This is a genomic window from endosymbiont GvMRE of Glomus versiforme (genome assembly GCF_003546845.1).
The window spans coordinates 125,651-356,336 of record NZ_NWVA01000001.1; the positions used below are offsets into that span (position 1 = coordinate 125,651).

The 230,686-nt window shown below is 31.8% G+C and carries 256 protein-coding genes, 14 tRNA genes and 2 pseudogenes (1 of these 272 only partly in view); 134 read left to right on the top strand and 138 right to left on the bottom strand.

Annotated features, from left to right (window positions below):
• Window positions 1-88 precede the first annotated feature (88 nt).
• Window positions 89-532 carry a hypothetical protein gene (locus GvMRE_RS00650; protein ID WP_147409380.1) on the top strand — a complete coding sequence of 148 codons (444 nt, stop codon included), beginning with the start codon at window positions 89-91 and terminating at the stop codon, window positions 530-532.
• Window positions 525-1,628 carry a hypothetical protein gene (locus tag GvMRE_RS00655; protein WP_147409381.1) on the top strand — a complete coding sequence of 368 codons (1,104 nt, stop codon included), beginning with the start codon at window positions 525-527 and terminating at the stop codon, window positions 1,626-1,628. Before GvMRE_RS00650 ends, GvMRE_RS00655 begins: the two co-directional genes overlap by 8 nt.
• Window positions 1,629-1,720: 92 nt before the next feature.
• Here GvMRE_RS00655 and GvMRE_RS00660 read toward each other — a convergent pair whose 3' ends face one another.
• The 14 genes from GvMRE_RS00660 to GvMRE_RS00725 all read right to left on the bottom strand — a co-directional run bounded on the left by GvMRE_RS00660 (window position 1,721) and on the right by GvMRE_RS00725 (window position 15,184).
• Window positions 1,721-2,776, bottom strand: coding sequence for a serine/threonine kinase (locus tag GvMRE_RS00660; protein ID WP_147409382.1), 1,056 nt, complete (start codon window positions 2,774-2,776; stop codon window positions 1,721-1,723).
• The gene (locus GvMRE_RS00665) at window positions 2,776-3,357 is read right to left on the bottom strand and encodes a hypothetical protein (RefSeq protein ID WP_147409383.1); all 582 of its coding nucleotides are present in this window, start codon (window positions 3,355-3,357) and stop codon (window positions 2,776-2,778) included. The genes GvMRE_RS00660 and GvMRE_RS00665 overlap by 1 nt, the downstream gene beginning before the upstream one ends.
• A gap of 16 nt (window positions 3,358-3,373) precedes the next feature.
• On the bottom strand, window positions 3,374-6,580 hold the full coding sequence (locus tag GvMRE_RS00670; protein WP_147409384.1) for a hypothetical protein: 3,207 nt from the start codon (window positions 6,578-6,580) through the stop codon (window positions 3,374-3,376).
• Entirely contained in the window at window positions 6,573-8,660 is a 2,088-nt protein-coding gene (locus tag GvMRE_RS00675; RefSeq protein ID WP_147409204.1) for an AAA family ATPase, read from the bottom strand. The genes GvMRE_RS00670 and GvMRE_RS00675 overlap by 8 nt, the downstream gene beginning before the upstream one ends.
• Window positions 8,660-9,532 carry a hypothetical protein gene (locus GvMRE_RS00680; RefSeq protein ID WP_147409203.1) on the bottom strand — a complete coding sequence of 291 codons (873 nt, stop codon included), beginning with the start codon at window positions 9,530-9,532 and terminating at the stop codon, window positions 8,660-8,662. Before GvMRE_RS00680 ends, GvMRE_RS00675 begins: the two co-directional genes overlap by 1 nt.
• Window positions 9,525-9,719 carry a hypothetical protein gene (locus GvMRE_RS00685; RefSeq protein WP_147409201.1) on the bottom strand — a complete coding sequence of 65 codons (195 nt, stop codon included), beginning with the start codon at window positions 9,717-9,719 and terminating at the stop codon, window positions 9,525-9,527. The genes GvMRE_RS00680 and GvMRE_RS00685 overlap by 8 nt, the downstream gene beginning before the upstream one ends.
• Window positions 9,719-10,735, bottom strand: a complete 1,017-nt coding sequence (locus tag GvMRE_RS00690; protein WP_147409385.1) for a hypothetical protein — start codon at window positions 10,733-10,735, stop codon at window positions 9,719-9,721. The genes GvMRE_RS00685 and GvMRE_RS00690 overlap by 1 nt, the downstream gene beginning before the upstream one ends.
• Window positions 10,728-11,279 carry a hypothetical protein gene (locus GvMRE_RS00695; protein WP_147409386.1) on the bottom strand — a complete coding sequence of 184 codons (552 nt, stop codon included), beginning with the start codon at window positions 11,277-11,279 and terminating at the stop codon, window positions 10,728-10,730. Before GvMRE_RS00695 ends, GvMRE_RS00690 begins: the two co-directional genes overlap by 8 nt.
• Before the next feature lies 1 nt (window position 11,280).
• Window positions 11,281-11,547: a hypothetical protein gene (locus tag GvMRE_RS00700; protein WP_147409387.1), complete on the bottom strand. Its 267-nt coding sequence runs from the start codon at window positions 11,545-11,547 to the stop codon at window positions 11,281-11,283.
• On the bottom strand, window positions 11,540-12,415 hold the full coding sequence (locus GvMRE_RS00705; protein ID WP_147409366.1) for a coiled-coil domain-containing protein: 876 nt from the start codon (window positions 12,413-12,415) through the stop codon (window positions 11,540-11,542). Before GvMRE_RS00705 ends, GvMRE_RS00700 begins: the two co-directional genes overlap by 8 nt.
• A gap of 66 nt (window positions 12,416-12,481) precedes the next feature.
• Entirely contained in the window at window positions 12,482-12,745 is a 264-nt protein-coding gene (locus GvMRE_RS00710; protein ID WP_147409193.1) for a hypothetical protein, read from the bottom strand.
• 11 nt (window positions 12,746-12,756) lie between these two features.
• Entirely contained in the window at window positions 12,757-13,671 is a 915-nt protein-coding gene (locus GvMRE_RS00715) for a phage major capsid protein (protein WP_147409191.1), read from the bottom strand.
• Window positions 13,671-13,988 (bottom strand): hypothetical protein, encoded by a 318-nt coding sequence (locus tag GvMRE_RS00720; RefSeq protein WP_147409388.1) that lies wholly within the window; start codon window positions 13,986-13,988, stop codon window positions 13,671-13,673. Before GvMRE_RS00720 ends, GvMRE_RS00715 begins: the two co-directional genes overlap by 1 nt.
• 371 nt (window positions 13,989-14,359) lie before the next feature.
• Entirely contained in the window at window positions 14,360-15,184 is an 825-nt protein-coding gene (locus GvMRE_RS00725; protein ID WP_147409389.1) for an alanine--tRNA ligase-related protein, read from the bottom strand.
• Here GvMRE_RS00725 and GvMRE_RS00730 point away from each other — a divergent pair, their 5' ends adjacent.
• From GvMRE_RS00730 to GvMRE_RS00745, 3 genes are all read left to right on the top strand, one after another.
• Window positions 15,185-15,379: a hypothetical protein gene (locus tag GvMRE_RS00730; protein WP_147409390.1), complete on the top strand. Its 195-nt coding sequence runs from the start codon at window positions 15,185-15,187 to the stop codon at window positions 15,377-15,379.
• Between the two features lie 11 nt (window positions 15,380-15,390).
• Window positions 15,391-17,265, top strand: a complete 1,875-nt coding sequence (locus GvMRE_RS00735; protein ID WP_147409391.1) for an AAA family ATPase — start codon at window positions 15,391-15,393, stop codon at window positions 17,263-17,265.
• Window positions 17,266-17,465: 200 nt separating this feature from the next.
• On the top strand, window positions 17,466-18,359 hold the full coding sequence (locus GvMRE_RS00745; RefSeq protein ID WP_216361595.1) for a deoxyribonuclease IV: 894 nt from the start codon (window positions 17,466-17,468) through the stop codon (window positions 18,357-18,359).
• A 74-nt stretch (window positions 18,360-18,433) separates the two neighbouring features.
• Here GvMRE_RS00745 and rpmC read toward each other — a convergent pair whose 3' ends face one another.
• Genes rpmC through GvMRE_RS00785 form a run of 8 tightly spaced genes read right to left on the bottom strand, consistent with a single transcriptional unit; the run spans window position 18,434 to window position 22,892 of the window.
• Window positions 18,434-18,667 carry a 50S ribosomal protein L29 gene (rpmC, locus tag GvMRE_RS00750; RefSeq protein ID WP_147409392.1) on the bottom strand — a complete coding sequence of 78 codons (234 nt, stop codon included), beginning with the start codon at window positions 18,665-18,667 and terminating at the stop codon, window positions 18,434-18,436.
• Window positions 18,654-19,100, bottom strand: coding sequence for a 50S ribosomal protein L16 (gene rplP, locus GvMRE_RS00755; protein WP_147409907.1), 447 nt, complete (start codon window positions 19,098-19,100; stop codon window positions 18,654-18,656). The genes rpmC and rplP overlap by 14 nt, the downstream gene beginning before the upstream one ends.
• Entirely contained in the window at window positions 19,078-19,731 is a 654-nt protein-coding gene (rpsC, locus tag GvMRE_RS00760) for a 30S ribosomal protein S3 (RefSeq protein WP_172575192.1), read from the bottom strand. The genes rplP and rpsC overlap by 23 nt, the downstream gene beginning before the upstream one ends.
• Window positions 19,731-20,099 (bottom strand): 50S ribosomal protein L22, encoded by a 369-nt coding sequence (gene rplV, locus GvMRE_RS00765; RefSeq protein ID WP_147409394.1) that lies wholly within the window; start codon window positions 20,097-20,099, stop codon window positions 19,731-19,733. The genes rpsC and rplV overlap by 1 nt, the downstream gene beginning before the upstream one ends.
• A gap of 9 nt (window positions 20,100-20,108) precedes the next feature.
• A complete protein-coding gene (locus GvMRE_RS00770; protein WP_147409395.1) occupies window positions 20,109-20,378 on the bottom strand; it encodes a S19 family ribosomal protein in 270 nt (89 codons plus the stop codon).
• Window positions 20,379-20,389: 11 nt separating this feature from the next.
• Entirely contained in the window at window positions 20,390-21,253 is an 864-nt protein-coding gene (gene rplB / locus GvMRE_RS00775) for a 50S ribosomal protein L2 (protein ID WP_172575240.1), read from the bottom strand.
• 26 nt (window positions 21,254-21,279) lie between these two features.
• Window positions 21,280-22,530, bottom strand: a complete 1,251-nt coding sequence (locus GvMRE_RS00780) for a hypothetical protein (protein WP_147409397.1) — start codon at window positions 22,528-22,530, stop codon at window positions 21,280-21,282.
• A gap of 38 nt (window positions 22,531-22,568) precedes the next feature.
• Window positions 22,569-22,892, bottom strand: a complete 324-nt coding sequence (locus GvMRE_RS00785; RefSeq protein WP_147409398.1) for a hypothetical protein — start codon at window positions 22,890-22,892, stop codon at window positions 22,569-22,571.
• A 179-nt stretch (window positions 22,893-23,071) separates the two neighbouring features.
• Between GvMRE_RS00785 and GvMRE_RS00790 the strand changes: the two genes are divergently transcribed.
• The 5 genes from GvMRE_RS00790 to GvMRE_RS00810 all read left to right on the top strand — a co-directional run bounded on the left by GvMRE_RS00790 (window position 23,072) and on the right by GvMRE_RS00810 (window position 25,981).
• Complete coding sequence (locus GvMRE_RS00790) at window positions 23,072-23,287, top strand: hypothetical protein (protein ID WP_147409399.1); 216 nt, start codon at window positions 23,072-23,074, stop codon at window positions 23,285-23,287.
• A 44-nt stretch (window positions 23,288-23,331) separates the two neighbouring features.
• Window positions 23,332-24,039, top strand: coding sequence for a nitroreductase family protein (locus GvMRE_RS00795; protein WP_147409400.1), 708 nt, complete (start codon window positions 23,332-23,334; stop codon window positions 24,037-24,039).
• Window positions 24,040-24,334: 295 nt separating this feature from the next.
• Window positions 24,335-24,760 (top strand): ribosomal protein uS13, encoded by a 426-nt coding sequence (locus GvMRE_RS00800; RefSeq protein ID WP_147409401.1) that lies wholly within the window; start codon window positions 24,335-24,337, stop codon window positions 24,758-24,760.
• Between the two features lies 1 nt (window position 24,761).
• Entirely contained in the window at window positions 24,762-25,175 is a 414-nt protein-coding gene (locus GvMRE_RS00805) for a small ribosomal subunit protein uS11 (protein ID WP_147409402.1), read from the top strand.
• A 5-nt stretch (window positions 25,176-25,180) separates the two neighbouring features.
• Window positions 25,181-25,981, top strand: a complete 801-nt coding sequence (locus GvMRE_RS00810; RefSeq protein ID WP_147409403.1) for an RNA polymerase alpha/RpoL/Rpb11 family protein — start codon at window positions 25,181-25,183, stop codon at window positions 25,979-25,981.
• Window positions 25,982-26,144: 163 nt separating this feature from the next.
• On the opposite strand, the gene GvMRE_RS00815 is transcribed toward GvMRE_RS00810, so the two are convergent.
• From GvMRE_RS00815 to GvMRE_RS00855, 9 genes are all read right to left on the bottom strand, one after another.
• Window positions 26,145-26,522, bottom strand: a complete 378-nt coding sequence (locus GvMRE_RS00815) for an RNA-guided endonuclease InsQ/TnpB family protein (RefSeq protein WP_147409404.1) — start codon at window positions 26,520-26,522, stop codon at window positions 26,145-26,147.
• Between the two features lie 548 nt (window positions 26,523-27,070).
• Window positions 27,071-27,146, bottom strand: a tRNA-Thr gene (locus GvMRE_RS00820).
• A gap of 383 nt (window positions 27,147-27,529) precedes the next feature.
• Window positions 27,530-27,952 (bottom strand): aldo/keto reductase, encoded by a 423-nt coding sequence (locus GvMRE_RS14275; RefSeq protein ID WP_147409405.1) that lies wholly within the window; start codon window positions 27,950-27,952, stop codon window positions 27,530-27,532.
• Window positions 27,894-28,502: an aldo/keto reductase gene (locus GvMRE_RS14280; protein WP_147409406.1), complete on the bottom strand. Its 609-nt coding sequence runs from the start codon at window positions 28,500-28,502 to the stop codon at window positions 27,894-27,896. The genes GvMRE_RS14275 and GvMRE_RS14280 overlap by 59 nt, the downstream gene beginning before the upstream one ends.
• 19 nt (window positions 28,503-28,521) lie before the next feature.
• A complete protein-coding gene (rpsP, locus tag GvMRE_RS00835; protein ID WP_147409407.1) occupies window positions 28,522-28,755 on the bottom strand; it encodes a 30S ribosomal protein S16 in 234 nt (77 codons plus the stop codon).
• A complete protein-coding gene (gene rpmG, locus GvMRE_RS00840; protein ID WP_147409408.1) occupies window positions 28,755-28,949 on the bottom strand; it encodes a 50S ribosomal protein L33 in 195 nt (64 codons plus the stop codon). Before rpmG ends, rpsP begins: the two co-directional genes overlap by 1 nt.
• 337 nt (window positions 28,950-29,286) lie before the next feature.
• A complete protein-coding gene (locus GvMRE_RS00845) occupies window positions 29,287-32,955 on the bottom strand; it encodes a PolC-type DNA polymerase III (protein ID WP_147409409.1) in 3,669 nt (1,222 codons plus the stop codon).
• 74 nt (window positions 32,956-33,029) lie between these two features.
• Complete coding sequence (locus GvMRE_RS00850) at window positions 33,030-33,809, bottom strand: uracil-DNA glycosylase (protein WP_147409410.1); 780 nt, start codon at window positions 33,807-33,809, stop codon at window positions 33,030-33,032.
• Between the two features lie 128 nt (window positions 33,810-33,937).
• Window positions 33,938-34,162, bottom strand: coding sequence for a hypothetical protein (locus GvMRE_RS00855; protein WP_172575193.1), 225 nt, complete (start codon window positions 34,160-34,162; stop codon window positions 33,938-33,940).
• Between the two features lie 134 nt (window positions 34,163-34,296).
• On the opposite strand from GvMRE_RS00855, the gene rplM reads away from it, so the two are divergent.
• The 6 genes from rplM (at window position 34,297) to GvMRE_RS00885 (ending at window position 39,208) form a co-directional block, all read left to right on the top strand.
• Window positions 34,297-34,803: a 50S ribosomal protein L13 gene (gene rplM, locus GvMRE_RS00860; protein WP_147409412.1), complete on the top strand. Its 507-nt coding sequence runs from the start codon at window positions 34,297-34,299 to the stop codon at window positions 34,801-34,803.
• Window positions 34,796-35,221: a 30S ribosomal protein S9 gene (gene rpsI, locus GvMRE_RS00865; protein WP_147409413.1), complete on the top strand. Its 426-nt coding sequence runs from the start codon at window positions 34,796-34,798 to the stop codon at window positions 35,219-35,221. Before rplM ends, rpsI begins: the two co-directional genes overlap by 8 nt.
• Window positions 35,222-35,281: 60 nt before the next feature.
• Window positions 35,282-36,571 carry a DEAD/DEAH box helicase gene (locus GvMRE_RS00870; RefSeq protein WP_147409414.1) on the top strand — a complete coding sequence of 430 codons (1,290 nt, stop codon included), beginning with the start codon at window positions 35,282-35,284 and terminating at the stop codon, window positions 36,569-36,571.
• A gap of 242 nt (window positions 36,572-36,813) precedes the next feature.
• Window positions 36,814-37,302, top strand: coding sequence for a dihydrofolate reductase (locus tag GvMRE_RS00875; protein ID WP_147409415.1), 489 nt, complete (start codon window positions 36,814-36,816; stop codon window positions 37,300-37,302).
• 88 nt (window positions 37,303-37,390) lie between these two features.
• The gene (gene rsmH / locus GvMRE_RS00880; RefSeq protein ID WP_147409416.1) at window positions 37,391-38,296 is read left to right on the top strand and encodes a 16S rRNA (cytosine(1402)-N(4))-methyltransferase RsmH; all 906 of its coding nucleotides are present in this window, start codon (window positions 37,391-37,393) and stop codon (window positions 38,294-38,296) included.
• A gap of 288 nt (window positions 38,297-38,584) precedes the next feature.
• On the top strand, window positions 38,585-39,208 hold the full coding sequence (locus GvMRE_RS00885; protein ID WP_147409417.1) for a hypothetical protein: 624 nt from the start codon (window positions 38,585-38,587) through the stop codon (window positions 39,206-39,208).
• Here the strand turns inward: GvMRE_RS00885 and rpsB are convergent.
• Both rpsB and GvMRE_RS00895 read right to left on the bottom strand, forming a co-directional pair.
• Window positions 39,205-40,035 (bottom strand): 30S ribosomal protein S2, encoded by an 831-nt coding sequence (rpsB, locus tag GvMRE_RS00890; protein ID WP_147409418.1) that lies wholly within the window; start codon window positions 40,033-40,035, stop codon window positions 39,205-39,207. The genes GvMRE_RS00885 and rpsB overlap by 4 nt on opposite strands.
• A gap of 249 nt (window positions 40,036-40,284) precedes the next feature.
• Entirely contained in the window at window positions 40,285-40,974 is a 690-nt protein-coding gene (locus GvMRE_RS00895) for an RluA family pseudouridine synthase (RefSeq protein ID WP_147409419.1), read from the bottom strand.
• A gap of 48 nt (window positions 40,975-41,022) precedes the next feature.
• Here GvMRE_RS00895 and GvMRE_RS00900 point away from each other — a divergent pair, with 48 nt between their 5' ends.
• Window positions 41,023-41,400 (top strand): 30S ribosomal protein S10, encoded by a 378-nt coding sequence (locus GvMRE_RS00900; protein WP_147409420.1) that lies wholly within the window; start codon window positions 41,023-41,025, stop codon window positions 41,398-41,400.
• Here the strand turns inward: GvMRE_RS00900 and GvMRE_RS00905 are convergent.
• Entirely contained in the window at window positions 41,397-41,585 is a 189-nt protein-coding gene (locus GvMRE_RS00905) for a large ribosomal subunit protein bL28 (RefSeq protein WP_147409421.1), read from the bottom strand. The genes GvMRE_RS00900 and GvMRE_RS00905 overlap by 4 nt on opposite strands.
• A 20-nt stretch (window positions 41,586-41,605) precedes the next feature.
• Between GvMRE_RS00905 and GvMRE_RS00910 the strand changes: the two genes are divergently transcribed.
• Both GvMRE_RS00910 and GvMRE_RS00915 read left to right on the top strand, forming a co-directional pair.
• Window positions 41,606-42,847: a S16 family serine protease gene (locus GvMRE_RS00910; RefSeq protein ID WP_147409422.1), complete on the top strand. Its 1,242-nt coding sequence runs from the start codon at window positions 41,606-41,608 to the stop codon at window positions 42,845-42,847.
• Window positions 42,847-44,502, top strand: a complete 1,656-nt coding sequence (locus GvMRE_RS00915; protein ID WP_147409423.1) for an Rnase Y domain-containing protein — start codon at window positions 42,847-42,849, stop codon at window positions 44,500-44,502. The genes GvMRE_RS00910 and GvMRE_RS00915 overlap by 1 nt, the downstream gene beginning before the upstream one ends.
• Before the next feature lie 6 nt (window positions 44,503-44,508).
• Here the strand turns inward: GvMRE_RS00915 and GvMRE_RS00920 are convergent.
• A tRNA-Arg gene (locus tag GvMRE_RS00920) sits at window positions 44,509-44,584 on the bottom strand.
• 158 nt (window positions 44,585-44,742) lie between these two features.
• On the opposite strand from GvMRE_RS00920, the gene GvMRE_RS00925 reads away from it, so the two are divergent.
• From GvMRE_RS00925 to GvMRE_RS00935, 3 genes are all read left to right on the top strand, one after another.
• Window positions 44,743-44,829 (top strand) — tRNA-Ser (locus GvMRE_RS00925).
• 138 nt (window positions 44,830-44,967) lie between these two features.
• Window positions 44,968-46,056 (top strand): PCRF domain-containing protein, encoded by a 1,089-nt coding sequence (locus GvMRE_RS00930; RefSeq protein ID WP_147409424.1) that lies wholly within the window; start codon window positions 44,968-44,970, stop codon window positions 46,054-46,056.
• A gap of 195 nt (window positions 46,057-46,251) precedes the next feature.
• Entirely contained in the window at window positions 46,252-46,509 is a 258-nt protein-coding gene (locus GvMRE_RS00935; protein ID WP_147409425.1) for a YneF family protein, read from the top strand.
• 3 nt (window positions 46,510-46,512) lie between these two features.
• Here GvMRE_RS00935 and GvMRE_RS00940 read toward each other — a convergent pair whose 3' ends face one another.
• Window positions 46,513-47,388, bottom strand: coding sequence for a 5'-3' exonuclease (locus GvMRE_RS00940; RefSeq protein WP_147409426.1), 876 nt, complete (start codon window positions 47,386-47,388; stop codon window positions 46,513-46,515).
• 113 nt (window positions 47,389-47,501) lie between these two features.
• Between GvMRE_RS00940 and GvMRE_RS00945 the strand changes: the two genes are divergently transcribed.
• The 9 genes from GvMRE_RS00945 to GvMRE_RS00980 all read left to right on the top strand — a co-directional run bounded on the left by GvMRE_RS00945 (window position 47,502) and on the right by GvMRE_RS00980 (window position 56,161).
• Window positions 47,502-49,784: a S16 family serine protease gene (locus GvMRE_RS00945; RefSeq protein WP_147409427.1), complete on the top strand. Its 2,283-nt coding sequence runs from the start codon at window positions 47,502-47,504 to the stop codon at window positions 49,782-49,784.
• 42 nt (window positions 49,785-49,826) lie between these two features.
• Window positions 49,827-50,753 carry a hypothetical protein gene (locus GvMRE_RS00950; protein WP_147409428.1) on the top strand — a complete coding sequence of 309 codons (927 nt, stop codon included), beginning with the start codon at window positions 49,827-49,829 and terminating at the stop codon, window positions 50,751-50,753.
• Between the two features lie 34 nt (window positions 50,754-50,787).
• Window positions 50,788-51,105 carry an AAA family ATPase gene (locus tag GvMRE_RS00955; RefSeq protein WP_147409429.1) on the top strand — a complete coding sequence of 106 codons (318 nt, stop codon included), beginning with the start codon at window positions 50,788-50,790 and terminating at the stop codon, window positions 51,103-51,105.
• A gap of 51 nt (window positions 51,106-51,156) precedes the next feature.
• Window positions 51,157-51,666, top strand: a complete 510-nt coding sequence (locus tag GvMRE_RS00960) for a hypothetical protein (protein ID WP_147409430.1) — start codon at window positions 51,157-51,159, stop codon at window positions 51,664-51,666.
• 38 nt (window positions 51,667-51,704) lie between these two features.
• A complete protein-coding gene (locus GvMRE_RS00965; RefSeq protein ID WP_147409431.1) occupies window positions 51,705-52,862 on the top strand; it encodes a leucine-rich repeat domain-containing protein in 1,158 nt (385 codons plus the stop codon).
• A gap of 1 nt (window position 52,863) precedes the next feature.
• Window positions 52,864-53,319: a GatB/YqeY domain-containing protein gene (locus tag GvMRE_RS00970; RefSeq protein WP_147409432.1), complete on the top strand. Its 456-nt coding sequence runs from the start codon at window positions 52,864-52,866 to the stop codon at window positions 53,317-53,319.
• A 1,257-nt stretch (window positions 53,320-54,576) separates the two neighbouring features.
• Window positions 54,577-55,161: a GTP-binding protein gene (locus GvMRE_RS00975; RefSeq protein WP_147409433.1), complete on the top strand. Its 585-nt coding sequence runs from the start codon at window positions 54,577-54,579 to the stop codon at window positions 55,159-55,161.
• 20 nt (window positions 55,162-55,181) lie between these two features.
• Window positions 55,182-55,352, top strand: coding sequence for a hypothetical protein (locus GvMRE_RS13330; RefSeq protein ID WP_172575194.1), 171 nt, complete (start codon window positions 55,182-55,184; stop codon window positions 55,350-55,352).
• A 137-nt stretch (window positions 55,353-55,489) separates the two neighbouring features.
• Window positions 55,490-56,161: a hypothetical protein gene (locus GvMRE_RS00980; protein WP_147409434.1), complete on the top strand. Its 672-nt coding sequence runs from the start codon at window positions 55,490-55,492 to the stop codon at window positions 56,159-56,161.
• A gap of 37 nt (window positions 56,162-56,198) precedes the next feature.
• On the opposite strand, the gene GvMRE_RS00985 is transcribed toward GvMRE_RS00980, so the two are convergent.
• Window positions 56,199-56,606 carry a hypothetical protein gene (locus tag GvMRE_RS00985; RefSeq protein WP_147409435.1) on the bottom strand — a complete coding sequence of 136 codons (408 nt, stop codon included), beginning with the start codon at window positions 56,604-56,606 and terminating at the stop codon, window positions 56,199-56,201.
• A gap of 184 nt (window positions 56,607-56,790) precedes the next feature.
• On the opposite strand from GvMRE_RS00985, the gene GvMRE_RS00990 reads away from it, so the two are divergent.
• From GvMRE_RS00990 to GvMRE_RS01015, 6 genes and pseudogenes are all read left to right on the top strand, one after another.
• Window positions 56,791-57,516 (top strand): hypothetical protein, encoded by a 726-nt coding sequence (locus GvMRE_RS00990; RefSeq protein WP_147409436.1) that lies wholly within the window; start codon window positions 56,791-56,793, stop codon window positions 57,514-57,516.
• A gap of 25 nt (window positions 57,517-57,541) precedes the next feature.
• Entirely contained in the window at window positions 57,542-58,687 is a 1,146-nt protein-coding gene (locus GvMRE_RS00995; protein ID WP_172575195.1) for a class I tRNA ligase family protein, read from the top strand.
• A 44-nt stretch (window positions 58,688-58,731) separates the two neighbouring features.
• Window positions 58,732-60,306, top strand: coding sequence for a leucine--tRNA ligase (gene leuS / locus GvMRE_RS01000; RefSeq protein ID WP_147409438.1), 1,575 nt, complete (start codon window positions 58,732-58,734; stop codon window positions 60,304-60,306).
• A 75-nt stretch (window positions 60,307-60,381) separates the two neighbouring features.
• Entirely contained in the window at window positions 60,382-61,950 is a 1,569-nt protein-coding gene (locus GvMRE_RS01005; RefSeq protein ID WP_147409439.1) for a hypothetical protein, read from the top strand.
• Between the two features lie 12 nt (window positions 61,951-61,962).
• Window positions 61,963-63,753: a hypothetical protein gene (locus GvMRE_RS01010; RefSeq protein WP_147409440.1), complete on the top strand. Its 1,791-nt coding sequence runs from the start codon at window positions 61,963-61,965 to the stop codon at window positions 63,751-63,753.
• 254 nt (window positions 63,754-64,007) lie between these two features.
• Window positions 64,008-64,715: pseudogene (locus tag GvMRE_RS01015) on the top strand (class I tRNA ligase family protein); the annotation flags it as partial.
• A gap of 63 nt (window positions 64,716-64,778) precedes the next feature.
• On the opposite strand, the gene GvMRE_RS01020 reads toward GvMRE_RS01015, so the two are convergent.
• Together GvMRE_RS01020 and GvMRE_RS01025 are read right to left on the bottom strand one after the other, a co-directional pair.
• Entirely contained in the window at window positions 64,779-65,189 is a 411-nt protein-coding gene (locus tag GvMRE_RS01020; protein ID WP_147409442.1) for an HVO_A0114 family putative DNA-binding protein, read from the bottom strand.
• Window positions 65,190-65,207: 18 nt separating this feature from the next.
• Window positions 65,208-65,447, bottom strand: a complete 240-nt coding sequence (locus tag GvMRE_RS01025; protein WP_147409443.1) for a hypothetical protein — start codon at window positions 65,445-65,447, stop codon at window positions 65,208-65,210.
• A 165-nt stretch (window positions 65,448-65,612) separates the two neighbouring features.
• On the opposite strand from GvMRE_RS01025, the gene GvMRE_RS01030 reads away from it, so the two are divergent.
• The 8 genes from GvMRE_RS01030 to GvMRE_RS01060 all read left to right on the top strand — a co-directional run bounded on the left by GvMRE_RS01030 (window position 65,613) and on the right by GvMRE_RS01060 (window position 69,481).
• Entirely contained in the window at window positions 65,613-66,356 is a 744-nt protein-coding gene (locus GvMRE_RS01030) for an ABC transporter ATP-binding protein (RefSeq protein ID WP_147409444.1), read from the top strand.
• A gap of 159 nt (window positions 66,357-66,515) precedes the next feature.
• Window positions 66,516-67,223: a hypothetical protein gene (locus GvMRE_RS01035; protein ID WP_147409445.1), complete on the top strand. Its 708-nt coding sequence runs from the start codon at window positions 66,516-66,518 to the stop codon at window positions 67,221-67,223.
• An 11-nt stretch (window positions 67,224-67,234) separates the two neighbouring features.
• Entirely contained in the window at window positions 67,235-67,933 is a 699-nt protein-coding gene (locus tag GvMRE_RS01040) for a hypothetical protein (RefSeq protein ID WP_147409446.1), read from the top strand.
• Window positions 67,934-67,949: 16 nt separating this feature from the next.
• Window positions 67,950-68,024, top strand: a tRNA-Gly gene (locus GvMRE_RS01045).
• Window positions 68,025-68,026: 2 nt separating this feature from the next.
• Window positions 68,027-68,101, top strand: a tRNA-His gene (locus GvMRE_RS01050).
• Between the two features lie 150 nt (window positions 68,102-68,251).
• Window positions 68,252-68,377 carry a hypothetical protein gene (locus GvMRE_RS14285; RefSeq protein ID WP_281267935.1) on the top strand — a complete coding sequence of 42 codons (126 nt, stop codon included), beginning with the start codon at window positions 68,252-68,254 and terminating at the stop codon, window positions 68,375-68,377.
• Between the two features lie 24 nt (window positions 68,378-68,401).
• Window positions 68,402-68,476, top strand: a tRNA-Ala gene (locus GvMRE_RS01055).
• 33 nt (window positions 68,477-68,509) lie between these two features.
• Window positions 68,510-69,481 carry a macro domain-containing protein gene (locus tag GvMRE_RS01060; protein WP_147409447.1) on the top strand — a complete coding sequence of 324 codons (972 nt, stop codon included), beginning with the start codon at window positions 68,510-68,512 and terminating at the stop codon, window positions 69,479-69,481.
• Here GvMRE_RS01060 and rplE read toward each other — a convergent pair.
• From rplE to GvMRE_RS01090, 6 genes are all read right to left on the bottom strand, one after another.
• The gene (rplE, locus tag GvMRE_RS01065; protein ID WP_147409448.1) at window positions 69,478-70,047 is read right to left on the bottom strand and encodes a 50S ribosomal protein L5; all 570 of its coding nucleotides are present in this window, start codon (window positions 70,045-70,047) and stop codon (window positions 69,478-69,480) included. The two genes, GvMRE_RS01060 and rplE, sit on opposite strands and share 4 nt — an antisense overlap.
• Before the next feature lie 3 nt (window positions 70,048-70,050).
• Window positions 70,051-70,473, bottom strand: a complete 423-nt coding sequence (locus tag GvMRE_RS01070; RefSeq protein ID WP_147409449.1) for a hypothetical protein — start codon at window positions 70,471-70,473, stop codon at window positions 70,051-70,053.
• 45 nt (window positions 70,474-70,518) lie between these two features.
• Window positions 70,519-71,583 (bottom strand): DEAD/DEAH box helicase family protein, encoded by a 1,065-nt coding sequence (locus GvMRE_RS01075; RefSeq protein ID WP_147409450.1) that lies wholly within the window; start codon window positions 71,581-71,583, stop codon window positions 70,519-70,521.
• Between the two features lie 8 nt (window positions 71,584-71,591).
• Window positions 71,592-71,987, bottom strand: a complete 396-nt coding sequence (locus GvMRE_RS01080; RefSeq protein ID WP_147409451.1) for a type II toxin-antitoxin system PemK/MazF family toxin — start codon at window positions 71,985-71,987, stop codon at window positions 71,592-71,594.
• Window positions 71,980-72,327 (bottom strand): hypothetical protein, encoded by a 348-nt coding sequence (locus GvMRE_RS01085; RefSeq protein WP_147409452.1) that lies wholly within the window; start codon window positions 72,325-72,327, stop codon window positions 71,980-71,982. The genes GvMRE_RS01080 and GvMRE_RS01085 overlap by 8 nt, the downstream gene beginning before the upstream one ends.
• Before the next feature lie 122 nt (window positions 72,328-72,449).
• Entirely contained in the window at window positions 72,450-72,848 is a 399-nt protein-coding gene (locus GvMRE_RS01090; protein ID WP_147409453.1) for a hypothetical protein, read from the bottom strand.
• Between the two features lie 80 nt (window positions 72,849-72,928).
• Here GvMRE_RS01090 and GvMRE_RS01095 point away from each other — a divergent pair, with 80 nt between their 5' ends.
• The 4 genes from GvMRE_RS01095 to GvMRE_RS01115 all read left to right on the top strand — a co-directional run bounded on the left by GvMRE_RS01095 (window position 72,929) and on the right by GvMRE_RS01115 (window position 78,509).
• Window positions 72,929-75,037: a class I SAM-dependent DNA methyltransferase gene (locus tag GvMRE_RS01095; protein WP_147409454.1), complete on the top strand. Its 2,109-nt coding sequence runs from the start codon at window positions 72,929-72,931 to the stop codon at window positions 75,035-75,037.
• Window positions 75,038-75,203: 166 nt separating this feature from the next.
• Window positions 75,204-75,812 (top strand): restriction endonuclease subunit S, encoded by a 609-nt coding sequence (locus GvMRE_RS01105; protein ID WP_147409455.1) that lies wholly within the window; start codon window positions 75,204-75,206, stop codon window positions 75,810-75,812.
• Between the two features lie 46 nt (window positions 75,813-75,858).
• Complete coding sequence (locus tag GvMRE_RS01110) at window positions 75,859-77,211, top strand: transposase (protein WP_147409456.1); 1,353 nt, start codon at window positions 75,859-75,861, stop codon at window positions 77,209-77,211.
• Window positions 77,212-77,288: 77 nt separating this feature from the next.
• Window positions 77,289-78,509: a protein kinase domain-containing protein gene (locus GvMRE_RS01115; protein WP_147409457.1), complete on the top strand. Its 1,221-nt coding sequence runs from the start codon at window positions 77,289-77,291 to the stop codon at window positions 78,507-78,509.
• Window positions 78,510-78,516: 7 nt separating this feature from the next.
• Here GvMRE_RS01115 and GvMRE_RS01120 read toward each other — a convergent pair whose 3' ends face one another.
• From GvMRE_RS01120 to GvMRE_RS01160, 9 genes are all read right to left on the bottom strand, one after another.
• Entirely contained in the window at window positions 78,517-79,245 is a 729-nt protein-coding gene (locus tag GvMRE_RS01120) for a DNA methyltransferase (protein ID WP_342766877.1), read from the bottom strand.
• Window positions 79,139-80,449, bottom strand: a complete 1,311-nt coding sequence (locus tag GvMRE_RS01125; protein WP_147409459.1) for a site-specific DNA-methyltransferase — start codon at window positions 80,447-80,449, stop codon at window positions 79,139-79,141. The genes GvMRE_RS01120 and GvMRE_RS01125 overlap by 107 nt, the downstream gene beginning before the upstream one ends.
• A gap of 6 nt (window positions 80,450-80,455) precedes the next feature.
• Entirely contained in the window at window positions 80,456-80,662 is a 207-nt protein-coding gene (locus GvMRE_RS01130; protein ID WP_147409460.1) for a hypothetical protein, read from the bottom strand.
• A 199-nt stretch (window positions 80,663-80,861) separates the two neighbouring features.
• Entirely contained in the window at window positions 80,862-81,029 is a 168-nt protein-coding gene (locus GvMRE_RS13335) for a hypothetical protein (protein ID WP_172575198.1), read from the bottom strand.
• A 5-nt stretch (window positions 81,030-81,034) separates the two neighbouring features.
• Entirely contained in the window at window positions 81,035-82,249 is a 1,215-nt protein-coding gene (gene serS / locus GvMRE_RS01140; protein WP_147409462.1) for a serine--tRNA ligase, read from the bottom strand.
• Window positions 82,227-82,550, bottom strand: a complete 324-nt coding sequence (locus GvMRE_RS01145) for a hypothetical protein (protein WP_147409463.1) — start codon at window positions 82,548-82,550, stop codon at window positions 82,227-82,229. Before GvMRE_RS01145 ends, serS begins: the two co-directional genes overlap by 23 nt.
• Window positions 82,523-83,842, bottom strand: a complete 1,320-nt coding sequence (locus GvMRE_RS01150) for an MFS transporter (RefSeq protein WP_147409464.1) — start codon at window positions 83,840-83,842, stop codon at window positions 82,523-82,525. The genes GvMRE_RS01145 and GvMRE_RS01150 overlap by 28 nt, the downstream gene beginning before the upstream one ends.
• The gene (gene rnpA / locus GvMRE_RS01155) at window positions 83,835-84,239 is read right to left on the bottom strand and encodes a ribonuclease P protein component (RefSeq protein WP_147409465.1); all 405 of its coding nucleotides are present in this window, start codon (window positions 84,237-84,239) and stop codon (window positions 83,835-83,837) included. Before rnpA ends, GvMRE_RS01150 begins: the two co-directional genes overlap by 8 nt.
• A 92-nt stretch (window positions 84,240-84,331) precedes the next feature.
• Window positions 84,332-86,881, bottom strand: coding sequence for a hypothetical protein (locus GvMRE_RS01160; RefSeq protein ID WP_147409466.1), 2,550 nt, complete (start codon window positions 86,879-86,881; stop codon window positions 84,332-84,334).
• A 264-nt stretch (window positions 86,882-87,145) separates the two neighbouring features.
• Here GvMRE_RS01160 and GvMRE_RS01165 point away from each other — a divergent pair, with 264 nt between their 5' ends.
• The 4 genes from GvMRE_RS01165 to GvMRE_RS01180 are packed head-to-tail and all read left to right on the top strand — an operon-like array spanning window position 87,146 to window position 88,554.
• The gene (locus tag GvMRE_RS01165; RefSeq protein ID WP_147409467.1) at window positions 87,146-87,550 is read left to right on the top strand and encodes a PPC domain-containing DNA-binding protein; all 405 of its coding nucleotides are present in this window, start codon (window positions 87,146-87,148) and stop codon (window positions 87,548-87,550) included.
• A gap of 1 nt (window position 87,551) precedes the next feature.
• Window positions 87,552-87,740, top strand: coding sequence for a hypothetical protein (locus GvMRE_RS01170; protein WP_147409468.1), 189 nt, complete (start codon window positions 87,552-87,554; stop codon window positions 87,738-87,740).
• Between the two features lie 30 nt (window positions 87,741-87,770).
• Complete coding sequence (locus tag GvMRE_RS01175; RefSeq protein WP_147409469.1) at window positions 87,771-88,085, top strand: hypothetical protein; 315 nt, start codon at window positions 87,771-87,773, stop codon at window positions 88,083-88,085.
• A gap of 25 nt (window positions 88,086-88,110) precedes the next feature.
• Complete coding sequence (locus tag GvMRE_RS01180) at window positions 88,111-88,554, top strand: Hsp20/alpha crystallin family protein (protein WP_147409470.1); 444 nt, start codon at window positions 88,111-88,113, stop codon at window positions 88,552-88,554.
• A gap of 27 nt (window positions 88,555-88,581) precedes the next feature.
• Here the strand turns inward: GvMRE_RS01180 and GvMRE_RS14460 are convergent, their stop codons facing one another.
• From GvMRE_RS14460 to GvMRE_RS01195, 4 genes are all read right to left on the bottom strand, one after another.
• A complete protein-coding gene (locus GvMRE_RS14460) occupies window positions 88,582-88,734 on the bottom strand; it encodes a rhodanese-like domain-containing protein (protein WP_216361607.1) in 153 nt (50 codons plus the stop codon).
• Window positions 88,694-88,876, bottom strand: coding sequence for a hypothetical protein (locus GvMRE_RS14080; RefSeq protein WP_216361597.1), 183 nt, complete (start codon window positions 88,874-88,876; stop codon window positions 88,694-88,696). The genes GvMRE_RS14460 and GvMRE_RS14080 overlap by 41 nt, the downstream gene beginning before the upstream one ends.
• Window positions 88,877-89,199: 323 nt before the next feature.
• The gene (locus GvMRE_RS01190; protein WP_147409471.1) at window positions 89,200-89,787 is read right to left on the bottom strand and encodes a hypothetical protein; all 588 of its coding nucleotides are present in this window, start codon (window positions 89,785-89,787) and stop codon (window positions 89,200-89,202) included.
• 3 nt (window positions 89,788-89,790) lie between these two features.
• A complete protein-coding gene (locus GvMRE_RS01195; protein ID WP_147409472.1) occupies window positions 89,791-90,204 on the bottom strand; it encodes a type II toxin-antitoxin system antitoxin SocA domain-containing protein in 414 nt (137 codons plus the stop codon).
• Between GvMRE_RS01195 and GvMRE_RS14290 the strand changes: the two genes are divergently transcribed.
• From GvMRE_RS14290 to GvMRE_RS01235, 8 genes are all read left to right on the top strand, one after another.
• Window positions 90,183-90,410, top strand: coding sequence for a DUF4160 domain-containing protein (locus GvMRE_RS14290; RefSeq protein WP_281267947.1), 228 nt, complete (start codon window positions 90,183-90,185; stop codon window positions 90,408-90,410). The genes GvMRE_RS01195 and GvMRE_RS14290 overlap by 22 nt on opposite strands.
• Window positions 90,373-90,672, top strand: a complete 300-nt coding sequence (locus GvMRE_RS01205) for a DUF2442 domain-containing protein (protein WP_147409474.1) — start codon at window positions 90,373-90,375, stop codon at window positions 90,670-90,672. Before GvMRE_RS14290 ends, GvMRE_RS01205 begins: the two co-directional genes overlap by 38 nt.
• A gap of 50 nt (window positions 90,673-90,722) precedes the next feature.
• Window positions 90,723-91,055: a hypothetical protein gene (locus GvMRE_RS01210; protein ID WP_147409475.1), complete on the top strand. Its 333-nt coding sequence runs from the start codon at window positions 90,723-90,725 to the stop codon at window positions 91,053-91,055.
• A gap of 272 nt (window positions 91,056-91,327) precedes the next feature.
• Window positions 91,328-94,453, top strand: a complete 3,126-nt coding sequence (locus GvMRE_RS01215; RefSeq protein WP_147409476.1) for a hypothetical protein — start codon at window positions 91,328-91,330, stop codon at window positions 94,451-94,453.
• A gap of 27 nt (window positions 94,454-94,480) precedes the next feature.
• Window positions 94,481-94,870, top strand: coding sequence for a hypothetical protein (locus tag GvMRE_RS01220; RefSeq protein WP_147409477.1), 390 nt, complete (start codon window positions 94,481-94,483; stop codon window positions 94,868-94,870).
• A 48-nt stretch (window positions 94,871-94,918) separates the two neighbouring features.
• Entirely contained in the window at window positions 94,919-95,341 is a 423-nt protein-coding gene (locus GvMRE_RS01225) for a ribosomal protein L7/L12 (RefSeq protein WP_147409478.1), read from the top strand.
• Window positions 95,342-95,351: 10 nt separating this feature from the next.
• On the top strand, window positions 95,352-102,878 hold the full coding sequence (rpoC, locus tag GvMRE_RS01230) for a DNA-directed RNA polymerase subunit beta' (RefSeq protein WP_147409479.1): 7,527 nt from the start codon (window positions 95,352-95,354) through the stop codon (window positions 102,876-102,878).
• A 73-nt stretch (window positions 102,879-102,951) separates the two neighbouring features.
• Window positions 102,952-104,181 carry a serine hydroxymethyltransferase gene (locus tag GvMRE_RS01235; RefSeq protein ID WP_147409480.1) on the top strand — a complete coding sequence of 410 codons (1,230 nt, stop codon included), beginning with the start codon at window positions 102,952-102,954 and terminating at the stop codon, window positions 104,179-104,181.
• Between the two features lie 126 nt (window positions 104,182-104,307).
• Here the strand turns inward: GvMRE_RS01235 and GvMRE_RS01240 are convergent, their stop codons facing one another.
• The 5 genes from GvMRE_RS01240 to GvMRE_RS01255 form a co-directional block, all read right to left on the bottom strand.
• On the bottom strand, window positions 104,308-105,291 hold the full coding sequence (locus GvMRE_RS01240; protein WP_147409481.1) for a hypothetical protein: 984 nt from the start codon (window positions 105,289-105,291) through the stop codon (window positions 104,308-104,310).
• Between the two features lie 452 nt (window positions 105,292-105,743).
• Window positions 105,744-105,866, bottom strand: a complete 123-nt coding sequence (locus tag GvMRE_RS14295; protein WP_281267936.1) for a hypothetical protein — start codon at window positions 105,864-105,866, stop codon at window positions 105,744-105,746.
• Between the two features lie 314 nt (window positions 105,867-106,180).
• Window positions 106,181-106,519, bottom strand: a complete 339-nt coding sequence (locus GvMRE_RS01245) for a hypothetical protein (protein WP_147409482.1) — start codon at window positions 106,517-106,519, stop codon at window positions 106,181-106,183.
• Between the two features lie 21 nt (window positions 106,520-106,540).
• Window positions 106,541-107,335, bottom strand: coding sequence for a hypothetical protein (locus GvMRE_RS01250; RefSeq protein ID WP_147409483.1), 795 nt, complete (start codon window positions 107,333-107,335; stop codon window positions 106,541-106,543).
• 15 nt (window positions 107,336-107,350) lie between these two features.
• Window positions 107,351-108,376: a hypothetical protein gene (locus GvMRE_RS01255; RefSeq protein WP_147409484.1), complete on the bottom strand. Its 1,026-nt coding sequence runs from the start codon at window positions 108,374-108,376 to the stop codon at window positions 107,351-107,353.
• Between the two features lie 47 nt (window positions 108,377-108,423).
• Here GvMRE_RS01255 and GvMRE_RS01260 point away from each other — a divergent pair.
• The 3 genes from GvMRE_RS01260 to GvMRE_RS01270 all read left to right on the top strand — a co-directional run bounded on the left by GvMRE_RS01260 (window position 108,424) and on the right by GvMRE_RS01270 (window position 110,842).
• A tRNA-Met gene (locus GvMRE_RS01260) sits at window positions 108,424-108,498 on the top strand.
• 110 nt (window positions 108,499-108,608) lie between these two features.
• The gene (locus tag GvMRE_RS01265; RefSeq protein ID WP_147409485.1) at window positions 108,609-109,760 is read left to right on the top strand and encodes a hypothetical protein; all 1,152 of its coding nucleotides are present in this window, start codon (window positions 108,609-108,611) and stop codon (window positions 109,758-109,760) included.
• Window positions 109,761-109,777: 17 nt separating this feature from the next.
• The gene (locus GvMRE_RS01270; protein ID WP_147409486.1) at window positions 109,778-110,842 is read left to right on the top strand and encodes a DUF2130 domain-containing protein; all 1,065 of its coding nucleotides are present in this window, start codon (window positions 109,778-109,780) and stop codon (window positions 110,840-110,842) included.
• Window positions 110,843-110,904: 62 nt separating this feature from the next.
• On the opposite strand, the gene cysS is transcribed toward GvMRE_RS01270, so the two are convergent.
• Window positions 110,905-112,263, bottom strand: coding sequence for a cysteine--tRNA ligase (cysS, locus tag GvMRE_RS01275; protein ID WP_147409487.1), 1,359 nt, complete (start codon window positions 112,261-112,263; stop codon window positions 110,905-110,907).
• Window positions 112,264-112,741: 478 nt separating this feature from the next.
• Window positions 112,742-113,041, bottom strand: coding sequence for a hypothetical protein (locus GvMRE_RS14090; RefSeq protein ID WP_147409488.1), 300 nt, complete (start codon window positions 113,039-113,041; stop codon window positions 112,742-112,744).
• A 174-nt stretch (window positions 113,042-113,215) separates the two neighbouring features.
• Here GvMRE_RS14090 and rpsO point away from each other — a divergent pair, with 174 nt between their 5' ends.
• Window positions 113,216-113,518: a 30S ribosomal protein S15 gene (rpsO, locus tag GvMRE_RS01285; RefSeq protein ID WP_147409489.1), complete on the top strand. Its 303-nt coding sequence runs from the start codon at window positions 113,216-113,218 to the stop codon at window positions 113,516-113,518.
• A gap of 12 nt (window positions 113,519-113,530) precedes the next feature.
• Window positions 113,531-114,700 carry a molecular chaperone DnaJ gene (dnaJ, locus tag GvMRE_RS01290; protein ID WP_147409490.1) on the top strand — a complete coding sequence of 390 codons (1,170 nt, stop codon included), beginning with the start codon at window positions 113,531-113,533 and terminating at the stop codon, window positions 114,698-114,700.
• A 20-nt stretch (window positions 114,701-114,720) separates the two neighbouring features.
• Here the strand turns inward: dnaJ and GvMRE_RS01295 are convergent, their stop codons facing one another.
• The 7 genes from GvMRE_RS01295 to pepF all read right to left on the bottom strand — a co-directional run bounded on the left by GvMRE_RS01295 (window position 114,721) and on the right by pepF (window position 124,509).
• A complete protein-coding gene (locus GvMRE_RS01295; RefSeq protein ID WP_147409491.1) occupies window positions 114,721-115,290 on the bottom strand; it encodes a hypothetical protein in 570 nt (189 codons plus the stop codon).
• A 1-nt stretch (window position 115,291) separates the two neighbouring features.
• Window positions 115,292-117,940 (bottom strand): UvrD-helicase domain-containing protein, encoded by a 2,649-nt coding sequence (locus tag GvMRE_RS01300; protein ID WP_147409492.1) that lies wholly within the window; start codon window positions 117,938-117,940, stop codon window positions 115,292-115,294.
• Window positions 117,941-118,026: 86 nt separating this feature from the next.
• Window positions 118,027-119,877 carry an ATP-binding cassette domain-containing protein gene (locus tag GvMRE_RS01305; protein WP_147409493.1) on the bottom strand — a complete coding sequence of 617 codons (1,851 nt, stop codon included), beginning with the start codon at window positions 119,875-119,877 and terminating at the stop codon, window positions 118,027-118,029.
• A 54-nt stretch (window positions 119,878-119,931) separates the two neighbouring features.
• Window positions 119,932-120,360, bottom strand: a complete 429-nt coding sequence (locus GvMRE_RS01310) for an ERF family protein (protein ID WP_147409494.1) — start codon at window positions 120,358-120,360, stop codon at window positions 119,932-119,934.
• A 34-nt stretch (window positions 120,361-120,394) separates the two neighbouring features.
• A complete protein-coding gene (locus GvMRE_RS01315; protein WP_147409495.1) occupies window positions 120,395-121,690 on the bottom strand; it encodes an elongation factor Tu in 1,296 nt (431 codons plus the stop codon).
• A 164-nt stretch (window positions 121,691-121,854) separates the two neighbouring features.
• Entirely contained in the window at window positions 121,855-122,595 is a 741-nt protein-coding gene (locus tag GvMRE_RS01320; RefSeq protein WP_172575201.1) for a hypothetical protein, read from the bottom strand.
• Window positions 122,596-122,703: 108 nt separating this feature from the next.
• Window positions 122,704-124,509 (bottom strand): oligoendopeptidase F, encoded by a 1,806-nt coding sequence (gene pepF, locus GvMRE_RS01325; RefSeq protein WP_147409497.1) that lies wholly within the window; start codon window positions 124,507-124,509, stop codon window positions 122,704-122,706.
• A gap of 21 nt (window positions 124,510-124,530) precedes the next feature.
• Between pepF and GvMRE_RS01330 the strand changes: the two genes are divergently transcribed.
• The 3 genes from GvMRE_RS01330 (at window position 124,531) to GvMRE_RS01340 (ending at window position 125,757) form a co-directional block, all read left to right on the top strand.
• Window positions 124,531-124,606, top strand: a tRNA-Arg gene (locus tag GvMRE_RS01330).
• Window positions 124,607-124,630: 24 nt separating this feature from the next.
• A tRNA-Val gene (locus tag GvMRE_RS01335) sits at window positions 124,631-124,708 on the top strand.
• Window positions 124,709-124,851: 143 nt separating this feature from the next.
• On the top strand, window positions 124,852-125,757 hold the full coding sequence (locus GvMRE_RS01340; RefSeq protein WP_147409498.1) for a hypothetical protein: 906 nt from the start codon (window positions 124,852-124,854) through the stop codon (window positions 125,755-125,757).
• Between the two features lie 115 nt (window positions 125,758-125,872).
• On the opposite strand, the gene GvMRE_RS01345 is transcribed toward GvMRE_RS01340, so the two are convergent.
• A tRNA-Ile gene (locus GvMRE_RS01345) sits at window positions 125,873-125,947 on the bottom strand.
• Between the two features lie 2 nt (window positions 125,948-125,949).
• Window positions 125,950-126,672 (bottom strand): YebC/PmpR family DNA-binding transcriptional regulator, encoded by a 723-nt coding sequence (locus GvMRE_RS01350; RefSeq protein WP_147409499.1) that lies wholly within the window; start codon window positions 126,670-126,672, stop codon window positions 125,950-125,952.
• 163 nt (window positions 126,673-126,835) lie between these two features.
• On the opposite strand from GvMRE_RS01350, the gene GvMRE_RS01355 reads away from it, so the two are divergent.
• Window positions 126,836-127,087 (top strand): hypothetical protein, encoded by a 252-nt coding sequence (locus GvMRE_RS01355; RefSeq protein WP_147409500.1) that lies wholly within the window; start codon window positions 126,836-126,838, stop codon window positions 127,085-127,087.
• Between the two features lie 197 nt (window positions 127,088-127,284).
• Here GvMRE_RS01355 and GvMRE_RS01360 read toward each other — a convergent pair whose 3' ends face one another.
• From GvMRE_RS01360 to GvMRE_RS14095, 3 genes are all read right to left on the bottom strand, one after another.
• On the bottom strand, window positions 127,285-127,614 hold the full coding sequence (locus GvMRE_RS01360) for a hypothetical protein (RefSeq protein WP_147409501.1): 330 nt from the start codon (window positions 127,612-127,614) through the stop codon (window positions 127,285-127,287).
• Between the two features lie 83 nt (window positions 127,615-127,697).
• Window positions 127,698-127,976 (bottom strand): type II toxin-antitoxin system RelE family toxin, encoded by a 279-nt coding sequence (locus GvMRE_RS01365; RefSeq protein ID WP_147409502.1) that lies wholly within the window; start codon window positions 127,974-127,976, stop codon window positions 127,698-127,700.
• Window positions 127,969-128,283, bottom strand: coding sequence for a hypothetical protein (locus GvMRE_RS14095; protein ID WP_216361598.1), 315 nt, complete (start codon window positions 128,281-128,283; stop codon window positions 127,969-127,971). Before GvMRE_RS14095 ends, GvMRE_RS01365 begins: the two co-directional genes overlap by 8 nt.
• An 88-nt stretch (window positions 128,284-128,371) precedes the next feature.
• Here GvMRE_RS14095 and GvMRE_RS01375 point away from each other — a divergent pair, with 88 nt between their 5' ends.
• Complete coding sequence (locus GvMRE_RS01375) at window positions 128,372-128,578, top strand: hypothetical protein (RefSeq protein WP_147409503.1); 207 nt, start codon at window positions 128,372-128,374, stop codon at window positions 128,576-128,578.
• Window positions 128,579-128,583: 5 nt separating this feature from the next.
• Here GvMRE_RS01375 and GvMRE_RS01380 read toward each other — a convergent pair whose 3' ends face one another.
• Together GvMRE_RS01380 and GvMRE_RS01385 are read right to left on the bottom strand one after the other, a co-directional pair.
• Window positions 128,584-129,042 carry a hypothetical protein gene (locus GvMRE_RS01380; protein WP_147409504.1) on the bottom strand — a complete coding sequence of 153 codons (459 nt, stop codon included), beginning with the start codon at window positions 129,040-129,042 and terminating at the stop codon, window positions 128,584-128,586.
• Window positions 129,043-129,116: 74 nt separating this feature from the next.
• A complete protein-coding gene (locus tag GvMRE_RS01385) occupies window positions 129,117-130,145 on the bottom strand; it encodes an alpha/beta hydrolase (RefSeq protein WP_147409505.1) in 1,029 nt (342 codons plus the stop codon).
• A 73-nt stretch (window positions 130,146-130,218) separates the two neighbouring features.
• On the opposite strand from GvMRE_RS01385, the gene dnaG reads away from it, so the two are divergent.
• Window positions 130,219-131,823, top strand: a complete 1,605-nt coding sequence (dnaG, locus tag GvMRE_RS01390; protein ID WP_147409506.1) for a DNA primase — start codon at window positions 130,219-130,221, stop codon at window positions 131,821-131,823.
• Between the two features lie 642 nt (window positions 131,824-132,465).
• Here the strand turns inward: dnaG and GvMRE_RS01395 are convergent.
• Genes GvMRE_RS01395 through GvMRE_RS01410 form a run of 4 tightly spaced genes read right to left on the bottom strand, consistent with a single transcriptional unit; the run spans window position 132,466 to window position 136,373 of the window.
• Window positions 132,466-132,735 (bottom strand): hypothetical protein, encoded by a 270-nt coding sequence (locus tag GvMRE_RS01395; RefSeq protein ID WP_147409507.1) that lies wholly within the window; start codon window positions 132,733-132,735, stop codon window positions 132,466-132,468.
• On the bottom strand, window positions 132,725-132,943 hold the full coding sequence (locus GvMRE_RS01400; RefSeq protein WP_147409508.1) for a hypothetical protein: 219 nt from the start codon (window positions 132,941-132,943) through the stop codon (window positions 132,725-132,727). Before GvMRE_RS01400 ends, GvMRE_RS01395 begins: the two co-directional genes overlap by 11 nt.
• 11 nt (window positions 132,944-132,954) lie before the next feature.
• On the bottom strand, window positions 132,955-133,521 hold the full coding sequence (locus tag GvMRE_RS01405) for a restriction endonuclease subunit S (protein WP_216361610.1): 567 nt from the start codon (window positions 133,519-133,521) through the stop codon (window positions 132,955-132,957).
• On the bottom strand, window positions 133,503-136,373 hold the full coding sequence (locus GvMRE_RS01410; protein ID WP_147409510.1) for an N-6 DNA methylase: 2,871 nt from the start codon (window positions 136,371-136,373) through the stop codon (window positions 133,503-133,505). The genes GvMRE_RS01405 and GvMRE_RS01410 overlap by 19 nt, the downstream gene beginning before the upstream one ends.
• Window positions 136,374-136,462: 89 nt before the next feature.
• Between GvMRE_RS01410 and GvMRE_RS01415 the strand changes: the two genes are divergently transcribed.
• Genes GvMRE_RS01415 through GvMRE_RS01430 form a run of 4 tightly spaced genes read left to right on the top strand, consistent with a single transcriptional unit; the run spans window position 136,463 to window position 139,156 of the window.
• Window positions 136,463-136,858: a hypothetical protein gene (locus GvMRE_RS01415; protein ID WP_147409511.1), complete on the top strand. Its 396-nt coding sequence runs from the start codon at window positions 136,463-136,465 to the stop codon at window positions 136,856-136,858.
• A 45-nt stretch (window positions 136,859-136,903) separates the two neighbouring features.
• Window positions 136,904-137,479: a hypothetical protein gene (locus GvMRE_RS01420; protein WP_147409512.1), complete on the top strand. Its 576-nt coding sequence runs from the start codon at window positions 136,904-136,906 to the stop codon at window positions 137,477-137,479.
• A 13-nt stretch (window positions 137,480-137,492) separates the two neighbouring features.
• Entirely contained in the window at window positions 137,493-138,167 is a 675-nt protein-coding gene (locus tag GvMRE_RS01425; protein WP_147409513.1) for a transposase, read from the top strand.
• 2 nt (window positions 138,168-138,169) lie between these two features.
• Window positions 138,170-139,156 (top strand): hypothetical protein, encoded by a 987-nt coding sequence (locus GvMRE_RS01430; RefSeq protein WP_147409514.1) that lies wholly within the window; start codon window positions 138,170-138,172, stop codon window positions 139,154-139,156.
• Window positions 139,157-139,372: 216 nt separating this feature from the next.
• On the opposite strand, the gene GvMRE_RS01435 is transcribed toward GvMRE_RS01430, so the two are convergent.
• The 5 genes from GvMRE_RS01435 to GvMRE_RS01455 all read right to left on the bottom strand — a co-directional run bounded on the left by GvMRE_RS01435 (window position 139,373) and on the right by GvMRE_RS01455 (window position 143,751).
• Window positions 139,373-139,561 carry a hypothetical protein gene (locus GvMRE_RS01435; RefSeq protein WP_147409515.1) on the bottom strand — a complete coding sequence of 63 codons (189 nt, stop codon included), beginning with the start codon at window positions 139,559-139,561 and terminating at the stop codon, window positions 139,373-139,375.
• A 354-nt stretch (window positions 139,562-139,915) separates the two neighbouring features.
• Window positions 139,916-140,167 (bottom strand): hypothetical protein, encoded by a 252-nt coding sequence (locus tag GvMRE_RS01440; RefSeq protein WP_147409516.1) that lies wholly within the window; start codon window positions 140,165-140,167, stop codon window positions 139,916-139,918.
• Window positions 140,168-140,189: 22 nt separating this feature from the next.
• The gene (locus tag GvMRE_RS01445; protein ID WP_147409517.1) at window positions 140,190-140,756 is read right to left on the bottom strand and encodes a dUTP diphosphatase; all 567 of its coding nucleotides are present in this window, start codon (window positions 140,754-140,756) and stop codon (window positions 140,190-140,192) included.
• Window positions 140,757-140,793: 37 nt separating this feature from the next.
• A complete protein-coding gene (locus tag GvMRE_RS01450) occupies window positions 140,794-141,240 on the bottom strand; it encodes an HIT family protein (RefSeq protein WP_147409518.1) in 447 nt (148 codons plus the stop codon).
• A gap of 147 nt (window positions 141,241-141,387) precedes the next feature.
• Window positions 141,388-143,751: an adenosylcobalamin-dependent ribonucleoside-diphosphate reductase gene (locus GvMRE_RS01455; protein ID WP_147409519.1), complete on the bottom strand. Its 2,364-nt coding sequence runs from the start codon at window positions 143,749-143,751 to the stop codon at window positions 141,388-141,390.
• Between the two features lie 43 nt (window positions 143,752-143,794).
• Between GvMRE_RS01455 and GvMRE_RS01460 the strand changes: the two genes are divergently transcribed.
• From GvMRE_RS01460 to GvMRE_RS01495, 8 genes and pseudogenes are all read left to right on the top strand, one after another.
• Window positions 143,795-144,139 carry a hypothetical protein gene (locus GvMRE_RS01460; protein WP_147409520.1) on the top strand — a complete coding sequence of 115 codons (345 nt, stop codon included), beginning with the start codon at window positions 143,795-143,797 and terminating at the stop codon, window positions 144,137-144,139.
• An 86-nt stretch (window positions 144,140-144,225) separates the two neighbouring features.
• The gene (locus GvMRE_RS01465) at window positions 144,226-144,513 is read left to right on the top strand and encodes a hypothetical protein (protein ID WP_147409521.1); all 288 of its coding nucleotides are present in this window, start codon (window positions 144,226-144,228) and stop codon (window positions 144,511-144,513) included.
• Complete coding sequence (locus tag GvMRE_RS01470) at window positions 144,506-145,153, top strand: hypothetical protein (RefSeq protein ID WP_147409522.1); 648 nt, start codon at window positions 144,506-144,508, stop codon at window positions 145,151-145,153. The genes GvMRE_RS01465 and GvMRE_RS01470 overlap by 8 nt, the downstream gene beginning before the upstream one ends.
• A 133-nt stretch (window positions 145,154-145,286) precedes the next feature.
• The gene (locus tag GvMRE_RS01475; RefSeq protein WP_147409523.1) at window positions 145,287-145,811 is read left to right on the top strand and encodes a hypothetical protein; all 525 of its coding nucleotides are present in this window, start codon (window positions 145,287-145,289) and stop codon (window positions 145,809-145,811) included.
• 77 nt (window positions 145,812-145,888) lie between these two features.
• A pseudogene (locus GvMRE_RS01480) lies at window positions 145,889-146,778 on the top strand (IS1595 family transposase).
• A 2-nt stretch (window positions 146,779-146,780) separates the two neighbouring features.
• Window positions 146,781-147,341 carry a P63C domain-containing protein gene (locus GvMRE_RS01485; protein WP_147409524.1) on the top strand — a complete coding sequence of 187 codons (561 nt, stop codon included), beginning with the start codon at window positions 146,781-146,783 and terminating at the stop codon, window positions 147,339-147,341.
• Window positions 147,342-147,368: 27 nt separating this feature from the next.
• Window positions 147,369-147,701, top strand: a complete 333-nt coding sequence (locus tag GvMRE_RS01490) for a hypothetical protein (protein WP_147409525.1) — start codon at window positions 147,369-147,371, stop codon at window positions 147,699-147,701.
• Window positions 147,702-147,763: 62 nt separating this feature from the next.
• Complete coding sequence (locus GvMRE_RS01495; RefSeq protein WP_147409526.1) at window positions 147,764-149,287, top strand: ABC transporter ATP-binding protein/permease; 1,524 nt, start codon at window positions 147,764-147,766, stop codon at window positions 149,285-149,287.
• On the opposite strand, the gene GvMRE_RS01500 is transcribed toward GvMRE_RS01495, so the two are convergent.
• Complete coding sequence (locus GvMRE_RS01500) at window positions 149,288-149,833, bottom strand: hypothetical protein (RefSeq protein ID WP_147409527.1); 546 nt, start codon at window positions 149,831-149,833, stop codon at window positions 149,288-149,290.
• 9 nt (window positions 149,834-149,842) lie between these two features.
• Entirely contained in the window at window positions 149,843-150,460 is a 618-nt protein-coding gene (locus GvMRE_RS01505) for a cob(I)yrinic acid a,c-diamide adenosyltransferase (RefSeq protein WP_147409528.1), read from the bottom strand.
• A 49-nt stretch (window positions 150,461-150,509) separates the two neighbouring features.
• Here GvMRE_RS01505 and GvMRE_RS01510 point away from each other — a divergent pair, with 49 nt between their 5' ends.
• Entirely contained in the window at window positions 150,510-151,433 is a 924-nt protein-coding gene (locus tag GvMRE_RS01510) for an IS1595 family transposase (protein WP_147409529.1), read from the top strand.
• Here GvMRE_RS01510 and GvMRE_RS01515 read toward each other — a convergent pair.
• The 3 genes from GvMRE_RS01515 to GvMRE_RS01525 are packed head-to-tail and all read right to left on the bottom strand — an operon-like array spanning window position 151,423 to window position 152,408.
• On the bottom strand, window positions 151,423-151,692 hold the full coding sequence (locus GvMRE_RS01515; RefSeq protein ID WP_147409530.1) for a hypothetical protein: 270 nt from the start codon (window positions 151,690-151,692) through the stop codon (window positions 151,423-151,425). The two genes, GvMRE_RS01510 and GvMRE_RS01515, sit on opposite strands and share 11 nt — an antisense overlap.
• A complete protein-coding gene (locus GvMRE_RS01520; protein WP_147409531.1) occupies window positions 151,676-151,987 on the bottom strand; it encodes a hypothetical protein in 312 nt (103 codons plus the stop codon). Before GvMRE_RS01520 ends, GvMRE_RS01515 begins: the two co-directional genes overlap by 17 nt.
• A complete protein-coding gene (locus GvMRE_RS01525; RefSeq protein ID WP_147409532.1) occupies window positions 151,887-152,408 on the bottom strand; it encodes a hypothetical protein in 522 nt (173 codons plus the stop codon). The genes GvMRE_RS01520 and GvMRE_RS01525 overlap by 101 nt, the downstream gene beginning before the upstream one ends.
• Window positions 152,409-152,478: 70 nt before the next feature.
• On the opposite strand from GvMRE_RS01525, the gene GvMRE_RS14300 reads away from it, so the two are divergent.
• From GvMRE_RS14300 to GvMRE_RS01535, 3 genes are all read left to right on the top strand, one after another.
• Window positions 152,479-152,601, top strand: a complete 123-nt coding sequence (locus GvMRE_RS14300) for a hypothetical protein (RefSeq protein ID WP_281267937.1) — start codon at window positions 152,479-152,481, stop codon at window positions 152,599-152,601.
• Between the two features lie 1,010 nt (window positions 152,602-153,611).
• Window positions 153,612-154,568, top strand: coding sequence for a DHH family phosphoesterase (locus GvMRE_RS01530; RefSeq protein WP_147409533.1), 957 nt, complete (start codon window positions 153,612-153,614; stop codon window positions 154,566-154,568).
• Window positions 154,569-154,669: 101 nt separating this feature from the next.
• Entirely contained in the window at window positions 154,670-155,230 is a 561-nt protein-coding gene (locus GvMRE_RS01535) for a PTS sugar transporter subunit IIA (protein WP_147409534.1), read from the top strand.
• Here GvMRE_RS01535 and ybeY read toward each other — a convergent pair.
• Genes ybeY through GvMRE_RS13340 form a run of 3 tightly spaced genes read right to left on the bottom strand, consistent with a single transcriptional unit; the run spans window position 155,227 to window position 156,626 of the window.
• Window positions 155,227-155,652 carry an rRNA maturation RNase YbeY gene (ybeY, locus tag GvMRE_RS01540; RefSeq protein ID WP_172575202.1) on the bottom strand — a complete coding sequence of 142 codons (426 nt, stop codon included), beginning with the start codon at window positions 155,650-155,652 and terminating at the stop codon, window positions 155,227-155,229. The genes GvMRE_RS01535 and ybeY overlap by 4 nt on opposite strands.
• Before the next feature lie 41 nt (window positions 155,653-155,693).
• On the bottom strand, window positions 155,694-156,464 hold the full coding sequence (locus GvMRE_RS01545; protein ID WP_147409536.1) for a hypothetical protein: 771 nt from the start codon (window positions 156,462-156,464) through the stop codon (window positions 155,694-155,696).
• A 9-nt stretch (window positions 156,465-156,473) separates the two neighbouring features.
• Entirely contained in the window at window positions 156,474-156,626 is a 153-nt protein-coding gene (locus GvMRE_RS13340; RefSeq protein ID WP_172575203.1) for a hypothetical protein, read from the bottom strand.
• Window positions 156,627-156,726: 100 nt separating this feature from the next.
• Between GvMRE_RS13340 and GvMRE_RS01550 the strand changes: the two genes are divergently transcribed.
• A tRNA-Lys gene (locus GvMRE_RS01550) sits at window positions 156,727-156,801 on the top strand.
• Here the strand turns inward: GvMRE_RS01550 and GvMRE_RS01555 are convergent.
• Together GvMRE_RS01555 and GvMRE_RS01560 are read right to left on the bottom strand one after the other, a co-directional pair.
• A complete protein-coding gene (locus GvMRE_RS01555) occupies window positions 156,802-157,302 on the bottom strand; it encodes a hypothetical protein (RefSeq protein ID WP_147409537.1) in 501 nt (166 codons plus the stop codon).
• 25 nt (window positions 157,303-157,327) lie between these two features.
• The gene (locus tag GvMRE_RS01560; RefSeq protein ID WP_147409538.1) at window positions 157,328-158,626 is read right to left on the bottom strand and encodes an amidase family protein; all 1,299 of its coding nucleotides are present in this window, start codon (window positions 158,624-158,626) and stop codon (window positions 157,328-157,330) included.
• A 262-nt stretch (window positions 158,627-158,888) separates the two neighbouring features.
• On the opposite strand from GvMRE_RS01560, the gene GvMRE_RS01565 reads away from it, so the two are divergent.
• The gene (locus GvMRE_RS01565) at window positions 158,889-159,314 is read left to right on the top strand and encodes a hypothetical protein (RefSeq protein WP_147409539.1); all 426 of its coding nucleotides are present in this window, start codon (window positions 158,889-158,891) and stop codon (window positions 159,312-159,314) included.
• 45 nt (window positions 159,315-159,359) lie between these two features.
• On the opposite strand, the gene GvMRE_RS01570 is transcribed toward GvMRE_RS01565, so the two are convergent.
• From GvMRE_RS01570 to GvMRE_RS01580, 3 genes are read right to left on the bottom strand one after another with little or no spacing between them, the layout of a single operon-like run.
• The gene (locus GvMRE_RS01570; RefSeq protein ID WP_147409540.1) at window positions 159,360-160,016 is read right to left on the bottom strand and encodes an AAA family ATPase; all 657 of its coding nucleotides are present in this window, start codon (window positions 160,014-160,016) and stop codon (window positions 159,360-159,362) included.
• Entirely contained in the window at window positions 159,983-160,393 is a 411-nt protein-coding gene (locus tag GvMRE_RS01575) for a type II toxin-antitoxin system PemK/MazF family toxin (RefSeq protein ID WP_147409541.1), read from the bottom strand. The genes GvMRE_RS01570 and GvMRE_RS01575 overlap by 34 nt, the downstream gene beginning before the upstream one ends.
• On the bottom strand, window positions 160,383-160,667 hold the full coding sequence (locus GvMRE_RS01580) for a hypothetical protein (protein WP_147409542.1): 285 nt from the start codon (window positions 160,665-160,667) through the stop codon (window positions 160,383-160,385). The genes GvMRE_RS01575 and GvMRE_RS01580 overlap by 11 nt, the downstream gene beginning before the upstream one ends.
• 74 nt (window positions 160,668-160,741) lie before the next feature.
• On the opposite strand from GvMRE_RS01580, the gene GvMRE_RS01585 reads away from it, so the two are divergent.
• Window positions 160,742-160,978, top strand: coding sequence for a hypothetical protein (locus tag GvMRE_RS01585; protein WP_147409543.1), 237 nt, complete (start codon window positions 160,742-160,744; stop codon window positions 160,976-160,978).
• Window positions 160,979-161,060: 82 nt separating this feature from the next.
• Here GvMRE_RS01585 and GvMRE_RS01590 read toward each other — a convergent pair whose 3' ends face one another.
• Window positions 161,061-162,236, bottom strand: a complete 1,176-nt coding sequence (locus tag GvMRE_RS01590) for a restriction endonuclease subunit S (protein WP_147409544.1) — start codon at window positions 162,234-162,236, stop codon at window positions 161,061-161,063.
• Between the two features lie 46 nt (window positions 162,237-162,282).
• Here GvMRE_RS01590 and GvMRE_RS01595 point away from each other — a divergent pair, with 46 nt between their 5' ends.
• Window positions 162,283-163,800 (top strand): N-6 DNA methylase, encoded by a 1,518-nt coding sequence (locus GvMRE_RS01595; RefSeq protein ID WP_147409545.1) that lies wholly within the window; start codon window positions 162,283-162,285, stop codon window positions 163,798-163,800.
• A gap of 48 nt (window positions 163,801-163,848) precedes the next feature.
• Here the strand turns inward: GvMRE_RS01595 and GvMRE_RS01600 are convergent, their stop codons facing one another.
• From GvMRE_RS01600 to GvMRE_RS01615, 4 genes are read right to left on the bottom strand one after another with little or no spacing between them, the layout of a single operon-like run.
• The gene (locus tag GvMRE_RS01600; RefSeq protein ID WP_147409546.1) at window positions 163,849-165,243 is read right to left on the bottom strand and encodes a type I restriction enzyme subunit R domain-containing protein; all 1,395 of its coding nucleotides are present in this window, start codon (window positions 165,241-165,243) and stop codon (window positions 163,849-163,851) included.
• 23 nt (window positions 165,244-165,266) lie between these two features.
• Window positions 165,267-166,352, bottom strand: a complete 1,086-nt coding sequence (locus GvMRE_RS01605) for a DEAD/DEAH box helicase family protein (protein ID WP_172575204.1) — start codon at window positions 166,350-166,352, stop codon at window positions 165,267-165,269.
• The gene (locus tag GvMRE_RS01610; protein ID WP_147409548.1) at window positions 166,249-166,767 is read right to left on the bottom strand and encodes a type I restriction endonuclease; all 519 of its coding nucleotides are present in this window, start codon (window positions 166,765-166,767) and stop codon (window positions 166,249-166,251) included. Before GvMRE_RS01610 ends, GvMRE_RS01605 begins: the two co-directional genes overlap by 104 nt.
• Window positions 166,768-166,771: 4 nt before the next feature.
• Window positions 166,772-167,602, bottom strand: a complete 831-nt coding sequence (locus tag GvMRE_RS01615) for an OB-fold nucleic acid binding domain-containing protein (RefSeq protein ID WP_147409549.1) — start codon at window positions 167,600-167,602, stop codon at window positions 166,772-166,774.
• 185 nt (window positions 167,603-167,787) lie between these two features.
• On the opposite strand from GvMRE_RS01615, the gene GvMRE_RS01620 reads away from it, so the two are divergent.
• Window positions 167,788-168,552 (top strand): hypothetical protein, encoded by a 765-nt coding sequence (locus GvMRE_RS01620; protein ID WP_147409550.1) that lies wholly within the window; start codon window positions 167,788-167,790, stop codon window positions 168,550-168,552.
• Between the two features lie 46 nt (window positions 168,553-168,598).
• On the opposite strand, the gene GvMRE_RS01625 is transcribed toward GvMRE_RS01620, so the two are convergent.
• Complete coding sequence (locus GvMRE_RS01625; RefSeq protein WP_147409551.1) at window positions 168,599-169,852, bottom strand: hypothetical protein; 1,254 nt, start codon at window positions 169,850-169,852, stop codon at window positions 168,599-168,601.
• 108 nt (window positions 169,853-169,960) lie between these two features.
• On the opposite strand from GvMRE_RS01625, the gene tilS reads away from it, so the two are divergent.
• From tilS to GvMRE_RS01740, 23 genes are all read left to right on the top strand, one after another.
• Window positions 169,961-170,884, top strand: coding sequence for a tRNA lysidine(34) synthetase TilS (gene tilS / locus GvMRE_RS01630; protein WP_147409552.1), 924 nt, complete (start codon window positions 169,961-169,963; stop codon window positions 170,882-170,884).
• Between the two features lie 49 nt (window positions 170,885-170,933).
• The gene (locus GvMRE_RS01635; protein ID WP_147409553.1) at window positions 170,934-172,913 is read left to right on the top strand and encodes an AAA family ATPase; all 1,980 of its coding nucleotides are present in this window, start codon (window positions 170,934-170,936) and stop codon (window positions 172,911-172,913) included.
• Between the two features lie 20 nt (window positions 172,914-172,933).
• The gene (locus GvMRE_RS01640; protein ID WP_147409554.1) at window positions 172,934-174,550 is read left to right on the top strand and encodes a YitT family protein; all 1,617 of its coding nucleotides are present in this window, start codon (window positions 172,934-172,936) and stop codon (window positions 174,548-174,550) included.
• Window positions 174,551-174,558: 8 nt separating this feature from the next.
• Complete coding sequence (rnc, locus tag GvMRE_RS01645; RefSeq protein ID WP_147409555.1) at window positions 174,559-175,209, top strand: ribonuclease III; 651 nt, start codon at window positions 174,559-174,561, stop codon at window positions 175,207-175,209.
• Between the two features lie 337 nt (window positions 175,210-175,546).
• Entirely contained in the window at window positions 175,547-176,383 is an 837-nt protein-coding gene (tsf, locus tag GvMRE_RS01650; RefSeq protein WP_147409556.1) for a translation elongation factor Ts, read from the top strand.
• Window positions 176,384-176,561: 178 nt separating this feature from the next.
• A complete protein-coding gene (gene lysS, locus GvMRE_RS01655) occupies window positions 176,562-178,028 on the top strand; it encodes a lysine--tRNA ligase (RefSeq protein ID WP_147409557.1) in 1,467 nt (488 codons plus the stop codon).
• 9 nt (window positions 178,029-178,037) lie between these two features.
• Window positions 178,038-179,075, top strand: coding sequence for a hypothetical protein (locus GvMRE_RS01660; RefSeq protein ID WP_147409558.1), 1,038 nt, complete (start codon window positions 178,038-178,040; stop codon window positions 179,073-179,075).
• Between the two features lie 17 nt (window positions 179,076-179,092).
• On the top strand, window positions 179,093-179,392 hold the full coding sequence (locus tag GvMRE_RS01665; RefSeq protein WP_147409559.1) for a rhodanese-like domain-containing protein: 300 nt from the start codon (window positions 179,093-179,095) through the stop codon (window positions 179,390-179,392).
• A gap of 25 nt (window positions 179,393-179,417) precedes the next feature.
• Complete coding sequence (locus GvMRE_RS01670) at window positions 179,418-181,109, top strand: coiled-coil domain-containing protein (protein ID WP_147409560.1); 1,692 nt, start codon at window positions 179,418-179,420, stop codon at window positions 181,107-181,109.
• A gap of 72 nt (window positions 181,110-181,181) precedes the next feature.
• Window positions 181,182-181,541 (top strand): helix-turn-helix domain-containing protein, encoded by a 360-nt coding sequence (locus GvMRE_RS01675; RefSeq protein ID WP_147409561.1) that lies wholly within the window; start codon window positions 181,182-181,184, stop codon window positions 181,539-181,541.
• A complete protein-coding gene (locus GvMRE_RS01680) occupies window positions 181,525-181,893 on the top strand; it encodes a hypothetical protein (protein WP_147409562.1) in 369 nt (122 codons plus the stop codon). Before GvMRE_RS01675 ends, GvMRE_RS01680 begins: the two co-directional genes overlap by 17 nt.
• 54 nt (window positions 181,894-181,947) lie before the next feature.
• Window positions 181,948-182,244 (top strand): hypothetical protein, encoded by a 297-nt coding sequence (locus GvMRE_RS01685; RefSeq protein WP_147409563.1) that lies wholly within the window; start codon window positions 181,948-181,950, stop codon window positions 182,242-182,244.
• On the top strand, window positions 182,222-182,593 hold the full coding sequence (locus tag GvMRE_RS01690) for a type II toxin-antitoxin system PemK/MazF family toxin (RefSeq protein WP_147409564.1): 372 nt from the start codon (window positions 182,222-182,224) through the stop codon (window positions 182,591-182,593). The genes GvMRE_RS01685 and GvMRE_RS01690 overlap by 23 nt, the downstream gene beginning before the upstream one ends.
• Window positions 182,593-182,859 carry a hypothetical protein gene (locus tag GvMRE_RS01695; RefSeq protein WP_147409565.1) on the top strand — a complete coding sequence of 89 codons (267 nt, stop codon included), beginning with the start codon at window positions 182,593-182,595 and terminating at the stop codon, window positions 182,857-182,859. Before GvMRE_RS01690 ends, GvMRE_RS01695 begins: the two co-directional genes overlap by 1 nt.
• Before the next feature lie 59 nt (window positions 182,860-182,918).
• On the top strand, window positions 182,919-183,953 hold the full coding sequence (gene thyA, locus GvMRE_RS01700) for a thymidylate synthase (RefSeq protein WP_147409566.1): 1,035 nt from the start codon (window positions 182,919-182,921) through the stop codon (window positions 183,951-183,953).
• A 147-nt stretch (window positions 183,954-184,100) separates the two neighbouring features.
• On the top strand, window positions 184,101-184,487 hold the full coding sequence (locus GvMRE_RS01705) for an MGMT family protein (protein WP_147409567.1): 387 nt from the start codon (window positions 184,101-184,103) through the stop codon (window positions 184,485-184,487).
• The gene (prmC, locus tag GvMRE_RS01710; protein WP_147409568.1) at window positions 184,480-185,364 is read left to right on the top strand and encodes a peptide chain release factor N(5)-glutamine methyltransferase; all 885 of its coding nucleotides are present in this window, start codon (window positions 184,480-184,482) and stop codon (window positions 185,362-185,364) included. Before GvMRE_RS01705 ends, prmC begins: the two co-directional genes overlap by 8 nt.
• Window positions 185,355-185,430: transfer RNA gene (locus GvMRE_RS01715), tRNA-Phe, on the top strand. Before prmC ends, GvMRE_RS01715 begins: the two co-directional genes overlap by 10 nt.
• A 46-nt stretch (window positions 185,431-185,476) precedes the next feature.
• Window positions 185,477-185,983 (top strand): hypothetical protein, encoded by a 507-nt coding sequence (locus GvMRE_RS01720; protein ID WP_147409569.1) that lies wholly within the window; start codon window positions 185,477-185,479, stop codon window positions 185,981-185,983.
• A 32-nt stretch (window positions 185,984-186,015) separates the two neighbouring features.
• A tRNA-Gly gene (locus GvMRE_RS01725) sits at window positions 186,016-186,089 on the top strand.
• A gap of 121 nt (window positions 186,090-186,210) precedes the next feature.
• Window positions 186,211-186,549 (top strand): GGIII-like transmembrane region-containing protein, encoded by a 339-nt coding sequence (locus GvMRE_RS01730; protein ID WP_147409570.1) that lies wholly within the window; start codon window positions 186,211-186,213, stop codon window positions 186,547-186,549.
• A gap of 86 nt (window positions 186,550-186,635) precedes the next feature.
• Window positions 186,636-186,980: a thioredoxin family protein gene (locus GvMRE_RS01735; RefSeq protein ID WP_147409571.1), complete on the top strand. Its 345-nt coding sequence runs from the start codon at window positions 186,636-186,638 to the stop codon at window positions 186,978-186,980.
• Between the two features lie 2 nt (window positions 186,981-186,982).
• Window positions 186,983-187,059, top strand: a tRNA-Glu gene (locus GvMRE_RS01740).
• Between the two features lie 151 nt (window positions 187,060-187,210).
• On the opposite strand, the gene GvMRE_RS01745 is transcribed toward GvMRE_RS01740, so the two are convergent.
• The 18 genes from GvMRE_RS01745 to GvMRE_RS01830 form a co-directional block, all read right to left on the bottom strand.
• Complete coding sequence (locus tag GvMRE_RS01745; protein WP_216361600.1) at window positions 187,211-187,951, bottom strand: J domain-containing protein; 741 nt, start codon at window positions 187,949-187,951, stop codon at window positions 187,211-187,213.
• Window positions 187,952-188,002: 51 nt separating this feature from the next.
• On the bottom strand, window positions 188,003-188,479 hold the full coding sequence (locus GvMRE_RS01750; RefSeq protein ID WP_147409573.1) for a hypothetical protein: 477 nt from the start codon (window positions 188,477-188,479) through the stop codon (window positions 188,003-188,005).
• 38 nt (window positions 188,480-188,517) lie between these two features.
• Window positions 188,518-189,315 (bottom strand): hypothetical protein, encoded by a 798-nt coding sequence (locus tag GvMRE_RS01755; protein ID WP_147409574.1) that lies wholly within the window; start codon window positions 189,313-189,315, stop codon window positions 188,518-188,520.
• Window positions 189,255-190,025, bottom strand: coding sequence for a hypothetical protein (locus tag GvMRE_RS01760; protein ID WP_147409575.1), 771 nt, complete (start codon window positions 190,023-190,025; stop codon window positions 189,255-189,257). The genes GvMRE_RS01755 and GvMRE_RS01760 overlap by 61 nt, the downstream gene beginning before the upstream one ends.
• On the bottom strand, window positions 190,000-190,257 hold the full coding sequence (locus tag GvMRE_RS01765) for a hypothetical protein (RefSeq protein WP_147409576.1): 258 nt from the start codon (window positions 190,255-190,257) through the stop codon (window positions 190,000-190,002). The genes GvMRE_RS01760 and GvMRE_RS01765 overlap by 26 nt, the downstream gene beginning before the upstream one ends.
• Window positions 190,258-190,356: 99 nt before the next feature.
• Window positions 190,357-190,680 carry a hypothetical protein gene (locus GvMRE_RS01770; protein WP_147409577.1) on the bottom strand — a complete coding sequence of 108 codons (324 nt, stop codon included), beginning with the start codon at window positions 190,678-190,680 and terminating at the stop codon, window positions 190,357-190,359.
• A 177-nt stretch (window positions 190,681-190,857) separates the two neighbouring features.
• Window positions 190,858-191,064 (bottom strand): hypothetical protein, encoded by a 207-nt coding sequence (locus tag GvMRE_RS01775; RefSeq protein WP_147409578.1) that lies wholly within the window; start codon window positions 191,062-191,064, stop codon window positions 190,858-190,860.
• A gap of 15 nt (window positions 191,065-191,079) precedes the next feature.
• Window positions 191,080-192,009: a hypothetical protein gene (locus GvMRE_RS14630; RefSeq protein ID WP_484454268.1), complete on the bottom strand. Its 930-nt coding sequence runs from the start codon at window positions 192,007-192,009 to the stop codon at window positions 191,080-191,082.
• Window positions 191,967-192,761 (bottom strand): hypothetical protein, encoded by a 795-nt coding sequence (locus GvMRE_RS01785; RefSeq protein ID WP_147409580.1) that lies wholly within the window; start codon window positions 192,759-192,761, stop codon window positions 191,967-191,969. The genes GvMRE_RS14630 and GvMRE_RS01785 overlap by 43 nt, the downstream gene beginning before the upstream one ends.
• Window positions 192,762-192,863: 102 nt before the next feature.
• Entirely contained in the window at window positions 192,864-194,282 is a 1,419-nt protein-coding gene (locus GvMRE_RS01790) for an ATP-binding cassette domain-containing protein (RefSeq protein WP_216361601.1), read from the bottom strand.
• Window positions 194,283-194,630: 348 nt separating this feature from the next.
• Window positions 194,631-195,164 carry a tyrosine-type recombinase/integrase gene (locus GvMRE_RS01795; protein ID WP_147409582.1) on the bottom strand — a complete coding sequence of 178 codons (534 nt, stop codon included), beginning with the start codon at window positions 195,162-195,164 and terminating at the stop codon, window positions 194,631-194,633.
• A 5-nt stretch (window positions 195,165-195,169) separates the two neighbouring features.
• Window positions 195,170-195,406: a hypothetical protein gene (locus tag GvMRE_RS01800; protein WP_147409583.1), complete on the bottom strand. Its 237-nt coding sequence runs from the start codon at window positions 195,404-195,406 to the stop codon at window positions 195,170-195,172.
• On the bottom strand, window positions 195,399-195,629 hold the full coding sequence (locus tag GvMRE_RS01805) for a type II toxin-antitoxin system PemK/MazF family toxin (protein WP_425451138.1): 231 nt from the start codon (window positions 195,627-195,629) through the stop codon (window positions 195,399-195,401). Before GvMRE_RS01805 ends, GvMRE_RS01800 begins: the two co-directional genes overlap by 8 nt.
• Window positions 195,630-195,642: 13 nt before the next feature.
• Complete coding sequence (locus GvMRE_RS01810) at window positions 195,643-195,798, bottom strand: type II toxin-antitoxin system PemK/MazF family toxin (protein WP_147409585.1); 156 nt, start codon at window positions 195,796-195,798, stop codon at window positions 195,643-195,645.
• Window positions 195,788-195,997, bottom strand: coding sequence for a hypothetical protein (locus GvMRE_RS01815; RefSeq protein WP_147409586.1), 210 nt, complete (start codon window positions 195,995-195,997; stop codon window positions 195,788-195,790). The genes GvMRE_RS01810 and GvMRE_RS01815 overlap by 11 nt, the downstream gene beginning before the upstream one ends.
• Window positions 195,998-196,189: 192 nt before the next feature.
• Window positions 196,190-197,509: a bifunctional folylpolyglutamate synthase/dihydrofolate synthase gene (locus tag GvMRE_RS01820; RefSeq protein ID WP_245939629.1), complete on the bottom strand. Its 1,320-nt coding sequence runs from the start codon at window positions 197,507-197,509 to the stop codon at window positions 196,190-196,192.
• An 80-nt stretch (window positions 197,510-197,589) separates the two neighbouring features.
• The gene (locus GvMRE_RS01825; protein ID WP_147409588.1) at window positions 197,590-198,213 is read right to left on the bottom strand and encodes a DNA-3-methyladenine glycosylase; all 624 of its coding nucleotides are present in this window, start codon (window positions 198,211-198,213) and stop codon (window positions 197,590-197,592) included.
• A 6-nt stretch (window positions 198,214-198,219) separates the two neighbouring features.
• Window positions 198,220-199,830 carry an Eco57I restriction-modification methylase domain-containing protein gene (locus tag GvMRE_RS01830; RefSeq protein ID WP_147409589.1) on the bottom strand — a complete coding sequence of 537 codons (1,611 nt, stop codon included), beginning with the start codon at window positions 199,828-199,830 and terminating at the stop codon, window positions 198,220-198,222.
• 120 nt (window positions 199,831-199,950) lie between these two features.
• Between GvMRE_RS01830 and GvMRE_RS01835 the strand changes: the two genes are divergently transcribed.
• Genes GvMRE_RS01835 through GvMRE_RS01840 form a run of 3 tightly spaced genes read left to right on the top strand, consistent with a single transcriptional unit; the run spans window position 199,951 to window position 202,719 of the window.
• Window positions 199,951-200,781: a hypothetical protein gene (locus GvMRE_RS01835; protein ID WP_147409590.1), complete on the top strand. Its 831-nt coding sequence runs from the start codon at window positions 199,951-199,953 to the stop codon at window positions 200,779-200,781.
• Window positions 200,774-201,070 carry a hypothetical protein gene (locus GvMRE_RS13345; RefSeq protein ID WP_172575205.1) on the top strand — a complete coding sequence of 99 codons (297 nt, stop codon included), beginning with the start codon at window positions 200,774-200,776 and terminating at the stop codon, window positions 201,068-201,070. The genes GvMRE_RS01835 and GvMRE_RS13345 overlap by 8 nt, the downstream gene beginning before the upstream one ends.
• Entirely contained in the window at window positions 201,046-202,719 is a 1,674-nt protein-coding gene (locus tag GvMRE_RS01840) for a GTPase (RefSeq protein WP_172575206.1), read from the top strand. Before GvMRE_RS13345 ends, GvMRE_RS01840 begins: the two co-directional genes overlap by 25 nt.
• A gap of 75 nt (window positions 202,720-202,794) precedes the next feature.
• Here the strand turns inward: GvMRE_RS01840 and GvMRE_RS01845 are convergent, their stop codons facing one another.
• Together GvMRE_RS01845 and GvMRE_RS01850 are read right to left on the bottom strand one after the other, a co-directional pair.
• Window positions 202,795-204,354, bottom strand: coding sequence for an aminoacyl--tRNA ligase-related protein (locus GvMRE_RS01845; RefSeq protein ID WP_147409592.1), 1,560 nt, complete (start codon window positions 204,352-204,354; stop codon window positions 202,795-202,797).
• Between the two features lie 62 nt (window positions 204,355-204,416).
• Entirely contained in the window at window positions 204,417-206,021 is a 1,605-nt protein-coding gene (locus GvMRE_RS01850; RefSeq protein ID WP_147409593.1) for a hypothetical protein, read from the bottom strand.
• Between the two features lie 291 nt (window positions 206,022-206,312).
• Between GvMRE_RS01850 and rpsD the strand changes: the two genes are divergently transcribed.
• From rpsD to GvMRE_RS01865, 3 genes are all read left to right on the top strand, one after another.
• Entirely contained in the window at window positions 206,313-206,939 is a 627-nt protein-coding gene (gene rpsD / locus GvMRE_RS01855) for a 30S ribosomal protein S4 (protein WP_172575207.1), read from the top strand.
• Window positions 206,940-207,004: 65 nt separating this feature from the next.
• On the top strand, window positions 207,005-207,544 hold the full coding sequence (locus tag GvMRE_RS01860; protein WP_147409595.1) for a dUTP diphosphatase: 540 nt from the start codon (window positions 207,005-207,007) through the stop codon (window positions 207,542-207,544).
• 204 nt (window positions 207,545-207,748) lie between these two features.
• Window positions 207,749-208,150: a hypothetical protein gene (locus GvMRE_RS01865; protein ID WP_147409596.1), complete on the top strand. Its 402-nt coding sequence runs from the start codon at window positions 207,749-207,751 to the stop codon at window positions 208,148-208,150.
• 107 nt (window positions 208,151-208,257) lie between these two features.
• Here GvMRE_RS01865 and GvMRE_RS01870 read toward each other — a convergent pair whose 3' ends face one another.
• Entirely contained in the window at window positions 208,258-209,346 is a 1,089-nt protein-coding gene (locus GvMRE_RS01870) for a GTPase (RefSeq protein ID WP_147409597.1), read from the bottom strand.
• Window positions 209,347-209,424: 78 nt separating this feature from the next.
• Here GvMRE_RS01870 and GvMRE_RS01875 point away from each other — a divergent pair, with 78 nt between their 5' ends.
• The 8 genes from GvMRE_RS01875 to GvMRE_RS01910 all read left to right on the top strand — a co-directional run bounded on the left by GvMRE_RS01875 (window position 209,425) and on the right by GvMRE_RS01910 (window position 219,045).
• On the top strand, window positions 209,425-210,255 hold the full coding sequence (locus GvMRE_RS01875) for a hypothetical protein (protein WP_147409590.1): 831 nt from the start codon (window positions 209,425-209,427) through the stop codon (window positions 210,253-210,255).
• A complete protein-coding gene (locus GvMRE_RS01880; RefSeq protein ID WP_147409598.1) occupies window positions 210,248-210,499 on the top strand; it encodes a hypothetical protein in 252 nt (83 codons plus the stop codon). The genes GvMRE_RS01875 and GvMRE_RS01880 overlap by 8 nt, the downstream gene beginning before the upstream one ends.
• Complete coding sequence (locus GvMRE_RS01885) at window positions 210,492-212,201, top strand: coiled-coil domain-containing protein (protein ID WP_147409599.1); 1,710 nt, start codon at window positions 210,492-210,494, stop codon at window positions 212,199-212,201. Before GvMRE_RS01880 ends, GvMRE_RS01885 begins: the two co-directional genes overlap by 8 nt.
• Entirely contained in the window at window positions 212,201-212,452 is a 252-nt protein-coding gene (locus GvMRE_RS01890) for a hypothetical protein (RefSeq protein WP_147409600.1), read from the top strand. Before GvMRE_RS01885 ends, GvMRE_RS01890 begins: the two co-directional genes overlap by 1 nt.
• A 12-nt stretch (window positions 212,453-212,464) precedes the next feature.
• Window positions 212,465-212,752 carry a type II toxin-antitoxin system RelE/ParE family toxin gene (locus GvMRE_RS01895; RefSeq protein WP_147409601.1) on the top strand — a complete coding sequence of 96 codons (288 nt, stop codon included), beginning with the start codon at window positions 212,465-212,467 and terminating at the stop codon, window positions 212,750-212,752.
• Between the two features lie 12 nt (window positions 212,753-212,764).
• A complete protein-coding gene (locus GvMRE_RS01900; protein ID WP_147409602.1) occupies window positions 212,765-213,106 on the top strand; it encodes a HigA family addiction module antitoxin in 342 nt (113 codons plus the stop codon).
• Window positions 213,107-213,240: 134 nt separating this feature from the next.
• Window positions 213,241-215,145: a hypothetical protein gene (locus GvMRE_RS01905; RefSeq protein ID WP_147409603.1), complete on the top strand. Its 1,905-nt coding sequence runs from the start codon at window positions 213,241-213,243 to the stop codon at window positions 215,143-215,145.
• 84 nt (window positions 215,146-215,229) lie between these two features.
• On the top strand, window positions 215,230-219,045 hold the full coding sequence (locus tag GvMRE_RS01910; RefSeq protein ID WP_147409604.1) for a hypothetical protein: 3,816 nt from the start codon (window positions 215,230-215,232) through the stop codon (window positions 219,043-219,045).
• A 38-nt stretch (window positions 219,046-219,083) separates the two neighbouring features.
• On the opposite strand, the gene GvMRE_RS01915 is transcribed toward GvMRE_RS01910, so the two are convergent.
• The 9 genes from GvMRE_RS01915 to GvMRE_RS01955 form a co-directional block, all read right to left on the bottom strand.
• The gene (locus tag GvMRE_RS01915; RefSeq protein WP_147409605.1) at window positions 219,084-219,500 is read right to left on the bottom strand and encodes a hypothetical protein; all 417 of its coding nucleotides are present in this window, start codon (window positions 219,498-219,500) and stop codon (window positions 219,084-219,086) included.
• A 1-nt stretch (window position 219,501) separates the two neighbouring features.
• Window positions 219,502-219,795: a hypothetical protein gene (locus GvMRE_RS01920; RefSeq protein ID WP_147409606.1), complete on the bottom strand. Its 294-nt coding sequence runs from the start codon at window positions 219,793-219,795 to the stop codon at window positions 219,502-219,504.
• Window positions 219,795-222,068 carry a protein kinase gene (locus tag GvMRE_RS01925; protein WP_147409607.1) on the bottom strand — a complete coding sequence of 758 codons (2,274 nt, stop codon included), beginning with the start codon at window positions 222,066-222,068 and terminating at the stop codon, window positions 219,795-219,797. Before GvMRE_RS01925 ends, GvMRE_RS01920 begins: the two co-directional genes overlap by 1 nt.
• A 142-nt stretch (window positions 222,069-222,210) precedes the next feature.
• Window positions 222,211-222,810: a hypothetical protein gene (locus tag GvMRE_RS01930; RefSeq protein WP_147409608.1), complete on the bottom strand. Its 600-nt coding sequence runs from the start codon at window positions 222,808-222,810 to the stop codon at window positions 222,211-222,213.
• Window positions 222,811-223,216: 406 nt separating this feature from the next.
• Window positions 223,217-224,230 (bottom strand): IS630 family transposase, encoded by a 1,014-nt coding sequence (locus GvMRE_RS01935; RefSeq protein ID WP_147409609.1) that lies wholly within the window; start codon window positions 224,228-224,230, stop codon window positions 223,217-223,219.
• A complete protein-coding gene (locus GvMRE_RS01940) occupies window positions 224,193-225,263 on the bottom strand; it encodes a hypothetical protein (protein WP_147409610.1) in 1,071 nt (356 codons plus the stop codon). Before GvMRE_RS01940 ends, GvMRE_RS01935 begins: the two co-directional genes overlap by 38 nt.
• Window positions 225,264-225,393: 130 nt before the next feature.
• Complete coding sequence (locus GvMRE_RS01945; protein WP_147409611.1) at window positions 225,394-225,708, bottom strand: hypothetical protein; 315 nt, start codon at window positions 225,706-225,708, stop codon at window positions 225,394-225,396.
• Window positions 225,709-225,727: 19 nt separating this feature from the next.
• Entirely contained in the window at window positions 225,728-225,907 is a 180-nt protein-coding gene (locus tag GvMRE_RS01950; protein ID WP_147409612.1) for a hypothetical protein, read from the bottom strand.
• A 411-nt stretch (window positions 225,908-226,318) separates the two neighbouring features.
• The gene (locus GvMRE_RS01955; RefSeq protein WP_147409613.1) at window positions 226,319-226,498 is read right to left on the bottom strand and encodes a hypothetical protein; all 180 of its coding nucleotides are present in this window, start codon (window positions 226,496-226,498) and stop codon (window positions 226,319-226,321) included.
• Window positions 226,499-226,594: 96 nt separating this feature from the next.
• Here GvMRE_RS01955 and GvMRE_RS01960 point away from each other — a divergent pair, with 96 nt between their 5' ends.
• The 4 genes from GvMRE_RS01960 to GvMRE_RS01975 all read left to right on the top strand — a co-directional run bounded on the left by GvMRE_RS01960 (window position 226,595) and on the right by GvMRE_RS01975 (window position 229,428).
• Window positions 226,595-226,852: a hypothetical protein gene (locus tag GvMRE_RS01960; protein ID WP_147409614.1), complete on the top strand. Its 258-nt coding sequence runs from the start codon at window positions 226,595-226,597 to the stop codon at window positions 226,850-226,852.
• 149 nt (window positions 226,853-227,001) lie between these two features.
• Window positions 227,002-227,481: a Panacea domain-containing protein gene (locus GvMRE_RS01965; protein WP_147409615.1), complete on the top strand. Its 480-nt coding sequence runs from the start codon at window positions 227,002-227,004 to the stop codon at window positions 227,479-227,481.
• A gap of 1 nt (window position 227,482) precedes the next feature.
• Window positions 227,483-227,953 carry a hypothetical protein gene (locus GvMRE_RS01970; protein WP_147409616.1) on the top strand — a complete coding sequence of 157 codons (471 nt, stop codon included), beginning with the start codon at window positions 227,483-227,485 and terminating at the stop codon, window positions 227,951-227,953.
• A 182-nt stretch (window positions 227,954-228,135) separates the two neighbouring features.
• Complete coding sequence (locus GvMRE_RS01975; protein WP_147409617.1) at window positions 228,136-229,428, top strand: GTP-binding protein; 1,293 nt, start codon at window positions 228,136-228,138, stop codon at window positions 229,426-229,428.
• Between the two features lie 52 nt (window positions 229,429-229,480).
• Here the strand turns inward: GvMRE_RS01975 and GvMRE_RS01980 are convergent, their stop codons facing one another.
• Window positions 229,481-230,686: the 3' portion of a hypothetical protein gene (locus GvMRE_RS01980; RefSeq protein ID WP_147409618.1), read on the bottom strand. 504 nt of this gene lie beyond the right edge of the window; the window shows 1,206 of its 1,710 coding nt (coding positions 505-1,710); its start codon lies beyond the right edge, outside the window; its stop codon occupies window positions 229,481-229,483.

The following is a 230,686-nucleotide window of genomic DNA, read 5'->3' on the forward strand; positions in this document are numbered from 1 at the left end:
AATCCTGACTTCAGCGTCAGCAAATCCTTCCCCCGCTGGCCTTGTTGGCCCTTATGTATACGGGAAAAATATTTAGGAGGTAAAGAAAATGAATAGAATATTAAGTATTGACCCCTCAGGGACAGGAACCACAGGAATTTATTTTAAGAATGGCAAACAAGAGAAGTTTAATCACTATCAAGGAAAAGAGTGGCAAAAACACTATGATTTTATTGTTTCTTTAGTCAAAACCTATCAGCCCACTGTTTTGCTTTACGAACACACGAATTTTATTAACACCAAAGGCAAGGACATGACCAGTTTATTAAAGTTGCTGGGAACCCTAGAAGTATTGCCGGTGGAGAAGGTGAAGAGTGTGCCAGTTAATCAGGTGAAAGCCTTAAAAACCAAACTACTTAGTGGAACCAAAACCATAGCAGGCTTAGAGTTTAAGAAAGGCCGAGGTAAAGGGTGAAGTTGAAAGAACCAGAGAATTAGTATCCATGAACTAGATGCTTGGTTAGTTTACTGATTAGGGAGGGAATATGAGTAAGTTAATTAACTGGAAAGGAATTTACAAACTCTCTCCACTCTTTCACATCTACTTTACAAGCCGTAAAAGAGGAAAGTCTGACACTAAGGGCTGGTTCTTTTTAGAGGAAATAATCAAACCTAACAACACTTCCCGTTTTGCTTGAATTCGTCGTCGTTGACATGACAGTCTCCTTTCCACCAAACCTTTTTTTGAAGACTTAGTAGCCAAGTTTTGTGAAGAGTATCCTAATCTCAACCGTAATCACTTCGAAATCAAAGAACGAGGACTATTCTACCAAGGAACTAAAAGAATAGATTTTTACGACCTCTTTTCTTACCAAAGAGCCCGAGGAGCCATTGCCCGAACTGTTTACCAAGAAATCGTCTTTGAAGAAGCTATTCCGATTGACCAAGAATTCCTCTATGTCGGGGGTCGAACTGAACAGTGAATGTTTAAGGACTTAATTGATAGTTTGAAGGGCAGGAAGGGCAAGGATGGCAAAGCCTTGCCACTTCAAACTAAAATCACTTTTCTGGCTAATCCTTATTTATTTAGTGCTTGGTTTTTAGATGTTTTTAAGAATATTCATAAGTTACGGAAGTTGGCAGAAGAGAAAAAGAGCAAGAATGATAACTCCGGAGTATTAGAGATTGCCAAAGACGAGCAAGGAGTAGAATGATTGTTATATCTCAACTTAATTGAAGGTGAATATGATGCTCACTCCCGAGCCTTAGAAGAGAAAATCAACCCTAGCACAGTTAATTGAGATGATTTTATGATTGATGAAGACCAAATGAAAAAGTATCGGATAGTTTACTCCATCCAAGACTTCTTTTTTTGTGAATTAGGAGAAAGGAAAGTCCACAAGAAATATGCTTTGCTGCATTTCACCAAAAACACTAAGCAGACTGATAGCACTCTCATTAACTTTTGCTTTGATTGAGAAGAAGTTGCCAAGAGTAAGTTAAAGAATTGTAGGTTAAGGAAAAAAGAAGAGATTGTTAAGAAATGAGTGAAACTGCTTAAAGAAGGAATGTTGAGATTTAGAGATTATCGGGGGAGAGATTGGTTTTTGGGGTTAATTAAGGGAGTTCAGGGGAAGGTGAATAAGTAAAAAACCAAGGGGAATTAAAGAAAGAGATTAGGTTGGTGAGTAATTTATTAGAAGAGGGAAAAAACAAGCAAAAATGTAAAGGGATTGTTAAGTTATTTTTTAGAGGGTCCAGGGGTGCCAAAAGGTTCTTTTTGGAGGATTTGGGCTTGCTGAGAAATTTCGGCTTGTTTTTTGGAAAAATCCAGTTCTAATAATCCGGAGTCTTGGTAAGATTTAGAGTTTTCCTCTGGAGAGGATGATTTACTATCTTCTTTACTGACCTGAAATCCAAATAAACTTTTAATACTGGTATAAAAGGTTTGTGATTTTACTTCATCATTTCCAATTATTTCATGTATCTTTGCCAAGCTTATTCTTTCACTAGGATTATCTTTTCAACATCTTTGAATGATATCATAAATATTTCGGGGAGTATCACTAGGTATGGTTTCTTTTTTGTTGTTGGTAATATTAAAACCTATTAAATAGTCTTCAACATCCTTAAAAGGTTTTGTACATTTAGCAGCAATTTCTCACATAATCATACCTAGAGCATAAACATCTGATTGTTTTGAATATATTTTTTCCCTTAGATTTTCGGGAGCCATTCATCTAAGAGTTCCTTTTACAGCAGAATAATTCGAATACAAAGAATTAATATCTTTAAACTTAGACAATCCAAAATCTGATATTTTTACTTGATAATTACCAGCTAGTAAAATATTCATACTCTTTAAATCTCGATGAATAACATTCTCTTGGTGAATATAAGCTAATCCTTGTGTTATTTGTTTGATGAGATTATTATTAAAATTTCAATCATGGTCTTTGTTCTGATTATCATTAATAAATTTAGTTAGAGTGCCATTTTCAGCATAATCCATAATAATGAGAAGTTCTTGATTATCAGAGTAAACATCATAATATTTAATAACATATTCATTATTTCTTAGACTTTTAAGAATGTCTATTTCTCTTTTGATGTCCTTGAGATCAGATTCAGAAGTATTTTGAGGTGATAAACATAGTTTTTTAACGGCTACATCTAGTGACTTTCATTCTCCATAGTAGACTTTACCAAAGCCACCTTTACCTATAAAGCGTTTTAGGGTAGGTTTTTCTTCTCCTCGTATTCATCTAATAATTCTCTCAGCAAAATCTCCAGACATTATTTATTCTCCTTTCTAGTAAAGTATCACACTAATCCTGTTATGATTGCTACTAACCCAATTCCTCCTAAAATCCACGGGAGATAATTTGGTTTGCTCTCTCTCTCTTTCTTTCTTTCTGTATTTGTGGAGTTTGTGAGTGATTTATTAGATTGAGTTTTGGATTTTGTTTGATTTGAACTTTCGGAAACAGAATGACCCAGGTTTTCCTTCGTTCCTATTTCACAATTACAACTTTTATTTTTTAAGAATTTTGTTTCATCTCCATACTGATTAGATTTGTGGATATAATATAAATTATCTTTGTCACATTCAGAACATTTTTCATAACTATAACCTTGGCTATAGTCTCCTACTGATGAATATTGAGTATTATTCCCATCATTGTTTTTATTAGGACAAAAACTACATTCAACTTCTTTTTCTAAGTCAAGGTTTTCTAGTGCTTTTCTCCTTTTAATTTCTCATTTTTCTAATTTGGCAAGCTTCTCTTTTGCTATCTTTTGGCATCTTTCGCAAGCACTACTTTTGCTACATTTTATTTCTTTACTCATGATAATTATAGTTTTAATTACTGACATATCAGAAATAATTTTTTTAATCAGCATCGTCATCATCTCCTCCTGGATCAACATCACCAGGGTCAATATCATTCGGGTCTGGGTCTTGTCCTGGGTCAGGTTCATTCGGGTCTACTTCTGGTGGGTCAGGTTCGATTGGTGGTGGGTCAACATCTCCTCCAACATCATCATCAGGAACATCTATATCAGCAGGAGGGTCTGGCTCAATTGGTGGTATTTCTGGTTCTCCTCCTGTGGGGTCGAAAGGGTCAACTTCTGGGAAATCATTATCAGGGACAATGTCTCCTTCTCCTGGTTCAGGGACATTTATTTCGGGGTCAGATAGAGGGATTTCTGTCTCTCCACCAGAACCTGCTGGTGGGGTTCAGTCTAAATCATTAAAGTCATCATGACCAGGTATTTCTTGAATAATAAGTTTGGTGTTCTTTCCTCCTTTGGTAATTCACCTAATTGTGTCACCTGTGGGGATGAAACCATAAGCTTCTGTGAAGGGTTTGTTGTCTTTACCTCGGATATATTGCCCAGTGAATTCTCAGACATCACCAGTAGAACCAGGACACCAACCAGCTGAATTAGTAGTAGAAGCATGGGTAGTTGTCAGTCATTCAAAATAAGGGTCTCATGGTATTCCTTTGATTATGTTATCTAAATTGTCTCCATGAAAATCTAAGTCATTGGCAAAACCATAACCAGGAATATCTCGGTTAATTTGCTCAGGAGCAGTTTCACCTTTTTTGCCTGATGCTCCACAGCCAATACAGGAATAAACATCTATAAATTCTTTGACGGGTTTGTCGAAGTGTAAATCAAATCCTCCTCGGCTATGTCCGTCAGTTAAATCATTATCGGTAAATGAAGTAGGGAACTTGACACACCAATGGTCTTTGGTTCCGTCCTCATAGGTAATGAAAAAGTGGGCTCTTTGGTGGTAGTTGGAGCCTTTGGTTCGGTTGATTTCATTGGTTCAGGGTTCATCTCCTTCGGTGATGGCTTGGGCTGTGTATCCATGACTAGAACCAGCACTAGAATATTGTGTTTGGTTTATTGTTTGTTGAACTCCCAAATCAGGATTAACAAAATGCTTTTTCTTGTCTTCATAAAAAGTCACACCTACGGCAAAGCATCCTGCCATTCTTCCGTCAGGGTCATAATCTAAATATAATTCTCTGCTTTGGTAAAATCCTGGTTTGAGAATATTCCCTAGTCTTTCAAAAGTTATATCTAGCGGATGAGTGATTGGATTAGCATTGTTATTATGAATTAAGTTGTTGAGTAAATTGTCGCTATGATATATTCGGCAAGTAAAAGGTTTTTGTTCGGTTCTCAATCAAAAATCAAACAAATTATAAGGAAACTTAACTGTATTAGCATAAAAAACAGAAGGTTCAATTGGATTATCACCAGTATGTTGTAGAGTAGACATAAACATTCTTGCTGTTTGTTGTTCTTGTATCCTTTGGCTCCTTTCTCGTTCCATAAAACTGCCACCTTTATCTTTACCAACTAAATTGCCTGCTATTTCACTTTGAGCTTTTTCAACTCCACTTAAATTAACTCCAAAGAAACTTGCTGCTGCTTGGGTTGCTCCTTTTATGGTTTGGCTTACTCCGTCAATCATTACTTTTATTAGGGACATATTAACTATTCCTTGTCTAACTTCTATTTTTCATTTAAAAATAACATGCTCACTACGAAGTGAAACAAAAGTGCCAGAGGGACTAGTTTTTATTTTTCAATCAAATTCTATTTCCTTGTTGTTATTAATCCTCAAATAAGGCAAATTTGCCGTAAACAAAGAATTATTAAGAAAATAGAATTGAAAAGTAGAGTGAGTTGGCAAATGAGGATGCCTATAAATTACTTCTGGAATTGGAACAGTTAATTTCTTTTGTCTAACATATAAGAGTTCATTTTGACTATAATCACTAGGAGCAATAAAAGTCTGATATTCTTTATCGACGATATTAAACATTTCATGAATACTATTTATTTTTTGAACTTCATAGATGCCAGGAATTTGAATATCTTTGGTTCAATCCATATCATTCAGAGCAAGTCCAGCACCTCCGCCTATAAGTTGCTTAATTTTGAACAAAGCAAAATTAATGTTTTCAGGTCAAGGAATATCGGCAATTTTTTTATTCCCCAAATCCCCACAAAAACTATAATGTAAATAAGGCAACTGATTATTTTCAGGTAAGTTTCTGCCATGATAAATAGGATGATTCCCACTAACTAAACTACCCATAGCATTTACAATTCATGGCAAATCTTTCCAAACTCAATCTTCTCTCAAATAAACACTAACATAAAGGTTTCTCGGGTTCAAATAATTAAATCCGTCCACAACATAAACTTTCACACTTTTCTGATGAAACCAAACACAAAATAAGTAAGGATTATTAAGACTAAAACCTTTTCTATTCTGACAAACTATCTCCAAGCCTTCATGAGTGTCTTTTTTAATAAATCCTAACTGTAAGAAAGGTAAGCCATCACTAATACTCTCGGAGCCCAAGTCAAATAATCTGTCTCGGGCTTGTTCCATGTTTTTTAAAGATTGTTTTCATTCACTGGTTCCTAACTTTCCTGCTTCTCAATCTTTGAGGAAATTCTTTAAGGCTAATCAGATGCCTCGGGCAATATCAGTGCCTTTTTGTTCGATTAGATTGAGCCACTTTCGATAAAACACCCAAGAGATATTAAGGTTAGTTCTCCCCTCTTTTAGTTTTTCAATATCACTTTCAATTAATTCTTGTAGTTTAGTTTCTTCAAAGAATTCTACATTATTAAATCCTTCTCAAACTTTCTTGGCTTCGGATTTGCCGAGATATTCTCTTTCAAAAATAAGTAAATCTAGGAAAAGACTGCTACTTTCTCCAATGATTTTGTTGTTGAGTAGTCTTTTACATCGGAATAAAAGAGTTTTGTCTCCTTCGTTGCTTTCTAACACGGGATAAATATTCTCCTTAAAATAACCAGCAAAAGAGTTGATTAAGTTTTCTAACTTTCCATTCAACTCTTGGCAATACTGGGTGAATTTAGTTTTGATTTCTTGGTAAGGTTTGGGTAAGGGTAGTAGTCGGTATTCTTTATTCCACATATTAGGATACTGGTCTTTCATTCGTGAGAAATCAACAAATAAGAATAAACTGTCCCATAATTCCTTTCGGGTATTAATATCTATCTCTTGAATTTGATTGGATTGCTCGATACTAACCATGATATTCTCCTCCCATATTCTCGGCTCAACCCGGAGCCAAGTTTAAGTTTTTTACAAAACACATACAATTAACTTTGTGATTATTCCTAATATCTTTGGCATAAGGACAATTCTCATCCTTTCCTTCCCTTTGTAAAAAGTCTCAATCATAGTTTATGGGGTCCTCGGTTAGAGGGCTTTCAGGCTCCAAGAAATCACTAATCAGAGTAGGGATTAGTTTCAGTAAAATATTATTCTTGGCTCCTCGGATAGAGAAAGTTCAAGTGAGAGTTTTCTTTAAGAGTTCTTCTTGGTTGAAAAGGTGATAAATCTCTTGTCAATTCTTGCCGTAAATTCTTTGGAAAGCATTGTTGAGTTTCTTTAATTCAGACTGTAAAACCACTCTCACCACCTCTAATCTTTCCAAATAACCAAGAGGCAAGACTTCCACTCTGATAGCAAATCTATCAGCTACAAAAGAAGGAACATCTTCCGGACGGTTCACGGTGCTAATGAAAATACACTCATTAGTCGGAGTAGGGAAATCTAAAAAAGTGTCTCGGTAGTTTTTGTTTCCAGTAATATCCGTGGGAATACCTGCTGCTTCTTTACATTCTCGGGCTGCTTTTTCAATCTCGTCAAAAACAATCACACAAGCTCGGTCTTCATAACGGCTGATGGCTTTCAATACTTCTCCGGGTTCGGCTCCAGGGTTTTCAATGTTAGTTCCCGTAATTAAAGAAGCATTTAATTTGCCGTTCATTCCGATTATATGTAATCCTCTGCCTAATGCTCGGGCTATGGCTTGGCTGATATAAGTTTTTCCTAGTCCTGGTTCTCCTAAAAGCATAATCATTAACTGGGCTGGAGGTGGGGTGTTATTTCTTTTGGCAAAGTGATAACTACGAAGGTATTTTTCCACTATTTGGATGATATTTTGATAGCCGATTACTTTCTGGTAGCCTTCCTCTTCTCCTCTAATTCTGGTGCGGAAGACTTCGACAGTGGGGAGTTCTATGTATTCGGGTTCATAGGCTTTGAGACAACCTTCGAGGTTTTTTAGCCTTAAAGCAATTCTGGGCTTACGGTTGGAGGTGTCAGGGAGTTTTTTTCACTCTTTTTCGGTTTTGGTGTGGAGGATTTTTAATCTTTCTAGGTAGGGAATAGTTTCATCTCACTCATTTCCTTCGGGAGGTTTAGTGGTTCCGGTTTCTTCGGTCATTTCTTCTTCATATTGAGCTTCTGTGATGTATTTTCTCCTGCCTGTGACTGGGTCGATTACGGGAACTACGGAGACCCCGAACATTTTAATAAAAAGCCGGTTAAATCTTGGGTAATACTTGCTAAAATCCAGGATAGTTAAGGCAAAATTGTTTAATAGTCGGCTCAGGCTGTTTAGTTCGTAAACATCTTGCTTTACTGTGGAGACATTCTCATCTTTTTTGCTTCGGTGGTGTTCTTTATTGACATGGTTGATTTTATCAGTAGTGTTTTTTCGGTTAGAGTTTCGATTACCTTGTCCTTGCTCTTGGGTTTGAGTGGATAGTTGTTGTTGTCGGCTAAATCCTCCGTAAGTTCCTGAGGATAAATCTACGTTACTAAAAGTAGGAGTGTTCTTTTGATTACTCTGTTTTTGATCACTTCAATTTTGGTTTTCATTTCCTTGGGTGGTAGTTCTTCCCCCTTGGGTTTGGGTTTTATCGTAGTTTTGGGAAGTTCGAGTGTCCGTGGTTAGTTTCAAAGGTTTTAGTCATTGCTTAATGTTCCTAAAAACATCTTGCCATAATCATTCTGTCCTTCTGATTTCAGCAATCACAAAAGTAAGTTCAGCTGTGAATTGGGCCATAAAGTCATCCTCGTAGGGTTCGAAAGTTCGATATTGGTATTTCAGAAAATAATGCTTGGCAATAAAAACAGCATTCATGCCATAACCACTCATGAGGGTTTTTCGGGTTTCTTCAGCTGTGAGAGTGGCAGGCACTAAATCATAGACTACGGATTCTAGTCTTGGTTTCATTTCGGTTTTGGCTCAGAATTCTGGAAAGCCATTGGGGAATAATCTTGCTAGGGATTGTTTAGGGACTGTTCTTGGTTCAGTCATTATTCACTCCTCCTTTTTAGGTCAAATTCTTTTTCCAGGATTTCACTAGCTGAGGAATATGGGTATTTTTGCCAAAGTTCGTCAGTGATTAAGTCGGCTTCATTAAATTCTTTGACATTGGGACGACAAGTAGAGCAGATTAAGTATTCTTGGAGGGTTTGGTCTAGTTTCATTTTAGTAGGGACTTGGTGGTGGTTTTTTTGGCAGGTGTGGCAGGTGAATTGGATGGGTTGTTCTTGGATTTGTTTTTCGGCTGCTTTTCTGGCTTTTACAGAGCAGGAACGACAGAAAGAATGATTGGCAAATTGTCGGCTTAATTCTTGGTGAGATTTGGTTTGATTACAGTCGGAGCAGGTGAAGATGGTTTGTTCTGGTTTTTGGACGGGTTTTACTGGCTTTTCTTGGCTGGCTGTGGTTTTACTTAACTTCTCCTCTAATTCTCTTATTCTTTGATTTGCTTCCACCAAAGCTTTTTCGGCTTCTTGGCTGAGGGTTTGGGACTTTGGTTTTGATTCTAGTTCTTTTATTCTTTCTTCAGCATTGAATAACTCAGCAGAGGTTTTGGAGAGATTTAAAAGGTGATTTTGAGCTGTTTTACTCCAATAACTAACCTGTTGCTGTAAATCTTTCACATTATTGGCTGGTTTGCTAGGTTGAGTTGGTTTTAAGAGGGGGCTGTCGGGAGGGGTTGGATATTGGACAATAGGGGAGGGTGAATTGTTAGTTTTTACTGGTTTCAAAGGTGGTGTTGGTGGGGGAGTTAGTAATTGGTTGTTGGTTTGGCTGTTCTTTTTCTGTTTTTTAAGGTCAGAGGGTTTAATTCCTGGTTTCACATTCTTTAATAATTCTTCTTGTAATTTGGTTTTATTCATGTTTGCCTCCTTTCATTTTCTCAATCTCTAATTTTAATTCTTTAATTTCCCGTTGCTCCCTGCCGTTTTTCTTTTCTAGTTTGGTTACTCTGGCTTCGGCTTTGAGGGTTCGATTAGTAAGCATAGCCACCACAAAAACGAGAGCTATCACCAAAGCTAGGGCAATGTGGCAACAACCGATATTCATTATTTACCTCCTCCTTTTTCTTTTTCCAACTGGGCTAGTTTTTGTTCTAGTTCTTGGGCTGGGTCAGGTTCTTTTTGGTTCTCTTGGATTTCCTTAACTTGCTCTATTTCAGCTTCTTGTCTTTCCTGTCAGGCTCCGTAAGTTAGCTTGTGTTCTCCGGAACAGAATTGTTTGTCTTTGGCTTCTTTAATACTCTTCATTCTTTCTCTTCACTTATCCCTCTCCAAAGCTACGAATTGGGCTTCATTGAGTTCTATTTCAGGATTGTTTTGTCGGTCTTCTTTTTTGGAGGTGAGATGACGGATACCGAATACTCTCCTTAATTCTGAAAAGTCTTTTAAATAATCCTCGTGGAGTTGTTTTCTTTCTTCAGTGCCTTTGGTAGGGGAGTAGATTTCCATTTTCTTGATTTCATTGGTGGTGGAAGGGTCAGCAATATAGAAAAGATAATCCTTTTCAGCAGCATCTATTTCTTGGGCTTGAGTTTCTTTGGAAGGGTCATTTTCCACATGGAGAAAGACTTTCTTTTTAGACTTATCTCGGTCTCACTTAATTTTCTCTTTAATATCCCAAAGGTCTTCAAGGTAGATTTCTTCGGCTCCTTCAAGGTTGGGTCGGTGGGTGGGATTATTGAAAAAGCAGACTACTTCGGAGGGGTCAATGAAGGATAATTGGCTTTTTTCTTCGGGGGTTAAGTTTTTGGTTAATTCTTCCTGTTCGGCTTTGGTTCTCACTAAGGCTTCTTTGCCGTCACGGTATTTGATGGTTAAGTTGATGGGTTCTTCTAAGCCGTTTAGTTCATAAGATTGGATGCTGACAGTTAAGAATTTATCCTTAGTTACTTTTACTAAGGCTCCGTAGCCTTTTTTACTGTTTTTTCTTTCTAGATTTCCCCAGTTGAGAACTAAGGGACAGTTAGGATTGGAGCATTCTAAGTGAGAAATTCCGATATGGCAATTATGGAGAAACTCCAACATATTGGCTTTTCAAAGGTCTTTTTGGGTGGGTTTATTCATATAGTGCCTCCTTAATTAATTTGATTTCTTTTTGGAGTAGGGATTTTTCCTTGGTGAGATGATTTTGGTGTTTAGTTTTAGCTTGGGTGAGTTGCTTAATTAGGTCTTGCTTATCGGCTTCCAGGGCTAGAATTCTTTGGGCTTGGTTTTCTTTGGTTTGGCTCAGGTTTTTTTTATCTTTGGTAAGGTCTTGGTTTTCTTGGGTGAGTTCAGTTTTTTCTTTATTTCACTTTTCTTGGAGTTCTTTTAAAAGTTGTTTTGCTTCTTTTTGGTTGGTGAGTTTTTTGTTGGCAATTTGGATGAGGGCTTGTTTTTCTCTTTCTAGGGCTTCTTTACGGGAGTTGGCTAGGAGAGTGAGGGCTTTGGTTTGCTTCTGTAAATCAACAACTTTCTTTTGCTCGGTAGTGAATTGGATTTCTAGTTGGTCAAAATCTGTTTTCAAACAATAACTACATATTCATTCAATTTCTTCATAAGGTACACCAAATTTTTTAGGCACATGCTCGACACGAGAACGACAACATGTTTTACAATCTAAAATCATATTAGGGTCACCTCCTTGCTGCTCTCTCTCTCTCTCTCTCTCTCTGGTCTACTTCAGATACTCATTTTAAGAGTGTTTCATAGCGTGATGGTAATATATAAAAACCACCATTATTAGCAGCATATTCCTCGGTAGCTTTTCCTTGGCAAGCTACTTCTCAAAGAGACGGTTTTTTAAAATTGCTTATGTAGACATGCATGGCTGATGTTCCTCATTTTTTATTATCAGTTAATCACTTTTCAAATTCTTCTAGGCTGTATTTAGTCATTTTCTACCTCCTGTAATCTTGCTTCTCGGGCTGTGAGTAATTCTTCCAACACAGTTTTTTGTTTGGTTAATTTAGTGTCTTGGGTGTTTATTTTCTCTAACTGTTCCCGGATAGTTTTGGTTTGGGTGGTGATGGTAGTGTTTAGTTGGGTGTTTTGGCCTTGGAGAGTAAGTTTTTCCTGATTAAGAGTGTTGATTTGGGTTTGTTTTTGGGAGAGTAATTTTTCCTTTTCTTGATTTTTAGTTTTTCATCCTTGTAATCTTTCTTCTTGGAATTGGTTTTCTCGGTCTTTTTGTTGAATGATTTTATTGAGTTCTTTTTCTCGGGTTTGGTTTTGGGTGAGTTGTTTATTTAGGTTGGTTAGTTCTTGGGCTTTGGTTTGGATTTCCTTGTTGGAATTCTCTAATTGGGTGGTGAGGTCTTTATTCTCATTTTTTCAGCTCAGATTTTCTTGTTTTCGGGTTTGCTGTTCTTTCTCTAACTGCTGCTGTAATTCTCCTTTATCTTTTCAGTGTTGGTTGTTGGCTTGCTGTTCTTTGGTGAATAATTCTTGATAGTGGTTTAATTGGGTAGTGAGTTCTTTTTCTTGGTTGGTTCATTCTTGTTTTTCATTAGTTCACTTTTCGGTGAGCTCTTTTAGGAGTTCTTGGGCTTGCTTTTGGTTGGTGATTTTCTTTTGGGCTAGGGTGATTAGAGCTTTCTTTTCTTGTTCTAACTGTTCTTTTCTTTGGGTGGCTAGGAGAGTGAGGGCTTTGATTTGCTTTGCTTGGTTTTTATTTTCTTTAGATAGTTTTTCACAATAGCAACATCTACGGAGTTTTGGAGAGTGGTGAGGTCATTTTCAAGAATGTTCCTTTCTTGGGTTCATTGATTAGTTTTTTTGGCAATGTCATTGCTTCACATTTGTCGTAATAATCGGGCTTGGTAATTCATCTTATTCTCCTTCTCCTTTCAATTCTATTCCTTTAATTTGGTTGAGGTTTTCTAGGTCAAAAAGTTTTAAAAAGTCGTTTAGTTCTTTGTCTTTATCAATTTGTTTATCTACTCAGCCACCCATTTTGGTGAGAAAGTCCTCGGTGTTTTTAAAAGGTTGACCTCCGAACTTTCATTTTTTAAGAATTTTATTTAAGTCGGTTTGGGTTTGTTGGTTTTTGGTTTGTTCCCGACTTTTGCTGATTTCTCCTCTCAATATTAACATACATATACCTCCTATGCTCTGGCTAGGGCTCAACTGTTGGTGAAAGGTATCATGCCTCCAATCACGGTCATATGATAGCCAAATTTACTGTTGCCTGAACCAAAGACTTGTTCGTGAGTAATTCCATCTTCATTAATTATCCGGTAAACTACACTTTTTTCGTCATGGAGCGTAGCCAAGGCATTATTGGTGAGTTTCTTTACAATTACTTCTTTGAAAAGTTTGTAGGGGTTAAGGTTAGAGTCACGAGCCACATCAGCTAGAAAGTAGATTTCTAAGTCATCAAGGAAATCCGGGTCAATAGTTAAAACTAAATTCTTTCGGCTTTCACTATTAGTAACTACTTTGTTTCAGTCGTGGCTATTTGGTTTTTGATATCCTCTATTATACTTGTCCGAAGGTTCCACCATCCCGTTGGCTGCTGCTTTGATTTTCCTTAAAATGGCTATGGCTTTATCTAGGCTGTCAATTTTGGCTTCCTCGGCAGTGACGGTTTCCCAAGCAGCATTATTGTAATTGTCTTTGGTGCAGATTACTTTAGTTAAAACTCGATTCAAGTCTAACTTGGGCTTAGTAGTCATGCTGTCCGTTAATTGGTCGACCAGAGCTGCCATTTCAGTCGGAGATTGTAAGGCTCGTTTCATGACCTTTTTGTTATAAATGGTGTAGTAAAAGTGGTCGTGAATGATTTTTAATCGACAAGAGAAGACTTCTGGCAAGTTTTCAGCATCACTACTTTTAAGAGTTTTCTTTCATTTTACTCCTTCTAAGGGCTGGTCTCCAATAAATTCCTCTTCGGCTCCGTGGAATTCCGTAGTTCCTTTGTTAAATACGGAGTAGGTGTTATCAGCATAGATTAACTTCAAAGGTTTTTCTTGGACTACTCGTTCTTGAAGGTTTTCCAAGAGGGGATTGAAGTCCACCATTATTTAAGACCTCCTTGGATTTTGGCTGTTTGGAGCCTTTGGAAATGTTCTAAAAACTCATTTTTGTTTTTAGTTTCTTTTTGGTTGAGTTCAATTTTTCTTTGCCGTAAGTTTTCTCTTTTTAAGGCTTCTTTTTCTTCTTCTAGGGTTCTATTTTTCCTTTCCGTTTCGGCTAGGGATTGTTCTATTTTTATATAAGAACCTTGTCATTTTTTGGCTTCGGCTAAGGCATCTTGGATATCTTGTTTTAAACCTAGCACTAATTTTTCGTGTTCTTCACTATTGGCTAGTGGATTTTGTTGATTATTTTCGTTCATATTTCCTTTTTAGAGGAGTAGGGTTTTTTCTCGTGAGATACGGGAAAACACCGTCGAGAGAGGGACGAGAGAGGGAGGTGTGGGTGACGGGGGGATATATGTCTCAGGGGAGGTTTTTTGATAGGTCAGTAAATTTTTTGTGTAAGTTTTTTAGATTTTTTGACTGGATTTTTTATGGAGAGTTTTTGCTGATAGGTTAGTAAAATAATTATATAGATTTAGTGAACAAAAATCATTGGGGTGCTACAATGATTTAGAAAAAAAACTTCTGTTAATTTTTACTAGTGCCAGAATTTTTTTTGGTTAAGAAGAAGATTTTCCCTATTAACTAATGAATATGGTAACATTTATTTCCATTTTAAAATAATAATTTATATACTATTTATACTTTTACTGTGTCTCTCTTCTATTAATTGAATAACTGGTTCTCATAAGTCAATTTCAAAAGTATTTTTCTTACCTTGAACTACCATGGCCATCCTTTCTAGTCCGCCGCCGACATCTACACATTTTTCTTTTAAGGGCAAATTATTATCTCCTTGATGGTAAAATTCCGGAAAGACAATATTACAGATTTCCAAAAACCTTTTATTATCCAAATCAGCAGCGTTTTTTGGTGTATCCTGGTTAGTTTGAAAATCATAATAAATTTCGGTGTTATAGCCCCAAGGGCTGTTATCTCCTCCCATGTCTCAAACATTAGTTTTCTTTGAACCGTAAAGAATGTGTTCACGGAGAATGCCTTTTTGTTCTTTTCAAAATTTATAAGTATTAGCATCTTGGTGGTAAACAGTAATAAATAATCTTTCTGGCGCTAACCCTAACCATTCTGGTGAAGTGAAGAATTCCCAAAAATAAGGAATAGTTTCTTGCTTAAATTTTCCTCCAATGGAAAAAACTCCTAACATTTCAAAAAGTGTTTGGTGGTAAGAATACTGGTTAATATTAGTTAAGTCATCAGTGCGGATTACTCTTTGACAATTAACTAAATTGCGGGAAGGAGCCAAAGAAGGGTTGCTAAAATACTTTTTTAAAGTAGCCACCCCGGAATTAATTCACAAAAGCGAAGGGTCATTTTGAGGAACCAAAGAAACTGGTTCAAGCAAGTGATAACCTTTTTGCTGAAAAAAACTTAGTCATTTTTTTCTAACTTCATCAGTGGAGATAACGCTTTTGCGGGAGATTTTTTTGGTCATATGATATTTTTTAATCAAAAAGTTAAAGAGAATTGCAAACTTTTTAATGGCTTAAAAGATTCGTTTTTAGCAAGAAAAAGGATTTTCCGGTTCAGAAAAAAGCAACCAAAATTAGCAAAGATAAAAAATCATGATCATTTTGCCCTTAAAGGGAAATTAATAAAAAAACCAGAGAGAGAGAGAGAGAGAGAGTAAAATATACTTATATGAACCTAAATGAACAAATCAATAAAATTAAGTTAGCCTTGTTTGGTAATGTCTGAATTGTAAGATTAGTAAAATTATTGCGTTATTTAAGCATTATATTAGTCGGCTGACTGATTAGTAAATCACAATATTTATTTCCTGGAACCTCTACTCCTTGAAGCACTTTTAAGTTGTCGGTTTTAAGATGAGAAGAAAGAAAATTTGAAGAGTTGATGAGCGGTTTTTTTGTCTTTGTTTTTTTTGCTTTTTTAGTATTTGTTTACTTTTTGCTTTCTGGTATGTTAGTTGAATGACTGGTTAGAATTAATCTTTCTCCTCATCAGCAAGTCCAAATTATCGAAAAAAAAACTTATGTCTTGAACGAAAAAACTAATTATTCAGTAAAAAAGATTGATAATTTAGAAAGTAGCGTGTTTTGGGGCGGTTCTCCGCATTATGTTTCTTTAAAAGGAACTTTATTATTAAGTGATGGAAAAAATAAAAAAACTATTAACTTTGTTTGTCGTTCCCATTCTAGTATTATTAATCCTTATTTTTCTCCAAACAATTTGGAAACTTATTTTCCCCAAACTAATATTAAATTCAAACAAAAATCATTTATTACTTGGAAATTAATTGTCTTTATTATTCTTTTCTTAGGAGCAGGGACTTATATACTTAGAAATTACTGAGACATTAAACAAAATCCCGAACAGATGGCAGGTCGAGTAGTAAAAAGCAAACAAGATATTCAAGAAGAACTGGCCAAGCAGCAAAAAGAAAAGACCAATGAAGAACTAAAAATCGCTCGCCGTAAAGAAGCCAAAATTACGGCTCCGGAAGAAATCAAACACGGTTTTGAATACATTGGCGGGCTAGAAAATGCAGTAAGAGAAAGCCGAGCCAATGCCGAAGCAATTAGAGAAAGAAACGCTAATCCTAACAGTTTAGTTGAACCCCAACACATGCTTTTTTATGGTCCACCTGGCACCGGAAAAACTTTTCTGGCTCAATCTATTGCCAAAGCCTCAGATTCCTTTTTCCTCAATCTAAACGGTTCGGATTTTGAGGTTAGTTTAGCCGAAGCCTTTGGTAATACTAGTGGACCAAAAACCAGTGACAGAATGACCAAAATATTTGATATTGCTCTTCAAGAAGCTGGTAATAAAACAATAGTAGCCTTAATTGATGAAATTGACCACATGCAAAGTTTTGAAGGCAGTAGTAAAGAAATAGCGACTTTCTTAGGTATATTGAGTGGAACGACTAGTGAAAAATATAAAAGAATTAAAGTAATTGCTACTACTAACCGTATCTGAAATCTTGATCCTGCTTTATTGCGTTCGGAAAGAATAAGCACAAAGATGTTGATTAATTATCCAACTCCCGACGAACTTAAAAAAATAACTCGGAAAGTTTTAGAGAGATTTTATGAGGAAAATGCGACAAAAGAAGGAGGGGCGAAAGCCTTTGGCAATTTAGGACAAGGGGTTTTTGTCAATAAATTTATTGAACCATTCTATAAAATATTGCTTCGGGAAGACTTTACTTTGACCTATGAACAAATACTTGAAGGTAGAGGTATCGGATTGCCATCCAGCGGAACTATTAAGCCAGAAGACAGAAGAACCCTTTTTACGGGTGCTGATATAAGTCAAATTTTACTTCGCTCACTAGGCATTATGAAAAGAAGAGGCAGCCAAACTTTAACTACTGACCATATTCTCCAAGCTACCAAAGACATATTTAAATTCAATCAATCTGATATTCGTTGGAGAAATATAGTCCAAGGATTTATTTATTTTGAAATTGAAAAAGAGTTAACCGAAGAAGACAGAAGAAAATACCGAGAAAGCATGATGGGTGGTGGTGGACCAGGCGGACCAAAGCAGTAATTAAAAAAATTCTCGCGTAAAATTTATATTAAAAAGTTGGCTTACTACGGAAAATAAAGAAAAAAATTTTGGAGCAGGTGTAGTTAAATGGCAGAATACCGGGCTTCAGTCCTGGGGATGCGGGTTCGACTCCTGTCACCTGTGCCATGTTAAAATTAAAAGATAAAAAACAAGCAGCTTAATAAAGAAGAAATTTCATTTTGAAAGGAAACATAAATATTGTAAAATATAATTTAATAATTGGTCGTCATTGTCGTTTGGAAGCCCCTGATTATCTTTTAGGAGCCGTTAAAGAAGCAATAAGTTATGAGGCTAATGCTTTAATGATTTATTTGGGTGCTCCGCAAAATAGTTTTCGTCAGCCCCTAAATGTTTTAAAAGTTTCTGAATTCAAGCAAATTTTAGAAAAAAATAATATTGATATTAATAATGTTATTGTTCATGGTTCTTATTTAATTAACTTAGCGAATACAATAAAAAAAGAAACCTTTGATTTTTCCGTAAAATTTTTACAAAAAGAAATCCAAAGAATGGAAGAAATTGGTTTAAAAACTTTGGTTTTGCATCCCGGAGGTTGTTTAACAGCCACCAAAGAAGCAGGTTTGAACCAAATAGTTCGAGGGCTAAACTTAGTTTTAACTAAAAATTCAAAAGTTAAAATTGCCTTAGAAACTATGTCTGGTAAGAAGAATGAGTTAGGAACTACTTTCGAACAACTTAAATTCATTATTGATAAGGTTGATTATAAGGAAAAAATTGGTGTTTGTTGAGATACTTGTCATTTATATGATGCTGGTTACGATATTAAAAATAACTTGGAAAAAGTAATTAAAAAATTTAACAAAATAATTGGTTTGGAAAAGTTATGAGTTATTCATGTTAACGATTCTGCTAAACCGAATGAATTAAAGAAAAAGAGAAAAGACAGTCATGAAAATATTGGTTATGGAGAAATTGAACTGCCAGCCTTAAAAAAAATAGTTCACCATCCCCAGTTCGACGGAAAAGTTAAAGTGCTAGAAACACCACGCAAGCGAGTTAAAGAAAATGAAAAGTTTTTAAAAGAGGAAATAAAAATTCTGAAAGAAGATTAATAAAAACAAAAAAAGTCCTTTTATTTAATGCTGCTAGTGAATTGTGAATAGAACAGGAAACTTTCAAGTTTTTTCTACTCTTCAATCTGAATTTCTTTTTCGGGCTCGGCTTGCACCACTATCTTTTGTTGATTTTGTTTGGTTAAAATCCGAGCAATTTCCTTTCTGATTTTTTTAATTTGATGAGTTTTTAGCAACCGACCAGCTTTCTGCTCTAATTTAAGAACAAATAAGGCTTGCTGCAATTCAGTTAAATTCGGTGCTTTTAATTTTTTTTTATCGTTTAATTTTGATTTACTTACTTTCATTTTTGTCAACAATTTTGTAATGATATTTAATATTTTTGTCCTCTTTTTTATTTTTAGGTAATTTGTAAGTAACAGCTTTTAAAGCTTGGTGGGCTACTTCTTTGCTTACTTCTTTCAATTCAAACATAATAGTTCCGTTTTTTGCTACTGCTACTCAATTATCAATAGAGCCTTTTCCGGAACCCATTCTGACTTCCAAAGGCTTTTTAGTGCGGGAGAGATGGGGAAAAATACTAATCCGCATTTTTCCTCCTTTACGAAGAAAACGAACCATTACTTTCCGTGCTGCTTCAATTTGGTTATTCTTGATTCACGCTCCTACTTGGATTTTGAGACCATATTCTCCTCAGGTGAGTTCTTTATTTCCTTTGGCTTTTCCCTCGTAAGAGATTTTGTGAGGAAAGCGAAATTTAGTTTTTTTTGGTGTTAATATCGACATATTTTAATTTTTTCTCCTTTCCTTTATAAATTTTAACAATAATTCCGATTTGACCATATTTAGTATTGGCTTCTGCTTGTCCTTCTTTGATTGAACTATCTAAGGTGTTGGAAGGCATTCTGTCTTTGCTGATTGACTTGCGCTCGGCAATTCTTCCTTTTTCTAAACAGCCTTTGACCCGAATTTTAATGCCTCTTATTTCTCTTTTATTAGTAATTTTTTTGAGGAGATCATGACGAAGTGAATTTCAAGCAATTCGACTTTCCAGTTTGCGAGCTAAATCGTTAGCAATGGCTTGTGCTGAAGAGTTTTCTTCTATTAAGTGTAGTTTAGTAGTAATTTTTTTTTCGTTAACAATATTGACAATTTTAGTTAAAACTTGGTCTGAATTGTCATCATTTTCACCAGTAATTAGGCCAATATTAGGAGAATAAACAAAAACAAATAATTCGGCTTCGGTGCGTTCAATTTTAATTTGGGTAATTTCTGGAAAATGAGAAAAAAGATACTTACGAATTAATCAGTCTTGCTGCAATAAATAGGCTTCTTTTCCCTTAACTGGAAAATAATTGCTTTGTCAAGGTTGATTAAGTCCTAAACGCAAGACATAAGAATTTCGTCGCACTATTTATTTTCCTCCTTTGGACTTAAACACAAAAATAAGTGAGAAGTGGCTTGTCGGAGAGTATTAGCACTTCCCTTGGCACGAATTATTAATTTTTTGCGGATGCTTCCTTGGTCAACTCTGATTTGGCTAATGTAAAAGTTTTTTTTTTCTTTTTCCGGCTTTTTGTCTACCTGCTTAACTGCACCTTGGAGAATTTTATGGAGTATTCGGGCTCCTTTCTGGGGCAAAAAACGCAAAGTATTTAAAGAATAATCAATTTCTTTTCTTCTGACTAAATTGACTACCGGCCGCATTTTTTGAGGAGAAATTGTCAAGGAACGACAACGAATAATTAAATTTGCAGGAGAAGACGAATTTTTCTTCATACTTTATTTTTAGTGAGTTCCTGCCTTTCCGTGTTTGCCAACTTTTCGAGTAGGAGAAAATTCACCCAGGCGATGTCCAATATGCTCGGAAGTAATTTCAAGTTTAATAAATTCTTTGCCATTATAGATACGAAACTTGTGGCCAACCATTTTATCACTAATCACGCTTCCTCTTTTGCGAGTTTCCAAGATAACTACTTTCCCGGCTTGATTAGCTTCTTCGCATTTTTTTTCTAATTTTGGATCAACATTTAGCAGTTTTCAAGAAGAACGTGTCATATATTATTATTTTACTTCTTTGCCTGGTGTCGAGAACGCACAATAAATTTATTGGATAGTTTATTTTTTCGACGGGTTTTTTTGCCCAAAGTCTTTTTGCCTCAGGGACTAAGGGGAGATTTTCGACCAATGGAAGCTTTTCCTTCACCACCACCATGGGGATGGTCAACCGGATTCATAGCCGAACCTCGCACAGTAGGACGAATACCTCGTCAACGGTTTCTGCCAGCTTTTCCTTTTTTCACCAAGTTATTTTCCGTATTACTCATTTTTCCAATAGTTGCCCGACACTCACCAAGAACTTTTCTAACTTCTCCGGAAGGCAATTTAACTTGGATATATCTTTTGTCTTCATCAGAACCACGAACAACCGCGTAGTTTCCGGCACTTCTCGCTAACTGACCACCTTTTTTGGGTTTTAATTCAATGTTATGAATAAAAGTGCCAGCAGGAATATATTTTAAAAGCAAATTATTTCCGGTCTGAATAGGAATATTTTCACTATTACCGCTTAAAATTTTATCACCAATTTTTAATCCTTCGGGAGCAAGAATAAGAGCGTTACTGCCATCACGATAACTAATAAAGCAAAGAAAAGCAGTATGATAAGGACTATATTTAAATCCTTTGATTGTTCCTTCAATTTTATCTTTTGAGTAACGTTTGAAATCAACATTTGGATACTTTCTTTTGTGTCCGCCTCCGCGATGGCGAATAGTAATTGTTCCTTGGTTGTTTCTTCCGGCGTGTGAAGGTAGTTTTTTAAATAAATTACGAGGGTATTTTTTGACTTCTGAATGAAGTTTTTGTCGATAATCAATTAAAACAGTATTTCTTTGGGCGTTATTAGTTGGCTTTAGAGTTTTCATTAGTATAATATAATTTTTATGTTAAGTTTTTTTTATTTTTTGTTATCGTCCTTAGATTTCAATTTACCGAGTAAATAACCAATCACTACGGCACAGGCAATTAAAAGTCCGCTGCCAATAAGTAATATAGTTTTGTGGTTTTCATTTTTGGTAGGAACAGGATTTGTAATTGTTTCTTGCTTGTTAGTTTCTTGATTTTTTTCAACTGATTTCGTAGTTTGCTGACTGAGTTGAGCCTGTTTTTGGGCTTCTAGATTTTGTACTTGGTGTTTTAGTTCTTGAACTTTTTGAGGGTTTACTCCGGTTTTTTCTAATTGGGCGATTTTTTGCTTTAAGGTTTCAATCTCTTGAATAATTTGTTCTAATTTTTTATTTTCATTATTGTCACTATTTACTTCGTTGCTATTGTTGCTGATATTGATATTAATGGTGTTTTGAGGAGAATTATTTTTGTTTTCTTCATTTTCATTCTTATTTTTTTGTTTTTTAAGAAGGGTGCAGGAATGTTTATATTTTTTATCATTACATTTTTCACATCTTCAATTTCCATCACCTTCAATTCTTTCTTTACATATATTACATTCTACATATTTGGTCATTATTAATTCACCTTTGACACCACAGTCGGAACAATTTCCACCATATTTTCTCCCTAGAATGGTAGTAAGTGAATAGTCTCCGTTTGATTCTTGGGCTGATTCTTCTTGTTCTCATGTTTTTTGTCCGTCTCGTTCGGAAAGTGCTTTGTTTAGTTCTTCAACAAATTCTTTTCGGTCTCTTTCTTTTTTATCATCATAAGGAATAAAGTCGGTTCGGTGGTTAATTTTTTCTTTTAGTTCTCTTCTTTCATTATCAAGCATTAAAATTTGTTCTTTGAGTGCTTTTGCTTTTAGTTGCTTATGATAATCATATTTTTTACATTCACATTCTTTTTCAAAAGTAAATATTTCATCCTCTAATTTAAATATTAAATCACCAATTTCAACAACTCTTTTTTCCATTCATTCGTAATCTCGGGAACCATTAGGCGAACCAAAATCAGTTAAAGTATAGTTATTACATTCAGAACATTTATGCTCTCAACTGTTTGGGTTATGTTGCTTTACATGGTCGCAGTTAGAACCTACTTGACTAATATGATAATCAATTTCAGACTGGGTAAGTTTAATTCCTCATTCAATATCTTGGGCGATTTTTTTATTTATACAATCAGGTTTATCGCAAAATTTTCTTCTTTCAATGGCTAATTCCTCTTCTAATTTTGTCCTTCTTTTGACCAGCATTTCAATATTGTAATTATGCTGTTGGAAAGTTAAATGTCCTAATTTTCTATGCCATTCGTCGAAAGTTGGTATCTCTCTCTCTCTCTGTTAAATTCTCTGTTAAATTTACCAAAATGAGGACTGGCGGTGCTAGATATTTTAACTCCATCATTGCTAAAAATTGAATAGCCACTAACTCCTTTCTCTTCAATTACCACCTGAAATTCTTGGATTGTGTTTGCTTCTCTTCAATGATTATCCTTTAAATATTCATTCCATAATTTTCATTTTAATTCGTCTGAATGAATGGTATAAGTTTTTTCATTACCATTCTCCGAAACTGAATAATCACTGGTTGAAAATGATTGAATTTTATTTTCCAATTCTGTTGCTTCGCTGGTTCCTTATTTATGATTGCTTTTTTTATTTCTATCATGATTTTTTTTCCTTTATATTATTATTTTTAACTTTTTAGTTTAAAATTATAAAAAATTTTTTACCTAAACTAGCCATGAATTACCAGAGCATTTTTTTCTTGGAGACAAAAAATTAATTATAAAGTATGAAAAAAAAAACTTATCAAAAACATATTCGCAAGCATTTAAGATGAAAAAACTTTGATTTTGACTTGTATTTTTTTCAATGTTGCTATTTAGTTTGCTTGATTTTTCTTAGTGCTTTAATTTTTAGCCTCATTTTTGCTAAATTAGAAAAAAAATTTGATTTGCGTGATAGCCCTTCTTCTGTTTTTGAAGAGATTAGCAAACCTAAGGATTAAATCAAGAAAAAATAATCAGCGTTTTCTTAAATAAAAACTTCTTAATGAATAAAAACAATGAATTTGAAAAAAACTGGCTAAACGCACAAGAACTACCTGACAGTTTTCAAATTCTCACTAATATTATTTCCCAAAGAAAAGCCATTCGCGAATATAATTCCCAAAAAATTCCTTCTGAATTAGTAGAAAAAGTGATTAAAATTGCTTGCCGGGCTCCTTCTTGGTATGGCTTGGAGCCCTGGTTTATTTTAGTAATTAGTAATCAAAAAATCAAGCAGGAATTATATCCGCTTTTTCAGCAACAAAAACAAGTGCTTGCTTGCTCTCATCTTTTTTTGATTTTAAGTTATCGCGGGGAAGCATTTAATTGAGAAACTGATTTATTTAAGCAAAAAGTATTTTGGAAATATAACCGATTAAATGAGGAAAATTATGTTGAATTTTACCAAAAGTCTTTGTCTTTATTTAATCCTAATAACCCAAAAAAAATTAGTATTTGAGCAAAACAACAATGTTTTATTTTGCTTCAAAATTTCCTCTTGCTTTGAACTAGTTTAAATATTGCTACTTCTCCCATGGGAGGATTTCAGGAAAAAGAAGTGATTAATTATTTAGAAAAAAATCATTTAATTCCTTTTGAGCATTATAATTTAGCAATGAGTTTTGCGATCGGCTTTCCTTTAAAAGAAGATTTATGAAAAAAAGAAGTCCAAGAAAGAGATTGAAAAAAAGTGTTTAGAATCCTTGACTAATAAACTTTTGTGGTGGTGGTGGTGGTTGCCAAGTTTAATGTGATTTTGTCTTGATTTTTTAATAAAACTAGACTAAAAAGTGATATTACTGAAACATTTTTAAAGCATTTTTTTGAATGTTAAAATTCATTATTATTGTACATGAATACACTAATTAAAAAAGATTATTCAAGTCTGATATATTAAACTTATTCACCTTAATTTCCAAAAATGAGGATGAGGATTAACAAACAAAGACTTGCCTGATTTAAATGCCAAAGTGATAAGACAAAGAAAAAACAATAAAAATATATATATGGCTCAGATAGTTCGAATTGGTAATGTTAGTGTTCCGGCACAGAAAAACGTCTATGTGGCTTTAAGCACTATTTATGGGATTGGAAAAAAATTTAAAAAGAAATCCCGGGCTCGGCAAGTTCTGGAAAAATTAAAAATTGATCCCTTAGCAAAAACCAAAGACTTAACCGATGAACAAATTAATTTAATTAATCACGAAGTTCAGCAATTTGAAATAGAAGGAGATTTAAAACAAATTAAAAAGCAGAATATTGAAGAAAAAATTCGAATTAATTGCTTACAGGGCCGGCTTCATTCAATGGGCAAAAAAGTGCGGGGTCAGCCTACTCGGCATAACAATCGCACACGACCAAGTGGGATTATTAGTTTTACTAAACAACGAGTAGCAGTCACTGGTAAGAAAAAAGCACCAAAACAAGGATAGTATGTCAAAAGATAATTTAGAAAAAAATAAAAAAATAAAAAAGGTAAAGAAAATTTCGAGTGGTCGAGGTAAGTTGCATATTCATTCCAGTTTCAATAATCTCATTATCACTATTACCCAAGAAAATGGTGATAAACTACCAGATGCTCAAATTAGTTCTCGCACTGCCACTGGATACCGTGGTGCTAAAGCATCTACTTTTGTTGCTGCTGAAAAAGCTGCTAAGGTGACCTTAGAAAAACTGACTGAATTTGGCATTTCATTAGTCGAAATTATTGTTTGAGGAATTGGTAGCGGACAAGATGCTGCCCTCAAAAAATTTCGTAATGCACCGGGTCTTCAAGTAAAAAGATGAGTCAACAAAACTCCCTTGGCTTTTAATGGCTGTCGACCCCGAAAAACCCCCCGCAAATAACAAATATGAATCAAGAATTATTTCCCCTTCCAGTTATGGAAATCAAAAAAACAACAAAAAACCCGTTAACTACTGAATTCGTTTTTAAACATTTAGAAATTAACTTAGCAGCTACCTGAGGAAATACTTTCCGACGGTTAGGAAACCAAGTTCCAGGATGAGCAATTTTTGCAGTGAAAATTAGTGATAAGGAAAAAACTATTGCTAGTGAATTTGGTGGAGAAGCTATACTAAAAGGAGTAAAAGAAATTCCAAGTTATTTAATTCTCAACCTTATGCAATTAGTTTTTCAATCTCCGAAGAAAGATTTTTCTCGGTTAGGAGAAATTTGCACTTTGCAAATTAACATTGATAATTCCCAAAGCAAAGAAAGTTATACGGTTACGGGAAAAGACATAAAGGGTGATTTAAAAGTAATTAATCCAGAAATTTATTTAGCAACAGTAGAAGAGCATTCAGAATTAAAAATTATTTTACATTGCCGCTATTATCGAGGATTTCTCAAAAAAAAGGAGCAAGAATATTTGCTCTCGGAACTTTCAGATAAAGAAAAGGTAATTTTTCTTTCTAGTAATTATTGTCCGGTCAAAACAGTGGGCTGAAAAACAGGCTGACGAGCTGAACCACCAGTTATTGTCGATTTAAATAATCAAGAGGAAAAACTAATCCTTACAATTACTACTAATGGAAGCATTAGTGCTCAGGATAGTTTACTAATGATGATAAATTTTTTAGAGAAATCTATGCTTAACATTCGGCAATTAATTACTTCTAAACCAGAAAAGGAACAAAATCGAGAAGAGTAAAGGCAAACAAGCAGATTTCTTAATTTTAATTTGCTTGTTGATAATATGAACTACCCCCACCTAATCCATTCGGATTTGAACTGGGAGTTTCCTAGTTTAACTAAATTGATTAGTCATGTGACTAGCAGGCTATACCAACTCGGTTGGCAAAGTTCCTAACCTGTTATTCTGGGCTAAATATAAGATATTTTTGGCAAGCATTTACATCTCTATCTAATACTGAACCACAAGAACAGTTATAGATTTCAACATTTCTTTCTATTTTAGGGTTGGCTAATTTGCCACAACTACTACATCTTTGAGTAGTATTTTTAGGATTAACCACAATAATTTCCTTACCAGTTTCCTCCACTTTGTAAGAAAGAAATTGGGTTAATTGGTATCAATTGGCTTGAATAATACTTTTTGCCAATGAACGATTAACCTTTCTTTTTTGATTTTCTTTTCTCTCGGTCATCTCTTTACTTTTCAAGTCCTCCAAGCCAATTAAATCAAACTTGTTCACTAGTTTTCGTGAAAGTTTGTGGTTTCTATCTTTCATCCGATTACTTATTTTTTCATACTTTTTAGCCAGTTCATCCCCCACTTAACAAGTTTGAAGGTGGGGGCGTTCTTGGATAGTTTTTGTAAAAAATAAAAGTTTAACCCAACCTAGCCAAGAAGTCCCCTTGTTCTATAACTGGGGAATGAATTGGTAAAATTATAATATAGATGTGTAGAGGCATCTCGGAGTTCGGAGCGGACTTCGTGAAACAGGAACACGACCTAGAAATAGGTGAGGTCTGTTGATTCTTTTTAGAAGCTCCCACTTCTCCAAGTGGCGAGTAGTTCACTTGATAATCCCAAAGAAATGAAATATTGAATTAGACATATATCTTTATGGGGTTTAATAGAAAATAAAAACAAACCTGATTATTTTACCGGAGAAACTGAAAATAAAGCCCATCAAACTAAGATGACTATAATGAATTTAATCAACTCTAACATGCAGAATTTCGACAAGAGTAGTTAAAATTATTTGTAAAATTTTGTTCTGTTATAGAAATTTAAAACAGAGTAGTTATTTATCAGAGTTAATTTTTATTCTTTTGGTGCTGGCTGAGGGACTCGAACCCCCGATCTCCCGCTTACAAGGCGGGCGCTGTACCAACTTAGCTAAACCAGCTTTATAATAATATTTTTAGTTAATTATCTTGTTTCAATTTTTGCACAAGAAATATAAACAAAGCAAGCCATAAATAATGCTGATAATCAAAAAGAGAATACCCAATTCGCTGGTCCTTTGCTTTTCTGTTTTCAAAACTGTAAAATAATTACAAAAGGTAAGAATTAAAGGTAAAAAGGCTAAAAAGCCAAAAGCTATTTTCTCTAAAAATCTTACTAAATTCATATATTATTTTTAACAAAATCAGCAATATAATAAACTACAGCAACAACCATATTTTTCTGCTTTGCCTACATAATCACTTAGTTTTTATGACAAATAATTGAATTTTCATTATGTTTTTTTTACGCCTTAAAATACTGAAAGACTAAAAAACCTAATCCTTAATCCTCATTTCGCGGGTCTCAATCATATTTTTTCTCTTTAATGGTGTCAATTAAACTTAAATCCTCCTGACTTAACTCAAAACCTTCAATTTGAGCGTTTTCCTTAACTCTTTGGGGATTACTAGACTTGGGAATAGCAATGGCTCCTTGCTGATAAACTCATCGCAAGCAAATTTGAGCGGGGGTAGCATTATGTTTTTTGGCTAATTGTTTGATTACTTTATTATTCCGACAATTACCCGCCATTAGGGGCATATAAGCCATAACTTTAATATTCTTTTCTTGACAATAAGGAAGTAAACGCTTTTGCCGAAAAGCGGGATGAAGTTCTATTTGGTTAACCGTAGGCTTAATTTCACAATTAGCCAATAATTCGTCTAAATGTTTCGGTTCAAAGTTGCTGACCCCAATCGCTTTTAATTTGCCTTCCCGATAAGCCTGCCTTTCAAGCCTCTAATCTTTTTTGGGGTACGGGTCAGTGAATTAAGCATAAATCCAAATAATCAGTTTGAAAGTTTGCTAGCATTTGGTCGATAGTTTTTTTAGCGGTGTTATATTCGCATTGGTGAGTATTCAGTTTAGAAACTAAAAATACTTCTTGGCGAGGAACACCACTATCTTTGACCGCTTGCCCTATCATTTTTTCGTTATTATGCATTTGAGCACTATCAATTAAGCGATATTCTCGTTGTAAAGCATATTGAACGGCTTGCTTGTCTCGCTGATAATTAGTCAGATTTCAACTTCCTAAACCAAATAGCGGGATTATTATTCCATTGCTTAAAGCAATTGTTTTTTGGAGAATATTCATATTATTATTTTTTGGATTATTAGAATTGTCGGTTGGTTCTTGTGGTTTTGGTAGTGAGGAGGTTGGTTTTTTCTGACAATAATTTACCAAAATGATAACTACTAATATTCCTACTGCCAGCAAAGAAACCAGCAAAATTATTTTTTTGGTTCTTTTCATGATTTCTCATAATCTTAAATTATAAATGTTTCTTAATTAAATTTGCTACTGTTTGGGTAGGTTGTGCACCATTACTTAATCATTTTTGAATGCTTTCTTTGTCTAACTTTATTTCTTTGGTTCTCGAGTTATAATGACCTAATTCTTCTAAATAATTTCCTGTATCTCGTGGTTTACGACTGTCTACGGCAATAATTCGATAAGAATGCTGGTGTTTTTTTCCTCTTTGAGTCAAGCGAATTTTAACAACCATTATTTAACTGCTCCCTCCTTATGAGATTGAGTTTTTTGACAAAATTTACAATATTTTCGTAAATTTAACTTCAAGTTTTGTGTTTGTATTCCTTTGGTCTTAGTTGTGCGATAATTTCGGTGGCTAGTCTTTTTTTTAGTTAAGCACTCTTGACAAATTAGGGAAATATCGCTCTTAGATTTTTTTTTCGCCATTTAATTATATTTTTACACGGCTTTTTTTTCTTAGTTCGATTTTTATCTATGTGCAAATAGACATGAAAAAAATCAGTAATGACAAAACCTAACCAAAAACTAAATACAAAAAAAGCAGAGTTGGTGGCTCCTGGTTAGGCCAGAAAATCGCAACTCAAAAAATTCCTCTTTAATTCTTAGCAAATTTCCACAAAAGAGTCCACACACAGGTCAAACGACTAAGTTTCTTTCCTCTGTGGCTGTTTCTATCTTAAAGGATTTAGCAAAAATAGGAAAGTTGACTTTTAGGATGGTTTTTTAACAAAAAAGAATATTACTTAAAGACTTATTTAAACGACTATTTCTTGTTTTCTAACTCATCTAACATTTCGTTTAACTTTTGGAGCAAATTAATCAAACTACTTTCCTCTAATCTTGACAATTCTTGACCAATTTTATTAGTCAAATTTTTTTGCTTATTAGTCAAATTTTTTATTATGCCGACAATGCTCTCATCAGACAAGCCTAATTTTTCTCGAATTGCTTTTTTGATTTCAGTTTTTAGACTAGTCCATTTGCCCTTACGAATGTATTCACTAGCCAAAAAAGCAATTTTGTTATCTACTCCTCAAGAAACCAAAAAAGTTCAAATGTCTTCTCGGCAAGAAATTAATTCTTCTAATTTCATGCCTTCTTTGTAATGACTTTGTTGGTTTTGAGTTCAAACATCAGTCCCGTGAGAAAAGCCTGAGATTTGCACTAATTGGGAAAATTTGGTTGGCTTTAAAGATTTGAGGAAGTTTCTTTTCACAAAATCAGTGCCAAATTCCGGAATTCCCAAAGTATCCGCTTGGGTGAAAACTTCCATAATTTTCTCGTCATGAAAGGAAACAGTGGTCGGATTTACTTTTGTTAATTCGTATAACTTTTGTAGAACAGTGGGCTCATCGTGTCCCAAAATGTCTAACTTCAAGAAAATTTTGGCTAAAAAACTGTATTCAAAGTGAGTAGTTTTTCATTCCGCCTGCCTGTTATCTGCTGGATAATTTAAGGGAGTATAATTGTGAATATCAATATTTTGAGGAATAATTAATAATCCGCCAGGATGTTGACCAGTGGTGCGCTTAATTCCTTTTAATTGTTCTAGCAATTTTTCGTCATCACCATTAGCATAAAGATTAAATTTAGGATTAAGTTCTTTTTTTAATTTTTTGTATTCTCGTAAAAATATTTCTGCGGTTTGCTGGGATAGTTTATTAATTGTGCCAATGCGATAAACATATTTTTCTCCTAAAAGTTCCCGAACATAATCATGAGCAACTTTTTGGTATTCGCCAGAAAAATTTAAGTCAATATCCGGAGTTTTTTCTCCTTTTCAACCAAAAAAAGTTTCAAAAGGTAAATTGTGTCCTTCTAAAGTTAATTGATCTTTACATTGCTGGCAATTAGGAAATTCGTTAATATCATAGCAAGAAAAGACTTTTTGGTCAGTTTGATAAGGCTCGAAATATTTACAATTTTGGCAAAAGTAGTAAGGAGATAAAGGATTAAGGTCAGTAATGTCAAGGAGGTAAGCAATAAAAGAAGAGCCTACCGAACCCCGAGAACCGACGATAAAGCCATCTTGGTGGGTTTTTTGGACTATTTGATAAGCTAATCAGTAAATTGAAAGGTAATTTTCCCGAATAATTTTCCATTCTCTTTCAATTCTTTGTTTTACTGGTTGAGGCAAATTATCACCAAATAGTTCTTGGGCTTTTTTTTGGTATACTTGAACTAACTTTTTTTCGTTCTCCGAAAAATCAGGATACTGAATTTGCTCGTCAAAAATAACAATATCCTCGGTTTGGTTAACAATTCTTTGGGGGTTGGTGAAAATTATTTCCTCCATCAAGTCAGCATCTTGTAAAAATTTTCAATCTTCAATTATTTCTTTTCGAGAACGTAAATGCTGATCTGGTAGGTTGTCAAAACGATCTTCTTTGCCATCTAAAGTAGCTTCATTATATAAAGAATGCCTGGCTCCATTCATTCCTTCATTAGCGACAATAATTTGCTTGATAATTTTTTGTTCGGGTTGAAGATAGTGAACGTTGTGATTAACAATCGCTGGGACATTTAAAAGTTTAGCAGTTTCAATTATCTTGGTGGTAATTTTTTTTAATTCAGTTTCTCCCATTCGCCCGTTTAATCAAAGGTGCCGAAAACTACTAGGGCTGTTTATTTCAATGTAGTCATAAAATTTTATCGCTTTTTGTCGGTCTGATGAGTTGTTAAAAGCACTGAAAAGGGAAAATATTTCCCCTTCCCGGCTGCCAACTGCTCCAATTAACAAATTTTGCCGATTTTTTTCTAAGTCTGAACGAAAAACGCAAGGCACTTTAAAAAGGTTGTCAGTATGAGAAAGAGTAATTAATTGATATAAATTATTTAATCCCGCTTGATTTTTTGCTAAAACTTTGACTTTGTAACCTCGATTAGGAAAGTACTGGTGATTAATCAAGTTTTCAACTTCTTTTCACTGTTTAATTTCTTGCTCTTGAAGAGATTTTAGTAATTTAATAAATAAATCAGTTAATAGTTTACTGTCGTCCAAAGCCCGGTGGGTTTGTTGAATTTTGCCTTTTCCGGTGGAACGGCTCAATTTTTCCAGACTATATGATCTTCTCTCTGGCAAAATTATTCAGGCTAATGGCAAAGTATCAATTACCGGATGCGGTAAGTCTTCTCGAAAAACTTCTTTCCAAACCTTATTAACAAAAGTAAAATCGAAGTTGCGAGCATTATGAGCCACTAAAACACAATTTTTTCAATCTTGGCGAATTTCAGGTAAAATCTGTTTAATTTTCTTTTCTTTTTTTAATTTTTTTGGGTCAATGTCAGTGTATCAAGATTTCAGCACCTCAGTCGTAATTTCTTTTTCTGGACAAACTAAATAGGCTTTTTCTTTAAGGATTTCACCTTTTTTTCAAATAACATAACCAATTTCAATTATTTCATTATATTCTGAGAAAAATCCAGTTGTTTCCAAGTCAAAAATACAATAAGTTAAATCTTCAATATTTTGGTTCAAAAATTCGCGAGATTTTGAACTATGGTTAAAAACATAAGGAGGTAATTTATCTTCCAACATTTCCATTTCACAACCATAAACTAGTTTAAGATTAGAACTATGAAACTGCCAAAATTCGGGAAAAGCCTGCACATTATAATGGTCGGTGATTCCCAAAGTACTGTATCCTTTTTCTTGGGCTACTTTAATATATTCAATTGGACTACTTATGCCATCCAGAGTACTAAATCTAGTGTGAATGCCTAATTCAATTAATTTTTTTTCCTCTCACTGGTTAATGATTTCTTGGTTCAGAGAATTTTTTTTGGCTTTGAGTTGCTTTTTGTTTGCACTTAATTGGTTGGTAATAGGAATTTTTTGGTTAACTGGAATATCTTTTTTTTTTGGTTCATTTATTACTTTTTCTGTTTTTTCCTGGCTTTTTTTAGTGTCGTTTGTTTTTTCTCTTTTATCAGACTGGGAAAGAGTTTTTTTAATTTGAGGAGAAGTGATGCCTAATTTTTCCCAGCCTAGATTGCTGAGAGCCTTTTTTAGAATTAAAATATCAGAACGCACATCTTCTTCTTTTTTGTCAATATTTAGCAGTTGTAAAGTGCCTCGCCGCAGAGTAATTTTTTCGTTTAATTGTCATTGGTTAATAATCAATCCTAATTGTTTATCTTTTCATAAAAAAGGGTTAAAATAAAGAAAATTCAGATAACTTTTTAATTTTGTTTCGTCTATTTCAGAAAAAGCAGTAAACTTAACCTGATAATTTAGATAGTTAAATAAATAAAATAACTTATTATAAAGTGAATAAAATGTTTTTTCTAATTCTTTTATTTCCAAGTAAGAAGGAGAAACAACTTCCAAAGAGAAAGTAGCAGGAAAAGTTATAAATTCAATTTTTTTGTTCTTGAATTCGAAACATTCTTGATTAATTTCAGTGAGAAAATGAGGAAAAGAAATAGACATGTTTATGATAAATTTTTAGTTTATATGAAGAATTTAAAGTCTTTATAGAGAAGTAAAAGACAAAATAATTAATTTTACTTAATTGCTGGCTTTTCTATAGATAGCCAATTAACAGGATTCTTTCCAGTTTCAATTAGTAAGTTATTAACTCTGGAAAAAGGTTTAGAGCCAAAAAATTTATGTTTAACACCAAGATTAACACTAAAAGGTGAAGGGTGAGTAGAAATAATACTGAATTTGTCAGCAATTTGGCATTCATTTTTAATTAACTCGGCTTTTTTGCCCCAAAATATTCAAACTAGTTCAGGATTATAGTTGTTTAAATACTTAATCAAGGAGTAAGTAAACTCTTCTCAAAGTTCCATATGGGATAATGGTTCACTTTTTTGAACAGTTAAAGCAGTATTTAACAAAAACACCCCTTCTTTTACTCAAGGGAGCAGATTACTGCTGGTGGGTGGAGGACAATCAAACTCACGACCTAACTCCAAAAAAATATTTTGCAAAGTAGCAGGAATATAGCCAGGTTTTTGAGTGCTAAAAGCAATTCCGTCAGCAACTCAACGTTTTTCAGCTGATCCATCACGATGTTTGATAAGTTCTGATTGATGGTAAGGATCTTGTCCCAAAATTACTACTTTAATTTGTGGCAAAGATATTTCCTGAAACAAACGAAAAACATCCTTTTGCGATGGGCAACACCGACGGTTTTGGTATTCATTGTCTATTTGAGTTAGCAGGTCAGGAAAGTACTTTTGCTTAATTTGTTCTTGAAAGAATTCAATTCAACTTTTTTCGATTAAATGAAGATTAAATTTTTGATATAAAGGTTCATCAAGTATCGTCTGGACCATGAGTATAATATAGTTTTAGCATGATTCGCAAAATTGACAGGAGTATAAAAAAGTATTTGTTCACAAAAGCATGATAGAAAATAATGTTCTCGCTGATAGTGTTTTTTATGGTTTGACTGCCTTGGGTCTTAACAACCATAAAAAAAAGGGATTTTTGGCTGAACTAAAGCAAAGATTTTACATTTACAGTTTTGGTTAGGGAATTTGATTCAACCGGATCCATCTCCTCATTCAGGACACTGATTTTGAACGGCTGCCATTATGGCACAGTTACGGCAATAATCATAGTTATTTTTTTGGTAAGCGATGAAATGGTCAGCGCAGCCCGAACAGGATTTTTTTATTCTTTTCATGCTGAGCCTCCTTTGGTTAGCCGTTGAGGATCTTGGTCGGCACACTCCGTTGTTTTTTCATACTTGCTTTATATAATGACAAAAAGGAAACAGTTGCAAAAAAAGTTTTGATTATTTAAAAATTAAGTATAAATATGAGTTCACAAGAAAGAACAGAAATCATCAGTCAAAAAACTACTATTCCCCAAGCTTCCCAAGAAGAGAAATGACACTTTATTGATGTAAATGAAGTAGAAAATAAAGCTCCAGGGAGAATTGCCGTTGAAATATCCCTATATTTACAAGGAAAAAAAGAAGTAAACTGCTTTCCTAATTTTGACCACGAAATTTATGTTGTTTTAGTAAACGCTAGCAAAGTGGAATTTACTGGAAAAAAACTGAATGACAAACTCTATTATAGGCACTCCGGTTATCCAGGAGGATTGAAAGAAACAAGTGCTAAAATAATGCTAGAAAAAAATCCCATTAAGTTAATGGAAAGCATCGTTAAAGGAATGTTGCCGCCAAATAAATTGCGAAAAAGGCGAATGAATAGACTATTTATTTTTCCTGATAAAGAACATAATTTACAAGCCCGAGAAAAAAATTTTATTAAAATTAACATATCATCAAGACGAAAAAAACTTTTAAATAATGAATAACGCTAATCATAATTACTACATTGGTACTGGAAGAAGAAAATCCTCTAGTGCTACGGTTTATTTGAAACCCAATGGTGCAGGAAAAATAGAAATCAGAAAAAGAGGTAAAAAAGAGAAAAAAGACCTAGACGAATATTTTACTAATTCGCTACTTAATAAAAAAGAGATTTTAAAACCACTAGAACTTTTGAATAAACAAAATGATTATGACTTAAAAATTAGAATAAAAGGAGGAGGAACCACCGGGCAATTAGAAGCCATTAGATTAGGAATAGCCAAAGCACTTTTAGAAATTTCTTCGGAATACCGAACCACCTTAAAAGGATTTGGCTTATTAACCCGTGACCCTCGCCGAGTAGAAAGAAAAAAAATTGGCTTGAAGAAAGCCCGCAAAGCTACTCAATACTCTAAGCGTTAATTAATAAACTTTGCCATTGCTAAAATCATTAGTTAAAATGCCTTAGGAACAAATAAATATATGGAATCAACAAATAATTTCCTCTCAGAGAGGACAAAAAGAAATTTACAAGCAATTGGTTATAATGAATTAACTGACATTCAAAAAAAAGTTATTCCTTTAATTTTAGAAGGAAAAGATATTATTGCTCAATCCCGAACTGGGACCGGAAAAACTGCGGCTTTTATTATTCCCAGTTTAGAAAAAATAGAGCCAATTGCTAAACCCCAAATTTTAGTTTTAGTGCCAACCCGAGAACTAGCTTTACAAGTTAGTGAAGAAACAGAAAAATTATCTCGGGGCAGCAAATTACGGATATTAGCAGTTTATGGCGGTGCTTCCATGAAAGATCAATTGCGTTCACTCCGTTCTGGTGTTGATGTAGTAATTGGCACTCCTGGGAGAATAACGGATCATCTGGAAAGAAAAACTCTAAAACTAAACAGTTTAATTTTTGTCGTCCTTGACGAGGCTGACGAAATGATTAACAAAGGTTTTTTATCCGCTATTGAAAAAATAATCAAAATGACTCCAAGCGAGCGACAAACTTTACTCTTTTCGGCCACTATTACTTCGCCAGTAGCCAAATTTGCCAAACTTTATTTAAAAAATCCCGTGCGAATTAGTGGAGAAACAGAAACTTTGCCAGAAAATGAAATTAAACACTATTATTTAGAAACCGCTCCCCGACAAAAAAATTTGTTTTTGGTTGATTTTCTTCGTCTTCATAGTTCTGAATTAATTCTTGTTTTTGTGAATACCAAAAAAAGAGTTGAACAAATCAATGAAAAATTAAGCAAAGAAAAGTTAAGAGTTGATTATATCCATAGCGATTTGTCCCAAACTCGCCGAACCAGAGTTTTTAATAAGTTTAGAACTAAACAAATAACTTTATTAATTGCTACTGATGTTGCTGCTCGAGGACTACATGTTAATGATATTGCTTACGTTATTAATTATGATTTTCCCCAAAGTTCAGAATTTTACATTCACCGAATTGGTCGTACTGGTCGAGCCGGAGCCGGTGGTCAAGCCATAACTTTTATTAGTTCTCCCAAAGAAAAAAAATTATTGTTTTCTCTAGCAAAACAAAGAGGATACAAAATTGAACCATTAAATCTGCCAAGCAAAGACCAAATTGACCAAATCCTAGAAGACAAATTGTTGGAAAGAATAATTAACAATTTAGAAAAAAATGAAACTTCTCAAGGTAATGATGAAAAAATCAAAAAATTAAGTGAAAAATACGGTGCTGAAAGGATAATTAATACTCTTTTTAACTTATTAACTAATGCAAAAAACTCTCTCTAACAAATAAACATGTTTGATTCATTGTTGATAAATTAAATTTCACGATTTCACTTTATTTTTAAAAAGAACTCTCCAATTTTTAATAAACATTTTTGGACAAATAAAAACTAATTTAACTAAAAATTCTTATTATGGGACAAAGAAGAGTAGTTTGTGGCACTTGTCATAAAAAAAAATGTGAATGTGGGGGCAAAAAAAAGAAATAATTAAAAAAAGCAAATCTTTTCGCAAAGATTTCAAAAATGATTAACTTAATCTGAGCCATGACTGAAGAATATATAATCGGTCAAGACAATTCTTTGCCTTGGAAAATCAAGGAAGAAATGCAACATTTTGCTAAGACTACTCGAGGGCATACAATATTAATGGGCCGAAAAACTTTTGAGAGTATTGGTAAACCTTTGCCTGGAAGATGTAATATTGTTCTCACTAAAAATCAAGAATGAACGAAAGAAATTAAATTAAAATATCCACAATTAACAGTAGAAAATAATCTTACTACAATTATTCAGTCATTTAACAATAGTCCAGAGCAGTTATTTATCATAGGTGGCAAAGAAATATTTTACCAAACTTATCCTTTTGCTGACCAACTACACATTTCGGTAATCAAAAAAAAATACCCGGGCAATGTTAAATTAGATTTCTTTCCCGAAATGATTAAAAATTTTCAATTAAAAGAACAAAAAAATTTCTCACAATTTATAGTTAAAATTTTCGCAAAAAAGTAAAATTCTGATTTTGTTGTTCCTCTTTTTGTAAACTTGACTAAAACTTTTTGTTTCTTTTATCAGGTTTAAAATTTTCTTATAATCATCTATGTTTTCTTATCTAAAAGTTGAAAAACACATCCCAGTGATGTCCGCAGAAGTTTTAAACTATTTGGATATGAAGAAAAATGGCATTTACCTTGATTGTACCTTGGGAAGCGGTGGACATTTGCAAATTATGTTAGAAAGATGTCCAGAAATAAAAATAATTGCTTTTGACCAAGACCAAGAAGCGATTAAGCGTTGTCAGCAGAATCCATTTTTTGCTAGCAAAAAAATTACTTTTATTAATGACAATTTTGTTAACTTTCCTCATTATCTAACAGAGTTAAATATTTCCCAAGCAGACGGCTTTTTGTTTGATTTAGGAGTTTCCAGCGAACAGTTAAATGATGCTTCACGGGGCTTTAGTTATCGACAAGAAGCTCCTTTAGATATGCGAATGTCAACCGAAAGTACTCATAGCACTTTAACCGCTCAAAAAATCATTAATAATTGCAGTTGTCAAAAATTAACCGAGATTTTTCGTGAATATGGTGAAGAAAAAAAAGCCAAAAAAATAGCTTGGCGCATTTGCCAAGTTCGTAAAAAGGAAAAAATTACTACCACTCAACAGTTAGTGAGCATAGTAGTTAGTTGTTTTTCTCAAAAAAGTAAGAAACATCCCGCTCGTCGGGTTTTCCAGGCTTTGCGAATTGCTGTTAATCAAGAACTGATTAATCTTTCCCGAGGGCTAGAAAACGCTCTCCAAAAACTTAAAAATGATGGGAGAATTGTTGTAATTAGTTATCATTCCTTAGAAGACAGAATTGTTAAGCAAATTTTCAAAAAATATAGTGAACTTGGTTATTATCAAATCCTCACTAAAAAGCCTTTGACTCCTGCTGGGGAAGAAATTGTTATTAATCATCGAGCTAGGAGTGCAAAAATGCGAGTGATCACTCGTCAAAAATAAAAAAAATAGGTTAAAATTCTATTATATAACATAATATATTATGAATGACAAACACACACACACAAAGTCAATAACATAAATGAACTTATTACCAAAGCAAAGGAATATGCGAACGACAAAAATAAAGGTTGATACTTAAAGAATTTTTACATAAATAACTTTGCGACCCAAGGAGTAATTTTAAAAAATAATGGAGGTGAAACAGTAGAAATTTGAACTGATAATTTTGAAAATAATGGAGAAACTGCTGAGGAAATATTTTCTAATAACATTAAAAAACTAGCAACTGTGGTTGACTTCTTTCCGAAAAATTTAGAATCTAACAGAGAAATAAAAGAGCAAAAAGGCAAAGAAGAGTGTTTGTTCGGTCCCTTTGAATTATCATTTCCCTCTAATTTTGAAGAATTAAAAGAAAAAGTGAAAAAATATTATCAAAAACACCAAAAAGAAATAAAACAAAATCCAGAATTTACTAATTGGATAGAAATAAGAGAAGGTCAAGAAATTACTGGGAGATATGCACACGATGACGAATTTCGTAACAAATTCTACATTTATTTAGGAGAAAAGAGAAAAAAATGAGATAAAGAATTCTCTTTGGGTATTGAAATAGCAATAAAAACGTGAGGAGAAATTATTCTCTATCGTGATTTAGAATTCATTTGCGGTTTAGAAAAAGAAAACCACGAAAACTTACAAAAAGAACTAGAAAAATATTGAAGTGATTTAACTAATGAAAGACAAGTCAAATCTGCTTCTGCTGAAAACTCAGAAAAAATTGATTTAAAGATAAAAACAACAGAAAAGCAAAATGATAATAAGTTGCTAATTGGCTTAATTTTTGGTTTCTCTCTAATTGTTTTAGTTAGTATAGTTGCTTATCTTTACTTTGGTAAGAAAAAAGCAAATTAAACTCTATTTTCTTTCTTAGGAGAAATCAATTTTTCTGCTCTTTCTATGGTTTCACTTTCCTCAGAGGACAATTTAATATCTCTTCGGATTTTACTTTCTCTAATAACCTCAGCGACAGCATTAATTAAATATTGAGCCCGCTCTGCTTTTTTGCCTTCTTCCTTATTTTTAGCCACGGCTATATTGCCAGGAATTATATAGTCAATTAAACTAGGGTCATCACTAGTATTACAAATTGCCATAATCGGAACACCTAACTTTTTGGCTTCTCTGATTGCTGTTTTCTCTTTTTTTAATCAAACAATAAACAATAAAACATTGACCCGCTTTTCACCTTGAAAATAATCAAACCATCCGTTTTTTGGCAAATCAAGCACTCCTTCGTAAACTTTTTTTAATTTATTAATTTTCTTTTCCAATTCAACCTGCTCTCTTTTGGACAAAGTAGCAAATCTTTCTGATTTTTGGAAAGCAAGTAAATTTTTTAAATACTCTATTGTCTTTTGAATAGTGTGAAAATTAGTTAAAAATCCTCCTGGTCAGCGATGCACCAGATACGGAGACTGACAATTAATCGCCGCTTGTTTCGTAATTTCTGCTAAATCAGGAGCAGTTCCTACAAATAGAATTGTTGTATTGTTTTCTTCAATAATTTTTTCAAGTTGGCTTTTAACATAGGAAAAACTTTCAATAATTTTTTGCTCGTCAAGAAGATGCAATTTTCCTCTTTTTCTGGCAATATAGGGTTCCATTTTTGGATTTCAGCGTTGAGTTAAGTTGCCAAATTGTATGCCAACTTTTAAAAGACTTTCTTTCTCAATATTCATATAGTATTTTTAGAGAGTTTTTTTTAATCTCATCTTGTCTATACAAGCAAAAAAGCATTTTGAGTATTAAAATATTCAGGAATTATGAGGAAATAAACAATCATTAGTAAAACAAATGAGTAAAGAAACAAGCGAAATTAGCGGAAAGAATTAGACCGAATTAGGAACTATCCAAAGACAGGAAGCAAAAGCGGAAAGGCAAGAAGTTTTTTTTTGTTTATTGGAGTAATATTAATTTGCACAAGAAAATTAGGAAGAATATTTGTTTCAAATTTGGCTTTTTAACTCTTTAAGTTTATTCTGAAAAAAATCTGGTAATGGGGTTTGAAAAAGAAATTTTTCTTTCTTTGGTCCAAAAAATTCTAAGCCGTAAGCATGTAAAAATTGACCAATTTCGGGATTAATGCAAACCGAACCATAAAGTGGGTCATTATAAATTGGATGGTTAATCTTTTGAAAGGCCAGCCGAATTTGGTGAGTTCGACCAGTCAGAGGAAAAATCCTTAAAAAAGTGTAGTTATTTAATCTCTCAATAACTTGAAAAGAGATTTGAACTAGTCTACCCTGCTGGGCATTTAAATCCATCCTAATTTTTCCCTTATTCGGAAATTTTGTCTGCACATAAAAAGTAATTTCCCCGCTTTCATTAACTAAAACTCCTTCAACTAATGCTAAATAAGTTTTTTGGATTTTTCTTTTTGCAAAAAGAGCAGTTAGATAATTAAAACTTTCTGAATTTTTGGCTACCAAAAGCAAGCCCGTGGTCTGACGGTCTAGCCGGTGAACTATTCCTCAACGAGAAACAGAAGCAAGTAACGGCTCATATTTGATTAAAATTTCTTCTAAACTTTCCGCATAGTCCTTAGTTTTCTGAACGACCAAATTATTTGGTTTATTAACTACTAATAGGTTTTGGTCTTGGTAAATAATGTTAATCATGTTTTTTTTGATTGTTCTGTAAAAATATAACTATAAAGATAGAAAAAAATGAGTATACCCTTTGTTAAAGAAACTAAAAGGAAAATTGCTGAGACCAAAAAAGAAGGTAATGAATTATATGTTCTAATTGAAGGATTTCAGGCTCGGCTGGTAGACGAAACAACGGCTTGAATTATCCGTAAACTTTTAGATGCTAAAATAAAATTTGATCCAAAAGCGAAAGTATTTTTACCAAATCAGCGAGAAAGACTAGCCGTTCCGAAGTCTCCACATAAGCATAAAGACTCTCAAGAACACTTTGGTAGAATAACGCATCGTCGCTTAATTAAAGTTACAGATACTTCTTTTGCTGATTTGAACAAGGCTGGTTTAGCAGGTGCTTATCCGCAAATTTCTCGGGGAGTTCAGATTAGAATAAAAGTTTAATACGAACGGAGAGAACGAAAATCTTTTACTCTTAATTTATAGGTTTTTTTACCAATTTTAAACTTTTGAATGTTCCCTTGAAATTTCCTTTTAGTAGCACACATTGAAAAAGAACGATTGTTTCCTACCAAAGGCTTATTTTCCCTCTTTAATATTTTTTTTAATTTTATTTCTATCTTTTCCATATATTTTTATTTTTACCATTATGAACCAAAAAAATCAATTAAATAACAACAAAAACACTAAAAAACGCTTTTTTATAATAATTATTAGCGGAATTATCGCAATGTTTTTACTAATAGCAATTGTTCTTTTCGCAAAAAAATCTAACCATAAAGCCCAAGAACCAACTACTTCTGAAAATAATAATCAGCCAGCAATCGAAAAAGAAACTAATCCTGAAACTAATCAACCAGCACAAGAAATATCTCCTGCTGATAAAGAACAATGTCCTTATTTAAACGAACAAAATCTAATAAACAAAAAGGGTCTTTGTGAAATGCCTCTTTGAAATGATAACCAAAAATCAAATGAGGATTTAATAAAATGAAGGCAAATTCCCCAAGAATACATAATTAAACTCTGAAAAAAAGGTTATCATTGAAATGATATTTTACAATTATGAGGCTGAAACTTACCACCAGAAATTATTCCTAACTTAAAAGCCGAAAAAAGTATTGGAGTTATTAATACTTTATCTTATCTTCTTGGTATTCCTTGTTCGGTCATTGAAAAACGAAAAACTATGTCCGAAGAAGAAAAAAATGCTTGAAAGAAAAAAATGGAAAATGAGGAACTAGGTGTCTCAAACAAAGCGATATTTATAGTACGAAAATCTTCCTCTCCAACTATTAATTTTGACAGAAAAATACATGGTGCTAGCCCTTACGGTAACACGCTAAAATACGTTGAAAAACTAGTCAAATTCGCTTTCCAACAGGAAAATATTAATTCCAACAATTACGAGATATCAGTATTGAGTTGTATCGGAGCCGAAAATTTTGGTAAAGAAGGCGACATACAATACGGAAATGTAATTGGAAAATCAATCGGAGTTGCTTATTATCTTGGTTTATTAAGCGCTATTCACCAAAAACCAATTAACCAAGCCGTAGCCGCCACCGGAGTTGTTAATTTAAAAGAAAGAAAAGGAAAAATTAACGAGCAAGAAGTTAACTTATCCGCCGGTGCCGTTTTACCAATTGCGGGGTTAAGAGGAAAAACTATTGCCGGCACTGAAAAAGGAGTTAGCCGTCTGGTGCTTTCCAAATATAATTCCTCGCCTAACCTTTTATCACAGGAAAGTAGAAAAAGTAAAGAATGAATAAAAGCCGAGGATTATCAATCAGTAGTTTTTTATCCTGAAATTAAACAAAAACTAACCGTTAATTTTGTTGAAAATACTACCGAACTACGAAAATTACTTTTAGGAGGAGAATTAAGTTAATGGATTTCGGTATTGACAAACTTATTATTATTTTCCTTGCCATTTTAACTTTAATTTTGCTTTTAATTTTTTGACTTTGACAAAAAAAATTGGCTAACCAGCAAGAAAAATTAAAAAAAACTCAAATTCAACAACAAAAAAAAGAAATTAATCTCATAACTAGAGAAGAAAAACTTCGCTTAGCCCAAACTTCTCTTGCTATACAAAAGAAAAGTCTCCAAAAAGAGGAAGAAAAAATAACTAATTTAAATGAAAGATTATTACAAAAAGGAAAAATAATCACCGAACAAATTGAAAAATACGACCAAAAAGAGCAAAGATTAGAAGAGAGAGAAAAAGAATTACACCAGAAAGAGCAAGTAAATAATAATCAATTAAATCAAATTAATAAATTACATCAGGAAGTCGAACAAAAACTTTGGGAAGTCTCCCAAATGGATAAAAAAGAAGCCAAAGAAACCCTTTTTTTTCGCTTAAAAGAAAAAATTAAGGAGGATTTAGATAAGCAAACCCAAAAAGAAATTAAACACAATCAAGAAAAAGTTAAAGAAGAAAGCACCAAAATTATTTGTTTGGCATTAGAAAAATATAGTTCTGAATTAGTATATAGCAAAACAGTTAACCATTTAAAAACTGATGATAGTCGAACCGTAGGAAGAATTATTGGTAAAGATGGTCGCAATATCAATTTTTTTCGCAAGTTGACCGGAGTAGACCTTTTATTAAATTCTGAAAATGAAGTTGCTCGACGCAAGCCAAAAGAAAGTAAAAAAAAAGAAGAATGAATAATTGAAATCTCTTGTTTTAATTCTTTACGACGAGAAATTGCTACTCGCACCTTACAAAGATTAATTAACGAACAAAAATTTAGCCCTCTCCAAATGGAAACAGTTTTTCAAGAAGTAAGTCAAGAAGTTGACGAGATTATTCGACAAAGTGGAGAAGAAGTATTACATGAATTACAAATTAGTTCGGTTCATCCTGAATTAGTTAAACATTTAGGTAAATTAAAATTTCGTACTAGTTACGGACAAAATGTTTTGGAGCATTGTCTAGAAGTTGCTAAAATGGCTGCTAATATTGCTGCTGAACTAGGACTAGACATTAATTTAGCCAAAAGAGCCGGCTTGTTTCATGATATCGGCAAATCTGTTGAGGATGACGGTCTTTCTCACGTCACCAGCGGAGTAATTATTGCTAAACAATACAAAGAACCAGAGATAGTTATTAATGCTATTGCTTCCCATCATCGTAACTTTCCAGCGGATAATCCTTACTCTTTCATTGTGATGGCAGCTGATACTCTTTCTGCGGCTCGTCCGGGTGCTCGGGGTCAGCAATTAGAGGCTTATATTTCCCGAATGGAAAGTTTGGAAAAATTGGCTAAAGAATTTTCTGAAGTAGAAAAAATTTATGCTTTTCAAGCCGGTAAAGAAATTTGAGTAATTGTTAATGCCAAAAAAGTTAGTGATTATCAACTTTTAGAAGTTTCCGAGGCTATTCAAAACAAAATTCGCGAACAAATTATTGTACCCGGAGAAATAATTATTTCTGTTTTACGAGAAACTAAATTTACCCAAAAAATGAATACTTTGCCACAAATCGGCAAACCTAAAAAGAAAAAGCAAATCAATGCAAAAAAAGAAATTTTATAATTAAAATGGCGCTCCTAGGAAGATTCGAACTCCCGACGACCCGTTTAGGAAACGAGCATTCTATCCACTGAATTATAGGAGCAATTAACGATTTTTCAAAATTGCTTATAAAACGGTGCAAGTAATCAAAAGCAAAAGCAAAAAAAAAATGGTCTATTTTACCGTTTTTTGGCAATTCTTTTCTCTCGGGAATTTACATATTTTTTTCCATACATGAATTTTTATGTAAAAATCTAATAAGGGGACTTGGCCGAGCGGCTTAAGGCGACAGTCTTGAAAACTGTTATACTTCGGTATGCAAGGGTTCAAATCCCTTAGTCCCCTCCATTTACGAAATTTTTAAATATTGTTGAAGTCTATGTCATTAAGGAAAAAATAGTTATTGCCTTTTCACCTAATTTTTAATTAGTCTATAAAAATAAAACCAATATTGCCTTCTCTTGAAAAGTAGCAAAAATTAATAATATGAGTAATGCTGAGTTAGAAAAAAAGATAATTAACTTTTTTCAGCAATTGGAGCCAAAGGGAATTACTTCTCCTTCAGATTTTTCCTTTTCTCCAAAAACCAAAAATAGCCAATTTACTCCTTTTTTAAAAATTAAAAATGATTATGAAAAAATCGACCAAGAAATCAGAGAGTATCAACTCTTAAAACAAGAGACAACTGATACCGAAAGCCAAAATTTTTTAGAACAAGAAATAAATTTATTAGAAACAAAAAAAACTGTTCTTATTGAAAAAGTTAAGCAAGAATTAATTAGTCAAGAAAAAAATACCCAAAAAGTTTTAATAGAAATTCGTCCCGGAACCGGAGGAGTAGAAGCAGGATTGTTTGCTAGAGATTTATACCGTATGTATGTTAAGTTTGCTAAAAAAAAAGGTTGGAGAGAGAAAAAAGATGAAGAAGAAGACGAAATCCATGCTGATAGTCTAGGCAATTTTACTTTTGCTTCTTTTTTTATCAAAAGTAAAGAAGTATATAAATATCTAAAAAATGAAGCCGGAATTCATCGGGTTCAAAGAGTTCCGGTTACTGAAAACAAAGGACGCTTACAGACTTCTACTGTTAGTGTTGTCATTTTACCCGAAATCCAAGATATTACCGTTAAAATCAATCCTCAAGACTTAAAAATTGAAACTTGCCGTTCCAGCGGGAGCGGAGGACAACATGTTAATACTACTGATTCTGCGGTGAAGATTACGCATAAACCAACAGGAATTATTGCTACTTCTCAAGCCGGTCGCAGTCAGCACGACAACAAGGAAAAGGCTATGTTTGTTTTAAAAAATCGTTTATTTGAGAAATATTGCCAAGAACAAGAAAGAGAAATTGGTAATCTGCGTTCTTCAGCTATTGGCACTTCAGAAAGAGCTGAAAGTATTCGCACTTATAATTATCCACAAAACCGCGTAACTGATGACCGTTTAAGAATGAGTTGAAATAAACTTAAATTCATTATAGAAGGAGATTTAGAAGAAATCTGCCAAAAGTTAATCGATTATGAAGTTGAAAAAAAGTTAGAAAATTATCAAAAATTAACTAGTAAAAAGTAAATACAGTGTTTAACTTCGCTTACCACTAAGAAAATAAGAGGAAAAATAAACTTCAAAAAAGCGAGATGCCATAATTTTGGATATTTATTACAAGAGTGGTTTTTCATATAATCCCTTAAAAATTTTAAAATTTTTTTTGTTAATCCAATTCTTTCTATAAGGAGCAAATATAACATAACAAATAAAATTATATATATGTTTGAGTTTAATTTACTTTCTTTCATTTTGGGTGTTTTAGCAGGAGCAATTGCCGGTTGCTTTCTTGCTTATTACTTGCTCAAAAAATACATGGAAAAAAAAATGCAAGAAGTTACTAAGTTAATGAAAAAAGAAGAAATTAGACAATTAGCAGGTGCTTTTGGTCATAATTTATCTGAACAGCAAATCAACTTGATGATGAGCAGCATGGAAAGAGCCATGGAACAAGCCAAGGCTAAGAATAAGAAAAAATAATTATTATTCGCCACTTAATAATTTCAGAACGCTCTTAAATTCAGACTTTTGGCAAAATTCAATTAAATTTTGATTACTTTTTCATTGATTTCAATTAAAATCACACTGTTCTCAACTAATTGGCAAAACTAAATCATCTTTTAAAGTAATTAACTGTTTATTTTGAAAAACTAATTCTTGATCTTTGGTTAATAATTCTTGAATTTTTGGAGGTAATTGTTGACTATTTTGATAAAGTTTCTCAATTGTGCCAAAATTTTGAATTAATTGCTGAGCCGTTTTCGGGCCGATTCCGCCAACTCCTTGAACATTATCAACTTGGTCTCCTATTAAGCAAAGATAATCAATATAATTATGAGGGGAGAAGTTATATTCTTGCCAAAAATCTTGTTCAGTAAAAGCCAAAATTTCTCCTTGCACATACTTGTAAATTTTTACCTGTGGAGAAAGTAATTGCATTAAATCTTTGTCTTGAGAAAAAATGACAAAGTTGTAATCAGAATGAAGTTGCTCGTTTTGGGCAAGAAAAGAAGCAATTAAATCGTCAGCTTCAAAATTGGCTAGTTGTATCAGAGGAACATCACTTTGTGCCAATAAATCTTGGAGAATTTTTATTTGTTGAAGCAATTTCGGTGGAGTAACTAAGCGATTTTTTTTGTAATCTGGGTAAATCTGGTGACGGAAATTAACTTTGGTGCTATCAAAAACAACTAACAATTTCTGATAATCATTTCCCCGAAGCAGACTAATTAACACTCGGAGGAAAATAAAAACTGCTTTTAATTCACTTTCTCAAAGTAAATGTTGAGAAGCGTGATAACAACGATGGAGTAAATTATTCCCATCAATGAGGAGAAAAATTTTTAATTCTTTTTCCATAAGTTTATATTTAACCTTTTTAGTTCTTTGAATTTAAATTAGAAAATAATATAATATAATATCCACTTTGGGGCAAAAATCAAATAAAAAAAGATAAAAATCTTAATATAAATATGTTCAAAAGTTTCCTTTTTCATCGTTGAACCAAAACCATTCTCCGAATAACTAATTTAATTTTTGGAGTAATTTTTTTGTTTTTGCTGAGTTATAAGTTTAGAGATTATAATAAAACTGCTAAATTAGATGTTTCTTTTTTGCCACTTATTTTTTTTCTAATTCTTGCTTATTTTTATTATTTATTTACGGAATGATTAATTAAAAAAATCACTACTTATCAATTAGACCAAAACCAACTTTTCCAAGTTCTCCAAGAAAAAAAACTGACAGTAGAAGGGCAAGAATACCAAGTAGAAAAAATTGCCCATCTCCAAGTTCGCTTTCATAGCCGAATGGTGAATTTTCAAGGAATTTTAATTATTCCCCAAGAGGACGATTATTTAAAACTTAATTTTTTGGCTAATTCTTCCTTGGACTATTATAAACAGCAACTATTTAATTATTTACAAGGAATTTCTTGGCAAATTCAAGGAAAAAAACAACTTTCATGAGTGCGGATTTGCTTTCATTTAGCCTTATTAACTTTCTTTTTCGGCTATTTATTTACTATTGCTCCTAAGATTATCCATGAAGCAGCCCGACGACACCAACAACAAGGGCAAAAGGAACCAGCGGGAGAACCAAGCGGCGAAGATGGAGGAGGAATGGATTGAGAAGGAGAAGACAAAGCTGCTCATTATCTTCAGCGTTTAAATAATGAACCTTTTCCTCCCCAAGCCAAAAAAAATATTAAAGCAAAAATTTCCGAATATAAAAAAGCCTATTTTCAAGAAAAAATAAGTTTAGAAGAACAATTGCGAGAAATATTTTCGCTTCCTTGATCACAAACTACAACGGAAAATCAAGATTTAGCAGTTGCCAAAAAAGAATTAGACCGAGAGCATTTTGGCTTAGAAGAAGTTAAACAACGAATTTTGAATTATTTGGCCGGCAAAAAAAGAGCCGGAGAAAAACAAGTTCAGATACTTTGTTTGGTTGGTCCAGCCGGCACGGGAAAAACTTCTCTTGCTAAGTCTATTGCCAAAGCGATGGGGAGAAAATACGTAAAAATCTCGGTGGGAGGAGTAAGTGATGAAGGGCAAATTCGTGGTCACCGACGAACTTATATCGGCTCTATGCCCGGAGAAATTATTAAAGGTATGAAAGAAGCCGGAGTCAAAAATCCGGTGTTTTTAATTGATGAAGTAGACAAAATTAACACGATTATGAGTTTTCATGGTAATCCAGCTTCAGCCCTTTTAGAAATTTTAGACCCCGAGCAAAATAAAAATTTTAAAGACAACTATCTGGAAATCCCTTATGACTTGTCCCAAGTATTTTTTATTTGCACTGCCAACTGAATTCAAAATATTCCGGGTCCTTTACTAGACCGCATGGATGTTATTGAACTACCTCCTTATACTACTCTGGATAAAGTTAAAGCAGCCAAAACTCACTTAATTCCCTCAATTTTAGAAAATTATAAGTTAACTAACGACCAGTTAACTTTCACTGATGAAGCCATTGAAGAAATTGTTAAATTTTACGTTTTTACTGGTGGTATGCGACAAACGATTAAACTTTTTAATTCAATTGTTTGTGCTTTTGTTTACAAGCAAGAAACAGAAAACTTAAAAAACGAGACGATTAATTTAAAAAAAGTTCGTCAATATCTCGGATCGTCAATAATCAGTGAAGATTCGGATGATTACCATCAATCAGGAATAGTTAAAGGATTAGCCGTGAGTGAAGCAGGAGGAAGTGTTTTAAGAATAGAAGCAAGTTGTTTTCCAGTCAAAGGAAAAGAAGGTAAATTAATTGAACCAACTGGCAATTTAGGCAAAATAATGGGTGAATCAGTCAAAAAAACTTATTATTATTTATTAAATAATTACCAAAAATTTGGTCTAACCGAAGAAATTATTAAAGGAAATGATATTTTTCTTGACTTTCCCAAAGGAGCAGTCCCAAAAGATGGTCCCAGTGCCGGAATTGCGATAACTACGGCCATTCTTTCATCTTTAACTGGAAAAGTTTTCCCTAGCAATTATGCTATGACCGGAGAAATTACCTCCAAAGGGAAAGTTTTAGAAATTGGCGGCTTAAAGGAAAAACTAACCGCTGCTTATGAAGATAAATTAATTGATACTGTGTTTATACCTCGTGGAAATAAAAGACATTTAGAAGAAATTCCTACTGAAATTAAAAGAAAATTAAAAATTATTCCTGTGGATAACTTTGCTGATGTGTGAAAAGAAATAAAAACTAATATTGGCAATGATAATATACTAAATGATTAAAAAAAAATTGTAAAATTTTCTTCGCACTAAATTAATAATATTATGAAGAATAATGAATTTAAACCAGACATAAAAAAAACTTATCAAGAGTGTTTTCAAGAATTAGCAACCAAGCAGGAAACAATAAACATTCAAGAAATCTCGGCACAACTTAAACAACAGATTCCCACTGATTTTATTCAGTTAGAAACTAGTGCCGGAAATTATTGTGGTTCTACTAACCCAAAGTGGAAAAATAAGCCTTTATGTGAAAGATACGGCTTTGATTATGAGGAAGAATGAATACAAATAGATATCCCCCATAATTTAATGGAAAAATTAGAATTAACAAAGGGCAAAGATATTCCTTATCCCATTTATATTAGCCCGAAAGTAGCCGAAAGAGAGCCTACTTTTGGAGGAATTACTATTGATAGTGAGGAAGAAATAGTTATAGGACGAAAAATTGTAGTGAAAGAAAGAGGAGTACAGACAGAATTAAATAACAAAAAAGTTGAGGAAGAAGCAAAAAAAATTGAAGAACTAACATTTGCCAATAATAATTTAAAAACTGAAAACCAAAAATTAAAACAAATATTAGAAGTTTATCGTAAGTCTGATGCTCTTTCTTTTGATAATTTGGAACCAAGTAAACTGATTGAAATCTTAAAACAGCATCCGGAGCCTCTTTATCATTTATTTTATACTAGACAAACAGAGGGAGAAGAAGAAATTGACCTTTCTACTGTTAGCAACAATTTTAGCAAGACCTCTTGTTTATACTTTGGAGTATTAGGAAAAGGAAAAATAAAACTTAATTTGAACCAAGAACAGCATAAAAATTTTGCTTCTATGAATAGAAAAGCACCAACCGATTTTATGGCAGCAATCATTAAAAAACTTTATGCTGACAAAAATATTGAATTAGTTGAAAAGTTAAATGAGAAAGAAAGAATTAAAAATATATATTATGATAACGAAAGGAAATAAAAGTAGTTAGTTAAAACTATATATATATATATATATGAATTTGATAATTTTTATAGGCGTCCCGGGATGTGGAAAGTCTAGTGCCGCTCGGGAAGTAGCGAAAAAGTGAAATCTAGGCATATCTTCGTGAAAAGAAATAGTGGTTAACGAAAATGGTTCCGGTTTTTTTGAACCAGAACAAGGAGATTGACCAGAATTTGCTACGGCTCAATCAGAACATTTAGACGATTTTTCCATGATGACGTGGTTTCGGGCTATTCACGTCCCTTTTCTTTACAAAGCAAAAAAAATAAGTGAGGAAGGAAAAACTGCTATTGTTGATAGTTATTTTGATAAGTTAACGTATTCTTAACTTGGCAAAGAACCATGACTAATGCAACCGGATAATAAATACTTTAACATAATGAAACAAATTTGCGAACTTGATAGAGAAGAAATACCGAACCCTGATTACTTGATTTTTGTAAAAGTAGACCAACAAATTCTTACAGAATTTTTAAAAAGGCGAGGGCGAGAGAGCGATTCGGCTCCAGAATACACAGCCAGTGCTATAGGCTTTCAAGAACGATTATTGGCCGAAACAGAAAAATTATGCCAAGAAAAGGGCATAAAATTAATTGTTTTTCAGCAAGAAATTTCTTCCCCGCAAATAGTTGCTGATAAAATTATTGCTGAATTAAAATCCCGCGGTCTAGATGGCAAGTCTTCTTCTCAATCTCGTTCCTTGCCGGTAAGCAAAGATTCTAAAATTTCTCCTCAGCAGTCAACTTCAACCCAAAATAATAACGAAAAGCAATGATACGAAAAAGCCTTTTACTGACCAGTGTGAACAGGTGTTATTCTTATTTCTTCTTTGGTAGCCTTTTATTGCTGAGGAAAGAAAAAAAATGATAGAAAAAAAAGTAAAGATTAATGTTAAACATTTAAAATAAGTTTAAAATTATAATTACTATGACTACATTACAAGAATGATTAAATAAGAAATACCCCACTTTGAAGGCTAAGAAAAGAGTGGAAAGTATTAATATTGGAGAAGTAAACCGAGAAAGAGAAAAGCAAGGCGTTACTGAATTACTAGAAGGAGGAGAGTTAGATTTAAGCAAATATATTAAAGTTGAATATATTTATCTTGATATGGATATGAACGAACCTTCATTAAAAACTCCGCTTACTAAACTAATTTTGGGAGAAAAGAAAAACTTAGAATCATTTTATTGTCGTAACAACCAGATTTCTTCTCTAGATCTTTCAGGTAGCCTAGCTTTGACAGAGTCTGTTGACTTTTCCGGTAATCCAATCACTAGCCTAAAACTTCCTCCAGGATGAAAAGAAATGGTCTGAGAAGAGATTAGAGATAGTATTGAACCTCAAATACTAGGTCTAGAAAGATTAATTGATACCTCGGATTTAGATGATTGGGCAGAAAATTATGATGAAAGCAAAGTAGGTGATGTTGAGCATCATAAATTCCTTGGCAAGAAAGCAGGAACGTTTACTTATCTTGACTGCACAGCTCTCAATAATCTCGGCAACAAAGTAATTGCTCGTAAATTAATCATTCTCTGGCGTTTATTAACTGATGAAAACGACCAGCTTTATGGAAAAGAAATTTATGAAAAGGAGATGAATGAACTAGCCGAAGGATTTCAAATGCGTGATAAAATGAATGAATTAGATAAGGATTTTTATGAAATGTCACTTGGAAGAAGAGAAGTCCGAGAGCAACAGCAAGAAGCCGTCAACAAAGTCCTTTCGGGAGACGCTGAGTTATTAAGTAGATTGCAGGGTCTATCTTGTTTAACCCCTGAATATAAACTAATAATCAGTCTCCAATCTCAAAATAAAATCCTAGAAGCCGAAAAAGCTTCTGCTTATAATGATTTTTCTACTGAATATGCCAAATCAATAGAGGATTTTTACCGAAACCAAGGAACAAATATAGTTGGTAATTACCAAGAACATATCGGTTATTTTCGAAAACTAAAAGAACAAATTAAAGCAAAAGACCAACAAATCCAAGAACTAGAAAGAAAAGTTTCTCAATTAGAAATTAACCAATTACAAACAGAAGCCAAAATAGTAGAAAATAGTCCTCTTAGGAAAGATTAAAATGATAAAAAAAGAAAATAATCTTTTGTTTTCTGCTCAGGAATATGAAAATTGAGCCACTTTTTTTTTAAATTATTTGAATCCTTATTTTTCCGACGAAAACTTTTCTCTTTTTCAAAAAAGATGAAAATCTTACTGAAAACTTTTTCAATTATGAAAAGAAAAAAAATTAGAAACTGATGAAATTAAAAATACCGTGGAACAATTAATTACTACTAAAAAATCGCTTGCTTATTTAATTAAAAAATACCAAAAAAAAGAAATAACTGATAATTCTCTCATTTTTTCTGAATTAGAAAAGTTATGAGACGCTGATTTGGTTAAAAAATACTCTTTGAAACCCCAAAAAATCCAAAATTTCCTGCTCGGACAAATAAAAAAGCAATTTCCCGATTTGGATATGAGAAAAATTAATGAAATAATTAGTGAATTTATTAATAAGCAACAAAAAAGTTAAATGTACAATGTTAACGCATTATGATGTATTAAGTCATCATGAATTAATTTTATTTTTTTACTTGGCGGTGGGTAAACTTCGGTAGATAATCGTTTTTTTGGCATTTTATTAGTATTTTTAGTAAGGCATGACAAAACAAACTTTTTTCTTGACAAAATGTAAAATTTGTATAACAATAATTTCTCTTTTTGGCAAATTTATTTTACTTTTCTATTCCCACGATGGGAATACAACAAAAACTTATAGATGAAACTTAAACTTTATTTAACCATAACTGTCACGACAAAAAAAACTTAAAAAAAATAAACCCCTAACGGGGAAAATATAAAAACAAAAAAGATAAAATAACGAAAGAAAAATGAAATGAAACAAAGAAAATACAAATTTAAAAAATCCTAACAAGAAAAAAAACACATGCTAGCAATAAACGGCTAACTAATAAGGACTAAAAAAAACTTGCTAGGAATAACGAATAAAAATAAGTAATAAAAAGAAGAAGAATAAATTTAAAAAAAAAAAATAATAGTTGAAACAAAAAAAAATTTTAATCTAGATTTTTGTGAATAAAGAAGCATTGCCCAAGAGGGAGTTTGAGATTTACGCAGTTTATTTTTGATTTTTTGAAGAGAAAGGAAAAAAAATAATTTGATAAGTAATCAGAGCAATCAAGTAAAGAAAAAAGCAAATAGAAAAGACAAGAGAATAATTCCTATAATTCCAAGTAAAATATTAGAAGAAATTTTCTCGATAATTACCGGTGTGTAATACATATAAAAAATTTGGGGCAGAGGAGAAAAAAATTTATTTGCTTACTTTTTTTATTCAATAAAACCTTATTTTTTTACCACAAAGGTGAAGAAAAGACCAAAGCCACCAATTCCTCTACCGCAACTTCTTTCTAAAAAGTTCCAAAACTTTCTTCAAAATTCCATGAAACTTACGCCAGCAAGCACGCATTTTTTCTTGAAAGTTCCATTTGCTAAAAATAACCTGCATCAAAATGCCAAGTATTTCATTTAACAATGGGAAAAATTTAAGAGATAAATAATCAGCCGAATAATTTATTATTATCGGTGAATGAGAAATTGAGAAACTAATTATTGAAATTCTTTTGGTAAACTAGGCAGTTTGAAAAAATATTTAAAATGCTGAAATTATTTGATTTTCAAGAATATAAAGGAGGACACAAAACGAGTTTTATGAAATCTAATTAAAAATCTGTAAATGAAAAAACTTAAAAACCTTAACAAATAAATTATGCTCGCTAAAACTGAAAAAATTAGAAACTTTTCCATTATTGCTCATATTGATCATGGCAAATCTACCCTTGCTGACCGCATTTTAGAATTAACTAACTTCAAAAATAGCAAACAAATACTTGAAAGAGTTTTAGATAGTTTAGCCTTGGAGAAGGAAAAAGGCATTACTATTAAACTAAATGCGGTTCAGTTATATTATCCTCCGGAAAGTTCAGAGCCTTATGTTTTAAATTTAATTGACACTCCGGGACATTTTGATTTTCATTATGAAGTTTCTCGCTCCTTGGCTACTTGCGAAGGAGTTATTTTGTTAGTAGACTCCATTAAAGGCATTCAAGCCCAAACTTTAACTTATTATGAAATTGCTCGGCAACAAGGATTAAAAATCATTCCGGTCATTAACAAAATTGATTTGCCGCACGCCCAGATAGAAAAAGTTCAAAATCAATTAATAGAACTTTTAAATTGCTCTCGGGAAAATATTTGCTTAATTTCGGCCAAAACTGGCAAAAATGTGGATTTATTGTTGGAAAAAATTATTACTGAAATTCCTTCTCCTTTGGAAAGAAAAGTTAAGTCGTAAACAGAAAAATTAATATTATCATGAATGAACATTTTTCTTTTACTCTTCTTCCTCCTTCTGCTCTGGGACTGCCCGATACTTGAACTGAGGACGAAAAAAAGTATCTGACTTTTTTTGTTTTTAACGAAGTAGATATTACAAATGAAAATTATGTGGATTATGGAAAAAAACGAAAAATCATTTTTTCTTAGCTGGCAACAAAGGGGCTATAATTCCTTATTTAATTATTCCTGACGATAATTCAGCAATAGTTAACCAAATTAAAAATAGAAAAGAAGACGATATTTTTATTACTTCTCTGGAAAATTTACAGTTTAAACCGAATTTTATGGATGAATATGAAGGAAAAGGACGTCAACCCGATTATGCCAATGGCTTTTTAGTAAAAGATACTAGCAAATTAGAAAAACAAACTAGCAGTGATTATTCTTTTCCGGAAATTACTTTTAAAGTGATTAATCAGCGTAAATTAGGATTTGTAATAGGACTTAATTATGAAGAAAGTTTTTCCAAATATGGCAGTTATAAACATGAATTAGAAATCGAACCTTTAAATTTAGGAATTGAAGGGATGCCACCCATTACCAAAATCATTTTTGGGTTTGCTGACCCAGTTCAAATTCCTCTTTACACGCCACTAACTAAATTTAAATTGTATAAAAGCAACATTTTAACAGAGTCGGTGGAAAAACAATTTACTATGCGAATTAAAAGTTTAAAATTGTCACAAAATAATAGTGCTTTATCTTTTTACTGCGACCATGATTTCGAATGAGATAGTTTTCAAGAAGTAAAAGAGCAGCCTAGCAAAAATAATCAATTGCCGACAGATAGCCAAACAGAAGAAAGTAATAAAAGTAATAATAATTCAGCAGAAATGAGTAAAGGGCTCTCAACTGGTACTAAAATTGGCATAGCAGCAGGGATTATTATTTTAACTTTTTTAGTAATAATTAGTATTTTTATGCTGGTGAAGAGTAAAAAAAGCAATAAAAAATAGAAGTTTATTTGCTTCACTTTTTAATGAAAGAAAAAAACTAATTAGATTTTACTTTTTTTCTTTTTCGCCAAACAATAAAAGCAATTATGCCGATAACTATAAGAGAAATTAAACTTCCAACTAAAATTTTCCCTTCAGTATTTCACTGATTATTTTTAAATATTATCTTTGTTTCACCTATAATCTCAACCGGCTTTTGCTGAGGCATAAATTTCCCTTGGCTAACTCCTGCTGCTCAAACTCTATCTCCGAATCAGCCTTTTTTTGGCTTAATACTTATAACGAATTTATGCTCTCTTTCACCTAAATTAAAAACTACTGTTTTGCTAGTTTCTTTTTCTCATTCTATATTAAATGTTTCTGTTTTTTCTAAATTGTAGATTTTTTCGTTTTGGTCTTTAACTTGGAGTTGGATAATTAACTCTCTCTCTGTTTTTTTTATCAATTTTTCCCATATAGTTGTTTTTATGAGAAATGTTAAAAATAATTATGAATTTAAAAAAGGATTAAAAAAATCAGCACAAAAATAATGCTAAAATTTAATTATGAAAGAAAACTCTAATTTAGCCAGACAAGAAAAAACATTTATTTATGGTAAAGTACTTAGCGATTAGTCCTTATAGTCAGGAATGTTTAGAGTAGGAGTATGTTTTTACGACCACGAACAAGAAAATTACCGCTTTTTTACGTGGGGAGAAACAAACACCGAAAATATTATAAGTTTAATTAGCGAGAAAATTAAAGAATATGAAGTAGAAAAAGTTATTTTTGCTCAGCCAAGGAGTAGCACTAAAATAGTTAAGAAAAGTTTTGCTTCTTTGGCTTTAACAACTGATTTTCAAGTGGTATCAAAAGAAATAGTCCAGGAAATTAACTCTTTACTTAATAAAGGAATATATTCAATTACTAATTTGGAGAGAAAAAGTGGCTTTTGGCATGTTAAAGAGCAAAGAATACTCACTTCGCCACAGTTAATTGCTTATCTTGCTTTGGTTCACTATTTAGAAAAGGAAAGCGGTCAGAAGTTAGTTCAAGAAAATGAAACTCCTCAACCATTTGAAAAAGAAAAAAATTATGATAAACAGCCACCTATCATATTTGCTGGCAAAATAGTTAAGTGTGAGGAACATATTGTAAAAAAAGGAGCAAACAAAGGAAGCCCCTTTTACTCTTTACTAATAGAGCATAATAATAGTGAAATTCCGTGCCCCGCAAGTATAGTTGTTTTTCATGGTTTATTAAGAGATAAAACAGTTTGACCGCAATTGACTAGTAAAGAGTGTTTAAATAGAGTTTATACTTTTCACTGTTGAGGTGATGGAAAAGGTTTCAGCCTTTCTTTTTGGGAAAAGTAGAAATGGAAAAAGTAAAAAAGCAAGAATGAATAATAAGAAAGAAAATAACATAAATTCGTTAGAAAAAAAAAATCCTTGACCTGCTACTCTTTATGTTGAAGGTCAAGACCAATTTCGTGGTTGGTTTAATTCCTCACTAATCACTTCGGTCATATTTACCGGCAAAGCACCTTATCAGCAAGTAGTAACTCATGGTTTTGTAGTAGACGAAAGAGGTAAAAAAATGTCAAAATCCTTAGGAAATATTATTGAACCTAGCGAAGTTATTGAAAAATTTGGAGTTGATGTTATTCGTTTATGAGTAGCCAGTGCGGATTTTACTAAAGAAGTAAAAATTAGTGTTCCTTTATTGCAAGAAATTCAAGGTAACTATCAAAAAATTCGTAATACTTGTCGCTTCCTTTTGGCTAATCTTGCCACCTTAACCAGTGAAAAACAGTTAGTTGAAGAATTAGAGCCAGTGGACGAATGAGTTTTAAATAAATTAAATAAACTAGTTGATTATAGTCAAGAAAATTACCAGAAATATAATTTTAACTTAATTTACCAAACTCTTTTACATTTTTGTGTCAATGATTTAAGTTCTTTTTACTTCGAAATTAGCAAAGACAGTTTATATTGCGATAATTTAGAAAGCCCAAGGAGAAAGCAAATTATTATAGTTCTTTATTATCTTTTAATTGGATTATTAAAAATTATTACTCCTTTGCTACCTTTTCTAGCAGAGGAAATATACGAAAATATTCCTTTTAAGTTTGGTTATGCCCAAGAAAAAAGCGTGATGTTTTTGCCTGATTCTCGGTTTCCATTACCCAGCGGAGAGCAAAATTTAAAATTAATTGAGGATTTTCTTTTATTGCGCCAAGAAGTTTTTTCAGCCTTAGAAAAGGCCAGGCAAACCAAAATAATTCACACTAATTCCCAAGCCCGGGTCTTTGTTGTTCCAAAAAAAGAGTCAAAAACTTCTCAATTTTCTTCACTTAATTTGGCTCGTTTGCTGTTGATTGCTCAGATAGAATTTACAGAAAAAACTTCCCAAACTGATTTTTACGAAGAACAAAATTATTGGATAAAAGTAGTAAAAACTTCAGCCGCTCGTTGTGTTCGTTGCTGAAATTATGAAGAATTAAAAGAAGAAATTTGCTCTCGTTGTTGAAAAGTGCTTAACTAAATTTTAAAATAAGAGTGCTGGGTTTTTTCTCTAAAAAATTAAATATGACTCATTATTCATGTCAAGAAATCGAGAAAAAATGACAAGAGTATTGAACCAAAAATAGCACTTTTTTTACTAATTTAACCGATAAGACCAAACCAAAAAAATATATTTTAGCCATGTTTCCTTATCCGTCGGGCAGTGGTTTGCATGTCGGGCATATTCGTAACTATACTATTACTGACACTTTGGCTCGTTTTTATCGCTTAAAAGGCTATAATGTTCTCATGCCAATTGGTTGGGATGCTTTTGGTTTACCAGCCGAGCAATACGCTATCCAAACTAATCATCATCCAGTTACCTTTACTAATACTAATATCCAAAATTTCAAAAAACAACTATTAAGAATGGGCTTTTCTTATGATTGAAGTAAGGAAATAAATACCAGCGAACCCGCTTATTACCATTGAACGCAATGGATTTTCTGCCAAATCTATCGCCAAGGATTAGCTGAATATAAAGAAATACCGGTTTATTGATGCGAAAAATTAGGCACGGTGCTGGCTAATGAGGAAATAAAGACCATTGACAACAAAAAAGTTTCGGAACGCGGAAATTTCCCAGTGGTAGAAAAGAATATCCCCCAATGAGTTTTAAAAATTACTCAATATGCTCCCCAATTATTAGCAAATTTAGCCGGATTAGACTGACCGAACAGCATTAAAACTTTACAAAAAAACTGGATTGGTCTTAATCAAGGCACTTTTGTTAACTTCCCCCTAACAGATAAAAATTTGACTATTACTGTTTTCACCAAAAGCCCACAAACTCTTTATGGAGTAACTGCTCTGGCTTTATCGGTTAATCATCCTCTTATCGCTCAAATTTCCTCTCCTGACAGGCAAATTAAAATAAACGATTTCTGTGCTACTTGAAAAGATAAAGAAAGCCAAGAAATATACGGAGAATTTACGGGAAACTACGTTCAACATCCTTTAACTAATGAAAAATTACCCATTTGAATAACTAACTTTGTTATAAGTGAATATGGAACAGGGGCGGTAATGATTAATGCTTTTTCTCCGGAAATATTTGAATATCAAGAAATTCCCGATTTTGTCAGCGAAAAAGAATTAAAACAGAATAAACAAATTGACTATACTTTTGCGACAAAATACAATTTACCAATAAAAAAAATTTTTCAAATAGACAAACAAGGGGAGAAAATAAGCGGTCGTTTTATTAATTCGCCTTTAATTAATAATTTAGATAGCAAAGAAAAAGCAATTGAGATTATAAATGAAAATTTGGAAAAAACGCAAAAAGGTCACAAAGGCAAATTTTATCATTTAAGAGACTGAATTTTTTCTCGTCAAAGATATTGAGGTGAACCGATTCCGGTTATTCACTGAGAAAATAACCAAAAAGAACTTTTATCCGAAAAAGAATTGCCTTTAATTCTCCCACCTTTAAATGACTTCACTCCTAACCCTCTTTATTATTCTCCTTTACAGAAAACAGAAAAATGAGTAAATGTTGAAAATAAAAACGGTCTAAAAGGAAAAAGAGATGTTAATGTCATGCCCCAGTGAGCGGGTTCTTGTTGATATTATATTGCTTTTCTTATTAAAAATTAATTCTAAAAAATTTCATAAAAAAATAAATGATATGAAAAATTAATATTATAAAATATATATATGAGGTAAATTATTATGAAGAATAAATTTAAAAAAAATGAAAATATAAAAAATCAACAAGTATTAAATAGTGAACAAGATATTGATGAAGGGGTAGCAGAAAGTTATTACTTAGAAAATGAAGCATGGGGTGATATCAGTGTCTCTAGGGGTTATGGTCCGGCTCGAATTTACTTAGATTGCTCTAGGTGTTCTGCACACTATGGGGCTCCTTCTCCTATTACACCATGTCCTGTTTGTGGACACTACACCTATCCTCCGTGTAAAGAATGCAAAAAAACTATAGCAGGGTCAGATGGTTATTGCAGTAAGCACAGCAGGAGCAATGCTAGTTCTTCTCGTTCTAGTAGCAGTAGTTATACCCCTTCGCCAACTTATTATTGTGCTAATGGATGTGGTAGCATCGTAAGTTATTCAGGAAATTATTGCTATCAGCATTCTAATCAATGTTCTTCTTGTTCAACAAGAATTCCGAGTGGACAAAGTTATTGTTCTAGTCACCAACCTTCTTGTCGTGGTTGTGGAATAAGCCTTTCTTCTTCAACATCTTATTGTTCAGCAACAGCTTGTCAAAAGGTGCAACAAAATCAGAACACAATTAATAGTTTACAAAGTCAATTGAATACAGAGAGGACAGCAAGACAGACTGCTGAGCAACAGCGTGATGCTCGTCCTAATATCACTAACGCTCAATGAACCCAAGTCCAGCAAGCCCAAGTAGATTTAACCGACCTCGAAACTATTGGCGAAAGATTAGTAAATGCTTTTAATGAGGCTGAAAGAACAAGAATTCAAGCAGAAACAGAAAGAGACAATTTACAAACCCAATTAGGAACTGCTAATCAAACTATTGAAAATGCACGAAATCATTTGGGCGTTGTTGATTTAACCAATTTGCCGGAAATGGAAATGCACGGCAACACACTCCAACAAGCGATAACAAAAGCCCAAGAACGCGACACCATAGAAGGTGAACGTGATGCTGCTATAACCGAACGAGACAACGCTCGCACAGAACGGGATACGGCTCGTCGGAACCTCACAACGGTTAACAACACTATCACCACTGCCCAAACTCATTTAGGAGTAACCAATTTAGGAGACGACTTAACTACGCATCTTAATGGTCAAACTTTGCCGGAAATCATTGAAGAAGTAAGAAGATTGAGAGAGCAAAATAACCAACCTCGTAATCAAGAGTTACAAAACCAAATTCAAGAACTTCAAGAGCAATTAGCCGACTTTGAAATTTTACCCCTTGGAGAAAGAATCAGAGTTCAAAGGAGATATTTGGAAAGATTAACAAATAATGCTAGAAATAGAATAAATAATAATTTACACAACAACAATTTAGAACGACTTTTAAGGGCACAAATAGCACTTGCTCGAGGAGATAATCAATTTGCTCAAGAGATGTTAGATGATCTTAGACAAGAAATATTAAACAGCACACAGTTAACCAAACAGGAAATCAATAGGCTACTTCAAGCCAGAATAAAACTAACCAGATTAGAAAATCAACAACAAGAACAACAAGAACAACAAGCAAATATCCAGGTGCCACCACCGGGAAGAAATAATTAGGAGGTGAAAAATATGGACGACAACAATAACAATATTGAGTATGGCATTAACTTTGATTATTTTTGCTCCAGATACGGTGCAAACGAATGAACTGGTCGAGTTCCTGCTGACTACTGGAATTATTCTTGTTTATTTGCCCCGAGGAGAGGTCGTCCCTTGACCGAGGACGAGAAACTTGAAATACATAGAAGAACGTATTGCAAAGAAAAAATATCTTATGCAATTAGTGAAGTAGAATGACAAATCATATGAAAAGTTAAAAAGGAATTAGGATTTAATAGCCGTCGGGATATAAATTCTGTCACGATAGCTGACTTAAAATTAGACGAATGAATAACTTTAACTCCTGAACTTGAAAAATTATTGTATGACGAAAAATGCATTAATGGTTTTTTTTGCTTTCGTTGCGAAAGAGTTCCTAACATAAGGGGGCATAGAGGAGACTATAGTTGTGCAATTTGAAATAATTTTTTTTCTTATACTTGAGAATTAATGGAAAGTTCGACGACGATACGTAGGTTAGCCGAATTCCGAGATAAATTGCTTGCTTTTATTGAAGAAGAAGCACAAGCCCGAGAAAGAAGAAAAATAGTTAAAGAAAAAATTAGAAGTTCACAAATAACCCTAGAAGAAGCCCTTAATGCCGATTGTGTTGCTTTTTTAGATTTATTTGAATCAGCACCTCGTGGCACTTGTAAATGCGAACATCCTGGAGTTAGTATTTTATGACATATCGATAATTGTTTAAAAGATGAAAATCAAGCTGAACATTTTAAAAATGAGATGCTAAGAATTATTGAAATAGCACTTGAAAATAGGGTCACCAATCCAAATCTCATTACTCACCAAATCGCAGCCATTGATGCGGTTAACGCTCATTGAAACACTAACCAAACGAGCGGAACAGTCAACGGTCAAAGCAAAGCCGACGTTCTGGGAGCCACTTGAGAAAACACCATTCGAGCTCTCACCATCCAAGCCGACATTGACAAAGAACGAGACCGCTTAATTGGCTTAATCGACACTGAAAAAAGGCTTGAAAAATCACATCAAGGAAATAAAACTTCTTCTTCAACTTCCTTTAACCAAAATAATAGTAGTAATGCTTACTCTACCAGTTCTAATGCAGGTTACTCTAATTCCAAAAGCAGTTATTTTTCTGATGACAGTTCTAGTTCTCTAAACACAACTAATAACAGCAGCAATAATGCTAATATTCACAATGAACAAACTAACAATCCCTCTAGTTCTTCATTTACTAGCACTGGTGGCAATGATATTCCAGGAGGCGGAGGAGGTGGTTATGCTCCTCCAGTAAACTCTAGTAGTGGTGGAGACAGTTCTATCAGCAGTAGTTCTTCTCCTCCTCTAAATTCGCCATCCAAAGAAAAAACGACCAAACCAGTTAAACCAAAAAGTCTAGATACAAAGGAAAGCAACAACTCTGAACCACTTTCTCTTCCTGAACAAAATCAAATCTTTAAAGAAAAAGCCATTCAAGAAATCAAAACTAAATTAAAAGATTTACCAGTTGATTTAAGACTTTTAGCTAATAATCAATATCAAAATTGAGAACAAGAAATTAACCAGTTAACCACTGTTGAACAAATTACTGCTTATCAAAATGCTCTTTTACAAACTATTGAAGAGAAGAAAAAGCAAATGAAGCAAAACAGTTTAAATTCTGCTGCTAAACAGTATAAAGATAAAAATAAGAATGTCATTATATCAATAGTGGTAATAGGAGGAATTTTAGTGGTGGTTTTGACTGGATTGTTAGTGTTATGGAAAAGAAAAAAATAATATAAATGAATAATTTTTCCAAGCCTCATTTTTCGCCAAAAAACGCAGAACAATTAGCAAACAATAGTGAATATTTGTCTCTTAACAGCAAAGAAGCCCAAAAAATTATAAAAAACTGGTTGCCGGTAGATATTTATATTGGCGGACAAGAACACGCTAATTTACACTTACTATATGCTCGTTTTTGACACAAGATTTTATACAAAATTGATATAGTTTCCCAGCCTGAACCCTTTCAAAAATTAATTTGTCAAGGAATGATTTTAGGTGAGGACGGCGAAAAAATGTCTAAATCGCGAGGGAACATTATCAACCCGGACCCACTAATTAAAGAATATGGTGCTGACGCTTTAAGATTAGCCATGATTTTCCTTGCTCCTCCAGAACAAACTACTAATTTCAAATTAGAAACTGTTAAAGCCATGAATAAATGGTTAAATCGCGTTTATCAACTTTTTACTTCTTATAAAGAAAAGTTTACTGAAAATTCTAGCCCTGAATGAGATAATTTTTACCAAGAAATATTAACTGAAACAACTAAATATTACCAAAAAATCAAACTTAATTTAATTATTCCCCAACTAATGATTTTTATTAATAAATGTTATCAAAGCAAAACCATACCTCGCCAGTATGCCCTTAATTTTCTCCAATTGTTAAATCCTCTGGCACCACATTTAACCGAAGAAATTTGAAGTTATTTTCAAAAAACTCCTCTTGTTTATCAACCTTGACCAGAAATTAGCCAAACCAATGAAAATGAACCTCAAAAACAAATTAATCTGATAGTCCAAATTAATGGCAAAACCAAAACTATCTTACCAGTTGATTTTAACCATGAAAAAGAAAGAATAATTAAAGAAATTGAAAAGAATGAAAAAATAAGCAAGCATTTTCAGGGCAAACAAATAAAAAAAGTGGTTTACCTCAAAAACAAACTAATTAATTTTGTGCTTATTTAATTTTAATTTGGAAATTAAACAACAAAACATCTCAATATTTTTTAAATCAGTTTTAAGAGGCAATTAGGCACCAAGGGAAGAAGTAATTAACCTTTCTTGTTCCTTAACTTTGTTTGCTCCAAAATCAAAAACAATTTTCTCGTATAAGGCGATTGGTTTGATTTCTTGACCCTGTTTTTTTAATTTGACAATTCCTAAATCAACTAGACTTTGGACATCTCTTTCTACTTCTTTTTGATCTCGGTGAAGTAATTGAGAAAGTTTTTGCAAGTTAGCGGGCTGTTTATCTTTTAAGCAAGCAAACAATTCCAAACGATTTTCATTAACTACTTGGTAAAAAACCCTAATATCATTAGTAACAATCAAGTTTCTGGGCTCTACTTGCTTCTCTTTGGTTCGGATAGCATGCTTTACATCTTTCCTTAGTTTTTCCAAACTTTCTTGAGGATCATAACGAAATATAAATTGTCTCATAATAGATATTTTTAGATTTTATTTTAATATTTCTTTAATTTCTTGGGCAAAAGGTCCAAATCTTTCTTTCACTTTTTGGAAAAAGAGATCTAAGGACTTATCCAAAGAATCTCAAGAAAAGATCACTCTTTCTTGCTGATCAATGTGATAATGTGAACCAAAAGGATAATGAGTATCAAATAAAACTCTCCGCTGACGATCACTTTCTAAATAAGCAATTCAACTAAACTTTGCCGGAAGTTTTGGCTTATCTGGCAAAAGATAAAATTTCATTCGGACAACTACTGCTTGTCCTGCTTAAAATTATAGAAAATTCTTTTTTTGTTAATTAATCACTGGACAGAGTCCTTTTTATTCATGTTTAGATTTTAAGCGAACTAACTAAGGAAAGAAGTAAAAATACATTAATAAAGAAAATTAAATATGAATTACGCTAGCGAAGTTAAAAATTTTACTAAAAGATTTGGTCATAAAACAGTAGTTAATAATGCTTCTTTCCGAGTAAAAAAAGGCAGCATCCACGGATTTATTGGACCTAATGGAGCCGGAAAAAGTACCACCTTAAATGCCATTATGTATTTAGTTATTGCTAGCAGTGGAGAATTATTTATTGAAGGAAAAAAAGTATTAAGTCCACAAGGATTAAAAGAAATCGGCGACCCAAGTTTTAATTCCAATGTGGGCTACGTTCCGGCCGAACCATCTTTTCCCCGAAACATGAGAGTAAAAGGTTTTATTGAATTTGTAGGAGTTTTACGAAATCTTCCTCTTTCTAAAACTACAAGAGAATTACATAATTCTTCTTTAAACAGATTAAGCAATCAAAAATGTGTCAGCCTTTCCACGGGACAAAAAAAACTACTTCAATTGTTTGCGATTAATTTATACCAACCAAAAATTTTAATTCTGGATGAGCCTTTTAATGGTTTAGACCCTACCAAAAGGACTTTACTGGCTAATAAAATTAAAGAAGCGAGAGACCAAGGAGGAACAATTTTAATGTCTACTCATATTTTATCTGATTTACAAGAATTAGCCGATGAAATTACTATGATTAGAAGTGGTGAAATTGTTCACACTGGTCCAAAACCAGATAATATTCAAAAACTTTATGAAGAGCATTTTATTCAGTCCCAAGGAAAGACGACTGATGACTTGTTTGCTTAAAAATATTATTAATTTATGAATCAAATATTAAAATTGTACAAATACTACTTGAAAAAATTATTTAAAAGTTGATACTTTTGAGTTTTCCTTATTTTTACTTGATTAGTTTTAATTATTCTTCCTGTTATTGTTTATAATATGATTAAGAGAAATCTTGCGATGCATAGTGGAATTAATACTTTTAAAGGTTGATTAGGTGATATGTTTAAAGAAAACTTTCTTGACTTCTTTTCTAATGGAAAAGTTGCTGACCCTCCCATTTTTAGCACTATTTGAAAAATGTTTTTGTCTTTTTGAGCCTTGGGTATTCCAGTAGCAGTATTGACGAATTCAGGAATTTCTGACTTGGTAAGAAAGCCCAAAGAGGACGGAGAAGACAAAACTGTTTTAACTGTCGCTTCTCCCATCAAAAGAAGCGATATGGTTTTTGCGAAAATCGGAGCCTTCTTTACTTTTTTCTTAATTAGTAATTTCTTAGGCTTTTTCTTGCCAATTTTTACTAGTTATTGTTGAGTAGGCGGCGACCAAGGCATTTTTTCAACCAAATTTATGTTTTCTTTCCTTATCCTTTTTGGTCTAGTTTTTCCGCTTTTATGATTTTTGCTTGTTCATTCAATTTTATTTTTTATGAACTTAAAGGCGGGTACTCTTGGCAATGTACTTTTTGCTATTTTATTATTTTTTATTCCTTATATTTGAAATATAACTATGGGTTTTTTAGGAAGTGGTGGCTTATATCGTTTTATGGCTAAAACCAGAGAACTAATTCTTTATAAACCGCTTTTTGTGGTTCCGCTTTGCTTTTTGGTAGGTCTTTTATTTTTCTATCTTTACTGAAATGAATTTACTAAAAGGGATTTTAATTAAAAATTTTTCTTATGTTTCGTTTTGAAAAACCTATATTTCTTAAACTTTATCGTTATTATATTAAAAAAATATTCTTTACTTGGTTGCTTTTACTGGCTCTTGCTCTTTTAATTGTTATTATAAATCCAAATATTTTGAAAGTTTTTGAAATAAAAGAGGCAAAAAACATTTGAAATAGAAGTTGATGGATTTCTTTGGCAAAAGCAGGCTTATTACTTATAATGAGTAGTAATCTTATTTATGCTCTGGTTAGTAAAGAACAAAAAAGAGAGGACGCTTCAGTTTTAACTTTTACTTCGCCCATTAACCGGCAAAATATTTTTCTGACTAAAATTGCTAGTTGCTTTACTTATTATTGAGTAAGCAATCTTTTATTTAGTTTACTAATTGTTTTTCTTTCAGCAGGAAGTTCTGGACTTTATTTTCTTCTTTTTGATAGTTTTTTCTTAACCTTAATTACTTTTTTGCTTTTTTCAACTCCACTTTTTTACCTTTATTTTCCTGCCCGAAGCCCAAAATTAAAATTCTTGGCTTTTTTTCTCTATTTTGCTTTTCCTTTGCTTGTTTTTATTGCTACTTTTATGGTCAATAGGGATTTACCTCCCAAAATTTTTGGTAGTCCATGAATTCCTGCTTTATATTCATTGTTTACAGGAGTTATTTTCTTATATCTTTATTGAGACAGTTTTAGCCAGCATGATTACACTTAAAAATTAATTATACTAACCCAGCATGGTTTAGTTGATAAAATTCCAGACTGCCAGTCTGGGGTCACGGGTTTGAGTCCCGTTGCTGGGTCCATGGCGGATGTAGCGAAGTGGTAACGCACTAGTTTGTGGTACTAGGATTCAGGAGTTCAATTCTCCTCATCCGCCCCATAAAAATTTATTAATGACTATGAATAATAAAGAATTACAATTAGAAATTTTAAAAAGAGATTTAAGGAAAAAAAGAGAAACCAGTTAAGAAATTGAGAAGATTTTTGATGAATTTTGTGAATTTTTATTCCAGTTATAGGCTGATTATTTATGATATTCCTAATTAAAAAACTAAACCGCACAGTTCGTTTGGAAAACGATTGTAACGATTTAAGAGACCGAATTCGGGAATTAGAAAATGAAATTATGAAAGAAAAGTTAGAAAATAAGTTATAGGCAAAGGAATTGTATTTGCTTAAAGGGTCCGTAGTTTCAATGGTAAAACGTCTGCTTTGCACGCAGAAGGCATCGGTTCGATCCCGATCGGATCCACCATATAACAATAAAAAGTTAATTTAAAAATCAGTTATGACATTAGATAACTTTTCCTCGTCAAAGGAAAGAAAAAAGAATAATGCTTGAAAAATTTTTCTGGTTCTAATAATTTTTTTGTTGTCCATCATTTCAATTTATTTTCTTTTTCGTCATTTTAAGGATAAATTACCAAGCAAAAATGGGACTAAAAAACCTTTAAACAACACGAAAAATCAAAAAAAGGATGATTATCAGCCAAGCAATAATAATCAAAAACAAAATAATTATCAACTGATTAAGCCAACTCAAAAAGAGGCTGAATATCAAGGAACAGAACTTCCCATTTCCTCAGCCGGAACAGAATATAAAAAAACGGTAATTGAAATTAATATGTTACTCCGCGGTTCTGCCATTCTAGCTGGTTCGGGTGATTTAGAAAAACAAGGCATTAGAGCAATTATTCATGCTTGTCCTGGTTCAATAGAGAAAAAAGACAAAAACTTTCGGGCTAATATTGAAGGAATAATTAGGTCAGTTCAAAATTCTATTCTTTTAGCCGAGAAAAATAATTATAAAAGCATTGCTTTTTGTCTAATTGGTAGTAATTTACTTGATATCATTATTTCTCCAAGTCAAGGAACCAAAAAAGAAAGACAAGTAAAATTGGCTGGAATTATTATTAAGGCGGCAGCAGAGCAAAGAAAAAATTTGGAAAAAATTGTTTTTATTGACTTTGGCAATCAGGCATTTTTGGATGCTTTTATGGCTAATTATTTATTTAAAAAGGATGAAAAATCAAAAGGGTTATTTACTTTTTCAAGCAGCGATAGAGGGATTACTGATTATTCGTTTCACAAATGCGAAGTAATTGTTAATTCTCTTAATATAGAAGGTGAATTTATTAGTTCTGGAAGTTTTTCCGGATTTATTGCTAACAAAACTGGTTCAAAAAAATACAAAATTCAAAAAGAAATTAAAGAAAACATAGCAGAATTTAATAAACGACTTAAAAGCAAATTTAATTAACGCTGCACCGTTTTAGATTTTTGAAAAGGAAACTGCAACAACTCTAAAAAATATTTGTTTTCCTCAGCACTCTTAGAAGTAAAAACAATGGTAATTTGGCAACCTTGATTTTTAAAAGTTAAATCATAATTAGTTTCGGGAAAAATATTCAGATCATTAATTCCCAAATTATAATTACCTTGGTGATCAAAACTTTTGCTTGGTAAGCCCCGGAAGTTTTTAATTTGGGGTAGACTAAAATTAATTAAGTTAAAAAGAAATTGCCAAGCTCTTTTTTTTCGCAAAGTTAATTTACAACCAATTACCATTCCTTCTCGCAACTTAAAAGAGACTATAGATTTTTTGGCTTGTGTGCGGACTGGTTTTTGCCCCTGACCAATTTGTTGGATTAATTTTTCAGTGCTTTCAAGGTATTGTTGATTAGTAATTGCTTGGCTTACTCCGCTATTGAGGACAATTTTTTCAATATCTGTAGACTGCATCAAAGAAGTGTGTTGAAACTTTTCTCCCAAGGTTTTTTTTATTTCTTTTCTTTTTTTCTCTCACCAATCATTAGTAATTAACATATTTTAATTTTTACTAAAAAGGAAGTCTGTTTTTTGTTGCCATTCTTGTTTTTGCTCTAAGGTAAAAGAGAGGAGGGGTTGAATTTGTTTACGGAGAGATTGGATGGTTAATTCTGGTGGGTCTTTGAGGATTTGATATACTTGACAGGTGAAACTGGGTCGAGAGTTGTTGCTTTTGGCTCAGTTGCCTTTTAGTTGGACTTGGCTTCCCTTCTTGATATCTGGTTTTGCTTGTTTTTTTCAAATGACAGGGGTTTCTTGTTCTTGATTAGGAAACTTGAAAAAGCCGTAATAGAAAGGTTCGGTTTTGGTTTCCCTGGTTTCTATACGGGAGGTTAGGGTTCCTGTGATTATTTGTTGGTCTAACTTGGAGCCACCAACACTGCTCTTTTCAGTTGTATTTTGGTTTACTTTTGTTTCTTTCATATCTATTTGGCTATAGATAAGTGAGCTAGTAGAAAAAAGTTCTGATTATAAAAATATTTTTAGAAATTCGTCCTTAGTATTGGCTTCAATTTCTTTAAGTTTATCACTAGTAAGAGCTGCTATGCCTCTTATAAATTCGTTTTGAAATTCTTCACTCTCCTTAATAGTTTTAGATTTAAATAAAATTACTGGTTTTATTACTTTTCCATTTTTTTCAAATATCTTGCGGCGATATTGGCTTAATAATACTGCTTGTAAAGCCCGGTCAAAGGGTTCCGCATCCGTTTGTAATACTTTTACTTCTTTGGAATAGCCATCAATACGAAAATGTGTTAAAGGATAATCAAAAATAAGTCTAGGAGCATATTTATTTCAAATATTAGGATTGTTTTTATCTATGGTGGCAGTAAATTCTAAAAGGACATTTTGCGAATTAGCCGCAAATATTTTGTTGACGGTATTTTCTCAGGAACTCATTTCTTCTCTTTCCTCTTTTGAGAGTTGTGAGCCAGATTTAGTTTCAACATTAATATGATGGGCTTCATCAGAAATAAGAACAATTTTCTGGTCTTGAAAATCTTCATAAGTTAAACTGTTTTCTCGGGGAGTATTTAATCGAGCATGAAGCCCTTGAATAGTTTCAAAACAGATATTAATATTGTCATTATCAGTAGTTTGAAAATTGTCTACTTCTTGAAGAGTAATTTTTTTATCATCCAAGAATAGAGATTTATTAAAAAGATATTTAATTGAAGTGTCATTTAAAAAATTGTCTCTGGTTTTATCAATAATATTAGTGCTGTTAACAAAAAAGAGAAAATTACGATAGCCTTTTTCGTATAAGCATAAAATTAGTCCAGCCATCATTAAGGTTTTTCCGCTACCAGTCGCCATAAGAAATAAAAGTTGGTGTTTGTCGGAACTATTTAAAAATTTTTCATTTTCTCAATAGTTAATGAAATAACGAAAAGCATTTTTTTGATAATCACGAAGTTTAAATTTGGTATTAAGATTTTTGGTTATTATTGGAGGAAGCGGAGTATTTTCTATTCTTTGAGTTCCAAAATATTCAATTAATTTTTGTTGTAAAGATTTATTATTTTCGTTCATAGTATTTTTTATTCTCAATCAAAAACTATTTTTAGGGCTTCTTGGGCTTGTTTTATTATTTCAAGACTAGCATAGCCAACATAATTTCGCAAGCGAAGTTTTATATCAATAGTTTGAACTCTATTCAGTAAAATTTTGCTGTCTTTTTCCAAACTATTTGATTTGTTTTTGGTGATTAAAACAGTGAATGGCCGTTCTTTTATCATTTCCTCGGGTTCGGAAGTTAAAGGAGCCACAATTATTTGGTTGTCATACTCATTTTGGGCATTGTTGCTGATTACTAATGCTGGGCGGATTTTGCCTATTTCTTTACCCTTTTTGGAAAAGTAAACTTTATAGATTTCTCCTTGGCGGGGGAAACTTTGCGGACATATTTTATAGGTGTTGGCTAATAGTTTACTCATTTTTTACTCCGTCTCCTACTGCTTCGTCTCAAACTGCTAACTCTTTATTAACTTTCTTATTTTTGGCAAAATCTTGATAGGCAGCTTTTAATTCTTGTTTTTTTTGCTTTTTTTTAGCGACGATTTTTCTATTGTCCTTGTTAGGGGAAAGGAGACTTTGTTCCTCACGATAAACTTCATAATTAATATTTTCTTTATTTAAATATTGTTCCAAACTTTCTAACTTGCTTAATTTGTAAATAAAAGGAGCCAACTTTTCCCCTCTTTCTTTTTTTAATATTTCCCTTACTACACTATAATCTTTGGGAGTAATGGTAGATTTAATGTAAATTAGTTTCATATCCTTTTCAATTCTTAAAAATATATAGAAGTTTTAATAAACTTTCATAATATATTACCTTGTGCAAAATTATTTTCCGCTTTTAACAAGAAAAAAATTAATTGATTCTAACATTTCTTAAATTATTCAGGTTTGTTAAGTTCAGTAGTGGCTAATTTTTTATATTCACGAAGATTTTGTTTGGCTAGTTCATTATAAACCTTGCCCAATAATAAAGTATCAATTCTTTTTTTCTCATTGGGTTCCATTTCTCCTACTTCTAAATCTTTTCAAAGATAAAACAAAGCCAGTTTTTTTTCATAAGGAGTCTTATGACTGCCATTTAAAATAGATTTAATTTTTTCACTTATTTGTTCTACTTCTTCATTACTCATTAGTTTATCCTCTTTCGCTTTTTGCAACATTTTATTTATTTTTACTTCTAATTTTTTGTTTTTTTCTCTTAATTTTTCAACTTCCTCTTTTAAGCTAGTAGGAATATTTCTGCCACATTCAGAACACTGTGTTGTTTTTTTTACCATAATGCTTTGTCTCTTCCTATATGTCTTTTTTTACATCAAATTTTAAATATTCAAAAATTAATTAAAGAAATTTAAAAATAATGCTAAAGTTAACTGAAGAAGATATTCGTTTAGAAATAGATAAGGAACTAAAGAAAAAAGGTTGAGAATTAACTGATAATAAGAAAAAAGAAGTTTTTACCGAGTCATATTCAACTAAAACTTTCGCTGATTATCTTTTAATTCCTTGCGGATGAATTGAGCCTCTCGTTGTTATTGAAGTAAAAAAAGCTGGTGAAGACCTTGATCGAGCCTTGGAACAAGCTAAAAGGGATGCTAAATTAAGAAATGCTTCAATTGCTTATGCGATTATTGGCAAACCTAGTAAAAAAATAATCAAAACTTGACATTTAGCCGAAAATAAGCCTTTAATATTTAATGGTCAGGAAGTAGATTTTATCTTGGACAAAGAAACTGCTTTAAAATTTCAAAAAACTAACGAGTATAACCCACAAGAAATTATTACCATAGAAAGTCGCAAGCAACTAATCCAAATTTTTAGTTTCGTTAATAAGCAACTTCGAAGTGCTGGGCTAACAGAAGGAGATGAAAGATTTAGCGAATTTTGTAGCATCTTATTTTTAAAAATTTTGAGTGAGCAAGAAGAAAAGGAAGCAAAATATAAGAGAAAACAATCAAAAGTAATTCCATTAAATTTACGCTGAAAAACTTGGCAAGACCAAAAAAATGCCGAAGACTTGTTGCGAGATGTCAATCGGGCTTTAAATTGTGGCAACCATGAAGAAAAAAAGTTTTGTTGTTTTCAAAAAAAGTATACCAAAGAAATTTTTCAGCCTTTAAAGATTCAAAATCCCACTGTTCTAAAAAGAATTGTTGATAAATTAACTCCTTTACACTTAACTGGGATGAAAATTGATGTAAAAGGAGAAGCCTTTGAATATTTTCTCAAAGAATACACTAAAAATCAAAAAAAAGACTTGGGGCAATATTTCACTCCTCGCCATATCGTTGATTTTTTGGTTAGGCTAGTAGACCCTACTATCAATGAAAAAATTTACGACCCTTTCTGTGACACTGGCGGAATACTTATCAAAGTTTTTAACTATATTGCTGAAAGCATCCCTACTAAAGATAGAGAAAAGTGGAAGAAACTAAAAAATAGCATTATCTATGGAAATGAATTTACTTCGATTGCTCGAGTTGCTAAAATGAATATGATTTTAGTTGGTGATGGTCATAATAATATTGTTAAGCGAGATAGTTTAGCTAATCCTGTTCCTGCCAAGGATAAATATGATGTGGTAATAACTAATATGCCATTTTCCCTCGATGGACCTTTTGATGAATACAAAGATTTATATTATCTTGGCAGAGCTAATGGCAATAGTTTATGTATAGAACACTGCTTGGATGCGGCAAGAGAAGATTACGGCAAACGACGAATTGCTTTAATAACTTTGGAAGGAGTTCTTCATGATAGAAATTATACCAAATTAAGGAGTTATATTTACGAAAACTGGTATGTAGAATACATTATTGCTTTGCCACCTTTTGCCTTTAAGCCTTATGCTAATTCTAACGCCGCTGTTCTTTATTTGACAACATTAGAGGATAGGGAACAGAGACATGTTTGATACTTTAAAGTTAAAAATGATGGTTTTACTGAAAATAAGAGAGAACCTAAAGAGGGCGAAAGTGATTTAGACATCTTTTTAAAATACAAGGATAGAAGCGAGGAAGAAAAGTTAAAAATGGGTTTTCAAAAGCTTGACATAGAAAAAATTAGAAATAATAACTATGCTAGTGTCCCGTCTTCCTATAAAGTATTTGAATTTGAGGAAAGCAAACATGAAATGGTTTCTTTAGGTGAATTAATAGAAAAGGTGAAAATTCCTAATGAGAAAAACCTACCCATATGAAGTTTAACTAAAGACAGAGGATTTATTCCTCATGAAGAAAAGTATAAAGAGCCAATACATTCAAAGGATACTTCTAACTACAAAATAGTTCCTCCAAAACATTTTGCCTATCGAGCTCCAGGAGTTAATGAAGGTTATATTGGTTATAATCATCGTGAAACAAATGTTTGTATACCTCATTACTATCCAGTGTTTAAGGTAAAAAACGAGAAAAGAATTATTCCTGAATATCTTTTTTGTGTTTGTCAATCAGCAAAATTTCGTGAGTAAGCAAATGCTTTTTTTCGTGGCACTGCTCGACCGGGCATAAGTTTTGCTGATTTTTGTAAAATAAAAATTCCTGTTCTTTCTTTAGAAAAACAGCAAAAAGTCATTTGCGAATTAAGCAAAATTAAAGAAAATATCCAAAATGCCCAAAAAACCATCAATGACCTAAATTCCTCTCTCTCTCTCTCTCTCTCTCTGCTTTGAGAAAGAAGTCGAGACTAAAAAGTTGGGAGACATTGCTACCTTTGAATATGGAAATTATGATGGCAAAGCCGAGGAAAAAGGAAAGCATAGGCTGGTTAGGATTACAGACATAGATGAGTATGGAAATATTTCAGAAAAGGATAAAAAATATGTTGATTTGTCAAAAGAATTTAAGGTAGATAAGTTTTTATCAAAAGGAGATATAGTAGTATCTCGACAAGCATTTCCCGCTAGAGCAGGTATCTTTGAAGGAGAAAAAGCAGTCTTGTCTTCTAATTTAGTAAAAATTAAGTTCGACGAAAAAATATTATCGCCTAAATATTTTTTATGATTTTCGCAAACCCAAGAATGAAAAAGGCAAGTCAAACAATTAACTAAAGGCACCGCTCAACCAGTTTTTAGTGCTAACTCTTTAAAAGAAATTAAGATGCCAATTCCTAGTTTAGGAAAACAAAGAGCAATTATTCAAGAAAGAGAAAAAGTCTTGTTAATAATTAACTATCAAAAGCAAAGCATTAAGTTACTGAAAGGAAAAGAGGAAAGAATTTTAAATAGTCTTTGAGAAAATAAATAACATTTTTTCTATTTTACTGTGTAAAATAACTTATATAAACTAATCTATGGAATATCTTGCCAAAATCATCCAAGAAACAAGAGTTGAAAACAAACAGTTTTGGCAGTATGATTTTCTTGACCTTCAAACTGGTGAAGAAGATTGCTTTTATCACCGAGAAAAAGTAAATTATTTCCCTAGTCTGCCTGGCAAATTAGAAATTTGAGAAGATAACCAAGAACAGAAGTTTTACCAATCATTTGACCAAGAAATTTTTAAAACCGCTGAGGAATATCAAAAAGCAGAAGAACTAGAAGCCTCGATTCAGTTACAAAAAGAATTGAAAGAAAATGTTGAGGAAATAAAAAGTAACCTTGACGAGGAGCAAATAAAACCTACTCCTCAACTAGTAACTAGACTACGAAAATTAGGTATTACTCAAAAGATATTAGCCACCGAAGTTTTTTATGTAAACGAACGAACCATTAGAAATTTAGAGAAAAGGGCAAAAATGCCTAATCGAAAATTAAAAAAAAGAGGTCGCAAACGAAAAATAGCTGGATATAATTTATCACTTTTGAAAAAATTTGTTGATAGTTCTAATGAAGAAAAAAGTGCTAAAACTCAACAAGAAATTGCCAAAGAATATCATGATAGAGGTCTAAAACTACATAGGTCAACTATTTCTCGAACTTTAACTAGAGAAGGACAAGTTTACAAAAAAGCAAGTAAACAATATTCTGAATTAGATATAGAAAAAGCCAAACAATTTATTAGAGACAAATATTGACTTTATTCTTATTCACATTGTTTTGCTTTGGACGAGTTTGGCTTTCATTTAAATGAGGCTTCTCAACGCGTTTGTTTTCGAAAAGGTTGCCGAGCTAAAATTATTCAGCCAGGAGAAAAAGGTTGTCATTACACTGTTATTCTTTGCGCCCAAAATCTAGCAGAGCAAGGAGAAATCAAGGTTACTTATAAGCCGATTAAGAATATTATCAAAAAGAAAAAAAAGAAGAAAGAAACTGAAAAAAAGGGAACAAAGGCTGTAGATTTACATGACTTTTTAGCAGGAGTTAATTTTCCTAATAACTGCTATATTCTTTTGGATAATGCCAAAATCCATCATGCTGTTAAATCCTGTATAAAAGAGGGTCGTCTTCCGATTAAGGAATTAGCCATTAAAAAAGGAATAATGCTTGAATATTTGCCTTCTCATGCTCCCATGATAAATCCAGCCGAGTTTTGTATCAATTTTATCAAAGGTTTTATTAGAAGGAAACGACCTCGAACTGATGAAGAAGTAAAAACAGTTGTCAGTGAAGCAATGACTGATTTACAAAAAAAAGACTTAACCGAATTTTTTCTTCATTGTCGTGATATTTTGAATGTAAAACTAAATTATAAAAGCGGAAAATAATTTCGCACAGGGTAATATATAAATAATTTTAGGAGAGAAAGGTATATGTCTTTGTTAGAAACAATAAAAACAATAATATGTTTAAGTTAATACCAGATACAACAAGCATAAGTTTAGAACAAAGACGTTTAATTTGTGGTTCGTGTCAAGAGTGTAATCGTCCTAATACAGGAAGATATTTTTCCCAAAAAAGAGGTTGATGTCAGCCTTGTAATTCCAAACACTTTCAAAAAAAGTTTAGTAAATGAACTAGCGGAAGCCAAGAAATTGATAAATTTCTTCAAAAAAGTCAACTTGAAGCAACCATTCCTCACCAAGCCTTAGAATTTATGCCCTATGAAAAGTTTACTAACATTAAAGAAATCGGAGAAGGCAGTTTTAGTGTTGCTCGCAAAGCGGACTTTGTTGATGGATATGGATATATTGAAAATTGAAATATTGAAAGAAATGACTGGGACAGATGTAAAAAAAATACTGGAATTATTTTAAAAGTTTTTAAAAAATCTCCTAGTGTAATTCCAAAAATTTTACGTGAAATTACTTTCCATATGTCTTTTTACCACACTCGCCGCATCGTAGAATGCTATGGCATATCACGGGAACCAAAAACTAACAATTACATAATAGTAATGGATTATAGAGGAGAAGATATGTGAACTTATTTAGAGAAAAATAAGCATTTAAATTTTAAAGAAAGATTATTCATATTTACTAGTATCATAAGCGGGCTGAATTCGATTAGCGACCGAGAAGAAATGATTCACAAAGACCTTCATCCAGGAAATATATTAATTGAAGAATACGAAGGGAAACCCTACGGATATATTACTGATTTTGGTTTAAGTCAATTGATTAAAGAAAAAGGCAACAAGAAAGTTTATGATGGTGCATGAAGATACATGGCTCCGGAAATCTTAAAATTTTCACTCAAAAAATTTCTTAACCAAGAAATACTGTATAGTCCGGCGTCAGATATTTACTCTTTGGGAATGATTGCTTACAAGTTATTTTCTGGTTTGGAACCTTACCAAGATGCAGTATCTTACAGCAAAAAACGTTTAAAAAAAATAATCGAAAAAAAGCATCGTCCTAATCTAGAAGATATGAAAACGCCGCAACTTTTTAAAGATTTAATTAAAAAATGTTGAGGGGATAATCCTGAATTCCGCCCCACATCAAGTGATTTAGTAAAAATCATATCGCAATGGTCGGGCGAGATTGGACGCTTTGGAGACCATTATATCAACAAAAACTCCGAGTTTTATCATCAATATAAAGAAATAGAAAAAGAGGAATAGATACCTACTAAATTTTACCATAAAATTCCCAATTTAACTTTTTAACCTTCTCGGATACTTCATAACTCTTATCCTCCATATCACAATAAGGAACATGCAAAAGATTTTTATCCAAAAGGGAAATCAAAAATTTTTGTTGGTTAGTAAATGATAATTCTTCAAATTCTTTTTTGGAATTGTCAATGTCTTTTGGCTCTATTTTATAACTCAAAAAGGCAATTTTTTTCATTTGTTCTCATATTTTTCAGAGTTCATTCGTGTTTTTTGCTTCTTGGATTTGGTTAATAAATTGTTGATTAAATTCAGCTAATTCACAATAAATAAAAGAACCTTTATTATCAAGTTCACAAACTTTTCTAATTCTTTCTTTGGTTACTGTTTCAATATAGTCCATTTGTTCGCAGATAATAAATTTTCTATTGCCTTGGTCTTGTTTATTAAGTTCTAATACCGCATGAGCCGTGGTGCCACTGCCACCAAAAAAATCTAAAACGATAGCATTTTTATCATTTCCCACTACCGCATAAAGACAATCATAGACATTTCAGAGCGATTTGGGAAAACTGAATGGATTATTTGGCACTAATTTTTTAAGCAAATTGGTTCCGTAATGGCTGGCGTCATATCTGCTATCAGTCCAAACTGTTCTTAAAGTTTGAAATTCTTTGCCGAGTTCAATTCGATAACTGGTTGCTCTCTCTCTCTCTCTCTCTCTCTCTCTCTCTCTCTTTACTATGAACCAACTTTGCCCGTAGAGAATTTTTTATTTTTTCTACACTTTGGCGAGCATAGCGTCATTTTCTTTCTACATTTTTTTTATCAATTGGATAAATATAGAAGCGACCATTTTTTTCGATAGTCTGTTTTTCTGGGTGATAATTATCACTTTCAACTTCTCCAAAATCAATTATTTTTTCGTTCTCAACAATAATAGGATAAAAACAATTTTTTGCGTTTTCTCGTAGATAGTTATTGCCCGTTGTATCCATTAAGTCTTGTCATTTAATAATATCTACTTTTTTCTTATTTATAACTTTTTTGCCTTTGGGGATAACAAAGATAGCGTATTCATGGGTATAAAAAAAATTAGTTCCCATTTGTCCTTCTGGGTTATGAACGATAGTTATAACATGAATTTCATAATTACGAAATAATTCTTTCAATAAAACAGTTAATTCGGCTTGTTCGTTCTTGTCAATTGCCGCAATTAAGCAACCATCAGGAGTTAGTAATTTTTTGGCTACTTCCAACCTATTTTTCATAAAAGTTAACCAAGTAGATTCATTAAAACCATTATTATAAACAAAAGTATTTGATTTACTATCCGGATTATAAGGAGGGTCAATATAAATTAACTTAATTTTGCCCTGATATTTTTCTTTTAGACTATAAAGTGAGAGGAGATTATTGCCTTTGATAATTAAATTGTCATTTGGCGAAATGCTATCCATAGATACTTTTTCTCCTTTGTCATATTTTTGAAAATTAGTGAAAACTTTGGGAGTAAGCAGACGGTCAATTTCGTTCGGTGCTAATGTTTCATTTCAAAAAATCTCGTGTCTTTTAGCATCCTCTTTGGCCTGTCCTCCTTCTAAAATACAATCTTTATAGGGTCAGGCTAAAACTACTTCTTGGCTATCAGTAAGATAATTACCATTAGCAATTAATCCTATTTTGTTTTTATATTTGGTAAAACTATCAGGGAGAAATTGTTTATTAGAAATAAAACTTTGAAACTTTATTTTATCAAAAACTAGTATTCCTTCTACTTCTTGGAAAAAAACTTGCTTAATTTCTGGGGAGGAGAGCAAGATTTTTAAAAGGTCTTTGTCTAAATTGAGTGCTAATTCAATAATTTTATTTTTGGCAAGATTGCCGTCTGCTATTAGTCTTTGGTCTTTTTTAAGGAGTTGGGTTAGTTTTTCTAGGGTTTTTGGCATTATTATTTATTTTGCTAATTTAAGTTCGTCATCGATTTTTTTAATTAGTTTATCTTTCTCTATTAAAATATCTTCCATTTTTTTTTTATTTTTGAGTTCATTCTCTCAATTTACTCCTAATAATTCAGTTATGGTTTTTTCGTTAACCTTTCCGTTCTTATTCTGATTACTTTCTCAGTAATTTTTCAGAATTTTCGGTACCTCAATTTTCATAAACTTCGTGAATTATTTCATCTTTATGAATTAGTTCCAAACATTCATTACACCTACCAACAATCTCTTTTTTTGCTGAATTATCCAAAGTGCACTTTTGGCAAATTATTGAACCTTCAATTTGTATTTCTTCACCCTGTGAAATTTTTTTGTGACATTTACTACATAGCATATGTTAATTTTTCCAAACAAATAAGTTCTACTTTTCTTTTTCTACCTCAGACAAGAAATTAAAACTATCACAATGCCTTAAAGTGTTAACTGGTGTCTTGCCAATTTTAACATTATTAAATTTTTTATTCTCTAAATCAAGGCCAGCAACCAAAGCAGAAATTTCTAAAAACTTATCTTTTCATCTTCTAATCATCGCAATTACTGCTCATTATATACAAACTTTCTTAAACATTCAGGCAATTGTAAACTGTTTTCACCACTATCATAATAATACTCCATAATAGTGGCAATCAACCTATCAATAGCCAATGCTGAACCATTTAAAGAATGAGGATAATACTTTTGTCCATTTGCTTTTTTTACTCTAATTTTGGCTCGTTCAGTTTGAAAATCTTCACAGTTACTACAAGAAGAAATTTCTAACCATTCTTTACTGACTGGTAATCAAACTTCAATGTCATATTGTTTAGCAGCACTAAATCCTAATTCTTTCACGCTAATTTCAATCACTCGGTGAGTAATTTTTAGCAAATGAAGCAGATTTCGAACATCACTTACTAATTTTTCTAATTCTTGATAAGAATCTTCTGGTTTAACTATTTTTACCAATTCTACTTTGTGGAATTGATGAAGACGAACCAACCCTTTATTTTTTTCTCCCGAAGCCATTCTCTCTGCCCGAAAGCAAGGACTATAAGCACATAAATTTAAAGGCAAATCTTCCTCCCTTAATATTTGGTCTTGGTAAAGATTAACTAAACTAACTTCGGCTGTGGGAAGCAAGTAAAAATTGCTATCTTCTATTTTATAAAGACTGTCTTGAAATTTGTGAAACTGCCCCGTATTGTAGAGATTATGAGCATTGACTAAATAAGGAGTATCGAATAACTGATAACCTTTTCGAGAATTTTCAGTTAATAGAAAATTAATGAGTGTGTGTAATAACTGGCTGCCTAATCCTTGATAAACTACAAATTTACTTCCGGAAAGTTTGATGCTTTTTTCTTCATTAATTATTTTTAATTTCTTTAATATTTTTTCGTGAGTTAAATTATTTTTAATGTCATGAAAATACTCTGTTTTTTTATCTGCTTTTTCTTTATCACTTGTCTTATCAACGGGAGTGGGGATATTAGGAATTTTTTCTGTTAATTCTTGTAATTCTTTTTTTATTTTTTCTAGTTCTTGTTCTTTGATGTCTATTTTCGCATTCAAGTTAATAACTAATTGGGCGGTTTCTCTTCCTTTTTTAGTTAGTTGGTTTTTTTCTTTATTTAGTTGATTAATGGCTTGAATTAACTGATTTTTTCTCTCTCATTTGTTTTTAATTATTAATAATTGCTCAATGGTAATGCCACGTAGTTGAAGGAGTGATATTGATTCTTCTCAATTAAGAAATAAGCGTTTTAACATTATTAAGATTTTTATTCTTTCTGTGAATAATCAGGAAGTTCTCGGCAGAAACTACTGCGTTGTGGCGAATAGTTTCTTGCTTAATGATATGAGTTGAATAATTGCTTTTAGCCAACTGACGAAGATTTTCCAAAGTTAAGTTTGTTTTGTAATATGGCAATTTGTCTTTTATTTTTAATTTGTGAAAGTTTGCTAATAATTCTTCCAATTCTAAAAAACTGGCTAATAAATGCTCCGCTTCTTCACTTTTTATTTCTAATTGCACTTTTTTGGCTAACGTTTGTAATTGTGATAGTTTCATGCTTTTTTTCTTTCTCATTTAATTTTTTCTCTTTTTACTGGTTTTCTTCGGCGATAAGCAATTTTCACTAAACTAATGAGGATGTTAATGACTTCGCTTAGTAAGGCAAATAAATAGTCACCGAATCTGCCAACTTGTGCGTAAAAGAGACAAGACATACCGAAGCCGAAGGCGATAAGAAGTCAACTTTTCCGTAAATAATTCCACATTGACACTTTTTGATAAGTAAGAGTAGCAATAAATTGTGAAAAGAAGAAGATAACTAAATAAAATAGCATTCAAAAAAAGTCTGCTTTCCTGCCGCTAAAAAATGGATTGCTTCGGTCAAAAGCAAAAGGATGAAGAGAAAAAGTAGTGATTAAAAGAAAACTCATGGCAATGTTAAAAAAAGTTTGCTTCATGGCTTCTAGTTGTCGTTTTGCTATTTCTCTTTCTTCTTCTAAGGAGGCTAAGTCAATTGGTTCAGTTTTTTCTCGAGGTTTAGCCAGGTCTAAATCGGCTAATCTTGGAGGATAACTAATTCAGTTTAAAAGCAAACGCATTACCAAAACTTTTAAAAGTAAATCCCAAAAAATTCCTAAGGATATTATGCCACAATTTTGAGAAATCCATTGTAAAGGTTGGATTAAAAAAAATCTTACTGGGTCAAGTAGTATTGATTTGTGTAAAGAGCGTTTTCTTCAATTCTTCTCGTTAGTAAACTCAATATTTAAGTCAGTAATGGCAAGTTTGGCTCTTTCTAATTCTTTTTTAATATTTGTGATAGTCTTTTCTTGAACATTTTTTAATTCTTCTTGGCGATATTCATCAGCCTTATCTTCATAGGCTCTAGCACTTCCATAATCATTATTTATTTTTTGCTCTTCTAATGAAAATGAGTTAGTACTCTTTGCGGGAAGTTTTTTATATTTTTCTTCTGCCTTTTCACGAATTTTCTTTTTTTCTTCGTGTTCATTTTGGGCTTGGTCTAGTTTGTCCTTGGCTTGTTCTAATTCTGGATTTTTATTTAAACTTTCACCTTTTTTTTCTAACTTAATTTTAACCTCGTCTAAAATGGCTTTTTCAATTTCATTGATTTCTGCTAAAGTTTGGGCTCCTTGTTCAATTGTCCCTTGGTCATTACCAATATTTTTTTCACCTCTAATATATTCTTGGTAATGAACCACTTGAGCCGATTTCTTAAAAAAAGAAAAAAAAGGAAAAGAATGGATGAGAAGAACAACAAAAAAAATAGCAACAATCTTAACAAATATGCGATAAAAAGAAGCAAGTTTTTTTTTTGGTCTAGGCATAAGTATTTATTTTGTTTTTAGTCAAATTAACTGAATTTGATTCTTTTTGAGAAATGGAAGCCAGTAATTCGACCAGTGATTTTTGTCGAGCAGTAAATTTTTCCGAAAGTCCCGAACGAATGATAATTACTAGATCATAATGATTAGATCGATAAACTTGACAATCATCCTTTTGCTCTTTTAAGAAGCAAGTAAGGATATTTTTAATTTGTCGTTTATAGTAATTTCTTTGCGTTGCTTTCTTCACTATTTTCCGGGGAATACTAATGCCAAAGCGACAGTTATTTAACTGGTTAGGAAGATAAAAAATCACAAATTCCGAGTTAACTGTTTTTTTTCCTTGGTTGAGAACTTTAGAAAATCCTCAGCCTTTACGCAAGCGATAAAGATTTCACATTTTTTCGTTAAATTTTTAAAAAAGTAAGAGTCAAACTGAGAAGAGTAACAAATAAATTACTCTCCATTTATTTGATTAGAGAAAGAGAAACTTTACTCTTCCTCTTCTCCTTCTTGCTTACCGCTTGGTTTTTTCATGAAGAAGTATCAAACTGCGACACCGATAACAACTATGGCTGCAAAAATGCTTACTCACAATCAAGGATTTTTTGGATTGAAAAATCCTATTAAACCTTTTCATTCTTTTTCTGAAATGCCTCTAATAACTCTGCTTTTGAAAGCAGTTGCTTTTTCAACATCAGTGAACTTACTCATAGCATCTTGCAAAGATTTAACTTTATCTAATCCAAGGTTTTCATATTCTTTTTCTTTAGCAATTTTTTTAGTAATAATGGCCAATACTTTGTTATCATCTGCTTTGTTAGTCTTTGCTTCTTCTCCAATTTCTTTAACAAATTTCTCACGAACAGTTTCAATTTTTTCTTCTGGTTCCTTTCCTGGTTCCTTTCCTGGTTCCTTTCCTGGTTCCTTTCCTGGTTCCTTTCCTGGTTCCTTTCCTGGTTCCTTTCCTGGTTCCTTTCCTGGTTCCTTTCCACTAGTTAATTCTTTTCTTTTATTTTCCAAGTCCTTGATTAAGTTTTGGATTGAAACATCATTTTCTCATACAGTCTTAGCCTGTCCACCGAATTCATTAGAGTAGTTTTTTGGAAAATCTTTTATCCTTTCAAGGGCTTTATCAACTTTTTCTATCGAATCAAGTTCACTAAGTTTAATTCCGTCTTGGATAATTTTTAATTCTTTTCTTGCTTCTTCTTTATTCTTTGCTGTTTGTCTTCTTTCAGCTTCATCTCGATATTTTTGATTATCAAGATCTTTTTCATCAAGATCTTTTTCATCAAGATCTTTTTTTTTCTTATTATCTAATCTATCTAAAATTACAATTGCCCGATCCACTGTATTACCCATACCGTTTACTGCTTGATAAGCAGCACTATTGGCATTCTTTTCCGTAGTAAGATAAGTATACAAGTCTAAACTAAAGGAACTTAAACTGTCTACTTCTCAACTTTTTCTCAATAACTCTTGAGCTTCCTTTATGTTGTCAATAGCGGTATCTGGGTCATCAACAAGAGGAAGATTGGCAACACCTAACAAGACATTATTATCAAAAATTCGATTAGCTGAAGTTGTCGTCAACTTTGATCCTCAAACTTTATCTTGATCATTATATGTTTTAGCAAGTTCAATCATTAATTTAACTTTATTATTTTTAGTATCAACAATGTTCTTTGAACCAGTTATTTGAGTTCCCATTGGATTTTTACTTGCTGGAATTATAACATCATTTCCAGAGACTTCAATATCATCATCATTCCAAAGATTCTTAAAAAATCAACCTAGAACATTTGCTGCTTGTCCGGCATTATATGTTCCGCCTTCACTTCAATCTTCGGCTGCAGCAGGAACAGCAGGATTACCATTAGCAGGATTAATTGCGGTATTGGCACTCCCTGCTCCATTTACTTTACTCCTTATTTCTTTAAGTTTATTAATTCAAGGGTCGGTTATTTTTCTACTTTGAGAATTAAGAGCATTATTATAAGCCGGAATAGCTGCCGCTCGGGCTCCTCCTACTCATCTAAAAGAAATATCTCATGTCTGAAATCTGTTTGCACTGGCAATACCATGAGAAGTATTTATATGTGCTGCACCTCCTCCAATGTGTGCTGGGTTTTTATCTGTGTCGATCCGTAAAGTAGTGTTTCCATTAAGAGTAATATCTTCTGGATCTCATCCAACATTGTACATATAAACTGATTTAACTAATCATCCTGTCATTGACTGGTTACCTGCACCTGGTTGAAGGTTCTCGTTTCCTCCTCCCGCAGCACCAGGAACTCCTGCTACCGCAGCTCCGCCAATCGCATTAATACCAGCAGCACCCGCTGCTCCTGTGGATGCTTTTCTAAATTGATTACCTTTATCTAGTCATTTTTTAGTCACTTCTGGGGTCGGTGTTTCTCGAAATTGATTATTAGCAGTAGCAAAGTCATTCAATATGCCTAAAAAAGCATTATGCCATTTGTCATATTGGTCATTATCATTAATATTTACTGAACTGTTTATATTTGCTACTCCACCTCCTGCGGCAATAGCAACTGCTGTTGCACCATTAAGAGCACCAAGATTAGGAATAGGTTGTTGAGTAGTTTGAACTCGTAAAACATTACCATTTAAATCTACATTTTGTGCTTGATATCCTTTAATAGTAAAATGAGCAAAAATATAACCAAGTTGGGCATCAGTATAACCATTGGGCGGTGTTCTTCAATCATCATGATTATGTCCTCAACCTGGAATATCTGGCATTGCAGTATTAGCAGCATCATGGTTAGCAGCATTACCTCGTAGGTTAGGTCCAGCACCAGCTGCATTTGTTGCTACATTTCATCAATCATCAATTATATCGCTTCTTGCTCCTCCTCCTCCTCAATTTGGATAAGGAGCGGCAGCGTAATTACCAGTACTATTATAAAAAGTGGAGTTTGGTAAATTAGTATTATTAACTAAACTTTTTAAATGCTCATCGTTATTATCATTTATTTGTTTTCTAAACTCGTTAGCAAATTCTTGTAAAGTCATATAATTGTTATTTTACTCCTCCTTTATTTTTTTTGTTAATATTTCTTTGGTTTGTTTCCATATCAATTTTTTTCATATCTCAATTCATATATATTTATTTTTATAGTGCTTTGGATTTTTTTTCGCTTTTTGATTTTTTAATATTAGTAGAGAGTTTGTTTCATTGTTTAATACAGTGAGTTAATTAACAAGATGGAAATCCTTAATATAGAAATAGTAATGAAGAAAATTAAATATTAAAATTAATGATATATTAAAAAAATTATGCAGATAAAAAAGTTAGGGAATTGTTATATTATTCGTATTGAGCCAGGCGACCCATTCATGGCTAGTTTAGAAAAGTTTGCTCGGGACACTCAAATTGGTTTTGGTTGAGTTTCCTCAATCGGGGGAGGACTTAAAGATGTAAAATATGCTTTTTCAGTTGGTTTTGATACCGGTTATGAACCTGTAAAGAAAAATGAAGGACCATTAGAGTTATTAAATGGTATTGGTTGTATCGGTTGAGACCATGATGATACTAGTAAACCAATGATACATTTACACGGAACTTTTGTTGACCGGGAAATGGAAAAAGCCTTTGGTGGGCATTTAATAGAAGCCAAAGTGGTTAGGATTAACTATTGAAATAAAAGTAGATATTTTAAGCCAAGAAAAAATTACTCGTAAGTTGGATGAAAGAGTTAATGTAAAATTATTAGACCTCCCGGCTTATTCAGCAAAAAATCTTGAAAGCTCTCAATCAAACAATTCAAAAAAAGATGACTCTTCTTGACAAATTATTTTACCAGTAGGATTTATTATTCTAGGGTTAACAGCAATGATTTCTCTCCTCTTTATGAGAGATAAAGAAAAATAAAAAAAAATAAAGTTACTAAAAATATATATTATGAAAATAGAAGGTAGAAATTTTGCAAAGATAAGAAAATATGAAGATAACACAAGCATATTGAGATTTAAGCATTTATCAAAAGAACAACGTAAAGATTGAGAGCATAAAATAAAAGAAAACGAAGCTCAGTTAAGATGTGCTGGCGGAGACTGTAAAAAGGTATTAATAATAGCAAATACTGAAAAAGGTTGAGATTTAAAAGACTGAATTCCTTATATCGGAAGAACTTATGTTTCAGCAGAAAAACTTTGTTATTCAGCGGAGGCTATGATAGAGTTTTATTGTCCTAGTTGTCAAAAAATTGAAACATAATAAAAAATTTGTAAAATATAATATTATGAACAGAGGAATTATGAAAAGAGATTCATTTAGGGATTTAGACAAATTAGAAAGAAGATTGTTAGGTAACTTTTTTTCTCCAATGTGGCAAGAAGGTAGTTGAGAAGCATTTCCTATGCCAAGCCATTTGACGGAGGATGAGAACAATTATTACTTACAAGTAGAGTTGCCAGGAGTAAACAGAGAGAATATTAAAGTTGATGCCGGAGAAAAGTATCTTCACATTCACGGAGACCGGAAAGAAGCAGTAGAACAAAAAGATGCTCATTGTCATTACTCTGAACTTACTCATGGTTCTTTTAGTCGAGAATATCATTTTAATACTCCTGTTGATAAAGACAAAGTGGAGGGTAGTTATCGCAGTGGTATTTTGAAACTTAAAATTCCTAAGGCTGCTCAAACCAAATTAAAACAAGTAAAAATAGCAGCCGTAGAGGAATAAAATGTTATTTTTCAAAGCGGCATTCTTTTACTTACTGTCTTTAGCCAAATAATTTTCTATCCCTCTTTCTAAAACAAAAGTTTGAAAATAACCTTTTTCTCGGAGGAAATTAGCAACTTTTCCAGAACGATTACCAAAATTACAGTAAACAATAATTAATTTTAATATATTTAGTGGGATTAGTCATTAAGTCTTCGTAATAAATATTAATATTGTTAGGCAATTTAGGGAGAGTTTGGTGTTCTAATGGGCTTCTGACATCAATAATTAAGGCTTTTTCTTTTATTTTTTGATATTTTTGTGGAGTAATAGTTGTTTTCATATATTTATTATTTGATTATCTATTTCACTTATCACTACATTATTTTTTGTTTTTGGAGCCAAGGGTGCTGAACCACATGTGAGTTCGTTAGTAGGGGTGTTTGTAGGTTTGCTGATTAGTGCTATTGTTTGGTGAATTGTTAAAAAATTCTTTGCCCCTAAACCTAGCAGGTATAAATTCAGAGATTATCGCAAAGCAGAGGAGAACGAAAGATATTTTTAAACTAAAAACTTTAACTTTCCCATCTTAACTCCTGAACCTTTAAGCTTGGAAAGACAGAAGTATCTTTGTAAGAAGTTTTGACCTTTGTTGGAGAGGTTATTCTAACATCTTAATTTTATTAAAACTCAAAGAATTATCAACAAGGCAAGGAAGAAAATCACAAACAAGAAAAAGTTTCGTAGTTTAGCACAATGCCTACATCTCCTAATAACTATTTTATGTATTCTACTCATCAAAGGAATTCCTTTAGTAGGCTTCAATTCACTAGCCTTTAACAGAATTATCTTTTTATCTGATTCTGGTGTTGACTTGTCCTCTCATATCTCTTTAAATTTTCGATAAATCTTGGCAAAAATTTTGGGTTTTAGACAACCATCAAGGTGTAGAGAACAAGCATAAAAATGTCGGTAGTTATTAGTTTTCAAGTCAGTCAAGGAAATTTTGACTTTTCGGTTAAATACGGGATAAGAAACCATATCCAAACACTCAACAATTTCTGGCTCTATTTTTATTAACTTTACTTGGCTAAGTTCTTCTCTCCGACTGGTAAACTTCATAAAGAATAAGTAATCACCTTTTTTTTCTATTGACAGATGTCTTCTTCCTTTTGCTGGCTTTCTGTTATCATCGGTATAATTACCTTTAAAATGAGCAATGGTGTTAAAATGATTTATTATCGCCCTAGCCATAATCTAAACCTCGTGTTCTTTTATTTCATCTAAAGTATCGTAGAAGAATTTTTTGTAGTAACTAATTAGTTCATCATTTAAAGGCATTAATCCTTCTTCTTGCTCAAGTCCTAATTTCCAAGCAGGGTCTTGATGAGAAAATTTTCGTAAAGCTTTATTATCATTTTCATAATTGTCACGAAAGTAATTATACACCGAACGAACAAAATCTTGAGTTTTTTTGTTAATACTAGTGCTAGTATTTAATTCAGAATCAGAAAGAGACCATAATTGTATAAAATTCATACGCACTTTATAAATAATTGCTCCATGCTCGAAAGCTTCCATTCTTTCTTTAAACAAGGGTTTTCCATACTCAATACAGTGAAATATTTGACACATGTGAAGTATTTTGTTTAAACGAAAATTTCCCTCCATTTTTTTCTAATGAAAACAATGAGCCTCCTCATATCCATGCTTATGGACAAAGAGGTAGCATGAAAATTTGATTATATTCATTAGAAATAGTTAAAATTAGAAAACTTCCTGCTAACGACCAAAAAAGAGCATTAGAAATAATTGAAAGAAACCAAGAAAAATTTTTATATGAATGATTTGAATTTAAGAAGAGAGAAGAAAACTAACACTAAAAGAACACCAATTTACTTACGGGAAAAAGAAGACTATCCACTCATTACTGATTTACAATGCCAAGAACACCAAATCACAGCTACTTTATCAGATGGAAGAACAATCAGCATTCCCACAGCTTGATTTAAAAGATTAAGAAAAGCCAATATTAAACAATTAAATAAATATGAAATTTTGCCTGATGGTTATGGTATTACTTGACCTGATTTAGATGAAGATATTAGTGTCAAAGCATTTGTGGAAGGAATGAATTAACTTTATTATAAAAATAGTTTTGATATGTCAGAATTAAAACTATAATTATCATGTCAAAAAAAAAATGAGAGTGTGATTGTCAAGAATATTTAGAAAATCAATTAAATAATCTTAAAAGTTGCCAAGTTAATGCTAAAAAGAAAATAGAAGAACTACTTACTTTTGAAGAATGTCCTTATAGAATACTTGATAAAAAAAATAGAGAAGGTTATAGCACTTTCAAAAGTCATTGATGTAATTCAACCCCTATTAACCCCATGGAAAATCTAAGTCATATTCCTAGTGCTTCGTTTATGGCTAATGCTGGAGTATATACTTTGTGTGATTGTGGAGAAAGTATTCGTCGTAATTGACAATGGATAGACAAATCAGGTGAATACTAAGCAACTGACGATGGTTGAGAAGACCATGTTAAAAATTGCCACCAATCAAATCAATCTACTTCATTATCTAAAAGTTTAAGTTCAACAATTAATCCTGAAAAACAAATACAAAGAGAGAGAGAGAGAGAGAGAACTAAATTAGTATGAAAAAATTTTTTGTGTGTGTAAAATATAATATATATGAAAAAAAGTTATCAAAAAATAACAAGTAGCGATTTGCTTATTGATAAAAAAAATAAAATTATGTTGAGAGGAGATATAAAATAATATATATGAACGGAAAAGATTTAAGCCCAGAGCAAAAGATAGAATATGATTCAAGAGAAAGAGAACTTGTTAGGTTAAACGAAAGAAGTAACGAAGTTGACGAAGCACTTAGCAAAACTAAAGCAGACAAGGTTGAAAAAGAAGCCAAACAATTAAAAGAAGAAATTAAAGATTTGGATGAAAAGATTAAGAATGCTAAGGAAATTAATGCTTCTCGTGAATCTAAAATGGATTTGATTCGATCAACAAAAGGATACAAATATGATATTTTCAGAATTAATTTTCCTGGTGTTGGAGAGTTAAGATTATCTGATTCACAAATTAGTGGATTACTATTACAGTTTAATGTTTATTTTTCTACTCTTGATAATCCTTTTAAAGATTCTCTTACTGATAATGATAAAAAAGAATTGCTTGCTGGCATACGTGGAGAAAATGTTGGTAACATTGCAAATAAAGATATAGCTGATAATGTAACTTCTGATAATGATAAAAAAGATTCAGATTGACAAATAAAAGAACCACAGTCAAAAATAAAAGAACCAGCATATCAAACTTTTGAATGATACAGACGCTGATGAAATTTCTTCAAACATTATCCTTCTGAAGAAATGAATGTTGCGGAAAAAGGGGATTTAGACAAATATCCTATTTTAGTTCAATTTACACAAAAAGCAACAAAAACAGGACCAAAACGAAAAAAATTTCCATTTTATGATATTGTAAAGTTTAATGAAGAAAAAGGTAAAATAGATAATAATCGATTGAAAGCACTTTTGATTGATAAGGATACTAGAACTGGTGATGTGAAAGTTCCACGCTTGCAAAGTGAAGACTATGAAGAAGGTTTAATATCCTATCTTCCGGGTATTGGAAAAGACCCTGAAATAGAATATAATGATAGTTGAAGTGTCAGTCTAGCAACTTTTATGATTGATGAAGTTTTTAGATACGATTTAATTAATAGAAACCCTATTCTTACACAAGGAAAAAATTACACTCTTGGACCTAAATTATGAGCAGAAGAGACTCCTTGACATAGTATTTCTACTACTACTTACACTTTACAAAGTGGAAAAGATGCTAATAACGGTAGTTATAAAGATCATGATATAAATGTAGATGGTCATCGTTTCAATAATATTCAAAAAGGTTTTAAAGGAGGGCTTGATATTCTTCATACCATTTTTAATATAAAACAAATACGTGATTATTTTCTTGCTAAGGAAAAACGAATTACATTAGCCTCTGGTGGCGTAGGTCCAAATGACAAAAATGGGGTACCTGTTGATCCTAAGGCACCTATTGTTTTTGATATTAAAAAAGGTGAAATACCTGAATTTATTGATGCTGAAGATTTAAAAAAACAAAGAAAAGAAAAAAGAGATGAACTTCTTAAACTTGATGTTGGTTATTATACAGCGGAAGAAAAAACTTTGTTAGCCGAGAAAAAAATAATTGCTGCAAGAATAAAAAAATTAACAGAAGCGAACAAAAAACTAACAGGTGATAGCGAAAAAAGATTACTAGGAGTAGTCAAGAGACTTTCCAAAAATGTTAATGATTTCTTATCGGCTTCACCAGTAAGTAAAAGATCTTGAACTTGATATGAAGAATATAAAGAGAATATTGTAAAACTTCGAAACGAAGTAGCGGACAGATTAAAAGAAGAAAATGGTTGAAAGGATGATGATGAAAAATACACCAAATTTGACTTAATGGATGTGAAGATTGATGCTTATTTTAAAAACTCAAATGACGAAGTGAAAAAAGAATTAGGTGATATCAGAAATGCTTGGAAAAAATACGATGAAATGGTTCAAAAAATTATTGGTCCTCGTTCGGCTTTATATACTGCCTTTACTAAGCATAAAATTACTAATGAAAAAGATTTAGATGAGTGATTAAAAAATATGGATAGTACCAAAGATAAAATTGCTAAAGGAGTCCTTGCTAATTTAGAAAAAGTAAATGAATATCTTACCCTAGAACCATATGAACTCACTGCTAGAGAAAAAATCAAAAACATTAAACTCGCTGGTATGAACTTAGAAAATACCCTCAGAGAAGTCTTAGGAAAAAGTTATAAATCAACAATTTTGGCGGCTTGACAAAAAGCTGGTTATGGAGAAGGCAATAAGTTTTATGAATTAATAACTTATAAAAATGATTTACGAGAAGATAGTCTTTTTAAAACTTGAATGAAAAGTAATAATGAAGGCGGACCTAACCTTGATAATGATAATCTTGCTGAATGAATTGCCGAGAAAAGCCTTGGTGATATAAAATATGATTTGTTGGGCTACATTTTAAGATATCGCTTGATTCAGTATATTAAAGCCAGTGTCGATGATAGAAAAGAATTCAAAAAAGAAACTGTGTTAGGCTGAATTAGTGAAGCAGAAAGTTGTGGTCAACAAATTGATAATTTTTCTGACATTACTGGTGGCGATAACAGAAAAGGTGATGTTGTCTTGAATAACTTCATCCGTAATCTTGCTAAAAATAAAGGCACAATCATGGGCTTAGATTCTAAAAATGATGCTGAATACCAAATTATTAAAAGATGAATTGATTATAAAGAGGAAACCATTAAAAGTTTAAAAGACGGAATGGACGAGGAATTTATGAAAGATAAAGACCCAAAACAAGTTTGGAATAAAGAACCTAAAGACTTACACAAGGAAGTTCGTAATTACCAAATTACTAAGGAAGGGATAACTAGTGAAAATTATAAAGACATTAAGGATAAAGAAAAACTAGAAAAAGTAATAAGTTACTTAGATGACTTGATTGACAACAATCTTGCTACTGAGGAACAAAAAACCTTTAAACAACAATTAAGTTCTCACATGGCTACTTTGCAAACCACAACTACTCCACCACAAGAGAAAAAACCAGAAGATGGTAAAGAAGAGAAAAAACCAGAAGATGGTAAAGAAGAGAAAAAACCAGATGAAACTACTAAAGAGCCCGACAAACCCAAAGGATTACCTGGTTGGGCTTGATCACTAATTATTATAGGTATTGTAGCAATAGTCGGTGGCTTAATTTGATACTTCACGAGTGGTAAAAAAGAAGATGAAGAAGAAGGAGGAGGGGTAACCGAACCTGAAACTGGGGAGAAGTAAGCAAAAAATGAAAAGAGGAAGAAGATTATGGATACAAAAATAAGAAAATTAGAATTAGAAAGAGAAATAGCAAGAGCAGAAAGAGAAAGAGACCGCAGTTTAAAGTGGTTCTTTGTTAACCTCCTTGCTTTTCTTTTAGCATTGGCTATTGCGTGAGTAATTTTATGGTTCGTGCCAAAAGCAATTGCTAATCTATCTAAGAAACATTTAGATGCTAATGGATATCTTAAAGAGTCATTAAAATACGAAGATAGAATACGTTTGGATTATATCAAATGAGGAATGTTTGTTTTTACTTTCGCTTGAGTTACAACCTGAATATTTTGGGCACTTTTTAGATTTCGTAAATGAACGAGTTATCAGCACAAAGTTGATGCTCTACGAGAAGAATTAAGGAAATTAGAAAAAGAGAAATAGGATTCTATTTTTGAAATTGTTAGAAAGAAAACAAAGAAGTAAAAACATATGGATATTAACCAACTAGATCAGCAGAAAAGAATTAACTTGTGTTTAGAAATTATTGATAGTTTTACCCCTCCCGGATTAGCAGAATTAAAAAAAGCTATTGAAGAAAAATTTGACATCAAAGGAGAAGCATTTGCTCCTGTTTCTAGTCAAAGAGATGAAGAGAAAAAAACTACTAGTTCGGCAAATGTTTCTCTGAAAGTAACAGAGATAAGCAGTCAAGGTTCACAACCAATTAAAATTTACGGAGCAATAAAAGATATTGTTAATAACGAGGGAAAAGGAAATCCAATAAATATTATTAATGCTAAGCAATTAGTCGATCAAAAAAAACCAATTCTAGAAAGTATCCCAAAAGTTAAAGCCGAAGAATACCAAACACAATTAGAAAAATTAGGAGCAAAAGTAGAAATAATTGAATAAAAAATCATTAATGTTGTATCGCTTAATTAATAGTTCTGAAAAAGTCCAAAGAAAGGAATATTATTATCACAATCGCTCAGATTTATTTCAGTCTTTACCCCAAAAAGATTTGACCCAAGAACAAAGAGAATCCTACGAATATTTTCTTTATCAGGCTTTACCAAAATTATTGCAATTTTACTTTCCTGCTCAGTTCAAAGATTACAATAACCAAGTAAGTTTAGAAATTTTAAATTACGAAAACGGAAAACTTTGTCGTTGGGAAGAACCAGAGTTCACCGAAATCGAGACCTATCGCAAAAAAGCCACTTGGAGCCAAAAACTTTTCCTTACCTGGCTAATTAAATGACACTGTAAAGAAGTTAAGTTCCAGATTGATGAAGAAAAACAATTAGTTGATAATTTACATGATTGAATAGAGAAGAGTTTCAAGATCAACAAATCTTTTACTCTAGAAAAAAAAGAAGAAAATTCATGAGAAGTAAATGATAAAGACTTAAAAATAACTCTTTGGATTTCTGGCGACGCTCCTAACCAGCTTATTGAGTTTTATTACGAACAAACCAAAGAAATTCCTTTTTGCAAAATGCCTAAAATGACCAAACAAGGCAATTTTATTATCAATGGTAACAATAAAGTAGTAGTTTTTCAATCCGTTCGGGCACCCAATGTTTACTTTTTCCAAGACAACAAAAACCAATTTCTCTACGGAGAAATAATTCCTTTTAAAGGTCCGTGAATTAGAATTTTTTTAGATAATTTAAGTTCCCGAAGCAAAGAGGAAACTAAATTAGGAATAAAACTAAAATTTTTGAATACAGAAGCCATTTTTGATTTGACCCAAATCCTTGCTGAGGCTCCTTTTCCCAAAGAAAATTTGTTCAATTTATTTGGTCAAGAAGAAATTATTGAAAACAGTCTCCAATTAGGAAAAAATGAAAAAAAAGCTGACAAGCCTATTCCTAATTTTTTGTTTAATGAAAAAAATTCTTATTTTTTGCTCGGTAAACTTGGTCGGCAAAAATTCAATCGGAAAATGAATATTCTTCTTCGTATCAGTGGACAAACTCTTGCAGAAGAATTGAAAGATAAGGACGGAAAATTAATCTTTTCCAAAGGAACCGCACTGGGAAAAGAAAAAATTTCTATCCTCCAAAATTTAATCAACGAAAATCGCTTGCCTTTACTTACTCTGGAAAATTATCAGTTTTATTCTTTTTGAATTACTTCACCAATTGCTCCCCAAAAGAAGATCAGTGTTTTAGGTCCAATAGAAAAAGACAATAGCAAAACCTGATTTGACTGAGGAGATTTATTAATTGTTATTTCTTATTTCCTTAATTTACAGCATGGTGTCGGAAGAGTAGAAAAAGAAGATGAAGAAAAAGATAGTTTAGAAAACCAAGTAATTCGTCGCGTGGGAGACTTGCTTTATAGTAGTTTTGATAATAAACTAGGGTCTTTTAAACAGGGAATTGAAAAAACATACATTGCTGTTATTTCTCAACTAAACAAAGTTGACCCAACCAAATTACCAAAAATTCAAGAATTTAATAAAAAAGTTTTGAAAACCTTTTTTCATTCTTCCACTTTGGTCCAACTTCAAAATGAAAATAATCCTTTGGCTGAAGTTTCCCATATTCGTAAAGTTAGTTCTCTGGGTTTGGGTGGCTTTAATTTAACTAATGTCAGCCCAAGCATCCGCAATGTTAATCCTTCTTATTATGGTCGCTATTGTTCTGTAGAAACCCCCGAAGGGCAAAAGGTAGGATTAATTCATAGTTTAGCTTTAAATGCCAAAATTGATAAATACGGACAAGTTCTAGCCCCTTATTATTTGGTTAAGCAGGGAAAAATTACTTCGGAAATTGTGTATTTAACTGCCGATGAAGAATTAGAAAACTATATTGCTCACTGTAATAACAAAATCAACGAAAACAACCTGCTTGAAGAAGACAAGGTTTGAGCCAGACACCAAAGAAAATTCACCTTTGTCCCCAAAGAAAAAATTAACTTTATTGATACTTCTTTTTACCATTTAAATTCAGTTAACAGTTCTAATATTCCTTTTTTTCAACATAATGACTCTGTGCGTATGTTAATGGCAACCAATATGCAAAAACAAGCGGTAATTTTGCTAAAAGGAGAAGCACCCTTGGTAGCCAGCGGAGTTGAAAATTATTTGTTAGATAATGCTTCCCTAACTATCAAAGCCAATTTTGCTGGTACAGTTCAGTATGTAGATAGTGAAAAGATTATCATTAACCATTCATCTTCAACAGGAAAAAAGCGACAAGAATACCCTATTAACCAATTTACGATTACCAACACTAATAATCTGCTTACTTCGGTTCCAATGGTAAAAAAAGGCGAACAAGTTCAAGCCGGACAAATCATCGCTTGCGGTAATTATCAAGAACAACAAGAGTTAGCTTTAGGTCAAAATTTACGGGTTGCCTTTATGTGCTGAAAAGGTTATAATTTTGAAGATTCAATTGTAGTAAATGAACGCCTAATTAAAGAGGATATTTTAACTTCTTTGTTTGCCAAAAAATATATCGTTATTCGCAAGAAAATCAAAGTTGATAAGAAACCCACAGAAGAAGAATTTTATCCTCGTCCGGAAATTAGCCACTTGGATCAGCAAGGAATAGTCAAAGTCGGTAGTGAAGTGCATGAAAACGATATTTTAGTCAGCAAAAGAACTCCTTATAAAAAACAACAATCCGAAGAGCTGCTTATCGCTAGTATCATGGGTGAAACAACTCACTCCTTTATGGATAGTTCTTTTCGTTTACCATGAGGAGAAATGGAAAGTATTGTTTATGAAGTAAACCATTGGTCAAAAGAAGAAATTTACCAGCGGGGAAGCAGTAGTTATGGTGCTGACGATTTGGAAGTCATTGAAATTTGTACAGTTCAAAAAAGAAGAATCGAAACTGGTGATAAGTTAACTACCCGCTTTGGAAATAAAGGAGTGGTGGGAAAAATTGTGCCAGAAGTTGATATGCCTTTTGATGAAAATGGTCAAGCAGTAGATATTATTTTTAATCCTTTAAGTGTTCCCTCTCGAATGAATATTGGTCAATTAGTAGAAGTTTTATTAGGACAAGTTGCTTATCAAACAAAAACTAAGTTATTAGTTCGACCTTTTAATACTCCTAGTTGGGAGCATATTGCTCAAGTTGTTAAAGAAAGTGGACTGAAAGATTACGGCTTAACCCAACTTTACGATGGCCAAACTGGCTTACCTTTTGACCAAAAAGTTTTAGTTGGTTGTATTTATGTTATTAAGCTTAATCATATGGTAGCCGATAAATTCCATGCTCGCAATACTGGCCCCTATGCTTTGGTCCATCAGCAACCAGTTAAAGGAAGAGCCCATGGTGGTGGACAACGAGTTGGGGAAATGGAGGCTTGAGCCTTAGAAGCCCACGGGGCTACTTATAACTTGCTGGAAATGATGAGTGCCAAATCTGATGACCTGCATTTACGACGTTTGATTCAATATTCTTTAGTCTTTGGTGAAAGAGAACTAGTCATCAAAAATAGTCAAAGTGAGTCATTTAATCTTTTACTTCAATACTTACGTGGTATTGGTTTTGACTTAACAGCCGAAGATTATCAAGGAAAAAGCATTGATTTCTATAAGCAATTCAGTAAAATCTCAAAAGTATATACGACAACCATCAAATCACTCAAACTTAGTTGGTTAACCGATAAAAAAATCAAAAAACTCTCTTTTGGAGAAATCAAAAGCGTCAAAACTCTTAACGCTAACACCTTTGAGCCAGAGATTGGTGGGCTTTTTTGTCCGCAAATATTTGGTCCGTCGCAAAGCTATCAATGTGCTTGCCGTAGCGACCAATCACGCCGAATCAAAAACCAAAAATGCGAAAACTGCGGAGTTTTAGTCGCCAGTTCTAATATTCGTCGGTGAAGAATGGGACATATTGCTTTAGCCAGCCCGGTTACAAATACTTTAATTCTCAAAAGCATTCTTCCTCACTTGGAGCAACTACTGGAAATTCCTAGCAAAGCCATCAAAGATTTAGTTTACTTTAACGTTTATGTTGTTCTAGATCGAGGAAATTCTACTGTTCTGCAAAATAAGCAAATTTTAACTCGCAAAATAGATCCAGAACTGATTAGTGAAGTTCTGACTGAGATTATCCAAAATGACGAAAACAAAAGCAATCAAACTGTGCTAAAAAAAGCCCAGGAACTCCAAGCAAAATTACTTGGTCAAAAGAAAAAAGAAATTCAAGCTGAGTTAAGCCAAGTAAAAAAATCTCAACGATTAGGGAAAAATGAAAAACAAAAGGCTAAATTAACTAAACAAGAAATTGACTTACAAGAAAAGTTGAGCCAAGCGAAGTTGGAAGTAGTTTTTTTGGAAGATTACTTAGACTTTTTACGAAAAAATTGGAAAGTAAGAATTGAAACCGGTTCTTTTGCTCTCTCTGAACTGCTGAAAACCATTGATTTGAAAGCAGAACTGAAAAAAATTGCTGAACTTTCTTCCAAAGTAAAACAAGAGCAAATCGCCAACAAGAAAAGATTTATTCAAGCTTTGCTCAAAAACGATTTACCTTTAACCGGACTAGTCTTAAATTATGTACCAGTGCTTCCTGCTGGATTGCGTCCGGCTACTAAATTGGATGATGGAAATATTGCAACAACTCAGCAAAATAACCTTTACTGAAAGCTTTTCCTTACTAATAAAAGGGTAGAAAAAATTTTAGAAGTTAACGAAAATCTCCAAACACCAGTGTTTTTCTTGGACATTGTTCATAATGAGAAAAAAAGATTGCAAAAAGTCTTCGACCAGTTGCAATCAGGAGAAGGGCTTCCCAAACAAAGTACAGCCAAAAGTCTGCTTCAAGTATTAAGTGGCAAGGAAGGAGTTTTGCGTAAATATTCATTAGGAAAAAGAGTAGATTATTCAGCTCGTTCTGTTATTTCTCCTAATCCTCACTTAACTCTGAATCAAGTAGGTATTCCGGTAGAAATGGCTTTAGTACTTTACCAACCTTTTTTGCTGGCTTCTCTCTTAAAAAAAGGCAAAAGTTTGGAGGAAGCCAAACAATTTTTATCGCAAAATAATTCGGAAATTTTCTCGCTTCTCAACCAAGTTATGCAAAATCGACCAGTGTTGCTTAATCGTGCTCCTACTTTGCACCGTCTAGGTATGCAAGGATTCCAGCCAGTTCTAACTTTAGGCAAAACTATTCAGTTACATCCTCTCGTAACTGTGGCTTTCAATGCGGACTTTGACGGAGACCAAATGGCAGTTCTTTTACCTTTAACCAAAAAATGCCAAGAAGAAATACAAGCACGAGCAATGGCAGACTCTCAGATTCTGGATCCGAAAAATGGTAATTTAATTGATGCTCCCACTCAGGACATCATTTTAGGCATTTATTACTTGACAAGAACCAAAATTAGCCTGAATGGCAAAGAAAATATTCCCCTTTACTACGAAACTAGCCAAATGGAAAAAGATTATGAGAACGGAAAACTCAATCTTGCTGCTCCTTTATTCATTCCTTTACCTTTAGCAGGAAAAAAAATAACTCATCAAAACGAACAAAAATTTCTCCTTACTACTTTCGGTAAATGGAAGTTTAATCAAATTATTCCTACCAGTTTTCCTTGTTACATTAATGATTTAGAATATTATAACAAACACCAAGTTTCTCCGGATCCAAAGGATATTTTTGCTTTGCCTTTTCTTAACGAGGAGCCAAAAGATTCTTCAGGGTGAAAAAAAAAGGAGATTATTACTTTTCTCAATAAGTTGACTAAAATAGTTAACCAAGGGGAAATGGTAAAATTCCTGGACCAGTTAAAGGATTTAGGTTTTGTTACAGTTACTCAATCTGGGATTAGCATTTCTCTTTTTGATTTACCGAAAATCTCCGAAAAAGAAGTTCTCCTCCAGAAAAACTTAACTAAACTTCAACAAATTGAGAACTATTACGACCAAGGATTTTATAGCGAAGAAGAATTTATGAAGCAAAAAAATAATCTTTGAGCAGAATGTAAGGAAAATTTAGAAAAAGTAATCTCCCAAAAACTAACCCAAAAAAACAAAAGTTCTTTATATTATCTCTGGAATTCAGGAGCTCGGGCTAATATTGAAAATTTGACCCAAGTCTTTGGAATGAGAGGTAGTATGACTGACTATAAAGGAAATACCATTGAAACACCTATTTTATCCTCTTTGAAAGAAGGTTTAAATCCTTTTGAGTTTTTTATTTCTGCCTATGGTGCGATGAAAGGAATGATGGACCAAGCGCTAAAAACCGCTGAAGCCGGATATTTGACTCGTCAATTAGTAGAAGCAGTTCAAAATCTGATTATTACTACTGAGGATTGTCAAACTCAAGAAGGTATCTTCTTTCAAGAACTCAAAGAAAATATTACTTTTAGCCAAGAAGAAAACATTCTCATCAATCTAGCCGAAAGAATTACTGGCCGATGCTTAGCCCAAGATATTATAATCAATGGCAAAGTGATACTAACTAATGGCACACTTTTGTCAGAAAAAGAAATCAACCTTCTCCAAGAAAATAATATTTCCAAAGTTAAAGTCCGTTCTCCGTTTACTTGTTCCTTAACTCGCGGAATTTGCCAAAAATGTTATGGTTGCGATTTAAGCAAAAATCAAGAAATAGTTGAATTGGGCACTGCGACGGGAATTATTGCTGCTCAGTCATTAGGAGAACCCGGAACGCAATTGACGATGCAAACCTTCCACACTGGAGGTGTATCAGGAGAAGAAGATATTATTCAAGGATTACCTAAAGTAAAAGAAATTTTAGGCAATGTTCTCTCGGACAAGAAAAAACAGGCAGTTTTAGCCCAAGAAACCGGAGAAATAATTGAAATTTTTGAAGACGAAGAAAACCAACAAATTACTATCAAACAAAAAACTGAAAGCCAAGAATTCACTTATAGTTTTAACTCAGAAAAAAAAGTAAAAGTGAAAGTAGGACAAGAGGTGAAAAAAGGAAAGAGTTTAACCGCTGGCAAAATCAATTTAGAAAAATTATTAGAAATAGTCGGTCGAGAGGCTTGCCAAAATTACATCAAAGAAGAAATTTGAAAAGTTTATTACGCTCAGGGAATTAAAGTAAATGAAAAACACATTGAATTATTTGCTCGCCAAATGTTAGGCAATGTCGAAGTAACTCAAGTTGGAAACAGCAGTTATTTAACTGGAGATATTATTAATTATCAAGAACTTTTTCAAACTAACCAAGATTTAAAAGCAAAAAACAAAGTGCCAGTCCAAGCCAAGAATCTAGTTTTTGGCTTGAAGCAAATAACAAAGTTTTCACCTTCTTTCTTAGCCAGCATTTCTTTCCAAGAAACTTTAAAAGCTTTAATCAATTATTCTATTTTCCAACCAGTTGATTATCTTCAAGGAATAAAAGAAAACTTAGTAGTCGGTCAGTTAGCACCAATTGGCTCAGGGTTGGAAGAACGTCAAAAATTGATCAATAAAAAAAAGGCTATTCGGAAAATTTAAGAAATATTAGTGGAATTTTTTAAAAAGTTATAACTTTCAGTTTCTACACTATTGCTAAAATTTTATATAATTCATGGAAAAAAAAACTAATTCAGCAGAAAAAATTCTCCTTAACTATTACCAAAAAGAAAGAAAAAGGCAAAAAAGCACTCTTAATTTAATTGCTTCGGAAAATTATCCCTCAAAAAAAGTATTATTTTATAGCGGCTCCTTGTTAATGAATAAATATGCCGAAGGTTATCCTAATGCTCGTTATTATCAAGGCTGTCAAAATATTGATAAAATTGAAGAACTAACTATTGATTTAGCCAAAAAATTATTTGGAGTTGAGTATGCTAATGTTCAACCTCATTCCGGTTCCCAAGCCAACCAAGCCGTTTATTTGGCTCTTTTAAAATCTGGTGATAAAATACTGAGTTTAAATTTGCTGGCCGGCGGGCATTTAACTCATGGAGCCAAAGTAAATTTTTCCGGAACTTTTTATCAAATTCATTATTATAATCTTAATCCTCTGACCCAAAAACTAGACTACGAAGAAATTAGCAAAATCGCCCAGGAAGTTAAACCAAAATTAATTGTTACTGGTTATAGTGCTTATAGTTTAAAAATTGATTTTGCTAAGTTTCGACAAATTGCTGATAGAGTTGGTGCTTATCTGCTGGCTGATATTGCTCACACGGCAGGATTAGTGGCTGCCAGTTTGTTTCCCAATCCTGTCAATTATGCTGATGTAATTACTTTCACCACTCACAAAACTTTAAGAGGACCCCGTGGAGCAGTAATTTTAGCCAAAAAAGAACTAGGACCAAAAATTGATAAAGCAGTTTTTCCCGGCAATCAAGGAGGACCAAATCCCGCAATTATCGCTGCTAAGGCTCAATGTTTTTTGGAAGCACTACAACCAGAATTTAAAGAATATCAAAAACAAGTCTTAAAAAATGCGAAAGCCATGGCTGATTATTTTCAAAATAAAAGAGTAAAAGTAATCAGCGGAAGCACCGAAACCCATTTATTACTAATTGACACTAAAAACAGTTATAATTTAACCGGCAAAGAAGCAGCAGAAAGGTTAGAGAAAATAGATATTATTTGTAATAAAAATATGCTTCCTTATGATAAAGAAAAACCTTGAATCACTAGTGGCATTCGCTTAGGTTCACCGGCTTTAACTACTCGTAGCTTAGGAAAAAAAGAATTTCAGTTAATAGCAGAAGTCATTGATTCAACTTTGAGAAATCACTATGATACTAATAAAAAGGAAGCAAAAGACAAAATAAGATATCTAATTAAGAAGTTTTTTTAACTTTTGTGATTATCATCAAATTTATGAACTGTTTTGCTCTTTCTGTGCCATACTTGATTTTATACTCATTTTTTTCGGAGGTGAGTAAAATATGATTAGGGAAAATCTTTTCAAAAATTTTGCGAATTATCCTTTGAATTTCCTGCCTTTATTTTTCCTCGTAGTTAACCAAATAACTAAACTAATAATTCCTGCTAAAACAATTCCTCCTACAATTAAACTCTGGTTAGTAGATGACAATTGACTTCATCAAGATCGATGAGAATTAGAATTTACAGCAACAGGATTGCTCTCGATTTGCTTTTCATTACTCTCGACACTTGACTGGTTATCTGGTTTAGGATTAGATAGTTCTTTTAATTCATCTGAAACTTTTGAATTAGGGTCAAGTTCCTTGTTGTCTTTTTTCTGTGTATGTACGTAATTTTTGTTGACAATTTGCTGATTTTTACCCTCATCTCATCAACTTTTAAACTCTTGATATTCAGTTGAATTAGCAATCATGTTTTCAATTTCCTTAGTTAATTGTGTATGCTCTGCCACTAACCTTGGATATTGTTTTTTATCGCCACTGCTTTCACATTGGCTTTTTACCGTTTCACCATTATCAATTCGAATAGTATTTTGATAAGCATGAGCTAGTTCGTGGGCAATAGTTTCAATTAATTTGTTAAAACCAACTGGTAAAGTGCTTCAACTTGTACCTTTTTCGTTCTCTTGATAGTTAGAAATAAATTTATCCATCCCTAATCTGTCTAATAAATACTTTTGGTTAAGTTTAATAGACATTTTTCCTTCATAGACTTCTGAATTCTCTACTTTTTTACCGTCGGGAGTTTGTTGTGATATTATGTCTATATGTAAGTCACAATGACCCATTTCTATTTCTTCCTCAAAGTCTTCAAAACCCGCAAATCCTTGAAAGTCAATTTCCGGATTGTAAGTGCCTTTTTCTACTCCTTTGTGTTCACGAAATTTTCAGTAAAAGGTAGTAATGAAATCATCAAAGTTAGAAAAAATTTCTGGATCTTGACTTAAAGGACTAGTGAGGGTTTTTCATTTACCTTCTTTTTGTTTTTCTCAAAAGGAATTTTCCTGGTTTTTATTCATATAGAATTTTTACTTTATTTCTGTTTTGCCTTTTTATCATAAAACATACTATTTAAATTTCGAGAAAAGTTAAGAAGAGCAAAAAACAACAAAAAAAGATAATCAGCATATAATCTCAAAAATTAAGTTTTAGTGTTTGACAATTTTTAATACTTTTTTTGCTTCTTGCCTTCGCAAATTTTCAATAAATAAAGATTAGCAAAAGTAGAAAAAAGCACAAAACTAAAATAAATTAGTATTTTACATTTTAAACACTACAAAAGAAAATATTCAATTAAAATTTATATTTTAATTAAAAAAATAATTGCTAGCAGAAAAAGCAAAATTAACAGATAATCATACCATCTCAAATCTTTTAGTTTTAATAAGATAAGAAAACCTTAAACATGAAAAAATAACGAAAAGTAAAGAACCTGCAACCAAAAAGAATGGTATTAAAATTTCTCAATCCATTAAATTATTTTACAATCTTGTTTTTGTGGAACTGTGATTTGGGTTCTTAAAATTTGAAGAACTGTTTCTAACTCTTTTTGATTTTTAACTTGCCAAAAGTGGTTTTTGTTTTTCTTTGTCATTAGTGAATTTTTAAAAAGATAGCGAAGTTATTGATAGTTTTTGCCATTCATATTGTTAATGAGCGGCGAAAAAGAGTAGAAAAACGCAACTTTTTTTAATATTTACGTCGAATTAGGAGCCCGAGGAAGCGAGCGAGGGAATTGGCGACTGAAAAAGCCGAATTGGAGCGAAGCGACAACGACGAATTGAAGCAGGAAGAGAGAGTTCTTAGGAGGGTTGATTAATATGCTCCGAAATAAAAATTAACAAAAACCAAGCAAAAACAAACAAAAAAGGAAAAATAAAGGCACCTAATAATAGCCTTTCAACCCAATTAATTTTTTTTATTATTATTAACTGATATAGAATTATTTTCGACTTGAAATTTAGTTTTGCTCTTGTGCACAAATCTTTCAATTGAACGAAAAACACAAGCACAAGGATAACAAGTTTCTTTTAATTCTTTTTCTACTTCTTCTCAATCAATTTGATGTTTTTGAACTAATTTTTGGGTATAAATTTGCAGCGCTCTTAAAAATTCTTGCTGGTGAATTAAATTGTCTTCTAAATCAAATAATAATTTTTGCTGTTTTCTGGATTTTCTTTTTAGCCTTTGAATAGTTTCTTGATTGTTTTTTAGTTGTTGGAGAATTCTTGTAATTATCACTGTCATTATAAGAATTTTTACTGAATATTAATTTTCTGCCTTTTTATTTTTCTTTCAATAATACAAAATCAAGCCAATTAAAACTAAACCAGCAAGGAAAATGCTTCCAATTATAAGAATTGTTTTTGTAGTTTTTGGATGTTCCTTTTCAGGTGCGGGTTTGGTAGTTTTGGTTTCTTGCTCTTTGTTGTCTTGGTTTTCTTTTATTTCCTGTTTTTCGCTATTTTTTTGCAGTCAAAAGGAAAAGTTTTCTTTTTCAGAATCAGAAAGAGAATTAGCAATGGCTTCAAAAGTAGTTTTTCCGGCTTTGGCATTGCCATTAAACCGGCTTCCATCAATTTCATCGGTTTTTCCGCTTTGGATTACTTGCTGAGATTTACCAAAAATTCCTTGCATTTTTTCCAAATATTTTGGGTCGTCAATTTCGATTTCTCTTTTTCTGTTGTCTCGGTCATGTCGAGCTTTTTCGAAGCGACATTCTAGTATTTCGTGAAAATGAAACAAAGCACATTTTAATTCAACAGGAGCATTGTCAACATTAATTTTACTAGTGTCTAGTCATTTATAAAATTCTTTTTTGATTTCTTCACGAAACTCTAATGGTTGTTCGTCTAAATCTCCTTCAAAACCAATCATTAAAGAAGTTCCAAGAGGTCACAAAACCTTACTTTTTGATTCATAAATATCCTTTCGGGTAATAAAGGAGTCGTCTGTTTGTTTTCTTTGTTTCCAGTCAGGGTAATATTTGGCTACTTCAATATATTTTTCTAATCAAGTTATAGAACTTCGAATAAATTGAAAAAAATAAATTTTGTCATTCATGATAAGTTATTTTTTCTATTTTTCAGTAGAAAATATACCCTTTTTCTCTAAAAAATTGATTGATTTTAACAGCATTGGTTTTTCTATAATTAAATTTGCTTTGGCTGGATTTACTCCGTTTTTAATTAATTGTTCTCATTTTATTCAAGGCAATACAGGGATTTTTTTAGCAATTTTTTGGATATCTTTTTGGTTGATTTTAATGGGAGGAATGTTGCTTTCCGGTAAATAAAAATAGTCGGTTTTTTCTCGTTGGGGAATAGTGATTTGTTTTTTTTCATCAAATCCGAAAGTTTGGCTCAACGGAGGAGTTTTTTTTTCTTTTCATAATTGTTGATGTTTATTAGTTTCGTATTTTAGAACTCTTTCAATTGAGTTAAAAGAATTAAGATTTTTTACTTCATAGCGAGGAGTTTGGTAATCGTCAGCCAAATTTAAGGAAAAATTTAAGTCCACTCGTAATTGTCCCTTTTCCATTTTGGCTTCGGAAATGTCTAAATAACGCAAAAGATTTTGTAATTGTCGCAAAAAAAGCATTGTTTCTTCTGAATTATGAAAAATGGGCTCTGTAACCAATTCAATTAAAGGATTGCCCGCCCGATTAAAATCTAATTCAATTCCTTCTTCAGTATAAAAGGATTTGGCAGTATCTTCTTCTAATTGTAAATTTTTTAAAGGAATATTTTTAACTTCTCCATTAGGAGTAATTAAAGGCAAATAACCAGAATTCGCTAAAGTTTGCCGATATTGAGTAATTTGATATCCCTTTGGCAAATCATAGTAGTGATAAATTTTGCGGTCGAAAATAATTACTGGGCTAATTTTTGCTTGCAAAGCCAGAGCCAATTTCAGAGCCAACTCAATACATTCTGGATTAATAATTGGTAAAACTCCTAAATATCCTAATTCTCAAGGGCTAATTTGACTATTGGGAGCAACATTTTCAGTATAAGTATCAGTTCAATTAAAGATTTTTTTTTTGCTTTTAAGAGTAATATGAATTTCTAAACCGACTAATATTTGGCTTTTTTCTTTATTCATCTTTATAAGTAATTTTTTGCGGAACTAGTTAAAAATTAACTATATATCGCAGGGTGTTGAAGCGGTTATCATTTCGGGCTCATAATCCGGAGTCCTAGGTTCGAATCCTAGCCCTGCCACCAAAATTTCGTTACACGAGTAGTAGTTATGATGTGTTATCTAGAAGGCGCGGTTCAAGTTCTCTGAATACTAAGAATATGATTAATAGTAAAAATTTCTCTATATTTTTAGTTTGGTTTTGAGTGCCAGTTTTATCTGTAAAATATTAACATGAATAAAACCAGAAAGTAAAAAATTTGTTCTTTTTAAATTAGATAAAGAAAGCAAGTTATTAAGAAAATTAGATTCTGTCAAACTTCAGAGTGAAAGAAAAGATGTTCAAAGCATATTTGAAAACAACCTAGAATTAATATTTCCTAGTTGCATCCTTATAAAATCGGAATTTATTTTTCCCTATAAAATTGCCGAAAAAGATAAAAGAGTAGACACAGTGGCTTTTTTTGATGATAAAAAAAATGTAAAGACTTTTCTTTTGTTTGAATATAAAAAAGAAAGAACTGATAAGATAACTGTTCAAACCAGTGCTTATATTAAAAATTTAGTTGGTGGAAATGATATTATAAGCATTCAAAACAGATTTAGTTTGCTTACCCTTTTAAATAACAAATTGCTTGAAAATAATAAAAGACCAAGATTGTTTAATTTAAACGACATAAATTGAGAAAAAATAAAAGGGATTTGTGTCTCTCCTGAATATTATGATTACCAAATCGTTGGTCATCGTAGTCATCAAGAAAGTGAAGAAAAAATAATTTTAGTTAAACTAAACGTTTACGAAGAAAATATTTTTTGCATCGAAAGCCAAGATTTGCCAGAATGGCTAAAAATTGGCTCCAAATCTTCGGTTAACAAAACAACTAATGACGATAAAAAAGTTGAAAATGAAAATAAACAAGAAGAATTAGAATATTCTCGTAATGACCCAGAAACGCCCTTAGACTTGTTTGATGAAAGAGTGGAAAAAATTATACAATATGTTACTGATAACTTTTCTCAATTATTAAGAAGAGGGCAAAAAAAACCCTTGAGAAAAACAGGTTGTTATTATTTTTCTTATTTTTTGAAAGTTCTAAGAAAAGGCAAAAAAAGAGCCATCTTAACAGTTGCTCGAAGAGAAAGAACTTTACAATTGTATCTGAATCTGAAAAGTGATGAATTCAGCCAAAATCTCATAGAAAACTTTCACCTAAAAGAAACGTTTAGTCAACTTGGCTCTCCTGAAATGAATAGAAGAATGATTATAAAAGATAACGATGATTTCGAAAAATCGTTTGCTCTTTTGCAAGACTATATTCCTTATATTGATGAAAAGTTAGAAAAATAAAATTATATAAGTAAAATATGAATGAACAGCAATTAGAAAATTTAAATGAGGTGTCATTAAGCCAAAACAATATTAAACAAATAATCAAAAATTATAAACTTGTTTTTCCTTGCCCGCATTGTGAAAAGGAAATCAATGATGACCATTTTAATAAAGAACACCGGGTGATTAGTTACATTAGTGAACGAGTGAGGGAATTGATGGAAAAACATTTTCTTTCTCAGGAGAATGAATACCGAAAAAAATGACTAAAAGAGTTAGAAACTAATCATACTTACGAAACTCTTCCAGCAGTGAAGGAATTGAAAAAAAATTTAGAAACCCAAACTAAAAAAATTGCTGAATTACAATCTTTTGAATATATTGAAAAGTTAGAGTGGGTTCGTAAATTAAATGAAGAAAATAGCGAATTACGCAACCAAATCCAATTATTAATGATAAAAAGCCGAGCAGTTAAGAGAAAAGGAGAAGACTTTGAATACTATGTTTCTGGTGAATTAAATCGGGTTTTTTTTGGACGAGATCGAATAAATAAAATTAACCAAACTCAAACCGGCAAAAAAGCCGATTTTATCCAAGAAGTATTAACAGAAACAGAACCTAAAAAAATCGCTGGTAAAATCATTTATGAGGCCAAAGATACTGAAAAATGGAACGAGGAATGAGTACACAAATTAGATAAAGATATGATTAATTTTAAGGCTGACTTTGGGATTATTATTGCCGCTTGTGAGAATGGCGAGCCTTTGCGTTGTGTAGACCCCCGCAAAAAAATTTATGTTAGTGACGACACTAACTTCACTTATATTGCCAAGATAATGAGAGATACCATTATTCAAAGATATAATTTATTAGAAACAGTTAACAGTGATAAGGATAATAAAGAAAAAAGAATTAGGAGCCTTGATGAATGAGTAGACAATAAGTTGCCTCAATATCTTTCACGCTTGGAAAAAAAATTAGCAGATTTAAATAATAATACCGATAAAATTAGCAGAGCGGCTCAGAATTTAAAAGATTTGGAAACTGATATCCGCAAAATAGTTTTGGAAGAGATAAGAACTGAATTAAGCAATCTTTAATATTAAAAATCTTTTTAAAACCTCTAAAAGTTAACTAGTTTTTGCCAAGTCTTTAACTATTTTTAAATTATATCTTTTTCTTGTAATTGTTTTCTTATTTGGTCTGCTTCGGAAAATTGCTTGTTTTGACGAAGTTTTTGTCATTTATCAAGCAAATAGCAGATTTGTCAGTCATAGCTAACCAACTCAAATTTAAATCCTAAAATGTCTAAAATAAAGTAAAGAATGGCGGCTAATGATTTGATTATGCCTGTTGCTTTTTTTTCATCCAATTCTTTATTTAAACGACAAATTATTTCATCTAAATAATTAATCACCTTAATAGTGTTCAAATTATCGCCTAAAGCCTGAATGGTTTCTTGATACAATAGATTATTTTTGTTATTTTTTTGCTTATCAATATTTATTTTCTTCCAATAAAAGTATAATTTTAGTCTTTTCAGCAGATTTTTAGTTTTTTGAGCGTAATCTTGAGCCTGTTGGAGCAATTTTTCATTAAAATTGATCACTTGGTTATAGTGACTATTTAAAAAAAGATAACGGAGCACATTAGGGCCATACTTTTGGTAAAAATGCTTTGCTAAAATCACGTTTCCCAAAGATTTGGACATTTTTTCTTGGTCTCAATGCAAGTGCCCGATATGAAGTCAAATTTTACTTAGTTCTTGATTATTAGCGGCTAAATATTGAATTCTTTCGTTTTCATGATGAGGAAATAATAAGTCTTGTCCTCCACCATGAATGTCAATGGTTTTTCCAAATAATTCTTGAATAAAAACTACACATTCAGTATGTCAGCCTGGTCGACCATGTCCTCATGGTGAATATCAATTAGTTCCCTGATTAGTGTTTTTTCACAAAACAAAATCTTGGAAGGTTTCTTTATCAATTTTAATGATTTCTCGGGAATTTTGCCTGGTTTCTCCACTTTGTAATTTTTCGGCTTTTTGTTTAGAAAGTTGACCGTATTCAGAATTATTTTTCGTGCGAAATAAAATATTGTTTTCTTGCCGATAAGCATGCTTTTTTTTTATTAAATTATCAATAAATTTCTGAATTTGGGAAACATAATCAGTCACTTTTGGCGTGAAAGTAGGTTTAATAATATTGTAATTATAAAGATTTTGAAAGTAAACTTTAATATAATGTTGAGTAACTATTAATTCTGATTTTTTTTCTTTTTGGGCTTTTTGAATAATTTTATCGTCAATGTCCGTTAAATTGTGAACATACTTTACTCCGTAACCACAATGGAGCAAAAAGCGGTGTAAAACATCAAAAACAATTATCGGTCGAAGATTACCAATATGAATATGATCGTAAACTGTCGGGCCGCATAAATAAATGCTAACAGTTTGCTGAGGTTCAAGAGTTAGATAATCATTTTGATTAGTTAAAGAATTAAATAAATATAGTTTCATGAATAACTAGTTTTTGGTTTTTTATATAGATTTTTGCAAACAAATGTCTTAAAATACTTAAAAACACAACTTTAACATATATAGCCACATTTTTTAGTATTGCGCCAAGTAAAATTTATTTTTTTAATTCTTCTAAAAGAACAAAGAAAACAAAAATGATTAAAAATCTTATTATATTATGAAACTTTGGCTAGCAAATATTAAAGAGGGAGAATGAGATTGATACTTTAAGAAAGGATGACGAACAGTTTCAATTTTCTTATTCGTTGCTGGTGGTTTTTTGCTAATGTTGATAATGGTAATCATTATTGTAACAAACAAAGGAAAAGTCTAAACAAAAGTAAAAACTGTTAATTATGTTTGTAGTTTAGAAGAAAAACGTAGCACGTTTATTTATTTCAGTTCTCGCTGTTTTTTATCTAAGCAAAAGCGACAAATTTTTCCCTCGCGGGCAGTTTCAGCACCAAGTAAGTTATCTTTATACTTGATATAACAAACGCCACACTGAAAAGTTGATTCGTCTTTTTTTTAAGATTGCTGCTTCCTCTTCTTCTTGAGCGGGAAAAAAATCGCCCACAATTCCAGCCGCTAGAAAAGCAGTATCTACCGCTGTGAAAATAATCGTTGGGTAAACTCACCTAGAAGACCAACGATTGTGCCAATTGTTTACATATAAATAAGTGGAAAAGCAAAACCTGCTGGCATGAGAAAAGTTAGCCACGCACTGTTTTTGAAAGGCTTCTTTTTTTCTTTTTGGGACAAATCAATTAAACGTCAAATTCAAATACCGATACTAATAAGAAAGGACAAAAATCCAATAGTTAAAAGGATCATTCATTTTACACGAGGATAGTTGGTTGAGTTCCATCCATATTTAATATTTTTAGAGAACGATCATCAAAGAAAACAAGAAGTAAAAGAAAAGTTATAAGTAAAAATCTATTTATATACGATGAAAATTGCTGAATTAATTAAAAAATACCAACTACACGAGAAAGATACCGGCTCAACTGCGGTGCAAATAATTTTATTGAGCAAAGAAATTGAAAATTTAAGTTCTCACTTTGCTAAGAATAAAAAAGATAAAGGTGCTATAAGAGCACTTATTAAAAAAAATCAAAAGAGAGGCTATTCATTTTACAAATATTTAAAAAAAAATAGTCCAGAAACTTTTCAAAAATTACAAGGGGAACATAATCTAGCAGGGTTTTTAGGAATTAAGGAAAAAAAAGCAAGAACTTCTGCTAGAAAATAATATTAATAAGCCATGGGAGGAAAAAAAGATTATTATCAAGTCCTGGGAGTAGACAAAAATGCTTCGGAAGCCGAAATCAAAAAAGCTTATCATAAATTGGCTTTAAAATGACATCCTGATCGCTACGCAGGCAAAGAAAGCGAAAAAAAAGCCGCTGAGGAAAAATTTAAAGAAATTGGGGAAGCTTACAGCGTTCTTTCTGATAAAGAGAAGCGGCAAAACTATGACCACTATGGACATGCCGGAACTAAGGGTTTCCAAGCCGGCGGGGGGTTTGAAGGATTCGAAGGAAACGCTTCTTCTATTTTTAAAGATATATTTGATACTTTTTTTGGAAGGGAAAGTTATTCGCAAAGAACACACGCTTCTGCTAGCGAATGGGAGCCAAAAAAAGGAGAGGACATTTTGATTAAGTTCACTTTAAACTTTAAAGAGGCAGTTTTAGGCGTAACTCACCAAATAGTGCTTGAATTGGATAAGGCTTGTACGTATTGTAAGCAAACTGGTGCTTATTCCGATAAGCATATTTCTAAATGTTCGACTTGTAAAGGAAAAGGTATTGTTCAAGTGGTGCAAAAAACTTTTTTTGAAGATATTTACACTCGCACTACTTGTCCTAATTGTCAAGGTCGTGGACAATCAATTACTAAAAAATGTCCTTCTTGTTTAGGAAAAAAATTCACCAAAAAAAAAGAAACTGTTTCCATTAATATTCCCCAGGGTATTCAAGGCAAGCAACTACGAATGAGGAATGCAGGTAATGACGGCTTGTATGGAGCCGAAAAAGGAGATATTTACATTGAAATTGAAGTAAAAAAACATCGCTATTTCCAAAGGAAAGGAAATGATATTAATGTTGAACTTCCTATTTCTTTTTTAGATGCTGTTTTGGGCAACTATGTAGAAGTGATAACTCTTGAAGGCTTGGAAAAAATTCGGGTTCCAGCAGGCACGCAAAATAATGACTATTACATTTTAAAAAATAAAGGGTGTTATTTAGGCATTGGCAGCAGTTCCCGCGGAGATTTTTATATTTATTTTCAAGTAGTTATTCCCCGAAAACTTACTGAAGAAACCAAAGAAGTTTTAAAAAGAATCGAACAAGGAAGTGATTGAAATCCTAATCGTGATTTTATTGAAAGAAACAAAGATATTTTAAAAGAGAATTCCCACTCTAATTAGCATTCAATAAACGCCCTTAGTTAGTTTATTTCTTTTTTTAATTTTGGGCTAGCATGAAAGGAAATATGTTTTTTGCTGCCTTGCTTTTGTTCACTGCCACACTGATTACAATTTCTTATGTCTTGAACATTTTTTTTAAATTTTTGGCACTTGGCATAATCTTTAATGCCTTTTGATTCATTGCAACAGGAGGAGGATTGATGAGAATTAATTGCATCCTGGTGTTCCATGCAACGCTTTTTAATCACTTTTGATTTGGCTTTTAGGCTGAAATAACCATGCAAGATGACACCTCTTTTTTCCTTTAAATTCAGTTTTATCTCTTCCAAAAATTGGTCGATTATTGCTTGGATTTGTTTTTTCTGCTGTTGGTTAATTATTTCTTTTATTTCGCGTTCGAATCATCCTCAGTCAATTTTCAACCTGCTTTGAGGGTTTTTAACAAGTGATTGACGAAGGTTATCAAAATTATTCTTTGTAAATATTCTTACTTGTCGGACAATTTTTTTAATTAATTTATTTTGTTCGCTGTTTTGTTGGCTAATTTTTTCAATTAAGCCAGGTTTTGATTCAAAATTGTTTTTTTCCATTTTAGTAGTCATTTTTTACTTTTTCTCTATTAGTCATTTTCATTAGGCTCGGATTTGGCATTTTTAATTTCCTGCTTCGGAAAGCTTTTTCTTTTTCATAAATAAATTCATCAATCCTTTTTAAATTATAAGCATCTTCTCAAACTTTTCCGTGAACTTGGTCGTGGTGTACTACTAATAGTTCTTGGTCTTGCTTTTTAGTCAAAAAACCCTGGAAGTCATTAGCCAATTCCCCACTGGGAAAAGTAATTAAGTAAACAATTGTCTTTGAAGTTTCAAAATTGTTTGTTATTTTTTCCTTTCTTCAAATCTGCTGTTTTCAGATTTTTTCTTGATGAAAAGTGCCTTTTGGTGAATGATAAAAACTTTCGCTTCAATTTTTTACTTCAATAAAGTAAACGTTTTTGGCAGTTTCAGCATAAATATCAATTTGTAATTCTTCAATTTCTTTTCAATTCTTATTGAGTTTTTCAAATTTTAGTTTTTTGTGGTCAGTCAGTAATTTTCGTACTTCTGTTTCTCCCTTTTCACCAATCATTTCAGAAATAGAGGAGTAAGGAAAGAAAGGATGCGGATAATTAACATCATCTTCGCTTAGTAATGGCTGTTGAAGACCACTTGGCGCTAGTTCAATTAAATTGGGATCCAAATTGCGAATAAATCGGGAGCATTCTTTCGGACAACTGGCAGTTAAATATAACTCTTTTTTGGTACGGGTGATAGCGGTGTAGAATAAATTCACTTCTTCCCAAGCCCTGTCATTATTTTCATTCGGTAATATTTCCTCATCTACTGCTATCAGAAAAACATAATCAAATTCTAGTCCTTTGGCCTTATGAATAGTTGAAAGCACTGTTTTTCCGGTATTTTCTAAGTCCTTTTCTATTAGTTGTTTTTCAATTTGGATAATAAAATCGCTGACTTCTCCTTCATCTAAATTTTGGTTTTCTTCGCTCAAAAATCTTTCTTGCTCAAATTTATCTATTATTTGTTGAAGTTGAGGAATATTTCTTCAATTTATGCCTAAGTTGTTCAGAAAATCTTCAATAGACTTAAATTTGCTAATGGAAAATGATTTTTCTTTCAGTTCTTTCTTGATTTTATTGACAATATGTTTAATTGCTCGGCCAAAATCATCGCCTGCCATCGTGAAGTCATAATAATTAGTAGCAACAAATCAGTTTTTCAGTCAGTTTCCGGTTTCGTTTTTTCGATAAAGAATAGCCCGGGAGGTCGATTTATCCAAATTGTTAATTATAGAAAGGATAAAGTTAACTTGACTTTTTAATTTTTTGGCTTTTATTTCTTCTGATGCAAGGTCATTTTGCTTTTTTTGCAACTTTTTCTCCCTTTCTTGGGAGGAGAGTTCGAACCATTTTTCTTCTTTGGCGATCAATTCAATTTTTTTATTTAGAGAATTTTTTTCTTCAATGCTTAATTGATAATCTTTGTCTTTGCCAGAAAGAAAAATAACTGGTTTCTTTCCTCCGTTAGTTTGATTAGTGGTTAATTTTGGTTTGTAAGGCATAAATTTGCTGGTGAAATCATTCGCCATAGTAGCAACTTCTTGGGGAACCCGAAAACTGATAGCTATTTCCATTTGTATGCAGTGAGGAAATTCTTTTCGTAATAATTGAAAAACATCTTCGGTGGCTCCGGCAAAGGCCATAATGTTTTGTTTAGGGTCACCGACAAAAGTAAAATTAGTTTTTTTATGGCTAAATATTTTGGTAATCAAAGTTAATAAATTAAGTTTTAAATCTTGGCATTCATCAACTAGAATATAATCAAAAATAGGTCAATAGTGAGGTTTATCATTCTGTTTTTGCATAAAAAGAAGAACATTGTCAATCATGTCGTCAAAGCTCAATCAAACATTTTTTTCGTGGTCGGTTAAGCAAGCATTTTCTAATTCCTGATAGGCAGATAATTCATTCTCAGGAAAAAGTTTCTTGGCTGCGGTTAAAAATCCCGAATAATTAATAATCTCTCAATGATAGTAAGGATGATTTTCCCGAGTTACTTCTACTTCTTGACGAAAAATTGCTCATAGTTTTCTTTTGCTTTCTTTGGTTAGTTTCTCCGAAGTGATTTTATTCAATAAATAACTGAAAATTCGGCGTTTTCTGGCAATTACTTCTTTCACGGTTCATTGAATTTTTTCTTTGAGTTGGGGATGGTTAGGATTTTGGTAAATTAGGCTTAAATCTTTATTTCAAGCATTAGTTAAGATTTGAATTTTCTTTTTTTCTTTTAATTGTTTAGTAAATACTTGTTTAATTATTCAATAAGCCAGCGAATGAACAGTGCAAGCAAGAATTATCGGTCTTGTCCTACTTTCACACTCCCAACAATCAGTTTGTTTGCATAGTTCATGAATAAACTCAGGTAAAACAGTTTTCAATTGGCGATGAATTTTTTTTAATCCTTCTTCTTTCAATTTTCTTTTAATGGAGAGGCTAATGTTTCGACCAACTGCTAAAATAAGAATGAATTTTCTTTGCTTTTCATTTTGTTGATAAATAAACTTAACTCGATGACGCAAAATTTCGGTTTTGCCAGTTCCCGGGTCAGCATCAATCAATAAAATTTGTTTGTCTAAAGGATATTCAACGCAATCTTTCTGCTCCTTCGTTAATTCAATAGTCATTTTTAAATTTTCTTTATAAAGAGTTTTTATATAATGAGTTAAAAACAACAAAAAAAAGTTATAAAAAAGTCTTTGTTATTTTTTTCCTAGTAATTTTCTTTTTCCAATTTAATTAGTCTTTCTCCTGTGAATTGATAAACTTCATTTATGTACTGGAAAATATCATAATGATGGTCAATCACGATAACTGTTTTGTTTTTTAAGTGAGAAAAAATGTTAGCAAGAATCTTGGTTTTTAAATCTTTTTGGACATTGCTTAAAATTTCATCAAAAATATAAATGTCGTAATCTCGCACAAAAATACGCATGGTAGCAATTTGTTGTTTTTGTCCTTCGGAAAGATCGCTACCCTTCTCTTTCAGTTCCGTTTGGAAGCCTTGGGGCAGAGTTTCAATAAATTCTCAAATCTCGGCTTTCTTAGCAGCGTAAGTTAGTTGTTCTAGTTTTTCCTTAGTATGTTCATTTTCCGCCGAAGAATAAGGATAAAAAACATTCTCAGCAATCGACATTTGGAAAAACCCCGGTCGATTAGTTAAATAGCAAATTCGTTGGTGAAGAGTTTTCGTGTCAATGTCTTGGACATTCTTACCTGCAATGCTTATTTTTCCTTCTTGTAGGTCGTAAAGTTTTAGTAAAGTTTTAGTAACTGTGCTTTTGCCAATACCATTTTTCCCCGCAATTCCATAACTTTTTCCTTGGTGGAAACAAAAAGTAAAATTTCGTAAAATGGTGTTATTTAGTCGAGCAGGATAAGCAAAAACTACTTTTTCAAAAGCAATGTCGCCATTTTCAAAAGGTAAATTAGCAGGAAGTACTTTTTTTTCTTCATGAAGAGTTCTCATGCTTTCCATTACTAAGGATAAATCCCCAGAAAGGTCGTCCAAACTCGCACTTGCTTGAACTATTTTTTCTACCTCGCCTCGCAAGTCAGAAACAGTAATGTAAATTAGAACAAAAGTAATAAAGAAAAAAAGTTGGTTTTCGGCGGGACTAGGAACTAGCCAAAAAGTAGAAAGCCCCGAGAGCACAATAAAGAAAATATTAATATTTGGCATTAAGATAAATTGAGGAATTGCTTGAAAAAACACGCTTCACAAAAGAGATTTTTTGTTTTTTTGAAAATTGCGGTCCAGTAATTTATTTAATTTTTTTTGTTCGTAATTTTCTCCTGAAGTGGTTTTAATATACTCTAAATTGTTAATCCTTTCAAAAATATGGCGATTTTCTTTTTCATAGCGATGTTTTTTTGCAATATTTAATTTTGTGGCTCGTTTGAAAAGAAAATATTGAATGGCAAAAGTAATCGCAAAAAGAAACAAAACCACTAAAGTAAACCGCAAAGGAAAACCATAGTTCCTCGTTCGAGCAATAAAATCAAAAGTACAAAGAAAAATTATGGAAGTAAAAACATAAAATCCACGATTGACAATAAACCAAGTATCCCGAGCCACCCGGTCTAAAAGAGTAAATTGGGTAAATAAGTTTCGAGAAACTTGAGAAGAATGAGGATATTTAGCTTGGACGAAATGGTGAAATAAATCTTTGGTTAAGTCATTTTCTACCCGCTCGTAAGAATAATTCATCCAATAATAATGCAAAAGGGAAAATATTCCTTTGCCAACAATCGATAAGAAAAGAAAAGATAAAAAAAATCCCCAAAAACCTATCCCTTCGCCAAAACGACCAAAAGGAAAGAAACTAAAACTAAATCCTTTATAATCCAGGATAGATATTTCTGACCTCTCTGCAAATGCTTCTTTCAGATTCAAGCGAATATTAAAGTTAATTATAGCAGTGATAATAGCCAAAAAAACGTTAAAGAGAAATAAACTAAGATTATTTTTGACGATATTAAGGAAAACTAGTCAGAGAAGTTTGAACTTACTTTTTTTTTTTTGCTGAATAACTGTGGGCGTAAAAATGGCAGCCTGAGGCATAATTAGTATTATTAACTTATTTTACTTCTTTTAGTTGGTTAATTAGCAAAAAACTTACTTGGCAGCCCCTCATTTGTCAGGGTCAATGTCTTCAGTATCTGGCAAAAGGAAGAATTTGCTGAGGAAATATTTGATAGCATAAGTATCAGCTGCTCCTTTAGCTTTTGCTAAATCAATATTTTGCCCGCAAGCCCAAAACTCTTCAATTATCTTCTCTTCCGGCTTATCAATATCAATTATTTCCATTTTTTTGGTATATTTTACCACGTGTTCTTTTTCAATTTTTTCATGAATAAATCCTTGTTCTTTACTGTCACTAAACAATAAAATTAATCTTTTTTCTTTTAATAAAGGTCTTAATTTAGTTAATATTTGAGATTCGGTAAAATAACGATAATTTTGAAATTTATTAAATTCAGTTCGTACTAGTTTAGCCATTTTGGGGTCCTGCTGAACTGCAAACACTTTTTGGTAAATATTCATAAAATCACTTTTTTATATAAATAATTTTGGCTAATTACTTAATAATTTTAGTAACTTTTCCTTCGGCAACAAGTTTTCCACCTTCACGAACAACGAAGTTATCATTATTTTCAAGAGCTAATGGTGCAATTAATTCTACTATGAAATCTACAGTGTCACCTGGCATTACCATTTCCACTGATTCTCCTGTTTGAGGGTTTTTTGGCGAAGAAATGCTGCCAGTAACATCAGCGGTGCGAAAATAGAACTGGGGGCGATATTCCTTACCACTTTTTGTTTTTTTGCTCTCCCTTTCACTTCCACCAAAAGGAGTATGACGTCCTCCTTCCTCTTTAGTAAGAATATAGGCAGTTGCTTCAAATTTGGTATGCGGTTTAATGCTTCCTAGTGCTGCTAACACTTGACCTCTGGTAATTTCTTCAAGACTATCAATTCCTAAAAGAACTGCAATATCATCACCAGGGATAATTTCATCTTTTTTTTGATGATTTGATTGAATCTCTTTAACTTTTGTTTCAATAATCGGCAAAACATTTTTTCCCTGTGGTAAACCCACAATTTCCACTTTATCATTTGTTTTTAATACTCCTCGTTCAGGTCTACCAGTTACTACTGATCCACGACCACTTTTGGTAAATTTGTCCTCAATCGACATTAAAAAAGGTTTAGAGATATCACGAATTGGGTTGGGAATATATTCGTCAATAACATTTAGCAATTCTTTAATTTTTTTCTCACCAATTTCAGGGTTTTTTTCATCTAAGGCACATTTGGCTGAACCCTCAATAATAGGAGTTTTTTCACCATTAAATCCATATTTGGTTAAATAGTCACGGATCTCCATTTCCACTAATTTAATAATAGATGGATCTTCAACAGCATCTACCTTGTTAATAAAGACTACTAAATATTTAATTCCGGTTCGATTAGCTAAGCGTAAATGTTCCTTAGTCTGCTTCATTACCCCATCAGTAGCAGCGACAACTAAAATAGCTCCATCAGTTTGGGAGATTCCGGTAATCATGTTTTTTATATAATCAGCGTGTCCAGGGCAATCAATTAGAGAATAATCTCTCCCAAGGATTTTGATAGTTTTCTTATCATGTGTTTCAATAGTTCTATCCTCAGTTTCAAATGGGATATGAGTAGCATTAATGGTAATTTTCCTTTCCCTTTCTTCGGGAGCACGGTCAATTTCTCCATAATCTTTAAACTTGGCCAGCCCCTTACCTGCTAAATATTTAGTAATTGCTGCACTTAAAGTAGTTTTTCCATGATCAACGTGACCAATTGTAGTGATGTTAACATGGTCTTTTCCCATTCTTGCCATTATTAAAAGGTAGTTCCTTTCATTCTTCGCTTTGCAATCTTATTCATATATTATTATTTTTATCTTGTCCGTAAAAAAAACTAGCATTTTCTTTTAACTGGCAGAATATTATCTCACTGAAAAATAGTTAAATTTTTTTAGTTTGAAATTGTGTTTAATAAATTCTATTTTCCTGCTACTTTTCTTTTTCTCATTATTATTGTAATTGTTGCTATTGCTAGAATAATTGGCAAAGAAATTAAAAGAACTATTTTTCAAGGAAATTCTTTATCAGAAGTAGAAAAATTGCTATTTTGTGCCTGTTTTTCCGGATGGTTCACATTGCTTTTTTCTTTTTCTGAAACTTGTTCTTTTGAAGGTTCCGATTTGCCTTGAATAATTTGCTTGAAAGTTTGCTTCCCTTTTTCCGCGTTGCCATTAAATTTACTTGCCAGATTAATTTCGTTTCAATTTTTGCCTTCAAAATTTTTTTCTTCATCATTCAACTTTTCCACATTTTCATAGATAGTCCCCAATCCTTTAGCCATTTCCTCTTGTCATTTTTCAGGGCTCCATTTTGCGAGTTCTTTGTCACTTTCTTCAATCTGTCTTTTGGCAAATTCTTCTCCCCGACCTTCTAAAACTTCGTGAAAGTCAAACAACATATTTTTTAACTCTGGTGGACAATTAGCAGAATTAATTTTAGTGCTGTCAATTCATTTGTAAAATTCCTTTCTTAATTCTTCTCTGGTTTCTGGCAAACCTTCTTTATTTCTGTTTCCTCTTAACATTACTCTAAATCCAAATAAATTAGCCATGGCTCCTCCTTTAACTTTTTCTGGACTGTCGCTTTGTCAAAGTTTTTCCCAACCTTTTCAATAAGGCTTCATTTGAATTTGTATTTTAGGAATATTCTTTTTTTCCATAAAAATTTCATAAAAAGTTATGGTGTCCTCAAAAGTGTCTACAATCATTTTTCGCTCATGGGCAGATAGTATTTTTTTGTTTTGCATATATATATATATATATATATATTATAATGCTTCATTCAACGTTTTACATCATTTTTTTAATTCTTTAATCATTTCTTTTAAGTTATTTAATAGTGGTTGATAAATGTTGATGGTGTTTAAATTAATGCTAATATCCTGTAAAATGTCCAAAGGGTCTTTGTGTCCTCCGGCTTTTAAGAATTTTAATAAATTAGTAATATTATTTTCTTTGATTTCTTGGTATAATTTAAAAGAAACTGTAATTGCCACAGCGTATTTATAAACATAATAAGGAGAATGAAAAAAATGGGAAATTCGTGGTCAAGCATAAAATTTTTTGTTTGGGTCTTTTTTATCTAAAATGTCAGCACCAAACTCTTCATTGATTTTTTGAAATAAATCAGCCAAGAGGTCAGCATTAAGGGGTATGCCTCTTTCTACCATTTGGTGGGATTCTCATTCAAATTTGGCAAACTGAATTTGGCGAAAGAAAGTGCCCACAATTTCTTCAATCCGACTTTGAAGCAAGTAAATTTTTTCTTCTTTGGTTTGGCTGTTTTGATAAAGATAATCAAAGAGCAAATGTTCATTAAGGGTAGAAGCCACTTCGGCTAAAATAATAGGATAACTAGCATTAGGATAAGGTTGATTTTCCTCAGCAAATAAAGTGTGAACAGAATGACCCAGTTCGTGAATCAAGGTATTAACTGAATTTAAAGTATCGTCTCAATTCATTAAAATAATGGGTTCAACTCCGTTCCCTCCGGAAGAATAAGCACCATCACGCTTGTTAGTGTCTTCGTAGTAGTCAATTCTTCCGGGTTGGAGTGCTAAATTTAATTTTTCTTGGTATTCTGGACCCAAAATTTGGAGCACTTTCTTTATCAAAACAACAGCCTCTTCAACAGTAAATTTCCTTTGGTATTGAGAAATTATTTTTAAACTATTATCAGTAGCATAAAAATTTGTTAGGTCAAAGAATTTTTTTTTGATTTGGAGAAACTCGCGATAAAGTTTAGCATTTTCTTGTCCCGCTTGGATTAAAGTTGCATAAACTTCATTAGGAATGTTGTTCCCGATTAATCCCATTTCTAAAGTGGATTGGTAACCACGAAGGGACAATTCTTCTACACTTGTTCGCAAAATTCCTTCATAAATCTTGGCAAAAGAGTGTTTTTTGTTGCTAAGATAAGCAACTCATTTTTGGCTAACTTCATAACGAAAATCTTGGTCTTCTTTTGGTTGCGATTTTTCCATAATTTCGGTATACAAAGCTAAAGTTAATTTTTGCTTTTGTCCTTGGTAATCAACGAAAACTGGTTGTCGGTCAGCATAAGCCAAAGTGTCATAAAGTTCAGTAGCAATATGTCGGGAAATGCTTACTTGGCTCAATAATTTTTCTTTGTCTTCAGGCAAAATATATTTGGCTAAGCGAAAAAATAATTCAAATTTATGTTGATAAGATTGTAAGTCTTTATTTTGTTTAATTCATTTGGTAATAGTTAATGCCCCGATTTTCTTTAATTCAGGGTCAATTCAAGACAAGGAAGTATTAATTTCTTGGCATTTATTAGTATATAGTGTATTTAGTTTTTGAAAATCCAAGTTGGTTAAATCTAAATCAGCGTAATGTAAATATTGGCCTAATTTGGTTAATTGAAAAGTTAGTTCTTTTTCCCATTGAAGATATTGTCGAAAGTTCTCTAATTCGTTGAGTTTTCCCCGAAGACTTGCTAATTTTTGGATAATTTGGTTGAGATTATTTAATTGTTTTTCTCATTCTTGCTGGTGAGGAAAAAGATGAATAAAATTTCATTTATATTGGCTGTTTGCTGTTTTTCTTTGCATTTACTTAAAATTTTACTATGAACCCACGTGGCTTAATGGATAGAGCAGATGCCTTCTAAGCATCAGATTGGGAGTTCGATTCTCTCCGTGGGTGCCATTTGTAATTAAAAATAATAAGTATGGGGTCTTAGTCTTAGTTGGTTAAAGCGCCTGTCCTACAAACAGGAGACCGGCGGTTCGAGTCCGCCAGACCCTACCATAAAATTTAAAAAAAACAGAAAAATTTTTACGCTTCATATATTATAATTGTTCTTATCAAAGATAAAAAATATTGGCATCTTGTTTATATTTCAGATTTTTTTATTTAATGATTTTATTTCGCAAAAAGTTTAATATAAACTCATGAAAGACAAAACAATTTGCGAAGTCATAGAAGAAACTATAACCAAAACTAACTGTCCCCAATGTCAAACTATCCTAAAATCTCGTTGACTTGTCCAAGAAGAACAAGAAAAATTAACTTTTGATTTTTCCGACCCACAATTTAGAGATGGTTCGGAGTTAAGCCAAGTAGAAGTTTATTTTTGTCCTAATTGTGCTTGGCAAAGTCCAAGTTTGTTAATTAAAGCCGAATACGAAAATATTTCTGCCAGCGAAGAAAAACAAAAATACCAAAAAGAGCGTGAGTTGGTGGAAAAAATTGCTACTTTTTTACTAACGCAAAAAGATATCAAAATAAGATTTGTAAAAAGTATTATTTTTGAGAATGAAAAGAAAATGGGAAGAACATTTTTATTTAAAATTCCTGAATTGAACAGAGAAATTAGTTGCGTTTGTTTATTTATCGAAGAAATTGTCAATAAAGATAAAACTCAGCCAGGTTTGTTTTGCGATGTTTTGGCTCATGAATTAGCCCATGCAGAAGTATTTAAAAATCCTCAACACAACCCCAAAGAAAACCATCGTGATTGTTCTTGTCGAAAACCAGACTTTTTTTTTAATCCTCATACGGGGAACGAACATGATAAGATTTGACATGACAAATATGATGAATTTCGGGAAAGAATTAAAAATGAAAAATTAGCAAAAGGTTCCGATTATGAAACTTATGGCATAGATTTTCAATACGGCAAAATAGAAAAAAGCGAAAATATTGTTTCTTCTGATGAGGATAAAGAAAGAATCCTAGCAACCACCCAAGATGATAAATCAATAAAAACAATTCTAATAATTGGCGGGATTTTCCTCGCTCTGGTATTTTTCACTGTCCTGTTTTATTTCTTAATTAAAAAACGGAAAAATAGATAAATATTCCCATGATGAGAATTATTAAATATGATGACTTAATACATCATAATGCGTTAATATTATTATTTTTTTTCACTAACTAAATTACAAAATTACTTGTAAATTACTTTAAATATGGTAGGGCTGGGTGGAATCGAACCACCCTCTCACCATTATCAACGGTGAATTCTAGCCGATAAACTACAGCCCCGTTTAATTTTTATATATATTGGTTATGAAATTAAAACTATCCTGATTTTGTTGTAACTTTTGTTTTAATTTTTGTACATATTCTTTGGCTTCTTGGCTAACTATTTCTTGAAAAATTAGTGGTTGCCAAATCTTTTTTTTGCTTTTGATAAAACAATAAGTGTCTCCAAAAAGGCAATTTTCTATTGTTTCACCAGTTTCTTTTTCTGTAAAGATAATTTTTACTTGTTCACTGCTTATTCCTATTTGTTCAATGTCATTGATTATTTCAGAAGGTAAGGTTATTAACAAATATTCTTCCAATTTAACAGTCTTGCTCCTCCTTTCTAATTCTCAAAGGTTAACTTTGCGAAAATAGTAAAGTAAATTATTTTTGTCTATTTCTTTTCATCTTAGTTCTTTGCTTAAAGAATTAATAGTCTCTATTTTTTTTTCTTCGTCTTTTCCTTCACAATAAAGAATAATTTCAAAAGGAGCTTGATATAGTTTGCCAAAATTATCGTCAATCTTGTTTTTTTTTTGTTTTCACTTTTCCCAGATTTTATACACCTTTTCTTTGGGAAAACTTTGCTCGCGAGCAAGAATTAAGGCTTTTTCAGAAATTTCTCCCTCTTTACGAATCAAAAGTTCAATTTCCTTCCTTACCCTTTGGTGTCCTTGACTACGAACCTGAGCTTGGCGATCTTTTCTTCATTTAACATTTGCTGAGTGGGAGTGTCCTGCCATTTTGTATAAATTTATTTTTAATGAAGTTTTTTAAATTTGGTAAAGAAGAAGAAAACAATATTATCTGAACACGTTTTCTAAATTATGCGAACTACCCACCACTTATAAAAGGGGAGTATTCTTGCTAGGGTTTAGATAAAAATGAGTTAAAATAATAACTATTATGAGTGACTATCAAGAAATTAGAAATTATTTTAAAGAGGTAAAAGAAATGTATAAAAAGCATTATGAAATTTATTATGAAGCGAAAAAAGTTTGAGAAAGTTTCTTAGAAGGTTTTTCAAGAGGTTATATTAACATTATGCGTTTTAATGTCCGCTTTTTTTGATTAGCAAAATTTCAACTTCTTAAAACAACAATTCCTAACTCTTTTTCGCATTGCTATAAAATCATGGGTGGTGGGGTTTGCTCCTAGCCTTTCCCATTTCCAACTAGGATATATCCGTTTTCGAAGTTTCCTCAAGTTATCATCACTTTCATTACTTTTAGCAAATCATAAGACTTTCTTTTGTCATTCCTTTTCCTTTCTCCGTCAAAGCTTTCTCAACATTCATCTAGAGCATAAAGAGATTTTAAAGGCAGTAGCCAAGAATTTTCATAATAATAAACTGTTTAACTTTTTTTACATCTTGCTCGGTAAATTGTTTGGCGACCCTCTTGTGAGTAATGCCAACTCTTTAAAGTTCGAGAAATAGTAGATTGATTTACTTTTATACCTGTTTGCTGGTAAAGATAATCAACTGCTTCTCTTTGAGTTTTTATTCTGTTGCTTAAAATACGAAAGCGTAAAGATACTGAATCACGAGTTGGGATTTTGGGTTTCCTTCCTAGTTTGATAAAAGAGTTTAACTTGTCTCAACGGCGAATAGTTCTTTCGTCTATTCCAAAGGCAAGGGCTAATTGTTTTTGAGCAGGTTTTTTTAGTTTGGTCTGTTTTTTCATAATATATACAAAGTATATATTAATTTTAGCAAGATAGTTGAAAATAAAGATTGAAAGAACATTTTTGTTTTCTCGTATAATACCTAAAATTTTCTACCCAATTTTCGATAAATATCTTTTCGTAAACCAGCCTCGACTACGGTAATTATTAGCCTAGTTTTTAATACTTGGTAAATAACTCGATACTTATCAAAACAACGATACTTTCACAATCCCTTAAAATTATCACCTTTCAAAGGCTTGCCAAGTCCAGTAGGATTTTTAACTAAATGAGTTTCTACCCTATCCTTAATCTTTTTTCCTGCTAAGCCAATTTCGGCTAAACCTTCCAAGGCTTCATCTTTCCACTCTACTTTATACATTCTTGAAAGTTGATTTGGTTATGCCTTTCATAGTTCGTAATTCTTTTAACCTTTTATCAGCTTCTTCCGAAGTATAAGTTCTACTTTTGCTTTTTAATCTTTCTAGACCTATTTCTAAATCTTCTAAATCTTCCAAGTATCTATACAAAGCCTCCCGAACATAGTAATCTTTGGTCTTTTTAGTGGTCTCTTCCAAAAAAAATAGGTGTTCGACTCATTCTTTGGGTAACTTGACAGTTAAACTTATTTCCTTTTTTAATTCTCTTCTTGAATTATGTTCTTTTTGTGTTATATTCTTGTTATTCATACTACTAAAATCTTTTTTTTCTTGCTTTTATAATTTTATACCAAATTTTAGTTTTGGCTTTACATTATATATTTAATTTTTAGCAATTTTGAGAATTGTAATAGCGAAAAATCAGCAACAGTTAAAGAGCAATGAAAAGCAATTAGAGATTAGCCAGGTCAAACAAAAACAGTTAATGGAGAATAAAAACTACTGAAAAATGGCTACTTTTAGCCTTTTATTTATTCTTTTCTTTGGATTAATTATTATTGTTTATATTCTTTTGAAAAAAGTAAACGAGAAGAAAAAAAACTAAATTAATTATGCTGGCAATCAATTTTTTTTGGCTATTTTAGTCCAATAAATATAAAAACATAAAAGAGTATTTTTTTCGTCGTGAGTGAGTAATTTGTCTCGAAAGTAATATTTTCTTTTTTCGTATTTGAGACCTAGTATTTTGTCTTGCTTAATTTTTACTTCTACTCATTTAGTATATTTATCCACAATTGCTTGACGATTAATTTGTTTTTCGTGACAAAGTAACTCGATTATAGCGATTACTTTTAAAAGATTTTTAAAATGATAATTAGCAAATTTAAGAAAACTAACATTTTCGTAAATAATTACTTCTGGTTTTTCTTTTTTGATTAACTTTTGAATAAATTCAGCGTGGTTTAATCAGTCTTTATCAGTAAAACTACGAAACTCATATTTATTTCAATCAGAAAATAAAAAACAGGAAGTGGTGCTGGTGCCACTAGGGTCAATACTTATAATCATTATATATATTCTTTTTTACTTGAAGTTTAACAATTTTGTTTGCCCAGCACAATAATTTTCACAAAATAACGAAATTAAAAATTTTTTTTTAAAAAAGTTACCAGCAATTCAGTAAAAGTGGAAAACTCTGACTTTTGGTGTTTGCTACCAATTCATCGTAATTTACCGACCAAAGCATCACCAATAAAAGGAACTTCTCCGTGGTCGGCTCCGATAAAAAAATAGCAATTAATATATGGTTGATTAACTGGATTTTTTTGAAAATGTTCCCAAATATTGTAAGAAGCTTTTCAAGAAATAGTGATATCAGCAGTGCCATGGAGCAAAAGCAGTTTGAGAGATAATTTATCTGGTAAAGCCGAAAGTGGGTTAATGTCTTCTAGTTTTTGTGAAGTTGGCAAAGCATGCTTCAAAAATCGTTCCGCAATTAAGCGACGTCAAGAATTAGCCTTGGCTCCGGTTAAACGTTTAAATTGAGCCGAAAAATTATCAAAAGGGGCCTCACAAATAAGGAATTTCACTTCGGAATGCTGATTCTGAAATAAACTTAACCAAAAAAGTAAAGTTGCTGCTCCCATAGAAAAGCCGTAAAGACCAATTTGTTGAGGTTGACAATATTTTTTGGTTCAATTGACAATATCTTCCAAATCATAGGCTTCAACTTTTCCTAAGGTAGTATACGATTTACCAGAAATTCCGTGATTTCGGGCGTCATAAATTACCACTTGGTAGCCTAATTGTAAAACTAAATGAACACAATAAAATAAACTCCATTGATTATTGGTTACTCCGTGACAAAAAATAATTACTTTCTCGTTGTTTTCATTAATAACTAAAGGGCGGATATTACTACCACGCAGAACTATTGAATCCTCTGTTGACAAGATTTGAAAGTTCTTTCATAAACCTAAATTCTTTAGAAAAGAAAAATAAGTCTCATAACGAGAAAGGACAATGAAATTTTGCCTAGTTTTTAATTTGTCTCTAATTTTGGCGTTAACTTGGTCCACAGACAATTCACTGTCCTCAATTGTTCCCTGAGAATTAGGAAAAACTCTCTTTTTTCAAAAAAAAAGAAACATTTTTTTAATTTTGCCAAACATAAAGAATTTTAATGACTTTTGCGAACATTTTTTTTGCAATGAAACAGATTATTCTTTCATATAAAAAAATGATATGGACCAAAAAGATTTGCTTCCTCTTTCAACAGAGAATATTCTTCAACTATTAAAAAGAGAACTTCGCTTGTCTTTTATCAAAAAAGGGAAAGATTATTTTGTGTCTTGTCCTTTTCATCAGGAAAAATCGCCATCTTTCACTTTTGAACCCGAAAAGAAAATTTTTAAGTGTTTCGGCTGTGGCTTTGGAGCAGGAAATATTTTTAAATTATGGACGCAAATGAAAAAAATTTCCGTAATTGAAGCCAAAAAAGAAATCAAGCAATTAGGCTATCAGGTCGGCTCCGAAGAAAATTGATTAGAGCAAGAAGAAATTAGCAAAGAAAAAAAACTCTTTTCCTTAGTGACGACAATTTACCAACATAATTTATTTTCCGTAGCAGGAAAAAAAGCACTTGCTTATTTAAAACAAAAACGACAGATTAATAAAGAAACTATTCAACAATTTGGATTTGGTTGTTCAGTCAATCACCGACAATTAACCAATTTATTTTCAGCAAGCAGCGAAGATGCCGAGCATTTACTTTTAACTAACCTTTTGCGAAGTAAGGAAAATAGCCAAATTATCGATTTTTTTACCGAAAATCAATTAATTATCCCTCTACAAAATGAGAAAGGAGAAATTGTGGCTTTTGCTGGTCGCAAAATTGAAACTACTGAATGAGATACAAGCCAAAATAAGTATCTCCACTTGCCAAATTATGAAAACTACCAAAAATCTAGTTTTTTGTATAATTACTTTCGGGTTAAGCAAATGGGAGAAAAAGATTTTTGTTATTTAGTAGAAGGGTTTTTTGATGTTATTAGTTTGACTCAAGCAGGAGTAAATAACTGCTTAGCTTCTTTGGGAACTAGTTTAAGTAAACAACAACTTAATCTGCTCAAAAAATTGAAAAAGAAAATTATCCTTTTTTTAGATGGTGATTCAGCCGGAAAGCAAGCCACTATCAAGTTAGCGATTGCTCTTTTAGCCCAAGATATTGAATGTGAAATTATTGATTGCTCTTTATCCTTAGACCCGGACGAAATTTGCCAGCAGAAGCAAGAAGAATTAGTCCAAATCTGTCAAAAAAAAAAAGACCCTTATTTGCATATCTTAGAGCATTTTGCCCAAGCGTGGGAAATTCTGGAGAATCCTCAAAGTATCGCTAGTTTCATTCGAAAAATAGCCAATTTATTCCGGGACTTTCCGCCCAAAATTCAAGAATTTTTACTCGAAAAATTGAGTGCGTTTACTAATTGGGACAAAGAAGAAATTAGAGAAGTTTATTTTGCTTACCAATCACAAACAAAAGCCCAAGAAATTAATAAAGAAGAAGAATTGTTAGCTTATTGCTGCCAAAATCGTCGTTATTGATTGATAATTCAACAAGAAAATTATTTTTTTTCTCAACTCGAGTACCGTTATTTATACCAATTGCTTCATAATTATTACACTACTAAACCTCATTTAGAATTTAATCTTGAAAAGTTAACTGTTGACAATAATTCTTTGAAAGAAAAAACTCGCCAATTGCAAGAAATTATTGATGACAATTTTAATCAAACTGATCCTATTTCTACGGCTAATTTTCTGAAATTACTTCAAGAAAGCAAAACATAAAAATGGATACTAGGAGAATAAAGTAAGAGCAGTAAAACAATTACGGAATTGCTTTTTGGCTGGTTAGGAGAAAGAAAATAAAAAATAATGCTAAATACTTTCACTAGGATGAACATTGATTACTCTAATAAGTTTAGGATTGTCTTCATCAAGAAAAAAAATCATTAAGTAAACCAAACCACTTCTTTGGTCAATTAACTTATAAGCCATAGCGTTTTAGAAACAGTGAATTAAGTTCTGTTTTTTTTTTTTTATTTTGATTTACAATAATCTTTTTTGAATACATAAAATCATAATAAAGAATATAATAAATATATGGTAAAAAGTCGCAAGAACTCTGATTGGCGGAGTAAAATTAGTTCGCAACAATTATCCGAATGAGGAAGCAGTGGCGGGCAACCAAAAAAATAATTAGTAATCAAAAAAACATAAAAGACTTAAAAAATAATAATTTTATATTGAAAGAATAAGCATTGATTAATAAAAAAGCGATTAAGATTGTTAAAATAATATATATTATGGTAAAAGAAAAAGAAGAAATGAAATGACTTTATGGTCAAAAACAATGAAATTTACAAGAATTACTACTTTTTTCATAATTAGTGTCCGCTTTAAACATAAATTTTAAGACTTTTTTGTAATTTACCAGCCAGCAAAAATATTCACAATATCCTGTCGAACAGTCTGTCGAGATTGTTCAACCTCTGTTAAAATTGTCTTTAATTCTTCGGCTTCGCTTGGTTCTAATCCCTCATTTTTGGCTTGATTAATCAGATTGATTAAGTCCAAATATAAAATTTCTTCTTCATCTAAAAAGTCGTTGCTTTCAATGGCTTTGGAACGGGCTTTTCTTTGAAGTTCATATATTCCATCTTGACAAGTTCTTACTTGCTCTAAATAACTATTGACCATATTTTTGTTTTTGGTGAGCAATAACTTTTAATTCTCGATTTAATTGTTGAGTTTTGTCTTGGTGTTTAGTAAGCTGTTTATCAAAAACGGCTCGTAAATTAGTAGCCATGAAAGCTTTGTATTCTTTGTTTTGCTTTTTGGCATGTTTTCTAGCAAACTCTATTTGTTTTTCGAGTTGCTTGATAGTTTCTTTTTGGTCTTGCTTCATGATAAGAATTTTTAATCATTTTCTCAAAGGCTAGCCAAAAACCTTTTTTCTTTGTCTTTTAGTAAGTTAATGCTTTGCTTCTGTCAATTAATTATTTCTTGCTCTTCTTTTAATTCCCTAACAAACTTTTCTTGAACTTCCAAAGGAGGCACAGGAATTAAAAAATTTTCGATAAAATCTTTTCTGAGTGCTCGCCGACCGTCCGTGCCTGTCATTGCTGTTTTGCCCTCTTCTAAAAAATTAGAACTTCGCAAGTAATAATAAACTCATTCAATCAATACTTCCTCCTTAGCTCTTAAAACAAAAAATTTGTTTGAACCAAAACCAACACCACTCTTTAAATACTTGGTAACGCTCATTTTGCCATTTTCAAAACAGGGAGTAATTTTAGCAATTAGCAAATCGTCTTCAACAAAATAAGCATAATCTTTACGAATATTTTCGATTTTTCTTGTCTGCTTAGGATAAACATACAAAGAATATTCTTTACAATCTTCCATCGGTAAAAAAGAAACTTCTAGGTTTTGCTTATTTTTTACTTCGGATTTGGAAGGATTAATTAAGCAAACATCTCTAATCTTTCTGTTCTCATAGCAGAGAGAGAGAGAGAGAGAGTAGAATTAAGATTATCGACAGTTTGACCGATATTTTGATAATTTGCTTTGATTTTTGCCAATTGCTCCACAGCTTTCTTCTGATTTTCTAAACTAGGAATCGGCACTTTAATTTCTTTTAAAACATTAGCATTAAATTGAGGTTGGGCAGTCCCTCCGATTAAGCTATTTACTTGATTTCAATATTCAGGAGTTTGAGAGAAACATCAATAATATTCTGGTAATATTTTTTCTTTATTAAATTTAATTCTAATCAAATCATTAGTAAAGATAGTTTTTTCATTACTCTGAAAAATGGCGGTTCTCCCACAATTTCCATGTCTAGCAACAATAATGTCTCTTTCTTTTAATAAAAACTTATCTTCACTTATGCTGTCAGGCAAATTGATATATTTCTTTTCTTGTTCTAAAATATTTCCGTATCTGCTGATGTCTCCAGTTTGAATAAACCTATATTTCCCTTTTTCACTGGCTTTGGTAGTATAACCATATTCAAAACTAGCAATTTCTCCTAACTTTTGGGTTTTAATTGGTTTCATAAGAGAAACAAAAAGAGGAAGTTTAAAATTATCAATTATTTGCTGAGCATTTTGAATACTTTGTTTTATTTTATTTAGTCCAGAAATGATTTTTTTCTGCTCTTCCAAGGAGGGAATTGGAAAAGTTATTTCGCCCAAAGAGGAAAAGTCTAAATAAGGCTGGGCGGTGCCTTTTTTGATATTTTCTACTTTTTCCCAAAAATTTTGCGATTGAAATAGGTGAAACAAATATTCGGGCAAAATAATTTCTTTGTCGATGTTTACTCTTGCTAAGTTGGAACTAAATATTGCTTTTTCTTCGCTTCTAAAAATCCCTGTTTTGCCACAAGTTGCTCCTACAATAGCAATAATAATTTCTCCTTTTTTCAAAAGAAGTTTTTCTTTATTAGTAATTGATTCAGGCAAATCTATATACTTCTTGTTATTATCAACTATTTCTCCCTGATTATTTATGTCGGAGATTTGGATAAATCTGAACTCTCCATCGCCTTGGGATTTTCCGGCATATCCATGTTCGAGAGTGGCAATTTTTTTCAATGGAACTAATTTTTTTGAACTTGACGAAATATTGCTTTGAGGAAAATTTCCCTTGTTAAGAAAGCTTCAATTATTCTTTTCGACATCTTGATAATAGATTTTAGTAAGTAAAGATGAGCTGTCTTTTTCTTCAACAACCACTTTTTCTCATAAAGAAATTAGATTTTCAACATCGTTAACTACTCCTTCAATTTTATTGCGATAAGCATTCAAAGTAAATCCATCATTTTTTATTTCAAAATATCAAAAAAAATCTTTTTCTTTTTTTTTATTCTGAACAACAATAATTGAGCTATTGCTACTCGTATAAGGCAAAAATACATTCCTTGGTAAGGAAATTATTGCTTGAATAGAGTAATTTTCGACTATTCATCTTCTAGTATTTTGATATTTCTTTCACTTTCGTTCAAAAAAATTTTCAGGCATGATTAAAACTGCTCTTCCGTTAGCTTTTAGGGCTTTTAGACAGTGTTGAATAGCCAAACAATCTCCATATTTACAGTTGATTGGATATTTATTTTTTCCATAATCAACATTATCAAGTCCGAAAGGAATATTAGTAATTACTACATCAAACTCTGAAGTAATAGAGTTAAGAGAACACTGAAAAGTATCTATTTGTTCAATATTATTGTGACCATCACCAAATAAAATCATATTCATTTTGGCAATTCTAGCTATCTTGGTCTTTTCATTGCCTCGAATGCTATTACTCAAAATTTCCTTAACTTCTTTGTCATCATCTACTACACTTTTGCTAATAGATTTAAAGGCTTCGATTAGTATTCCGCCTGTGCCACAAAAAGGGTCATAGATTTTTCCTTTAAGACGAGGTTTGGCAAGAAAGACTAGCAATTTTACTATATGACGAGGAGTAAAATATTCGCCTAAATCTTTTTCTCCTGAATTATATCTTTTCAAAAAATGCTCAAAGGCTTCTCCTTTAACATCGGTGGGGGTATTGTAAAAAGGCAAAGGAGTTAATTTGTCAATAATCTTTTCTAATATTTGTGGATTTTGAATCCGACTATCAATAAACAAGTTTTCTTTCTTATACTTTTCTTTGAAATTTTTTAAGACTATACCATTTACATATTTTCATAAATCTTTGCCTCTTTTTTGCGAAAATGAAGTTCAAAGGTCTTCTTTGTCAATAGAAGTAGGTTCGTTATTTTTTAGCTTTCTTTCTTCAACTTCGCTGAATATTTTCAAAAAAAGAATGTTAGCAAATTCCGAAAAGCGTTCATCACCTGCTTGTAAAACATCATGGCGAAGTAATTCATTGACTTCCTCAAAAACTTTTATCAATTCATTACGAGACAAAATTTTTTCATCTTCTTTATCGATTAGATGCGGCTGTTTGACAAATCTCAATGCTTGTTCTTCACTAGGCAAGTCTTCGAAATCTTCATTATTCATAGTTAATGTCTGCCGAGAACTGACATGGATAGCTTTAGTAAAGGTACTATCAGTAGCAATGACTAACGGTGCTTTAAAGATTTCAGCATATCCAATTCCTTGCTCTAAAGCTTTTTTCATATCTTCACCTTGGCGTTTAACTTCGATAATAATAAGAGGTTTTTTGTCTTTGTCGCATAAAACATAGTCAGCAGGTCTTCTATGAGGAGGGCAATTTCTTTCTCGTCAAACATTTTTTCCTTCTCCATTTAATATTCAACCTTTATTGGTTAGTGTTTCGTTAACTTCTAACTTAATATCCTCTTCAGTTAATTTTGGCATTATTTTGTTAAATTTCTTTAATTAATTTTTGACTTATGAATGATTTAAAACTTGGTGCTAAAAATGACATATAGAAAGAAACAAACATTATGGTAAAAAAAACAGCGCGGTGTCCTAGGTGTGGTGAAGTTGATTCTGCCAAATTAAAAACGATTGAAAAATTAAGCGAGGAAAGCAAAAAATTAAAAATAAAAATAGACAAGATGTTACAAGAGAGAGAAAAAGCAAATAAGCGATTTAGTGAAGAAGTGGAACTGATGAGAAAAAAAGCAGAATCTATTTTAAACAACAGCCATAAGACTCCTTATGAAAAGAAAATTGCTTTGTTTAAAGTGGTGGAAAAAATGGAGGTAGGAGATATGCCACTTGAAAAGAAAAAGAGAGTAAATTATATCTTACAAGCTCATCTATATAGCGACCTAGCCAAACAAAGCATGAAAGACTATAAAAAAATAACTGCGGAAACTTTCAGTAAGAGTAAATAATCCATAAAACTTTTATAATTATATAAAATATAATTATAGAGACTAATGGAGTATATTGTTAAAATCATTAGGGAAGAGAGAAGCAAAAATAAACAATTTTGACGATATACTTTTATTGATGTTAAAACTGGCAAAGAAAACTGATTTATAAGAAACTGCCAAATAAACTACATTAGTGGATTAATTGGGAGATTAAAACTTGATTGAGATGAAAATAGGAAGTGTAATCTCTACCGAGATTTCAGTCAAAATATTGCTGACCTTAAAGAAACAGAGGAAGAAGAGGATTTAGGTTTATGAGAAGAAAAGTTTGAGAAAAAAATCCAACAATTAGAAAGCAAACTCATTCACGAACCACCCAAACTTTTTAAAACTCACGAAAAACTCATTGAGTATCTAAATAAAGAATACAAAGATTTAAGTTCTTGAGAAAAAGTTGCTTTCAAGCTTGAAAAGCCCTCTCGAACTTTAAGAAGATGGAGAAAGAAAGTTTTTCGACCCCAACAGAAAAAAGGACCAAAATTTAAGATTGATAGAAAATCTTTTTACCATTTAGTTCTTTCCTTACAAAATGAAGAGGCAGGAACATTAAAAGAAGTATCCCAAATGTGTCTTTGATAAAACTGGTCTACGATTGAGTGTATCCACCATTTTTCGAATATTAAAGAAGATTGGCTATTCTCATCATGGAGTTCATTATCGTAATCCTAAACAAAAAGAAAACTTGCCAGAAACTTTGGACTTCATGGAAGAAATTAGTAAATTGCTTCCAAGACAGATTTTAGCTACTGATGAAAGTGGTTATCCTTTAAATCTTGCTCCTAAAAAAAGGTGAGGTCCCAAAGGCAAAAAGATAACCCGTTTTAAAAAGCATTATTCTCCTAATTACACTTTAATTCTACTTATTCACAATGTAGAAAATAAAGGAATTATTCATTGAGACTTAAAAGAGGGAGCAGTTGATACCGAGATTTTTACTAACTTTGTAAACAATATCAAACTGTCTGATAACGAAAAATACTACCTTCTCCTCGACAGACTTCCAGTTCATAAAGCTAAAAAGGTTATAGAAGCATTAAACAATAAAAATATAGAGCCAAGACTTATAGTGTCGGCTAATCCTTGGTTAAATCCCACCGAGGAGGTTTTTCATGTAATTAAACAATATGTAGAAAAACAAGAACCAAGAACTTATGAAGTGTTGAAAGCAACTGTTGCTGAAAAAATAAACGAATTACAAAAAGAAAGTTTAACCAAGTATTTTAAGGATTGTTTAGATTTTGATTTTATTCTCAAAAGCGGACACTAATTATGAAAAAAGTAGTAAGACATTATGAATTTAGTAAAAAAGAAGATAGAGAAAAAATTAAAGTATTATATATTCAAGATAAAAAACTACAGGGACATTTAGATTTTAGTGACTTCACTAGTTTAAAAGAACTAGACTGTTGTGATAATAACCTTACCTCACTGGAATTGTCAGGCTGTCCGAATTTGGAAAGTTTTAGTTTTTACAACAAACAACCCGTTGATTTCAATTTAAGTCGCAACATCCATAAAAAATTAAAATATTTAATTTGTGATTTTTCTAAACTTTCTGAACCAAAAAGAACTGAATATTTAAAATGGAGTTGGGAAAATATCCGAGATAAAGTCAACTTTCTATTGCCAGGTCTAGAAAAATTAATTGATACTTCTGATTTAGATGATTGAGTAGAGAATTATGATTGAAACAGAATAGGAGATGTTGAGTATCATAAATTTTGCGGCAATAAGGCAGGAGATAGAAAGTGAGTGGAGCAAGAATTTGGGTCCAAATATGCCAATTTCATAACAATTGAATGATTTAAATGCCTTGATTATAAAGCTCTTGATAGTCTTGGCGACAAAGTTTTTGCTCGTAAGTCAATTGTCCTTAAATGTTTACTAATTAGAAAAAAGAAGTTAGAAGATGATGAATTTAAAAAAGTCAACAAAAGATGAGAAGAAAAAAGAAACTTGTTAGCCGAAGGTTGTAATTTGTTGTCTAGAGGAAATCCCGTGATAAGAGTGTGAGATATAGAACAGCAAGAAGAAGTCGTCGATAAAGCCCTCGCAGGAGACATAGAATTATTAAGTAGACTACAAGATTTACCTTATTTAAAAGAGGAGTTTAATTTTAGTAAAAATCCCCAATTAGTTCTTAAAGAAATCATCGGACTAAAAGAAGAACTTCAAATGGAAAGAGAAGAAGTTGAAAAAGCTCTCCAAAAAGCCCAAGAGTGAAAAGAAAGGCAAATCAAGGAATTGAGAGAATAAAAAGACCAACAAATTTCTGAATTACAGAGCAAGATTGCTGAATTTGAACGGGAAAACCAATGACTTAAAGGTCAATTAGAGGGTCAACAGAACCAACAAACAGTCCAAATCATCCAACCCGCTTACGGTACCCCAGAACCCTCTAAAAAATAAATTCTCGATCAACCCTTCAAACTTTCCTAATAATCCTATTTTTCTTTCTTTGGAGTTTCTTACCTACTTTGGAAAGTATTGAAAAGAAACTTGTCCAAAAATTAGTATTTGAAGAAAATTCTTCACCTCGCAATTAGAGCAATGTTTTTTTGTATCCTCATGAGTTTCACCTCATTTTAAGGGACTTGACTGTTTTCCTTCAATTTGAGGATTGCCACCAGAAACTATTCCATAGCCAAAAGCATCTTTCATTTTTTCTTTTTCTCAATTGTCAAATTCAGAAGAAACAGTATAATCTATGCCCTCTTTAAACTTTTCAAGATTTTTTTTAAGAAAGACTTTTTTTATCTTTTATGCTTTTTATGTCAAACAACAAATTTTTCCTAATTCTTTTATTTTTCCCATTTTTCCTAATCTTTTTAATTGCCTGGGTTATTTATTGAAACTTTGGTAAAAAGCAACTAGCAAAAGAAAGAAAAAGGCGAGAATTTAATCGAAAATTGTTAACTCATACTCGGCATTTTTCTCCGGGGAGACTAAAATAGAAGTTGGCAAAAAAGCACTGGTAAGAAAAAGAGAAAACAAAAAAAGTCAAAATAAACTTGGTTATTTTCTAGAAAAATAATAACACAAAAGACCAACAAAAATAAATACAAAAAAGCCAACAATAAGCAGTATCATAGCAATTTTGTTCCTTTTGACTTGGTTTTTAGCACATTTTTTACAAATAATTTCGTTTCTTCAAAGCCCAGAAGTTTTTGCTACCCCTTCTCCTGGACGAATTTTTTTTTTACATCTAACACAACGTTTTAAAAATGTTTCTACTGGAAAAGAAGTTTCAATTTCAATTAAAGACATTATTTAAAAATTTTATCGGTAATTAAATATTTATTAAATTTTCTAATTGTCTTTTTTGGTTGATTTTATTTTTTTGTTTATAAACGTCTAGCAGTTTTTTTTCATCGAGTTTTGCTTGTCAGCATAATTTTTCAAAAGTTCGCAATCAGTCTTGGTAATTTTTCTCGGTTTTGTTGATCTTGCCTTTAATTTTTCTCGGTCGAGGCAAGTTAAGTTTTTTAGTTCTCTCGAAAAGGTTAAGCAAAAGGTTATTCAAAGCAAATTCTTTTTTACTCAAAAATTTTTGAAAGCGATATCCAACAAAATTAACTTTCGCGGAATTGGTCAAACTCAGAAAAAAATGTAAACAATCAATTAATTCTACTTGAACTTTTTTCAAATCTACTTTTTTATCCTTTTTTCAATATTTAAAAGTCTTTAATTCATTAGCCGCTTCTCCAATTTCGACAAATAAAGCAATTTTGCGCAAGAAAAAGGTGTCTTTCATTTCTAATTTGTTTTGCTGATGGATAAAAGTATCTAACTTTTTTTGCTCTTCTTGTAAAAAAACAAGAGTTTTTTGACTAAATACTACTGCTGATTTATTCATATTTTATTTAGGCTTTACTTTACTATTGTTTTTAATATTAATTAAGTTTGGTAAGTTCTATTTTTAACTTGTTCGCTGCTTGGGTTACTAAATCAATTGATTTTTCTTTTTGGACTTTTCAAACAAATCCTTTTTCTTCCTCCTTTTTTCCGTATTTTGGAATAATATGTAAATGAAAATGAAAAACACTTTGATAGGCTTCCTCTCCCATATTAGTAATAAAATTAAATCCCTGGGGCTTGAAAACGTTTTGTAATTTTTCAACTACTTTTTTTAAAAGAGGCAAAATACTATTTCAATCTTCCTCCTCCAACTCCGTAATATTTTTAGCATGTTCTTTAACTTTGGTAGAAATAATCAAAGTATGCCCTTTACTATTAGGATTGATATCTAAAAAAGCCAAGCATTTATTTTTTTCATCTTTAGCCACAATATGAGCAGATATTTCTCCTTTAATGATCTGGCAAAATGGACAATTTGACATATAATATGGTTTTTAATCACTATATCTCCAAACAGAAATAAAAACAGCCACGATTTGCTTCCTTGCCTTGTGAATATTAATTTTCTAAGATGAAAATATCTAAATTAGATGAAAGGAAAAAAGTAAGCAAAAACAACATTGTAGATATTAAATATCACACTTATCTTGAAGTTGACAACTATTACAAGTATAGCAGCCATTAGCCAAAACTAACTTTCCTTCTCCGCAAGTATGACACTTATCTTCATTTTTTAAGTCTTCAAAGCAATTATCATTTTTTTCTAAACTAAGCACTTGAAAATCCCTACTGCCATCCACATAAACAGTTCCGCCTTTGGCTCCTTTTTCATACAACATTTTGTAGATTTCTTTTACTTGTTCAATGCTATAACCCTTTGGAGCATTAACAGTTTTAGAGATTGAACTATCTATCCAGCGTTGAATAACACACTGAATATTAACATGCTTTTCGGGAGTTAGTTCCATTGCCGAAATAAAAATATCTGGTAAATTATCTGCACTATACTCAGGATGGTATTTTAATCACTCATTAACTATTGGATAATCCACTTTAATTCACTTTCCTAACCTTCCCGAACGGTAATGAGAAAAAGCAAAATAAGGCTCTAAACCCGTGGAAACGCCTACAAGAGTCCCCGTGCTGCCCGTCGGAGCAACGGTCAATAAATGAGAATTGCGTAAACCATGCTTTCTGATTTTATCTTGAATGTCTATTGGTAAAGTTTGGATAAATCCCGAATTTTCTACAAAAACATCTTTATCGATAAGGAAAGGAAACGGCTCTTTTTCCTGAGCCAGTTCAATAGAAGTTTCGTAAGCGGTTAAGCAAATAGTTTTGAATAGTTTGTCCACAAGTAAATTAGCCTCTGGCGAACCATATTTGTAACCAGCATAAATTAAAAAGTCATGAAGACCCATTACTCCCATGCCAATTCTCCTTTCTCCTTTGGCTTGCTCGGTATTTTCTTTTAAAAAGTAGTAAGTAGTGTCTATTACGTTATCTTGAAATCGAATACAACATTTTACCGTTTTTTCTAATTCATCTCATAAAATTTCAGAACTTTTTTTATTCACAAAAGAGGTTAAATTAATCGCACTTAAATTACAGACTGAATAAGGCGGTAAAGGCTGTTCCCCGCATGGATTAGTTGCTACTACTTTCTGATTATACCCTCGAGCATTAGTAAAATAGTTTGCTCGGTCAAGGAAAAATATTCCTGGTTCAGCCGAATAAGTAGCACAAGAAACAATTAAATTTCATAGTTCTAGAGCTTTAATAGTATAACACTTCTTTAATGGCAATTTATATTTTCTTTCTCACTCATAAGCGTCTCCTACTTCACGCCATTTTTGGTCATAAAGCATTTTTTCTTCTTCAGAATAGCTATCTAAATCAGGAAAAACTAAGTCTCATTCTTGGTCATTTTTCACTGCTTCCATAAACTTATCTGAAATGCAAACTGAAATATTGGCTCCACTTAAAAAGTCAGGGTTTCGAACCTGGTAATTTTCTCCTTTCTTTTCCAGTCTGCTATTAATTTCTCTTTTAATCAGTTCACTCTTATCATTTTTAGCATTTTCATACAGCAAAAGCAAAACAGCAGGATTTTGGATTTTAGAAACTACAAACTCAACAATATCAGGGTGTCAATCGGCTAACATAATCATTTGAGCACCTCGGCGAGAGCCCCCTTGTTCTATTAAATGCGTTAGTGAAGAAAGATAATTTAATCACGAAACTGCTCCGCTTGATTTTCCTCCTACGTCTTTGGCAGAGAAGCCTTTAGGTCTTAAAGTGCTACCATTACTTCCTACTCCTCCGCCTCTTCTCATAATTTCGGCTACTTGGGCAAAATGTTCGCTAATAATTTCCTTAGTTGAGTCAGGAATGTAAGGCATAACATAGCAGTTAAAAAAAGTAACATTGTTTCTGCTTCCGGCACCATAAAGTATTCTTCCCGCCGGAATAATTTTAAATTCTCTAATTTGTTTTTCAAATTCAGAGCCATATTTAGCCTTTAAATCATCATCTTTTTCAGGCTTAGCAATGGCATTACCCACTCTCCAAGCAATTTGTTCTCAAAATAATTCTAGTGGTTTTTCAATTTCGAAAGTTTGCTTAATTATTTGTCTTGATTGGTTTTTTTGGTATAAAAGATTAGGGTCGATATTATTTTCAAATTCTTCCTCAATTTCAATAACTCAAAAGTCAGTACCATTATCAGTAAGTTTATTAACTATTCTACCAACACCTTTACTGGGGAATTTTGGGTCATATTTAATATTAGTAAGAACTATATCTCCTACTTCAAGAGAATTCAATTCTTTATCTTTTTGGGAGTAGCGGTCTAGCATGACTAAGCGAGATATCCCATGTAAAGACAGATGAAAGTTTTTTTGGATAGGACAAAGATGGCTAAAACGGCTGTCAATCAGGCTATTTAAGCGATTTATACAGGTTTCAGGGTAGGCACTATTTTTGTGGTTCATATAAAAATTTTGGCAATAATATACAATTTTACACCAAATAAATATGAAAACAAAAATTAATCAAAAATCCAAAATAAAACTATTGACAAATACTAAACAGTTTCGTGAGACCCTATGTGATAGATGCCATCGCATTTTTTACAGGAAACTAGTCCCAAGCAAAGAAAACGGCAGACAGCTAACTAAAATCAACGACATTACCTACTGAAGTGGTGGCAAACTTTGAAAAGATTTTAGAATACTATGTCGGCTATGCTTAAAGACTTGGTTCGAAAAATATCCGCTTGATTTTGCGGATTTAGTGAAAGAACAATCCAAAAAAAGAACTTTTCATCACTATCGCCACCTAAATTTGTTAACCGCTAAAAAGGAAATCTACAAAAAATAAAAGTTTATAAAGAATAGGCAAAATTTCTTTTTTATCAAAATCTTAAATGTATTTATTCAATGTATTTATTGCTAAAAATAAATATTATGGAAGAACAAGTAAAAAAAGCCTTTACCATTAAGCATAAAGGACAAAACGGAATTAGAAAATTCAAAGCAATTTTTTATAGAGAAAAATATAAAGAATGCGAAGACCATGGTCATTGATGATTTTCGCTAAATAAAATAATAGCGATGAATGTTAATGGGAAAAACCTTTGTCCACAACATGCTAAATGATGATTAGATTCTATTAAAAGCTTTGGAAAAGTAATCAAAGGCAACATAAAAGGGCTAATTGAAGCATTGAAAGCGGAGTTGAATTATTATGAATAAGTGTCAAAAATGTGGAGCTAAAGCAACAACTCAACTCGAACTTAACGATAAAAATAAAGGAGAAAAAACAGTTTTAATCCTTTGCGATGTTTGTTATAAGGAAGAAATAATTTGCCAAGAATGTAAGCAAGAGATTAAAACCCTAGAAATTAAGCAAACCACCAAAACTGATGGTTCAACAGTTCGAGTTTGCGAGGAGTGCGATAAAAAAATCCAGTTAGTTAAAGAATGGGTAGCAAAAATCAAAAACTTAAAGCAAGAACTAGAAAAATATGTTGAGTTTGGAGAACATAGGCTAGCCGATGGCACAGTTATTCGTGGTGCTACTTGTAATATCAAAGAAAATCTAACTAAAGAACAATTATTAGCGTTCAAAGAATTATTAGAAACCAATTTAACCGATAAAAAAGCACCGACAGCAGGAGGAGAATTTTTAGGTTGGAAAAGAGGAACTCCTGAAATTGAAGAAGCTTTAAAAGTTGCTGAAGGCACTGGCATTCGTCAACCTTACTGCTACTGGTTAGGAGTAAAGGAAAAAATCGAAGAGTTAGAAAAGCAGGAGCATTTAAGCAACCAAGAGAGAGAGAGAGAGAGAGAGAGAGAGGAAAAATTCAACCAATGAAACTCCCGGATCTACTAATGCTAAACCAGCAGAAAACGAAACCTTTGACTGGTATGTTCCATTAGTTCAAGACAATCCTGAACAAGCCTTAAAAAAGGTTGAAGCCAGCATTAGCAGTTCTTTTACTTCCGCAACCAATAATAATCCTGTTATGAAATCCCATGCTTCCGTAGTCAATCACATTACAGGAAGCACCCAAAATCAAACTTCAACTAATATTTGCCCACACTGTAATCAAACTTATACTTGAAGCCATTTAAAATACCATGAACTTTATGATTGTCCTAATTTTCAAGGACAACCTAACCCACAGCTGATTCACAAACAACAGCAGGTTCTTAACAACCTCCAAAGCGTAATTAATAAAGTTGCCCAGAATTTACAGCAAAATATAGTTCAAAAAATTAACAGCAATCCGCAGCTTACTCCACAACAAAAACAAGTAGCCATTAACAATCTTAACGAACCTATTAATAGTCTCCAAACTTCTTTGGCTACTACTCAATCATTACAGCAAAAGTTAAATGCTTTAGTTAGTTCTTCCCAAATTGGAAATGATTCTAAAAAATCTAAATTGCCTTTAATTATTGGTGTCGGTTTAATCGGCGGAGGATTAGTTGTTGGTTTAGTATTTTGGTTAGTGGCAAGAAACAAGAAAGTCGGCAAAACAACCTAATTTTTATGAAATGTAAATCTCAAAACCTAAATAACTTTCGCCAAAGTTTACGAAAACGATTCAAAAGTGTAGCCGACTTACAAAGAACTTTTCCGACCGAGCAAAAATGTATTAAGCATTTAGAAAGGATTATTTGGAGAGGAATTATAATCTCTCCTTTTGACCCAACTTCCAAAGTTTATAAATGTAAAAATGGAAGATACAAATGTAAGAACACTAACAAATATTTTACTGTCAAAACTGGAACTGTATTTGATAATACTAAATTACCGCTATGAAAATGATTTTGGGCTTTATCTGCTCTCTCATCTCGTAAAAAAGGAGTTCCTTCGCACCAATTGGTAAGAGAAATTGGCATCACTCAAAAGTCGGCTTGATTTATGATTCATCGATTACGCCGTGCTTTTAAAATTCCAAAATTTGAAACTATGCTAAAAGGTTCGACAGAAGCTGATGAGACTTTTATTGGTGGCTCAAATCTAAACAGACATTGAGACAAAAAAGCTCCTAAAACCCAAGGCAGAAACTGAAAAGATAAAATTCCAGTGTTAGGTATAATCGGACCAAGTGGTAATTTAATTGCTTGAGTAATTCCTGATACTAAAAAAAGAACTCTGGAACCAATAATTAGAGCCAACATTAAGGAAGGAAGTAATATCTCAACCGATGAATGATTAGCCTACCAAGATTTAGGCAAGTGGTTTAATCACCAAATAGTTAATCATAGAAAAAAGCAATATGTTAATGGCAATGCTACGACTAATCGCATAGAGAATGCTTGGTCACACTTGAAAAGGCTTATTAATACTTATCATTGAATAAAAGTAGAAAACATGCTCAAAAGTATGTAGATGAGTTTACTTTTCGATTTAATACTAGAAATTACAGTGAACAAGAGAGGTTTGATTTAATACTTTCATCCACTATAGGAAAAAAAATGACTTATAGGGAGTTAATAGCCAGTTAATTATGAATAAAAATCTAATAAAGCACGAAAGCAAAATAAATCTAGCAGGAATTAATTTACCTTGTTTTATTTTAGAAGATGGAACGAGAATTTTACCAAAACAAGGCATACAAAGTGCTTTAAAAATAGCAGAGGAAAACGAATTAGATAGATACCTAAATCTTGTTTTTAAAAACAAAAGCACCAATCACTTTGAACTTATTATCTGTTACAAAGAAAATCAGAAAATTAGTGGTTATGAAGCGACTAGATTAATAGATATATGTGATGGTATTTTGGAGGCAAGAATAGAATTAAGAGAAAAAATGGTTGATAACCAATGTAAAATATTAACTAGATTGTTTACTAAAGCCGACATTATAACTTTAATCGACAAAGCCACGGGTTACCAATATGAAAGAGAAAAAACCGAATTACAAGTTATTTTAAAAGCATTTACTTCAAAGGAAATTTTAAAATGACAAAAAACTTTTCAAACAGATTTTTATAAAGAAATATTTAGACTTCAAAACATACCTTTTACGACTGAAAACATAAGAAAAAAACCTAGGTTCGTTGGTTAGTTAACTAACGAATTGATTTATAAAAACATGCCAAAGAATTCATTTATTTCAGATGAATTGAAAGCAAAACCTCTTAAAAAAAATGGTAATGATTACAGTCATAGGCTACATCAATCATTGGCTCCGTCGGGCAAAGAAACTTTAAAAAAGGTAATCTATTCAGTAGAAACACTGGCTTCAATTTCAAAAAGTTGAAACAAATTTACAAGGCTGATGAAGGAAAAATATCATCCTGAAAGAGATTTGCCTTATATTGATTTAGAGATGATGGATAATGAAGAACAAGAAACGGATTTTGACCAAATGCTAAAAGTTTTGTTAAGCACCCCGCCAATTAGAAGAAAGCGAGAAGTAAAATAGTCTTTTTTTTTAGTATTTAGTGTAAAATTGTATATTATTGCCAAAATTTTTATAACTAACTTGTGAATATCAACCAAAAAAATTTCTATCAAAAAATTAAGTGAAAAAAGTTCTCTCTTTCGATAATTAAAGGCTTTTTTTTTATTTCTTTTGCTCTCTTGTTGCAAACTCCGTTGTTTGATATCTTTTGAGCCCTCTTTTCCTCACGGCAGAATGAACTAAATAATTATGCTGAATTGTTACCTCCCCTTTTAAAAAAATTCATAAAAAATTTGAGCAAACAGCAATTTATTTTTTTAGGATTAACTCTCTTGTTTTTTTATGTCGTATTTTTTTATCTAAGTAAATGATGAGAAAAAAAATTAATATTTCAAGTAAGCGACTATTATAAAAATTGTTTGTTAAGGAAATTTCGTCGTCTTAATTTGGAAGAAAAAATAAAACAAAAAGAAGAAATCAACAGTTTAGTAGAAATAGAAAATAGTGTAGTTGGAGAGCATTGAGTAAAGTTAATTAATAGTATATATGAAGGAAGTTTTAGTTTTTTGCTTTTGATTTGTTATGGAAGTGTTAATCCAAAAGCCGTAAAAGATAAATTTTTTCCTCTGGCAGTTCTATGAGTAATTGTCTTTAATTTAGTTATTTGGTTTTTTAATAAGTTAAGTTTTAGGCATGGAAAAATAAGTAAAAAAGAAGTAAGTAAAGAATACGGGCTAATTAATAAAGAAATTAATAATTCGGTGCTTATTGAAAGTTCTGGGCTTAATTCTCAATATGAAAAAAACCAACAAATTTTAACTAAAAAAAGTCAAAAAAAGAAAGTTTACTTTTCCGGTATTAGTTTGGGAGGCACTGTTATTCCTTGAAAACTAATAATTAATCTTTTCCCTTTTTTGTTATTAGCAGTAAACAAAGACTTTTTTATAGGAGGAGGAATGAGTGCTATTTGAATGCTTCTTAATAATCTTGTCTACCAATTAGGTTATTTATGAAATTATGGTGATTATAAGTCTTCTTCTTCTCGTATTAATGCTTTCCTTTCTCTCCCAGAAAAAAATGATAATCTGACTGGGATGAAACTAACTGATAATCAGCCAATCCAAAGCATAATTTTCCAAAATGTCTATTTTCATTATCAGGGGCAAAAAGACTGAGTTTTAAAAAATTATAACCGTTCTTTCTATATAAATAAAGTAAATCACTTAACTGGTAAAATTGGCATCGGCAAAAGCACTATTTTATACCTTATTTTAGGAGTAATTAAACCTCAAAAAGGGCAAGTAATGGTTGAATGCCAAGACGGACAAATTTATAATCTCTACCAAGATATTAATTTAAGGCATTGACGAGAAAACAATGTGGCTTATGCTTCTCATGACAACTTAATTGAAACTGGTTCTACCGGACAAAGACAATTGGCTAATATTAATAATCTTTTTATTACTAAAAAACAGGCTCAAATCTTTTTATTTGATGAAGCAGATAATAACTTGGATAATGAAAAACAGAAAGAATTTCAAGAAAATATCAAAGAACTAGTTAAGCAAAAAAAAATAGTTGTTAATGTCAAGTGTAAAGAAGATTAATTACTCTTTTTCTTTCTTTTGTTTTTTGTTATAATTGTTAATAGATTGACCAATTTTTGACAATAATTCTGTTTCTTCTAAAAAGCCACTGGTTTTTAATTCTTCCAAGCGCATAAAAGAACACTCTCAACAATAATTCAATCAAGAGCCACCTTCTAGTTTAGAAGACATAACATTCTCCTTTTTTTTGCTACACTTATCGCATTTTTTTAATGATGGGGAGGGACAAACTCAAAGTGTGAGATTTGCTTCGGGCATTAATCAATTTTTGCCATTTAAAGTTAATTCAAATTTGTTGCAAGATTTAGATAAATTTTTTTGTTTTTCTAAATAGTTTTTTAAATTGATTTCTTTTTTAATATTGTTATCTTCATTAATGTATTGTAATCCCCAAATAATTGGTTCATTTTTATATTTACAAGTACAGCACTTGCTACCACATTGGCTATATTTAATATTAATTTCTCCTTTTTCTAAATAATTGCTTAGTTTTTTTAGCAATTCGATGATTTCTTTGTGTTTTTCAGCTTTTTGGTCAGACTTCATAATTGTTAACTAATATTCAATTCCTCGGCGAGCGTTTACTCCTTTATCAAAATAGTGTTTTTTTAAGGAAATTTCACTTATTAAATCAGCAATACTTTCGAGGTTTTTTATGCCTTTTTTAGGTTCTCTGCCGGAAAGGGCAACTTCAATATGTGCCTTTTTATTTTTTAATGCTTCAACTAATTCGTCTTCGCTAATAAACTGGTTTTCAATACAGCCCAGTATTTCATCAACTATAATTAAATCAACATTATCTTCTTTTAGCAATTTTTTTAATCTTTCAAAACCTTTTCTAGTTTCTTCTTTAAATTTGTTAATTAATATCTCTCTATCCTCTTGTTTATCCATGTCTCAAATAAATTTCTGAGAAAAGTGATAAAAACTTTCGATTTCCATTTCTTCGGTTTTTTTTTGGAAAAATAAAATTTCCCCCGATTCACGATTTTTCAGAAAACGTAAATATTTTACTTTAAAACCATAACCTAACGCCCTAATTGCCATACCATTAAGAACACTAGTTTTGCCTTTTCCGTTTCCTTTATATATGTGAATATAGCCTTGTTTTTGTTTTATAGGATTCTTTTCGGGATTTTGATTATTTTTACGGACTTGGGTAGAAAGAGACATATTATTAAAATTTTGGTAATTATATACAATTTTAAACTAAAAATCTCATATGTTTAATTTTAAAAGTATACCCGACCTATTAACAGTCTTTCCCACTGAGCAAAGCATTATTAACTATTTAGAGAAAAAGAAGTGAGATGGAAATGCAATCTCCCCTTATGACCCTGCCTCCAAGGTCTATAAATGTGCTAATAACTGATATAAGTGTAAGAATACTAAAAGGTTCTTTAATGTAAAAACTGGAACTATGTTCGCTAGAAGTAAATTGCCCTTACAGAAATGATTTTTAGCATTTTATCTTTTCTCCGCTCATAAAAAAAGCATCTCATCCTGTCAACTAGCCAGAGACCTTAATATTACCCAAAAATCATCCTATCTTTTACTAAAAGATTTACGAAAAAACCTTAAACAAACTAACTTTATTAAAGACATGTTAAAAGGTTCTGTTGAGGTTGATGAGACTTTTATTGGAGGCAAAAACAAAAATAGGCATTGAGATAAAAAGGTTCCTAATTCACAGGGTCGCAGTTGAAAGGATAAAGAACCTATATTGGTAATGATAGAAAGAAATGGCAAATTAATTGCTCTAACAGTTCCTAATACTCAACAGAATACACTAGAACCAATAATTAACAGTCATATCAAAAAGGGTTCTAATGTCTATACTGATGAATGATATAGACACAGCAATTTAGCCCAAAACTTTAACCATCAAATAACAAACCACAGCATCAAGCAATATGTCAATGGTAAGGCTTCTACTAACACAGCAGAAAACTTTAATTCTCATCTTAAAAGAACCATTACTGGCACTTATCATTGAGTAAGCAAAAAACACTCACAAGGATATATGAATGAGGTTGCTTTTCGTTATAATACCCGAAAATACAGCGAACAGGAAAGATTTGACTTAATGCTTTCCTCGGTTTTAGGCAAAAGTTTAAGTTATAGGGAATTAACTCCTACTTTTTAATCTTACTTTTGCCTAATACTTTTTCAACTAAAAGATTATTTAACTTTTCCAATTTTTCTATTTTTTGGTTTAACTTGTCTATTTCATGCTGTTCTTTGCCATTTTTCTTTTCTAGTTCTTTGGTTCGTTTTTCCAAGTTCATTTCTTTCTTATCTAGCCTAACATTATAACTAGCATAAATCGCTAATGAAACCATATTAACTATCAAAGCCATAAAAGCAATATGGCAACAATTCATATTATTAATTCACTCCATCATAATTTTTCTCCTTATCTTTGCTTTTCTTTCAGAAATAAAAGACTAGTCCAATTAATCCTGCTATTATTACCAAGCCTCCGCCAATAATCCAAGGCAGTCAATTCTTTTTTGCTTCAACTTCCAAAATTTTAACCTTTTCTGAGCCACACCTTTCACAATTAAAAGGTGTGCCATCGGCTTCTTTTCAGTCTTTTTTAAAACCGCACTCATCACATTTGATTTGTTGCTTGTTTGATTGGCTTTTGCTCTCTCTCTCTCTCTCTCTCTCTCTCTCTCTCTCTGTTATTGATGTCATGCTTATTACATTTATTTTTACCACTACAAAGATTTATTTTTTCTTGCCCCGAACCTCCGCCGAAAAGTTGTAAATCCTCTTCTTCGCCACAAGTATTACATTTAATACAGTAGCAAGGATAATTATTATCTCACGGACACTTGTTAGTTTTTGTATAATCAACATTTTCATCATCTAACCATTTATCACATTTCTTACAGTATCTATTATGATTTCTAGCGTTCACAGTGAAAAACAAACCACTATAATCTTTTCAGCACATAGTTTTATCTAGTTCAGTAAAACAATCATCACAATAAAATTTCTTGATAGTATATTGGTCGTCTTTCTCATGAGCCTTTTTGCCTAATTGTCATATTAGTTGGTGAGGTTTAAAACGAACCTGACACTTTTGGCATTTATCTATTTTTATTTCTGACATATACTTTATTTTTAACAAATTCATTTTATATGCGAGTATATATAGTTGTTATATCCTTAAAATTATCTATATGAAAAAGAAATTAAACAATGATGTCCGACCAGTAAGCCAAGAGGAGTTTGATAGAATGTTAATGATAGCATTAAACACTCCGCCAAGAAAAAGGACTAAAAAGGACAGAAATAAATCATAGTTGGTTTAATCTTGTATATAATCGCCAAAATTTTTTAACCAAAAAAAAAAAAACTACTTAACTGAATTTTGATTGCTTTTTATTAGAGAGAAAGAAAAAAACTAATATCTAGCCTGTTTTTTTTAGGTTAGATATTAAAAAGGAGCCAAGAAGAGGCTCCTAGTTTAACCAGCAAAGAGAACTGCGCGCTGGTTCTCTTTTTGGTTTTAGCAATTGCGTCAGTAAATTTTACAAAATCTGCGGAGAACTAGACGACCCAGTTTGTGTTTGCCATCACTTAATAAAATTATTAATTTTTTTGCGAAAGAAAGTAAAACAAATCGCATAGATAAAAGCCACTAAAATAAAGCAAAGCCAAATAAGAAAAGCATACTCGTACTCTCACAAATAAAATCATCCATCGCTCTTGGCTAATTTAGCAATTAAGAGAAAAACCAAGACTGTTAAAGACAAGCAAAGAAAAAAATAAAAGGCAGATTTTCTGATTAATTTCCACCTTTTACTCACTATTTATTGTTGTAATAAGTACCTATAGCAGCCTTTCCTGCATCAGAAGTTGGCCCTTTTACCGCAACACCTGCTATGCTCGCCAATGTCATACCGTTGCTGTTGTTGTTGTTACCTGTCATAATTACCTCATTCAATACAAGTTTAACTAATTTGATTTCATTAACAATTACACTTCCTAGAATAACCTACATCTATGCTCAGTTTTACGATAACTACAAAACTAGTTTCTCATGGTTAATTCTTCATCACAGTTTAGTTAGACTGCTTTGTTTTTTGTTTTGTTTTTAGGGTTTTTAATGTTCTCTATTTCCTTGCGCCACTAGGGCGTGACTGGATGTTCATGAATAAAAATTTGTCATTTTTGGTTTTTCATAGATTCACCTCTTTTTTTTCTATATTATATTTTTATGCCTTTTTAATTTTTTTGTAATATAATATATTAAATATAGTTGTTAATAATTATCAACTTACAATTAAATTTTATAAAAATAATTAAATCAGTGAAAACCAACATTTGCCAAAAAATAATCAATAAAATTAAAAAATACGACATCGTTATTTGCTTGCGTCATATTGATGCTGACGGAGATGCTTATGGCTCAGCCATGGCTCTAGCCCAGATAATTAGAGATAATTTTCCCCAGAAGAAAGTTTTCACGGATGGAAAAAATAATGAAAGTTTGAGTTTTTTGGGAAAAAATGGTCAGTTAATAGAAGAAAATTATTGAGATTCCCTTGTAATAGTCTGCGACACTGCTAATCAAGAAAGGATTGATAGCCAACATTGAAAATTAGCCCAAGAAAAAATAAAAATTGATCATCATCTTAAAGGAGAAAAATATGCTGATTATGAGTGAGTAGACTCTACTTATTCAGCAACTTGCGAAATGGTAGGTGAACTAGCAATGAACGTGAATTTAAAGATTTCAAAAGAGGCTGCCAATTTTCTCTTGCTCGGAATAATAACTGATTCAGGAAGATTCTTGTATAGCAATACCACTTCACGAACTCTCCAAATTGCTGCTTTTTTACTGGAAAAAGGTGCTGATTTAAATTATCTTTGCACCAAACTTTATCAACAAAACTTAAATCTTTTAAAGTTTAAAGGTTATGTTTTAAATAATTTTACTTTAACTAAGCAAGGAACGGCTTTTATTAAAATCACTCTTGCTATTTTGAAAAAATATAACATAAACCAATTAGAAGCCAAATCAACAGTTAACATCTTGGCTAACACCAAGGAAATTAAAGTCTGGTTGCTGGCGATTGAAAAGGAAGAAGAATTAATTAAAATAAGCATTCGTAGTTCCCAATATATTATTAATGAAATAGCCGAAAAGTATAATGGTGGCGGACATAAATTTGCCGCAGGAGCAAAAATAAAAAATTGAACAGAATTAGATAATTTAATTGCTGATCTGGATGAACTAGTAAGCAAAACAGAGTATAAAGTCTAATATTTAAAACAGAGATTTTTTTTAAAACTTTACTAATATGAAACACCTAAAAGGAAATATACTCCTAGAAACTTATCTTCACAATTTTTTAACTAAAAAATATGGGAAAAAGAATTAAATATTTAACTCACTTATGAAAGCAGAATCGTCCTCGTTTTTGACAAGAACTAAAGTTGTGATTTTTTTCCTGATTTCATTGACCATTTCGCTTAACAAATCCGATTAAATGCCGCACAATAAAAATGGCTAAAAAGTCATTGGTTGGGCACTCTTTTTGCTTTTTGTATCCTCGCAGTTATAAAGTGCGCAGTCCTTTAAATTGTTATGTTACGAAAATTTACATAGATACTGCCACTATTCACCTGGTTGATGATAATGGATTACAAATTATTCTGACAATTAGATTTAATACCAAACTTACTTCAGTTTACAAAGCAATTCATTGTTTGGTTAGAGAAAAGCAAAAAGTTAAACAGGGAACTGTGCTTTTTTTGATTATTCACGAAAAGCAAATTTCTAGCATCATAGTAATGATTCCTTGGCAACCTCATCTTTTAAAAAAAGTAAGTAAATGACCTCCTCTGGGAAATTATTTTGCCAGCCTTCAATATCGTGATCCTTGGGAAACAAAAACCAAGATTAAGAGATTTGGGCAATATTAACTATATTCTCAGTTAATTTTAGCAAGAGTTTTATCTTGTAAGTCAAACATGATTTTTTTTTCATCTTCTTTTTGGTGGTTATAACCTAATAAATGAAGCATTCCATGCGTAAAAATAAGACAAATTTCTTCATCAAAGGAAGTTTGAAATTCTTGGATATGATTTTTAACTAATGGATAACAAACAAAAATATCTCCCAAATCTTCACAATTATCTATATTTTCGTGATAAAGATAAGCAAAAGGAAAAGTTAAAACATCAGCAGGATAGTTTTTTTGACGGTATTGTTTATTTAATTCTTGGCTTTCTTTTTCATCAATAAGAATTAAATTAAGAAATCAATTTCTCTTCTGGTCCAGATTAGCATTTTTTTCTACTAACTGTGCTGTTTTTTTTAATTTATTTTTTAATTTGATAGCCAAAGGGTACTTTTTTTTGTTAATAATGCTCAGAAAACAAACCACTAAAAGACTTCTAATTGATCCTGTTTAGATCCCTTATTTTTTCTTTTTCTTCATCAATCTTTAATTTGTCGGTGAAAAATAAGGAAGATAATTGATAATAGAGCAATTACTGAAACACCAACAATTAAAACTATTTGCCACCCTTTTAGTTTGTTGTTCGGTGGAGCAGATGGAATAACAGTTAAGCCATCAGTTTCTAAATTTATTTGGTTTCTTTTGTTTCAAAAAAACTTTATTTTTACTCTTTCACCCGCAATGCCTTTACGACCACCATCTCCACTAGAAGGATAAACATCTATTCGAACTCCTGGACCTTTATCGTGTTCGTCAATCTCTATGCGATATTTCATGTCTGTTTTTATTTCTGTTCCCTTTAAATCTTTATCTGTTCCAAGTTCGGTTTTTGATGAATGTTGCTTAATAAACTTGCCGCACATTCTATTAAACCGATGACGAAATTCTTCTTCTTTTTCTTTTGGTACCTCTAAACTACCATCTGCTGCTTTTCTTAGCCCCCCCAAAGGAGCAAAGCGATAAGTAATCCAGTTATTATCATCGGGAAATCCTTTGCCATCAGTCCTCGTAACTGTAATGGAAAGTTCTGCTAATGTACTATTATCTACAGCACTATAATTAGTTATTGTTTTGCCTTCGTTATCTTTTAATTCTAATCAATAATCAATTTGTTTGCTTTCTTCACCAATATCAATCTCCTCTTGCTTTGCATTAATTGTTATTTCAGGGAGCAATTTTTTTTTTCCATCATTCATAATTTAATTTTACTTATTACTCTTTTTTTGCTTTTTCTTTATAAAATAAACTTTATCACGACACTTTTTCCGTAAATAGTTAGCAATTCTTTGGAAATGCAAAAAGGCTTCTTCGGATTTATCTTTATTTTTAATTGCTACTTGAATTTTTGCTTGGGACATTAAAATATTTTTATGTTAACCTTGTCAAAAAATTCAAAAAATTAATAGTTTTATTTGTGCTCGTGTTTGCTATTTGTTTTTGAAAATTCCGTAATCAAATGCCTTGCTAGCTTAGTGGTAGAGCGGTTGACTCTTAATCAAAAGGTCAGAGGTTCGAATCCTCTGCAAGGCACCATTAAAGAGTTATTTTTTTGCTTTTTTTTTCTTTTGGAGGTGACAAGTATAAGTTTAATCCTAACAAGGCATCTAATTCGTGGACATTAATTTTTTGCCCTTGAAAAAATCATCCTCCTTTGCGACCAATTTTTCTTTCTAACTCAGGAATAGTGAGAGTTCCTTGAACCGCTTTTTTGTAAAAATCCTTTACTTGTTTAACAAGAATATTATCAACTTTTTTTATTGCGGGACAAGCATATTTCAAACATTCAATTCCTCCGATTAATTTAAGCAAACTTACACTGCCTGCAAACTGCCTGCCATAGATAAAATTAGTATTTTCGTAGATTAAAACATTGATTTTTTTTTCTTGACAAAGTTGAGAAAGGAAACTAAAATGCTCTTGTCAATTTTTATTAGTAAAATTAAAAAATTGGTATACTTTTTTTTTTTCATCATAAAAAACACACCCAGTAGTTCCAGAGCCCGAGGGGTCAATACTTAAAAATTTATTTGGCATTGATTTTCTTCCTCATTAAGTAATTTTACCTGCTAAAAGTCTTAATTTCTTTTTCCATTGACTTGGCTAATTGAAGTAATAATTTGTCCTGTTGATAAGCGGCATTGATATTAACACTTACTGGTAGACCGTTCACAAAGCCAATCGGTAAACTTAGACTAGGAAAACCACCCAAACTGGCTAAAAGTAGTAAATTATCGCTTCAATGGGTTTCGCTACCAGTGAAAAAAAAACTGCTGTGTTCAACTTTTGGGGCTTCGCTGTTCGGGCTAGGGAAAAGCAAAAAATCATATTTGTGAAAAATCTTTTCAGTTCAATTCTTTACTTTTTGCCGGAAAAGATAAGCCTTTTCACAGTCTTTTTTATTTTGTAAAAAATAACTGCCAAGTAATAATCGCTGCCGCACAGATTTTCCCAAATATTCAGTTCTTATTTGGCATATTTCTTCGCCAACATTTTCGGCATTATTTACTTTTTGTCCGTAAGTTATTCCTTGACAAGAATTTAAATGACTGGCTAACTCGCTCGAGCAAATGATTAAATAACAAAGTTGAAGATTTTCCCTTATTTCAGGAGGAATTTCAATTTCTTTGATTTGGTAATCCTTTTCTTTTAAAATATTAATTGTTTTTTGGTATAGTTTAACAAATTGAGGAGAAAGAAATTTCTCTATTCCTTTTAAAATAACTATTTTCTTGGCAACAGAAAAAGAAACCAGTTTAGTTTTAGTTTGCTTAGCAGCAATGGTTAAAAGATCGCTAGGGTCAGGTTGAGCAATTACCAAAAAAACTTTTTCAGTAGTAGCCACAGAATTAGCCAAAATCCCCACAGTATCCAAAGAAGAAGCCATGGGAATTAGACCAAAGCGAGAAACTAGTCCACAAGAAGGCTTAAAACCAACTATACCACAATAAGCCGCTGGTTGCCTCACTGAACCGCCAGTATCACTGCCTAGTGCAAAAGAAACTAAACCTTTTGCCACTGCTGTGGCAGAGCCAGAGGAAGAACCACCAATAATATGTTGAAAATTATGAGGATTAGTAATTATTCCAGTATTAGCCAATAAACCTGTGCCACCGCAGGCAAATTCATCCATAATAGTCTTTCCATTTAAAATTGCTCCTGCTTTGGTTAATAATTTGATTACTGTGGCATTTTCTCCGGGTACAAAATTCATCAAAAAGTTTGAACTAGCAGTAGTTGGCAAATTTTCAGTTCAAAAATTATTCTTGGCTAAGTAAGTAATATTTTCTAATTTGCCTTTTGTTTTCAGTTGTTTTTTGTAAGAAGTATAAAAAACGGCAATGCCATCTGTTTTTTTCATATTGATAATGTAAATTTTATGCTATATCACTCACTCTTTACCAGTCAAAGGTTCTTCTATTTGCTGAGGATTTTTCACTAAATAATTTTCAACTTTGTCAAAAATTTTCTGGACGATAGTTCGGCCAATTTTAGCCAAAGCCTATTAGTTTTGTCTTTCCAAGTTACTCTAAATATATTTAAGATTAAGCCTTTTTCATCATATTGACAGTTGAAAAAAAGTAAAAAGAATAATTGGAAGTATCCAAAGTAAAGGCAAATTTGTGATTGGTTTTGATAGTCCTGATAAAGTATTAGTAGCTAATGAAGGCAAATGCTTTTGGCAAGTGAAAAATCAAGCAGAATTAAAAGAAAGTTTAGCAAATTTTTTCCTATTAGTTGGTAATCAGGAAGCGAAAAAACCAAAAATAGGGAAAAAAACTTGTCAGAATTTAGCAAAAGTATCATCACAATTTAAGTTTTCCACTCAAATTAAAGTGTTATCTACTCATGAGAGATTTATTAATCGTTTAGGTGAAGTGATGCGGAGAATTAGATATTTAAGTATTGCGGGAGGAAAAGGTTATTTTCTCTTAAATGCTTATCAAAAACCAAAAATACTAGAACAGTTGCCAAGAGGAAAAATCCTGGATTTAAAGTTAATTCAGGGGAATAAGCACGCTTTTTTTAATAGAATAGTTGATTTTTAGGCATTTCTTTGCTTTTTTAAAGATAACAGCTAACATAGTTAACAGTTAACATTTTTTTAATATCTCTTTAACCAGTTTCTTTACTTGTTCTTGTAGTCTTTTATACTTTACCTCGCCAATACTTAATCCTTGATTCTGGGCTTCTTGGTAAGAAACTTTTTCCTCCAAAGCAATAGGGAAAATATAATATTCTGCGGGAACTAAATAATCACGGGTGGCTTTTTCCATGGCACGAGAACCAACTGCATTTATTACAAAGTTTAATTTACTTTTCGGAATTCCGGCTTTAAATAAGCCATTAAATTCTCTGATAGCCGGATTTAAGTCATCTAAACTAGGACGGACAGGTCGGATAATTAAATTGGCTTGCTTAGCAATGGTTAAACTTTCTTGGCTAATTCTAGCGGGAGCATCTATTATCAAATAATCATAATTTTTCTTTAACAATTCAAGTGGAAAATAAGGAAATGACTGGCAATTGACAGTAGGTTTAATGTTTTGTTGTTTTCTCCTTTCGCTTCATTCTTGGCTAGTTTTTTGCTGGATATCTAAATCTACTAGTAAAATATTTAATTTTTGTTTGGTGAGTTCTACTGCCAAAGCACGGGCAAGGGTAGATTTGCCTCCCCCGCCTTTTTGGGATAAGCAAGCAATTATTTTTGGTGATTTTATACCAGTTCTCTTTTCTTTAAGTATTCCCATATATTACAAGCAGACATTATTTTTTCTTGAATCTCCTCCATTTCCTTTTCGCTGACTTTTCCTAAAAAAGAATTTTCAATAATTCGTCCTAGGCTATAAGTTTTTAATTGGTCTATCATGGCTTTTCCCTTCTTACCTTTAATAATTACTTTCACCTCAAATGGGTAAATTTTGGCTAATTCAGTTTTTTTAGTAGTAGCAGGCACTATGATGCAGCGTTTATTCCATTTATTCAGGCTTTCCACGGAAATCACAATTCCCGGTCGGGTTTTCATGGCTTCGGTGCCTTCGGTTTCTTTCCGACTAATGCGAAACATGTAAACTTCACGAGGATAAACAATGGTAGGTTTAGGGGATTTGTTTACTTTATCAACCATATTTTTTACTTAATTCTTCCTCGTCCTCCTCGTCGGCTTGTTCTCATAAGGCGATTTCTTTTTCTCGCTCTTTATCTTTTAAGGCTTCGCCATAATCAGCAAAAATATTTTCCTTGCTTTTCATTTCAATATATTCGCGTAATTTATCTTTTTTGTCTGGCTTTTCAGCAGTTAAAGGCTCATTATAAATAATTTGGTGTTCGATATGGCTTTTAGCAAGAAAAGTTTTTAATTTGTTTGCTTCGGGGGTTTTGATTATTATTAATTGTTCCATAATATATAGTTTTAACTTGTCTTAAAAAAAGTTAGCAGTTAACCAAGATAACAGTTAACAGTAAAATTATATATATGAACCAAAAAAAAAAATGAGGCACTGCTCCTATCCATGAAACTAGTGAAAATATTCAATCTCTTAATCTTGACAAAAGAACTTTAAAAAAAACTGGACGGGTTCATTTATTTGCTACTCGCATGAAAAAAGAATGAATAGAACAATTAAAATCCATTGCTTACAAAGAAAGATTACACTATAACGAATTATTAGAAAAAGCCCTTAAATGCTATGAAAAGCATAGGGGAAAATAATTGAACTATTTTTTAGCAAAAAATTTTTCTCTTTCGCGTGCACATATTCATTGTGTTTTATGTTTTTACATTAATTTTATTTTTATCCAAAATACTTCAAAAGTAGTAAATCTTTGATTTTCGCCAGTTTACTATTTAAAATAGTAAAAAATATTTTTTGTTTATTGGGGTTGGAAACTCACCAAAGGGGAAAATTAACTAACTCTGAACTTCTAATGAGGGTAAATTGGGTGGCTCCTTTTAGACAAATCTTATTAATTGTTTTTGGTCTAGCACTTAATAAAGCAAAAAAAAGAGTGGCATTTGCTTCTTTGCTATTTCCTAAAAAATTACGAATACTATCTCCTATGGTAAAATTATCGGTTTGGTTTCATACAATTTTATCGTCAATATTAAAATCTACTCTTGAAATTAAAACACTATTGGGTTTAGCATAAGGCAAATTACACTCTTCAACTGCTTTCTTTGTAATGTAATTTGTCGGCAGGGTTTTAGTCAAAAAATATAAATTAGTTAAAACTCCGCTGTTTATTCATTTAATAGTTCCATTCTCGTAATACTCTTTAATTTTAGTTGAGGGAGTTTTCCCTGCTACCAACTTAAACTTATCTTTAATTTTAATTTCACTATCTTTATATTTTAAAAAACGATGCTTCGCTCACTCCAAAGTAACTTTAATAGTTCTTAAAACATTATCATTATAAATTATTTCAGACTGGAAAACTCGTGAATTATAAACTATTTGGAATTTTTGGAGGATTTGATTTTGTTGAGGGAGGGAAGGTAAAGAAACCTCTAATTTAACTAATTCTTGACCTCTAATTTTTAATTGTGCCGTGCCACTTCTTCATTTTCGCATTCTTTTTTTCTCTGCTAAAAGCAAATAATACAAATAATTAGGATAAACTAACTCTAAATTGGGTTCTAAAATATGTGTTCCTCCTCCTCCTTGACAACTTATTCCTTTTATACCTAAATAATAAGGAGAGCATTCTAAATAATTAAATAATATTGAATTTTCCGTGGTTAAGTTCATTTTGTACTCTTTTATTGCCAACGGAGTTATTTTTCTTTCAGTATTTAAAATATTTTTTTGCTTAATATCTTTTCCGGTAAACCAAGGAATACAATCGCATTTTTGGTCTCCGACAATACTTTGTATTTTTTTGTGAAGGCACCAATAACTTTTATTATTCGTAGAAGGCGTAATACCCGACCTAATAGAACAAATTTCACCTAATTTATAAACTTTTTCCATTTTTAAAGTATATTAGAGTTTTTAATTTTCTAAAAATTATATTAATATGAATAATAACGACTATACTTCTTATAACAAAGATTTATTAAAAATGCTTGACGAACACCGAGGAAACATGGGTTGGGATAAGTATAAAGAAATTTGTTTTGATTTGATTTTTTTGTTAGCCGTTAATCGCAAATTTGAAAAGCAAAGGGCCGAACTAGAACCCGAAGACAGAGAAGATTCTGATTATTATGACTTTTGATTAGAAAAGGAAAGCCGTTGAGATTATATTAGCAAAAACGCTAATACTAACAATTTTAATCAAGTTATTTATGATGCTCTTGACAAAATTGAAAATCACAGTTCTGATTATAAAGATTTAACTCACAAAGGAACTTTTATGAGCCAAAATCTAGATTTTCAAAAATTATCTACTATTTTTTTAGACTTTGATAATGCCTTTCGCCAAAAAGAAGAAAAGTTACAATTAGATTATTTAGGTAATACTTATCAATTTTTTCTTCAACATTTTGCTGCTAGTAGTGGAAGAACAGGTGGCGAATTTTACACTCCTGCTTGTGTGGTTAAATTATTAGTTAACATTCTCCAACCTTTTCCTCGTAAAGATTATGAAATAGTAATTTATGACCCATGCTGTGGTAGTGGTGGAATGTTCGTTCAAAGTCAAGAATTTATTAATAAAAATAAAAAAGGCAATGGTAATAATGCTTATCAGCCGCTTTGTTTAGGACAAGAAATTGAAGACAGCACTTGAAAATTAGCACGTATGAATTTACTTATTCACAATTTAAAATTTCTTCTCGGACCACGAGCCGAGGATACTTTTAAAGAGGATTTACACCCTAATAAACAAGCCGACTATATTATTACTAATCCACCTTTCAATATGGCTAATAAACAAATAAAAGAGGATGACCAACGCTGGAAATGAGGAATACCGCCCAAAAATGATGCTAACTTTGCTTGAATAGAACATTGCCTTTATAAGTTAAATAAAAAAGGAGCGGCCACTATTATCATGGCTAATGGAACTTTATCAGGATTAAATAAAAAAGTTGCAGATATTCGTCAAAATCTAGTAGAAAGCAATTTAGTAGAAGCAATAATAACTTTACCTAATAATTTATTTTATACTACGGGCATTGCTCCTTGTGTATGAATTTTGCGAAAGAATAGGGAAATTAAGAATGTGCTAATGATTGATATTTCGCAAGATGATTTTGGAGAAAAAATTAGTAGTAGTCAAAGGGTATTAACTGAAAAGAACATTAAAGAAGTAGCAAATGTTTATCACAAATTTCGGGAAAAACAAGAATTTCCTAAAAATGGATTGTCCGCGAAAGTTGTTTCCCAAGAAGAAATTAAAGAAAATAACTTTATTTTGGTTCCTGCTCGTTATTTATCTCAAAACGAGACTGAACTAACTCCTCAACAAATAGATGAAAAATTACTAGAACTTACTAGCGAGTTAGAAGATTTAATTAATCAACAAGACAATTATCACCAAGAATTAAAAAAACTACTGGCAGAAGTTAAAAAGGAAATCAAAAATAAATAACTAGAAATAATTCTTCTCAAAATTATAGTTGTAACATTTAGTAAATACTTAGTAATTTTTTTCAGCATAATATTCACTCCTAAAATAATTTTCTAAGAGCAAAACTAGTTCCTTTCTTTCCTCTTGAAGCATTTTTTTACCAAAATGCTTTTTATTTTTTTCATCAATTTCTTTACGAGCCTTTTTTATTTCTTCTTCTCGTAAAATTCAATCAGGAATGTTTTTGTTTAATTTAAGAAAATGTTCAATTAATTCATTAATAAAAATTTTGTTTTCTCTTTTATCCAATGGCAGCTTTTCCATTAATTTTTTCCTTAATGGGTAATGGATGTCTTTTTCCAACCTTTGGTTAATTTTTTGATTTTCTTTTTCCAATTCCGCATCTAACTCTTTTAATTTACTATTTAAGTCACGAGAATTTATTTTCTTTTTGTTATGTTCTTCTAGTAATTGAAGAAACTTATCTTCTCATTCTTTTACACTAAATCATCACTTTTGACGACGGTCTAAGTTATTTTTTATTCTGTTTTTTAGAACTCAGCGATAAGCGTCCGGGTATTTTTCAGGATCAATAGACATTATTTCTTTCCTTATTTGGGAAAAATCAAGGCTGTCAAAGTCAGTTTTGCTGATTTTTATTGCTTCTCCACTTGCTCCTTCTACTTTTTTGGCTGCAACAGTATGAGTTTTTTCTTCATTTCTTTCTACTGGCTCACTAGAAACATTAAAAGTAAAATAGCACCCTAATCGAAAACACCAATTAACAAAATCTAAATTTTTTTGTTTATCATTATTTTCATTATCCTTAATATACCATTGGGAACTAAGAGTTAAGCGTAATGACTTGGTTTCTGAAAAAAATCTTATTCTTTCTTCTTCGTTTTTTTTCAAACAATAATTTAAAGTTTCATCAAAAAAAGATTTTTGGTTAATTTGTTGATAATTAAAAAGTAATTGATAAAGTTTTTCTTGCAGGTGAAAGTCAGCAAAAAAGTTTCATAAATTTTCTATTTTTCCGCTATTGATATAATTTTCACTATCTCTATCGCTAAAATATTCAGCTAATACTTTCTGATAAGTCTTTTCATTTCCTACTAAATCAACTATAAATCCTTTGTCCTTGTCAGAATATTTTCGGTTAACTCGCGATATTTTTTGAAAAAAACTGTGTGGAGCATCAATTTGTTGGTCTAAATAAATTCTCTCTAAATTTTCCATATTAAAACCAGTAGTCAACTTATCAACAACTATGACTATATTTAAATCCGATTTAGGGTCTTTAAATTTTTTAATGTTTTCTTTTTCTTTACCAACGGCACTAGTTAATTCGGATGAATGATTACGACCTTGTTTGCTGACAACTAAACAGGATTTACTTTGATAATTAGGGTCTTTTTCTAATTCCTTAAAAAACTTATAAGCAGCATTGACATTATAAGCCATATACATTACTTTCGGCGAACTTTTTACATAATGAATACGAGAAAAATTTTTATAGTCTTTTTTAAAAAATTCGCACATTGCCGCAGTAGAATGTCTTTTTTATTTTTTGTGTTTTTTCTTTTATCAAAAAAAGTTTGCTCTTTTTCGGGAAAATTTTTAGCAAATTCTTCTTCATCTCAATATAATTTTGGCAAGTATTCGTAGGCTTTTTCATAAGTTATAGGCACTACTATTTCATCTTCTAAGGCTTGGTTTACTGAATAAGTGTGAACTATGGGACCGATTTCTTTTTCAGTTTTTCCCTCGATAGGAGTAGCCGTGAAACCTAAAAAAAAGGCGGTGGGGAAAATTCTTCGCATCTCTCGGGCTCAACTTTTTTTATCTTCTGTGTCAGCCACTAGACTTTGCGAACGGTGAGCCTCATCAATAAAAACAAATACTCTCTTAGGATTATTAAATTCAGTTAAATCTGCTAAATCTTGAAATTTTTGAATGAGAACAAAAATTATTTTTCCTTGGTTAGGTTTTGCTAACTGACTTTTTAATTTGCTAATCTTGCTAACGTCTTCTTGAATCAAATCGCCAGACGTGAAAAAAGTTCCTTCATATTCGTAAAAACGCGCATAAATTTGTTGGTCAAGTTCGTTGCGGTCGGTGATTACAATAATGGAACAGTATGGATATTTGTGGCGCAATTGATTAGCCAAAAAAGCCATAGTATCAGATTTTCCACTACCCGTAGTATGATTGTTTATTTCTCCTTTTAAAGAAGAATTTTCAATACGCTTTAAACTTTCTTTTACACAATCATATTGATGATAACGAGCAATTTTTTTCGTTTTCTCCTGATTTTGACTAAAAACTATGTAATTTTGAATAATATCTAAAATAATTTCCGGAGCAAAAAGATTATTTTTTTCAAATTTCCAAGGAGTATAATGAAAAATTTCGCTACTAGTAGTGCCAATTAAAAAATCATAACCATTACTTAAAACATTAAAAGCATTAAGAAGGAAGAGAGACTGTAATTCTGTTTCATAACCCTTTATTTGTTGAAATGCTTCCTCCTTTCAGTTTATTCCTGCTCGGACTTGGTCCTTTGAACTCAAAAACGACCACTGGCAAATAATTAATAAATAAAATCAGGTCAGGCTCTAATAATTTACCATGTCTGGAACGAATATTCAACCAAGGAAAATAAGAAAATTTATTTTTTTGAGGATTATTGAAATCAATAAAATTAACTTGTTTGCTTTCTCCTTGGATATTAATTTTTAGGCCATTACGCAAATAGTTAAAGGCAATTTTGTGGTCTTGACTGTTAAGAAGTTCCTCAATACCTTTCATTATATAACTATCGTTCAAGGAGGGGTTAATTTTCCTAATTTGTTTAAAAAGTTCGCTTTCATAAATAGCCCCATCAGTTTTATCTCGTCCAGTTTGAATACCTTCTAATCGATTTCAATCCCATTCTTGTAATTTTACTAGAAAGTCATTAACTATTTCTTTTTCTTTAAGAACCATATTATTAATCTTTTTTACTTCCAAAATACTTCAAAAGTAGTAAATCTTTGATTTTACTATGTAAATCTTTGATTTTCGCCAGTTTACTATTTAAAATAGTAAAAAATATTTTTTGTTTATTGGGGTTGGAAACTCAATTTATTTTTAAATTCATTAATACTGACCGCTGCAAATGATTAATAATGCTCCCGCTTGCATATTGTTTAAAATCAATTGACCGCAGAGCAAAAAACAACGTAGAGTTTTCGCAAACATCCGTTCCTAAGAGTTGCCAAACATGTGTTCCTAAGAGTTGCCAAACATGTGTTCCTTTGGTTGAGTTTTTCATAACTCAAACTATCTTGGTTGGGTTGAGATCGATATCTGAAATCAGAACATTTTGAGGTTTAGCGGCGGGCAATTTATATTCGTTTTTGGCTCTTTCAGAAACTAGTTTACTAGGCAGAGTATATCCAGTCAGGAAGTAGAGGTTTGTTAGAACGCCGCTGTTAATTCAGGGAAGAGTATTAATTTCATGATATTCCAAATTGCTTACATTAAAAAAATCAATGGTTCTGACTTGTAATTCGCAACTTTGAACTCGTTCAGGAGTTAATATCAAATTACCGCTTACTATTAAACTGCTGCCAAAATTAATCTTGCTTATTTTTTCTGCTAAGTCAGAAGGAAAAACAAGTTGTAAATTTGCTAAGCAAGAGCCATCGTTGAGCGGAATAAAAATTTTTTCTTTACTTTCCCTTACTGATTTTACCCAACCACCAACTTTAATTTTTTCTAATTTACTTAGTTCTTCTCTATTTTTATAAATATCAGATATTTTTATTATTTTTAGCATATGTTTAAGTCTTTTTATATTCTTGGCTAAAAATTTGAACTTTATTTCTTAGAGTTTTTCACAACTGTTCTTTTAGGAAACAAGTGTTTTGGTGCATTATTATGATAAATTTTTAATAAAAAGAAAGAAATAATGACAAACTTATAAATTTTTGTGCTTTTCCTTGAAGAGTAAAAAATATCAATATGAAGTTTAGCAAAATATTCAAAAACAAACTATTTTACTTGATAACTGGCATTATTCTCAATTTCTTGGCTTGCACTTGTTGTTTTTTTTATTACCGAGCAAAACTTTTTGCTTCTCCTTCTCAATTTATCTTTGAATTTTTTACTATTAACTGATGTGTTTGGAATTCAATAATTACTATTATTTATAATTTGAGAGAAATAAAGATAATAAAATCTAACCAACAAAAAAGCCAAGGAAACTTTGATTTAGTAGTTTCAGCAAGCAATTTGGCTACCATTATTATTTTTACTTTAATTTTGGGAAGCAAATTTTTAGAAATAAGACCTAATCTTTTTTGGTGAACTTATATTTTGATTTGGCATTATTTCGCTCCGGCAGTTGCTTTAGTTTACTTTTTAAAATTTGTGGGAATTAAAAAAACTGATTTTAACAATAATGCTAAGAAAATCTTTTCTCCAGTCTTTTTAACTATTACTTCTATTTTAGGAGTCTTTTTTTTGATGAATCTCTTGCGAAGGTTTTCCATTAATCCAGTTTATTTTGAGCCTCCTTATTCTTTCAGAAAGTTTTTTGTTTGGTGGTTTGCTCATTTTGAAAAAGGAGAAATTATTAAATTACTATTCTGAATTACGGTTAGTCTCTTTATTTTTTGGTTGTCTCTTTGCTTATTATTGAGAATCAAAAAAAGACATTTTCCAAAAACAATTTATTCAGTGAAAAGAAAAAATTTTTTTTCCTTGGTTGGCGAAGAAATTAAATAAAAAAATATTCGAGCAAATTTTCTTTTTTGTATTTATTAGCAAAAAATTAACTGGCTAAAATTAGTTGTTCGGTGTGTTCGATTTCTTCAAAACTTTGAAACTCATTAAAAAGACAAAAAGTAAGGAAGTCAACTTCCTTCTGGAGATATTGGTTATTTCCGTTCGGATTTAAACGGCGAGGTAAAAAATTAATAAACTCAATAATTTTTTTAATTTTGTCACTAAATTCTCTTAAAATATCTTCGTGCTCCTGCTTATTTAACTCTTTTTCCAAATATTCTTTTTTAAGAAATTGCGGGGTAATTTGAAGAAATCCATAGTCTCCTAGAATAATCAGTTTTTTGACTTGAGTGGGTATATCAGGCTTACTGCTGGTTATGCTTGCCTCACTCAATAATTTTTGGTAATAGTAAAATTGCTTAAAATCAGTAGCCTGCTTAGCAGTGTTATCAACATTAGTTCAAAAATCATTATATTCGCTAATTCTGCCAAGAATTACAGTACGAATAAATCAAACTAAAACTATTCAGTGAATAAAACTGTTTAATTCGGCAAGTGAATCAAAAATCACTTTGACCAGAGGCACCGAATTAACCAAATTTTTGACTAAATTTCCTAATTTAGAAAAACTGTCCTGGTTGGCTTGTTGATTGATTTGTTGACGAGCAGTTTCAACTCGGTCATAGACGAAGGGCAGTAAGAGAATAACCACAGTAGAACAAATTATTATTTTGCGAACCAAAGGGTCTTGTCAAATCAAAAAGTTCTCTGTTTGCGGCTCATTAAATTTTTTGGCTGAAAACCAAGTATAAAAAGAAATAAAAAGCAAAATTAAAATTAAAGTTTGGGCACTAATAAAACAAAGAGTAAGCACCACACAACTAGCAATTCTTGCTAAACTATTGAGAAAAAATACCCCCCCATTGTGAAGATAAAATTTGTTATTTTCAATATATTTGTCTCGTAATCTTAAACCCAAGTTAATTAAAATAATAATTATATTTAGCAAAATTATTACTCAGATAAAAACTAAAGTGTAAAGTAATAAATTTTGTCGGTCAGTTGTGTTCTCTCCTAAAAAAAATTTGTGTAGACTCTGATCTTTACTTCTAGTTAATGTTTGGTAAACTTTTCCAAAAATATCTTGAGAAATAAATTCCTTATTGCCAAAAAAGCCTCCACAAAGAGCCAAACTAACTCCTAGAATGGTTCAGCCTAAAACTTTTCACGCCAATTGAGAAAAAAAGGAACGAATAATTATTTTGTTACGTAAACGGGTCTTTTTTTTTAGCGAAAACATATTACGATTTTTGTCATGCATTAGAATTATTATAAAAATATTTTAACACTTTTGTACTAAAAAAACCAACAAATTTAATAGGTAATAACTACCAGTGAACCAATTTTTATGTTCAATGAAAAAATTCTCAGTAAAAAAACCACTTACATTTTAGGAATTTCAGGGGGACCAGATAGTATGTTTTTACTAGATAAAATGCGTTGTTTAGGATTTAATTTTGTCGTTGCTCATGTTAATTATCACAAAAGAGTAGAAAGCAATCAAGATGAGGAATTAGTAAAAAAATATTGCCAAAAATGAAATTTGCCTTTTTTTGTTTGTCAAGTTCAGTCCCAAGAATATTTACGAGTAAAAAACTTTCAAACTTGGGCCCGAAAAAAACGCTATGATTTTTTTCAACAATTAGCACGGCAAAAGCAAACTAAATATATTGTTGTTGCTCATCACCTTGACGACCATTTAGAAACTTATTGATTCCAAAAAGAAAGAAAAACACTAGTCGAGCATTGAGGATTAGCACCAAAAACCTGTTGGCAAAATAAAAAAAAGAACATTTACATTTTACGCCCGTTGCTCCACTTCAACAAAGAACAAATTTACCAATATTTACACCAAAATAATATTCCTTATATTCTTGATGAAACTAATTATTTGCCAATTTATCAACGCAATATTATTCGTCAAAAGTTAACTCATTTTCTCCCAAAAAAAGAATTATTAAAAGAAATCAAACTAAAAAATCAAGAATTACGAAAAACTAAACTACTTTTGAAAAGACAGATTAAGGAAGTTATTGTTGATTCATCTTTAAATTTGGAAACTTGGCAAGCCCATTCTTCTGAATTGAAACTGAGATTGCTTTACTACTGGGTAAATAAAAGTACGAATAATGCTTTTGTTAGTCAAAAAAAGCAGATTTGACCAGAAATTAGCAAGCAATTAACCAGCAAAAAAAGAAAAATCATTATTATTCTTAGCAAAGATTACCAAATTAGCAAGCTTTTTCCTTGGGCAATCTTAAAAAAAAGTTAAGTTTCAGCAAATAACAGTTTAAATTTTATTATAGCAATTCCAACTTAAAATGAACGAAGAAGAATCCCTAAAAATCAAAAAAAAGCAAAAATTTTCCCTTTGAGCCTGATTTAAAAATAATCCTTTTTACCTTACGGTCATTTTCTTTATTTTACTCTTTTTTTTATTGAGTTGATTATGACAAGACAAGCGGAAATTTTTTCGTTTAGTGAAAAAAGAGGACAAAATACTAATCACTGGCTTGGAAGAAAAGGATTATCGAAATATTGATTTTGACGAGAAAATTATTTATACCCATAAAAATCTTGGCGGTTATGAATATTCCTTAAAAGTCAAAAATGAAAGTTGATGAGACAAAATTCGGGGAACTAATTATTACGCTTTGAGCGAAATCAAACCTGAAGAAATTGACCAAGCGTGAGAAGCAGATCCAAAAAAAATTGAAATTGACCGAAAAGGAAAAGAATCGTTAACTAGATTAGTTATTCCGGAAACTAATAATTGACTCCATCCAAATAAAAAATTTCTTCCTGACCTGTTGGGAAAAGTGGCAATGACTCTTTTAGTTATTTTAATAGTTGACTTTATTTTAGGCGGACAATTAATCAGTAAATTTTCTTCTTTTTCGGGTTCTCGTCGTAGAAGGATGGATGTAACTGACGATTCAGGAGTTAGATTTAAGGACATTGGCGGTTTGGACGAAGCCAAAGAAGAATTACAAGAAATTATTACTTATTTTCGTAATCCTTCGGTCTTTTGAAAGCGAGGAGCCCAAGTCCCTAAGGGTATCCTCTTAGTGGGACCACCGGGGAACGGAAAAACACTTTTAGCCAAAGCTTTAGCGGGAGAATGTAAATTACCTTTTATTTATCGTTCTGCTCCGGAGTTCGAAAAAGGAATTATCGGTTGAGGAGCAGCTGATGTCCGTAATACTTTTGCTCTGGCTCGAAAATACTCCCAAGAAAGAGGTGGTTGCTTTATCTTTGTTGACGAAATTGACGCCATTGCTGGTAAACGTCACCAATCAATTCATTCCCACCACGAAACTTTGAATCAATTGCTTAATGAGTTAGATGGCTTTTCTCCTCGAGAAAATGTAATTTTCTTGGCCGCCACTAACTCTTTAAATGTTATTGACCCAGCCCTTTTACGACCTGGTCGCTTTGATCGGCAAATTTATATTTCTTTTCCTAATTACAAAGCTCGCCAAGAAATTATTAATTTGTATGCTAGAAAAAAACAATTTACTGGTGATGTGGACTGAAAAGAGATAGCCTCAATGACCAGAGGAATGAGCAGTGCCCAAATTATGAATATGTTTAATGAAGCCACGATTTTAACGGTTCGTTATCACCAAAAAGCCATCAGTCAGGCCATTCTTTTAGAAGCCTTTGACCGCGTTTTAATGGGACCTGCCTTAAAAAGTCAAATTCTAACTCCGGAAACTAAAAAATTAGTTGCTTACCATGAAGCCGGACACGCCATCGTGGGCTTAACTCTTCCAGAACTAGTGGTTCGCAAAATCACTATTATTCCCCGCTGAACCGCCGGTGGTTATACTTGGGTTGACTTACGAGGTAAAGAAGACGACACCTTAGTCAATAAGCGGGAAATCTTGGCTCAAATTATGTCTCTTTTAGGCGGCCGAATTAGTGAAGAATTAGTTTTTGGCACTAGTTATGTTACTACTGGCAATTACTCTGATTACAAAAGAGTTTCGGAGTTGACCCGAGACTTGATTTTGCGTTATAGCATGTCTGATTTAGGAATAATTGCTACTCAAAATTCCCCACTTTTCGGAGAGGAAAGTTTAAGTGAATTGTCAGAAATGGCTCGGCAAAAATTTGAAAATGAACGGTGAAAAATTCTGAGTGAATGCCAGCAAAAAGTTCGCCAGATTTTACAAGAAAAAAAAAAAGCCCTTGATTTATTAGCCCAAGCCTTAATCGCCAAAAATACTCTTCACCGAGAGGAAATTTATTATATTTTCATTAATGAAAGGCTTTCCGAACAAGTATTGTTAGAATAAATTAAACAAATTGGAGAAAAATGAAAAAAAAGAAAAAAGTAGAAGTTCCTGTTGAAGATTTACCTAAAAAAAAAGATTACCAAGTTTGAAAAAGATACGGAGAAATAATTCGTTCTTTACACCGCGACACTAAAAAAAAAAAAGTTAGGCAGCGAGAAAAAGTTCGTGGCTTTTTGGTAAAACTTGGGGTGGTTTTTTTTGCAGCATTTTTCACTACCATAGCGTTTACTCTCTTATTGAAACCAAACGGCATTTATAATAGTGGTTTGAATGGCCTTTTGCAAGCAATTTTTAATTTCTTGTCAGGATATAGCGAAGGAGTTCGTGCTAATAACACTCTTTTTCTTTTTGGCACTGCTTTTTTGATTAATTTATTAATTATTGCTGTTTTGCGACGTTTCTTTGAGGGAAAATTAGAAATGTTATCCACGGCTCTTGTTTATTCTTTAGCCCAACTATTTTGGAGTCGAATATTTGACAAACTTAATTTAAGCAGTTTTGTGTTCAACAATTTTTCTCCTGAAGGTTGGGGATTTGGTCGGGAACAATTAGGATTTACCTTACCTTTTTATGTTACTATTGCTCTTTTAGCAGCTTTAATTCACACTTATGGTTATAGTTTAATCTTTAAGGCTCGGGCTACTCCGGGCGGTCTAGAAATTATTACTGCTCACCTTTCCAGCAAAAAAAAAACCAAAGTTTCGCTTAGTGTTCTTTTTAAATTCTTTGGTTTTTTAGTTATTTTCTTGATTACTGTCATTAGTTTTCATTGAATAGACAATAATCCAAGAGTAAAAAAAGCCGAATTAAAAACTTATCTTTGAGAGAAAAATAAGGCTGCCGAACAAAAATTTCTCAATGAAAAAGAAGATTTAGATCAAGTTCTTAAAAAATGAAAAGAAAATTACCAAAACAAGAATGATTTAGAAAAAAATACTTCCGAACTAGAAGAGGAGATCTATCAAGAAAAAGACTCTGAAATCAAACAAAAAAAAGAAAAACAAATTTACCAAAATCGGCAGAAAATTCTTGCTCTCCAAAAAGAAAACACTCCGCTTACTACTTTCTTAAAACTTAAAATAGGCAGTGAATACATAGAAGACTATCCTGAGGAAGAAGTTAAAATGCATCTAATGAGTAGAGAGGAGTTAAAAAGCACCTTAGAAAAGGAAATTGCCAAAAGAGAGAAAGAAGCAGCCTTATCAGAAAATAAAAAAGTAAAAAAATACTTAATCCACCTCAAAAAACGCCAAGAAAGAAACGAAAAAGAAATTTATGAAAAAACCCCAATAGGATACTTTAAAGGATATGTAAAATACGTGACGAATAATGAAAAACTTTGGGCCACTTTGGTTTACATCTTTCTCTCAGCCTTTTTGATTAGTCAAATGTTTCCTAAAGATATCAAAGTGATTTTAAACGTGCAAACCAATTCTCGCGACAAATTAGACAAAATCCTCGCTTTATTAAAAGAATTCAAACCAGTTTATTATGTTAGTCATCTTTACGAGCAAAAAACAAATGAAGAAAAAATTATTTATATAGTTAGTTGTTCTCTAACTAAGTGAGGATATTACTTGCTCCAACAAGATTTACGAGATCTCAAAGTAGTCTTTTTCATTAGCGAAGTTAACTAAAAATCTGTATGGAAAAAAAAGATTGAGGAAATTTTAAACCTCTTTTTCAACAAGCTTTTACCCACAGTTCTTTTGTTAATGAAAACAAAGAAAAAAAAATTTCTGACTACGAAACTTTGGAATTTTTGGGAGATAGCATTTTGGGTATGTATGTTTGTCTTTATATTTACCAAAATTATCCTCATTATTCCGAAGGAGAGATGAGCAAATTAAAGCAGTTTATGGTTCAAGAAAGCACATTAGCTCAGTTAAGTAAGGAAATTGGTTTGAATAAATATCTTAAATTGGGAAAGGGAACCAAAGAAAATAGTAGTATCTTAGCGGATGTATTTGAGTCTTTTACTGCCGCTCTTTACTTAGAAAAAGGAGCCAAAACTGTTGAATTATTTTTAACTTCAACTCTTTTCACCTGAATTAAAGGTAAAGAAAACCAGGTGTGAGACTATAAAACCCAACTGCAAGAAATTTGTCAAGCCAATAAATACCATTTAGAATACACAGTAGTTAAATGAAGGGAAAAAAAAGAAAATCTATTTACTGTGGAAGCACGTTTAGGAAAAATTTGTGTCCAAGGAAAAGGAAAAAGCATAAAAGATGCTGAACAGGAAGCCGCCCGCCACGCTTTGGAAAAAATAGATGATTTAAAAGCCTCTAATTAAAACGCTAAAAAATATGTTTTATATACCAATTTTCAAAACCTTATTATAAATAATAATGTAGCATCACAAATTCAAAATTCACGTCATTATTTTTTTCAGTTTGTCTATATTACAATTTTAACTATAATTCATAAAAAAAGCACTCAACAAAAGAAAATAAGTTTTAACTTTTCTAATTAAGCGATTCTCATGTTTAGTTTCTATACGGGAGGTTAATTTGCCTATGTTAGTATTTCATTTAGCCGTTGAGGATCTTGTTCGGCAAACGCCCCGTTGATTTTTTGTTTTTTCATATGGACTGAATGAAACAGGTTAAAAAGTCTACAAAAATTACTATATGAATACAGAAAAATTAGCAAAGTTAAAAGAATTACGTTCGCAAATGGAGGGAGTTAGCATTAAACTTTGTCAAGAAGCTCTAGAAAAAAACAATTATGACCTACAATTAGCTCAACAATGATTACAAGAAAAGGCAAAAATTTTTAGAAAAGACCAAGGAGAAAATGAGGAAAAGCAAAAATTTGGCGTTGTAAGCATTAAAAAAAGAGAAAACGAAGTTATTGCTTTTTTGCTTGTTTATACAGATCCTTCTATGCCTTCTGAAAGCGAAGAACTTTGTAAAGTAGTAGAAAGTCTGGAAAATATTCTTTTAGATAATTTTTCTAGTCTTTATGAAAAGAGCGATTGGAAATTACCAGAGGAGGTACAAAAAGAATTGAACGAATTATCATTAAGAATAAAAGATAAAGGAGTTAAGTTAGAAAAATGTCGTTTTTTTCAACAAAAGGCAAATGAACATTTGGGAATTTACCTTCATCACAACAAAAAAATCGGAGCTTTGGTTTTAATTCAAGGAGGAGATGAGGAAATTGCTCACGAACTAGCACTTCAAATAGTAGCCAATAAACCTCAATTTCTTTCTTTGGACAATATCCCTCAAGACATTAAGGAAAAAGAAAAGCAAAAGTTTTTGACCCAGATTCAAGAAAAAAGTCCAGAAAAGAAACCAGACGTTATTCAAAAAATCGTGCAGGATAACTTGGATAAATACTTAATTAAAACTTATGATTGTTTTTTAGAACAGGCAGATTTTCGTGACCCAGAAACTAAAATCAAAGACTATTTGGCGAAAAATCAAGTGAAAGTTAAAGAATTTTATTTGCTAACGGTTTAAGTTTATAAAATAAAATGAAAAAAACAAAGGCTAACCCTAATATCACAAGCCTGTGAAAGCCTTTTTGAAAATAATGGCAAAATGGATACATCATTTCAGCACCTAAAATGCGTAAAAGAAATTTTGTAAAGATAAATTTTTTTCATATCTAATCAAATAAATGTAAAAATTCTCATAAATGCATTCCGAAAACGAAAAAGAGATAAGAAAAAAAAAATTGCAAGAATGAGAAAAAAAATATCAAAATCCCTTTCAAGCAACTAAGTTTTCACGAAATATTGACTTACAAACTATTATTCAAAATTTTTCTGCTTTTTCCCAAAGCGAACTAAAAGAAAAAAGCATTTCAGTAAGTGTTGCTGGAAAAATTTCACGTCTCCATGATGTCGGTGGTTTAACTTTTGCCGATCTGACTAGCCAAAGTGAAAAAATTCAATTAAAAGTTAGTAAAAGTAAAGAAAATATTAAAGATTTTGCAGAATTGCTAGACAAAGGTGATGTTATTGGAGTAAAAGGAATTGTTTGTAGAACAAATAGGGGTGAATTAAGCATAGAAGTAAATGACTTTATTCTTTTAAGCAAATGCTTAAATCCTGTGCCAAATGAACTTATTGACGAAGAAGAAAAACTTCGCAAAAGACATTTAGATTTATTAGTAAATGCTGAAAGCAGGCAAATCCTTGTTAAAAGACATGAGATAATTAAAGCCACTAGGGATTTTTTAGATGAAAAGAGTTTTATCGAAATAGAAACCCCGATTTTAGTTTCTTCAGCTTCAGGAGCATTAGCAAAACCCTTCACAACTTATCATAATAAACTACGACGTAACTTCTACTTACGTATTGCTACTGAAATTCCTTTAAAAACGTTACTAGTAGGAGGTTTTGAAAAAATATACGAAATTGGGCGAATATTCCGTAATGAAGGCATAGATGCTCGTCATAATCCAGAATTTACCACTATTGAAGTTTATCAGGCTTATGAAAATGCTGAATATATGATGAATCTAACTGAAGAACTGCTCCATTATCTAACTAAAGAAGTCGTTAAAAAAGAAGAATTTGAATTTAATTCTCATAATATTTCTTTGAAAGAACCTTTTAAAAGGATGTCAATGATAGAATCAATTAAAGAATATATAAATATAGATTTCAAGAAAGTAGACAATTTAGAGGAAGCATTAGAATTAGCCAAAAAGCATAACTTAAAATTAGAAAAATTTCAAAAAACTATCGGACATGTCATTTTAGCTCTTTTTGAAGAGTTTGTGGAAAAAAAATTAATCCAACCGATTTTTATTTACGATTTTCCAATTGAAGTTTCGCCGTTAGCCAAAAGTAAAATTAATAACCAAAATATTGCTGACAGATTTGAGTTATATATTGGAGGATTAGAATTTGCTAATGGATATAGTGAGTTAAACGACCCTGTCGAGCAAAAAAAAAGATTTGAAGAACAGGCTAAACAAAAAGAATTAGGTAATGAAGAAATTGCCAGTTTTGATAAGGAATTTATTGAAGCCTTAGAATATGGTATGCCACCAGCCGGAGGATTAGGAATTGGCATAGATAGGTTAATAATGTTATTTACAGGACAAAGTAATATTAAGGAGGTGATTGCTTTTCCGCAGTTAAAAGCGAAATAAAATTAAATTATGAACCATTTTAAAAAACTAAAAGAAGAAAAGTTTAACAATGAAGAAGAAGTTCACGAAATTTTTGAGAAAAATTTAAACACTATTTTTCCAAAATTTATATTTTTTTATCATAAATATAGGCTTTTCAAAGAAAGAAATGAGCCAGGGAACGAACCAGACACAATAGCCCGCTGCCCCTCTACAAGAAGTTTTGTGATTATCGAGTATAAAAATAAAAGCGGAGGGGAAAATCCAATTATCCAACTAACTGGTTATCATCAAGCACTAGAATTAGAAGATTTTTATCGCTTAAAAGATACTTGAGAAGAACATTCAAACAATCTAAACGGAGAAAAACTGCCTGAAAGGCTTAAAAAAGAGGAAGAAAGAAAAAAAATAGTTTTAGTTTGCGTGGTTCCTTTTGGATACTTCACAAAAAAACGTGATATTGATTTTATTAAAGCAAATAAAATCATACTAATAGAATACCAAAAATACGAAAATGATGTAATTTTGGTCTCTTGCTATTTCAAGGAACAATCTGAGCATTTGGGATGAGAAAAAGACCACATAGTGATTACAAAAATGAACGAAAAGGAAACTAAAGAACCAAAGGCTCCTCAAGTAAGTATAAGTAGTGGTGATACCCTACCGTTTCCTATTACTGAGAAATTAAAACTTGATGAAAAAATAGAAAAATTTCTTCAAGAAATTACTAGATATGTCTCAAGTTCAAGATCGGATCTATATAAAAAAACTTTTTTCGAAAATTCATACAAAGGTATTAACTATTATCTTAAAAGAAAATCCATTATTAATTTGGAACTTAAAAAAGACAAAATTTTATTATGGCTCAGAGTAATAGAGGAAAAAGATTTTGACTTGGGAGCAACTAGAGAGTTTAGTCTACAAAATGAAAGAGACATTAATCGCTGAGGTAGAGAAGTTTGATGAAAACTTTATGTAGTAAAAGATTACGAAACCCACCAAAATTCTTTCCAACTTTTAGATTATTATTTAAATAAGTATTTGCCTGCCGTCTCTGTCGAAAAATAAAAAAAAGATGCATTATTATGGAATTGATTATCACCAAGCCCAACTTCGAAAAAATCAAACACCAAACTTTAATTATTGATGTTCGAAATAATTGAGAACACCAAGAACTAAAAAAACTTCCTAACAGTGTTAATATTCCTTTTTTAGAATTAATTAGCAAACCAGAAAATTATATTACTGATAAAAATAAGTTAGTTATTACTTATTGTAATTATGGCAATCGTTCAGGCCAAGCCGCTAGAATGTTAAGAGAAAGAGGTTATAAGCAAACTTTTGTTTTAGAAGGAGGGATAGAGAATTATTTTTCAAAAAACTAATTAACAATGAATATCAAAGACATCAATGAACTTTATAAAAAACTTGGAAGAATTATTGGAAGACTATGAAACTAATGAACAATTTTTTGATGCTTCCGAAGAAGAACAAGAAATTTTTTATGACGCTGAAACTGGTGAAGAAAATACAGAGGATACTCAATTAGAAGTTATTGATAATACTCAACAAAAACAAATGAGTTATTGAGAAAAAATAAAAAATCAGACTCAACAAGTAGGAGAAATGCTTAATAATACTTCTAAACAAGTTAAAAGTTATCTGGCTAATACTGATGGTAAAACCTGAAAAGCACTGGAAATTTTAGCATTAAGCGGTGGTTCTGCTTATGCTGGTTATCAAACTTATCCTTATTTAAATTCCATTAGTCTGCCCTCTAATCAATTAAATTTTAACGAGAATTTAGTAAATAATTTTACCAATCCATTTAATAATCCTAATAATTCAACTCCTCCTTACTATTTCAATATTTCATTTGAACTTCCAATAAATAGCACGCATAATACTACTCAAACTTTTTATTTTGATTTTGCTAACAAAACAATTAAGGAAAATTCTACTTGGTATTTAAATTTAGGAGAACTAACGCATGAGAACCTGATGCCAGAAACCATTACTCACACTAGCACGGTCACTCCAGCACCAGTTCACAGCACGGTTAGCCAAACTTTAGAGCCAGAAACCATTACTCACACTAGCACGGTCACTCCAGCACCAGTTCACAGCACGGTTAGCCAAACTTTAGAGCCAGAAAACAGCAATACAAATAAAATCAAACAATTAGAAAATATTCTTAAAACTGAACAAAAAACTAACCGTGATTATCAGATATTTAATTGAATAAGAACTGCCGGAGAAATTGGAGCAGCATGATATTTAATTAAACTGGGTGATAAAAAAGAAAAATTAGGAAAAATTGATACTATTGATGAAATTGAAGAACAATTAAAAAACGAACAACAAACCCATCAGCAAACTAAACAAGAACGAAATAATTACCGAGACCAAGCCGAACAAGCAAAAACTCAATTAAATAATCATACTTGTCCTATTTCTGTTTGTCTCCACCATGATTACCAAGAAATTAAACAAAAAAATCAAGAACTAAAAATAATTGTTTCTTCCTTGGAAAAAGATATTCACAATAAAGAGCAGCAAATTATTCAAAAGTTAATTACTGATTTAGAATTAATTAATTTAGATGAAAATGCTAACGTAGAGCAAGTAATTGAAACTATTCGACATTTAATTAATAAACCACCACTTACTAATATTGAGTATAAAGGAAATTGAGAAAATGAATTAGAAATAGCCAATCAAACCATCACTAAATTAGAAAAAGAATTAAAAGAAGAGCAAACTCCTTTTGGAGAAGACTTACAAGTTATTAAAAACCTTGAATTAACCAGTTTAACAGAGTTATTTGTTCAAGTAAATAATTACTATCAAGAGCAAATTCAACAAGCCGCTAATTACCAACAAGTAGTAAATGCCCGACAAGCCTTTATTCAAGAGCAATTAAGCCAAAAACAAAATACTTTATCAGTAGTTAATCAGCCTAAGCAAGAATTAATTCAATCACCAAAAAATGAAGACATAATTTTAAAAGTTGCTTTAATTGGAAGTTTAATAACTATTGGAGGATTAATTGTTAGAATGAAAACTGCTAAGAAAAGAAAAACAAATCGCCCACTCATTTAAAAAATAGAACTTGGTAAGAAAGTAAAGGCAAAAATAAAAAAAACCCTAAAAAACTAGATAAAAGCAAAAATTATGAAAACCAAACAAGAAAAACAAGAATACCAAAAATATTTAGAGGAATTAAATGACCCCAATTATTCAGGTGGTTCATGAGCTTTACCGGAAAATCCTACTCCCCTAGAACAAGCCAAATATGAGATTTGCCAAAAAGTAATCAGATACAAAAGAAACAGTAAATTAACTACTGATAAACTAGCCCAAAAAATCCAATTAAGTAAAGCCGAAACCGAAGATATTCTTTACTGTCGGATTGATTACTTTACTTTGGATAGATTAATGGATTATACTAATAAATTATTTTCTCCTTGTGAAGTAAAAATCACCATTGAAAAAAAAGAACTCGGCAAAACTACTCATGCCCGAACTGTTTAAACTAATCAAAAAAGAGTTTTCGGAAAAGTATCAAGAGTGATGGTGAACTTACTCAATAAATTTTAACCTCATTTTTAACGAACAAAAAATAACCAAAATCACTATCACTGACTACACCTGAACCAAAAAAGGTCGCCAAGCCATCACCAAAGATTTAATTCTGAATATTTTCAGAGAAATATTGAACGATAAAGAAGCAGAACCCGAGCCCAAGAAAAATCCTGCTTGAAAAAGAGACCACTTTGTTCCGAAAAGAATTCCCTTTAATGGTAAGAAATATAAATTAGTGTTTTGGTTTAAGGATAATACCAACAATCATTTATGAGTAAAGAATTGTCATAGACAGGATTAAAGGTAGATTTAAATTTAACATAAATATGTATGTCCCGACATAAAAATAAATATTATGGCTGGTCGTAATATGAATGTTTATTTTCAAGAGGAAACATATAGTAAAATAAAGAACTTAGTCGCCAAGAGAGAAATAAGCCGCTTTATCAATGAAGCGGTGGAGGAAAAGTTAAAACAAAGACAACAGCAACAAAAAGAAGAGTTAAGGAAAAAGTTAATTGTTGGTTATCAAAGCCGAATTAAGAATAAAAAACTACAAAAAATACTGCTAACCTATGGCGAAATGTCTTGGGAAGACTTATCGGCTAAATTAGAGGAACAAGAAAAAAATGATGACAATTGTAAAAAATAATTTTCCTAAAAAAGGAGAAATTTGATTATTAAGAAATTCTGAACGAATAAAAGAACTTAAAAAAGACTATCGTCCTGTCCTAATAATTAGCAATGACGAACGGAATGAATATGATGACTCCGTGGTAGTAGTGCCAACGACTACTGACGATTTAGAGAATATTTTGCCAGTGGAAGTTTTTATTGACAACACGTCTGAAACTGGTTTAGATTATCCCAGTAAAATTTTGTGTGATTCTCCTTTTACTTGAAATAAAGAAATACGTTTTGAAAGAAAATTAGGAACAGCCGATAAAGAAACAATGGAACAAGTTAAAAAGGCTTGAAGTCTAGCCTTTATTTGAGAATAATGAATCATTTTGATTATGGGAGAAGTTTAGCACCAAAAATCATTGTTTGTCCAAAAAGATGTTGAGGAAATCTACTCTTGCCTATACTCTGTATTCTCAGTTGTTGAAATTGTTCTCTCGCCAAAAAGAGAATTAATTCCATCACCAAAAAATGAAGACATAATTTTAAAAGCGGCTTTAATGGTAAGAAGTATAAATTAGTCTTTTGGTTTAAAGACGACACCACCAATCATTTATGAGTAAAGAATTGCCATAGACAGGATTAAAATTAATTTTTTCCCAGTTTTCCACATTGTTTTTTTTGAATAATCATAAAATTGTATAAATGAATGAAGAATATTTGCGAATCTGTCGTTTAGTTCTCGAAAAAGGACAAAAGAAAAAAGACCGTACCGACATTGGCACTATTTCTTACTTTGGCACCAAAATGGAGTTTGATTTAAAGAAAGGATTTCCACTTTTAACTACCAAAAAAATGCCTTTTCGTTTAATAGTTCACGAATTATTATGATTTATTAAAGGAGACACTAATATTAAGTATTTGGTAGATAATAATGTAAATATTTGAAATGAATGACCTTTTGAAAAATATAAAGAAAAAATAATTGAGAATCCCAGAATTAAAATTGTAAAAAAGTCTTCACCACATTTTTTAAGAATAAATAAATTACTAGAAACTGAGAAAAAATTGTTTAAAAAACTTGACAGAAAACCATCCATTAATGAAATAGCAAAGGAATTAAAAAAAAGTAAAAAGTGAATTTTGGAGACTGATAAATTACATTTAAATATATATGTTGAAAAAATTAAAAAAGACCAAAAATTTGCTAAAAAATATGGTGATTTAGGTCCAATTTACGGTAAACAGTGACGAAATTTTGGAGGAGTAGACCAGTTAAAAGCATTAATTGAAAATTTAAAAAATAATCCTTTTTCTCGCCGGCACATTTTGACAGCCTGAAATCCTAATGAATTAGAAAAAATGGCTTTGCCACCTTGCCATTTACTTTGTCAATTTGAAGTTTCTCCTGATTATCGCTTATCTTGTTTGCTTTACCAAAGAAGCGGCGACTTATTTTTAGGGGTTCCTTTTAACATTGCTTCTTATTCTTTATTAACCATGATGTTAGCCCAAGTTTGTGGTTATAAAGTAGGGAAATTTATCCATATAATTGGTGATGCCCATCTTTATTTGAACCATTTAAAGCAAACTAGAATTCAACTGGTCCGGCAACCAAAAACTTTGCCCCAAGTAGAGTTAAATCCTCAAATTTTTTCTCTTTTTGACTTTACTATTCAAGATATTATTTTGAAAAATTATCACTCTTGACCGACAATTAAGGGAGAAGTTGCTGTTTAATTGGCTTAAAATTATATATCATTACCTTAATCAAATATAGTGCCAGTGATATTTTAGGGAATTTTAGGAAAAGTTTTTTCGTGATTTTGTTCCGGAAGAAGAAAAAAATCCCCACATTTAATTTTCTTTCAAAAAAATATAAATATAATGTCAAAATTGGTAATTGCTGATCTTTCACGAAAAGTTTATAATTTATGTTCACAAATACCTAAGGGTAGAGTTTCTACTTATAAATTAATCGCGATTGCCTTAAATGGTAATGCTTCATACGCCCGAACAGTTGGCAAAATTTTAAGCAAGTGTGAATGCGAAGAAAAGTTAAATTCTTTGGACTCTCTTTGTGAACGTATTCATTGCTATCGTGTTATAAATTCTAATTTTTCACTTGGAGGCTTTACTCCTAACGAAGGAAAAAGCAACGGAAAAGAAATAAAGAGAAAAAAACTAGCCAGCGAGAAGATATTTTTTGATAAACAAGGCTATTTATTAAGGAATCTGCGAAAGAAAGTTATTTTCAAAGACTTTCATGAATAAAAAATTGTCTGAAAAAAAATACTCTTACAGTGATTGTTGAAATTATGCTTTTCAAAGAAAAACGAATTCAGTTGAAGTCAAAAGACAAAAAGACATCATCAGCATTTGCCAAACTACTCCTGTCGAATTTTGGTTAAATTTCTCTAATAAAGTTTTAACTTCAACTAATTATCACCAAATTTGTCAAAAAATCCGACAATACCAAAAAAATGTCCCGCTGGCTTATTTAAATAAAGAAACTTATTTCTATAATTTGCCTTTTAAAATTGAAAAAGGAGTATTTATTCCCCAGAAAGATACCGAAATCCTGCTCGAAAAAACTATTGAATTAATTAATCAGTATTGAAAAAACCAAAAAAAACTAAAAATGCTGGATATTGGCACTGGTTGCGGTAATTTAGCAATTTGTTTGGCCAAAATCAATCCTCAGTGGCAAATAACTGCTATTGACATTAGTGAAAGAGCCTTAGAAGTGGCACAAAAAAATGTGCGACTACACCAAGCAAAAAATGTCAAAATAAAAAAAAGTAATTTATTTAGTAAATTAATTGTTAACCAGCAACGAAAATATAATATAATTATCACTAATCCTCCTTATATTAGTGAAAAAGAGCATCACCAACTTCCTTTTTCTACCAAAAAACAGCCAAAAAAAGCCCTGGTTGCTAAAAATGATGGCTATTGATTTTATGAAAAAATTATCCAGCAAGTTCAGCAGCACTTAACCAAAAAATTTCTCTTAATCATGGAAATTGGTTATCAGCAAAAAGAAAAAGTTTTAAAAATCTTAATAAGAAATTTTCCCCAAGCAAAAGTAGAAGTTTTTCTTGATTTAGCCGGTAAAGAAAGAGTAATTGCGGCTTACAAGGTTGTATAGCTCAGTTGGTTAGAGCGTTGGACTGAAGATCCGAAGACGGCAGTTCAATTCTGCCTGCAACCACCATAAAAGACATAAAAAATTAGAAAGGTTGTATAAAAATATAAGTATTATGACAGTAGGCATATCAGAATTAGTTGAAAGAACACTAGAAAGCGTAAAAAAAGAAGATGAAAAATTAAGGGAAGAACTTCCGGAAGTTTGAAAAAGTTTTACCACTTCAGAAAAAATTATTTTAAAAGTAATTAAAGATCACTTTATTCCGGTCGTTAGGGAAACCTTAAAAAAAGGTGAAGAAATAGAAGTTAAAAACTTTTTCACTATTAAACGACAAAAAACAAAAGTAAAAGGTAATAAACGTTGTGATAAACATGAAAAAGCGGTAGAAAGCTATAACAAAGCGAATAAAGGGAAAGGTATTGAAGGTTATGCTGGTTCTCCGATTTGAAGGAAGTTAATGGCAGAAACAAGAAGTTGTAACAGTTGCAAATCAAAAAAAAAACAAATGAAAGACGCAGCCAAATTAACTACTAGAATAAGTTTTAAGCCTAGCCCAAACTTCTGAATTATAACAAAAAAAAAAGCAGCAACAAAGCCAAGACCGGTTCGATCCAGATAAGAAGATAAAAAATAAGGGTAAAATTTACCTTTGCGGATGTAGTTAAGTGGTATAACCGTAGCCTTCCACGCTACTGACAGGGGTTCGATTCCCCTCATTCGCTCCATTTTTTAATAATATTATAATAAGAATCCTTAAAATAATAATTTGTAAACGGGGTTTCTACTCTCTCTCTCTCTCTCAAACTTTAATAAAAAAATTAACATAAAGCATAAAAATATAAATATATGAGCGATAGCAAAGATAAAAACGAAAAAATGATTAAAACAAATTGAAAAGATAAAGACGGTAATAAATACAAAATAGAAGTAAAAGTAGGCGAAGAAAAAAAAAACATTAAGCCAGAAAAAAAAGGTAAAGATGGCAAAGAAGGTCCTGATATTACTGTTAAAGGTGTAGAAAAAGGATTTTTCAAGCATAAGTTTACTGTAAACGGTAAAGAAGAATCAAGTTTAGCAGGAGGAATTTGAATCGTCGTTGGTGGCGGTGCTGCTCTTTTATTAGCAATTATTGGTTTAGTATTCCTTCGCAAAAAGAAAAACAAAAAACAAGAAGAAGCATTATAAACAGTTGTCAAGTGCTTTTAAAGAGGAATTAAATGTCCTCTTTTTTTCTTTCAGACTTTCATTTTTCAAAAGAATAATTAAAAAACATGTCAAGTAATTCGGTAGACCCAATTGGTTCATTTTTAAAAGAAAATAATCCCCAATTTTTCAAAGAAAGCAAAAAATATCCATTAATAATAAAGTTTTCTGCTAATTGATGCCCTCCTTGTCGACAACTGCAAGAAGAAATTAATAAATTTCTCCAATTGCCAGAAAATAAAGACTTATTATTTTTGGAAATTGATGTTGAAAAACATTCTTCCTTAGCACAAAAACTCAATATTATGAGCATTCCGACCACTTTTCTTTTTTTTCAAGAAAAAGTAATCAAAGATCCACAAGTAGGAAAAATGGATTTGTCACAATTAAGAGAATTTGTTAAAACTAATTAATAGGCCCGTTGTTCATGTAATGGTAGCATACCTCCCTTTCACGGAGGAGATATGGGTTCGATCCCCATACGGGTCACCAAATTTTTGTTTCCAAGAAAAAGTATTAACTACATTTTGCAAGGCGGTAAAAAGGAAAGAAGATTTTTTCTCTATTTTTTTGCTTCTTTTTAACTAATTCCTAAATAGTTGTTTCGCAAATATTTACTACTTTATTACAACTTTTTGGTTATTTAACTTTTTAATAAATTTTGTGATATCATAACATTTGCTGTTTGTTCTTTCTGGTTCTTTAAAATTCCTAACTCCTTCTTTAGTTCTTTTAAGTTCTCTTTTAATCGAAATAAATCTGATTGAACTACATAAATATTTAAAGGAATTTCTTTTCCTAGTTTCTTAAACAGATACCTTTCATCTTCCGTTATATTTGATTCTTCAGGATTAAGTTCTGATTGTAATGCTAATCTACTAATTGTTTTTTCATTATTTTCTATAACATGGTTAAGTTTATCTATGCACTCTTTAGTCTTATTCTTTCTTTTTTCTTTAGAAGCAAAAATATTTTTGCTCTCTAATTTTGCTTTAACTGAATTCTTTAAATCTTCTAGTTCATCCTCTTGGCCTTTTATTTTATTTTCAACTTCTTCAATTCTTTTTTCGGTTTTTTTAATGTCATTCTTTATTGCTGAACGTTCTAGAATTTCTATTATTTTTTTATGTTTTTCTTCTAATTCCTCAAAAGTAGGAACACTTTTCGCAATTTTTACAAGTTCATCAATGCTGATGTCATCTTCGCTTTTTAAGAGAATTTGTTTTGCTCGTAAGATTTCTTGAAACTTTTTTTTGGCTTCTTCTTTATTGTCAGGATTTTTGTCGGGATGCCATTTTAAGGCTAATCTCTTATAAGCTTCTTTGATTTCTTCTTCTGAAGCACCTTCTGACAGACCTAATGTTTCATATGGGACAATTAACAACAAAAACCCACAAAGTAAGCATTAAATTTTTGACACTAAAACCACAGTTGATTATTTTGTGTTATTTTGACTTACTTTGGTAGAAATTATTTTTGATAATCTACTTTCTTCCTCTGCTTTTTGCTTGCGAAGTTCTTCTAGATAATTTATAGTTTCTTCGATTTCATCCAATACTTCAGGATTTTTCACATCTCAATCTCCTCTTTTTAATTCTTTTGCTTTTAGGAGAGAACACTCTAAACAAAAATTCAAATTATCTAATCCATTTATTCCTATTCCGCCTTTTGTATGTTTCATTTTAGAAACTATTCTTTTTTGTTCTTTACATGTGTAGCAATAAGCAATTTTATTTTCTGGAAATGATGCTTCAATTTCTTCCTCTTTATCAAACAGAATTTTAATATTTTCTTGTTCTATCTCTTTTTCTGTATATTCTGTTTCTTTGGTTGGAAATGCGTCTATTATCTTGCCGTTTTTTTCAATCCAACTTTTAACAATTGTTCGTGTTATAGTTATTTTTGATTTCATATAATTAGTTTTTAAAGTAGTGAGTGGTTTTACGCCGACTAATTATTTTTCTTTCTAAAAACTAATCAAATAACCAAGCCAATAATTAACCCTCCGCCGACTAAACCAACCCCAATAACCAAAGGTCAATAATTCTTTTTGGGTTGTTGATTTATCTGCTCTTTCTCCAAACTGGCTAATAAAGAATTTAAAGCGGTTTTACCATACTTTGCTTGATAATCGTTTTCTACTTGCTGTTGAGTGTTTTGATGGAGAGTCAATAAATAATCAATTTGTTCTTGTTGATGTTTAATTTCATTAGGTTTTTGTTGACTAGTGGACTTTTGCTGGCTATTTTCTAATTGTCTTTTTAGTTCTTGGAGGCTTTTTTTGTAATACAATATTTCTTGTTTAGTTGCCTCTTGGTCTATTTGATTGATTGAATTAGTGGAGGAATTTTGTGTTTGGTTGCTATCCGAAAGAGTTATGTTTAACTGGGGAGGAAAGAATTGAGCCTGTCTTGCTCATTGTGAATAATTTGGTCTAGTTTGATTTTGCCAATTATTTAAATTCTCTTGTTCCCATTGAGCTTGGCGATAATTAATATGGCAAGTTGGCGAGCAAAAAGCCAGTTTTAATTCATAATCCAATAATCAACCTTTTGCCATGTCAGGTCATTCTTGCTTTTGGCATTGACCGCAAGACTGCTGATTTTCTCTCTTGAACTGCTCAGCACAAGGACAATGTAAGCCAAAATGTCAAACTCTTTTAGTGAAATTAGTGTAATAGTGAGTGATTATTGTGAGACCGCCTGAAGCAAGATTACATTTTTCACAATGGCTAGCTCCAGTTGGCAAGGAACCTTTCGGCTCTCTCTCTCTCTCTCTCTCTCTCTCTCTTGTTCGTTATCATGCTTATCATGGTCATTATCGGCTGGACGATAAATTTCCTCTTCTTCGCCAAAACCTACCGCTCACCAACTTTTAGTTTCATTTTTTCAAACAAGATGCTTACCTTCTCAATTCATCCCTGTTTTTGACCACTTCGCATCAGTTTTAAACTCTCTAGTGATTAAACAAAGGTCTTTATTGCCACGATATTCTTTTTCGATTAGTGGAAAACATTCCCAACATCATCTTTCATTGTAGCGACTAGGAATTCCACCAAAACAAGGATAAGCTAGATTAGTTTGGCAATTTGAACATTGTTTAGTTTCTTGTTTTTGATTATCACTTATAATTTCCTCTAAATTGCCAAGTAGTCCAGTTAGATTATCTACAAATAGATGACAGTTTTCCAAACTATTGCGGTCATATTCTTCATGCTGAGAAAGTCAGAAACGATAGTGAAAATATTTATCTAATTCCTCTTTAGACTTTTCTTTTAAAGGTTCAATTAAACTTTTTAATTCTTTGGCAATCTCCTTGTCTACATGTTTTAGCCAAACAGGAACACCAAAGATTTTCTTTTCTTTAATTTCCTCTACATCTCGGTAGTTGGAATAAATCTTTTCGCAGATGGATTTTATTTGTTCTTTGATTTTAGTTTGGTTGTTTTGGTCATTCATGATTTTCTAATTCTACACGCAATTTAAAAGCAGTGTGTTGTTCTTTTTCAGGCAATTTTTCTCAAAGAGAAGAAAATATTTTGAAATAATAAACTCACTCTTCACCTCTTAAATTCGAGTCTTGTAATTCCCGATACTTTTTATCGAATCAGGCTACAACCGCCAATTTTTCTTTCTTTGAACATTGGTTGTAAATTTTTTCTATTTCGCTATTTTCTTTATTTAAATTCATATATTGTATTTTTAGAGTTTTGGACTGTTTTGCCTTGTCTCCCAAGAACCATTATGGAACTATTAAAAAAAGTAACATAAAGAATAAATAGCAATTTCCTTAAATAACTTGATGATAAATGTAACTAGAAAGCGTTTGTTTCCTGTTCCTATTTATTTGGTCGAGTAATTCCCAATTTCTGTTTAACCAAATAGATTTTAAGCAAGAATCACAAATTTTTTCACCTCGTTTATTTTCAGGTTTACGGCGGACTTCTTTATAGTTTCAATCTTTGTCTATTCAATAAGACCAATAATTTTTTTGGCTTGGCATACCAATTGCTGGATTGTAACGAGCTTCAAATTTTTCTTGGCACTGAAAGCAAGTGAATTCTTGTGGTTCTAGGAAGTTTAATCTAATTTTGTTTTTTCTCTTTGAGTTCATTATGTATTTATTTTAAATTTTTACTAGCTTTTGCCAAATTCAATCCTTGCTAACTAAAAAGTGCCTACCAAACTTTCCCAACCTTAATATCTTCCACTAATCCAAGGTAAGAACTAACATAAACAAAACTCTGCGAAGGTTTGAAAGGTTTGCCTGTTTTTTTATGCGTGTATTTTTTTAGCTTTTCCAAATATTCCCTTTATCAAATTTATGAATAAGATTTAGTTTATAAGCAAATTTACATATTTTATCTGAGACATAAGACTTGGACTTTCCCTCGTTATATCTTTTTATTTCTTCATTTCCTCCTGACTTTTCACAAAAATCACAATCAGGATTTATTGGTAATTTTCCTTTAACTGGGATTGCTTCACAAACATACATTAATAAGATAACTTGCTAACTCGAAACTGGGCAAATCCCCTTTCTAAATCCTTCAGGTAATGAAAGACAAATATTTTTATAAAGATATTCCTGTCTTTCTAAACTCAAAGGTTCAGGAGTTAGAATAGGAAAAATTAAGTTTTTGATTTCTTGAATACTTTCAATAATCTTGTCTTTATCTTTTCATAAATCAAACTCAATAAAATCTCCATTAGCAAACTCTTGAACTTTCACTACTCCAAGGTTAGAACTCTCAAAAAGAAAATGGTGATACCTTTGAATATTCGATAATTTTCTAAAATACCTCTCTAAAACTTTAAAATCTAAATACTGAAAGCCTTGTCCATCTTCATAGCGTTGAGTTTTGTTTAATCCTGCGGGACTGGATTTTTGGACTACTTCGACAAAATCATCGACTCAGTAAATAGTTGACTTGCGATATTTCTTTTTAATTAAACCAAAGTTGCCATCTACTTTAAATTTAGTATGACCAGCAATCATAAAGTTTAGTTCGATAGTTTGGTAGTAGCCACAAATCACTAAATAAAGGTAAAGTCAAAGAGCAAAATTGTTTTTGTTTTGTCCAGTGGCGTTATCACAGGTAAGTTTAAGGTGTTTTATTTCTTTGCTTGATTGCTTGATGCTGTTAAAAACCAGGCTTAAAGTGCCGTTGGGTCCTTTGTTTAGCAGTTCATTTTCAGCAATTAAATAATTAGCTTGTTCGCTTGTGGCTTCATTTTGAATACCGAATAAGTGAACTTTATAGGAACTTTTATAATATTCTTGGCTAGGTTGTTGGCTATAATGGGGAACTTGAACATTTTGAGCTCAATCATAACTGTAATGAGCCAGGTCTTTTCGTTCTTTGGCTAATTTGGTATTTTGATGGTAATAATCACGCTCTAATTGGGCTTGTTTTTTGTGATTCGATTTTTTTTTTTTAATTGAGCTTTAGTCACTTCATCTTGGCAGGCATGAATTTCAGTGTTGAGTTGATGGCAAGTGTTACAGAGGTCAGTGCGAGGACTCATAAATCCAATATGAGGGGTTAATTGGTGCCAGAGTTTCAGAAAAGTTTCATATTTTAAAGATTTTAGTTTGTCATCTTCTTTACGACTGGCAAGGAAGTCTTCGTGAACTGATTTATAAGTCATTTCAGTTGGCAAGAAGATTGTTGTATTGTTTGCTCTTTTGGTTTTTCCTGGGTCAGGTAAGCCATGGGTTTCAGCATAGTTCAAGATGAAGTTTTTTATTGTCTCTTTGGCTTCTTGGTTAAGGTTCATTTTGGTTTTTCATTGGGGTAGTCTTCCTGTATTGCCGTGAGTTCTTTCAGCAATAGTTAAGTGTCATGCGTCAAAGATTAAGGGTCTTAAATAATCTCTACTTATTCCTAACATATTGAGGTAAGTTTCTTGACAAATGGGAGTTTTGTTATTTCAGCGATAAGAAATTCTTGTGTTAATTCTTTCTCTTTTAGGAAAACGAGAACTAGTGGTTATGTTTCCTTCTTTCATAGCGAGCAGTTGACCCATTACAAAAGTATCTCGAGCTGGTTTGGAGAGAGTTTTAAATTGGGTTCGCAGTTTAGCAAATTTTTCTCTAGGGAGCTTATGAGAACAACCACATTTACAGCCTTTTTTTAAAAATTGAATAGCTTTTTGATATTCGGTATTATTTCTATATTCATAAGTTTCCATTATAAATATATTTTTAACTTACTTTGAAGTTTTTTGTTGTTAATTGTCCCATATGCTTTTATTTCTTCTGCTGTTTTCATTTTATATTATTTTTAACCTCATTTAAGTTCACTTAATTTTCTCGTTTGTCTCGTGTTTGACATAAATTATTAACTTATTTTTCGTCAACTCCTCTAATTTCTGGTAAAATTTTATTTGTTTTTCTCTATCTAAGGCATTATCCGCCTCATCAAAAAGGAAGATAGCAGCATTTTTCTTAGTTTTTAGAACATTGTTAATATTAGCCAATTGTTTTTGTCCTGTCGAAGCACCTTCAATTAAGTTGTCATGAGAAGCATAAGCCACATTGTTTTCTCGTCAATGCCTTAAATTAATATCTTGGTAGAGGTTATAAGTTTTACCCTTAATGTCTGTAATTATTGCTTCTCCGTCATTAGGTTCAATTAAGCCTAAAATGAGATAAATAATTGTGCTTTTGCCTTTTCCATTCCCACCACTTAATCTATTTATTTTTTTAGTTTCAAAAGTTTCATTATAGTTTTGGAGAACTCAATTTTGGCTGGATTTATACTTAAAACCCACATTTTTGAAACTAATAGACTCGATTTCATTAGTTAACTTTAACTTTTCTAAATTATCATTTTTTTCTGGAAGTTGGAGAAAATTATTAATTCTCTGAACCGAGGCACTATAATTCCCATAAGTTAAACAATTAGCAGTAATTCTGCTAAACCAATAACCAATGGACCAAAATAAAACTAGATTTAACCCTGTCAAAATGCTAACTATCAACAAAGGAAAAGCAATCATTAAACGAAAAGGCAAATTGTTTCTAAGGGAAAAAATTCTATTAAAAGAAAGTTTTAGTTTTTCATTTTTTTTACGCAAATGATTTTCCTGCTTTTCATAATGCGAATTCAAACCCATTCCTTCAATTAAATTTCCTTTGTTTACTTCTTCATTAATTAGCAAAGAGTATTTGGTCCGTTTTTCTTTATATTTTTTCTCATTATTAGCAATTGCTCGACCAAACAAATAACTAATCACCCCAATCAAAATCATTCAACCGAGAAAAATAAAACTTATTAAGCCCACATAAATACTAATAAAGTAAAGAATAACCAAAGTAATAGCCGTAAAAGTATCCCGCACTAAAAATTCTCAATTATTTCCTACCATTTGAGCGTCTACTTCAATTAGCACGCTTAATTCTTTACCACGACTGGACTTTTCTTCAAAAGTTAAACGACGAAATTTGTTTAGCAACTTGCTTTCTACATAATTGGAACCTCTAATTTTTAATTCTTCTTCTCACAGCCCTAGAAGATATTCGATAAAAAAACTAAATGTCAATCAGGATAATGCCAAGAGAAATCATTCTTTACTATTCAGTTTAGTAATAAATTTTTGAAGAAATTCGGGAAGCAAAACCGCATAATTAGCATTTTCCTCGCGTAATTTGTCAATTTTTAGAAAAATAACATTGTTAATAGTAAGCAGAATGGGTCACCAGGCTAACATTGCTAATATGGTAATTAAGTAGTTGCGAACTACTTTGACCCGAAATTTTTTAAATAGGGTTCAAAAATCTAATTTGTTTTTCAATTTTGTGTGTGTGTGTGTGTTATTTTCTTCATTAACATTGTTTCATATCCTGATTATAAAAAATTCTTTCTGACATAATATTAAATTTTTAAATTGATAGTTCAATTGAAACAAAAAACTAAATATGAGAAATAGAAATATCTGAAAATCTTTATTAGTTAGTTAGTTATGGTTGTAGTTTGGTTAATTCTCTTGGCTTTTGGTTATACTCCGCATTATTGATTATCTTTCTCTATAAATAATATAATTACTATTTTATTTGAATTATTTAGAGTTTTCTTTTAATTTTTCAATTATATAAACACTGGTAGAACTTAAACTAGCATGACCTAATACTTTCTGTAAAACTGGTAAAGGCATTCCATTGATGGCTTGTCGAGTAGCAAAACATCTCCTTAAAGTATGGGGTGCCAATTCTACTTTGGCTGGTAATTTCATTTCTTCCTTAATTTGCTTTAAGAATTTAAAGAAAGTAAAGCGGTTAGTGTTATTTGGCTGTCATTTTCTTTTACGCAATTCTTTGGTTATTTCAGGAGCAATATAAACTCATCTCTCTTTTTGTCTTTTGCCGCGAAGTAAATATAAGCCTTTGTATTCTGTTTCTCCGTGTTCTAGATTTAAGTCAAAACTAATGGCTTCGCTAATTCTTAGTCCGGCTTTTCAGCAAAGTAAAAACAAGCATTCATGCTCCGCTTTTTTGGTTTCACCTTTTTTATTAGGTCTAGTTAGTAAATAATCTCAAATTTGGTTAAGGAGTTGATTAGTAGGAAGGATGGTGAGAGGTTTTTTAGTTTTCATATTGTTTACTTATTTACTCCTTTCAACCTGTGAAGTATAATTTCTCCTTTCTTCTCGCCCATCATGATTGCTTTTTCTTCGTTGTTTTTCTTATCGAAACAACTTTGACAAAACAAATATTCACTGCCATGATAAAGCCCTAAGCAATTCATGCACAAACTCCTTTGACATTCATCACAACATTCTAAATGACCTTTCTCTTGGCATTCAGAGCAAGGAGCGAAATCACCGCATTTATTCATAATTAAATTCCTCCAAAACTAAAAATCTTTTTAACATTGTTTCGATTTCTTCCATTTGCTCTTTTGTTAATTTCCCGCCTTTTTCCTTTAACTTTCTTTTATCAATACTACGAATTTGGTCACACATGACTTTGCTCTCTTTTTTCTTAGGATCATTGTCAACTACTTTCCCTAAATGTATCTCAAAATGACGAATATTTTTTATTTTAGAAGACATCACTAAAACACTTACTCTTTTATATTCTTACATTATACCAATTGTTAGAGATAATGAGAGCAGGTCTTTTTTTACCGTTTATTTCACTTCCTGAAGAAGCATCATCACCTTTTAATTTGCTAAAATCTACTCAGTAAATTTCTCCTCGCTTAAATGTTCGCTTTTTACTCGTCATCAATTTCTGTTTCTACGGCGTCCCAAGCGGCCAATTCTTTATCTCGCTCTTTATCCTGATTAGCTAAACGACAACTAATGCGTCATTTTATTTCTTCTAAAGCTTTTTCTAATTCTCTTTCATCAATTTCGTGGTGTTCTACTCGGTATCTTAATTCTTGAAGCAATTTTTCGTTATCAATTTGTCTTAATTCAGTCATAATATTATTTTTTACACTCTTTTCTTTTTTCTTGCCACTAATTTTTTAACTTTGGTTGTTAATAACTAAATATTTTAATCTAGTTTGCCACAAAATTGCGATTAGGTGAAAAGGATAGTTTTTGGGTTAATTGAAGTTGCTGGTGTTAAGACTGAAATTATTCCTTAATTACAGTTAAATTATTTGATTTTTTTAAACGGGCTGATGATTGCTCAAAGAAAAATTATTTAACTTTTCATTCAAATTCATTAAAAATTCTCTTTTTATGAGAGCAGTAAAATGCAAAGAACCACAAATAATTCCTATTTTCTGGTTATCCAACAAAGAATAAAAAGAAAAAAATGCCTTTGAATAATCAGTTATTTTATGAAATTTAGCAGTATTATTATGTTTTAATTTACTAATTTCTTGCCTACGAGTTTCAGGAATTTCAGTAAAAATAATTTGGCAAGCAATTTTTTTTAAAGTATTAAGTATTTTGTCAACTTGTTTATCTTTCATAATTGAAATTAAAAAAATAGGCTTTTTGGCAGGAAAAAAAGTTTTGAGTGTTTGAATTAGAGATTTAATTCCTCCCAGATTATGAGCACCATCCAAAAATATTAAAGGTTCTTGGCTTATAAGTTCCATTCTGCTTGGTCAAAATGCTTCTTTAATGCCTTTTTCAATGCTCGATTGGGTAATTTGAGGAAAGTATTTTTGAAGATAAAGAACCATGTTGACTGCTAAACTAGCATTTTTTATTTGGTGTTGTCCCAGCATTTTAGTTTTTAGGTTAAAAGTATGTTTTTTGGCAGTTAAGCAAAAGTTAGTGATTAACTGGCTACTATCAAAGATAAATTTTTTTGCTGGGGAAATTTTACATAATTTACTTTGTTTTTCTTGGCTTATTTTTTGAAGCAGTGAAAGAATTTGCGGTTTTGTTTCAGTAGTAAAGCAAGGAATATCTTTTTTGATAATTCCTGCTTTTTTTTGGGCGATATCGGTTAAAGTATTCCCTAAATAATTAAGATGGTCATAGTCAATATTAGTGATGCCGCAGACTAATGGTGAAATTACATTAGTAGCATCATATTTTCCTCCTACTCCTACTTCATAAATTACTAAATCAACTGGTTTTATTTCAGCAAAATAATATAAAGCCACTGCGGTTAAAAACTCGAAAATGGTGGGCTGAACCTTGCCTTCTAGTTCACTCATTATCTGTTGAGAAATCAAAAAAAATTCGTGATTAGTGATAGAAATACCATTAACTTTAATCCTTTCGTTTCAATCGTCTAAATGCGGACTAGTAAAAGTGCCAACTTGTAATCCTGAATTTTGGAAAATAGAGGTCAAAAAGGCTACTGTTGAACCTTTACCATTGGTTCCAGCAATATGAATTGTTTTTTGTTTTTTTTCAGGATGATTAAGAAGCTGGCAAATTAGTTCCATTTTTGCTAATGCTAAGTCCTTTCTTTTAACTCATTCAAGGCATTCATTAATGTTAGCAAAATTAGGAAAAAAGTTCATCACAGATATTATAATTTTTTTGATTTTCTGTTAAAATAGTTAAGCTTTTAATATTTCTTGGATACGTGATTTTTGCTAGGTTATTTTCGTGAAACAAAAGAATTATCCTTAATATAAAATCTTCATAAACGATCTTTATCGGCTCCTGAATAATCAATATTTACCCTTTTAGTAGCAATAATTTCATTCTGGTTAAGTTCTGGTCTGTCTTCTAAATAAATTAAATTACTAGTAGTTAAATCAATATTATTAAGTTCTATATCAATATTTAAGACTCGACATAATTTTCCGGGACCGTTAGTGTGATAGTAAATTTTTTTTCTTTCATCTTGGTGAAAACTAAATGGAATGGTGTGGCTTTCCAAAGGTTCAGCAGCACGAATTAATACTCCTTGCGGGTCACCTTTGACTGAGGAAGCAATATTAAAACAATAATAGGTGTTGTAAATAAGATAAATATAAGCACAACCACCACGGTTGTATAAGGCGGCGGCTTTTCATTTAGACTTGTTTTCTTGGTGGGCATGGCAGGCTCGGTCAATTTTGCCATTATAGGCTTCGGTTTCAACAATTCTAACTTTGATAATTTTACCATTAATATTTCTTACTAGTATTTTACCCAATAATTTTTGGGCTAATTCTACTGCGTCAACAGTGAAAAAACTAGGATTAGTAATGCGAGAACGGTCATCTTTTGTGTTCATATTATTTTAAGAGTTTTTGCAAAATTGAAGATAAAGATTATTTAACTTTTTCCTTAAAGAAAAATCAAAATCTTTTTTCAGTTCAATTACTTGGTAAGTTATATTTTTCAAGGCTAAACTTAATTTATTTTTCTCGTCATATTTCGGGCAAAAAATAGAAAGATTGTCAAAGGAATAATTACGAGCAACATTAGTGGCTTCAATGAAATTTTTGACTACAGGAGCATTCAAAATGGCAGTTATATAATACGCTTCATCTTGGGAAATAAAATTGTCTTCTTTGTCTCGGGAAATATATTTTATATGGCTATCAAATAGAGGCATTTTTTCTTCTTGTCATGGCGTCTTTATCTTTCTGAAATAACTTGCTATTCACTTGGTATTGTCTCGGCAACAGACATAATTTTCTGCGTACGTATATTTTCCTACTCTTAATAAACCATAATTTTCCGAAACATTTTGAACTCTTTGAGAGTATTGGCTTTTTTGACTTAACAGGTTTTTAATTTGATGAATATAATCAGACAGTTTGGGTCAAATATTTATAATTTTGTCGATAGGTAGTGGTTGTTTGTCTCTTTTTTGTATATCATAAGGAAAGAAAACTCACTCAGTTTCTTTGTCATTATTTTTAAACCAAGAAAGGTTAGTAGTTGTTATATAAGGATACATTATCTCATTTTCTAGTTCTATTGAGGAAGACAGGTTTTCACTTGTCTTGATTTTTTTGCCTTTTTTGTTTCTGACAAAGTAAGAAATTGTAGACGAGCTTTTTTTTTCATAGAAAAAGCGACAAATATCTTTTCTGGTTACAGAAACTCCGGTGCGAAATTTATAGGAGAATTCTCCTTGAATTAGTTTAAAGTTCTCTAATTCTTCTTTATTGCCCACCACAGAAAAAGCATTAGTGTTTTCTTGTATAGAAACTAGCAGATTACTTTTTCTATTTTGTAATTCCTCTTTGGAGAGGAAAATAACTTGCTCGACGCCTTTCTGATACTCTACTTTTTGAGAAGAATAAAAATAAACCCCGAATTTTAAATCAACTTCTTCAAAAGATTTTTTAACCTTGTCAAAATTAAAGTATTTTTGCAAATATAGCCTTTTGCCATTTTCTAAAATAAAGGGACGAAATCCTTCATAAGAAGCATTAAACAAGAGACTTTTAGGCATAATAAAGCCTAAGCAACCAGTTTGGTAATTAAGTTTTCGTGAGGCAACCACATTTGCCATCAAAGCACAAACATTTAAATTATTACCGCCAATATTTCGCGAAACCCCAAATATAGATTTAACATTTTTTAATAATTTAATGCGATTACGATAATTTTCTGGCAGGTCAATCCAAGATATTCAAGGAGGATTACCAATAATTAAATCAACATTTTCTATTTGAGAAGCCTTATAAAACTGTTTAATAATGTTAATTCATATTCCGTCTCACTTTTTTTTGTTTAATTCGACCAATTGAAAGGCCATTTTTTCAATATGTTTTAATTCTTCTTCTGAGGAAATTCCGAGGTCCTCACGAAAAATTTTAATTATATTTTCAACTTTTTCTCATTTAATATTTCTAGACAATTTTTCAAAAAAATCGTCTGATAGATTGATTTCCATAGGGAGATAGATTTCAATAATTTCTCCGATTTGCGTATCTAATTGATAAAAAAAATATTTTTTAATGCAAACATAACTACAAGTTTAAAAAATTCCAATTGAAAAGATCCAAAAATCCTCATGGACGCATTAACTAAAATCAAACAAGTAAATAAAGAAAACTTACGCCAATTTCTAATCAGCGACCACCGAGATTTCAATGTCCTTACCCTCTCTTTTAAGCAAATCCCAAGCACCCAACGCACATATGTAAGTATATCTAAAAATAGTGCTAAAAGTTTCTATTTAAAAGATAAAAACAAGCCCACTAAACCAGCATCACTTAAACCCCAAGAAAAAGTAAAGCCGGGAATTAAGCCTTCACATTTAAAGAGAAGCAAATCTCTGTCGGATATTCCGGCGGCTCCTGAATCTATTCCCTTAAAAAGAACTGCTTCGCAACCTGCCCTAAAACAGCCTAATTTAGCTAAGCAAATAGAGCAATTAAAGCAAGAATTAGTTTTTAGTCAGCAAACCGCACAAAACTATCTCACTAATCTCCAAAAAGCCATTGCTGAATTAGACCAAAAAGAGCAACAGTTAGATTCGGTAAATCAGGATTGATTAACCTTAGCCCAGAAACAAATTGATAACTTAAAAAAAGCGCCTAATGTTCGTATCGCTGAACTACAGCAAGAATTAAAAGAAACTGTCAAAGATGCCACCCAAGAAATTACCCGCCAAGAAACTGAAAACAAGCAATTAAGGAATAAATTAAACCAAACTCAACAGCAAAATCAAGACCTAAATCAGCAAGTAAAAGATTACCAAAGAGCCGCAGAACTAAGGATAAATAATACCGAGAGCATTAAAGAAACTAATTCTTGGTGAGACTGAGGACCAGTGTTTTTACTCGCCGCAGTTTATTTACTAGCCACCTGATTAACCCGAAAGGAAAAATATTATGACTAAATATAACTTTGAGGAGTTTAAACAGTGATTAGAAGAAAAACCGGAAAGACAAGACGGATTAAGATGAACTGATGTGTTTCCGTTAATAAAAAATCGATTTGACGCTTTTGTTGAAGGAAAGGATGATTTTGCCGAAAAAGGTTGGATTTATACCCAAACAGTAGCCCAAAAGTGAAAACAAGAAGTAGACCAGAGAGAGAGAGAGAGAGAGAGAGAGAGAGCAAAAGGGGGAAGAGGAAAATATATATATGAGGTAAAAAAAGTATGAGTATTAAGAATGTATTATTAATAGGTAGAACCGGAGGAGGAAAATCAACTCTCGCTAATGTTCTAATAAACAAAAATGGAAATTTTGAAGAAGTATTTAAGGAGTCTGCTGGCAGCGTTAGTGAAACCAAAAATGTCCAGATTAAGGAATTTACTGTTAATCTTACCGAGGATGGTAGTGAAAAAGTGCGTTATTTAGTAATTGATACAGCAGGATTTGGTGATACTAAACTTACTGATAAGGAAGTATTACAATTAATGTCAGAAATGGTTAAAATCATTGGTGATGACGGATTAATTCAAATCTTTTTTGTTACTAACAGTCGCTTCACTGAAGAAGAAATTGATGCTTATCAATTGCTAGAATCAGTTATTTTTGATAATCAGGTTAGCAAATACACTTCTATTGTTAAAACCAAATTTCCCGAATTTGAAAACGAAGCCAAATGTGAAGAAGATAGGCAAAAGTTTCGAGCAGAAAATCCCGAATTGGCTAGGATATTCAATGCTAACAAAATAATTTATGTTAATAATCCACCGTTAGTCGGTCGTCCAGCAGTAGTGGAATTAAATAAGGAAATTAGAGAAGAGTCAAGGAAGAGATTATTGGCTAATTTAGGGAAATATCATAGCATTTATCAACCAGGTAATTTAAATACACTTAATCAGAGAATTAACGGTTATAAAACTCAAAAAGAAAACTGGCAAAACCAAATTAATAATCTCAATAGTCAAATCAGTTCTGCACAATCTAATTATCGAAGTCAAGTTAATTCTTTGGAAAGTAGACATCAACAAGAAATGCAAGCATTAGAACAAAGGAGGCAAAACGAGTTAAATCAAATCAGGGAGAAATCTCGTTATGGATATATTGATAACGGAAGAGAATATTGAAATATTATGTATACTTGAAATAAAGATGCATCAATTTTAAGTGCAATTAATCCAGTATGTATGGATGATTGGATAACTTTAAGAAGTGATTTTGATTCTTCTTTACAGGGACTAGATATTCCTTTGCGTTATTATAGTTATCCAGAAGCAAGCAATAAACTAGTTTCAGTGTTAATTAATTTAGCAAGAAACGCTTGGCATATAGAAATCATGAATAATAGATATTTTTTTTATTATACTCCTCACGAAGAGAAAAAATCATTGGAATGAAGATATAGAGATTCGAAGTCAAAGATAAAAGATTTTTTTAATTACAATCTTGAAAAATCTGATGTCGAATCTGGTTTATACATTTGAGTTTACAAAAATAGCGACTATAATGCTGACACAAAATTCAAGATTGGCACAAAGTATCATTCTAAAATTGAAGATGTTAACCTTGAAAAGGCTTTAAGAGAAGCATCTGAAGCCAGAGAATACGAGATAAACAATCAAATTGAAAGAATCAAGAAAGAAAATCGTGATCGGGAAAACCGTCTTTGGCAAGAAGTAGAAAACCAAAAACGCTTAAATGAACAAAGAGTTGCCCAAGAAAAGCAAAATATTCAAGCTAGTCTAGATTTAGCACGACAAAACAGTCAAGCAAGAATTACTCATGCCCAGCAGCAGATAAATAATGCTGAAAGCAACCTTGAGCAACAAATTCAACTACAAACTAATTTGCCAGGCATTGTTTCTTTAACAGGAATGATAGCAAAAATGTTTATCGGGAATTAGAGAACTTCTTAACAAAGTCTTTCTTGACAACTCCTCGATTTTTTTTAAAAACGAAATAATTAACTTTGTAATTTATTAATAACTTCTGCCTAAATAAGCATAATTATTGGCCAGAGAAGAACAAAAAAAACATTTTTCTTTCTCTCCTGGTTTTTCGCTCAAAGACAAACAACGAATACTATAAGCCGATATTTTTTGAGGAATAACTTTTTCACAATCTAAATTATTACAAAAAGGGATTAAAAACAAGCCTTTCATAACTTCATTTACTTTTTTTTCTAACTCCGAAAATTTATTTACTGGGAAAATATGTTTATCCCTAAAATCAGCACTTTTTTGATAAATATTTTTTTGAAACTCTATTATTTCTTGCTTAATAACCTTGATAATTTTACCTTTTTTAAATTCTTTTTTTACTGAACTGACCGTTTTTTCATGCTCTGTGGTTAACTGTTCTTTGGTCTTATTCTCTAAATTATATTTTTCTAGATTTTCTGCTAAATTGTTTTCAAAATTACGAAGAAAATTTTTTTCTGTTTCGCTATTTTCCAAACTAATAATAATTTCTTTTTTCACATCGTCTCTTCTTTTTAGAGTAATTTTTTTTTCTTCTAAATCCTTTGGACCCAGAATTATTTTGAACGGACAGCCTTCTTTATCGGCTTGGATAATATTTGATTTAGCCTGTTTGTATTTGTTATATAATTGGCATCGAAAAATGTTTAGTAAGTCACTTATTTCCTGGTAATAGTTAACCAACTCTTCATTTTCTCCTCTCAGAACAAAAGCGATTTGCACCGAGGCTATATCAAAAGGTAAAATTATTCCTAATTCGTCATTATGGGTTTTGGCAATAGCCCCAATTGCTCGGGTAGAAGTACCCCAAGAAGTAGAAAAAGGGTGTTTTAGTTGGTCATTTCCATCGATGCTTTGAAATTCGATATTCATTGCCCGACAAAAATTATCCCCGAAATAATGACTAGTGGCTAATTGTAAACATTGACCATCTGGAAGCAAGCATTCTACGGTATAACTTTCCTGTGCTCCCGCAAATTTTTCATTTTCACTTTTCTTTCCAGCAACAATGGCAAGACATAAACTCTTTTCCACGTAATTTTGATATTCTTGCCACATTTTTCAGGCAAATTCTTGGGCTTCTTTGGCAGTTTCGTGTAAAGTGTGCCCTTCTTGTCAAAAAAATTCGGTATTTCGCAAAAAAGGCTTGGTGTTTTTCTCAGTGCGAAAAACTTGACACCATTGGTTATAAAGAAAAGGTAATTCTTGATAACTTCGTAAAGTTTGCCGAAATCAATCATAGAATAATACTTCACTAGTGGGTCGCAAAACTAATGGTTCAGTTAGTTTTTTCCCTCCAATTTGCTGAACTTGAAAAAACTCGGGACTAAACCCTTGAATATGTTGTTTTTCTTTTTGAAAAAAACTATAAGGAATTAAAGTTGGTAAACTAACATTTTTTACCCCGTATTTAGCAAATTTTTGGTTTAAAATATTTTGAATATTTTGCCAAAGTATTAAACCATTAGGAGGAAAAATAAAAGAACCCTTGGTTGGTCCCGGAAAAAATAAACCACTTTCACGGAGAATTTTATTGTATTCGTCTTGTTGTTTATTCACAAAAATCTTTTATAATTTAAATTTTTAATTGTTTTTTATAATAAATACCAAGTGCATAGAGGTTAATTTTGCTCTTGTTTTTGGTTTCTTTTTACTAACCAAATAATTAAACCAATTATCGCTCCAATGATTAATAATCCTATTATAGTTTCCGTGATTCCTTTTCCTTTGTTTCCTGATCTATAATTTCGATAATCATAATTATCAGTTTTTTCGCTTTTTTCAGCCTCTTTATTAATTATTGATTCTATTTTATTTTGTCTACTTTTAAGTTCAGTTAAAGAATTACTTTCTCTCAAATAATCCATCCAACGACTATTTTTTAAATGAGAAGGTAGTTTTTCTTTTACCGAAGAAGAATATACTGATACTCCATTTTCTTCATAGTATATAATATCATTAATGGCTTTATTTTTAGCATCTTCAAGTTCACGATTTAGTTTTTTCTTTTTATCATATTCTTTTTCTAGTTTATTTATAAGTAAATCAGACTTATTCATAATTGAGTTATGAGAAGAACAATTATTAATTTCATTTCTCCAATTATTTCCTAGTGCTTGCTTCGCTTCTTGTTCAGTAAGATATTCACCGATTAAGTAATGAGTTTCTATTCTGTTAATGGCTCATTCTTTACTATCTTCCAGGCTTTTATTTCTAATATCTTTCATTTCTGCTTCAAATTTTTCTCTCTTTTGTTTGCGTTCTTCTTCTCGTTTCTTCTGCCGCTCTTCACTTTTCTTTTTTCAGTCTTCATCTGTTGATTTAGTTGGACTAGACTTTTCTCTTGGCTGGTTAGTGTTAGTTTGCCCTTCTGGTTTTTTAGTGTCGTTTTCTCTGATTTGTTGGGTTTCTTTTGTCATTTCCTTCATTCTCTCTTCTCATTGTTCTTTTTCTACTTCATTTTCAATAAATTTCGAAAAGCAAGAATCGCTACAAAATTTTTTACCAGTTTTTTTGTCGATAATACAAGTTCGGGGGTCGTCTACTTCTACCTTAAAAAAGCATTGCTCGCAAGTAATAGGATTATCCCGATAAGTCGTCTTTTCTTGGTTAATTTCGTTACGAACAGCCTCATGTGCTTCATTCATTTCCTTTCTAGCCTTTTCAAACATTTCGTCCATTTCCTTTTTAAATTTCTCGTTGTCTTCTTTCATTCTTTTTTTGGTTTGTTCTAATTCTTCTGCTAGTCTCTCGTCTGATTCTTTACACTTCTTTTCAAATTCTTCTATTGCTTCAAACATTCTTTGCTGAAAACTAATCGCTTCTTCCACTTCTCTTACTAATTCTTCAACATTATCGTTATCGTTTCCATTATTGTTATTTGCTGCTTCATTAATGATTTCTTGGACGTTTCTCAATTCTCTTCTTAACTTCTCGCTTTGTTGGCTACTAAATCCTAATCTGCTCATTATCTTTCCACTTGGTTGATGCCAATAATCGTTGTTGGTGTTCAAGGCTCAATTTTCTTTTTCAGCAATAATTTTCTCGACAAATTTTTCTATAATTTCTTTATGACCTTGGGAAGTTAATCCACCCTGGGCAATATAAAAATGCTCGTCTTCCATCATGTCTGGGTCAGTATGAACAAAATTCCCCCTTGAGTCAACAACATAACTATCAAGATTGTTGAGTAAGTAATTTTTATTTTCTTCTTTATCTTGGCTCATGATTTAAAACACTGCCCTCCTTTCTAATTTATTCTCTCTCTCTCTCTCTCTCTTGCTTATTAAATTTCCAGTAAGTTTTTTTTATTTCGGCTCCCGGGACATTTTTGTCTATTCCTAAAATTTCGTAATAATCTTTCATAATCATTTTCATATATACTATATATATTATTTTAACCAATTCATTCCCCAGTTAATCGGAGATTTGAAGTTGAGGGCTTCTTGGCTAGGTTGGGTTAAATGAAAAGTCGGCAAATTAAATGAAAGAAAAAGTTTTTGTCTAAAATTATTAATATGGAAAAGCGTCCAATTTGGAAAATGTCGCGAGCCTTGGAATTTTCTTTGCTCGGAAACAAAAAAGAGTTTAGTCGTGGTAAAAGACGAATCACTCCTCCGGGTCAGCATGGTAAAAAGAAAATTAAAAGAAAAAAAATTTCTCCTTATGGTGTTCAAAATAGAGAAAAGCAAAGAATACGGTTTTCTCGTGGTTTAAAAGAAAAACAACTAAAAAATCTTTTTCTTAAATTGGCAGGAAAAGAAGGTAATACGGCTCAACTCGTATTAACTCACTTAGTATCTCGCTTGGATAATTTAATTCTTCGTTCTGGTTTAGTCAGCACTTACCTTTGAGCCCGTAAATGAGTCACCCAATATCATTTTTTAGTTAATCAAAAAAAAATAAACAAGCCCGGTTATTTAGTAAAACCAGGAGATATCATTACCTTAGAAGAAGAAATGAAAAATAATAAATTAATTCAACAGCAACTTCAACAAAACACCAAGGCTCCTGGTTTCTTGAAATTAGATAAAGAAAAACTGGAATTTACTTACTCTTATTACCCTTCAATGGAAGAATTAGAAAAAGAGATTGAAGGAATTGATTTCTCTTCAGTGGTGGAGTGATATAATCAAAGAATTTAGCCCCAACAATTTCTAGCTAAAGAAATGTTTCTTCCTGGTTAGTTGGATAAAAAATTAAACTACTTATGATTTCACTAGAAACTTGAAGAATGATTCAAGATAAACAAAAAGAATTAGACCAACGCATTTACCAGCAAGCCCAAGTTGACTGAAAATGACGTTCTTTCGCCAATGCCAAAAGGCTAAAACTAAACATTTTAATCGAGATTAGTGAGTTTGCTAATGAATTAAAAACTTTTAAAATCTGGCACAAAAAGGGAGAAATTAACCAAACAAAAGCCCAAGTAGAATTAGTTGACTGTCTTTGTTTTTTTTTAGGACTTTGAAATATTTACCAAATTGATTTTACTAATTATCAATTTTTCTTCCCTGCTGAGAAAAAAGATTTTAATGACTTATTAACCCAATTCTTTTCCCAAAGTGAAAAATTAACTATTTTGAAAAAAACAAGAAAATTGTCAAAAAAAGCCCAACAAACTTATTATGATTGGCTACAAATTTTTAGCGAGATAACTCTAAAACTCCAAATGAACGAAAAAAAACTGCTAGACGTTTACAACAAAAAAAATAAAATCAATCAACAAAGAGTAATTAGAGGATATTAACAGCAAAAGTTTTTTAAAGATAAGAAATTTGTAAAAGATTTCAGCAGAAAAAGAAAAATTCTAAAAAGAAATTATCCATAATTTAAATCTTGAAAAAAACTTGAACTTTATTGTTATTAATTAATAAAGATTGCTTTCATGTCCAGTTTTCTTTCAAATTTAGTCAAAAAAATATTTACTTGTTTACTTGTAAAATTTATTTATATGCAAAAAAAATATTTACGAAAAGACAGCATTGAATTATCCTGCGGTAGTCAAGCCAAACCAGAAGAACGAAGAAAATTAACTTATTTAAGAGGAAAAGCGGGTAGTTTTTTGTTAGAATTCAGCAATAAAGTCAAGGAAAAAGAAATAGAAGGTTGAAAAACAGTTAATGTGAAAGTTAAAGTTCTTTCCAATGGAAATTATGAATTTGATGTTAAAGGTAGAATAACTTCTGATCTAATTAAAAGAGCAGCCGGCGAGAAAAAAATAATTAGCCAAGAGGAATTAAAAAAAATAGCAGAAATACAATTACCTTATTTAAATACAGAAGATTTAGAAAAAGCCCAAAAAACCATTGCGGGAACAGCCAAAAGTGCTGGTATCAAAATTGAAGGACAGTAAAAATTGAATAAAAAGCACAGTTAATTAAGCAATGAATTGAAAAAACTAAAAAGGGCAAATTTTATTATGATAAAAATAATTTGCTTTAAAATAAATTATATATAAGTTTATACGCACATTTTATTTTTTTCTTTTTTATTTTCTAATCTTTCTAATGCTGAACTGGTTGATTGGTTGATGCTTGCTATTTCTCAACGAGCCGCCTCAACTGCACTAGCCGCTGAATTAGCACTTTGTTTATTTGCTTCATCAAGTTTATCTTGTAATTTATCCATTTTTTTCTGGGCTTCATCATTAATTTCTTTTATTCTTTTTTCTTTTTCTGCCAATTCATTTGCTAAATCTTTTTTCATTTTATCTTCTAGGTCTTTTAAATCCTGTTGATGTCTGGCTTGAATAGCGTTAATTTGAGCTTGATGACTAGCCGCTTGATTAGCAATTCTTTGTTGAAGTTCTGCCATTTGGGCTTGCATTTTTTCTTCCTCAGTTTGGTAATTTTCTACTCTCTCATTTAAAGTAGCAAGATTATTAGGTCGATAAACTTCTCGACAATTATTTATTAAATGGGCTAATAATCTGCGTCGAGATTCTTCGCATATTTCTTTATTAAGTTCAATTTGTCTTCTCAATCTTGTTCCACTACCACTCAGATTCACTGGCGGATTATCAACATACATAACTCGGGCATTTCTTATTATTTCAAAAAGTTCTCGGTTTTCATTTCTTAAAGTTTGACGATCTCTTTCGCATGCTTCTTCATCCTCGAATTCTGGAAAATGAGTGTGAACAATAGTAGTATAACTCGCTACCTGATAATCAAAGAGAATTTGACTTAATAAATTATAAGCCTTGACTTCTTCCCTGGTAAATCTGCCACCCGTCACAAAGAGAATTTGGTTTAAGCCATCTCTAATTTGATTAGACATTTCAGCTATTTTTCGGAGAACTCCTTGTTCAGTCAATTTAGTATCACAGAGACCTACTGTGTCGACAATTATAAATCTAATTCTTTCATTGCCATTTTCGGTGAGATTAACTTCAAACTCTTCAACTTGATTTTGCCGAGTTTCGCTGGTCATTCCAGCACTCTCAGAAAAGACCTCTTCAAAATTGTTGTTTCTGTTCATTAATACATTGGCTAGTGTGGATTTCCCGCCACCTGTTTTTCCTAATAATAGCACTGTTCTTACATTCATATCATTATTTATATATATTTTAATGCAAACATAACTACAAGTTTAAAAAATTCCAATTGAAAAGATCCAAAAATCCTCATGGACGCATTAACTAAAATCAAACAAGTAAATAAAGAAAACTTACGCCAATTTCTAATCAGCGACCACCGAGATTTCAATGTCCTTACCCTCTCTTTTAAGCAAATCCCAAGCACCCAACGCACATATGTAAGTATATCTAAAAATAGTGCTAAAAGTTTCTATTTAAAAGATAAAAACAAGCCCACTAAACCAGCATCACTTAAACCCCAAGAAAAAGTAAAGCCGGGAATTAAGCCTTCACATTTAAAGAGAAGCAAATCTCTGTCGGATATTCCGGCGGCTCCTGAATCTATTCCCTTAAAAAGAACTGCTTCGCAACCTGCCCTAAAACAGCCTAATTTAGCTAAGCAAATAGAGCAATTAAAGCAAGAATTAGTTTTTAGTCAGCAAACCGCACAAAACTATCTCACTAATCTCCAAAAAGCCATTGCTGAATTAGACCAAAAAGAGCAACAGTTAGATTCGGTAAATCAGGATTGATTAACCTTAGCCCAGAAACAAATTGATAACTTAAAAAAAGCGCCTAATGTTCGTATCGCTGAACTACAGCAAGAATTAAAAGAAACTGTCAAAGATGCCACCCAAGAAATTACCCGCCAAGAAACTGAAAACAAGCAATTAAGGAATAAATTAAACCAAACTCAACAGCAAAATCAAGACCTAAATCAGCAAGTAAAAGATTACCAAAGAGCCGCAGAACTAAGGATAAATAATACCGAGAGCATTAAAGAAACTAATTCTTGGTGAGACTGAGGACCAGTGTTTTTACTCGCCGCAGTTTATTTACTAGCCACCTGATTAACCCGAAAGGAAAAATATTATGACTAAATATAACTTTGAGGAGTTTAAACAGTGATTAGAAGAAAAACCGGAAAGACAAGACGGATTAAGATGAACTGATGTGTTTCCGTTAATAAAAAATCGATTTGACGCTTTTGTTGAAGGAAAGGATGATTTTGCCGAAAAAGGTTGGATTTATACCCAAACAGTAGCCCAAAAGTGAAAACAAGAAGTAGACCAGAGAGAGAGAGAGAGAGAGAGAGCAAAAGGGGGAAGAGGAAAATATGTATAAATGCCTTAAATGCCAAAAATCAGCTAGTACTTTTGATAATTGTCAGCATTGTCCAGAATGTTATAAACAAGATCCCGAAGCAGCCAGAATTAAATTTGAGCAATCGCAACAACAGCAAGAAAGGAATTCTATGATAAACGCCCAACAATGATTACAGGAAAATTTTCCTACTCCAGAAAGCAAAAAAGCCGTAAAGATTTTAGCCATTAGAGATGGTGGTGGGATACCAATGGATACCGGGTTAACTAGTGAAGAAATTAATATGGTTAATTTAACCGGAGAAATGGATCTTAATGATTTCCCTAATTTGGAAAAGTTTGTTTTATCAAGTCTCACTGGTCAAAAAGTAAACTTAATCAAATCTGAAAAACTTACTAAACTAACCCAAATTCACTTGAATAACTGTCCTGAACTTACTTTTGCTGATTTCAGCCATTGTTCAGAATTAAGTTGAATTTTGGTAAGAAATTGTCCTAAATTGAAGTTCTTTACTTTCTTAGATGCTTGAAAACAAGAAATCCAAAACCTAAAAACCCAGTTAACCGAGTATGAAAACCAAGAAAGCAGTGCTAGTATGCCTGGTTCTTGAAATGAAACTACTAGTGACCCCAGTGAACCCTTAAACACTAAAATCCAAAGAAAGAAGCAAGAATTAGCTAACTTACGCACTGGTAGCAAGAAATCTACGGCTCCACTCCGTAAAGAAATTGAACTCTTAGAAAAAATTCAAACCTTAGAAAACCAAATCCAAACTCACACCCAAAAAGAAGCCAACTATCAACAACAAATTCGCCAGAAGGAACAACAAATCACCGCTAAACAAGAGCAACTAACTCGCTTACAAGAAGCCAGAAACCAAGCTGAAACTACCCTCAATAACACTATTACTGGCTTAAATCAACAAATAGAAAACTTAAAAAAAACCAAGCAAGAAGACAAGGATAAACTCACTCAGGAATTAACCAATTTACACACTAATAGTGAGCAAACTATTACTAATTTGCGACAGGAGATTACTCAGTTAACTAATACCTCTAAGCGAGAAAAAGAAGCCCTACAAAAGCAAGTAAATCAACTCCAAATTGACTTAAAAACTAAAACAGAATCTGAAAAACAATTACAAGAGCAAAAAAAAGTTTTGGAAAAGCAACTAAAAGACTTAGAAAAAGAGAAAAAAGATACTAAGGAAAGGCTTTTAAAAGAAAGACAAGAAGCTCTCCAAGAGTGAGAAAAAGAAAAAACTAATCTGGAAAAGCAAATCACTCAATTAAGCCAAGAAAACACTACCAAAGAGAAAACTATTAAAGAAAATAAAACTGCCCATAGCCAAGAACTAACCAAGCAACAGCAAAAACTTAAAGACACTGAAAGCCAACTCACCCAGCAAATCCAAGAACTAAAAAACACCTTAGAAGCCAAAGAGCAAGAATTCTCCAGCCAAACCACTGAATTCACTAGCCACAAAAACCAAACTAATGAACAATTACTAGCCAATCAAACTGAACTAACCCGCAAACAAAAAGAACTCACCAAACTACGCTTAGAAATAGTTAGTTTACAAAGCCAACTAAAAAAAGTTAAAGTAAAGCCCAAAAAAAAAACTGCCCCACCCTCAGCCACACCAATTAACCCTTGATTACTAGGAACTATTTTAGTAGTAGTAATTGGCGGATTATGATTAATTGAAAGGAGGAAAAAATAATGGGAATTAAAGATACTGTAAAAGAATGAGCTTCTGAACAATGAGATTATTATGTTAAGCAACCAATTGCTAAGAAGACTGAAGAGTTAGAAAATCAAGCCTCTCAAAAATGAAGTGAATACAGCGGTAAAGCTCAAGAACAAGCCAACAAACCTTTTGACTATTACAAAAAACAAGAACCATTTTATAGAGGGTTGTTTTGAATTGCTGTAGCTCTGCTACTGATACTTTGGATTATTAGTGGGAGTTAAAAATAATTTAAAATGCTCAAAAAAATTGCCACTTTTAAAGATAAAGATACTCATGACTTCTTTTTTGGTAAGAGGATTAAGGAATGAGAAAAGTTTTCTGAATCAGCTCGTTCCAAATTGAAGATACTTAACAGAATTGGTTCACTACAAGAGTTAACCAACGCTTTTGATGCTCGTCTACATAAACTTCATGGCGACCGAAAAGGTCAATATGCCATTCGCATTAATTCTCAGTATCGCATTTGTTTTTATTGAATAAAAAACTATGCTCATGAAGTAGAGATTACTGATTATCATTAAAATTAAAATATTATGAAAAGCAAAAAACTACCACCTATTCATCCCGGAACTATTTTAAGCAAAGAGTTTCTTATTCCTCGCAAAATTAGCCAAACTAAATTAGCTACTAGCATTAATGTTCCTGTTAAATTAGTTAAAGAAATTTGTCAAGCCAAGAAGTCTATTAATGCTGAAATGGCTTTGCGTCTTGGAACTTACTTTGGAACTAGTGCTGAACTTTGATTAGGATTACAACAAGATTATGAACAAGAATGCCTAGAAGACATTTTAAAAAATCAACAACAACAAATCAAAAAAGAAATTCGCCCTTTCCTTCATTCCAAAGCAACTACTAGATTAAGAAAACATGCTTAATTTAATTAGTTTCTTATTTGCCTTACTCAATTAACAACAAAAAAACACTTTTTATTCACTTACCCTTTATTTTCCTTGTATAAGAAACAAAAAACACACACATTTTAACAAACAAATAAACAAACTAAAATACTATGGGAATCAAAGATTTTTTATGAGGATTAGCCGAGACTGCCATTGATGTCGGTGCTGGCTTTATACCTGGCGGCAAAGGATTAAAAAAACTTGCTAAAAGCAGCCTAAGAGGACTTCGTTGCGGCATTGGTGCTGCTAAAGACCTTTTTGCCGGCGGAGGAGGAGACGGACTTAGTGAATTTGCCAACCAATTCGGCGACTACAAAAAAGGTGCTGACAAAAGAATGGGGGATATGGAAAAAGGACTAAAAGGCATGGGAGACCGAGTAGGTGGCTTAGAAGCAGGAATGAAAGGAATGGGCGACCGCATGGGAAATATGGAAGGAGAAATGAGAGGTCTTGGTGACCGCACCGGAGCCTTAGAAAAAGGCATAGGTAGCCTAAAAGAAGGCTTAGATTCTGTGCGTTCTGATTTAGAAGGAGTAAAATCTGATATTCAAACCCAAGGCAGAGAACTAAAACAGGCTATGGGAGAAATGAAATCCGAACTTGAAGACCAAATTGAACAACAATCTCAAGAATTTAATCAAAAACTCCAACAACAAGACACTAAATTCACCCAAGAAATCAGTCGCATAGATTCCGAAATAAGCAATCTCTCCGGTGAACTCCGCCAACAAAAAATAGAACTCAAAGCTGAAATCCAACAAAAAAATGAAGAAACTAAACGACAACTTCGTCAAGAAATGGAACAGCAAAAGCAACAATTAGAAAATGCGATTAGCCAAGTAGTCCAAGCCCAAAAGAAAGTCAATGAAGCCGTTCAAGAACATCTTAACGAACTGGACGAAAGAATGGAAAAAGTGGAAAAGAAAACTATCGAAAACGCTCGCAAAATCTTTGAAGAAAAACTAGAACGGGAAAGAAAAGACGAAGAACTCGCTGAAGCCATCAAAACTACTAACAGCAAACTAGAAAACCTACAGCAAGAAAAGCAAGACTTATCTGATGATTTCAGCAAATATAAAGGAGAAATTAACCAACAAACTGCTCAAACTCAACAAGACCTAGAAAGCCTTGAAACTGAATACACCCGCCAAACTAAAATCCTTAATGAAAAAATTGCCGATAACCAAGACAGATTAGATGATTATGAGGAAGAAAAACAAAATATTAAACTATCCCAAAAGAAGCTTGACGTAGAATTCCGAGAAATGCTTGAAGAAGTAGACACCCATACCGAACTAATCAATGAACAAGCCACAAAACTAGAATTTGTTGCCCGTGGCATGGAAGAAATTGCTGAAGAAACCCACGAAAGAATCAACAAACTTCATCGGGAAATATTTGACCTTGAGGAACAGACCGAAGAAGCCTTGTTTACTGCCAAAAAAGCAGTCAGGAAAGTCGATAACTTAACCGAAGAACTAGCCAAAGAACGCCAGCGTATTCAAGAACTAGAACAACAGATCGAACGCAACAAACAAGAAACGGAAAAAGTTAAACAAGAAGCCCACTGAGCTAATGAAAGAATCGACAATCTGATAAAATCACAACAACTTTCCGATTTTACTGAGCAGGAATTAGCCTTCAATAAACTCCAAAAAACTCTCCAACTAAAAGCTGATGAAGCCAAACTATTAGCCCAATTAAACATTTTACAGCAATCCCAAGCCACTCTAACCGAAGAACTAGCTGAAAGAGAATGAAAAGTAGGAATTAAAGAAGGTACAGAAATCCAAATACCTCGTCCAGAAGGAATGCCTTTAAATCCTGATTCTCGTTGAGCGAAAACTTTTACTCCTGAACAACTAAGAGAATGAGGATGAGATACTAGACTATTAGGAGATAATGAAACTGCTCCTCTAACTGACCCGGAAAAGAGAGAACCAGAAACCACCCAATCAGGAACCCAAAAAGAAGACAGAACAGAACCAGAATTAGAAGCCAAAATCTACCAATAAATAGAAAGCACCAAAAGCCAACTTTTAGAACAATTAGCCGAAGTTCAAGAACAAATTAAGCAAAATGTTTCCACTGTTGAAGAAATGGCTGAAGAGGAAGAAAAAGGCACAACTTCTAAACCATCAAAAGCGGGAAATCCAAGCCAATCAGTCTCCGCAAAAATAATTCCTCAACAAATTCAAGCCAAACAACAAAAACTTGCTCAATTTAAGCAAGAATTAAGTCAAAATCAACCTAATAGTAGCCAAGCCCAAACTATCCAAGAAAGCATTAGCCAATTAGAAGCAGAATTAACAAAAGAAGAATTAGAATACAAACTCCAACAAACTGAACAACAAATAACTGAAAACCAACAAGAAATCTTAGAACAAGAATGAGAAGAAATTCAGGAAATCCAAGAAGAAGTTTTAGAAGAAGCCCCTGCTCCTGAACTACCTCCCGTGGCTAAGTTAATGGAAGAAGCCGCCCAAGCTGCCGAAGCCGCCGCTGATTCTTCTTCGGAATCTTCTGCAGCACAGCAGAACCAAATGACTTTGTTTATGCTTTACTTGATTATCTTCTTGCTCGAATACATTGTCTACAAAAGGAATGGTTTACCTGGTTTAGTTATCCTGAACATCTGCTTAGCCATCGCTTACTATAAAAAAGACCAAATTCTTGAATATCAACATTTATGGGAGAATTACTTCCTCATAATTGGTTATGTCATGGGTAATGTCCTGGCTTATTCTGCCCCAGAACAGGAAAAATACAAAATGCCTAGTGTAATTGGATTTAACGCCATTATTGCCCTACTTTATACTTATACTTGATATCAAAAACGCCAAATTAACCAAGCTTCTCAAAAAGAATTAACTAAGATTCAAGAAGAAACCATCCAAAAAATCCAAGCACAAAACCAAAACTACGAAACAGAAAGCAAGAAGGTAGAACAAGAATACACTCAAAAACAACAAACAATTATCGAAAAGATAGAACAACAACAAAAACCTAAACAAGAGCAAAGAAAACTAGAAGCAGAATTGGAACAAACTCTAAAAGAAGCCCAAGAAACCGAGAACACTCACCAAAAAGAACAAGCCCAAGAGAAAATCAACCAAATTAAGCAGTCTCTAGCGGAAATCAAGAAAAATCCTCTTACTTCTGCTGTGGATATTGACCTTTTAGAAGCAAAAGAACCCGGCATCAAATCCGAATGAGAAAGAATCAAAGGCTGATTGAAATCAATTATCCCTAGAAATCAAGAAACCAACACTCTCCAAAAACTATCCTCTGTCATTGAAAGTCTTCCTTTAACCGAAGAAGAAGCCAACATTTTAAGCAATTTACACTTAACTCAAGAACAAGTTTTTGCTATCTCTTGCCAAGCGGAAAGAGCAAAATATCATACCAATGAGTTAAAAGAAAACTATCACCAACTAACCAACTTCCAAAAACTTAAACTACTCAATTCCGGATTAGAAGCATTAGGCTTAAAAACCCTAGAAAGCAAGTATACATTAGCCAGAATTCAGCAACAAATCGCCCAAGAACAACAAAACTTTAACTTAACCACAAAGGAAAAAGAAAATATCCTTCGTTTATTAATCACCACTCTAAATTTAACTGAAAACCAACGAAACTTCCTAGAAGAAATGGGAGTAAGTTTCTTTAATGCTGCTAATTGGCGAGTAAGTGAAGAGCAAAAAGATAATTTACTGAAATTTGGCTTAGAAAGGGTTAAATTAACCGAGGAACAAGAAGAAAAACTAGCCACTTTGCACCCTGATGCTTTTAAAACTTTTGCTTTTAGCGAGAAACAAAAAACTATTCTCCAAAGTTTAGCCCCTTTAACCAAGGAGTATAAATATTCCCAACAAGCCCTAGAATTAGTGCGTTATTTAAGTCTAAAAAGCAGTAGTTTATCGTTTTTCGTTAATCAAGAAATAATTCCTGACCCCAATACCGCTTTTGGAGAAACTAAAAGCCCTTATTTGCCTTTAAAAACAAAATTCCTCCAAGGAGAACAGAAAATCTTAAAAAAGCAACAAGAAGAGAAAGAAAAACAAGCCAATCAAGAACAAATCCAGGCTGATAAACTATCGATAATAACTTCCTTGTTAAAATGGTATAAAGAAACTGACGAAACACAATTTAACTTAACCTTGGACAACTATGTTGAAATTGGAACACTTAAAGGTTGGCAAAGAGACATTTTGCTAACTTGCGGCCTAAAAACAATTCCTAAGTATAATTTCTTTGAATTGCTAGTATTTGCCGTGGAGACATTTACTGAGCAAACTTTTGCGGAATCCTTAGAAGAAAATAACTGGCTAGAAGAATACTATCAAGAATACTTAAACTCTCTGGCTAACCAGGAAATATCTATCAACAAAATTATCTGAGAAAAATATGCTTCTTCTCGCACTCCAAAAGAAAGAGAAATCCTGGCTAACCTTAATTTAGAAGAAATAATAAACGAACAAATTAACCGACACTTAAACACTTATCAGCCAGTAAAGGATAAAGACTGAGAGAAATGGAAAGATATTAGTTTGGATTTCACCACTAAACTAGTTAAAGAGTGAAAAAATAACTCTTTTTCTTATGAAACCGCTAAAGAATGAATTGACATTGGCTTAAAACCCGAAGAAAGCAACTATGCTAAATGGCTAAGAGACATAATTGAATTAACCCCTGAGCAAGTATTAAATGAAAGTGATAGTGAAGAATTAAGGAAAAAATATCAAGAATGACAGCAAGAAAATCAACCCAGCAAGCCTACTTCTTCTACTTCTCGCTATGATGACCTATTTGCCAATCTAAATCAAGAAGAAGCCGAACACCAAAAAAAGAAAAAAAGCCGTGAAGAAACCCGCAAAAAACTTGATGAACAAGAATTCTCCCGCCGACAAGCCAACCTCTTTGAGAAGGATCGCAAACTTAAAGGGGAAGAGGAACGTTACCAAAGAGAAAAAGAACTAGAAACTCAAGAAACAGAGAAAAAAAGACAACTTCGTGAGGCTCGAGATAAGGAATTAGCCGAACAAGAAGAAAAACGTTTAGCCGCTAGAACAGAGCAAATAGAACGAAACAGGAAACTTGCCGCTGAAGCTCTCAAAACTAAGCAAAAAGAAATAGAATTAGAAGAACAAAAAAAACGCGAACAAATTGAAAGATTAGAAAAAGCCAATAAACTCGAACAAGAACGTTTGAAAAAGAAAGCTAAATTACTTGAAGAAGAAACCAAAAAAAGACTGGAAGCCATTGCTCTCGAAGACCAAGAAGCCCGCCAAAAAATAGAGAAAGAAATGGAACAAAGAAAGGCTTATTTAGAAGAAGAAATGCTCGAACAAAAACGAAAACACGAACGCGAATTAAAAGTGAAAGAGCAAGAACTAGAACGAAAGAAGAAAGAACAACAAGCTGACCTAGAAAAAATGCGTCAAGAAGCAGAATTAATGGAAAGACAAGAACAACAAGCCAAACAGCAACAAGAACAAATGAGAACAATTGCTCGCCGGCAAGAAGAAATTGACCAGCGAAGAAGACAAAATATGATGTCCTTGGAATTGATTCATGAACAAGCCCTGGATTATGTGCTAGGTTATTTTCCTTTTAAAGATGAGTTTAACAATTCAGTGCAAGGAGTTTCTTGAACCCATAATACATATGCAAATGAATTATACAGTGTCAGAGACTGATTTTCGAGAGGAGCCAGAATTGATATTAGCAAATTCTATGGAGTAGAACATGGTTCTAAACAAAGGCTTCAGAAAAACAGTAGTAATCAATGAATTTACTGAGCAGGTAGACAATTATCCCGAGTAATTAGTTATGTAGGAAGTGGCTTTTTAAGTAAAGAACAGTTAAGGCAAAGGATTAAAGAGAAAATTAAGGATCCAGATATCTTTCGCTAAAATTCTGGTTCAGACAGATTAGATTCTTTTCAAATAAACTAAGAAACAATCCACTTAATTAAGTAATAAAATCCCGCTCATAAAGCCGCAAGCATTAAAAATCAAATCCCTATAACTACAAATGAATAAGTTTTTATTCCTTGATTTACTCCAGTAAAATTACCAGTTAGCACGTCTTTTATTGTTTCCTCTTGAAGTTTTTTGTGAACTCAAGGGAAAATAAGTCTGCCAACGGGAGCTTTTTCAAGTTTATTTCCCATTGCTTCTAGTTTAGGAACATAATTGATTAATTTTTCATTGCTGGCAAAGATGCTTTTTAATGATACTCAAATATCACTAATGCTTATTCTCAATAAAAGCCAAGTAATTAAGTAAGCTAAAAGTAAGCCAACTATTCAAGATATAATACTAATTCAGAGTTTTCGGCTTTTATTTGTTTTTTCTAGTTCTGACATGTTATTTGTTATCCTTTCAACGATGTTCTAGCAAAATATAAGTTTCAGGAGCAGCAAGTTGAGAATTAATGGCTTGGTTATTTATTTCCTCAAATTCAAAAGCAATATGACCAGGGATTTTAGGAGAATTGGCTTCTTTGGTAGTTTTTTGAGTGGGATTTTTAGGGTTGTTTTTTTGCCAGAAGACTATGGCAATTATGCCTATCGCTAAGACTACTATTCCGAGAATTATTCACAGTCATTTGCGGCTATTTTTACTCTCTCTCTCTCTCTCTCCATAATTAGGGTTATTCATTAGTGATTACCTCCTTTACTAGAACCAGGTGTTCCATAGGTTGGTTGGATGATTTTTGCTTCTTGAGTAATTTCTCGTTTGCTATTGATTTGTTCCCAAAAATCATTGTAGAGATTAAGAAGATTTTGGTTTTTGGCTTTTTCCTGAACCAATTGATTTTTTAGTTCAATAGTTTCTTTTTCTTCTTTACCACCAGTTATTTGAAGAAGTTGGGTTTTGTTTTCAATACGTAGTGATTCATCTTTAAGTCTAGATTCTAGTTCTAGTTCTCAGGATACTAGTTCTTCACAGTCATCAAGAGCAAACTCAATTTCTCCTACTAAACTGTTTCCTAATAGCTCTTCTAATTCACTACGAAGTTTGTCTCTTTGTTTACGGAATTCAATGGTTGAAGGCGACCTTTGCTTTTTAGCCTTAATAAATTCTAAGTGAATAATAACCAGATTCTGAATTAGTTTTATTTCTTTTTCTTTATCTGGTAAAAGTCGAGTAAAAATACCAACTATTTTTTCTTTTCTTTGTTTGATTAGGTTAGTTAACTCTTTAACTCTAGCTTCTAGGTAATTTATTTCTTTTGCTTGCTCTTCAAAAATATCATTTTTTTCTGAAAATTTGTTGCCTCGAGTTTTTAGTTCATCTTTGAGTTTTTTTATTTTGTTTAATGGTTCTTCTCCTTCTTCACTTATATTTGGATTAGTGGCAATTATTTCTTCTAGTTCTTTGGTTAATTCTTTTGATTTTTCTAAAAAGTAGCTGGTTAGTTCTGAAGTAGTTTTTTTAGAATTGACTTGCTTTAATTCTTTTTTGTCTCTGATTCTTTCTAGTTCTTTATGTTTATTGTCTTTTGTTTGCAATTCACTTAACTTCGCTTTTAGTTCTTTGACTTTAGAAAGCTTGTTTTCTAACATTATTCTCATTTCTTCACTTATGACAAGTTGATTAGTGGCAATTACTTTCTCTAATTCTTCTGACTTTTCAAAGGCAAGTTTTAAAGCTTTCTTAAGATTGTCATATTTTTGCTTTCTCTTATTAATTTCTACTTCTTTTGCTATGTATTTAACTTTTGTTCATTGTTCATTTAATTCCAAGTTCTTGGTTTGCAAATTGCTTTCTAAACTATAGAACAGATCATTAATTTCCTGAGAATTTTGTGGTTTAGGAAGAACTTTAAAATCCAAAAGTCGACTAGTATAAATTGCTGAAGGATGAATTCGGTAAAGAGATTTATCATCTAAAGTTTTCTTCAAAGGAAGTTTGCGAAATAAATTATGAAATATCCCAGCTTCTTTTTTTTTCTCTTTTGTTGATCTTGCTTTTAATGCTTTTTTCTCTTTTATTTTTTGATATTGTTGGTAAAATTCCGTGTTTACCTTATCTTTAATTTCATCCCATCAATTTCACAAAATTTCTTTTAGCTCACGAGAAGTTGGACGTTGTTTGGGATCAGCATCTAAGCATCTTTTAATTAAACTTTCTAGTAATTGTGGCATTTCAATTCCACCTAAGTTTGGTCGCAATCCCTGGCATATTTTTGAAGCCAAAAAGCTATCATGTGCCAAATGATGATAAGGTGGCAACCCAGAAAATACTTCATACATAATCATTCCAAAAGAATAAATGTCTGCTGCTCTAGTGTATGGTTCACTGGTTAAAACCTCAGGTGCCACATAAGGCAACACTCCATAAACTTTTCCATCACTAGGTTCGTTGGCCGGACGACATAATCCTAAATCAGTGATATAGCATTTAACATGTCCATGTTTACTATTTAGTAAGTTGCCCATATGAAAATCTCGATGTGTTAAATCCTTCTCGTGAATTGAGTTTAATCCATCTGCAATAAAATATAATTGATACAGTTTGTCTTCAAATTCTAGTTTGTCATAATTCCTGTTCAGAAATTGTCGCAAATTGCCACCTTCTATGTAGTCCATAACTATAACATATTCTTTAGTTTTAGGATTTTGAGAAACCCCAAGATATTTTACAACTGCCATGCTATTGATTAATTCATGATAGGTAATTTCGTTTAAAAAATCGACGGTTACTGCTTGAGAATTATTTAAACTTTTTAAGGCAACACTTTTGTCACCATATTTTTCTGGTCTAGGATCTTCTCAATAATTAGTAGCATTTCCCATGACTCAATTTGCCCTATATACTTTACCAAATCCACCATCAGCAATGTGTTCAATCTCCATAAATTGTTCATAAGGAATTCATTTAGTTACTTTTTCCGCAAAAATTTTATGACTTTGTTCAAATTTTTTCAACTTACAAAACTGACATCATGTTCTATCTTCGGAATCTTTTCCAGTATTAGGCTGATCGCATTCTTTACACAGCCCGTATTCTATAAGTCTTCATTTTAGTTTTTTATTGGGTATTAATTTATCTAATCTGTTTAATTCTAACTTATCCTGTAATGATATTTTTTTTTTTTTTTGAAATTAGGCTAATATTATTGATATCTAACTTTTTTAGTTGCTTAATTACTCCCAAACCGAGTTTAGAACCTTTCAAAAATTCTTCGTATTCTTTTCTCCTAAATTCATCATTATAGTCTGCTCATCAAACTTCTCCTTTCTCTTCAAACTCTTTAATAACTTTTAATCAAGCACAATAGTCTAAATCATTAGGTTTTAAGCCAATACTGATTCATTCCTGAGCTTCTTGAACAGTCAAACCTGCTTCTTCTCATTTTTGCTGATAAGTTTTACCTTGTAATTCTCTAGTAAAGTCAGGATGAACACGAATTCATAGCTCTTGATATTCTGCTTTTAAGCGTTTAGCATTGTCTTGCTGCTCAACTTCTTGACTAGTTAAATTTTTTTCACCTCTTAACCAAACACAAAAAGCTCAGTCGGTGACTTCAAAACTTTCCCCTAAAACATCAGCCCATCTTTTAGTGGTTTGATAGTTAAATCTGTTTTTTTCTCAATTATCTTGATAAGACTCAACTGCAAAATACATATGTATATCTTCTCAACTTTTTTTACCTAAACTTTCATCCATAATATAATATTTTAGTATACCACCAAAAACCTACTCAGAAACTTTTTTCTATCTATATATAGTTTACTGGGGAGTTATATATAGATTTTTTTGGTATACCACACTAAAATATAAGTATAGACTGATAATCATGAAAAAGTTTAAAGGCTCTCATACGCGTGTAAATATCTTGTCTTTCATTAATATATTTGAATTGAGGCTGGTAAATTGAGTCCGACAGATAGACCGGTATTTCAATAGTTTCTTCTTTTTGATAGTAATTTCTAATAGTTAATAAATAGTTAATTCTTGCCTGTAAAACCGCAATAGGATTAAGGTCTATTCCAAAAATATTATTGGTAAAATCTCGATTAGTTAATTCTCTTTTTTCTTTATTACAAAGTGCGAAATTATTTTCCGCTTTTTTTTAATCCTCACCTCACAACAATCTGTCAATAATCTTTCCAGATGCTTTGCTTGAACTTTCTCTAAAATCATAATTAGCACAATGTTCAAAATACTTAGCCATATCTTTCTGATTGAGGTCAACTATAATTTTATCAATAACTAACTTTAATTCTTCATAAGTTCTAGGTTTATTCTTTTCAACTTGCTGACGAATGAAATTAAAACACAACTCTGCTGGATTAAATTCAGGTGTATAAGATGGTAAATAGAGTGGCTTAATGTTTTTGCTTTTTAATAATTCTTCAATAGTAGTAAGCTTCAAATCTAGACATGATTTCTTGGCACGATGAACTGAAAGATTATCTAGCAAAAGATAATGTTTTTTATTATTAAGAAGCTGGAGATTGGTAAGAAAATTATGAAAGTTTTTTGTTTTCATCCCTTTTTCAATTAGCTCATAATGAATTACTCCTTTATTTGCTACATTCTGAATACAAAGAATTAGAGTATTGTTATCGCCCTGCCTACCTGGCTTTTTATAACTAGCACGAGAACTCTTGTGAGAATAACCATAACGAGGAGTTTCATTCAAATGGAAACTACATTCATCAAGGGCAAGAATCCGAGGATGAGTTAAACGAGCAATTATCTTTTTAAACTTACTAATTCTCCTAATATGTTTTGCTTGTTCTGAGTAGTGATTAGTTAATTTCTTGCGAGTAATCTCATATTTTTTTAGGGTTCGCAATATCGTATAACGACTTACTTTTTGCCCCATCTTTTTAGAGATATAATTTGCCATTTCTTGTTGAGTAGCAGTTTTGTTTTCTATCCAAAGAGAGAAAATAAGGTCGATAAGAAAAGTTCCACGGATTTTGGACTTGCGACCCCTTTTTTTCTTAGGTTCATTATTTTCTCTTTTTCAATTTCTGATAGTTTTTTCATTGACTTCAAAGATATCAGCTAATTCTTTTGGGGTAAATCTTTCTAATAGTTTAGTTATTTGTTGAGGAGTAGGTTTGACTTTGCTCATTTTTCTTTCGAGTAATTAATCAAACTATTAAGCCAATAATTCCTGCTAAAATTATTCCACTTCCAACAATCAAAGGTCAATAGTTTTTTTTAGGCTCTTGTTCTTGACTGGTATCTAACTTACCATACTTACTTTCATAAGTTTCAGTGGCTTTTTTCTCACTATTCTCAGCAAGTTCTAAGAAATAACTTGCCATTTCTTTTTCTTCTTTGGATAGTTTAGGGTCAGCAGTAGACTTAGCAACCTCCTTTTTTAATGATTTACTAAATTCTTTTAAAGTTAACACTTCTTTCTTGGAAGCTTCTTTGGTTCAGTCAAAGTCTTTTTTACCTTCACTAGTTAAGGCTAATTCCATAGGATACAACTTAGTGTCTTTAGTTCACGCTTTAATAGTGGTGTTAGGAATATCCTCGGCAGCAGATTTGCCTTTTTTGTGTTGTTCTGCTTCTCACAAGGCTTTATGATGCTTATAATGACAGATTGAGGAACAAAAAATAGTTCTCAAACCATAATCCAAAGCCCAACCTTTTCTCATGTCAGGTCACTCTCTTTTTTGGCATTGACGACAAGTTTGTTGACGACTTCTTTTAAATTCCTCAGCACAAGAACAGTTTTCACTAAAATAATGGATTTCTTCATGAAAATTAAGGTCAGAGTATCATATTCTTTTTATGGTGTATTTTCCTATTTTACTATTTCAACAAGAAGTGCCACATCTTTTGCAAGTGTATTCGTTGTGTTCTTGGCTAGAAGTTTTTTCTTGTCTTGGTTGTTCTTGACCAGGTCGTTGATTATCAGGTGAACCTAAATCTTCATTAGCATGAGCAAATACTCATTCTTCCTTATTTCAGTTATAGACAATAAAAGCTAAAACTCCTTGCCTTTTATGTTCTTTTCGAACTGCTTTGGGCTTGTTAGGGTCTTTTTCTATTGGAAACTCACCTGTTATTTTACGATATTGTTCTTCGTTCTTATCTCAACATCCTGAACAAAGTATTCCATCAAGCATATCCTCATGATTATTATTGTTCATTACATAATAAAATGCTTCGTTGGCTTGTTGCCTTTCATATTTCTTATCACATATTTTACAGTAATTGGGTTTCCTTTCTTTTTCTTTTTCCTCTTTAATTTTTCTAGCACATTCTTGGCAAACTAAAAGTTTAAGTGCTATCTACTTTGGTTGCTTCACTAGCCATTTCATTAGTTTTACATTCTTGGCATTTTAGTAATTCTTTGGCACAAGGATCACAGAGATAACCTTCATAAATGGTTCTTTTTTCTTCTCCGATGGTTATCACTAATCCTCTGTGTTCAATATCGTTTACTCGGCACCTACTACATTTAGGTCTTTCATCAGAAACATTGTCTCCTCTATTAGAATTTTGATTATTTGGATTATCTTGTGGGTTAGGTTGGTTATTGGGGTCATCGTCTCGTCCTCGAAATCAAACTACTCTCTCTCTTGCTTTAGTCATATTTGCTCTTTATTCACTTTTACATTCCCCTCTCATGTTCTAAATATATATTCAAAAAGAACTCAGCTTGCTTAATATCATATTGTTCCTCAGGAGAACATTTTTTTCATTCAGAATTGTAAATCATAAGGTCAGCCTCACTCAATTTATCTAGGTTCTTTAGCTGTCAAGCCAGTTTTAATTTTTTAGTAATGTTCATATAATAATATTTTAGATGCTTTAATGTATCTTTTATACAAAAAACAGATAAGAAACTTCTCTCCTGGGATGAACAAAACGCTTTATCTATATAATATTTCGAGCAATGTAAGACCGAAAGTGACTTTGTTTTTTTGTGTTAACAATTTTTAAAAATTCTTGTCTTTTCTTGGTATAAAGTAACCGCAAACATAGTGAGCAAATGTGTTTTTCTTTGTCTTCCTCTTTTTCACTTCAATAAAATAAGAAATGTTTTTGGGAATAATTTTGTTGGGAAAAGGAGAAAGTAAGGCAGAATTTTTTTCCACACTTGAAACAGATCTCGCTTCTTTTTATAGGATAACCATCTTTGTCTATTGGTTTGGATTTTAGTTTTACTACTCTGTTTTTTTCTTTCATAGGAGATATTTTATTAAAAACGGAAATTAATTTTGCACTTTGTAATAAAAAACTGTAAATCTAATTTAAATAATTGTGGTTGCGGGTTTTTTATTTCTTGAAATTGTGATTCATGGTCTTTTTTTCTCTCATAGGAAAAAGGAGTAATATTTTTTTGTGTATTTGAGTTTTGTATTCTTTTGTTGTGTTTCATAATGTCTATTTTTACAATAAATATATAAATCTAGATTGATAGATAAATAAAAATTTTTGAGTAGTAGTTAAAAATAACTATATATATTATACGTGTATGAATGAAATTAAGGAAAATGGAGAATCGAGCCGAACCAAACAACTAGGCTTAAAAGTAAAAGAAGATTTTTATTGAAAAGTGAAAGAAATGGCTTTAAAAAGAAGATGTCATATTGTAGAATTAATAGAAGAATCAGTGGAGTTTTTTCAAAAAAAAAAAAAAAAAAAAAGAGAGAGAGAGAGAGAGAGAGAGAGAGAGCAGAAACGCCCAAGAAGCTGTCATAAAAGTCTAAAAATAAGGGTAAAAAATTATTAAAATTCTTTAAGCATTTGGAAAAGCATTTTAGCAATGAGACAACAAAGTCAAAAAACCCATTGTCCGAAAAACCTAAAATTAGGAAACTAAGTTTCTCAAATTTGCCGTCCTTGCCCTGATTATAATACTATTATATAGAATTTGATATTATGCCAGCAATTAAAAGCCCTAGCCCTAAAATTAAGCATTTAAGATTGAATCCTTTATCTGTTGCTAAGTTTTTTTGAGAAAGAGGAATTGAAATCCCACCTGTTAAACAGCGATTGGTTTATTTCACTTACTTGGAAGCACTAAAACAAGGATATTTGCTTTTTGAAGAAGAGTGACAAGCTTGACCTTATGGTCCAGTAGTTGAATTAATTGTTGACAAAATTTTTGATCATCGCCATAACCTTGCCAAACTTTTTAAGTCTGTAAAAGATATTGACGATGAACTAGTGCTTAATTGAACCGAGAAAGTATTTAAAAAACATCGAAATACTGAACAGGATTTAATCTTCCAAAAAGCCCAAAATAAGCCTTGAAAAGATGCTCGTAAGCCACTTAAATCGGAAAAGCAGAATGCTAAAATTCCTCTTGCTAGTTTAGTCAAGTTTGCTAATGGCAAGCCATCAAGAATAACTACTTAAAATGATTATTGTTTTTGATAAATTGCTTTTAGAATGTATTCATGATCTAACTTTGCACAATCGCTGTCGAAAAAATAAGTTAAGAAGTTTGTTCTCTGTTCTGCTAAATAAATTTGCTGAGTTTAATGACAAAACTTTAACTGAAATTAAGAAAATAAAAAATTGCCATTCTATTAATTATGGTACACAATTAAAAATTATTGATTTCTTTGCCAAGTATGCTAAAAAAAGTCAAGTTAAGTCGTTGGTCTCTGAAGCCAGCCTTTACCAAATAGCCATTCCCAGTACTGAAATTAGATTAATTGGTATCTCGAAACCTAAATATTTCCGCACCAAAGAAAAAGCCTATGACGACTTGTTTTCAGTTCTCTTTATTGATTTTGACCATTCTTTGCATAAGAATGTTCGCCAACAAAAAGCCAAGCAACAACAAGATTTAATTTGTATCATGTCTGAAAAAGACTGTAATTAACACTTTTCCTAAAAGCATTTTACCTACCTACCCTTAATTTTCCTATAAAAGACAAAAAACCCGCCCTTAACTTACAGTTTAGAGCCCAAAAATTAGCCAGAAACATATAACTTATGCTATTCTCCTTTGAATGTTTTAATATTTCGTAAGCAAAAAAACATTATACTTATAACTCCTCTTGAATGTCAAAAACAAAAAAAATTATCCTTCTTGGTTGCCAAAGAACCGGCAAAACTACTTTTTACCGAAAGTTAATTAAAAACTATGCTTTGAAGCAAATGACAATGGCAAAAATCAGTTCTTTGATTAATTATGCTGATTGTCTTATTCAATACAAAAGTAATTATTATTTTCTTATCGATACACCTTCTTTTGTTCTTCATCCGTGCACCGAAATTGAGCAAGCCATCCAAAAACAAAACGAGGAATTAATTAAAGAAAGTGATTTAATTCTCTGAATTATTGACGCAAGCCAAGAAATCGACCAAGCGACGGAAAAGTTAAACAAGTATTTAAGGCAATTTTCCACCCCAAAAATATTAATTTTAAATAAAATTGATTTAGGAGAACAAAAAGAATACCAAATTTACCTTTTTCAACGGCTAGGACAAAGGCACCTTTACTCCTTTTCACAAAAAACTGCTAACTTAGAGGAATTAATGGAAAAAATTATTAGTCTTGTTCCTAGCCCAGATTTTCCAGAGGCAGAAAAAGACAACCAAATCAAATTAACCATTTTTGGCCCCCCAAATTCAGGAAAATCTACTTTATTGAATTATTTACTACAAAAAAATCGTTCTTTAGTTAGTCCTGTGGCAGGAACTACCCAAGAGCCAGTAAAAGATTATTGAAACTGGCAAAACTGGTCCTTTGCTGTGGCAGATACGGCAGGAATTAGCAAATCCTTAATTCAAGAAAAACAAATCTACCAAGAAAACCAAAAAACTTTTCGGCAAAGTGATTTAGTTTGAGTGGTAATTGATGCTACCTTACCTTTAACCAAACAAACCTTTCAAATTATCCATTTAGCCGAAAAACACCAAAAGCCCTTAATTATTATTGTTAATAAATGTGATTTAATTGAAAATAAACAAAAAAAAGAAATCCAAGAACAAATAAACGATAGATTAAAAAGTTTGCGTTATGTGCCAATTATTTTTCTTTCGGCTCTCCAAGGAAAAGGAATTAATTCTTTATTGAAAACTTTTGCTCTCTTACTTGAAGAAAGTCAAAAGCAATTCACTAAAAAACAACTTGCTGAAACAATTGAAAATATGTCCTCTTTTTCTTATAAAGGAGGTAGGTTAAAAATTTATTTTGCTAAACACCAGCCAGGATTAACCCATTATTTCATTTTTTTTGTTAATAATCCTAAATTACTGCATTTTTCTCATCAAAGATATATAGTTAACTATCTACGAAAAAATCTTGCTTTATTACATTTACCAATTAAGTTAATTTTTAAAAAGTCATAAATAATTATGACTTGTGTTTTTCTTAGTATTTTTATTATTTTTTAAAAAAGTTCTACCGAGGATTAGGAGGAAAATCAGCCTGTTGAATTTGGGCTGATTGTTCCTGTTGCTGTTTTTTTTGTTTTTCCCTAGCCCTGATTTGTGAAGGACTTAAGGGTTTGTCTCCGGTTTCTGTCGACAATTTTGTTCAACTGGAATCTCCTAAACTAGGATTTATTGGCTGAATTTTAATAGATAATCTTTTTTGCTTAGTTAATTGTTGCTTGTGGTATTCTATTTGAAGGTCTTTTTGATTTATGTCTTCACTAGTTAAATCAGTTTGAGTTTCTTTTTCCAAAGTTTGGACAGTGCTTTTTAAAGTATTTTTTAATTCTTTAGCGTAGTCTTGAGCAAGTTTTAATTCTTCTTGGAGAGAGGCTATTTGCTGTTCTTGAGTACGAAAACTCAAGTCATTAATTTTCTGCTTCAACTTTTCTATCTTCTCAGCGTTTTTGCCTTCTTCTTGTTTAATATTAGATCTTAGTTTTTCTACTTCTTTTCTTGCTTCTTGTCACTCATAATAATGATTAATTGAAGAGCCAATGTAACCGGATATACCTTCGTTCTCCAACTTAAAAATGTCAGGCAAGTGAGGAGTATTAGTGAAATCAGCTTCCTTATAATCTTTTAATAATTTTTCAAGTTTCTCAACATTTTTACTATCAAGTTGCTCATTAAAGATACTAAACAATTCTTTGAGTTTTTGCAAAATTTTTGTCTCGTTTTCGGTCAATTGCTTTTGCTTTTCTAACTCTTCAACCTGTTCTTTAAAATTTTGTTGGTCAGCAATTTTTACTTGTTTTAGTTCTTCAATTTGTTCTTTTCTTTCTTCCAGCCCTTGTTTTAATTCGTCATACTCAAATTGTAATTTCTGCTTTTGCTCTTCACTATTTTCTAATTTCTTTTGGGTTGCAATTAACTTTTCTTCTAGTTCTTTCTTTTCTTCTTCTAACTGTTTTTTTCATTGCTCATCACTGACTTCTTTTAACTTATTTTCCAACTTTTGAATCATTTCTACTAATTTTTCTTTTTCTCTTTCCTCACTTTCTTTGGAACTTTTGTTAGCATTTTTAATTTGGTTCCTTTTTATTTTAATTGTTCCTCCATCAGCAGCATTAATGTTAACTATTAATAATCCCCCTTCCTCAGGAACCTCAAAGGTCTCTCGTCGATTTCCGGTAGCAGTGACCCCATATTCAACAGTTCCACCTTTGGTTAA